Source organism: Acinetobacter sp. yr461, from assembly GCF_900110445.1.
Classification (GTDB): Bacteria; Pseudomonadota; Gammaproteobacteria; order Pseudomonadales; family Moraxellaceae; genus Acinetobacter; species Acinetobacter calcoaceticus.
The window spans coordinates 1-193,475 of sequence record NZ_FODU01000006.1 but is presented as its reverse complement, the minus strand read 5'-3'; the positions used below and the strand labels follow the sequence as shown (position 1 = coordinate 193,475).

Here is a 193,475-nt window from a genome sequence, read left to right as displayed (position 1 = left end):
ATACGCGCGTCGGGAATAGAGCTTTCAGGACGCAGGATATAGACATTCTTAATGGTATTTTTTAAGACATCTAGGCTTAAATTTTGAGAAAGGCCATGATCCCCACTAAACTGGATACTGACATTTCCTTGGGTATCGGCTTTATCAATAATACCGACCTGTCCGTCATAAAATTCGACCATAACAGGTAGCCGCCACGGATTCAGCAGCTCTAAAGAAAACGGTACTTTACGTAAATTTAGTCCAACCTGACGTGTAATGAGCTGTAAAACATCATCAAGGTTTTGATTCTGGTTCCAGTCAAGTTGTAAACGGATTCTTTCTTCTGAAGGCTCAATTCGATAATGTTTAGCAATCGTTAAGACCGCCTGTAACCAGGGCTGGTAGTTTATTTTTGTCATCATGGTTGTACTTCGAACCCCTGAATTGAAATATTATTTAAATCATAAGCTTGGCGGGAACGTCCTGTTGCCGAGATGTATTGCACAATACTATTGTAGATGTCATAACGTGCAGTTTCGAGTTCTGAATTGGCACTATGAATGGCCTGTTCTGCATTTAATAAATCGACCAATGAACGTGTACCAAGTTTGTACTGCTCTTGATAAAGTTCACGTGTACGAACAGTCGTTGCCTGACGATTGGTCAGCACCTGCATTTGACGTTGTTTATTTTCAATTTGCTCACGGCTGGTTCTGATCTGGTCAAGAACATCCATATAAACTGAATTGACTTTTGACTTGGCAGCTTCTTCTGCATAACTGGCCATTTTGACCTGAGAAGAAACGGCCCCACCTTGATAAAACTGACTGCTAGCTTCAAGCATGACGGAGCTATATAAGCCGTCATCTTTATCATTGTTTGGATTTCTGCCGTTAATGGCCTGACTTAAGGAACCTTTGACGGACAAGGTTGGATAACGTGTTAAACGAGTCTGTTCTTTTTGTGCTTTAGCAACTTCAACACTCGCTTGCGCTGCAATCATTTTTGGAATGGTATTGAATTCAGGTTCGCCATATAAATCGGACACTTTCACCAGATCATCTGAAATAATCCAACCTGTTCGCGAGACATCTGCACCCAGTAATGTTCTTAAATGTTGTTGGTACTGGCGTAATAATGATTGCTGTGCAATCAAACCAGACTGAGCAGCTTGTAAATAAGACTGAGCTTGAATCGGGTCAGCTTGGCTACTAATACCGGCATTTGCACGTAAATTGGCAATTTCCTGAATACGCTGGATGCCTGCAATTTGCTGCTCGGCAATCTTATTTAATTGAAGGTAACGCTGAATATTGACAATCGACTGTGCAACATCAAGTGCTATATCATCAATGCTGACCAGCACATTGGCCTGCTCGACTTGTACTTTGGCCTGCTCAACATCTACACCTGATTTAACTTTACCAAAATCATAGAGCATTTGAGTCGCATTTAGGGACAATAACTGTCGACCACGCTCACCACTACTCAAATCGCCTGTGGTAATACCACCTGAAAGCTGGGGATAATAACCAGCCTTGGCATAATCAATACCCGCATTTTGGCCAGCTAAAGTGGAGATGGCTTGGGAAATATCTGGGTTCCGCTGGATCGCGACTTTCACCGCTTCCTGCAGAGTCATTTTCCTTGATGGCAAATTTGAATAAGATGAAGCTGCTCGATCATTGAGTTGAACAGTCGGAAACTCCTGAACTCTAGATTGATCTAACTTAAAATTACTCAGCTCTTGCATCTTGGCAACTTTAAATTCATCACTACTTTTAGGGGCAAAAAGTTGTGATAAGTTGTCTTTTAAGGTGTGATATTGCTCACTAGGTTTAGCAGCATATATCACTACAGGTACATGCAATGAAGTTAAAAGCATCAACCCTTTCAGGAAAGCCGGCTTTTTACATGTCCTTTCTACTTTTCTTTGGTTATATCCAATCATGCTTGTCTTGTTGATCTTGTTTGTTATCGTTTAAAAGCTTTTACATTCTACATAGTTTTTTGCATAAAGAAGCATAATTACTTGAATAATTTACACATTACTTTTTCATCAACTGATTATTTTAAATTATTGTTTTTAATAAACAAATACAAAAAAACTAAAAAGAGGCATTGACCTCTTTTTAGACAAATAGATTAACCATTTTATTTAAACTGTAAAATCGTCACCTAAGTAGACTTTACGGACTTGTTCGTTATCCAGAATTTCTTGTGGTGTACCTTCGGCAATGACAGCTCCTTCACTGACAATATATGCACGTTCACAAATTGCCAGAGTTTCACGTACGTTATGGTCAGTAATGAGTACCCCGATACCACGATCTTTCAAAGTCTGAATGATATCTTTAATATCTCCAACCGAGATTGGGTCAACGCCGGCAAATGGCTCATCAAGTAACATAAATTTAGGATCAGCAGCCAATGCACGTGCAATTTCAGCACGGCGGCGTTCACCACCAGACACACTCATTCCCAATGAATCTTTAATATGACTGATTTTAAAGTCATTTAATAATTCAGTAAGACGTTGCTGGCGCTGTTGCTTATTTAAGTCTTTGCGTGTTTCTAAAATGGACATAATATTTTCAGCAATGGTCAGCTTTCTAAAAATAGAAGCTTCTTGCGGAAGATATCCGATTCCTTTACGTGCCCGTTCATGCATTGCCAAATCGGACATATCAAGATCATCAAGGTGAATTTCACCTTTATCCATACGTACTAGCCCTACAACCATATAGAAGCTTGTTGTTTTTCCTGCACCGTTAGGGCCAAGCAAACCAACAATCTGTCCACTTTGCATACTAAAAGATACGTCTTTGACGACCCAACGCTTACTATAGTTTTTTCCTAAGTGCTTAATACACAAAGTTTGGGGTTGTTGAAGAGCTTGTTGCATTAGTCACGCGCTCCTGGAAAGCTTTTTGAACTTGATGGCGGAATAATAATTTGAACACGATTTGACGATGAGCCTTGAGCTTCAACATCACCTTTGTTCATACTATATTTCAATGAGTTACCACGAATACTAGAACCATCTTGATATAAATATGCACCACCATTCAATGTAATAATGCCCGTATCTGCATTATAAACAATGGTCTGTCCTTCACCACGTGCCACGCCCTTATCAGCACTTATTTGTTGCTGAAATTTAGACGGTCTACCCTTGGCAGTAATCGTTTGAATTTCACGTTTAGAGTTTAGCGTAGCAACAATTGAATCTGCTTGAAGCTTCATCGTGCCTTGCTCAATCACAACATTGCCAGTATAGGTCGTCAAACCAGTTTTTTCGTTATAAGTTGCGCGGTCTGCCACTAATGAAATTTGTTGATTACGGTCAGACGGCAATGCAAAAGTCGAAGCTGATGATAAAGCAACGAATGTAATGAGCGCAGCTTGTTTTAGGAAAGCTGAAGAACGTTTTAAATTAAGACTTTGGTGCATACTTTCCTCGAACATTAAAAAATTCGTACTGACCGTTATTTAAATTTGCTTTTAATCCTTTGCTAACAAAGTTGGCCTGTGGAGACTGAACAATCACTTGATGATCCGTTTCAATTTCTCTGGTCTTTGGATATCCAGTTAACTCATCGGTCTGGAATTCAATTTTCCCCTGTGGAGCAAGTTTAGTTGCGACCACATCACCTGATAATATAACTTTACTATTATCATCATAACCATTTGCCTGTTTCGCAAAGAATGTCGCATCAACTTTGCCATCTTTATACATAGATGCTTTGAGTTGATCCAACTTTGATGTTTTTTGTTGCATATCCTGTTCAAGCTGACGAACTTCAGCACGAATATACAAATTGCCTTGATCATCAGTTTGAGTCAAATGGACGCCCTGCGCCGAATATGTCATATTCTTCGCAGAACCAATGTCTAGTTTTTTTGCTTTGCCACTATAGTAGTAATAACCACCACTTATAGCAGCAATCACTACAGCAACAATAGATAAAACTCTGGTATCCATGAGCAGGAATAGCCTACCTTTTTAAGTAATCTTATTATTAATGCGGTACTGCAAGATATTTTTCAAGAAGTTCTTGGTAAATGCCTTTTGCGATCAGCAACATATCACAGACTTCTCGTACAGCACCACGTCCACCCATCGACTGTGTCACCAAATGAGCACGGCGACGCACTTCTTCATGCCCATTTGGCACAGTGACGCTCATTCCTGCTATTGCAAAAGCAGATAAATCAGGCCAGTCATCACCCATATACAAACAATCAGAAGGCAGAATATTAAACTGTGCACAAGCTTCGCGTAGCGCAGAACCTTTGTCTTCACGCCCTTGAAAAACCAGATCCACGCCTAAATCAGACATACGTTTTTCAACGATATTACTTTTTCGGCCTGTAATAATAATGATTTTCATGCCCGCTTGCTGCGCAAGTTTCATACCTAAACCATCACGAATATCGAATGATTTAATCTCATCGCCACTATTCGTTAAAGTTACAAAGCCATCACTCAAAATACCATCAACATCCAGAACCAATGCCTGTAAATGACGTGCTTGTTCTAACAATGCATAAGATGCCATTGATTAATTTACCCCTGCCTGAATAAGGTCATGCATACTAATTACACCAATCACTTTATTTTGGTCATCAACCACAACAAATTGACTAATTTTTTTCAGGTTAAGCTGTTGTAGAGCTTCTACCGCACGTGCTTCTTGAGAAATAGTTGACGGTTTTTTTGTCATTACTTCAGAAACAGGTAAATTCACATCGAAACCTTGCTGTTTATCAATTAAACGACGTAAGTCACCGTCGGTGAAAATACCAAGCAAATGTTCTTGTTCATCTACAATCGTGGTCAAGCCTAAACGCTTATTAGAAATTTCGTAAAGCACTTGATTCATTGGTGTATTTGGTGAGACTTTTGGCAATTCATCGCCAGTATGCATCAGATGCTTTACATGTAAAAGTAAGCGCTTACCCAAAGCTCCTGCAGGATGCGAGCGAGCAAAATCATCTGCGGTAAAACCACGCGCTTCAAGTAAAGCAACAGCCAGCGCATCACCCAATACTAAAGTTGCTGTGGTGCTCGATGTCGGAGCTAACCCTAATGGGCACGCTTCGTCAGACTCACCTAAAGTTAAAGCGATGTCAGCATTTTGAGGCATTGGCCCTTTATCAGTACGGCTAATAGTAATAAGAGGTACACCAAGATGTTTGATGAGTGGCATCAACATCATGATTTCATCACTTTTTCCAGAGTTGGAAATCGCAATTAAAACATCACCACGAACCAGCATACCCAAATCACCATGCCCAGCTTCGCCTGGATGCATAAAGAAAGATGGTGTACCGGTTGAAGCAAAAGTCGCAGCCATTTTACGACCAATATGCCCTGACTTCCCCATGCCAGTAATCACAACACGGCCTTTACACTGTAACAATATTTCACAAGCCTGACTAAAACTGTCATTAATTTGTGTTGCTAACACGTCTAAGGCTTGCTGTTCAATACGCAATGTTGCTAATGCGCTGCTTTGAAAATCTGTAGGATTGGGCATACGAGTTTGACTCAAAATAATTGATCTGATCTCTTATTTAAGATCGGTGATTTTAATCAAAAGATTTGGGGGGCATTCTAACATAACTCAATCATCTACACGTTTTTAAATGTATAGGATTTAATTAAACATGGAGAAAAAACTGGTTCTTATTTCAACTTATTTAAAGAACACTTACCAAAGAATCTTTTTTCCCCCATATTTATTACCAATCTATCTGAATATGCCGAATTTCTTTATCTGTATACGCAATAACATTTGCCTGACCCGATTTCCCTGACAAAGACATGCTCGAAACGTAATATTGAAAATTGGAACCAAGTTGTTGCCGAGCTAATTCTTTAGCCTTCTGTTCTGACTCTTTGCCTACAATAGTAAGCATTCCCAGCATAAATATCAAAAAAACAGAACCAAAGAAATAAGCTGAACTCTTTGTAGTTGCATACCCTGCTTCAGTAAATAATTTCAGCACTTCTGGAGTCGAAAGTTGACGATAGATCCATACAAGTAAAGAGAAAAATATCACTACAATAAAAAATGTAATTAGCGCAGATAATATATTGAGTTTAATTTGTATTTTTAATAAATCGAAAGGCATGATCAATATCATCCCAATAGCTCCTCCCACCAATATAATAGAGAAGAATAAACTGAACCATCTTGTTAATCGTGCAGTCTTTATACTACCTTTTAGAAGGAGAACTCCCACAATTACAGCAAATATATTAAATGATGATGAGTAACTAATCTTACTTATTATCGAGTAGATCATTAAAATAATATCTAGAACACCTATTGTAAGGAGCGCAATACCCGCTTTTTTAAAAGGGTTACTTGCATGATTCATATAAATTTTCTTATTCATTAAAAACTTTCAGCATCTTCACCTATAACGAATCATTTTTCAAATAACGATACTTATCTCAGCATCTTTTTTACTGATAACTTTATGAAATATGGTGTATACGTTATGATGGATAACGATTTTTTTAGAGTGTTTGAAAACCCTTATGCAACCGTTTGTTTTATATAACTCTGAGCAACGAAAAAAAGTTGAATTTGTACCTCGCAAAGAAGGTCACATCGATATGTACGTCTGCGGTATGACCGTTTACGATTACTGTCATATCGGGCATGCTCGAGTTATGGTTGCATTTGACTACATTATACGTTTCTTGCGTAGTCAAGGCTGGAATGTTCGCTATATTCGCAACATTACCGACATTGACGACAAAATTATTAAACGTGCGAATGAAAATGGTGAGACCATTCAGCAGCTCACCACTCGTTTCATTGATGCAATGAACGAAGATGCAGCAAATTTAGGCTGTGCTGCACCTGATGAAGCACCTAAAGCGACTGAATATATTGATCAGATGCAAAATATGATTGGCAATCTGGTCAATAAAGGCTCTGCTTACCCTGCTTCAAACGGCGATGTTTATTTTGAAGTCACTAAATTCGAGAAATATGGTCGCCTCTCTGGACGCAAGCTTGATGATATGCAAGCAGGCGCAAGTGAGCGTGTCGACGTAGAAGTTGAAAAGAAACATCCGTTTGACTTTGTACTTTGGAAACATGCCAAAGAAAATGAACCATCGTGGGCGTCACCTTGGGGCAATGGTCGTCCGGGCTGGCACATTGAATGTTCTGCAATGTCGACTTGCTGCCTAGGCAACCACTTTGATATTCATGGTGGTGGTTCAGATTTAATGTTCCCACATCATGAAAATGAAATTGCACAAAGTGAAGCATCAACTGGCGAACAATATGTAAATTACTGGATGCATGTTGGCTTCATTAACGTTGATGGTGAAAAAATGTCTAAGTCTTTAGGCAACTTCTTTACTATTCGTGATGTGATGGAGAAATTCCACCCTGAAGTGATTCGCTACTTTATTGTATCTTCACACTATCGCAGTCCAGTGAACTTCTCTGATGTGGCACTCAAAGAAGCAAAAACTTCTTTAACTCGCTTCTATCATTCATTTAAAGCCTATCAACAAGTGTATGGTCAAACGACAACTGAAGCGCTTGATCAAGGCTTTGTTGAACGTTTTAACAATGCAATGTGTGATGACTTCAATACTGCTGAAGCAATGGCTGTATTGTTTGAACTTAATAAAGAATTGAACCGTGCTGTAAAAGAAGAGCAAGCTGAACAAGCTACTATTCTTTATTCGACTTTACGTCACCTCACCAATATTTTAGGTTTGGTACAACACAACGTAGATGATTTCTTAAAGTCAGATATTGGACAAGAAGCTCTTACTTTGTCAGATGCTGAAATTGAAGATTTTATTCAACAACGTGTTGATGCGAAAAAAGCAAAAGATTTTGCGAAAGCAGACGGTATTCGTCAGTCTTTGCTCGACCAAGGTGTTGTATTAGAAGATACGCGCCAAGGTACAGTTTGGCGTCGTGCTGATTAAATGTTCAATTAAATCACAAGAGTGTTGACACTTTAGTGAAACACTCTATAATGTGCTCACATTGCGGGAATAGCTCAGTTGGTAGAGCATAACCTTGCCAAGGTTGGGGTCGCGAGTTCGAGTCTCGTTTCCCGCTCCAAAATTTGTTGTTAAAAATCAATAAGCTGAAAGGTTCTAGTAACCTTTTGGCTTGTTTTTTATTGTCGATAGGTCAGCTATGGATATTCAAAATATCCATATTTCACATTAAAAAACGCTTTATATTTCCGTGCCGCCGCCAGAAAAGTGGGTGTCATTTGTACATCTTCAATTTTTGTCGGCAGTGCGCCACCATGAAATTTGGAGTGTTAAAAATGCAGAAACCGACCCGTCGCGGCAACGCTTGGCGTATTGAAGTTCGTTTTAAAGGTAAACGTTACGCAGCTACTCGTGATACAGCGAGTGAGTGCGAACAGTGGGCCGCAACTAAACTATTAGAATTACAATCTGAACAACCCGTTTCAGAACCTGAAAAAATCCATATCTCTTTTCAAGCCCTTTTTGATATGTACTATCAGGATGAAGGCCGCAAAATGAAAAGTGCCCGCCTAATTGTTCAAATGCTTAAGTGCCTAAAGAAAAATTGGGGCCAACTAGCTGATGAGTCTATTCACGACCTAACCCCCGCTTTAGTCAAGCAATGGCGTGATAAACGCCTCAAGCAAGTTAAAGGTGCAACGGTCATCAGAGAAATGGCTATGTACAGTTCAGTTTTTGACTTTGCACGAAAAGAACTATTTTTAACTAAAGAAAATCCCTTCAAAGAAATTACTAAACCCTCAGCGCCACCGCCAAGGCATCAACGTGTTAATCAGGACCATATTGATACAGTAATAAAAGGTTTGGATTACGAATGGGGTAAAACACCGACACAGCCAAGACATCGAGTTGCATGGTCGTTTTTATTTGCCCTTGAAACTGCGATGCGCAAAGGTGAAATCCTTAGTGTACAAAAATCCTTAATTTTTTCGGATTTCATCCGGTTGTTAGATACCAAGAATGGTTCTTCTCGCGATGTGCCACTAACAGCCAAAGCAAAAGAAATGCTTTCTTGGTTACCAGAAGACCCAAACGATAATCGAATGGTTCCGCTTACATCGAATGCCTTTAGGCTAATTTGGCAGCGCAATTTACGCCGTGTTGGTTTAGATGGGGTTATTACCTTTCATGATTCAAGGCATGAAGCAATCACACGTTTTGTTCATGACTACCGTTTGCCTGTAGAAATTCTCGCAAAAATTACAGGGCACAAAACGATTAGTGTATTGGTGAACACTTATTACAACCCGACCGCATCTGAAATTGCCAAAATGCTAAATGCTGCGTAACAAAAAAGCCCCTTAATTGGGGCTTTATTTTTAGACATGTCGCTTCTTATCAAAATGCCACCATGTCTTTTTAAAATAAACTTCATCGCGCAGAAAGTTAACTTTTAATTCATTACCGTTGTAATCAAACATCTTTGTAACTTCACCGTTTTTGTCAAACTCTGCCAGTAAATCAACCATTTTAGAGTTTGCTAAGTCGTGAACCTTAATTAACTCTTGTTTCATCTTCTAAACTCATAGTGCTTTTACGCACAATGATACTTGAATGTTGTTATTAATTGAATGTGCTGTGCATCCTGAGAATAAGATGCATAGCACACTTAAAAGAAGAGCAAACTTGGTCCGCTTGCAGTGAAAAACTTTCATGTTAGAAACAACTTCTTTTCAGCTGCACGACGATTCACTAAACCTTTAATCACTTTGCCGTTGTCATAGACCCATTTATCAAATTGATTGGCCGCGCCCGCATAATCTTGTTCATTTAATTTTTTTAATAAGGTGCTTTTAGAAAACGCCGTTTCGCCAATGTTATAGACCAGAGAAGCTAAAGCATCGAATTGATTTTGTGTAGGTTGGAATTTCAAATAACGATCAAGACAAGCATCTACCCATCCACAATCATTTTTCAACCACTCTTCAGCTTCAGCCATCGTACACATATCCCCTTTCTTAACACGTGTACCATTTGGATATTTAATTGTTCCGTATCCGATCGTCCAAACGCCCCCTGTGTCTTGATAGGCATTAGGCATAAAGCCTTCAAAGGATTTGATGAGTTTGAATCCATTTTCAGAAATATCACGAAAGCCTGTAACAGACGTATCAAGTTTATAGCCAATGACTTGAGCAAACGTTTCAAGACCATTCATAGCAATGATGGAATCGCCTGCAGTGATTTGATCTTTCTTAAGCTTGCCGCCCGACATAGCGCGTAACCATGAATAAGCTTGTGCCACTTGCTCTTTATAATCTACTGACATGTGCAATCCCCTATTTGAATAAAGCTTTGAACGCTTCTTTTATCTCAAAGATTAGTTCACTCATGGTTTTACCTTTCCACAACCTAATCGCTTGGTACCAGATACCAATTAAGAGCATGCCGAACACAGCAAAAATCAGCATGATAAACCCATGGGTCATAGGATGAAGGTTGCCTAAATCTTGGTATTCAATAAAAGCAGAACCGCCGTATAAGCTGATTGTGATGCTGATTGATAATTTCAAAATGACACTAAGGTTGATTTTTATCTTGCCTTCAATGTCGATATCACCGCTTAACATGAGAGCAAAAATGCCGCCCATGACTGCCGCCCAGATTTTAATTACCCAAGGCAATGATTTAATAGTTAAAGGGTCGTTCATTTTTGCCACCAAGCTAATGTTTTCATTATTTTATTGATTGGTGTTGTTTTAGTATCGAAATCTGTTGACAGTAAAAAGCCCTCCAAAGAGGGCTTAATGTTACAATGCTCTTTCCCATAAATGCCTTATAGGAGTAGCCATCCTCTTTTGACCTTGAGCATTGGGGTGTACTCCATCAGGAGCAGGCTGACCGGGTGCCCAAAAATAAGTATTATTTACTGTTGAATTGTATACAGAAAAATTACTTTCACGATAAAGATCAATATATGGAAATCCAAAATGCTTAGCATAACGAATTATCAAATCACAAATTTGTGGCAATTTAACTCCGATATCGTTTGCAGGCGCATTTTCTCCATAGCTTGGATAATCGTTGCCACTCCCCCTTGGTAAAGGTGTAATAATTACTACTTTTACGAGAGGAAACTTATTAACTAATCCGCTTAATAAAGTATTAATACTGCCTGATAGCGTTGTTAAACTTGTATCTCCAAATTCTCCTAAAGGTTTCATCCGAGCTTTACTAGGACCTCCACCGCTGTAATTATTGGTGCCAAGAAATACCGAAATTAAATCGGGTGTTTGTGCTGTACCCTCTATGATATCGTCATATATGTCTGTAGCAACTCCTGCACGGTCATCCCAACCAGTTGAACTAATCCCGTAATTTTGAATAGTTAAATCGCCTACCTCTTCTTTAATCCAGTCATGGTAGTTCTTCTCTGCACGGAAATTATGTTCAGTAATACTATCCCCAATTACAAGAACATTTTTTCCATATAAAGGTGAGACAGGCAAGTTTGTAAGCAATCCTTCTACAACATCAATGCGCTTATGCGCTTCGGTGTCTTCAATAGGCGAATTGTTTACACCAGTAATAACAGAAGAAACGCCCTCATTTACTACAAGATTGCTACGAACATCATATGATTGACTAGGCAATAAAACTGTAAAAAAGGCAAAGTTGTATCCCGCACCTTCAGGAACTGTAAATTTTCGAACAGTAGAATCGCTAGTTGTAACAAGATCAACTTTAGATGTGTTTTTTAAAGGAGTGGCGGTGTCGCTACTACTTAAACCTACAAACGCAGAAGCTAAAAATTTATCAGATTTAATTGAATAGGTTTTTCCTTCTTTTATGGGTATGCATGTAATTGCTGTTCCATCCAAAGATGTCATTTGACCATTAGTCGAATACAGGTATAAATTGTTTGTATTTCTTGATGAACTATAAAGATTGATAACCTTTTCATTTAGGGAAGCTTTTGAGAGAAGTTCTTTGCTCTCAATTTCATCAAGTCGTGCGTGGGCATCTACGTCACGAGCTTTAACCCCATGAATGGTTTTTACAACATTTTCAATCGTAGTGCCTCTTTGGATAATTAAAGAAGCGCGAATATCAAAGCTAAAATTTGGCCATATAGTATTTATAAAAGCATACTTATCTAGACTATTTGCAGGCACTGTAAAGGTTTTAATGTTTGGGTCCGCGGTATCTACCATTACTGCAAGATTTTGCAGTTTGTTGTTTACCGTTGTATTCGTCTGACTAGTGCTTATGGCAAAATATGACATACGCCAATCAGAACATTTTACCGCGTATGTGTAACCCGCTTTGATAGGAAAAACGCTTAAAGCTACGCCAGTACCTACTAGCTGTCGTAATTGCCCACTTGCGGGATTGACATTAAAGTCATTTACATTGACCGCGGTATATAAATTATCCTTTAAAGAAATAGGGACTAGACCATCCGCATAATTTTTTGATTGTGTAAGGGGGTCAAAGATTGATTTTGTAAATGTTCCCCCACCATCGGTACTAAATTGCCAATCACCATTGTTTGAAGATGTGGCGTCATTTGTAACTGTGACTTTAGAGTTGTTAGGGATATTGGCCTTGTCAGCATCCATTAATGCATAAGTTTTATATGCTCTATTTCCAACACCATTTGCATTCTGTTGTGCTTGAATTGCTGCTTCAGCAGCCAATGCCCTAGCTGACTCGGACGAAATTTCAAATGATAAACTTTGATCTACTTCAGCAATTTGTGAATTTGCATGTTCGATAATTTGCTCTTCACGAATATACGTTTCTTGCTTAAACGCAGCGTAATCATTAGTCCAAAATGGCATAGATTCATTAAACTCTCTTTGAGTTTGTCCATCTTTAAGAATAACCATACGATCTGATATACCGTCAAAGATACCAGGGTTCGTTATTCCAATCATCGCGTTAATATAGCTAATTAATCGACTTTCTAAGTCTTCTTCTCTGCCTAGTGCGAGGGCATCATAGTAAATATCAGCAAGAATGCGTGCTTGTGTTTCCTGCGATATTTCTGTACTTCTCTCTTGTAGAATCGCTGTTAATTTATCTAGAGCTTTTTCTAAAGCATCAGGATAAAAATTATCATAATTAGTAATATCAAGAAGTTGGTCTAGAGGGGTCGCACCTGCAATATAAAAAAAGGTAGAAGTATTGGGAGGTGAGGTAAATAAGATATATCCACCCATACCATCTTCATTGATCGTGACTGTATACAGTGCAGGGTCTACTGTTTCAAAATCATTAATCCCTTTTTTGCGGACGGCAATACCTGTAGCATCTTCTTGGCTATATACTCGAAAGTTAAAATCAAATCGTACATTTAAACCATTCCCAACGTAAAGTTGGCTTAAACGGTCAGAAACTGGAACTGTCATAATCTGCCCACCAATAAAAAAGGCTGTAATCTCTACAGCCAATTTTAGGTAAGCTTACAAATAAATAGTTGATTGCTAATCTTGTACTGTCAACAGGTACTTAAAAGGCCAAATCTACGGCTTCTTCTTCAGTATCCGCAAAACCTACGACAACTTGCCCTAAATTTTCGATACCTTCCCAAAGAAGTGTATTGCTCGCTTCGTCATAGGTGTATGATTCAGCCCCAATTAGAATTTCCTTTTCACTTTTGAAAACTAGAAATTCTTTACCCGCCTGTCTCGGCCCTCTTTTACCCAAATAAAAGTTATGGCCCAAATCTTTAATGACTAAATAACTCATGTAAAAAAAACTCCGTAATTTGATTAGATATTGAACTTTTCAAATTACAGAGTAAATTTAAATAATAAATCAAGCAATTGTTTTATAATGGAAAATGATATTTGACTTTCTTCTACTCTTCAGGTGCATGTTTCCCCGTAATAGTTCCACGGGTGGCATCGTAAATGCTTTCTGGTGCTTCTTTCTTGCCTTGTGCAATTGCAAGCCAATAACCAAAAGGTTTACCTAAAACAGCAAATGGAATGCCTGTTGCAAGCGTAGCTGTGTTCAGCATGTCCTTAGCCGCCTTGCCTTGGTTTACTTCCTTGTCTTCACTCAATGCACGTTTTGCATGCTGAATTAATGAAAGTCCGCTTTCACCCATGCTGAACACTGGTGAAGCTGTATATCGGTCATTAATAACATTATCGTCAGTATTACTAATTGCAGCGTTCAATACGTTACCCGCATACGGTACAAAAGCTGCAAGCATCTTAATCTGTGAAAGCGCAAGTTTTGCAGATAAGTCATCCCATTTATTATCGTCTTTATCGTCATCTTGTAGACCGCCTGCAAAAATAACGCTTAGCAATTCAGATAAAATTGACGGAATAGAAATCATCATTAGGGCCACATAAGCCAAACGTGGCGAAGCTTGAACCCATGAACCATTGCTTGCTTCAAGCGCTAACTTAGCTTCAGAGCTTGTCGTATTCCAAATCATATTGAACCAGTTGTAAAACATTAAAAACATTCGTTTTGCAGGCGTACCGCGTTCTAAATTAGATATGCCTTCTGGTGACATATCAGTCATGTATTGACGAATTACCGCATCGGCTGCGTGTACAGCATCATATTGCCCCATGCCCTGCTCTGTGTAATGGTTAAAGGCTGCTTGCCAAGAAATCATTTCCATTGGGCGTTGAATCGTTGTTTGTAAAACATAGGCATGTTTCATAGTGAAATCTTTCACTGTTTGGATTGTGCCTTTTTGAAAAACAATTTCGTCTACGGCATATCGGTATTCATCGGCTGCACGGTCAAAACGGGTTTTCATGAAGTCTGACATTTCCATGATGTTATTTGCCATGTCTTCACGCGTTGCCACAGAAGTAAAGTAATGCGCCTGCGCTTTTAGTAACTGCTTAGGCGGTACCGCAACAGCAACTTGCGTAAAGCCTGTGAACTGTTCAATAGCGTTTTTCAAGTTACCCGCCATAATTGCAATCCCTGTATTTCGACGCAACACACGGAAAATATTATCTAGTAAACTAACGCCTGAGCTTTCATCTACACGCTGACTTGCAATAGCTTTAAGCCAAGGGTTAAAAATTTGCTTCACACCGAACGGCAATACACGCTCAATTTCATTTCTGAAATCCTTATTCAGCATTAAACGCCCAATTTGGCGAATCTGTAATTCAAGATGAATGTAACGCAGCTCTTTATCTAAATGGCTAGGCAAGCGCGACATGTCCAATTCAAGCTGATCGTGGTATCGATCTGCACGTGACTTTGTGAAGTTCGCGCCAGTCGTTGCAATATCTAATGCCTGCAAATTGTTTTCAGCTAAGTTTTTATCTTGAATACGGTCTTGTTCATTTGAGCGAATACGATCATAAGCAGCAGGAACATAGCCGCCTTCATATTCTCCGAATGGTGTGCTCACTGGTGTACGTGGCAATTCGTCAAAATAACGACCGTTAATTTTCTTATGTGTGATTTGCGCTTGCTCTTTGTAGCGGTCAAATAGATTCCATAACTTCTGTACAGTATCCATATCTTTTTTGGTAATCACGCCTTCGGTAATCATCCGATTAAAGAATTTATCCCACGCGCTGAAATCAACAGAGCCGTCTTCTAAACGTTCGCCCCATCCATAGCCTAAAACTAAGCGCTCTTTGTTGCTCATATTGCCCGTATGCAAAATCGCATGTAGCAACGATTGTTTACCAACAAAGGTAAAGTTATTCAATTCAGGCGCAGCGATTTTTGAATTATCGAGTTTGCCAAATCCTTCAAACGTTTTTACAACGTCTTCAAGCATCTTGGCCTTTTCAATACGATACTTAGCCAAAGCATCTTGCATAGGATTAATTAAATAATCACGAAATTTACCCGTTGGCCCGCCGTCTAACCACGTTACCACCTGGTCAACACGTTTTGCAGATGCGCCCAATTCCATGAATTTAGCTTTGAGTTCAGCAGTTTTATCTTTGCCCAATAAATTTTGCTGAATCTTCTCAATGCTTTTTTTACCACCCGATTGCTGTATGAGTTCTTCACGGACCTGTTCACGTTCAAAGGCTTCATTGGTTGTATGCCAAATTTTGTTTTCCTTAGATCGATGCCACAGAGTTTCGACCGCAGCCATGACCGCATTGAATTGTTCAAGCGTTAATTCACGGTAGCTTTGATTTTCAGGCAATGCGCCAATGTTTTGGATTTCAGCATACGTGGTCGGGTCATACTTACGAATCAATTCTAATTGATGCTCGTAGTTTGTAGATTCACGGCCAAGGTCGTATTTACCTAATATGCCGCGGGCAGCAGTCACAAAATCAAAATCACGGTTTTTAGATAATTTCTCGTTATTGCCAAAAATCTTTTTCACTAAGTCTAAGTGTTTTTGAATCTGGTCTTTAGCGTCATAGCTATATTTGGTCGCGTAGAACTGTACCAATTGATTACGCTTGTGGCGAGCCGCTTCGACTGTCTCACCCCTACGGAAAGCATCATTAGCCATACGCCCTAAACGAGCATCATCTTGTGCACGTACATGTGGTCGAATGTCTTTAATTTTTTGGCGTTGCACAATGTCTTGCGCAACCGTTTTTGCTGCTTCATTCAAAGCAGACTTACGGCCAAGTAAGCCGTTTAATGCTGCCATTTCAGCAGATAGCATACGAGCGCGAACATCATTGTGTAATGCTGCTTCTACTGCTTCAACAATGCTTTGCTGATCGAAGAATTCAGAATATTGCACAGCCATGCGTGCATCGGTAAGCTCATCAATTTTTTGCTTAGGACTCGGTGAATTGAGTAAGTCACGAATTAAAGCGTCACCGCTCTCATAACCGAACATCTCAGCAACGACATCGGGATTCTCACCACCGCGCTGTGCAAAGCCATAAGCACCTTTAGAAATGCTTTGGTAAATATCGCTGTCTCGACCATACTTGGCTTCAATCCAATCAAGAGACAACTTACCTTTAGTCGTGCGCCCTTCTGCATAACGTTGCAGTAAATCCATGTCTTGCGAATAATCTAAAAGCTCAGGATCAACTTGATTTGAGTATTGATTAATGCCGCGCAACTGGTCTGCAAATTTATCTTCAAGTTCGCGTGTATCAAATTTGCCGTGTTCATCTAAAGTTAAATACCCTTCTTCGCTAAGCTTCTCAGCCATCGATTCAATTGACAGGCCTTTTACTTTTGACTTTGAAGAACGAACAACAGGTTTATTGCCCACACCTGATTTTGTTTTGGCTGCTTCGTCAATACCCCAAGTGCTTTCTACTTCATTGGCATCAAGCCCGCCGAACTTGGCAATGGCTTCAAAAAGATTATCTTGACTTGGCTCAACCTTGGTTGAATCACGTTTAGCAACTGGGTCAAGCGGTTGACGTAAAAAGGCCATAGCTTGATAAACAGGTTGTTGCGCAATTTCCTTTGCCATGTCTTCACGAACAGCGGCCCGTTTTCTATCAGCTTCTTTTTGTAATGTTTTCATATACTTAGATTTCTGCTTTTGGTACCAAACCATATTGCGCAGAGACTTTTGCTCTAAAGTATTTATAGATAATTCTGTAGCAATTTCATGATCTTGGCGCATTTCGTCATAATCTTTTGGCGAAATACCAAGACGCATTGCGTCATCTTGATGGATGAGCATTTCGAGATTTGAAGCGGCTTGAGCTTCAGCAATGGCGCTTGATGATGCAAGCATACGGTCCATTACGCCTGTGATATCCGCATTCAATTCTGCACGGTCATTGATACCAATGAACTTTTCTACGTTCCGGTACACGGCAATCATAAATTGTCTGAAACGGTTGAAAACTTGTTTTAATGCCGCGCTTGGTGCTTTACCTGTAAAAACATACTGTTCAAACGTTTCTGCAAATTTTTCATGAACTTCGGTTTTTTCTGCATCAGTGAAAAAATCCCATTCACCAAGGTCTGTTGTGTCTGGTGATGCCCATTTCATCACTGTTTCCATATCAGCACGGACTTGCGCAGGCGCATCAGGGCTAAGAGCAATTTGCATATTCATTTCTAAAAAATGATGCCCAAGCTCATGCACAAATGTAGAAAAGTCAGCATTCTTGCTTAGAACGATTGTTGAACCATCTTGACCAATGCTGAACGTAATTGAACCGCGTGTACCGCCGTTTGCTTGATTATATTTACGACCGTTTGGTGAACGATACATACTTTCAGAAATTTCAAAGTCTTTATTACGGCCCTTGTTTTCCACAAAACCGAGTTTTTTATAAAAGCTCGTAAGTCTATTTTTATTACCCCCAAAGTCAGAACTTGGAGTAAGTGCAATTGTCTTATTTTGGGAGTCAGCATAATTAAGAATATCTTGCATTGCTTTAGTACCAGTGCCTTGATTGCGCACAGATTCAGGTACAACGATTTTATGCAATGAAAGAACGTTGCTCGATGGACTGCCTTTTAGACCTAATTCAATTCCATATTGTTTTTTAATGCCCTTAGCAAAGTCATCTATTGAGATAGTTTGTTCAGGCTGAGCAACTTGATTAAATGACGTGCCTTTATCTGTAGTCGGCTCATCCGCAATACGGATTGGGTAACGGTCAAAAGCATCTTTTGCACTGATGCCGAGCTTATCGCCCAAGGTAGAGTAAAACGCAGAAGTTAATTCACCCGCAGCACGATTATATTTTGCGGTAAACGTACCAATGCTAGCCAACTGCTTTTGCACTTCTGTAGCTACTAATTCTTTAGCATCTTCGGAATTTTCAAAGCGCGCTTGCTCAGACATAAATGCATCGGCTTCTTGCTGCATTTGTTCTGTCGTTTTTGCAAGGTTCTCTTGGGCTTCGCGGTATGTTGGCATGTTCGGATCAGAACGTACGTTTTCAACGAAATCTGAAGGACGCTCAACAACAGACATTGCAGATACAAACTCATTCACTGGTATTTGCACAGTGCCGTTAAAAGTTTCGGCTGTGCCCAATTGGTCCTGTAAACTTGGTGCACGTTCAAATAAATCTGTTGGCTCAATATTACGGTCGCGTAATAACTGGTTGAAAGTCTGACCGTCTATATAGACCTCATCAACTGCCCCGTGCTCCTCAACCGCCTGCTTAATAAACGCTTGGCTTGCAGAATCATCACGCTGTGCTGTTTTACTTTCCTTGTTACGATCAATCAGATTATTTAATACTGATGCAAAGGTACTTGAACGCACTGCATCCTCTTGCTGATCTTGGCGCAACTGGTCTAATGCAAATTGTGCTGTACGTTGGTTTTTAACTTTGGCCGCAGATGTAATTGCAACCTCAGGCGCAGCGGTTGCAACCTCTAACAAACCTTCTAATGCCATTTCAACGGGGTCTGCTTTTTCACCAACTGCATCGGCTGCACCTTGCACAGAATACATGCCCGCAGCGGATTGAATGACAGCTTGACCGCCAACGGTACGCAAAGGACCGCCAAAAGTTACGGGCATTAATGCCCCGCCTAAGGCTGAATATTTTGCAGAACCCCAAGTTTTTGCAGATGCATAATCAATCTGCTCTTCTCGTGTTAAAAACTTTTCGCGGGCTTCAGCCATGTTTTGACCATAGGACACAAGAGCATCGGCAGTGCCGGCACCTAATGCGCCTTGTGCAGCATTTCCCGCGGCTGTAACACCGCGAACTAATCTTGCGGTCTTTTCTAAGTTCATGACCAGAGGTGCATATCGAGCAGTATTGCGGACAAGTGAATTGGTTAAAACACCCCCTACCCCTGAACCCGCTATATACCCGGCTAAAGCAGGTGGCGCTTGTTCAATTAAAAATTCACCTACCAAGCCTGCATCAGCATTACTTATCAATTCTTGGGCCGCACCCAATACGCCCGCATCATTTGTTTGTGCTGCAAGTTGCGCTTGATAAAGTGCTTGTGACATTTCTTGTGATGGCGCAGCTCTATTTTTTACGCGAGTTGCTAAATTAAGTAGGCTATCGTTTCCAGTGGTTGCATTAATTACTGCGCCCTCGGTCTGACCGATAGCAGCGACCGCACGGAATGCAGCATTAACATAGCGATTGCCTTGCTCTTGAGGGCTTACAGGCTCAGCACTTGCCGTATGCTCCATCCAATAAACTTGATTCTCATAATATTTCTTGAATCGTTCAGCACTCATTACACCCGCAGATTTTTTAATGCGGTCATAATGTTCTTTGAAAACTTGGTCCGATGTTTGGGGGACTAAGGTTGAACTGAACGAATCAATTAAATTGGTATTAACATTCGGCTTGATTTGCTTTTGTGGGTCTTCATACAAACCCATTTCTTTTAGTTTTTGTTTTTGCTGTGGCGATGTGCCTTTGGTCAAAACGTTTTGAATGTCTTGATATGAAACACTTTGATATGGCTTTGTGAGACTCGAGCCAAGCAAAGAGACGTTGTCACTAATACCCTTTAAATTTTCAAAGTCATCTAAAGAAACCGCCGCTTGATTTGGATTAAGTGCATATTTACCAAGTACAGGATCGCTTGCGACAACGTCATTCACACGTTTCTGAGTGTTGATCTCGTCCGCAACAGAAACAACTTGCTCAGGTGTTTCTGTCATCTTGTCATAATCTAAACCAAGTGACTTAGCAGCTTTACGAGCATGGGCTTCTGTCTCTGCAATTTGCGTTGGGTTCTTGCCTTGGTTTAATTCGAATAATTGACCAATTGTCAGATTTGTATTTTGATCAGACATAATAAAAGCACTTAAGACTACGGTTATTTGTAATCTTAAATGCTGTTATTGATTAGACTGCCGTTTGCTGTTGACAGCTTGGCTTTATATCATTTTAGTGAAAATAGACGCTAATACTCTTGCCTGTGTATGCCGCGCACTTTCTTTATATCTTTTCACTCGTTCTTCATGTTGTTGCTGCAAATCATTAGCCTGTTCGCGCATCTGTTCCATACGCAAGAATGCATAATCACGGGTATTTAAATACTCGCCTTCAACAGATTCAACTTGTGATTCTACAAGTTCGTTTTTTAAATTTGTCATAGGTATTTAAAATACAAATCTTGAACATTTAGTTCACATTGGTATTGATAATAAAAACCGCTGTTAGGATTTGATACCTTTAAAAGTTTCTTACAATCATCCTTTAATAAATTAAAGGTTCGTTGATCATTAAAAATATTTAATAATTGCTCGGTATCCCCTTTGGCACGTGTAGCTCGAATATCAGTTAGCGCATCAAGTAGAACTTGTTTACGCTTAATAGCATCTACAAGGCAATCGGAAGATTCACCACTGAATTTTGCGGACTTAAAACATGCATTCTTTTCGGCTTCAATTTTCTTCAAACCAATTGCAGTTGATGCTTTAACATCGTCATTAACAGCAGCATTTGCAGAAAATCCAATAATCAAAAAAGAAAATATAATTATATTTTTCAACATTTTAAAACCCTCTACGCATCATTGAATAATAAGCATTGATGTATTCTGAATCCGTCACGTTATTTGGATTTCTACCCTGCTTTTTAAGCATATTATCAATTTTTGTTTTCATTGAGTCAGTTATATCACTCTTGCTTTTCACTTGAGCATATACGCGATTCAATTCAACCTTATCATCAAAGAAAGGCCGCGTAGTTGTAACACGCACTTGGTTATTAATATTTTTAAGCACTACACGGTTCACTTGGTCCCAATTTAAATGACCGCCGTTTTTGGCTTCAGCTTCCCGCAATGTTTGCATTAAATCGGTTTTAACAGCGTTGTAGTGCTCTAACTGTTTTTTATCAGTAGTACTCGTAATACCGATCATGCCTAAATATGGCTTTAACGCACTCGAAATTGTAGAGTCATTTACTAAGAAAGTTTTTTCATCTTTAGCCTTAGTTGTTTTTACTCCGTTTACATCTGCATATAGCTTGGTCACTTCCTTATAATCGGTTGGTGATAATTTATCCGCATACTGGTGTAAAACAGATTGTGGTTTCCCTTTTAAGAGTTCATCTTTATTAAGCATGATCATACTTAATACAACAGGGTCTGTTTTAACATCCTTTATGTATGTAGCTTTGCTTACAGATTTTAAACTATTAATTTGGCTTGGTTCTAAAGCTGTAATACTTCCCGCAGGGATTTGTTCAAACGTATATTTCCCTGACACGATACCTTTGTATAAGGTGTCGTATTCCTTATTTTGACGTTCTTCTTTGGCTTTATCTTGCCCGCCATAATAACGATCTGTAGCAATCAATGCCTTTTGCTTTACTTCAAGAGGTGCATTGCTTTTCCAAATCTCGTCATATGCTTGTTCCCGTGATTTTGCAGGTTGTTTTATATAGTTCCCAAAATCATCTGTAAGCCATTTATCCACACGCTGAATATAATTACGTGTTTCAGATGCGGGCGGTTGTTGACCATTCAACACAGCTTTAGCAGCATTGCCGCCGCCGTTATAATATGCAGCAATAACCATCGGGTCTTTGGTTTTATATTTTTTACTGATATCAGAAATAAAATCTAAAGCGGCATCAATTGTATCCGCAGGATTGTTAATATCTCTTTTTCCATTATTGCTGTACTGTTTCCATGTTTCAGGCATGAATTGCATTACTGACTTCGCGCCCTTTGGGGATACAGCATTGTTATTTGATTTCTCACCAGATAAACGAATAGCAAGTAAAAGTGGTGCGGCCCAATCCATACCTTTTTCTTTAGCGGCATGCACGGTGTAAACATCCAAGCGCTGATCATTGTATTTAATACCTTTCATCTGATCAGGTGATAGTGCTTTCAGTTCTTTGGCAATTGTAGCCGATGCTTGTGGAGGAGCATTTAAAGCAGGGTTACTATATTCTTGCGTTCCGGTTGTGACATTGTTCACTAACATTTCAACTTGCTGTTCTTCTAGCTTCTGATGAATACGCTTGTTAAGTGCATAATCATCGGCAGGTGAAATCTCGGTACCATATTTATTTTTATAAGTTACAGCTGATTTCAAATCATCATTTTCAATAAAAGCATTGATGTTGTTTAGGTGCGCACCTGAAATTGATTTCAGATACATGTTTTCCGCTTCTGTACCAGACTTACCATTAAGTGCAATCAGTTTACCAATTGAAGCTTTTAAATTTTCACGGCTTTCATCAATCTTGGCGAAGTCAGCAGGGTTTTCATTTATCTCACGAATAAAACGTTCGGCAGAAGATGAATAAACACTTTGTTGGTAAACATCGTTTTCACGTACAAAGTAATTTTGCAAAGTGCCTTTAAATTGAAGTGAATCACGTGCGGCAATTTGCTGAAACATAGCGCGTTGACGGCCATTGCTCAATTTACTTCCGATTTCCCCTGCACCATCTTGATAAGCCCGTGAGTAATAATCAACAAAGCTTCCACCTTCACCATCATCAAAGCTAACAACTTCACCGCCTTTTTTCTTAATGTAGCCGTCAGTGTCGTTATTTTCCAAATGCAAGCGCAATTCAGAAAGTTTGTTTTGTGCATCGATTACACGTACACGGTCGTTTTCATCTTGGTATTCTTTATATTTATTGGCAGCCGTGTTTGCAAGATTAGCAAAACCATCGACTTGACTGCTAACCATATCGACGGCTTGACCAGGTGTAACACCACCGCTGAGTTGAACATTTGGCATATCGCCTTCAGCGACTTGTGAAGTAAACTGAGGTATACGCATTTAAGATGCTCCCATCCAATTCCAATTGTAGTTCTGCCACGATGCGCCTTGCTCGTTGCCATAAAGCGACATTGAGAAATTACTATTGCTGTTATACGAGCCAGTTGTAGGCTGCGACATAGTAAGAGAATCTCCGCCCTGCATTGGACTGCCTCCACCACCACCCATTAATGAAGACGCGAATTGGTCCATCGCTGCAAGTTCAGCATTTAAGCGCGGACGTACTGATTTGGCTTGAGCTTCAAGAGAATTTTTCTGATTAATATAATTCGTCTCTTGCACACGATGCCCCCATGACTTCATGGCAGCATTGTATTTGATAGTGTCGATATCACCTTGAGCAAGCATTTCTGTACTTGCTAATAAGTCAATCGCAGAGCCTTGCGTAACATCAATGCCATTATCAGCAAGTGCATTAATTTGGCTCGACTTAAAGCCTGAAAGGTTACGCTGAAAATCAGTAACTGTGTTGCGACCGTCATCAATTGCATCACGCGCTTGAATATCGGCAAGTGTAGCGTTAGCCCCTGCCAATTCAGCTTGTTGTTCTAAAGACTGTTTAAGCGCCTTTAATTTTAAATAGGTTGTTCCACCTTTAACCGCAGCAGTTGCAATGGCTTGATAGAGATTACCCCCACCCATTTGACCGCCGCCACCTCCACCGCCACCGCCCATACCACCCATCATGACATCACCGTAATACTAAACGGATGAAATAATTCACCGTTAGCCCCATGAACTACAGGTTCTTTAATAGAAAAACCTAGGTGTTTTAAAAATCGTATTGCTGCATCATTTTTGATGTAAACATGATTTTTAAGAGCGTCATAATTTGCAAGCATCTCTCGTAAAATACTGCGGCTTTGTTTCACAAACTCAATTGGGTATTTCTTAATGTGCGTGGTACCAAGTAACCAAGGGCAACCAACATTACCAATTAAGCTTGTAAGCCCAACACCACAAATAAAAAGCAACTTGCCATTTACTACAACGGACCATGCATCACGTGAACCTTTCACGCACGTTTTAACGATCCAATCGTAGTTATCACTGAAATATGCTTTTAACTCTTCTTGATCCGCAGGGCGTAAATTTTCAACGAGAATACGAATGTCGCGTTCAGTCGGTTTGCGAATCTCAATATTATTTCGTCTCATTTAATCTCAACCTCTAAGGCCAATAATTTCATAGGTAAAGGTTTATCATGTTTTACCGTAATTTGAACGTCTCGCTCGAATGTACTGGCAACAGGAACTTCAACAATACCGTCAATTAAATCTAATGGTCTGCCGTAAGGTTCACGGCTGCGCGGTTTATATTCAGTTATTGCTGTAGGCTGTAAACTATCTTGATTAAAACCTACTAAAATATTTTGGGTGCCAAGCACACGTAAAAACGCATTATTTACAACCTTCGGTTTAATTGGATTGGTTTGCTGATTAAGTACAGGTAATGTCTGCATTTCAGCTTCATAGGGTAAACCAATCCAAACGTTAGATAATTCACGGGATAATTGGATTATTCCGTTCACAACTTTAACAGGTGGTTTCACACCACCGTCAGCGAAAACAGATACTGTCTGACCTTCAAGCCAATCTAAACCAGACAATGACGTTACTGCCGCCCCTTTATAATGAAAACTTCCATCTAAATGACATTTATCCTGCATATCTAATGGTTGTCTAGTAAGCATTCGTTCAATGGTATAAAAACCGTTACGCTCAATTAATGCATATAGAACTGTTTGATTTTCTTCAGGAATTGCCGCAACAGATAGAAACTTGCCCTCTGTTTCATGTTCTGCCCAAGCCCATACTTGTTGTTGCGGTTCGTATGTAAGAGACAATAAAACTCCATCATCACGAACAAAATATATAATACTCATAGGCTTACGCAACAAAGCACAATCTATTATTTTATGTTCATCAAATAATTGAGGGCACATAATAGATAAATCTAAAGTCTGATAAGAAACGGTGTACGATCTAGCAAGTGAAATTTCATGAACATGACCTGTTTGATCTGAAGCAAATACCGCAGCACCTCCAACTTCAACAGGTGTTACATCATTTGCACCTTCGGAAGACTGTTTATTTACGCTTACACTTGCAGCAGTAACTGCCCCATCTGAAGAAAGCCGCCAAACCGCACTGCTTGTAAGAATCATTAAATCGCTCATTGGAACGAGATGTTTTACACCGTTACCATCGCGAGCCGCAAAACGTATTTGAATTGAGTCAGTATCTTGAAGCGGAATGTGATAACCAAAATTATCATCAGTTGCTGTACGTGACATCCGCAACCATTGAGGAGATTTATAGCCACCGCCGTAAACTTTGCGTTGTCCAAAATATCCAACGGCTGTCGGATAGAACTCGAAAGGATTACGAATTAAAGGCGGTGTGATTGCTCCATTGGTTTCGATATAGTCATCGGTAAAACTTAATTCAGTTGTTTCACCAATGAAACTCGCAAGGCCAGAGCGAAGTTTAAAGACGTTATAGCGTGTTGCGCCTTCTACTGCTTCCCATGTCAAAACATTTGAGTTGCCTGATAAAGTTAAATCATTTTTTAGTACTGGTGATTTAGCCGATGCTTGTGATTCATTTTCATCATTTACAGCTGTAACTTGATACACATAATCACGTTCGATATAACCCGTGTCATTTGGTTTGTTTACGGTACCATTTAAATTTTGAGGTGCATCTAAACCATATCCAACAGTAACAACTTCAGTTGTCCATTCCGTTGCACCTTTACGAATGATTTTACGTGGTGGATAGTCCGGGTGTGTGATTGTGATAACGTCAGCAGATTGTGCATATCGGAGTTGCATTAAGTGCTGTTCAGCATAAGGCACAACAATTTCTAAAGGTGCATCATTATCATCAAGTAAAATCCCACCATCAGCAAAGAAATTAACAGCACCGGCACGGATTGCCAGAACAACTGTTTGTTCTTCACTAAATACAAATGGAATAAGGCGCATCTTGCCTAATGATTTCTCATAATGGTGGACGTAGCGAAAACCTGCCCTATATGTCAGGCCGCCAAACAATTCGACATAGAAGTTTTTGCATTTAGCAACACCTGTTTGATATTTCGCTTGATCAATACGACCAAACATATCAGGGGATATCAAGCCACCATTAAATGAAAATTGCATTATTATCGTGCCTCAAACATTGAGCCTACATGCTCAGGACGTTTTTCAATTCGATGTTGTTGAAGGTCAATAAAAATTGCTTTGCCCTTCTCAACTTCATGAAGCTGCATCATTGCTAGCTGTTTTTGCTCGTTTTGAGTTAATGGCCCTGCAATTCGACCTGCTAATAGATATGACAACGCAAGCTTGAAAGAGTCAGGCATTAACGCCAAATCTTTTACATCATGCACATAACGTAAGACTGGCGCAGGATCATCCGTAAACAAGTGGTTCCCTTCAACATAAAAGCGTGCACCAGACTCAAGCTGAAATAATCGCACCTTGTCACTAGGCAAAACGTAGGCTGTACCAAACTCATAACCCGCATCAATATTCAAGCGAACACGTTTAACTGCAAAGGTCCACTGATGTTCGTTATCAAGCAATTCACGTCGGCAAATTGGGTAATATGTATTACACAGATTTGCGGGTTTTGTCGGTTCGGTTAGTTCATTTACAACATAGCCTTGTGCGAGGTGCGACAAGGCCAAATTGCAAAGATCAACGATTGATCTCATGGGTTTATCCTGCTTTAGAACTGTTTGTCTAAATCTGCTTGATAAAGTTTTTCTTTCAACAAGTACCCTTCAAGCTGCCAAATTTTTTCAAACGCATTTTTGTAGGCAACTTCCTTGCCGATAAACGGGTCGAAGTTTTCTGGACTTACGCAAGCACTCTCACCCGTAACGGTGAATCCATTTTCTAGGACGATGGTGCAGATCGTAAGACAGCGTAACGTTTGATACGTCTTTTCATCCATAGCCTGTTCAGGGTCAATGGCTGCTAAAGGCGAATGGTAATAAACTTGCTTAACTTTTGAATCAATGTGAGAAGGTGTAATGCGTGGAGCTGTTAAACCTTTCTCTTGAATTTGTTGTTCAATTTGTTCTTCAGACATTTGGTGCACCTTTAGCTACGTTTGCTTTGTGAGGTAAAGGCCCGTACTAATACGGGCCTTTTTTAATTACTCAGCTTTTAAAAGCTTAATAATTTGCGCTTTACTTTCTGAACCACTTAATGAGATGCCCTTTTCAGCTGCTACATTTGCCAGTTCTTCAGGTGTCATACTTGAATAAGCTTTAGTAGAATCAGCTTGTTTTGGCTCTACGTCTTCAAACCAAAGTGCAGTTTCATCTTCTGGAACAGAAAAAACTTGCCCCTCTTCAATCAAACGGTCGTTGTAATAACCTTTTTGAGTAGCACGTACTTGTTTAGTAGTCTTTTCAGTCATTATTAAGCCCCTGCGTAAACCGGATACGCAGCGCTAACATCACGACTATCAGAAATGTGAGAAAACACAGTTCCTGCCGTGAATGGTCCACTACCAACCGAATAGTTCAAACGCACATAACGCTTAGGTTTAACGGGCAACATCACTTCAGCAATAACACCCGAATTAAGCTCAGCACCTGTATAAGCGCGGGAAGTTTCGATGGTTTCCCAAGAAACATTGTCGCTAGATTGTTGAAGCTGCACAGTAATGGTTGCCGTAGTAGGAGCTAAGTTTTTACCACGAACCAAAACAGGCAAACGATTTACACTTGTTGATGCCTTCTGCAAATCAAGTGTGTCCGTAGATGTCGCTGTGACAGTAATTGCCTGATCAAGCGACATCACTAATAATTTATCAATAAGCATAACTACTCCTTAAACCACACGTGATTCAGTGTTAAGAATCGAATCCACACGACGAATAGGCATGCCGTCAAACTTAGTAACGCTACGTCCACCCTGTTCTTCTACAGTGATACGTACATTTTTGTTATTAACGCTTTGACGACGTAGGAAAGATGAAATTGTGCGGTTTGCATAAATCGCAACACGACCACTCGTTTTACGTGGCAACAATTCAGCAGCTTGAGCCAATAAGTCAAATAGGTCTGCACCTGCGCTCGCATCTTTGGTTAATGCCACTACATCGATGTTTGCAATACGTACTACTGCACGCCAGTCGCGTACAGTAACACCAGCATTCCAAACGAAATGAGTACGTAAAACTTGATGCATCAAACCGTTTTGATCTTTGTCTGTTACTTCACCAAGATTGCGGATTTGCAAACCTGCTTTAGTTCCTTTTGGATAGATTCCGTGAACAGTATCTTTATGCCATACAACAAACCAAATTGAGGTGTTGTTGTTTCCTGTACCGCCTGCATCTAAAATATTTCGTTTGTTGGCAGGACTAGTCTGGTTAATGTCATTGAATCGTGGCGCAAATCCAGTAAATGCAGCAGGTGTGTCACGTGCATTACCATAAATAAGAGTCTCGCCCATTGTTTGAGACATACCCTCAACAAATGCAGCATCTTCACTAGCACGCCATTCTTGAGGGTTCTGTTCCATATCATAAAGTTGTTTATCAACTTCAGAATATGATTCGAGCAAACCGCACGTATCACGTACAGCTGCAGTTGCAGATTTTTCGGCAGGAACACCATAGTTTAGTAAACGCCAAGCACCTTTAGGTAAACCTGTGCGAATTGTTGTTTTATGACCACTACCGTCATTTGCTTCAACCCAAACCATGTCATCAAGCAATTCATTGCTTGCGCTAAGGATTTCAATAACTGCACTTTCGGGTGTTTGTCCGTAGCGTGCAGCTAAATCCATCAAGGTCGGTTGTAATTGTGCGATTACAGACATATTCAGCCCTCTGTTAGTTATTTATCATCGCCATACCAAAGTTTGCCGAGACTGGTTCCTGTTGTATTGGTTCCCTGACCATGAGTAATGCTGTCAGGTTCTAACAACTTGCCCACTTCTGTCATAAAGCCGATAACATCAGGATGGTTACCTAGTCCGCTCTTATGAAGAATATTAGAGATTTTGTCACCTCGCGGTAAGCTGAAGGCGCGTTGCGCTGTCAACAGGTTCTTTTGAAGATTTTCACCGCCATACTCTTTGTCGGCCTTAGCTGCATCGACCCATGAAGCAACGGTTTTCAATTGCTCTTGCACTTGGCGTTGCTGCATTTGAACACCTAAATCCACAAGTTTTTGCACAGCTTCTTGAGGCATTTTGAATTGTTGACCAAGTTCATGAAGTACAGTTTGATCTTCAGGATTTAACGTAAAACCTTCAGGCATTTGAAAATCAGTGTATTGAACTTGTTGCTCAGCAGGCGGCTGTTCACCACCGAGTAAAACGTCTTGCGTTTCTTCAGTTGTGTCAGTAGCAGTATCGCTAGGCGTAGTTTCAACCGTTGTTGTTTCTGTAGTTACAGGCGTAGTCGCTGTATCTGTTGTTGTGGTTGCTGTTTCAGCAGGTGCCGCAGTTGTGGTAGTAGATGCGGTATCAGTTGCTGTCGTAGTCGTTACTTCGCTCATGGCTCACCTTCTCTTTAAGTTCGTCAAAATGTTGTTTTTGCATGTCTAACCATGCGTCTGTATTTGCTTGTGTGATTTCACCGAGAATGTAGAGACCAAACTCTCTACGACCTTCAAAAAAAGCGAAATCGTTTGTATTTGCACCTGAACCGTAAGTTGGTTGTAGTAGGTTTGCTCTGTTGAGCAGGCGCATTAAAAAACGTTTACCTTGTTCAGTGGCAAGAATGGTTCGCAGGTCATTTAGTTCCTGGTCACGCTTACGTTTGTTTTCGTCTACTTTCTTGTCTAATTCACTCATGCACCACCGCCCATAAATAAATCAGATACAGTTTCAACATTGGTATCGCCTACTGTTTTAAGCGTATTTGCATTGGCGTTTTGTGTTTGTGCTTGTTGTGCTGCTAGTGCTTGCTCTTGTGCCATTTGCTGTTGCTGTGCGCGTTGAGTACGGATTTGCTCAACAATACGTTGTGGTCTAAATACATTTGGCGATACGCCGTTAATATCCATGTATTCATCCATGAACTTATCAGTATCAAATTTGTCCATAACTTCAGGATTAATTTGCGCCACTTGCCCAACCATAGCTAAGGCACGTTCAAGAATTGCGGAGCCTGAAGACTTTTGAGCAAGTGCAAGAATTGATACGAAATTAATTTCTACATTGGCATTTTGAATTGCAGCAGGTGCAATCTGGCGAAGATAAGCATTAGTTGATAGAACGCGCTGAACACAGATTTCTACAAGTGGGCGTAATAGCTCATCGATTTGGCGCTCAACAACGGGGCCAAGCATCAGCATCTTTTCTGATTTGCGCTCATACACTTCTGTTGCAGTCATTTTGCCCTTATCAAAAGCATCGAGCATCATGAATAGATCAGTGTGAAATGCACGTTTAACACGCTCTTGGCATTGGGTGATTAAAGCCATGACACCATTCAAATCGAATTGAACATTCAGCATCTGCTGAACTTGCGCAACTTGTGAAGATGGAGAGGCTTGATAGAAAGCAATACCGTTTGGCAATGTTTCCCGCTCTTGACCTTTTAGATAATCAGGTAAAAGCATAGGTGGGCGAACTTGATAATCAACCCCAACCGCAATTTGTTGATGCCCTTTCTGTAATGCGCGTAAATCACCAATACAATCACTTGCAGGACCTTCACCATAGACATCACTACTTGAAACAGTCCAACGGCCACAAATGACCTGAAAGCTCATCATGCCGCTTTCGCGTAGTAACTTTTCATTTGCATTTGGTTCAAAGTAGATGGATGCAAATGGCATGTTTTTAGGGCCATGACCTTTCGCATTTTCACGCTCATAAATCGCATGCTGAACTTCAAACTCTTGTTCATAGTTCTTATTGTCATAAGCACTTTTCACTGAGTCGGAAACTTTATCAATTCCAAACTGCTTGACCATATTGATCGTGGTTAATTTGAACTTGCGATACACACCGTTAGGTTTATTAAACTCATCAGTGGTAATTGCAAATTCACCAAACGTCATTGGGATTTGGTCCATCAATGCCGCTTTGGAGTTAGCACCGTGATCAGGTACCAAGGCTGCACCGATACCAAACGCACCTTCCTGCATGTAAATATGGTGAATAGTTCGATAGGTATTACTTTTAGAAAAAGCTACATAACAAGCATCCTCTAAAGCTTTAAGCCATTGTTTTACTTCAATATCTTTCTGTAATTGTTCATCGGCTGCTTGCAATGTGAACCATTTACGACTAGGTGAGCACGTACCCGATACCATGCCCGCAGCAAGGGTTTTTAAAGAATCTTTACCTGTGTTATCAACGATCTTTGACCAAGCCGAACGGTCGTGCTTTTCTTGATTCTTAATCGTTTTGATAGCTACGGGTAAAACGTGCAATGCAAGTTCGGCACAATAATCATCTTGATCTGTGACACGATTTTGCCAAACAGCATCGAACCGTTTTTTCAGCGCAATGATATCTTCTTCACGCATATTAACTACCGCCTGTGCCTAATAGTGTCTTTTTACCTAAGCGCAAATTCTCGTCATCAACACCAGTTGGGTCGGTGTACAGCGTGTTTGCAATACCGCCTGACATTGAATTTTGTGCATTCTGAACACGGTCAATTGTTGCCGATGCGTCTGGTGATTTAGCATCCTGACGTACTGGCTGTTTAGGCGGTGCTTGTATTTCTGCCTTTTTAGCATCCATACCAAACAACTTAGCCGTCTTGTCTAGTACGGCATTACCGCCAAATAAAAAATCGCTACTGCACATTGCTAAACTCCAATCAAGGTTGTCTTTTCCAACATTATGCTTTTGTGAAATGCACAAGGCCCTGTTTCCTGTTGACACTACGCGTAAGGGTCGTAATCACGTCTTGCACTTGAACCATGAATGGCCTGCATAACTTGACGTTTAGGTGTGTCGATTTGTGCATTGATAATTGCAGAGCCATAGTCAGGACTGCGGCCAATACGTTTAACAATCTCTTCACGGGATTCGACTTTGATGTTTGCGCCTTGCAAGCCCCAACGCGGAGCAGTTAAATCAGCTAAAAGTTCAGGTTCTGGCGGCAAAGCAACTGTGCTTCCGTATGCAGGGTCTAATGCTTCACGGAATTGCCACCAAAGTTGTGATCGAAGATTGAAGAAGGTTAAGCGACCAGATCGGTCGAAAGAATTTGCAGCGTTGCGAACATCAACGGGAATGACATGCATGCCTGATTGTTTTAAGAAATCGTATGTACTTGCACCCACACCGATAATATCAACGTGAATTGGCGCACCATCACGCACATGTGACACAGCAAACGATGCGCTTGCAGTTCCATCTTTAGACTGGATGCCCTCAAGTACATTTGCACGGTTATACCAAAAACCGTGACGAGCATAACCAAGGGTGTTGTCCTTACCACCACGCGCAACGTCTAAGCCGTATGAATCCATTGGGAAATCGCCCTTATACATAAGGCGCATTTCATCTTCTGGCTTCCAACGTGCTTGTGCTGCTTCTACCCATGCGGTCGGGATAACTTGCCAAGGGTCATCTTCAATACCTGCACCGAAGTCGCCATATAACATTTGAGATCGTAAAGGCTCAGGTAATGCTTGTAATGTGCTCATGTAACCCGTCTCCATGTAGTACTTGTTATCAGTAACACGTGCAGGAATGAACGTGCGTGACTTGGGGGTGATGATGTGTTCAGGCTTGTAATCTTTTGGGTCAAAGTCATAAACGATCTGATCATCGATAAGTACAAACTGCTTATTGCTTTCAACTTCCTGTTCTTTGCCTTTCACCATTGCGAAGTAACGCAATTCACCCGGCTTTGCAGGGTTCGGATGGCCCTTTTTAATCCATGGTGCAAAATAATCAATTACCCATCGCCCTTCCGCTGTGGTTGGTGGGTTGAAGGTCATTAGACATTTGGATTTGATTGTTGGGTCAGATGAACGATTCCACCCCATTACAAAGCGTGCTTGAGATTCACGGATTTCTGTAGCTTCATCGAGGGCCTTAAAATCATGAGCACGACCTTGCCAACGCTTCTCATCACCCAAATTATCAAGACCACCAAATTCGATTAAGCGGCCGTTGCCTAAATTCCAGAATGATTTTTGCGAGTTATAGCCGTTCTTATGGCCTAGAATTTCCTCACAGCGCTGTACGATACCGTCTGTTTGCGCTTTCTCTCGACGTACCACCAAGCTACGTTTATGCACTGTTAAGAATGAACCAACGACTAAATCCGTCTTGCCACCACCTGCCGCACCACCGTAGCCAATAACATCGGCTTGTGATAAATACGCAGCCATTTGCGGACCTTCAAGCGGGAACCATAAAGGCGCATCTGCAAGGAGCTTGATGATTTCTGCACGTTCATCTTCATCGAGTTCCAATAGATACTGCTCGATTTCCGATTCGCTCATTTCAGCAAGCAATGTGAGAATTTCATCATCGGCGGAGTTTTTCATAATCAATCCAATCTCCGTATTCAAAAACAGTCATATACCCAATAGCAAAGAGGAACCAGATATCCGCTAAGTCTCTTGTGTTGTGGTCAAGAAGCCTAAAATATTCACCTGTTACGGAGAATAATAAGAACCATGTAAGGCAGCTAAAAAAGGCGGACTTCTTTAATGCCCAGTACTTAAGCATCAACACAGGGATAAGTACGGTTATTAATATCGAAATGCCGAAGGCGATTAATTCATGCTTCGCGGTCATACCCTCACCCAATCCGATAACTCGAGCCGATAAAGAACAATCGCAAGTTGCAAAGGTCACGTGACATACCTGTTTTAAACAACTTCATGATTGTTCTATGCTCACCTGCAACCAATTGCGCATTTGTCAAATTGCCGCAATCAACCCAATATCCATTAAGTAAACATTGGGCATATCCGTGTTTACCGATTCTTAAAAACTCACGGGAAACCCAATGGTAATGGGTTGCTGTAAAAGGAACTGTTTTGCCGTTAATTTCCATAATCAAACGACCTCCACTTGCCAAGGTTGAACACGGAACGTTTTAACGTTCTTGGTTGTTTTGTTAGGTTCTTCATTCAATGACAAAGTGAAATCTTCAATGCCTGTTAGCCAATAGCCCTTGTCTGTATGTATGCCATTGATGTAGTAATACTTCTTTGTTGCGGGCAGATAGACCTGTTGTCCGATCTTGTAATTGTGCTGTTCACGCATCTTTGTTCCCCTTACAACATGGGCACTCTTCAATCTCTGGTGGGATTACCTGATCGTTAGAATCAAATTGCAATTGGCCTAATGCAGACCAATAAATCTTGCGTAGTTCTGGTGTGTCTTGCAGGTTGTGAAATGCAAGTTCAAATTGATATGTGCACGATGTGTTGTGCCCATGTGGATTGTTCTGGCAGAGTTCCCAAGCCAATTGCACGGCAGCAATTTTGTATTGACCATCTTCATAAATAAAAAGGCGCTCGCCGTGCTGAAATACAAGTTTTTGGTAGCTTTGAGCGTTCTTAATGTTTTGTTCGAATTGTTCACGCATCGTCTTTCACCTTCTTTTTAGCCTTGATCAGCTTTGCAAGCGCAGATAGCTTTTTACTTGATGCTTTCGGGTCAGTTAATGGATTCTCTGGGTCGTTGCTATGCTCTACACGCTCTTTGAACATGCCAATGTGCTGACCTGCTTTAACTGCGGCCGCAAACTGATCATTCATTTTTATTTCAACACCGTATTGATTTTCTTTAATGCCTGCATAAAGCAATTTGGCTTTTGAACTCACTCTTGTAGTGTCAGAAACATGGGTATAGCCCACACCTTCACCACGGCATTCAGGGCAATCAGGATTAGGCTCTTTGGTCTTATCAAATCCAAAGCCACCATCACAATCGGGTTTAGGTTTTTGGTTTACCTTGGCCGTATAACAAGCATTGTGATATTCGCCCTTGGTCCATTGGTAATAGTGATCTTCACCCCAACAGTAACGACAGTTCACACGAACATATTTGATTAGCTCGTTAGGGTCAGCCGTTGCCATATCCCAAAGTAGATTTAAAACCTTGTCTTGAGTGATCTTGTTGCGTTCTGAAAGCTCAGCTTCACCTTTTGCAATTGCTTCTTGAACTGAAGTTTTCTGAAGGAGCTGATAACCCATTTGTTCAGCAGTTCTTGCAGAATAACCTGCACGTATAGCTGCTTGCGTTGCATTACGATCAATCAAGTATTCATCTACAAAGCGTTGTTGTTTTCCACGTAGAGCCATTTAAAACACCTCCTTGTAGCAAAACTTCGTGCAAATACGTCTGCACATTTCATGGGAAATATCGTACTTGTTAGCGAGCTGACGATAAGACAAGCCTTCGTTGTGCAAAGTTCTAATATTTTTAACGTCTGACTCTGTCACCTTTGGCGTTGAGTCGCGTTTCACCTTGTCCTTCACGACAAATTCAGGTAGGAAAGCAAGTACTGGCATAATCAAATCTCCCATACTTCCAACTCAACTAAACCGCCTTTAACCACATTGCCGCGCTTCACAATAATTTCATCAAACTGTTCATCGTCATGGCATAACCCTGCTTTAACCAAGCTATCGAGCAACGCTTTTAAGTGATTATCAATGTCACGACGTGCACAATCAGGAAAGTGAAAAACCACGCTCATTTTTAAACGGGATGTGCTGTATTTAGCTTTCACCAAAAGGGCAACAAAACTTTGAAATGCCTTACCTCTTGCGCTGATATAACGTCGTTTACCATTCGCCATCCAATAGTGATTTACGGATGGTGGAGACATAGCAATTTCACACTTCAAAATTTGATTCATTGGCCCACCCGCGCATCTTTCCAATTGCACTCAACAGTTCGTAAACCGTCATGCTGAAAGCGAGACCATAAGCGGTCGCCTAAATCCATTTTTAGTTTGCTCATTGAAAAATTCGAAATGAGCATCGTTGGTTTTTTACGGTCATAACGAGCCGTTAAAACTTTGTGAATTATCTCTAAGCGCTTATCACGGTCATGCAAACCGTATTCATCAAGAATGAGTAAATCGTATTGAGTGAAGTCATAAATTACTGATGCTTCGGATTGATCTTTCGTATCTTTATCCCATGCGTTCATGATGCGCTGCGCAAGCTCTTCACTTGTGATGTATCGAACGTACAAACCTTTTTTGAGAAGTGTTGATGCAGTAGCACAACCAAGATGCGTTTTACCCGTTCCAGTTGAACCAACCATGATGAAATTGGATTTATTACCTGCAAGCAATGCTTGTGCATACTCGATGCATTGCGTAAGCGTATGAGCTTGAGCCTGTGTGCGAGTCTGATAATTTTCAAAACCAGATTGAGCATGACGTTCAGGAAGCATTGCACCACCAAAATGTTTATCACGAACCATCTGATCAACACGTGATTGGTCGCCTTGCTTTGAATCATGAACATGATTAATCGCACATTGAGGGCAAATTTGATGCGGTCCCGCTTGTACTTTTTGCACCTGGTGGATTTCACAAAAACCTTCAGCAATTTTGAAGCCGTTTAAAAGATTAACCATTGCATTCATCGTAAATCCTCCGGTATGTGCACAGTTCCTGTGAACGGGCGATCATCTGATTTAGGCTCGTTATTCCATGCGTCATTGACGTTTCGAGAATCGTTAGCCGAATTTGTTTTAGCAGCGGGTTTGCTTTTAGCCAGACGGCTAGCTTTCAAAGCATCGTCTTTAGCCCACTGGATATATTTCGCGTAAATCTTGTTTTCAATGAGACGACCTGAACGTATTTCAGGTGCGTAATGCGGTAGGAAGGTAATCAGGAAAGTATCAAACTCATCTTGAGTGGTTTTCGGCAAGCCTGCTCGTTGTCTCCAAGAATTAATTTCATGAAGTGAGGGTTTCCAAAGACTCAAATCGGCTTCAAGGGATTTTTCGCTCGTGCCTTGTGTTTGTGTATTAGTATTATTATCTATTCCCTGTCTATTCTCTTTACTGTCTATTGCGATCCTCTGAGGATTAGGGTTGCCATCGCCCCCCGATACGTTAGGCGATCCCGACTCTACAATTTTGGCAATCTTTTTAGTTAACGCCTTGGATTGAGGTGCGATACTTTTTAGTCGATAAACTGCATCGCGTAGCTGACTTTGTAATTCAGAAGTATCAATTTCAATACTCCATCTTTTAGCATTGCCTTGTGCGCCAGATATAGCATTTGCAAGCTTTTCAATCCAAGCTTCTAGTGCTTTCTCTGCTACAACATGGTGATATAAACGACCATCACCGCCATCAACCCAACCACGCAAAGCGTGCTCTTTTACTTTTTTCCATTTAGTTCCCATGCCTGAAAGATGCGCGAGCATCTTGTCATTGTTAGGAATGCTTGCCGCAGGGATTTGTGACCAACTTTTCAACCAAAGTGTCAAGCTTGCAACTTTTTCTGAATCGTCTCCAAGAATCCATGTTTCAGAATTCAAAAGTCGATCAATATCGAGTGGCATGAATGGAAAATTTGATACATCACATCCCATTGGGGTTAGTGGAATTTGTGTATTGTTCATACCACCTCACTTGCTCGATACATAACTTGTCGGCCAGATATTTCACGTGACCCAAGCAAGCCTGCACCAATTACCCTACCTTCGCAGGTAGCGCACATAGGGCGATTAGAGCTTGGTGAATCAAGTAAAACCCCTGTTCCCTTGCCTGTGCCACCGACACACATGGTCATGCCACACCAACAATGCACGGCAAAATGTGATTTATCTCGGAAGTTCATAAGCGTTACGTGGCGAACTCTATGCGTATATTCGCCGCGTCTTGCCTCAACAAAAGGAACTGATTTTTTAATTGCTTTGCAGTTTTCACTGCCAAAGCCTTTGCGCTTCATGTAGCGGCTAGGCGTAAGATCAATCATTGTTGTCATGCTGCCCCCTGATATTTCTTTTCATGAGAGAAATTAGCTCTCACAAGTGCTTCAGAAAGTTGAGGGCAAACAGAGTTACCTACCATGCGGGTTTGTTCTGTTTTAGTCAGTTTTACGGTGTTACCGTGCTCATCAATTCCATAGCTAAAAATATAATCATCTGGAAAACCTTGAGCCTTAAACAATTCGTGTGGTTGAAGCATACGAAAGCCAATATCAGCAATTTCATATGTCTGACCTTCAACAGTAACTAGACCGAATCTGTCTCTTGTTGGAATGGTGCGCAGCGGATTATCAATGCTATTTCCGTCTCGTTCATTCCCATAGAATGCAGTAAGGAATGCACGAACTTCTGCAAAGTGCGCACCGCTTGAAGTAATGGTATGAATAGGCTCATCAACTCGATGACCGATATTATTCTTGCGTAGCTTGACTAGGTGACTAGCTACAATGCTGTGATGATCTTTAGATGTAATAGTGTGAATAGGTTTATCAGCATCACTACCAATTACCCCTGTGTAATTTTTCGCAAGAAATGCAGAAACAAGCGCATGATGCCCGCCTTTCACACCGGCACAAATTGTTCTTAATGGTTCATTTGCAGGCATACATCTAGGAGTTGAAGCATTCGCACACTCTGTAAGAACTGGGGCAACTAAAGAAAATCTATTTTCAGTTGTCAAAGTTCTAAGTGGTGCATTTAATTCAACGCCACGAACTTCACCTTTTTTCTTTTCACCGTAATAGGTGGAAATAAAAGGACTTGAATTTGTAGCGCTCATTGGAACAATGAACGGCTTTTTGTTATTTATGACATAACGCATAGTGCCCGTGGCAATTCTGCGCAATGTTGCTTCAGCAAGTGATTTTTGTCTTGTAAAAATACTTGGGCAAGGCAAAGACCAATCAATACATTCCGCTGCGGTGCGCCAAGGTTTTAACTTTCCAATTAATACAGCTTTAGATTCAGGGTCGCCATGTGTTTGTTTAGGCCAAAGAATAGGTAAGCCATCACGACGAGCAATTAAAAAGAAACGCTTTCTAGTTGTTGGAGATCCATAATCACATGCTTTAAGTTCACGCCACTCAACATCGTATCCCTGATAACGTAGCGCCTTAACAAAACTACGGAATGTTTCACCTTTATGTTTAGGGCAAGGCTTGCCATCTTCACCAACACGGCCCCAAGTTTTAAACTCTTCAACATTCTCAAGCATAATTACACGCGGGCGTGTTAAATGCGCCCAACGCAAAGCAATCCAAGCCAAACCACGAATTTTCTTTTCTACAGGTTTGCCGCCTTTTGCTTTAGAAAAGTGCTTACAGTCTGGTGAAAGCCAAACTAGACCGACAGGTTGATTATTTGTAGCTTCAATTGGGTCAACATCCCAAACAGACTCACAATAATGCTTAGTATCTGGATGGTTAGCACGATGCATTGCTAAGGCTTTCGGGTCATGGTTAATTGCAATATCTACAGCACGACCAAATGCAGCTTCTAAACCAGTACTGGTACCGCCACCGCCTGCAAAGTTATCAATGATCAATTCATTTGGGAAAAGTGCTAAATTCATACTGCACCACCTTTCACCAGTTTTAATTCGCCATCTAAAATTGCTTGGATAACGTCTCTTAACTGTGGTGAACGCCAAGTTGACTCAACATAAACACGCAATTCACCATGATTATGACTTTGGCGTTTAATGTAACGATCAGCATCGTGACGGGTTAAAAATGCCTGAATATTTACCCACTCTTGGACATGGTGAACTTCATACCAATCACGCTTGAGTTCAGTTGCCATTTCTTCCATGATTTCGCACTGATTGGATTCATCAAGCTCAGGAAAAAGTTCATCATATTCACTAAGGCAAAATTCATTAATTTTGTGTCTTTCTGCCGCATCTAGTGAATCAAAGAGGTCAACTACTGTGTCATACATTGAGCCGTCGAAAGTCCAATTACTCTCATTGGCATAATCTGAATCCATACCATGAATAATCTTTTTCTCTTGAACCATCCAGATAGGGTCTCTGGTAGAACAATAGTGTTTTTCATGGCTTTCGATTAGCTCGGCAACAAACTCTTGCCAATTTGCATATGTAAGATTGCTCATGACACCTCTCCCGTAGCTTTAAACGCACGACTGAGATGCACTGATTCATCGCAAGAAAATACGCGACAGTTTTTAGAAATATGATTTTCAATGCGACGGTCATCGCCCATGTCTTCAATTTTCCGCTGTTCCACAGGTTGAACTAAACAGTGATTACACTGCTCTCCTTTAAACTCAGGACATTTGTTTTTGCACTTATGTTCTGTTAAATTAGTCATGTGATTTAATCCCTTGATTAATGAACAACTAAGCCTGATCCACGAAATCAGGCTTTTTTAATACCCAAGTTTTTCCTTTTTTCCGCTGATCTCGTCATGAAACAGGTCATCAACGGTTTCAATTCGGTTCATCCAGCTTTTAGACATAACTAAAAGTGCTGCTACCCGCTCTTTATCAATACTTTGATAATCCTTTGGTACCACCTTCAAACCTAAGCAACTCAATAGCTCGCAAAAGTTTTCAATTTCTGTTAAGCCATTGCTTTTCTTGTCATTTTTCATTCTTGACAAAGTGCTCGCATCGACATTTAGATGTTCCGCAATTTCTACATTTTTATTTGATGCAAGTGCCTGCAATATTCGGGAGACGCCATTTCTGGCGCTTGCAGATAGATCGACTAATAATTTGTTCATGTGGTTTCTTCCGCTTTCTGAGTAACTTTCTTATGAAGAGCCAAGAGACCAGAAGCAATCTTGTGGGAAATGCGTTGTCCTCTTTTGCCATTCTCTAAGTCACTTACATAACTTTGAGAGCAAGGAACTTCAGCAGCTATTTGTGGTTGAGTCATACCGCTTTGTTTAATATCAGCGATTATTTCTTGCCAATTTTCCATAGGTACTCCAATAACTATATCGCTTTAGAAGTAATTTATCTTAATTGCGATATTAATGCAATCTCCATATCGATAAGGTTTTGTATCACAATTGCGATATGGAGAAGGTAGGATTTTTAAAATGGCAGAATTAACACCAGGTGATCGTTTACGCTTTTTAAGAACTCAAGCCGGTCTTAATCAAAAAGAACTTTCTAAAAAGACAGGCGTAGGCCAATCATCTATTTCTGACTTTGAGAATAATGTGAAAATTATGGCAGCAGATAAACTTGCCATCATTGCTAAAGCATTAAACAGTACGTCTGAGTACATAATATTTGGCGGTTCGAATGCCAAATTAGTAGAAGATAAGCAGTTAGCCGTATGGGAAGACGGTGACGAAATCCCTGCTAATATGGTGGCAATCAAGTACTACGATGATGTTCATGTTAGTGCGGGATATGGATATATGAATGAAACCCCACAAGCACCAAAACAACTTTGGTTTCGTCGTGATTCACTAGACGCTTACAACGTAAGTATCAAGGACTCAGAAGCAGTTGTTGTACAAGGCGAAAGCATGTACCCCGAATTTTCAGATGGTCAAGTTATTGCAGTCGATAGGTCTGCAACAAAGATATTTGACGGTGAAATATATGCCTTTCAAGTTGGAGAAGATACTAAAGTAAAATTTCTCTTTAATTGGAATGAACAAGGCGAAGGCGGTTTTAAAGCTGTGTCACGAAATGAAGATAAAGTTCGTTTTCCAGATGAGTTTTATTCCCCTGCCCGTATTGAATCAGAAGGGATATATGTAATTGGTCAGTACTGGTGGAAATCACAACTCAAAAGAATTAGAAGATAAATTTTAATATCTCAATAGCCCGCTTTATGCGGGCTTTTTATCGTTTTAAAGAAATACAGAATATCTTAATTGCAATATTTATCTCGATTGCTATTGACAATTAATATCTTAATTGCGATATTTATCTCACCAACTACTAAACCAAAAAGTTAGGTGAATGTTATGCCCGCTAAAAACACTTCATTCAGTCAAACCCTAGCAAATCTTCAACGTGGCGACACGATTGAACAACTCGATTCGCTTTTGACTGAAGCGCTCCAAGCATCGAACGACACAGGCAAAGTTTCAAAAGTTACTGTGACTTTGACAATTAAGCCTAATGGTCGTGGTACCTACAAAATTCAGGATGATATTAAGTCAACTCTTCCTAAATTCGACAAAGAACCAACTGTCCTATTTACAGATGGTGATCAACAGCTTGTGCGTGAAGATCCACGCCAACAGAAATTAAATCTTGAGCACATTGATGCGGGTACACCTGCCGAGCTCAAACAACTTCCTACTGATAACAAACCAACAATTAAGTCTTTAAGTTAATTAATTAGCTTACTTAATAACTGTTTTTAATAACTTTTTCTAAACAAGCCATCACAGGTAAATACCAATGAGCGAACTTAATAATATTGCTGAAACTAACTACAAGCTTGGTCAAGAAAGCTTGAAAACAGCTACTAAATCAACAGATGTTTTGCCTTTTGTTGTAGTGCCACACGGTAGTGAAGTACACCCATTTAAAGAGTTATTGGCTCGTCCTATTAATTTAGAGCAAAGCGTTTCTTTGAATACTGCTAAAGACTTTATTGCATATGTTTCACGCTATGCAGATAAAAACTCTTTAGTTTTCGTTGATATTCTCAAAGGCAAATTTAAAGCTGTACTCGATTATCACGAAGTCGAAAAAGAAACTAATACAGGCGCAGTACTTGCACCACGTCACGGCAAACATGCAGCACATTTTGTAGCTGAAAAAACACCTGAATTCCAGAAAATTGAAAAAAATTCTGGTGAAAAATTCACTCAAACGAACTTTGCTTTGTTCCTTGAAGATGTAATGCCTTACATCAATCAACCAGATGCAGCAGTTTTGTATGAAATCGTACAAACACTCAATGCAAAAACTAACGTTGATTTTAAATCTGGTATTCGCACCGATAACGGTCAAGTTCAATTGACTTATAACGAAACAATTGAAGCACGTGCCGGCACTGCGGGTAATTTAACAATCCCTGAACAAATCGTTTTCGGCATCCAAGTACATCGTGGTGGCAATCACTATGCCCTTCCTGCACGTTTCCGCTATCGCATTAAAGAAGGCGTGATTACGTTCTGGTACGACTTAGACCAACTTGAAAAAGCAATCGAGAAATCAATGGAAGACACCGTTGAATATGTTCGTCACGGTAAAACTGTTGAGAGCAAAGAAGAACAAGGCCAATTAAGCGGCATTCCTTCTTATGTGCAGATTTTGGAAGGTTCAGTTTAATTTTTTCAAACTTTTAGACATAAGAAAGCCCCGAAATTTTGGAGAAGGACGGGGCTATCTAAACAAGCATTACTTTTCACTGTTGTTCAACAGCTAAAGCTAACGGGGTCATTATGGAACAAAACATTATGGTTAGTCAAATTTCTAATAATCATCGTAATCTGATTAAAGGATTAGTGCGAAAACAAAAAGTTAAGCGCATTAAGAATGTTTTGCGTATGAAACGCGACCAATTAATTGCTGCATTAAAAGATGCATATAAAAACAGCCCTGCTTTAGGTTTTGGAACTTACTTTATTGGCGGGATTGTTGTTTTAGTCGTAACGATGAGTTTTGCACTTGCATCTGCACGGGTTGCTTACATGAATTTGGAGCCTCAGCAGATAAATATATTTTCACCAATTTATACCGTTGATGATTTGGATTTAGGTCCTTACAACGACTGTCATGTTGATTGTCACGCATCAATCTTAACCAGTGATGTACGTTTTCGCATTGAAGTTAATTTTGATTTCTCAGGCTACGACAACAGCAATGGTTTTAACCGTGCTACAGGCATTCAAATTGAACGCTTAGAGCCAATCAATGTTGTTGATGAAGAAGGTGTTGTAAATGCCTATATCGACCGCTTTGAGATCGTAAAGATCAATGAAGCACTTGAAGAATCAATTGAAACTAAATTAGCAAAGTTAGGTGGCTGATATGAATACACATGTTGATCGTGAAAAATTCCTAGCAAACCGTAAGAAAGGTATTGGCGGTTCAGATGTTGCAGCCATTCTAGGCTTTAGCCCTTACAAGTCACCATACCAATTATGGCTTGATAAAACTGGTCGTAGTGAGAAGTCAGAGCAAAATGAATCTGCTCACTTTGGTAATTTGCTTGAAGATGTAGTTGCTAAAGAGTTTTCACATCGATCAGGTATGAAGGTACAGCGCGTAAAACAGCAATTATTTCTTGAAGCACACCCTTGGGCAATTGGCAACATTGACCGTGCTGTTATCAATCCAGAAATATCGGGAAATGTACGCTTTAAAGATGGTGCTTTAACTACTGACCAGTTACTTGAATGTAAAACTGCCAGTGAATACATGAGCAAATTGTTCGGTGAACAAGACACTGACCAAATACCAGACTATTACTTAACACAATGTCTTTGGTACCTCTTGATTACAGGCTGTCAAACCATCCACTTAGCTGTATTGATTGGCGGCAATAAGTTCCGTATGTATCGCATTGAGCGAGACGAAGACCTTATCAAATCTATCTTCAACCAAGTAAAAGCATTCTGGTTTAACCACGTGCTTGCAGATGTACCACCCGACCCGACTTGCTTTGATGATGTATTGCATCGTTGGTCTAAACATGTGGTGGGCAAACAGGTTGAAGCTAATTTAAATCAAATCAAGCTTGCGGAAGAACTCATTACAGTTCAGCAGACTAAAAAAGATGCTGAAGCACGTGAAGAAGCAATCAAGCTAGAAATTGCCACAGCTATGCAAGATGCGGAAATGATGATTAGCCGTGGCTCAACCATTTGTACCTACAAAGCACAATCTTCAACACGTATTGATACCAAAGTGTTGAAGGAAAAAGAACCTGAATTATTCGAGAAATACAGCAATACAAGTAGTACCCGTGTATTTCGTATTTCAAACAAGTTTAAAGAATCTCTAATTTAAGGAAATTTATCATGAATGCATTAGTTCAAAACACTGGCTTTTTAACTCCGACAACTTTAGCTGAAGCAATGCAGGTTGCGGATATATTGGCAAGCTCTGAAATTGTGCCGAAGGACTACCAGAAAAAACCAGGCAACATTTTAGTTGCAATGCAATGGGGCGCTGAAATTGGTTTGCAGCCACTCCAAGCAATGCAAAACATTGCGGTGATTAATGGTCGCCCTTCTCTTTGGGGTGATGCTGTGCTTGCTCTTGTGCGTAGTTCAGGTTTGCTCGAGCAGTTTGAAGAAACTCAAACAGAAGATATGGCAACTTGTACCGTTAAACGTAAAGGCCAAAAGGCTGTAACCAAAACGTTTAGTAAAGAAGATGCTAAGCGTGCAGGACTATTAAGTAAACAAGGCCCTTGGTCGCAATACCCTAAACGTATGATGCAAATGCGTGCACGTGGATGGGCATTACGTGATGAGTTCACAGATATTCTAAAAGGCTTTGGCGTTGCAGAAGAAGAACGCGATAAGGAAATTGATGTAACACCTGAACCATCAAATCTTCCAAAGCATCAAGGTACCACAGGCTTAAAAGCTCAGTTAGCGGAACGTGAAGAAAAGCAAGCTAAGGTGATTGATTTAGCTGTTTCATTCGATGTTGAAAAATGCATTGAAGATATTGGAAAGGTTGAAAACCTAACTGATTTAAAAACACTTGGCTCAACCATTCCTTCTGATCTTGGCGAACCGGCACAGACTGATATTAAAAACGCGTACGCAAATCAGAAATTCTATCTTCAGCTTGTAGATGATTTGGAAATTGCAAACTCAATTGAAGCAATCAACTCAATTATGGAAAAGCAATTTGAACCAAACACATCATTCTTAACAGATGCACAGATTGATTCTGTCAGCAGCTTATTCGAACGCAAAACGGCTGAATTAACAGCGTAAGCCACTACCACTTTTTAAATAATTTTTATACGAGCGCCCTTATTTTTAAGGGTGCTTAGGGAAATTCACCCATGAACCCGACTTTTGAACAAAAACAAGCCATTGATATGGCAATTAATGGTGATTCTTGCAAGGTAACTGCTTATGCAGGTGCAGGGAAAACATCAACACTTAAATTAATTGGTAATGCTAAGAGCTATCAATCTGGTATGTACTTGGCATTCAACAAGGCAATTGCTACAGAAGCACAAAGCAAGTTTAACCGGAACGTACGTTGTAAAACTTTCCATAGTCTTGCATTCAATTCGGTACCACGTTGGTTTACCAACAAACTTAAAAACCGTCGTTTGATGTCGAATCAAATTGCATCACGCCATGACCTTGAGTCGTATCAAGTACCTGTATCTTTAACCAAACAACGCGGTGAAGATGACCAAAAACGTTTATTCAATAATAAGCGCATGGCAACTTCTTTAATTAATGCCATTGGTTATTTTTGTCGATCAAATTATTCAGAAATCCAGTTGGCACAAGTCTATGCTGCGCTACCAGATTGGATGGAAGAAGCATATCGAGCGGAACTTGCCAAAATTCTTTTACCTAAGGCAAATGATTATTGGCAAGACATTCTTGACCCATTCGGTGTAAACCGTTTAGAGCATGACCACTATTTAAAATATTGGGCACTCAGCAAGCCAGTCATCAACACAGATTTTATTTTGTTTGATGAAGCACAAGATGCTGACCCTATCATGCTGAACGTTCTAAATAATCAATCTGCTCAGGTCATTTATGTCGGTGATAGACACCAACAGATTTATGCATTTCGTGGTGCTGTAAATGCAATGCAGTCATTAGAAATTCCTGAAACACGCCTAAGCCAATCATTCCGTTTCGGTAAAGATATTGCAGATTTAGCAAACACAATTTTATTCAATGTCCTTGATGAAGATGTGCCATTAAAAGGCTTTGAGCAAATTGAATCACAGGTTTGCGAAGTTCATGACAGCATAGCCGATGCAATTATTTTCCGTACTAATGCCGCTGCCCTATCTCACATGGTTGAGCTTATCCAATTAGGCCGCGAACCACGTCTTGAAGTTGATACAGGCTCTTTAATTAAAAATATTGAAGATGCAAAAAAAGTGAAAGCAGGTGTTCGCGTAAATGATGGAAGTGCTTTTGAAGGTTTTAGCACTTGGGAAGAAGTACTTGAATACAGTCATGAAGTTTCAAACAGTGATATTAAACCATTGGTGAGCCTAATTGAGAAAGTAGGCGAAAACGCACTTATTGAAGCTTTATTAAAAAGCAGTTCTAACGACTACGACTGTGTTGTTACTACCGCTCATAAATCAAAGGGTCTTGAATTTAACAAGGTCAAATTAGGTGGTGACTTCTTTTATAAAGAAGCCGTTTCCGATGGTGAAAAGCCATTAACTCCAGATGAAGCACGTTTGCTGTACGTAGCAGCAACCCGTGCAAAAAAACAACTGGACATTACCGCCCTAAACCCTCTCTTCAAAAATATTAAATCAGGAGTAGCAGCATGACAGACTCAGATATTGAAAGAAGTAATTTTGAAATTTATGAACTAAGCAAAAGACCTTGCGCTAAACGCGAAAGCATATTTGAAAGATTCAACTCAAATGGGCTTGGCGAGTCGGAACAACACTATGTTGGGAAATATGTTGATAGTTACATGCAAGAGAAATGGGAGTTATGGGAAAAAGCCAAATCACAAACAGTACCAAATGAAATCATCAATGAAATTCAAGGTTGGGTAGCGGTCCATTCAACACAGGCAATGGAATTAAACGGTGAAGAGTTTGTAGTGGGCGCAAATGAATTGGCTGAGTTTATCGACCAATTAGTTAAAGGTGAATTGGGTGAACAACCATGAACAAAATGACACATGAGCAATTTTTGTTGATGAAACTTGCAGAAGAAGCAACCGAAATTGCTCAAATTGCGTTAAAGACTGCTCAATTCGGGATGACAGAAAAACATCCAGATTTGCCGCTAAATAATTTAGAAAGAATCCATTTAGAACTGAATGACCTCCATGCTGTTGTCGATGAATTGAATACTTGGTGTCAATTTGGATTTAAGCCTAACCATTCCGCAAGAATCAATAAGATTGAGAAATTGAATAAATATCTTAGTTATTCAATACAGCTTGGGAAAGTTGAAAACGTTCCAGAAATTTTCGGTGAAATAGGAGCTGAACAGCCATGAAACCATTTTATTTAGTTTGGAGTGAGGGCCGCGGCAATCCAACTTATAAGCATGAAAGTTATGCAGGTGCGGAACGTGAAGCGCACCGATTGGCAAAACTTAATCCTGGTGAAGAATTTCACGTTTTGGTATCAAGCTGCACTCTTCAAGTCCCTGACCCAGTAATTAAAACCGAGCATTTGGAAGATATGCCTTTCTAAACGCTCTAAAGAACATTCTTAGCAATGTTCTACAGGTGTAATCGCATTGCTGACCCTCTGTGATTACTCCTGAGAACATTGCGCCAAATACAAGGAACATAAAATGGGAAAATATATTGTTGTAGTAGAATCCGATAAGCCGCCACAAATTTATGTACATGATGATGTGCCTAATGTTGGTAAAGTATTGGAGATCAAAGCGGAAGAAATACCGAACCGTGTACCGGCTGCTTGGTTGATGGAGCGGTATAATTTATCAAGAAAAACTATTATTGATGAATTAAGAGCGTTTAATCTTGGCAGTGATGGGAAGCACCTTTATAGTCCTGCTACTGTCATGCCAATTTTGGATAATCTTAGTAAGGCCAAAGCACAACGGCAAGCTAGACGTAAAAATTAAAAAGGGGCATAAAGCCCCTTTATTTATTTTATTCCCTTAAAAATTTGTTTTCTTACATGTTCCTCAGCTGCTTTTTTCTTTAAATCTGAAAAACTTTCAAACTTAGTGTTCTCTTTTACGAAAGTGTCAATTTCTTCGTCTGGCATTGCTGCAAAATCTTCTTGCGATTCTATTTTAAACCCCGCTTTTTCAAAAAGCTCACCTATACTTTGAAATTCAGTATTAGATTGAATGAACCCCTCATTAAAAAGAACTTCTAAAGACACAGTTTGTTGACCATCTAAATTTTTTAAGTTATCTGCTAATTTTTCCAAACTTTTAAAACCATTTTTCATAAAGTTGCCTCTTCTGATAAAATTATCTAGCATTACAATTAAATGTTTTATTCAAAAAGTGATATAAAATAAATATTTTATTACAATAAAACCGCACTGCCCCCACTGCGCCACCACTCATTTTTAAACAATTGATTTAATTAAATTATTATAACCTTGCCAAGGTTGGGGTCGCGAGTTCGAGTCTCGTTTCCCGCTCCAAAATTTAAAAACCACTTAATTCGAAAGAATTAGGTGGTTTTTTATTGGCTACAGGTTAGCTTTGGTTATTCAAATTAGCGACTCTGTCCAACCATCATATTTTCCTTATGACTTCAGATGATACTTGGTCATAGTGATCAGCAACTCTCCGAGCACTATCTTATTTTTAGGTATTTCACATACTGCAGGCCATCCAACTAATGGTAACAATAGAAAAAACCTACAAAACTTTATTCGTAAGCCCTATTACTCAAGTTTTTTAAGAAATACCAATCAGTAGTTTTAAAGTCAGAAAAAATTAACGAATTCTGTAACAAACATCTAACTTGCCTTTAATTTGGCTATAACATGACCATGAATCATCTTTATAATTTTTAATCACTTTTTGTGTTTTACCATCCCGATAATAATAAACTGCATCCATCACATGATCACCATCTTTACCCATGAATATTGGACGTTCATCACTATCTGGATCCATAGTAGATTCTTCAATTAAAAATTTTTGCTTGCCAATTTTTAAAGCTGTATACAATCCTCCAGTACCACCACCAGAAGAAACAACACAAGGTTTAGTAATGTTCTTCCCGTCTACGACAAAGCATTGACCTTTTCTATCTGGGTTTTCATGAGCAAAAGTTTGAACCGAGATAAACGCAGTTAAGATCATTAAAATTTTATTCACTAAATTAATCCCTATTTTTAAATTACCTTAAATATCTAAACTTTTAAGTTCGTTTAATCTTTCTCTAGTTTTATCAGCTTCACAACTTAAAATAATTAAATGTGAGCCTGCCCCCATAGACTGAGCACCATAATATCCCATCAAACCAGAACATTGCTTTGTACGATAATCAAGCCAAGCCTTTTGGGAATTTTCCAAACTAGCTTTCCCTTCACCCTCCAAGTTTGAAGCTAATTTATTGTAAATTTTATTCATTTTAGCTTTATCAGTTTTTAACTGTTTTTCAAAGCATTCGATATCAGAATAAACATTACCAGTCTTACATTCCGCATGAGCAACCCCACAAAATAGCACTAACAAAGCAAACATTAATTTCTTCATTTATATAATACCTTTCACATTTTTAACTATTTGAATCATTAGATTTTAATTATGGCATGAAACAACTTTTATTCTTACCAGAGGTTTTAATTATTTAGTTAAATTAGCCATTTCAATTACTGCAGTATGGTTAATGGATCGCTATAACTTGTCTCGCAAATCGATTATTGATGAGCTTCCTCCATTTAACAAATGGTCCGAATGGTAAACATCTTTACAATCCGAATGAAGTCATGCCTATACTTGAGAATTTAAATATTCAAAGGCAGCTACGGCAGTCGAGACGGAAGAATTAAAAAGGCGCTTTATGCGCCTTTATTTTTCAAATAATTTAGAATGATTTTTTGAATATCAGTAGTAACTTTAATTTTTAATAATTTGAATTCTGTATAGCCATTTTTAGATATTAAAATTGGCTGTAATTTCGCAACCATTTTATGAAAATCAATTATCAGAAACTCAGGGTTTAAAATTTCATATAGAAATAAAGCTTTTTCCTGTACTTCATTAGGTAAAGCACTTAAATTTCCTTTATTTAACCTTAATTCTTCAATGATCCGTTCATAGTGATTAAGATCCAAACAAAAAGATTCAATCGCAAGGTTTAACTTATTACTAATTAAGGAATATTGGCTCAATATAATATCTTTTTGGGTAGTGGGATCACATAAGTAAGTTCGTAACTCATTGTAGGCAATATCCATTTCAGTAAAACAATGATGCAAAGATAGCTTTAATGATTCTAAATTGTGAAGTCGGTGCTGTTCACGCCAATCATTGAATAGTAAGAAAGCAACTAGAGCAGCAACTAAAGTTGCAAAGGCAGATAGATAATCACCCTCTAAGCCAAGAGTTTTTTTAAAAAATAATGATAGGAATAAACATAATGAAAAAATTACAACCAACAAGTACGAATAAATCAAAAAGTTTTTCATATATTAAATTGCTGAGTAATTTTTGATAAAATAGTATCGCAAAGATATAAAAAATTGTAAAAAAGTATTCGACAACACTTCTGCACCATTAAAATCTAAGCTATCGTTATTTAATATTTATTATAACCTCCACAAAATTAGAATGACGGGCTCAAATCTCACTTCCCCTCTCTAAAATTAAAAAACCACCTAGCTTAAAAAATTAGATGGTTTTCTTATCTGCTAGTTAGCTATTTATCGCTAACACCCTCATATATTCTTAGCTAAATCTTTTGCTAAACATTGTTCATGCCAAGCCGTTTGGAAATTTTCGACAGCTTTTGACTTGATGAGAGGGTCTTCAAATAATTTTGAAGAATATGCAGATTTAATAAGCTCTTGATAAATTTGTTTGGCTTGTTCCTCTTCAAGATGATTCGCTATGTCATGTAGCTCTTTAGCTGGCACCTCATGTTGTCTAGCATCCATCACACCACTTGCTGCTTTTTTAACAGTTTCACAGTAATGAAGCTGCATTGCTTCTGACGCGGCATAACATGGAATAGAAATTGCGCTGATAAAGAGGAATATAAATCTCATAATCTCACCTTAATTTGACGCGCAAGGTTATCAACTAATCTGCCCAAATTTAAGTTAAAAAAGGTTATTTTTGTTTTCTCTTATTTTATTTGACCTTTTGCACTTGAGTGTCAGAAGCTTTAAGCACTTCTCCATCTGCTGCGACAGGCGCCATAAATGGAATTTGCTGACCTGTGTTTTTATCAATTAACAGAGAATGGTGCTCACCACTTTCAAATAAGTTATGCTCGCCCCATTGTCGTAGAGCTACAACTACTGGAAACAAACTCTCCCCTTTAGCGGTCAACACATATTCTTGATAAGCCGTACCATCCGAAGCATCTTGCATTTCAAGAACGCCTGCATCAACTAACTTTTTCAGTCGATCAGAAAGTATATTTCGCGCAACTCCCAGACTCCGCTGGAAATCTCCAAAACGGCGCATTCCATCAAAAGCATCACGCACAATAAGAAGTGACCAACGGTCTCCAATCAGATTAACGCAGCGCGTAACGGGACAAGGTTCGTCTTTTAAAGATGTAGCATTCGCCATCAGGTTTCCTTAAAAATAATCAGGAATAAAATATCTAGTTGCATTTTAAAACTAGTCAATCTAACATTCAACTAGTTTCATTTTAAAACTAGATTAAATGGATTTAGGGTTATGAAAGCTTCTCTTGCATCTTCGACTTCACCTACAGCAGACAATAGACCGCTTTCGAGCATGCCTCGTGGCGTCATATTGCTGTTTGCTATTGCAAGTGGTGCAAGCGTAGCAAATGTCTATTATGCACAGCCTTTGCTCGACATATTGGCTAGAGACTTTAGCATTAGTCATGCCGCCATCGGTGGTGTAGTGACAGCCACGCAAATTGGTTGTGCACTGGCCCTCGTGTTTCTGGTGCCGTTGGGCGATCTTGTAAATCGGCGTCGATTAATGACTATACAGTTACTGGCTTTAGTATCTGCATTGCTAATTATTGCATTTGCTCATTCTGTTGTTGTTCTTTTGGTAGGAATGCTTGCGGTCGGTTTACTCGGGACAGCCATGACCCAAGGGCTTATTGCTTATGCAGCGAGTGCTGCGGCTCCACATGAGCAAGGACATGTAGTTGGCACTGCCCAAAGTGGTGTGTTCATTGGCTTACTGCTTGCCCGAGTATTTTCAGGGGGAATCAGTGATGTAGCGGGTTGGCGTGGCGTGTATTTTTGTGCAGCCATCATCATGCTCATGATTGCTTTACCACTCTGGAGAAGACTTCCTCATTTAAAAGTTCAGCCCAATACAATGCGCTACCCTCAGCTTCTAGCCTCTATGGTAAAACTGCTTCGCCAAGAAAAAGTATTACAAGTGCGCGGTGTCTTAGCTTTACTCATGTTCGCGGCATTCAATATTTTTTGGAGCGCACTGGTATTACCCTTGAGTAAACCACCTTATAGTTTTTCACATACGATTATTGGATCTTTTGGTCTTGTTGGAGTCGTTGGTGCTCTAGCCGCTGCACGTGCTGGACACTGGACTGACCGCGGATATGCTCAGCGCACAAGCTTGGCAGCACTGTTAATATTATTAATCGCATGGGTCCCACTTTCACTTATGGCGTACTCACTTTGGGCACTGCTGATTGGCATAGTATTGCTAGACTTGGGTGGACAAGCTTTACATGTAACCAATCAGAGTATGATTTTTCGTACTCGTCCAGAAGCGCATAGCCGGCTTGTTGGCCTATACATGCTATTTTATGCAATTGGTAGTGGACTGGGTGGTATCAGTACAACCGCTACTTACGCCTATGCTGGATGGCTTGGCGTGTGTGCTCTAGGTGCAGGTGTGAGTCTGTTGGCGCTATTATTTTGGTGGATGACACATAAAGTCTCTTAAATAGTAATAACATCTACTCTCAAATTAAAAACCACATCATCCAAAAGAATCATGTAGTCTTTAATGAGCAGTTAATTTAATGAGACGTCTGTGCTGCTTTAGGTTTAAAGACCATTAAAAAGACAACGATAAAAGCTAATAAAACAAAAGATGCACTAAATCTGCTTAAATCTAATCCGCCATGCGCGATAGGTTTATCAAGAAAATCTCCTAATACTGCACCTAGAGGTCTGGTAAGAACAAAGGCCAACCAAAATAATAAGGTTCTTGAAATTTTGGTATAGAAATAGCAGATTGCCAATACCAATAATAAAGTGCCAAAAATTAAAGCAGCGCTCGTATACCCTAACCCTTGAGTATCTGCTGTCCAATCTCCTAAAGCTGTCCCTAATGTTTGAGAAAACATGATTGTTAACCAATAGAAGGCTTCACTTTTTGCAGATTGGATACTTTTTACCGAAATTGTGCCGCAGCTTAAATACCAAACAAACAGAGATAGGCCTAATAAAATAAGTAATATTAAACTGCCTCCCGCATAGCCCACTCCTAAAGTTCGGTCAACAAAATCAGCAATCGTCGTTCCTAGCGTCGTAGTGGCAATGATCGTTGCCCAGTAGAAAAATGAATTATATTTTTTAGCTTTAATTTGCAATCCTACAAAAACTGCAAATATCACTGCAAAAATTGCAGTACTGATTACATATCCCAAATTTAGGGACATGGATAAAGCATCTCCAGCAGTTTCGCCTAGCGTTGTGGCTGCAATTTTAATTATCCAGAATAATAAGGTGACTTCTGGAACTTTACTCAAGGCTTTAGATAAATTCTCATGACTAATCATTGTATGTTCTCCCAACATACACATTCATTAGCACCTATCTAAAGGTCTATGCCTTAAGATTAAATTAAGGTTAAAAAGAAATTACAAATACTTTTTTCAAAGAGGTTTACACGACGCATCTTGCCCCCAAACACAGACGAAAAATATAACAATATATGAATGAGTAAAATATAATAAGATGAAATCTTCTCTAACAATCTAAATGTTGATATGCAACGTTAGTCCATTACTATCAAAAATACATGGAAGTCCCTAAAGGAACAAAATTGGGTATTAATAATAAATTGATTTGCACAGTTGTGTTGGTACTCTTTACGGGATGTCAGCGACAAGAAGCGAACGAAAATACAAGTGCTGTAAAACTCCCTGTTTATCAGTTTAATGGTGTTTCAGCTTCAGCACGCTTAAAAGGAATATTGCAGCTAAAACAAGAGTGTCTTTATGTGAACGATATACTTATTATTTTTCCGGAACACACCGCTCAGTGGGATTCTGAAAAAGAAACTTTGAGTTATAAAGGTCAGAATATCGCCCTAGGCAATGAATTAGATATTGTTGGAGGGGGCGGTGATTTTGAGCAAGACAATTTACGCATTAAACATTTAAGCCCAATGTGTGATCATCAGAATATTTGGTTTGCTGGATAATCTACAGCGAAGGGTTCGAGTTCAATTTTCGCCCTCCTCAACCGCTAAGTCTTAAACTGGATGAGTCAACTGATGATCAGATTTATATATTTTCCTGACAGGCAACCAGAAATAAATATAAATGAATAGCATAATCCAACCCAACAATACGTCTCCAATTAAATGTGGAGACTCATGTGCCATCACCAATCCCATAACAAACATTGCACCGAAATGAGCAATATTTGCAATCATGGTAAATTCAAAAAACATATAGTTTTTTAGAGGCTCATTGGCGGCTTTTAATAGAAACCAGCCCCATACAATATAGATGGCTGAGATCATCAACTCGTAATGCTCACCTCCACCATGCAACTCTCCCCAGCGAATTAATCGAACAAGAAATTTACCCCATTCGAACTGAAGTAAAATTGCAGGAATATTTAAAAGGATAAAAAGCACTGCACCTGCAAAAAATAGAAGAAAGCTAATTCCCATCAATTTTGCGACTAGACTAAATCTCGATATTTTTATCTGATAAGCGGTCGACATAACTTATAACCTCATTGATATAAAACGTTAATTTATAATTTTAAGACGCACGTAATCGACGAGTTTTGAAAATCCCCAATCCTTTATCTTTTTCGTTTTCAATAATGACATTGCTCGGTTCACCGATTACTCTAGAATCAATCATCACGTTACCCATAATCAGAACTCCGACACCAGATTGCGACCAAGTTCGATATAGCTGAATCAGCTCTTTATTTGGTCGCCCATCTGTATGTGCCAGCCCTTCACTTAAAGCCGATTTAATAAGAGTGTAAAACCACCTTTTAAAACAAATGGTGATGCCAGTTTTAATTCGGTTTCCATTTTAGACCTCCAGCTTTATTCTTTTTAAGCAGTAAGCTTTTGAATATAGTTACGAATAGGCATTGCGATTAAATCAGGATGGCTTGCAATTCCCCAGTGGCCCAATGGAATATCTGTACGTGTAAAAGATGAATTCACCCATCGATCTTGTTTGTCTACAATATGCTGAGGCACAAAACGATCTTTAGTCATTGATACAACATGTATCGGCACCGATGTATAACGTTTCTGTGCATTCAATAATGGCTTGAATAAATTTAGGCGATAAAAGCCCAAGCCATGTATTCCATTTTTCAGTTGGTTGGAATGAGCTGTAACTTTCTTACCTTCGAGTTGTGAAACGACTTGGGGCCAAACTTTTGCCAAACCCAAATACCAACTTAATTCAGGGATAAGGGGAACATTAAAAAACAGCATGTAACTCGAGGAAATCATTTGTTTGACAGCAGCGAACATTTTCATCGGATCTTTACTGTTTAGATTTTCTTTAAACCATATGCCCACATGGTCAATACTAGGCGCTAAAGCTGTATAACTTTTGATATAAGGTTTTAACTTGTCATCTAAAATAGCTTCCCACCCTTGTAATGCCCCTAAATCATGGCCAACTAGGTGTACAGGACGATCGGGGCTTGTTTGTTCAATAACAGCTTTTAAATCAGAAATGAGATAGTCCATCTGATATCCCGCTTCAGATAACGGAGCCCCAGATAAACCCGTACCTCGTACATCGTAAGTCACAATATGGAAATCTGATTTAAGCAATGAAGCCAGCTCATCCCAAATCTGTGCTTCGTCAGGATAGCCATGAATAAACACCAGTGTTTCATTATGATCCGCCGCTGTCCCCCATTCATATATTGATAAAGTGACATCAGCAGACTGAATATACCTTTGTTGTTTTTCAATATTTGTATTCATATTAACTCACCAATCCTTTTTGTATTTCTTCATAAAGTTTGACCGCTGGTGATCGATTTATATAATCCAATGCAAGCTCGGTTGAACCTTCATAGTAAGGATGATACGCAGGTTTAAAGAAGTTTTTAGCAATCGTGATAAACCACACAGGACTTGGTACTAACTCTTGAGAGCTTGCTTTAAACCATTCTTGCCAAAAACCTAGACGAGCTAAGCTTTGTTGAGATTTAGGTAAACTACGATCTACCGCTGCCAGCTCTTGTGTGCCTTTAATCATTAAATAAGTAAAAATTGGTGCAGTTAAACTCATGATCGCAGCACGTAATGCATAGTTTCCGCCTAAGTGCTCAAATAAATCGAAAGCAACCGTTCGATGTTCAACTTCTTCTGCACAGTGCCAAGTAAATAGATCACTTACTGCTGGGTCACAACCTTTTTCCTCCCAGTGAGCTTTCGTCAAAGTATATTGGCCTAATGCGCAAGTGTAATGTTCAGCAGCAGCGACAATACCAACACGGAACAATAACCAAGACTTTTGCATACGCTTTGGTAGAGCTTTGCCAAACGGCTTATCTGCAAGCATATAATCAAATAATTCCATTACACGTTCGTACTGTTTTTCAATATCAATCCCATAACGCTGTATATATTTTTCGATAGATTCTTTGTGCGCTTGCGCATGAATTGCCTCTTGGCGAATAAAAGTTTCTACATCTTTCTTTAATTTTTCATCGGTTATGAATGGTAGTGCCTTATTAAAAATGCGGCAGAAAAAGTACTCTCCTCGCACAAGTGTAAAACTGAAATGGTTTATAGCATGACTTCCTATTGGAGATTGTGGCATCCAATGTAGTGGTGACTCATTCCAATCAAAAGCGACGCGACGTGGAAATAAAGGCCATAAAGTTTTAGAAGCCATATCTTTGAATGCGTTTGGGTACATGTTCTTTTTCTCTTCCTCAAGATAACCACACATTAAGTTCCAAAAAGGAACTTGTTAATATCTTTAAAGGACAATTCCTGTGTCAGAACGGTCAAAAGCTTAAATTAATCTTTAAAATAATAGCTAACAGAAAATTTTAGGAGTGAGAAAGATTAAAAAAGCCCCCATATGGGAGCTTTTCAAAGTAGTTTAGAGTCTGTTATTTACAGCTTAAAACTTAACTTGGATGAATTTCTGCCGTTAATCTTTGCAAATCATGACCCGAAGGCGCTTGGTAAACACGTAAACCAAATTCAGGAAGAATCGCAATTAAGTGATCAAAAATATCGGACTGAATTGCTTCATAGGAAACCCATGCAGTTGTATTGCTAAATGCATAAATTTCTAACGGCAACCCTTGGCTAGTCGGCTGTAATTGACGAACCATAATCGTTTGATTTTGAGCAATCCCCTTATGTTGGCGCAAGTAAAATTCAACATAGGCTCTAAATGTACCGATATTGGTTAAACGGCGTTTGTTATAACGAGATTGATTGCTTAAATGTTTATTGAATTCTTCAATTTCAGAATTCTTTGCATCAAGATATTGGTCTAATAATAAAAATTCTTTGAGCTTTTGTTGCTCTTCATCAGTCATAAAATGAACACTACTTTGATCTAGAAAGAGTGAACGCTTCATTCGACGGCAACCTGAATTGCTCATGCCTCGCCAGTTTTTAAATGTATCTGTAACAAGCTTATTGGTTGGAATGGTGGTGTAGGTTTTATCAAAATTTTGAACAGTCACTGTATGTAGTGAAATATCGATCACATCACCATCTGCATTCAGTGATGGCATCTCAATCCAGTCGCCAATACGGACCATGTCATAAGATGCAATTTGTACACTGGCAACTAAAGACAAAATCGTGTTTTGGAAAACCAGCATTAATACTGCTGCCATCGCACCAAAACCTGCAAGTAAAGTGAACACATCTTTTTTAAGGAATGTTCCCAAAATCATAAGGCCACACACAACAAATAAAATGAGTTTAACAAGTTGTAGGTAACCTTTAATCGGCTTATTTCTAGATTTTGGATTACGCTGATAGATGAGATTGAAGATATTTAACACTTCGCTGACTGTGAGTGCGAGTGTAAGAAAAATAAATGCTTGCGCCCCCATCTCCACAAAAGTAATAACCTTCTGCGTTAGATGAGGAACTGTTGCAATACCGTTCATAATCACAACGGCAGGAACAATATTTGCAAATTTCTTTATGACGCTATGCTGAGCAAAAATAGATTGATTGGGTGATTTGAGCTTTGTGATTAAATGACGCACGCCCCGAACAATAATTCGTTTAGCAATAAAGTTTGCAAAAGCTGCAAATAAAATCAAAATAATGAGTGAAACCAACATCTCTAGCCATGGATAATGGCTTAACTCAACCCGAATATCTCGAAAAAAATTTAAAAAATCCAAACATCTACCCCTTAAAAATTTAATTCTAGAATTTTAAGGGCTAAAGCATTTGATAATAAGACTTGTTTACATATGTAGTCATAAATACAACAACTAAGTTATATACCTTCCCTTAATTTAATTATGAATCTTCTAGTTTTGGCTCTTAACGATGAGGTCTTATCTGCATTACTGAAGATCTAAAGGTAATCATTGCTAAAAAAATCAGGATAAATACAAAGTCGGTAGCATAATAAAAATTAAATATAACCCTAAAAATTTAAATAATATTTCGATATTAGGAGAAGTGATGTTGTGAGTCATTAGAGGTTATTTAAAAAATACGATAATCCCTGAGGTGCGCGCCCATTTAGCCGACTACTCGTCGTCACTCTAACCAGATTACTCCAAGTAATATTGCAAGACAGACTTTTAATCTTTTCGATGAGGGAAATATCTTCATGGCAAGAGATTGGCTCAAAACCACCTACCAGCAAGTAAACCTCTGTACTAAAACTTAGATTTGCCCCATGAATATGCGCGTGATCCATCTGATCTTTATAATGTGCCAAGTATTTCTGCCGTTTGGTTATAGATAGATGACTCAAGTCATCTAAGGTCACCGTACCGCAAATTGCATCTGTTGGTTGATGCTGTATTTGATAGCGCAGCCAATCAGGACTAACCACAGTATCTGCATCCGTACATGCAATCCATGTCACGCCGCGCCCAATTAAATGACGAATACCTAAATCTCGTGCTTTTCCAACACATGCATAGTCGCATTCAATCCAATTGATTTGATGGCTTTGGACAATCAATCGCGATTGATCTGTACAGTTATCAAGTACAACAATAACCTCTACGTCATGACCGTTAATATTATCTATGGCAACCTGAATCGATTGCAGGCAGGCTGATAGATATTGCTCTTCGTTATGTGCTGGAATGACGATACCTATTTTCATCTTAGTTTTTCCTGCTGTGCTAAAGAGGAAGTGTTCGCCGTCCAAAGATCAATCATAAAATCTGGATCGTTCAAGCTTAAATAATGATGAAATGGAAAATGTTGCTGAAAACTTTGATGGACTTGCTCGGCATTTAACTCAAAATCTTGAATTTCATGACGCCAATGGCAACATAGAATTTCACCGTCGTCATTTAAACTATGTTTTAACTTTTCAATAAAATGATGCAATTCATCCGACGACAAGTAATAGGCCATCTCACTTATCAAAATCAGATCAAATTTTTGAATTGAATAGTCCTCTGGTATTTTTCTATTCTCAACAACAACATGCTCAAACTCTTGTAAACGCTCGGAAGCTAATTGAACAGCGCACTCAGAGACGTCTATACACAGCAATTGCTCAGCTCTTTGAGCTAAATGAATACTTAAATGCCCATTTGAACAGCCCACCTCTAACACTTTTGGGTAGCGAGGTCTTGTGAGCAGCGCAAGACAAATTTGTCTTTTACGCGCCTCATACCAATGAGAGTCATAGCCCCATGGATCACTGTTATGACGATATAAATCTTCAAAGTACATGCGAGAATGAATCACTCAAATAGACCTCATAAGGCATTAAAAGACGATTAATTGTAGAGGGAGATAAAACTGCCATATTCCCCGTGGTTTCATCTGCTTCAATTTGGCTTTTAAACTGCAAAATTGCTTGATGTTTTTGAGTTAACTGTTCTTCTGTCAAGTGGTACGCTTTAGCTCGCTGCCAATCAATTCGTGGGTCTAAAGGCTCAGCCCAATGCCAAGCCCAAATTAATACGTGTAAACACAATATCTGCTTAGCGTCTGCATAAGCTTGCACGGTTTTACCTACTGCTTCATGGTCTGAGTGACCATCAAGTGCATAACTACAAATCAGAATATCGTCAGCTTGAACACTCTTTTCTAAACTCTGCCATAGTTGATGGGTTTGAAAAGGAATCTGTCCATCCTGTAAATCGAGTGCAATGCGCTCAGCAGACTCTGCCACGCCCAAACAATTTAAGGCAGCCAAGCTTTCTTGCGGACGAAGAATATTGAGCTGATCTGGGGAATATTTTGTAGAGTTAGGATGACTTTGAGTACCGTTACTCACAGCTAAAATTAGGATCTTACAATCCAGTGCGATGAGTTGCTGCATTAATCCGCCACAACCGAGCACTTCATCATCAGGATGTGGAGCGACAATGATGACCCTTTTAGAGCGAAATAATTCAAGATCTAAAGGTGCTAAAGGTTGTTCTTTAAATGCCTTTAACCATTGCTCTTTGGACGTACCCTCACCAAAAATAACGCGGTCTTCTACCAAAGGATGTTTTAAAGTTCCCATAAGCTTTGCTCCGATAAACAGAGTTCTGCAATTTGTTCATAGTCAAAAGCGGCATGACTTTGTCGGATGAACACAGGCAAGTCAGCCATGAGCTGAGCGAAAGTCGCATCTTCACAAAAAGGCCGAGCACCTAAGGCTTTCCCCACTCTCTCAACTACACTCAAACAACATTGTTCTGTTTGGGCACGTAATATTCTTATTTCTCGCTCATGACTCAACAATGGTTTATGGTCAATCAATTCAGCAACGTATTGAAAATACTGCTTCGTGATCGCTAATTGCTGAGCTAACTCTCCTAAGTACAATTTCTTAAAAGGGTTAGGATGTGCCTGACAACTTTCTTGCAAAAAGCTGGCTAAACGCACAGCGGCACCGTACCAACAAGCCGCAACTCCAGCCGCACCATGCCAAAAACCTGAGCGTTCTAAATAACTGTTTGGCTGACCTATCAGCTTAACAGGCGTATTTTCAAAAGTGACTCTAGCTGTTTGTGTGGCGTGCATTCCGACTGCATGCCAGTGACTTAAATCGGTAGTAATTGATGAGTGATTTAAATTAACAATGCAAAGCTGTGCTTGGCCTTGCTGATCTTTATAGCTCATTAAGGCTTTTTGAATAAACTCCGCACCGGAGCACCAAGGTTTGATGCCATTACAAAGATTATCTTTTATTTGCAATGGAGCTGGTCCACCGTCTGCTGCCCAGACTGCCCAAATCTGGTCATCTATTTCTTCTTGATAACCCAATTCATTTAAAATACTTAAGGCATCACAATGAGACTCAAATAGTTTAGCCAAACTTAAATCGACCCCAGCAATCTGAGCAAAAAGTTGCCAACGTTGATAGGTTTGGCCCGAAGCTGGATAAGGTAAATTTTTGGCTAAATTTACCAATTGAGAGAGCAAATCTATACGAAGCTTATTTTTATCTTCAGCTAAGGTAGATTCAAATTCACTCAACATACTCAATATCGTCATATTTATAGATATTTTAATATTCATTGCAAAAAATTATTTATAAGACTTGAGTTAAACATATCTAAAGACTTCTGTTTAAATAAACACATTAATTGTAATAAAAAGATAATTATTATTAGATTTATATCTAATTATTTCATTGTTACTCAAATACATTCATTAAGTGAGTTTATAAACCGATCCTGTAAGGTTTATTAAAAATTCAACATTTAGCTCATTATTTAAAGTAATTTAGTTTCTACCGTTTTTCTATTTTCAAAGAAGAGGTCTAAAATGAGTACTTTAAATATTAATGATATTCAAAAACACGCAGATGTTATTGCTTCTTGCGGTACTAAAGTAGGAACAGTTGACCATCTCGACGGTGAAAACCAATTAAAGCTGACTCGAGACGAAAGTGGTCAACATCATCTCATTCCTACTGCGTGGATTGGGGAAGTCAAAGAAAACCAAGTCATACTCAATAAAAATTCAGAAGAAGTTAAAGATCAATGGCAAGCGATCTAGGCTTTTAAGCACGGCGAGTTACTTACCGTAATCTTTATAATAAAAAGTTTTAGCTTATAAAAATGAATAGGCTTAAAGAATTTAAAGCCTAGATTATAAAAATGAAGGCTCCTTTTAATAAGGGGCCTTTTTTATTGATCAAATCTCTCACCTAGACCTTTTTTATCTCTATAAGCCTTTTGTAAGATGTTTTTGTCCCTTAAGCACATGGTGATCTATTTTACTTAATGCTAAAAATTGTGCATTCGCATTAAATGAATAATTATGAATAGGGTGACGTATATGCTCACAGGGAATCATCAGCTTAAAGCTCGAAAAGTATATTTCGATTTTACGGAGTCATCTGTATGTTGGATGCCGAATGATCCGCTATGCTCACATGTAGCCAATGGGATTAATATGCTTTTGCCCGCTGGTGAATTTTGGTTTTGCCGAGTGTTTAATAAAACCCTTCCCCACATTACCAATGAAAAATTAAAACAAGAAGTGATTGGCTTTGTTCGCCAAGAAGCGGCGCATGCACGTGCCCATGAAAAAGCCCAAGATTTTCTACGTGAAAATGGCTATGACATTCAAGACCCACTCAACCGTGCGCATTTTGTTTTTAATATTTTATTAGGCGATAAACCCTTTGGTCTGCCGCTTGTAAAAGGTAAAAAACTTGAAGAATATTGGTTACTTTTCCGAGTAGGTGTGATTGCTGCAATTGAACACTTTACGGGAACTATTGGTCAGTGGACGCTTGATAGTAAGTCTTGGGATAACGCCGACCCTGCAATGGCAGATTTATTCCGTTGGCACCTTGCCGAAGAAGTTGAACACCGCTGTGTTGCCTATGATTTATTTGAACATCTATTAACAAACAAGTTGGGTTTTTATGTGTCGCGCCAAGTCATTATGGCGGCTATTTTCCCACTGTTTATTTACTTCCTTGCTGACTTTGCCCGTAGTCTGGGCAAGCAAGATTTAGAACACGAAAACATTCAAAAATTGATGCGTCGTGGCTTCTTTAATTTCATTCGTGAATTTGAAAAAACTGCGACTCGCTCAGATAACCTACCGACCATTAAATATTTATGGAAAGCGACTTTAAGATGGGTTTCTCCAAAATTTAACCCAATCCATGAAGGTGACACCGAACAAGCTTTGGCTTATATGGCTCGTTCACCTGCGGTTCAATATTTTGAACAAATGGCCCATTCTGCAAAACCTGCGACATTAAGCTAAGCACTTATTTTATTTCAAATGAAAAGCCTCCTTAATTGGAGGCTTTTTGCTATTTAAGTTCTAGTAAATTAGGCAAAGTTTAAAAAGAAATAATCTAACAGACGTGTGCTTTCATCTACCCCATTTTTGTCTAAAAGCTGAACCATTGCCCCATCAATCATAAATAAAAACATGTAAGCATCTTGGATTGAGGCCGTAGATTTTAAGGTTAAAAGCAATTTATAAATCTCGTTAACAAACCAGTTTCTATAATCGATCACGACTTTATAGGCGACTGGATAGAGCTTTTCAATTTCAAAAATTGCTTTAAAGGGTAAATGATAAAAGCCATTTAAGTCGACATGTAGAAAATAAATCTCCCTAAGCTTATCAAGCACCATTTGCTCACGGTAAGAATTAGAAATTGAAAATACCTTATCTTTTAGCGCGTCTTTTTGAAAAGTCAGACACATCTCGATGAGTCGTGCTTTTGAGTGAAAGTCATTATAAAAAGTAGCTTTGGCAACTTTGGCCTCAATAATAATTTGGTCGACACCCACCTTATGAAAGCCATATTGATTAAATAAGTCTTTTGCTGTGTGAAGCACTCTGAGTGCTCTAAATGAAGATTCTAAATTTGGCATAGATATACCGCTTAAAATAATTTTTTGTTGTATATAAAAGAGATAGAAATGCCGTCACTCTTAAAATGAGTGCTAAAAACAGGCATGGAGAAGCCACACAAAAACGGTGTGCTCGCCTATCTCGGGTTTATTGTTGCTATGATTTTTTAGTCGTAACGATTCTTAAGGCGTAGAAAACCTAAAGTCGGTTAAACCGTTTTAAAGACCAGTTGGGCGGTATGGCTAGAGAGAGTTTGGCAAAGGCCAATAAAGAAGAAATAGTACGCATGTGCGGACTCCTTGTGTGTAAAGGAGTTCTACCAGATCACTGTCAAATGATTATGGTGGTAGAACGAGAGAAGGTTGACAGACTGACACACAAGAATCAGCACGCACAAGGCGTCCCTCCCTCGCCCTACCGCTACGAAGGGGGACGAACGAGTTCGCCACCAAAAAGAGAACTTTTTGATGTCTTGTGTGTTATATCGATCTGTCAAAATCGACTGGCGATGTAGGCCAGCACGCAAAGCATAATCGGAGGGGTTTTAGGTGTCAATGTGATATTGGCTAGAAAATAATTAAATAAATATTATTTTTCATTGAATTAAACTCACTAATCTATTGAATAGAATATATTATATTTGCTTAACTCACATTAACTCATAAACATGAATACTATCTCAGCTACTCTTTTATATGAACACCCGATCGAAGGATGTATAAAAGATACAAATGGTAATTTAAAACCATTCCCTATACTTGCAATTGATAATGTTCCATTAAATATATGGGTGCATCAAAATACCCACATTATTGATAGCTCAGAAAGTTTAGTTCCAGCCCAAGGTTGGTTATATGATTATGATAGTGAATTGGCATTAAGTAATGCATGGAAACTTCTTAAACCAGAAGCTTATGAAAATGAAACTATTTCAACAGTAGTTCCAATTTTAATTTGCCCTGATGATTTAGATTTAGTGTGTAGCGTAATTATGGTTGAACAAGTTGTTTCAGCAGATGAAGTGATATGGGCTCGTTTTGGTTACGCATTTAAAAATATTCACGATGTTGTGACATCCGTAGTCTGGGAAACCTCTCCTTCCGCTCCTCGCTTAAGTTTTCCGTTGAGCGAGTTTGAAAAAGCATATAATGATTTAAAAGAATTAGACAAAAAATGGAATGAAAATTTTATCTAGTTTTCTTATGTACAAAAGAAAAGAGTTACAGATAAATGAAAGATTTAGGTAAAAAAGGATTTTTCTTTTCAATAGAAAAGTTAGATGAGTTTTTATATTAGGCTGTTTCTTAGAGTGTGTTTTCTGGTTCAACTGGTAAATTTTATGCCTTGATACACCGATAAAATGAATAATTAAATCCATCTTATCGGCCTGCTAGAAGAGGTTTTAAAACCTTATTTTATTTTTTAATATAGTTTGGAAACTCTTTTAAAACCGTACTACATAATTGGCCTTTCATATCTCCTCTCTTGCGTGCTTCAAATTGGTCCATACCTAATCTCATAACTTCTTTACCGTATTTATCACCTAGCTCATGTTTAGTACATTTTTCAGATTCATGAATTAATTCTTGTGAAGTATAGTGATAATTACAATCAAGTTGAGCGCGGCTTAAAAAACCATGTAGTTGTACTGTTCTCTCGCAAGTTGTTCGCTGTATATAAGTTTTGGGCTCTTGTTCAGCATAAACTGATGTTCCTACCAATAAAGTAAAAACTGTTACTAAAAAATTGCGCATTATTTCCCCGACAAAGTTATTAAAAGTATTAGTGATAATGTTGCGGGCGTATTAAATAATAATTACTTATAAGTGTCTATTAATAATAAGAAAATTAGATAAATCCTCTTATCTTTTGAATACTTAATCACCTTAAAAAAATTGTGTGATTAAGTTTTATCAAATAAATGATATTAGGTTTTTTTAATATAATCCAAGCTATTCAAGAAAAGAGTTCTAGTAACATTTAATTCATTTCTTATCTACTAAAACCCTTACTCATTACACCACTTTAAAACCCTAATTTCTTAAAGACAAAATAACCTACATGGCTTTCAAAGCTACCGTCATTTTGAATTTTGAAATACTTCTTAACGAGGTCAGATGAACCTTCCTGCAAATAACGTAAAGTTTTGATTTGATCTTCAGGGGTTTTCATACGCTTTACCCAACTATCAAAGTCTAACGAAAGCGTTTGTTTGTCTAAACCCACTAAGTCAAAGCCCGCATCTTCGATAAAATAGACCCATTCTTTCACACTATAGTTTCGTACATGACTTGGGTCTCGAATAGTCTCGATCGTCTGTAAAAACGTATCTAATATAGGCGAGCTAGAACTAATAATGTCTACAAAAATAACAATGCCGTCAGGCTTAAGAACACGGTTTACTTCTTTCATGGCACTCGGAACATGCTGCCAGTGATGAGCTGAATATCGGCTAATGACTACATCAAACTGATGATCACTAAAAGGCATATCTTCAGCAATGCCCTGCTGCACAAAGATATTTTTTAATTTGCGTTGGCTGGCAGCCTTAGACACTGTGTCTAACATTTCATGAGATAAATCGTAAGCAAAAACAAGGTCTGCATGCGGAGCAACATTATAAGAGACATGGCCACCACCACAGCCTAAATCAAGAACTACAGCCTTTTCAATTTTCTGAATTTCATTAATAAATTTATTAAATTCAATTCCTTCAGAATGAGCTTGGCTATTCAAATAGTCGAGAGACTTATTTTGATATTGTTTTTGATTTATATCATGCTGGGTGATCATAACCTTGCTTCCTTCTATGCAATGAAATCACCATAAAGGAAAAGTTAGATAAAAAATAATGATTAGTTTTTCTTCAATTGATAAATAAAAGTTATTATTTAATTTGTTTAATACACTAAGACGATTAATAAAAATAGATTTAAAAATTTATAAGAAATCCGCAAAGAGCACTGTTTAGTCACCCTTACTGAAACAGTGCTCTTTGCTCCATCACAACCCCTATCCAGAAAGGTTCAATGCATAGAAATAGTGTATGTACCTTTAGATCAAAATGTTTCCTGTATTTTTTGCTTTTTTTAAATGATGGCAGCATAAAAATAAAGTATATTTAATTTTATCAGAAGATTCTTCTTTGGTTTATATTTTGAACAGAACAGAATACACACTAGATCGTATAGATCGGAAAATTTTATCTGCCTTACGTGGCAATGGTCGTTTAACCGTTGCTCAATTAGCAGAAGAAGTAGGTCTTTCATCTTCACCATGCTGGACACGGCTAAAACGTCTGGAAACTTTAAAAATTATTGAAGGCTATACGGTAAACGTGAACCCAAAAGCGATTGGCATTCATGAAGTATTTTTTATTGAAATTACTTTAGAGCGCCATGATGATGAAATGTTAGAGAATTTCAGCGAAGCATTAGCAGATATACCCGAAGTTGTAGAAGCTCATCTGGTTACAGGTGACTATGATTATTTGGTCAAAGTAGCCGTAAAAGATGCGGAGCATTACGAACGTTTTTTACGAAAAAAACTCTATTCAATTAAAGGGATTCGGCACACACGCTCAACCTTTGCCCTGCGCCCTCTTAAGTCTGCCAATACAGCTGATTTAATGTTAATTGAATAAAAGATGTAGCGCCTATAGCACATCGACTTAAAATATTGATTCTAAAATCTTTATTAAGTTGAGCGATTTAGACAATAACAGATTTAGACTCTGTTATATTTTTTTTAAAAAATTCTGTATCTATGATTACAGCCTCCTCATCTCCATAATAAAATTAATCTGAATTGGAGGCATCGCCATGAACATTTTGAAGAAAAAAAATAAGGCCAGTTTTGTATTCTTTATTATTACTCTCTACTCTTTTATTGGGTTTGGCTTAGGTTTCATTATTTGGGAATACTTTTTAAAAGCCTAGTTTGCTAAAGATGAGTTAACCAATCTCAGAAATAATTTCTGAAGTAATTTCTTTGCTACGATGATATGCGGCTTTCATTGCCAAACGTATATCATCAGATACATTTCCTAAATCGAACATGCGTAAAGCAGATTCGGTAATTCCATTCGCCAAAGTGACCTTTCCACATAAATCTGCAGGTGGAACATTAGTTTTACGGATCATTTCAACTGCACCAGTAGCGGCTTGAAGTGCTAAATCTAAAGCAAACTGTTTGTCGAGGCCTAATGAAACGCCCGTCTTAATCATGCTATCTAAAATATAAAAAAAGTAAGCCGGCCCTGAACCCGATAATGCAATAATTGCATCAGTTTGTGTTTCCGAAGCTGCCCAGAAAGTCTGCCCCGTTGCAGAGTACAGCATTTCGATGACATCTTTATCGAGCTGGTCCATTTGCTCAGAAGCAATGAGTACGTGAGTACCCGTATGCGTAAGCACAGGAGGATTCGAAATTACGCGAACAACTTTTTTTGAGCCAGTAATCGTTGATAATTTTGCAATATCAATCCCAGCCATCATAGAAATAATAACTTTACGTGATAAATACTTTTTAAATGGTTCAAGCGTTTCTTTTAAGTTTTTTGGTTCCAATAATAAAATAACAATATCCGCTTTCTTTAAACTATTTTCCTTTTCCTTTTGCTTTAACATATTCTCATCGTTATTTTTTCTCTCTTCAATAAGATGGATCTTTTCTTTTTTGAATCCTTTTAAAACCAAGCCTCCTATTAATGCTAACGCCAAATTACTACTACCAACAAAACAAATATGAGGTTGTACTTCATTTAACATTTAAAATATTTTCCTTTCCTAGGGGTATTATAGTAATTAATATTATCTATAATTTAATTATAAGTATTGAGTTAATGAAAGGCTATCTTAATAAAGAACCCACTCCAATAAACTATATTAAAGTGGGTTTCGTTTTATTTGCGCAATAAATAAAACAACTTTAGCTTAAGCCTAATGTATAACTATTTATAGCAAATTCCACACAGGAATTGTTAAAGTCTGTAATTATCATTATAAAATTGTACACCATTTTAATGGCTTATAAAGAGTATGAAATTGTTAGGTTTTCTAAACAAAAAATGAAGGAATGAAAGCCCCTACTTTTCCATGAAACAATTGCTAATGCTTTTATCAGTCAAAAACATTCACACTCATATTTATTAATTAAAAAAGCAGCTAATTAGCTTCTTCTTTCTTCTTTAAAATTCTCTCAGCTTTGCTTATAGCTTGTGTTAAATCAACATCTTCACAAACCCAAAAAGTAAAAATTTTTCCAAATAAGTGGAAGTGCTGTTTAATATATTTAGAACTATGATCTGAATAATGCTCTTCAACCTTAAAGAAATCATTATTGTTTTCTATTTTTTGACCGTCAAAAATACCGCCGATACAAATATCCATTTTAATACCACACACCTAATTAGTTATTTTATAACATAAAATTTTAAAAACCTTTTATAAGAGTATTTTTATACTTCTTTTTTTAAATATAAGTTGAATGAAAACTTATAAAAAACCCACAAAATATAAAGTGGGCTTTTTTAACTCTAATAAAACGCTTTAGACTCAAATATATTTTATTTAAATAATATATTTAAATCAATTAAACGTTCTATTTATTTATGAGTTTTGAACAATCACAATATTTGAAGCTTGTGGGCCTTTTTTACCCTGCACTACAGTAAACTCAACACGTTGACCTTCCAAGAGAACTTTAAAACCAGGTGTTTGAATATCGGTAAAATGAGCAAAAATATCTTTACCTTCATCAGTCACAATAAAACCAAAACCTTTAGTTTCATTGAACCATTTTACTGTACCAGTAGTAGTAGACATATGTTATATCCTAAATCTTAAAATATTATAACTTATTATTGGGGAAACCAATTTAACTAAAAAATAGACGTCGAAATTTAAATATCTGCAAAAACCGAAGGATTATAAATAAAACTGCGCAAATAGAAATTTATGATGACAAGAATATTTTGTTAGTTATGCTCGATAATACACGCTTCAGAAGCATTTGCAATCGATATTCAAAATAATTAAAGCAAGAAAAATTCTATGCCTCTCGCCCTTCGTCTTTCATATTGATTTAATTAAGATTTCTTTCAATTAAAAGTCAAATTTTGTTTCATTTTAATCGAAAGATGTACATATGCTCTTTCCCCATAAGCCCATCAATAAAATTTCTTTTCACCCGCTGGGCGCGTCTTAAAACGTCGATGGAACCACATGTATTGTGTAGGTGCGATGCGAATTTGATTCTCAATAATTTTATTTACTCTTTCAGCATCACTAACTTCACATCCACTTGGAAAGTTCTCTAATTTGGGTTCAACGAGAACATGATATTGAGGATTTCTAATATTGCCAGTTCTGTAAAAGTATAAAGGCACTGCTGCTGCTTTTGAGATATCCATAAGCCTGCGGTGAGCTGTGACAGTAGCTGCTTGTACCCCGAAAAATGATGCCATTACACCTTGCTTTAAGCCAAAATCCTGATCTGGGCTATACCATATGGCATGGCCATGTTTAAGGTTTTGGATAAGTCCACGCATGTTGTCTCGAGCAATCTGGTTTTTATACACTCTTGCACGGCTACGATGAATCAGAAAATCTAAAAAGGGATTGTTTTGAGGTCGGTAAACCACGTCCATGTTAAAAAATAAGGTACAAGCGGCTCCGCCTGCATCTAAAAGAGTGCTATGAGTGCCTAGTAAAAGTACGCCGTGTTCCTGATTATTGGTTAAATTCTCTAGCCCATCTATATGAACACGGCTTTTAAACCAGTTTGGACTATACCAAGCATTTAAAGCCTCAAATACACCCGTTAAAGTATCAACAAAGACTTGCTTGGCTTTCACTTCAATTTGCATAGGTGTTTTTTCAGGAAAGCATGCTTCTAAATTACGTAGTGTTGTTTTTCTTCTTGAACCTAAAGATTTCCATGCTATTTTTGAAAGAAAATCGGCGAGACGCCATTGAATAGCCCAAGGTAACATCGCAAATAACATCAGAATAAAAGCTAAAACCCATAGACCCCAATATTTAAACGATAAAAAGGAAAATCGAAATTCGCCAGATTTAAACTGCCGTTCTTTTTTCGTCATACTGTATATTTCTTGAGGTATAGATTTAGCATACTAACACGCCTACTTGTCGGGGTTGTATGTTTATGTTGCAATAACTGCTATGCTTTTAAATACATTATCTATTTATATAAATGCATATTCTATTTCGAAACTTTTAAATTTTAATATTTAATTTATTTATTTTGAATATACATAACCCTCTGTATACATAAATTATTTTCTCATTTAAAGTAATCGCATAATTTTGCCTCAATTGATAAATAGGATATATCAGCGTGAGCGGTCTTTTAGTTTTTATAACAATTGCATTTCTTACCCTATTAAGCCCCGGCCCCGGTGTTTTATTTACTGTCACAAATTCAATCAACTATGGTGTTAGAACCGCTTTATTCGGTATTAGCGGCTTAATTATTGGTATGTTTGTAATTGCTGTAATTTCCGCCAGTGGTGTAGGTCTTATTATTACGAGTAACCCTACTATTTTTACGGCTTTAAAATTTATTGGTGCATTTTATTTAATGTATCTCGGATATAAAAACTTCAGTAAAAAAACTCCATCGCAAGATTTAATCCCTGATCAGGAAAGTGATAAAAATGTAAGTAAATCAAAACTATTTTATCAGGGCTTACTCGCATCTTTGCTTAACCCAAAAACAATCGTATTTTTTATTGCTCTCTTCCCTCAATTTATCGATATAAAGAAAGAAATTTTAAATCAGTTTTTAGTTCTATCTTTAACCTTTTGTTTGATTGGTTTTTTAATTCATTTGGTCTATGCAAATTTCTCTTCAATTTTTAAAGAAAAGATGCTGGCTGGAAATAATTTTTCGATACTCAATAAAATCAGTGGGGCTATTTTCTTTCTTCTTGCGATCTTACTCATCGCACAATAAATCATTACTTTAAGAATTATGCTTTAAAAGCCTTAACTCATATTTAGACTTTTAAAGCATTTCGATGATTCAGCATATTTTTATCTAATTACAATTTTTAAAACGATACCCTGTTTAAGATCCAACCATAAAAGAAGTCCTCATAATTTGGGTTCTTCTCTGTAATTTCGATATAGTGCTGCCCTTGCATAATATTTAAAACGCGTACCAATACCGTTTCTCCTTCTTTATGACGCCTGTTCAAATAACTTCTAAGAGCTTGAAAAGTGAGAGGCCCATATTGACCATCTAAAGCAAGATTTGGCCAGCCTTCTTTTCCCTGCTTATTCAGCAGATTTAAAGCACGTTGTAACAAGGGTTTTGCAAAATTGACGCCACAATTTACGCCCGTATCAAATAACTCTTCTGCAATAGCCGGGCTAATCTCATTGATCTGGTCAAATTGAGGTCCAAACCAATATTGTTTCTTATAAATAGATTTAGCCACAGTTAATGGTAAATCCTGCATATCACCTTGATAGCCTTGTGATCGAGCAACTGCTTCTGTAATGCCAAATTTAGTGGCATGTCCCGGGTCTGATGGATGGTTAACATATCCACCTTCTCTGTTTATGATTGCTTCTAAGTACTGTTCGATATTCATTTTATTTTACCCATATGATTGAAACTGTTTTTAGCTATTTTGCAGATCATCTTTCGCTTTTTTTAAGTCTTTCATGACTTCCACAATCGTTTTACCTTCTTGTTTATTGATGAAGTTAAATATCCATCTCACAATAGCCCAACCAGGCAAACCGCAAATGAAGAAGAATCCACATAGTGTGATCATTCCCCAAATATCCGATACCCATTCATGTAAATTCCATTTCATGATAATAAATGAGCCACCTGTTAAGCTTGAAACCACTGTACAGATCAGCCCAACAATCCATTCTTGCGGAGAGCGAGGGAAACGCATCATTAACACGACTGCGACAACTAAGCTGACTGCTAAAGCCACCATAATTGCGATGCTATAAAAATTTAAAAATGTGGCTAATCCACTTGTTGGAACTGTTTTCATAATCTTGTCCTGCTTTAAAGGGTAAAACTTGAAAATCCATCACAATGACCAGCTTGTTGTTTTTCAGGTTTTATAAATTCCCTTAGTTTTCTTTATTACAGTCAATAAAAAACACTAACGCTTAAAGCGGCGCTAAATTGCAAGACGAACTTACCCTTGACCCACTTAATTTCAGGGTCCAAGAAAGAATGTTTGTGTGCTAAAGCTGCTTAGTGTGCACTGTTTAAGGCTTGTTCAATCAACTCAATCACGGTGATTGCACCTATCGCTTTTTGCATCGAGACTTGATCGTCGAATTCGAACGCTTCATCTTCAAGCTCACTCGCAATTTGCTTTGCCTCTTCAAGTGCCCTTTTTATTTTTTGTACCTTTAATTTGTTTATATCTTTTGCAATTGTTGGGACATACCCTCCACGTTTTGCATTTTTAAGTTGTTTAGCTCTGTTCTGCATTGCTGTAGTCATTCACTATCTCCAACTCAACTTACTTGTTCAATAAGGCATCTTTATCGTTTGTTATTCTTGAAGTTTTTGACGCATTCTTTGAGCAATATAGCTAAGCTATGGCTACAAATGTATGTTCGAAACGTTTCAACTGGTACAACAAACATATAGAACCAAACAATATGCGTTTAAAGCATTAATTTAAAAATAGATATTTCCTTTTCTGAAATTGTAAAAAAGTATTAAAGCTCTTAAGTTTAAGCCTTTTTCGGACTTTAATTTTTTGACCAAAAAGTTCAAATAAGGCTTTGCCGTATATCGGAAACTTTTGTTACGACTCACAATCTTTGTTAAATTCTTCATGTTCTTGATACCCTTTATCGACGAACATTAAGCCTGATCCACGGAATCGGGCTTTTTTTTATTCCAATTTTTGTTTTGATAGCCTATCTGCACATCATAATTGAGCTATCTCCCTTTTATTTTGCCTCCTATAAAAACAAAATAAATTTAGCTTTCATCTCAATACTTTGATAAACCTATAAATAGATACTCAAACACTACTTAAACTTTATCTATTCATCTTAAGATATAACTGATATTATAACTATAGTTATTATTAGTCAATAACTATAGTTGTTTTACTAGATATAACTTTAGTTATATATTTGTTATAAGTTTGCTGGTGTGACCATTATGGCTCTTAAAGACCGTTTAAAAGACTCTAGGCTTAAAGCGAAAAAAACTCAGGCTGAAGTAGCAGAAGCAGTCAAGATGTCTCAGCCTGCCTATCAAGCCTTAGAGTCAGGTAAAAATTTGAAATCTGCGTTTCTGCCATTAATTGCCCAATTTTTAGGTGTAGATGGTTATTGGCTAACGACTGGAAATACCGAAGATTCTTTTAGAGAAAGTGACGTGTTTAGCCCTACCGTTGTGAGTGCTGAAACCACCGATCAATATGCCTGGATTGAAGTCGTAGAAGCTAGCTTTTCTTGTGGTACAGGTGAATCTATCGAGTTTCACTTCGATGCAATTAATGGAAAAATTCCTTTTCCAGCCTCATTTTTTAAAGAAAAACGGGTTGCTCAAGAGTGCATGCGTATTATTAAAGCTAAAGGCGATAGCATGACAGATTACATTAAAGATGGAGATTTAGTCGGCATTGATATCTCTCAGACTGAAGTCATTGATGGCGAGATTTATGCGGTTTACTTTGCAGGGGAAGGAATGATTAAGCAAATTTTTAAAGAAGCAGATGGTTCTTTAATTTTGCACAGTTTAAATGAAAAGTTTAGAGACCGACGTGTTACCGAAGAAAATGGAAAGAACTTTAAGGTCATGGGCCGTCAATTCTGGCGAGCAGGTTAATTGAGTTATAAATATAATTAAAAGAATAATTCTATCGATTTTATATACTTCTCTTTTTTATAACTTTAATTATTTATAAATCGTATAGATATAAAAAAACCTATCTCCATTAAAGGGATAGGTTTTTTAGCTTTAGCACTAAACATTTTATTAGCAATACGTACTTAAACGATAAAGCTGGTTAAATGCAGCATAAAAGCTTTTACCATCTTGGTTCAACTCGATTTCTTCACCAGTTTGAAGTTGAATTTTCTTACCAACTTCGACCCAACGATAACCATCTTGAGAGTTTTGCTTACGCACGTGAGGAACCACTCTCACATTAATTTCATTGCCATTTACGGCTGTGGCAATTTGCCACTCATTTACTATATTCACAATCATTCACTCATCACTGAGCTCATGTGATTTAACGGTATTTAATTAGAACGCTAGATTTAAGGTATGGACAGTCAGTCTAGAATTTAATATTTAGCTTGATATAGGGTTATTTATAAGCTAATGCTTTTCATAATTTTTGCATTATGAAAAGTGGTACATCACAGAGCATAATATTTTGGTTGCGGGGGTCGGATTTGAACCAACGACCTTCGGGTTATGAGCCCGACGAGCTACCAGACTGCTCCACCCCGCAATTGGAAGTAAGCTTTATACGCTCATATATTTCATAAAGCAAACTTTATTTTTTAATCTGTTGTAATTCATCAGTTTTATCTTTTTTAATTAATTTTATATTTTGAATTAACTAGTGATGAACAACCTAAATTTAAATTTAATCTTTTGAATTGTTGTATTTATTTTAAACAGAACCCTAAATTCACAGACAGCAATTGCCTTGGTTGGATGGCTTTTATACTATCTAAGTTGGTCCTTTAATGTTTAGTTCGTATGTCTGAACCTCAGTTTTCCCTTAGTGAATATCTCGGCACAGTTCAGGAAGTCATACGTTTGGCTTTTGATGAACCAGTTTGGGTAAAAGCAGAGATTCGAAATTTAAATATTAAAGGCGGTCACTACTATTTAGAGCTTGCAGAAAAAGATGCAGAGACTGATAAAGTCATTGCAAGTTGTAAGGCCACAATCTGGAAATTTTCGGCAAGTAAAATTGTTTTAAAGTTTGAACGTGAAACTGGTATTGAGATTTCAAGTGACTTAAATGTTCTCATAAAAATTCGCGCACGTTTCGATCCTCAATATGGATTTTCAGTCAATATTGAAGAGATTGACTCAAGTTTTACCTTAGGCGAAATTGCTAAACGTTATCTGCAAATTATTGAACGACTCACTCAAGAAGGTTTAATTCATAAGAATAAACTCCTCTCAACTCCTTTTGATATTCAAAATGTTTTAGTGATTGCGCCTCAAAATGCTGCGGGATTAGGTGACTTTAAAAAAGATGCCGATGCGCTAGAAAGAAATGGTGTTTGCCATTTTGTGTATCACACCGCTACTTTTCAAGGAAATACAGCCGCAACCAGCTTAATCGAGTCTTTAGGTACAGGTTTAAGGCAATGGGCCAGCACATTTACATTTCCGCCGGACTTGATTGTAATTATTCGTGGCGGTGGATCGGTGAATGATTTAGCGTATTTGAATGATTATGAACTTGCCGCTCTGCTCTGCAAACGCACCGTACCCATTTGGGTAGGCATTGGTCATGAAAAAGACCGTACCATTCTTGATGAAATTGCCCATCGTTCATTTGACACGCCAAGTAAAGTGATTGCTGGTATTCGTAACCATATTGTTGAACGCGTACAAGAAGCTGTAGATAGTCTACAAACCATTAAGCTCCTTTCTCAGCATCAAATCACAACCTATCAAAGCAAGAATGATCAACTGCTTCACCACATTAAATCTTCAGCACAAAGTCAACTTAACTCGGGGCATCATCTGCTTGAGCAGATGAAAGAACGCATTCAGTTTAGTTCACAGCAACAAGTTAAATTTTCATTAGCCCAAATCGAATCTTTAATGAAAGAAGTCCTTTTGCAAAACCCAAAACAGGTTCAAGCCAAAGGTTATGCGATTGTTAGATCAGAAGGAAAAGCAATTCGTTCTATACATCAAATTTCAAGCCCCGCCATTGCCATTGAAATGCAAGATGGTGTGATTGAAGCCAACATTACACAGGTAATTCCAAATGAAGAATAAAGAGTTAACGTTTAAGGATGGCCATGACATTTTGAAGAAAAATGCCGAATTACTTGAATCTCAAGAAAGCCCAGATATTGATAATTTAATGAAAATTGTTGAAGAATCGATTACGGCTTATAAAGCTTGTAAATCACGCATAGAAGCAGTTCAACAAGCTTTAGATGAAACATTTAAAGAATAAAAAAAGCCCATTCCTACTTCTCATTGAAGGAATGGGCTTAGTGAAAACCACTTAGTCCTGAAATGCAAAAGTGTGGATTAGGTCACACTTTTACAAAAAGCATGGTCCCATAACAATTCCTGATATTCAATATTTTAATTGTATTCAATGGTTAATTTTGCTCTTATTTTCACCAGATTCTAGCTAAAAACTTTCTTACTAAAATCGTAATGAAATACAAATGTGTTCTAGGTGTTATTTTCAAAAGTGAATCTAAAAATTATTCCTCGTTGAATGGCCCAATCAATTGATAAATTTTCCCGTCTTTAGGGTTTTCATAGAGTAAATCCATATTGGGTAAAATAATCTCATCATCAATTTCAATATGTTCAACGCTTTTATGAAGTTCAAGGGCGTGGTCGTTCATGGGTCTAACTTTCGCCAAAGCAATCGTTTCTTGGTTAAACTGGTCCTTAATAATTACTTTTAATCTTTTCATAAAAATCTCCTAAAAATTAAAATTTTTAATACTAATAATGGGTTAAATCTAAAATGAGCTAATCGCTGAATAGCCGATTGGCATAGCAAAAAAAGTTAAAATAAATGCAGCCGTACGTTGTAAATTACGTTGGTTTAACCAAGTTATCTTGTTTGAAATTAATACGGTTCCAAAAGCAATCCATAAAAATGCAATGGGTGTAATTAATGATAAAAAAATAGCAATATGAATAAAATATACGTTAAGCACTTCCCATGCTGCATGTGGAAAAATAGCAGAAGCAAAGAGTAAAGCTTTAGGATTCAAAAGTGTTGCGACAAATAAAGCCTTAGGCGTAATAAGTGGGTTGTCTAATTTGATGTCATTTGTTGATGTTACCCAAAGTTTAAATGCAAGGTAGAGAATGAAAGTTGCACTTATTAACTTTAATAAGGCAGGAAGCCAAGGGATTAAATGTGAAACTGACTCAAGCAAAACGCCCCATGAAGTAATTGCAATGAGATAACCCATCACTTCAGCAGGAATAAGTTTAAGAGACTGCTTCACCCCTGCCTGTATTCCAGCCGAGGCTAACAATGTATTTGTGGGGCCTGGAGTCAACAAAATGGTGACCACTAGTCCAATAAACAGAAATGACACCATAGGCAACGAACTCTTTAATTATGCTAGGCGAAATATGTCAAAAATGAGCATCTATTGTCGACAAAATGGTTGTAACAAGAAATATTAAAATTAAATTATCTAATTTTAAAACAAATAATTAACTCAAACCGACTGTAAATTCACTTACGATTTAAATAATTTCAGATATGCAAAATAGATCACAGAAATAGAGAATAATGAGCTATTATTACAAGCCTCTACGACATTAACTTGAGAATTTTTTACTCAAAAAAACCTGCTGTTTTTTTAATATTTTGAACTTATATAACTGAGTAAATAGCATCTTTTTGCCTCACTTGAAATTTTAAAATTGAACAATATATAAACAATTAGAAATCGTGATTTTACTGAATATGATGTCTGGCTCCCCATCAATTCATTGATCGTCGCTTTCATCAAATAAATCAAATGATGGAGGATGCATGATGAATGCTTATGTTCGCCCTCATCCAGATGGTTTTTAAATCTTACTTAGGTAAAAATCAGAAAACTGGCCTCTATGCTCTGCGGCTCGGTTGGACGGTTTATGAAACGAATGGCAATGGTTCTGTGCTGTACATTGTCAAGAATGAAGATAAGATTCCATTGGATGTAGACAAGTTTAAAACTGATCGTCCCAAAATCTATGCTGCGCTTTTAAGTGAGGTGCAGTTTCAACGTAAAAAACAGTTAGCTATTGATCTGCAACAATCCAATATTCCTTCTTATGACCGCCAAGCCTACAAAAAGCGTCGTGGGTTTGTAGGGTCTTCATAAACTCTTTCATTCAACCCGATGTTAGATTTAAATATAGAAAAAGCACCCTCGGGTGCTTTTTCTTTTAACGACCAGTTGTAATTAATACGAACATACTCAGTATTAATGTGCTTAATGATCGTTTGCAATGGATGTGGACTTCATGCTCAGCTCCGTGAGCGTATTGATTAACGTTTTCCATTTCGTGTCCTTCAAAGTTCACATTCCTAATTTGCCTAATATTCACACAATAAGAAATTAGCCAAAAGTATTATATGCAATTAAATTTAACACAATCCTTAAATTTTATTAACACCTCTTATCATCAAGAAATAAGCGCTTTTAAGCTAAAACTGGATGTAACATTCTACTACGAGGTTAATTATGTAGTGTGTATTTGTACCCCTTTCATCTCAAATGCCAATTGTTTAAAAAATGATCTATAAAATAGAAAAACATAACAATATTCCATTTTTTAATAAAAACTTTTGGAATAGGAGAATTCGTATGCAAACCAATCAAGAAGCAAATAATTCATTATTTTGCCAAGCCTCTACCTCAATTCAAGCCTGTGTAGAATGTATGATTGCTTGTAAGACCTGTGCAGCTGCCTGTTTGCAAGAAGAACATATGATGCGTGAGTGTATTAAGCACTGTCTGACTTGTGTAGAAACCTGTCAATTATGTACTTCTTTGGAATTAAGGCATTCTGAGTTAGCTGAACAAGCGATGCCATTATGTGCCCATGCATGTCAACTTTGTGCAGCAGAATGCAGCAAACATGAACATGAGCACTGCCAAATTTGTGCTAAAGCTTGTTTACGTTGTGCTCAAGCGTGTCAAGCCTATCGTGCATAGTCTCGTAACGCATAGGAAGTTTGTATAGCTGATTTATATTCAGGCCATATATGGTAGAAAAATTTATAAAAAACTTAATGTATTAAGATATTAAAAACTAATAATTTATCTTTTTTATTTAACTGAGGTTAAGAATAACTTTTCTTTAGGCATAAAAAAAACCCGCATCTTGGGGAAGAATGCAGGCTCTTAGATCTCCCACAACGACCATGAGTCCATTATTACACTTGAACTTTAAACCGTTGACTAAATGTACCTATAAATAAATTAAATTGCAATACAGAATAGTCTGTATGTTTAAAATATTTTATTATTTCTTCAGAGTTTTATTTGCTTAAGAAGCAACAGACAAAAGTAGCGCGACAAAAAATCATTATTTATGAAGTGACAACCTAATAAGTAGCTTTTTTACAGGCATTAAAAAAGCCCGTTTCACGGGCTTTTCTGCAACGGTGAGCAATCTAAGATTTGTGTCTATCCATCTCTTACATGCTCTTTGCTAGCTATATGTAAGGTCTTATCGTATCTTTTGTCCTGTCCCAAGTTTCCCTGTGGATCGAGGAGATATTACGATTACCTTAAGTACATATATAGCACATTTTTTGTTCATGGCTAGTCTTGTTCACGTTTTTTTACAAACAAGCCCTAGCCGATTAAATGACTATTTTTGGACGCCATCTGTTGCTTGTAAGTATTGTTGAGCATGATCACCAATGGTATGCCAAGAAGCCTTTGAAGCGACATAGGCATGAGAGCTAACTTGGGTAGATATTTCTTCATTAATGAGCCCCACCCTTAAACGCACCACGTCGGGTTTATCTAAACGTTCACTCCAGACAGGTGAACCACAAGTTTTACAGAACACTCTCTTTTTATTGGCAGACGCAAAATAAGCCTGTAACAGGTTTTCTCCCTGCACAATATTCAAATCACTTTTTTGTACTTGCGTAATGGCAGCAAAAGCAGCGCCTTGTGCTTTTTGGCATTGATTACAATGACAAACCATGATGGGTTCTAATTCACCATTAATACTGAGTTGAATACCATTACAAAGACAAGAAGCTGTATAAGCCATGATTTTTCCTTTTTATTTTGATGAGTTTTAGCTTACACCCACACCTTTTTCAATGTGATCTAAAATGGCACAAGAAGCTTGTTGGTTACCACAGCAATCATCGGCTGATGCCTGCAAAATATTAACCATTTCTTGTAAATGTGCAATTTTTTGGTTGAGTTCAGCAATATGTTTTACGGTTAAGGCTTTCACCTCTGCACTATGCCGATCAGTATTTTTCCAAAGCGAAATCAGTTCTTTCATTTGTTCGGATGAAAAACCTAACTCTCTGGCATGTTTTAAGAAGTTTAAAGTCTTTAGGTCAGTTTCTGAGTAAATACGATAGCCCGAAGCTGAGCGCTGAGCGGCTTCAAGTAAACCGATTTCTTCATAGTAACGAATCATTTTCGCTGAGATACCAGACTGTTTAGATGCCTGACCGATATTCATCTCACACCTCAAATATTAAATTTGGTTTAAGACCTGAGTTTCTGATCTTAAACCAAAATATGATTTTCAGCACGCTTACTGTACTGGCGCATGAAAACGTTTTAAGCGTAATGCATTTCCTAAAACAAAGACTGAAGAAAGTGCCATCGCTCCTGCTGCAAACATAGCTGAAAGTAACACACCAAATGCTGGATATAACGCACCTGCCGCAATTGGAATAAGTGCAACGTTATATACAAATGCCCAAAACAAGTTTTGGCGTATGTTTCGCATGGTGGCTTTACTTAACGCAATTGCGTTCGGTACGCCTTTTAAACTACCCGACATCAACACAACATCGGCAGCTTCAATAGCGACATCTGTTCCGGTACCAATCGCTAAGCCGACATCTGCTTGCGCCAAAGCAGGTGCATCATTAATGCCATCACCGACAAAGGCCAAACGACCATATTGTTTTTGCAGTTGGCGAACGGTGTCCACTTTGCCTTCAGGTAAAACCTCTGCCACAACTTCATCAATGTTCAGCTTTTTGGCAATCGCCTGCGCAGTATGTCGGTTGTCCCCTGTGATCATGGCAACTTTTAGACCTAATTGATGTAAAGCCTCAATGGCAGCATAGGTTGTTTCTTTAATTGGGTCCGCAACGGCAATAATTGCAGCTAGTTGCTGGTCGATAGCAACATAAAGTGGTGTTTTCCCCTCTTCACCCAATTGTGAAGAAATCGCTTGGAATGAGCTGGTGTCTAAACCAAGTTGGTGCATATAACGATCTGCACCAATTTGTACTTTTTGGCCCGCTACTTCAGCTTCAATACCTGAACCTGTAATCGAGTTAAATGCTGTTACTGGTAATAAAGTTAGCCCCTCGCTCTCAGCGGCTTGAACAATGGCGAGTGCAATTGGGTGCTCAGATTTGGCTTCAACCGAGGCAACTAAAGTAAGGACTTGCTCACGTTCAAAACCTTGTTGCACATTAAAGTCTGTCAGCGTGGGTTTGCCTTCAGTGAGCGTTCCAGTTTTATCAACAGCAACCACCTGCGCTTCTTGTAAAAGCTGCAAAGCTTCGCCTTTACGGAACAAGACACCGAGCTCAGCACCACGTCCAGTACCGACCATAATAGAAGTTGGTGTTGCAAGTCCCATCGCACAAGGGCAAGCAATAATCAGTACTGCAACGGCATTGACTAAACCAAAAGTCAGCGCAGGCTCTGGCCCAAAAATAAACCAGACCAAGAAAGTCACTGCAGCAATGAGCATCACCGCTGGCACAAACCACATGGTGACTTTATCGACTAAACCCTGAATTGGAAGTTTAGAACCTTGGGCTTGCTCAACCATGCGAATAATTTGTGAAAGCACAGACGAAGCACCAACCGCGGTTGCCCGAATGTTTAGAGTACCATTCTGATTGACTGTACCTCCAACCACTTGCTGCCCTACGATTTTTTCAACTGGAACAGGCTCACCCGTAATCATAGATTCATCAATGTAGCTGTGCCCTTCAACCACTTCACCATCGACAGGGACACGCTCACCCGGACGAATTTCTACAATGCTTCCACTGACCACTTCGGCAACAGCAACTTCAACCACTTGACCATCACGCTGAATACGAGCAGTTTTAGGTTGCATGCCAACCAAATGTTGAATGGCTTGTGAAGTACGTCCTTTGGCTTTGGCTTCGAAATATCGTCCAAGCAAAATTAAAGTGACAATAACGGCAGCCGCTTCAAAGTAAACATTGACCGTGCCTTGTGGTAACACATGCGGCATAAAGGTTGCTACAACAGAAAAACTATAGGCGGCCAAGGTTCCAACAGCCACCAACGAGTTCATATCTGGTGCCAAACGCCATAAGGCTGGAATACCTTTTTGGTAAAAACGGCGACCGGGAAAAACGAGCACTAATGTGGTCAAAACGAACTGTAAAAGCCAGCTATTGTATTGACCAATGGTGTGCATGACCCACATGTGAAAAGCTGGAATCAGATGTGAACCCATTTCCAGAATAAACACTGGTAAGGCCAAAACAATCGAAATGGTCAAATCTTTTTTAAGCTGATCTAACTCTGAAGCTTTTTTATCGAGCTGCTCATTTTGATTTTTATCAGAGGCTTTTGCGTCGTAACCCGCTTTTTTAACAGCGCGAATCAGATCTTCAACATTGACTGATGGATCTGCCTGAACCCAAGCCTGCTCTGTGGCTAAGTTAACTGTCGCATCTTGAACGCCGTCTACTTTCTTCAGCGCTTTTTCAACACGTGCAACACAAGATGCACAGGTCATACCCTCAATAGACAATTCCACTGGTGCCGCTTTTGGAACATCATAACCTGCCCGTTCAACCGCTTTGACGAGTGCTTCGCGCTGAATTGGTTGGTTTGAATAAACAACAGCTTTTTCTGTTGCCAAATTAACGTTGGCAATTTCTATATTTTCAACTTTCTTAAGCGCCTTTTCGACACGTCCGACACAAGAGGCACAAGTCATACCTTCGATTGGTAGTGTTTCACTATATGCTGACAATTTTGTGTTTTTTGAGTCCATCAAACACCTCTGCAAATCTGCAAAATTTTATCAATTACCTTGAGCATACAGATTCCCATCATGGGAAGGTCAAGCATATTTTTTAAAAAAATTGGTCTTGACCTTACAATCATGACAAGGTTTAGACTTAGGGTTATCCAAACAAATATCTCATTCTTGATGGAGTATGAACATGAAACTACTTATTGAAAATATGACGTGTGGTGGCTGTGCTCGTGGTGTGACAGCAACTATTCAAGATGTCGACCCAAATGCAAAAGTAGATGTAGACTTAGCGACAAAAATCGTAACTGTAGAAACCAGTGAAAGTATCGACAAAATTACCGAAGCGCTGGACGAAGATGGTTTCCCAGCTCAAGTCCAGTAAGAAGTTAGATAACGCATAGCTTCAAACTTTGAGGCTATGCGTTCGTCTTATTTAAAAATCGATACCATTTGAATCATCTATTGGATTCTGATCGAGTGTAAAAACAGTCCGTTGATAAGGTATCCCTTCTAAATCGTAGACCTGATAAATACAATCAAATAAAAGTTGTAAGTCCTCACTTCTGTCCATTGCGCGTGCAGTAATAAAAATCGGACTGACTGCGCCGTTATCTAAAATCGGAATGTAATTTAAATGGGGAAAGCGAATGGTATCGGCACTGGCAGGAATAATACATAAGCCTTCTCCCGCTGCGACTAAGCCTAAAGCCAATTGAATTTCCCGTATCTCATGCATATTTTTTGGAACCAAACTATGCTCGGCAAAAATATTCAAAAGCTGGGTCGAAAAATTAGGTTTTGGTGAAGTGGGATACATAAACATTTTTTCATCAATTAGATCGGCCAGATATACCCCTTCCGTACGCTGAGCAATGGGATGACTCGTATGAGCAGCAACCACCAATCGCTCTTTACGCAACAAAATACGTCTCACGGCAGGGTCACTAATTCTTAAGCGCCCAAACCCGACATCAATCCGACCTTCTTTTAATGCCTGTAGTTGCTCAGTCGTACTTAACTCCATCAGTTGAATATTCAAATGAGGCTGCTGTTGACGAAATAAATAGATGATTCGCGGCAGTAAACCATAGAGTAAAGACCCGACAAAACCAATCGTCACACTTCTTTCGATCAGACCAATACGTTTGGTCATACTTTTTATTTCTTCAGCATTCGACAAAAGTTTAAGGGCGTGCTGATAAAAGAAATGTCCTGCTGGGGTTGTCTGTAAAGGACGGCTTCCACGCTCAAACAGTTGAATTCCAAGCTCACTTTCCAGATTTTGGATCTGCCGGCTCAAAGGTGGTTGAGCTATAAATAGTTTTTCGGCTGCCTTTGTGAAGCTCTGCTCTTCAACAACAGCCACAAAATACCGTAAATGTCTTAGTTCCATAAGGCTTCCATACCTTTAAGATATAAAAAAATGCAAATTCAGTCTTAGACACAGTTTAACCATTCTTTTAAGGTATATACAAGCAACAAACCGATGAAGTGATGAATTGCTTTGTGAAAAGCCTTCTTGCCAATATTCAAGTAATTCATCTTCATCAATTCACGGTTAAACACCCAGCGCACTCATGCGCTTCATTGACAATATTAGGATATCAAGACCTTTTAGATCGTAGCTAAGGCCTTGGTGACTTCCACACTTTTGGAAAGTCGGAGAACGGACATGCCACGTATTCCTGTAATCAATACTAGCCATCTTGACCGTATTGATGAATTACTTGTAGATAATATCGATACAGGTGAATTTAAACTTCATCGCTCAGTGTTTACTGACGAAGCCCTATTTGACCTTGAAATGAAATATATCTTCGAAGGCAATTGGGTTTACTTAGCACACGAAAGCCAAATTCCCAATAATAATGACTACTACACCACTCACATTGGTCGTCAGCCAGTCATTATTGCCCGCAACCGTAACGGCGAATTGAATGCCATGATCAATGCGTGTTCACACCGCGGAGCACAACTTTGCCGTCACAAGCGTGGTAACAAAGCAACATATACTTGCCCTTTCCATGGTTGGACTTTTAACAACTCAGGCAAACTTCTAAAAGTTAAAGATCCAAGTGAAGCAGGCTACTCTGACTGTTTTAACCAAGACGGCTCACATGACCTTAAAAAAGTTGATCGTTTTGAGAACTACAAAGGCTTCTTGTTTGGCAGCTTAAATCCAGATGTTCCTTCACTTGAAGAGTTCTTGGGTGAAACCACCAAAATCATCGACATGATTGTTGACCAGTCTGAACATGGTCTGGAAGTTTTACGTGGTTCATCGACCTACACTTACGAAGGTAACTGGAAACTCACCGCTGAAAATGGTGCCGATGGTTACCACGTTTCTGCTGTTCACTGGAACTATGCAGCAACCACTCAACACCGTAAAGAAACTCAAGCTGCCGATAACATCCGCGCGATGAGTGCAGGTTCTTGGGGTAAACAAGGCGGTGGCTCGTATGGCTTTGAAAATGGTCACATGTTGCTTTGGACACAATGGGCAAACCCAGAAGACCGTCCAAACTTCCCGAAAGCAGACGAATACACCGAAAAATACGGTGAAGCGATGTCGAAATGGATGATTGAGCGTTCGCGGAACCTTTGTCTCTATCCAAACGTTTATTTGATGGATCAGTTCGGTTCGCAAATTCGTGTCCTTCGTCCACTTTCTGTCAATAGAACCGAAGTCACCATTTACTGTATCGCGCCTAAAGGCGAAGCACCTGAAGCTCGTGCACGTCGTATCCGTCAATATGAAGATTTCTTTAATGCTTCAGGCATGGCAACACCAGACGATTTAGAAGAATTCCGTGCTTGTCAGGCAGGTTATGCAGGTATTGCACTTGAATGGAACGACATGTGCCGTGGTTCTAAACACTGGATTTATGGACCAGATGATGCAGCAAACGAAATTGGTTTAAAACCAATGTTAAGTGGTATCAAAACTGAAGATGAAGGACTTTATCTTGCCCAACATCAATATTGGTTACAAACCATGAAACATGCGATTGCATCAGAGAAAGAAATTGCTGATCAGGGAGAAACAGCATGAGTGCTCAAGACAAAGCAACTTTAGAAAATATTGCTCAGTTTCTCTATCGTGAAGCTCGTTTTTTAGATAATGAACAATGGGACGATTGGATTGCATGCTACGCACCGGAAGCTTCTTTCTGGATGCCAGCTTGGGATGATGACGATAGATTAACTGAAGATCCGCAATCTGAAATTTCACTTATTTATTATCCAGACCGTCAAGGTTTAGAAGATCGTGTGTTCCGTATTAAAACTGAGCGCTCATCTGCAACCATGCCGGACACGCGCACAAGCCACAATATTGCCAACGTTGAAGTTGTAGAGCGCGACGGAGACAAAGTTACTGTTCGCTTTAACTGGAATACCTTGAGTTTCCGTTACAAGACAAATTACAGCTATTTCGGTATGTCACGTTATGTGATCGATTTTTCAGGTGATCAACCAAAAATCTTGAGCAAGTACGTCGTTTTGAAAAATGACTACATCAATCAAGTTATTGATATCTACCACCTTTAAGACATACCCCCTCAGTTAAACGGACTGTTGGCTGAGGGTAAAAGTTTCAAATATTTTGTAGGATACATGCCATGTCAAACCACAATGTTGCACTTCAATTTGAAGATGGTGTTACACGTTTCATTAACGTAGCTCAAGGCGAAACCCTATCTGACGCAGCCTATCGCCAAAAAATTAATATTCCTTTAGATTGCCGTGATGGTGCATGTGGAACTTGCCGCGCATTTTGCGAGTCAGGTCATTATGACATGCCAGAAGAAACCTATATTGAAGATGCATTAACACCCGAAGAAGCAGAGCAAGGTTATATTCTTGCTTGCCAATGCCGCCCAACTTCAGACGCCGTATTCCAGATTCAAGCCTCGTCAGATGTCTGCAAAACAGAAATTCATAGCTTCAAAGGCACATTAGCCCGCGTTGAAAATCTATCAGACTCAACCATCACATTTGATATTCAACTTGATGAAGGCCAACCGGATATTCATTTCCTTGCAGGTCAGTATGTGAATGTTGCAATTCCAGAAACTGGCGAAACACGTTCATATTCATTTAGCTCAAAACCGGGTAACCGTTTAACTGGCTTTGTGGTACGTAACGTACCAAATGGCAAAATGAGTGAATTCCTGAGTAAGAATGCTCAAGCTGGCGACAAAATGACATTTACTGGTCCATTCGGTAGCTTCTATTTACGTAATGTAGCGCGTCCAGTGCTGATGCTCGCAGGCGGTACTGGCATTGCCCCATTTATGTCAATGCTACAAGTGCTTGAAGAAAAAGGTTCAGAACAGCCTGTTCGTTTAGTCTTTGGTGTAACCAATGACTTTGACTTGGTTGCTCTAGAAAAACTCAATGAGTTGCAGGCGAAATTCCCATGGTTTGAATATCGTACTGTAGTTGCAAGCCCTGAAAGTAACCATGAACGCAAAGGCTATGTCACTGGTCATATTGAAAGTGAATGGTTAAACGGTGGCGATGTCGATGTTTATCTATGTGGTCCAGTGCCAATGGTAGAAGCTGTGCGTGGCTGGTTAGAAACTGAAAATATCAAACCTGCTAATTTCTTGTTTGAAAAATTCTCTGCAAACTAATTCAAGGTGGAGAAGTTATCTATGTCAAACCGTCAAAGATTTACCGATAAAGTTGTGATTGTTACGGGTAGTGCCCAAGGTATTGGTCGTGGCGTGGCCCAGCAAGTCGCAACTGAAGGCGGACAAGTCGTCATGGCTGACCGCTCTGAATATGTTGAAGAAGTTCTCAAAGAAATTCAGAATACAGGTGGTGATGCTGTCACGATTAATGCTGACCTTGAAACCTATGCAGGCGCGCAAGCGGTAGTTGCAAAAGCTATTGAACACTATGGTCGGGTAGATATCCTGATTAATAATGTAGGTGGCGCGATCTGGATGAAACCTTTTGAAGAGTTTTCCGAAGAAGAGATCATTAAGGAAGTGAATCGCTCATTGTTTCCAGCTTTATGGTGCTGCCGCGCTGTGTTGCCCGCCATGATTAAGCAACAATCGGGTGTTATTGTAAATGTATCTTCAATTGCAACCCGTGGTATTAACCGTATTCCCTACTCGGCATCTAAAGGTGGTGTAAATGCTTTAACAGCATCTCTTGCTTTTGAACATGCTAAAGACGGGATCCGAGTCAATGCCGTTGCGACGGGTGGAACCGAAGCACCGCCTCGCAAAGTACCGCGTAACGCCAACCCATTAAGTCAAAATGAAAAAGACTGGATGCAGCAAGTGGTTGATCAAACAATAGATCGAACATTTATGGGCCGTTATGGCACAATTCAAGAACAAGTAAATGCAATTTTATTTCTTGCATCAGACGAAGCATCGTATATGACCGGATCAATTATTTCGGTCGGAGGTGGAGATCAGGGTTAACCCTGATCTTTTTATATGATTGGGTAAATAACATGATTTGCATGGAGGCAATCACACATGGCAACCCTGTTAAAGACATTAAAAAATGACTGGTCCATATCAGCAACAGTTGCTGGCTTTCTTGCGGTTTTAATTTCTTACTCAGGCCCACTGATTATTTTCTTTCAAGCTGCTCAGCGTGCCCATGTATCAACTGAGATGATGGTTTCATGGATTTGGGGAATTTCAATTGGAGCCGCCGTTTCAGGCATTTATCTTTCAATTAAGTATAAAACTCCTGTCATTACCGCATGGTCTGCACCGGGTACTGCCCTGTTAGTGACTCTATTTCCCAATATCTCATTGAATGAAGCGGTAGCTGCTTATATTACTTCTGCCGTTGTTATTTTTTTAATTGGCGTTACAGGTTACTTCGACAAATTACTAAAATGGATTCCGCAAGACGTCGCTGCTGGCATGATGGCTGGTATTCTTTTTCAGTTTGGTATTGGCCTATTTACCGCATCTGATAGCATGCCCTTTATTGTTTTTAGCATGCTCATTGTCTTTTTAATTGCTAAACGTTTAATGCCGCGCTACACCATGATTTGGGTATTAGCTGCCGGAGTTTTATTAAGCCTCATTTTAGGAAAAATGAATCCGGTTGATGTGAGTTTTAGTTTAGCGATTCCGCAGTGGATTAGCCCAGAATGGACATGGAACTCAACACTGAACCTCGCTGTTCCTCTCATTTTAGTCAGTCTAACCGGTCAATTTTTACCGGGTATGGCGATTATGAAACTCAGCGGTTACGACACGCCAGCCAAACCGATTATTAGCGTTACCAGTATTGCCTCTTTAGCTGTTGCTTGCGTAGGTGGTATTACTATTGTGCTTGCATCAATTACCGCGGCCTTATGCATGGGCAAAGACGCTCATGAACTTAAAGAAAAACGCTATATCGCGGGCATCGCCAATGGAATTTTTTATATTTTAGGAGGCTTATTTGCTGGCAGTATTGTCATGCTATTTAGCTTGCTCCCTAAAGAATTGGTTGCAGCGCTCGCAGGTTTAGCTTTGCTTGGTGCAATTGCCACAAATATTTCTGTCGCCATGAGAAATGATAGTCAACGTGATGCTGCACTTATTACCTTTTTAGCAACAGCATCAGGCATGCATTTTCTTGGATTAAGCTCGGTTTTTTGGGGTATCTGTATTGGTGTAATCGCGCATTTCATTCTCACACCACGATCAACTTCAGCCACAAATTAAGTTTTTTATCTAAACACTCCAACCAAAATAAAGCCTTAAGCGCCAAATCAGGATGCAAATAATTTGCTAATCCTGATTTGGCGATTTTTATTTAATATCAATTAAATTTCATTTTCAAAGGTCAATTTCTAAAATAATTAAATAATAGTCTTTAATCTCCTGTCTTAATATTTTCATTCCAATTCATAATATAAATTTAGCTCTATTTTTATCAGTGATTCTTAGCAAGAAAATCAAGAATAAAACACCAATAAAAACATTGAAATTCTCACCATATAATATTTACCACCATTTAATATAGATGATAAAACTCACTTCAACATTCAAAATAAATTAATATTTTTCAAATAATTAAATTAATAAAAACACAATACCTTAAAGACATAAAGATATATCAATTAGGTTTTTGACTCTAACTCAATAACAAAATAGTTTATTAAAAAATAACGCGATGATTCACAAATTGGAGGTGAATAAAATGGATGCGAACAAGGTTAATATTAATGAGCTAATTGATAAGGCCAGTTTTACTTCTTTTCATTGGAAAGTTTTAATCTGGTGCTTACTTATTATTATTTTTGATGGATATGACTTAGTCATTTATGGAGTAGCACTCCCTTTATTAATGCAACAATGGTCATTAACAGCTGTTGAAGCAGGTTTGCTGGCAAGCGCGGCTCTATTTGGCATGATGTTTGGTGCCATGATTTTCGGCACACTTTCGGACAAACTGGGGCGTAAAAAAACCATCCTGATTTGTGTGACTTTATTTAGCGGATTTACCTTTATCGGTGCTTTTGCCAAAGGACCAACTGAGTTTGCAATTTTGCGCTTTATTGCTGGCCTTGGTATTGGTGGCGTGATGCCAAATGTGGTCGCACTCATGACCGAATATGCGCCTAAAAAAATTCGCAGTACATTGGTCGCAATCATGTTTAGCGGCTATGCAATTGGCGGCATGACATCTGCTCTACTCGGTGCGTGGCTCGTTAAGGATATGGGCTGGCAAATCATGTTTTTACTTGCAGGTATTCCACTGCTATTACTCCCACTGATCTGGAAATTTTTACCAGAGTCTCTCGCATTTTTAGTGAAATCTAATCAGAGTGAACAGGCAAAAAGTATTGTCAGCAAAATTGCCCCTCAAACCCAGGTAAATGCCAATACACAGCTGCTGTTAAACGAAAGCACAACAACTGAGGCACCTGTCCGTGCTCTTTTCCAACAAGGCCGTACCTTCAGCACATTTATGTTCTGGATTGCTTTCTTTATGTGTTTACTCATGGTGTATGCCTTAGGAAGTTGGTTACCTAAACTTATGCTACAAGCGGGCTATTCGCTAGGTGCGAGCATGTTGTTCCTGTTTGCACTCAACATCGGTGGCATGGTTGGTGCAATTGGCGGTGGCGCTTTAGCAGATAGATTCCATTTAAAACCCGTCATTACCATCATGTTTATTGTGGGGTCAGCAGCTTTAATTTTACTTGGCATCAATAGTCCACAATTTATTTTATATAGCCTGATTGCTATTGCTGGTGCTGCCACAATTGGCTCGCAAATCTTACTCTACACTTTTGTTGCACAGTTCTACCCGACAGCACTTCGTTCAACTGGCATGGGATGGGCATCGGGAATTGGTCGTATCGGTGCAATTATCGGCCCCGTTTTAACTGGTGCCCTACTCACATTTGAGCTTCCTCACCAAATGAATTTCTTAGCGATTGCGATTCCGGGTGTGATTGCCGCACTTGCAATATTTATGGTCAATCTTAAAGCCTCTGTTGCTGCAGAGACGCCATCAACTTTTAATACTCAAAACACGCTTACTCAGCAGTAAACATAAATGCGCCTAGGACTGGCGCATAGATTTTGGAAATGGATTATGGAATTATTACATCGCTTTAAGCCACATGCTTTAACCTTTGCAACCTTAGTATTGATGTGTGGCAATTCATTCGCTGCAAATCCAAATCAGCAGGCTGAAGATGAATGGAAATTCACTTTAAAGAATGCCTATATCAATCGTAATTTTGACAACGATGCATTAAAAGACACAGGCAGCTGGTCTCAGGCAGCATCGTTATTTTATAAATCGAAAATGCATGACACCCCACTGCAAATTGCAGATAAGCCCATCACCATTGGTGCAGATGCTTCTGTTCAATATGCTGTGCGTTTGAGTTCAGACAAACATGTCGCCGACACGGTTCTACCTTTTAATAAGGAAACTCAGTCACAAGCATCAGACTTTTTAAAATACGGGGCGACATTAAAGTTAGGTTATGACAAAACGCTTTTGAGTGTGGGTGAACTCTGGCTCGATTTACCTGTAACCGCTGTCGATGCCAGCCGACAATTGCTCGCTTCTTATTGGGGAACCAATTTAAAGTCGCAACTTTCAGATCAGCTCTATGCAGAGATTGGTCGGGTTGAAAAAGTATCCCCACGAAATGAAGAAGACTTTAAAAAATTTTCGTTCACTGCAAATGGGGTTACCAAAGAATCGGATGGCTTAAACTATGTGGACCTGCGCTACCAATTTACACCGTCTTTAAAGGGTGAATATTACTTTGGTAATTTAGAAGACCTCTATAACAAACACTATGTAGGACTTGAGCACAATTGGAAACAGCCTAATTTTGCCCTCACCTCTAAGTTTAAATACTTCAATGCAAAAGATGATGGCAATACTTTTGATATCGATGCACAAAACATTGGAGTGCTAGAAACACTTAAAGTGAAAAACAATACCTTTGGTTTGGGCTACCAACAAATTATGGGTGAGTCGGCCTATCCATTACCGGATGGTTTCTTGCCAGAAACTTATTTCATTAACTGGAATACCACTGGATTCTTTAAAGAAGATGAAAAGTCTTACCATGTCATGTACGGCTACGACTTTAAAGACTATGTACCTGGTTTAAACGCAATGGTGAAATATGTTTATGGCCATGATTTTAAAGCAGCCAATGGTGAAAAGAACCATGAAACTGAGTCGAATGTGATTTTGAACTATGCGTTTCAGCAGCCGTTCTTAAAAGGCGTTGCCCTGCAATATATTCGTATTGATTACAACGTTAAGCATGGCAATGACTTTGGTGAAGACCGTCTGTTTGTAAACTACACCAAAAAGTTTTAAAGACTTTTTATTCAATCTAAGCGGGCTATTTTGGCTCGCTTTTTTATATTCTTTCGTTCATAAAAAAACGCCCTTACGAGCGTTTTTAATTAATCTGGCAACTTAAGCAACGTGCTTTTGTACAACAATCGAACCTACTGAATAGCCTGCGCCGAAAGATGAAATCACACCATATTCACCATCATTCACTTCGTGGCCTGTACGGTGTAAAGCAATAATCACACCTGCTGAAGAGGTATTAGCAAATTCATCTAGAATAATTGGTGCGCGGCTTAAATCTGCCTCTTTACCAGCAACATATTTCAAGATTAATTCATTCATGTTGGCATTGGCTTGGTGTAACCAGAAACGCTTAATATCGTTTGCAGTTAACTGCATTTTTTCCAACTGTGCATTAATGATTTTTGCCACCAATGGACAAACATCTTTAAACACTTTGCGGCCATCTTGACGGAATAACTTGTCGTCAACGATCGCATCTTCGCTACGGTTTAAGAAACCGAAGTTATTACGAATGTTGTTTGAAAATTGAGTAAATAGATGAATATCTAAAATTTCAAAACCAGTTTTAGTCGTAGTCTCTTCAATAATAGAAGCCGTTGCAACATCACCAAAAATGAAGTGACAATCACGGTTACGGTAGTCTAGGTGACCAGAGGTAATCTCAACATTCACCAATAAAACACGGCGAGCGCCTGAACGAATTGCATCTGCCGCTTGTTTCAAACCAAAAGTCGCAGCTGAACATGCAACATTCATGTCATATGCATAACCTTGAATGCCAAGTGCCGATTGAATTTCAATCGCTACAGCCGGATAAGCACGCTGCATGTTTGAACATGCCAAAATTACGACATCAATATCTTCAGCAGTCACGCCTGCATTTTCCATTGCTTGTTTCGCAGCAATCACACCCCATTCAGCCTGAAGTGACAACTCATCATTTGAACGCTCAGACAAACGAGGGCGTAAACGAGTCGGATCAAGAATTCCTGATTTTTCGATTACGTAACGGCTTTTAATACCAGAAGCTTTTTCAATAAATTCAGCACTTGAACCACGTAACTCTTCAAGTTCACCAGATGCAATTTTCTCGGCATTGTCTTGGTTATATTGTTCCACATAAGCATTTAAACTGACGGCCAGTTCTTCATTAGAAATGGTTTCTGTTGGATGAAATAGCCCAGTACCTGTAATACGAATGCCCATGTAAAACTCCTAAAAAAATGAAAAGGGTCTGTTAATCTTTCATTTATAAATTGCGCTGTTCGCTAAAAACAACATAAACAGACCCATATCTATTTTAACTGATTCCCAAACGATCCCATAACTTTTGCAGTCGAGTTGGTGAAATAGGCATCTTGGTTTTCATCGGTTGAGAAAATAAAGAAATGCGAAACTCTTCCAACATCAAATACAATTCTTTGATTTTAGGATCGTTTTTTAATTTAAACACCTTGTCCATCCATGGATCGACATCGTCAATTGCTGCATGATCTCGCTGTAGATTATTGGGCAATCGGTCTAAACGCAATAGCAGCGCTTTCAAATAACGCGGGTATTCCTGCCAAAGATCGACAGGCTGGCAATAAACAAAATTGCCAAGTGACATTAAATCTAACTGATCTTCAATATCATCAATACTTCGCCCAAATATCTCTGGATCAAGCACCAAAAGCTGACGGCGAATTTGCTGCCATTGAATATAAATCTCGCTCAATTGCTCAAGAGCTTGCTGACCATAACTCAAAAATTGCTTTTTGACCTGTTCTAGCAGTTTATTAAATTCATCTGTATTAATTGGCAGAGTCGTAATTGCCATTTGCAAGGTTGCATACACCAACATCTGCTCAAGTTTAGCTTTATCACCCAAAGGTGAATATGCCAAAGCAAGCGGTTTTGAAATTTGCTTTTTCAACTGACGAACCAAGTCACCAAGTTGCATGTGTACCAGACGGATAATGCCTTCACGATGCTGTTTAATGGCTTCAGCCTGATCATTAAAAGTCTGGATGACAATACCAGAGTCATCTTTAGCATCAGTTTCAGCAAAAGCTTTGGTTGGTACTAAAGCCTGATATTGTTTCACAACAACACCTGTGACCTTGTGTGAAGCCTCAAAAGTAAAGTTGTCAGGGAAGTTTTTAAACTCACCTTTTTGCTGTTTTACTGGACGATGAGTTTCCACACGACAACGTGCTTTTAGCTCTGGCAGATCACGGCCTTTGGCAATCAATTTACCTTTTTCATCAATGACTTTAATGAACGGCACCAAATATGGATCAATGCGTTCAAACGAGAAATCTTTGTCTGTAATTTGCTCGCCACGTAAGGCAAAAGCTAAATAACTAAAAATATGTTCACGTAAATGTACTGCATCAATACCCTGCATGAGCTTACGAGCTGTATCAGGAATAGGCACTACATTACGACGCTTATCTTTTGGTAACGCTTTGAGTAAAGCCTCAATTAAGTCTTGGCGCCAGCCCGGAATTCCCCATGACCAAATATTTTCATCAACTTGAGGTAGTGCCTGAACAGGAATCTGAACAGTTGCACCATCTTCGTCATGGCTTGGGTCAAAATGATATGTCGTCGCTAAACGTAGTTGACCATTATGCAGATGATCTGGAAATTGCTGCGTAGTCGGTCGATCATTGAGCCAAAGCGCATCATCCTCAACAAATAAATAACGTGGATTATTTGCTTCTACCGTCGCTCGCCAGTCTTCAAAACTACGACGGCTTGCAATTTCTTCGGGAATTTTAGAGGCATAGAACTGATAAATTGTTTCTTCATCAACCACCAAATCACGGCGACGCAATTTATCTTCAACTCGCTCTACTTCTTCAAGCTTAAGTAAGTTGTGTTTTAAAAATGGTGGAACCGTACCCAAATTACCTGTAGTTAATCCATCACGTAAGAAAATCTCATGTGCAGCAGGTTGATCAACTTTTTCAAAATTAATTAACCGTTTTGGCTCAATAATTAAACCAAACAAAGAAATTTGCGCGTAGGCATTTACGATCCCCGCTTTCTTAGACCAATGCGGTTCAAAATAGTGATATTTCAACAAGTCACGTGCAGCGAGCAAAATCCATTCAGGATCAATTTTGGCTAAAGTACGTAAATATACCTGCGACGTTTCGACCATTTCGAAAGCCATAACCCACGAGTTATTGGTTTTGTGCAAAGTACTTGCTGGAAAAACTTTTGCCTTTTGCTGACGCACCGCCATAAAGGTGTTGCGTTCATCTGTTTTATTGGCAATGAAAGAAAGTAACCCTGTCAGCAACGCACGATGCAAGTTTTCATAATTTGCATCTTTTTCATTAAAGCTGAGTTTTAAACCTTCTGCTAATTCAACTAATTGCTGATGCGTTTGTTTCCACTCACGTAAACGCAACCAACTTAAAAAATTCTCCTTAGCAAACTGACGTCGTTTATTTTCAGACATACTTGCTTCACCTTTAGGATTTAAAGTATCCCAAAGTTTCAAATAGAACAGAAAGTCTGAATCTGCTTCTTTGAACAATGCATGCTTTTGGTCAGCCTGCATCTGTTTATCTGCTGGACGCTCACGCGGGTCTTGAACCGCTAAAGCACTCACGACAATCAAGATTTCTTTGAGTACACCAAAATGCGCACCACCAATAATCATACGCGCTAAACGTGGGTCAATCGGCATGCGTGCCATCATTTGCCCGACTTTGGTTAGCTCATTTTTCTTCTCATTCATTGCCCCTAACTCAATCAAGAGCTTTCGACCATCATTCACAAGGCGGAAATCTGGCGGTTCAATAAAATCGAAGTTTTCTAACTCACCTAAGCCCAAACTTTGCATTTGCAAAATAACGGAAGCTAAGTTAGTTCGTTTAATTTCCGGTTCGGTAAATTCTGGACGACTTAAAAAATCTTCTTCGCTGTATAAACGAATACAGACACCAGCAGCAATACGACCGCAACGTCCTTTACGCTGATTGGCAGCAGCTTGGGAAATAGCTTCAATCGGTAAGCGTTGAACCCGTGATCGATAGTTATAACGAGAAATACGAGCAAAACCGCTATCAATCACATACCGAATATTTGGAACAGTAAGCGCAGTTTCGGCTACGTTGGTCGCAATAATAATACGTCGGCCTTTACCACCTGGACTGAAAATCTTTTGTTGTTCAGAAACAGCTAAGCGTGCATACAACGGTAAAATTTCGGTATGTCTTGGCCCATACTTTTGCAAGGTTTCCTGTAATTCACGAATTTCTTGCTCTGTGCTTGAGAAAATTAGAATATCGGCATGTTCAGGATGACCTTTTGCTTCGGCATCGGCAAAACATTCTTCAACCGCCTGTACCACTGCACGCGGTAGATTTTCTTCAAAATCATCAAATTCATCGTCGTCACTTCCGCCAATATTCATCTCTGAAATTGGACGATAAAGCACTTCAACTGGGTAACTACGCCCTTCGACTTCAAAAATTGGCGCATCGTTAAAATAGTTACTAAAACGATTTACATCTAAAGTTGCAGAAGTCACGATAACTTTAAGGTCTGGACGTTTTGGCAGTAACTGCTTTAAATAGCCCATAATAAAGTCGATATTGAGTGAGCGTTCATGCGCCTCATCAATAATGATCGTGTCATATTTAGATAAGAAACGGTCATTGCCTAACTCGGCAAGTAAAATACCGTCGGTCATTAACCGGACAATCGAATCTTGCGAACCTTGTTCATTAAATCGGATTTTAAAACCAATCGACTCGCCAAGCTTTTCGCCGACTTCCTCAGCAATACGCTGCGACACACTACGGGCAGCTAAACGGCGTGGCTGTGTATGACCAATCATACCTGTTAAGCCACGACCGGCTAACATTGCAATTTGGGGAAGCTGAGTGGTTTTACCGGAACCTGTTTCACCTGCCACAATAATGACCTGATGCTTTTGAATTGCATCAATTAGACGGTCAGCATATTGAGAAACCGGTAGTTCCTGATTTAGTTTAATTTCAGGTAAACGTGCAAAGCGCTGTCTTACTTTGGCATTAGATTGTTCAAATAATTTTTCAATCTCTGCTGTATTGGCTTTTTTATCTTTACGTAAACGATTTAAACGGTGACGATCTCTTGCCATCACCCACTGATCTATATTTAAACCATTCTGCACAAACAAACTTTCCTGAAAATACAACAATCCGCTATTTTACGCTTTAATGTGCATAAGGTAAAACAATTGGTTTTTGATATATTTTTAATTTTTTTACATTTTACCCTTGAATTCTCACTAACGAGACTTCATGTTGTTAGGCAAGTTTCTTTTACTATAACTGTCATTTGATTTACATGTTTTTGCAGTCAAATCGAGTACAGTATTTGGGGACTTAAAAATCGCAAATTTATCACTTATTCAATTTTCCGATTTTAGTCATGTAAAAATACTATTTCCCCAATAAAGAATTTTTATTTATTCTACATCTCGTAAACAAGTTTAAATATAAACCTCAATCATGGAGACAATGATGAGCTTGATTAATACTGAAGTTAAACCATTCCAAGCAACTGCTTACCACAACGGCCAATTTGTTGAAGTTAACGAAACTAACCTTAAAGGTAAGTGGTCTGTTGTATTCTTCTATCCAGCTGACTTCACTTTCGTTTGCCCAACTGAACTTGGTGACTTAGCAGACAACTACGCTGAATTCCAAAAACTTGGTGTTGAAATTTATGCTGTATCTACTGATACACACTTCACGCACAAAGCTTGGCACGACACTTCTGAAGAAATCAAAAAAATTCAATATCCATTAGTTGGTGATCCAACTTGGACTCTTTCTAAAAACTTCGACGTTCTTATCGAATCTGAAGGTTTAGCTGACCGTGGTACTTTCGTTATTGATCCAGAAGGTAAAATCCAAATCGTTGAACTTAACGCTGGTGGTATCGGCCGTGATGCGTCTGAACTTCTTCGTAAAGTAAAAGCTGCTCAATACGTTCACGCTCACCCAGGTGAAGTTTGCCCAGCTAAATGGAAAGAAGGCGAAGCAACTCTTGCTCCATCTATCGACTTAGTTGGTAAAATCTAATTTTTTAGATTAGACCACTACGTCTAAAACCACCCTTTTTAGGGTGGTTTTTTTATTGGTTATTTTTATAAATCTAAGCCCTAGTCCGCACCAAAATTTTATAGCTAATTTTTTACAATTCTTATACTTATAAATTTATAGCAACATTCATTTATGAATTGTCAGTCTGCTTAACTTGGAGTACTGTCAAATGATGAAACAAAAGAGTTTTTATATATGTACTAAAAGATCAAATAAAAGTAGGAGTAGTTATATGGAAAAATCTGTTGTTGTAACCTCTTGGAAATACGATGTTTCTTCACGCTATTTAAAAATTTTCTATAGCAATGGCTCAGGTGAGCTCTATCATCCCGTTCCAGAGTTTATCTACAATAATTTGCTACGTACAAATGATAAAACTGCATTTGTTCACAAATATCTTGAGTTTGATCTGCATTTTAAAAGGCTCTGTATTTCTGCTTAATCATAAAAAATCAGCCCCTTGGGCTGATCTGTTTTATATCTTTCAACTATTTAAGCCGCGTGATTTTGCTCTATATATTTCTTTAGCATTTTATCCTTCACATCAACATGCATATTGATTTTACTGAGGTCGCCCTTATAGTGCTCGACAACGCGATCATCCATAATTTTTGACCACCAAGATGGAATAAATGCAGGCAGAATCATTGCCCCATAACCTGCTGGTAATTGCGGCGCATCTTCAAAGTGACGTAAGGTCTGAAAGCTGCGAGTTGGATTGGCATGATGATCTGAATGGCGTTGTAATTGATATAAGAATAAATTGGTCACCACATTATTATTGTTCCAGCTATGCTCTGGCAGAGTACGTTCATATTGGCCATTTTCTTTCTTAGCACGCTTTAAACCATAATGTTCAATATAATTCACCGATTCAAACAAAGTTACTGCATAAGCGGCTTGAGTAACTTGAAATGGGAGAGAACGCGTACCAAATTTCGTCAACATGGCTGCATGGTACACAGCAGACATCGCCCAGCCATGAATCAGCTCATTTTCCTTACAGAAAAAAGGCAATTTCTTACGTTCTAAACGATTCTTTTCAATTTCGATCGCCGATTTAAAGCTGCCAATCACGGTACGTGGTAAAAACTTCCAAAAGGTTTCACCAAATTGTGAAGATGCTGGGTCTTCAGGTGTCGCAACTCGACGGTGGTGTCCATAAGGGTGTTCAATTCGGAAATGGTTATAACCCGATGGTGCTAAAGCTAAATGCGATAAATAATGTTCAAGCTGTCCATTCTTGTGGCTAAGTTCATGGGCAGTATTAATAGCAATCCCATTGACCATTCCCACCAAAGTTCCCAGTAAAACCTGATCAGCAAGAGATGTATTTTTACGACTGGCTAAATATGCCCCATAGATATTGGTCGCATATTGCAAAGGAATAAAAAGTTTAACAATGCGAGCGTAATACGGATCAGCTTCTAAATCTGCGATTGCATCTAATGGTGGATTTTCTGTGTCTTCACCAATCAATTTATCCAATGCAGGAATAACACCATGAATAAATAATGGCCCAAATGAAGCAAAGAACTTTTTAGTTTTTTTAGGACCAAATTGATAGCCCGCTAGGCCACCCATTGCAATGGTCGGTACAGCCAAACCCAATAGCCATAAATGACGTTTTTTGTCCTTAAATGTTGTTGTCGCTTGCTCGACATCCAGTTGAATATGCATATTCATTAGAAACTCCAATCAAACATAAAATGTTTTGCTTGAATTGATTGTGTTCCTTCATAGCGCCTCTATATTATCATTTTAAGACTTGCTATTATCATTTTAAGACTTTACTGAGTTTTTCTTGTGCAGAAGCAACAGATCCCTGTTATTCCCTCACGTTATTATTTACGGCTGATTGAAATTTTAATCAACACGCATCAATACGATAATGATTTATTGATGACATTGCAGCAAGAACTGGCAAAAACAGAATTATTATCGATTCAACAAATTGAACAATTCATTGAGATTGGTTTGAGTCTGCCCAACACTCAAGACTTGGCCTTTGAACTCGGTAAAAATATAAAACTCAGCTCACATAGTCTAGTGGGCTATGCGCTAATGACTAGTCCTAATTTGGAACATGCACTTAGGCTGATTGCACAATATTTTAGACTGATTATGCCGAGTTTTAAGCTCAGTATTCAGTTTCCGACCAATCAGCAAAAGGTTGAACTATTATTTGAACCGATTTTGCAGATGAATAAGCAATGTTTGGCCTTTCATATTGAAGCGATCGCCGTGGCGTTTTACTACAGCCTCTTAGAGTTGGCAGGTCAGCAATTACAACGCTACCAAGTATATTTGAGTATTCCAGAGCCGAGCTATCAAGAACGTTACGTATCTTTAGTGAAAGCCAATTTCCACTTTAACTATACGTGGCTTTCAGGTATACGCGTGGTGATTGATCAGCAACAATTGGCACTGCCCTTACCTTTAGCCGACGCGCATAGTTTAAAAATAGTTGAGCAACGCTGTCAGGAACAAATCCAGAAGATCTATCATCAAGGTGAAATTGTGGAATGGGTCAGCATGATGTTGCGACAAGCTAATCAAGTCCCAACCCTAATGGAATGTGCCAAAGTATTAAACATTTCTACCAAAACCTTGCAACGCTATTTGCAACAACAAGGTGTTGAGTTTCAAGCTTTAAAGCAACAAATCAGCACTGAGCGCGCCATTGATTTATTAGAAAATTCTACCTTTACCATTACCCATATTGCCTATGAGCTGGGGTATTCCAATCCTGCCAATTTCACCCGTGCATTTAATAAAGTACAGGGCTGTAGTCCACAAGCTTATCGGCAAGAATATCTAAAGAAAGTGAACCTACTTCAGAACTACCATACATAAACCAGCGCCTACCGGCAAAATACTGCTCATAAAGTTTTGATCATTTTTAATCAGTTCCAAAAATGATTTTACTTCAGCCGCATGTGAAATGACGTTATCAATAATGAGTACGCCACCTTTTGGCTTGATCAGAGGTTTTAAATCTGGCCAATAATTCTCGTAAGCATGACGCTCAGCATCTAACAAAATAAAGTCAAACGTATCCTGAGCTTCTTTTAAATAATCAGCTGCATCGCCTACCCAAAATTGAACGATTTCACTCAGCTCTAACTCAGCAACATGGCGTTTCGCCTCAGCACTTCGCTTTGCATCAATTTCAACTGTAGTCACCTGCCCACCAGTTGCCTGAGCGGCTTCAGCTAACCATAAAGTTGAGTAACCCGTTGAAGTACCAATTTCTAAAACTGACTTGGCTTGCTGCATGCGAATAAATTGCGACAGTAGTTTTGCAGACTCAGCCTCAATATTTCGATAACGCAGCAAGCGATCTGCCTGCTGGGCATCATGCCGTTTAAAGGTGTCATATAAATCTGCAACTCTTTGTAAGAAAAAAGTATTTGGCATATATTCACCCTTTAAAATCGTTATTTTATATGACAGTCGTTTGAGTTAAGTGCTTTGAATTAACTTAAACCGCGGTACGATACTTCCATCAGCCACTTGAACCGTTTCAGTAAACATATCTAGTGGACGCACCCAAGTCGAATAGTCACCATAAAGACACTGATAAACGACTAGTTCCTCTTCAGTCTCACTGTGTTTTGCCACAGAAAAAACTTGATAGAGATTACCTTTATAATGCTGATAAATGCCGCGTTGCAATGACATGAAAGTACCTTTTAATGTTATGACATAAAATCTTTACAGCCATATAACATATATAAATTTTTAAATACTTTCACTTTAAAAGATAAAAAAGAGTAATAAAGGACACTTAAAGACAAATTACCGCTTTAAATTATTGATATTGTTTATAAGTACCACACCACATTCAAAAAACCGATTAAATCTATAAAAACATACTGTTTTACCTATTTTGTGTTTTAACGTACTATGCATCTATTGAAAGAATTTGGATGCATTGGAGTAAAAACAGATGTTAGATCAAAACATTAAAACTCAATTAAAAGCTTACTTAGAACGTTTAGAAAGTCCAATCGAATTAGTTGCTGCTTTGGATGAATCAGATAAAGCTGCTCAAATTAAAGAGCTGGTTACCGAAATTGCTGAACTTTCTGACAAGGTGACGGCCCGTTTTGATGGCAACAATACACGTCGTCCAAGCTTTGGTGTGGCTAAAGCAGGTGAACAACCTCGTGTGTTCTTTGCTGGTTTACCGATGGGCCATGAGTTTACATCTTTGATCTTGGCACTGTTACAGGTGTCTGGCTATGCTCCTAAAGTTTCTGATGAAGTATTGAACCAGATTAAAGGTTTAAACCTCAAAGCTGACTTTGATGTGTTTGTATCGCTAAGCTGTCATAACTGTCCGGACGTGGTACAGGCGCTTAATCTGATTGCGATTTATAATCCGAACACAACGGCAACCATGATCGATGGTTCATTCTTCCAAGACGAAGTAGAACAACGCAAAATCATGGCTGTTCCAATGGTGTTCCAAGACAATGAGCATATTGGTCAAGGTCGTATGACACTTGAAGAGATTGTGGCGAAACTTGATACCAACTCCGCTGAAAAAGATGCAGCAGTGCTTAATGCCAAAGATGCGTTTGATGTGTTAGTGATTGGTGGTGGACCTGCAGGTGCAACAGCTGCCATCTATGCAGCACGTAAAGGCATTAACACAGGTATCGTGGCTGAACGCTTTGGTGGTCAGGTCATGGATACCATGGACATTGAAAACTTCACATCTGTGCAAAAAACTCAAGGTCCTAAGTTTGCTGCCGAAATGGAAGCACATGTTCGTGAATACGATGTCGATATTATGAACCTGCAACGTGTCAGCAAAATCGTTGGTGCAGATCAAACCAGAAATGGTCTGGTTGAAGTTGAGCTTGAAAACGGTGCAAAACTTGAATCGAAAACAGTGATCCTTTCAACAGGTGCGCGCTGGAGAGAAATGAATGTACCAGGTGAACAAGAATACCGTACCCGTGGTGTCGCATACTGCCCACACTGTGATGGTCCATTGTTCAAAGGCAAACGTGTTGCCGTGATTGGTGGCGGTAACTCGGGTGTAGAAGCTGCGATTGACCTTGCAGGGATTGTTGAGCATGTCACTTTGGTTGAGTTCGATACTAAACTTCGTGCAGACCAAGTCTTGCAAAACAAATTGCATAGCTTGCCAAACACCACTGTGATTATGAATGCTTTAAGTACTGAAGTATTAGGCGATGGTTCACAAGTGACAGGTCTTAAATATAAAGACCGTGCGACTGATCAAGAGCATGTAGTAGAGCTTGCAGGGATCTTTGTCCAGATTGGTTTATTGCCAAACACTGACTTCTTGAAAGACAGTGAGCTTGAATTAACCAATCGTGGCGAGATCATTGTAAATGACCGCAACGAGACTAATGTCAAAGGTGTGTTTGCTGCGGGTGACTGTACCACTGTGCCTTACAAACAAATCATTATTGCTACAGGTGAAGGCGCTAAAGCATCGCTTTCTGCATTTGATTACATTATCCGTTCTGGGCAATAAAATTTAGTCAAACCAGTACGATTTAACCCAAGCCTAGCATTACAAAATGCTAGGCTTTTTTAATATTAGCGTTACAACTCTTTAACAATTTTCGATCTTTATTAATCAGTTAGTTTATGTTTATATTTTAGACATCCATAATTTTGGATGCCATAAATTAGAAGGAAAAACACAATGAATAAATTACTTGTTGCTTTAGGTCTTGCTGCGACCGTTGCTCTTGTTGGATGTAATAAAGATAAAGCTCCAGAAACAGGTGCGACAACGGGTGAACACTTAGAAAATGCAGCTCAACAAGCAACTGCAGATATCAAATCTGCTGGTGACAAAGCTGCAGACGATATTGCTACTGCAACTGATAATGCTACTGCAAAAATCGATGCTGCAACTGACCATGCTGCTGATGCTACCGCTGAGGCTGCTGCAAAAACTGAAGCGACTGCTCGTAAAGCAACTGCTGATACAGCTCAAGCTGTTGAAAATACCGCTGCTGAAGTGAAAAAAGATGCTCAACACTAATTGTCTTTAATAAAAAAGCCCCTATTTATTAGGGGCTTTTTTTGGCTTTTAAAATCTTTTATGAAATTAAGCCTTCATCACGCATCGCAATTTGTACAGATTGACGCTCTGCTACTTTATTACGTAGTGCAATAATGTGTTTATATGGTGTTAAATCATGCTCAATTGAATTTGACCAATTTGTTAAAACAAATAGATAAGCATCTGCTGGGCCAAAATTATCATTTACTAAATAATCATAATCAGATTCAGCCAAATAATTATCGATATATTTTAAAAGACGATCAATTTCTGCATAAGCTTTGGTTTTTTCATCATTTGTTAATGGCGCCCCAAAGAAAACTGCATAAGCATCATGTAATTCAGAGTTCAAATACCCCAACCACTCTAATACTTTCGCACGGCCCATCCCAGATGGCGGAATTAAATCCTGCTTAGGGTCATGCTGAGCAAGAAACGGTAAAATCGCCACATTTTCAGTTAACATTAAACCTGGATTAATTTCTAAAGCAGGTACATATCCCTTCGGGTTAATCTCGTAATAATCTGCGCCTTTTTCAGTTTTATGTGTTTTTAAATTTACCCGTTCTAAGTCAAAATCAACATTAATTTCATTTAAAATAATATGTGCAGCTAAAGAACATGCGCCTGGCGAATAATATAATTTCATATCTGATCCTTGTTATCTCATATTAACGTTTTAAATTGCTTCTAGAAAACCTGCAAGGTTTGCACAATTCTTTAATTGTAAAAAAGCGTAAACTTATAAAATACTTACACCATCTAATATTCTTCAAAAAGTCATTCCTTGCAAGTTGTCTTGCGTGACGATTGTTTAAAATATGATAAAACACATTTGCGTCACGCAATTTTTCCGTTAATTACGCTTAAAAAGCTGGCTAAGCCAATTCATTAATTCAGTTAAGAAATCAAAAATACCATTTTTCTTATCGTCGTCAGGGTGACTTGAGTCTTTTCCATTTAAATCTAGATCGACAATTACAGGGTCGTGGTCCGAAGAACGATAGGCATCTTCACCATAGAACAATGCCTTTTGCTCATCGGTTTTATATTCTTCGTTGTAGTCTAAAAGCGTTGGTTCATCTGCATTAATATGCCATGCAAAGGTTCTCACTACTTTTGGATATAAAGCTGCATCAGCAATTGCATGGTCTAGGTTACCTGCTCCACCATTACCGTTGGCATCACTCGCAACACCAAAAACATAACTATATGCCTGAGTGCCCTGACCTACCTTAGTGTCATTAAGTAAAACTTTATAGTTCGCTTTTTCAAATGACAAAATAGGTTCTTCTTTTGCGTAACTGTTCATATCCCCGACAAGTAAAGCATTTTGCTTAGGCACTTGAGTTGGATTTTTCGCTAACCACTGCACAATTTGATCAACTGCTTTCACACGAGTTGGGTTCCAACAGCCTTGTCCATCTTTTTGGTCTGCGTCAGTAGAGCTAGCATCGACCCCACTACAGCTTTTCGATTTCAAGTGGTTTGGAATAACAGTAAAGGTTTTATTACCACGAACTGCTTGGAAACTTTGCGCCAAAGTTGTTCGGTTCTTGTCGCCTAAATCAAGCACAACAGGTTTATTTAAAGGCTTAACACGTTTGCTGTTATAAATAATAGCCACAGCAATCGCATCACCACCTAAACGGTCTAGATTTTCAGGAACGACGTATTTCCAATCGCTACCTAAAGCTTTGGTCAAATGAGCAATAGCACTGTCTGGGCCATAACCGTTGTTGGCAATTTCCATCAAACCGTATACATCGGCATCAATCGCTTTTAATGCACTCACAATTTTACGGTGCTGTTTATCAAACTCAGCTTGGGTTGTCGCACCGCGTTCTGTTGGAAAACCTGTTGCGCCATTGTCATAGTTCAAAACGTTAAATGAAGCTACACGAATGTGATTGGCATTTTTGGTAAGGACACTTTGACGCGGGTTTGGTTGAGTAAGAACCTCAGGTTGATTGCGCCCAAGCACAGGTTGCACACGCCAACCATTAAAACGGTACTCTAAAATACCTTCAGCATTTTTAAGTTGATACCCCGAACGTAGCGTATTGGCAGCACTAAAATTGCTTGGTAACCAGGGTGTACGGTTTTGATTGTTATAACCATCATCAAAAATAATTTTTGATAATAAATTCTTTTGTGCCAAAGCCTTAGCTTCAGGAGACAGCGCTGGATATAAATTGGTTGGAATATATAAACGACCTAAGCTTAACGACAGCTCACCATAACGGCCATAATTGTAGTTCTCGCTCACCGTTAAAGTCTGAGGTAATTTGACCAACATGCCTTGATAACGTTGCGGTGAATTAATTGAGCCACCCGTTAAACTAGCAAATGGAAGTTCAAGGCTAATTGGCTGAACCTGATTTGCCATATTGCTATTACAGGTTTGAATATCTTGTTGTAATTGATCTATTTGTAGCTGATTTTGATAGCTCGTTAAACGACCACGTAAAATAACCTCATCGCCAACTTGTCCACCTTTTACCGCACTGCTATTTGGAATATAAACAAAAATGGCATTGCTAACATTTGCTCGGGCCTTTGTATCAGGCGTTTGAACATAAAAACCAGAGAAACCATTGGCATAACGATAATCAGCTGTAATCACACCACGTACAGTATAAGTCTGGTCTTGAGTTGCTGCCGCTAAGTCAGCAATAGCTGTATCTGAGCTTGAACAACTTACTGTTTCAACAGGAGGCGGAGTTGTAGAACCCGATAAATTTGAAAAGTCATTTCGGTTTGTCCATGCCGACCATGAATGATCCAAATCAAATGCTGCGGTTGCATCAACACTTAAAGCTGGGTTCTCTGTTTCAATACGCTTAAAACTATTTCCGAGGCTTGAAACTGCTGTCCCCCATCCCGCTGCTGGACGCTCACCAATACGGCCAAAACGATCTACAGGTGTACCTTTATAAACAAGTACAACCGCATCATCTCCATTAAAAGATAGGGCTGCCACCTGATTTACTTTACTACCAAGTTCAGTTTGCAACTCTGAGCGGCCCACTAAAAAGTTCTGCTTACTCGCGAGTGTGCCTTGTAAACGAAAAGCCACTGTCTTTGCCGTTCCACCATTATTAAATTGTTGAATCTCATAATCAGCTAAATTGACTGTAGCGCCATCTGGATTATAAATTTCCAAGCCTTTTTTATTGCTACTGCCGTCAACATATTGACTAAACATCAGCTGTGCTTGAGCAACTGAGCTATATGAAAATGCACCTAATGCACTTAAAAAGACCGAAAGTGTTCTTAATTGAAAAGTTTTCATGAGTAAAAGTGTTCATATGAGTTTTAATTAGTCTCTTAGAGTAAATATTGATCATGACATCTACATGAAGAAAAACACCGAAACATTTGACTTGATCACATGAAGACTTAAAATACCGCATTTGAATTTCAATATTGCCAAGGTTATGTCGATCGATCAGTTAGAAACGCAAATTGCAGACTTAGACAATTTGCCTGAACACCGTGAAATTGTGACGTTTATGCGTCGCTCAGCACCACTTAATACGTCTCAACGCACGGCATTAGAACAACATCGCGATTTAATTTTGGAATATCCTGTTGGCGACTTACGTCAACACTTCGAACACCCAGAGCGTCCATTAACTGTTGAAATCGGTTTTGGTATGGGTCGTTCGTTAGTCCTTATGGCAAAAGCAAACCCTGAACGCAACTATGTGGGTATTGAAGTCCATGTGCCTGGTATTGCTCAATGCTTGTATGAAGCAGGTATAGCAGAAGTTAAAAACTTACGTGTACTTGATGCAGACGCGATTCAGGTTCTGCGTGAAATGCCAGACAACAGCATTAACTGTGTACAACTTTACTTCCCAGATCCTTGGCAAAAGAAACGTCATTTTAAACGCCGTTTTGTTGCTCATGAGCGTATGCCATTGGTTGAACAAAAGCTTGAGCTTGGTGGTACGTTCCATGCTGCAACAGATTGGGAACCTTATGCTGAATGGATGCTAGATGTATTAGACAACCGTCCAGATCTTGAAAACTTGGCAGGTAAAGGCAACAGCTACCCACGTCCAGACTGGCGCCCAGTGACTAAGTTTGAACGCCGTGGTATTGAGTCAGGTCATAAGATTAATGACTTTATCTTTAAAAAGATTAAGTAAAAACTGGCTTTTAAATACCAAATAAACGAGGGCATTAAATATTAGTATTTAATGCCCTTTAAATTAGCATAAATCATATACCTCAATATATTTTTAAACTATACATATTAATAATTTAAGTTAATTATTAACATATTCATTTTCTAGTATTTTTTGACTTAACTTCTAAAGGAGCCACGTTCCAGACATCCAATAAGCGCCAAATTGCATTATCAATCTCTTGCCACTCTTCCCAATTATTTAAATTTGTTTCCCATTTAACCCATAATCCCCCATATTTATTAGGCTCATAACTATTTCCACGAATTTGAACAAACTTATTATCAATTGTATTTTCCAAAGTAAAAACTTCTAAAAGTACGCCAGTAACATCCTTATTTTCTGAATATCCATAACAAAGAAAAGCGTTATCAGATATATTTCTTTTATAACAATCCAAACCATTTTTTTTAAACTTCGATTTAAGATTTACATATTTAGAATTAAAATTATTTAGCATTATTTTATGAGTATCAAATTTTTGCTCTCGCATATCTATAGTTAGGCCTTCAATCTTAACTCGTACTTGATCTTTATGATCTGGTACATACCCATCTGTAGCCTGAAAGTGTGAATTTCTTAAAACTAGATTAAATTGTAATTGCCGATTTGAATCAGGCATTGGTAAACTATCTATCTCTTTTTGCGTAATTGAAGCAAATTTTTCAGGTATATAACTTATTGGAAACTGACCTAAATAATGTTCTCTTTCTGGGCGATAAAACTCTGAATCAAATTGATCAGGAATATGTATTCTACGCTCTCCTAATTTTGCTTTAACAACTAAATTATTATTTTGTTTCCATATAACAATACCCCCCTCTTGAGGTATATTGGTTTTTTCTTTATTCATGCATCCCCCTAAAAATAAAAAGCTCATAGTCAATAAATTTTTCTTTAGATATGACATTAGTTAATCTCTAAAATTATCAAAACTTCTAAATAGTATTAAAATTATAAAATAGCAAAAATCTAATTAATATAATTTATTTCTTTTTCTTAATGAGATATCTTCGCCACTTTGAGTTTCACTAGACTTAAATACTTGCTCTTCTTCTGAGATAGTACCACATGCTGTTACTAATATTTTTTCTAACGTTTGGGTGTATATCACGTCTTAAAGAACCTACACTCATATGTATTCCGTATTTTTGAATTTGTACAGGCTCATTAAGCGCTAAATTCTCATATAATTTCATAATATAGTTATCATCAATATCTTCACCGTTAATTTGATCTAAATTTAGTTGGGGTTCTTTGGTACTATATAATTTTTCACCTTCTTTCCTTCTTTTCATATTCCCTACTATTTTTAAATCTGTTGCTTTAATCACTTTAAGAATTTCTTTATTATCACAACAAAGCTTATTAAATGAATATTCTTCTACACTATAATTTCTATTACTTATTTTCTTCAAACTTAAAAGTGGATAAACCACTTCACCTAAAATTATTATAGAATAATTCATTGGCAAACTTTTCAAATAACCAATATCTACACGATTATCTTTTGTCCATAAACTTTTTAAATTATTCTTATTCTCTTTTAAATCTTTACATCTTCTTTTATCTTCTTTTATCTTCTTTACAATATTTATTATTATAATATTCCTGCATTGTTGCTACTGCTACAACACCCATATTATCTTCAAATTTTTTATCTATTTTTTAAGTACTTATCACTTTAATAATTTCATCCTTATTATTAAAATTAAATTTAGAAACATACATTGCATAATCATCCACATTAAATCCTTCATGACCGCTTCTAATCCAATGCTCCATTTCTATAGCCAAAAAATCTGCTTTTAAATTTATTAATTTTTCTTCATCAGTAAGATATTTATTCTTACTTGTACAAAATCCTTTTTCTTCATTTTTATTAATTATATATTCTTGATATTTATTACTCATAAATTCAAAGATCAAGAAAAATACAGCAAAAAAAATATTTTATAGTTCTTCATTTTAATCTCCATTCAAGCTCAAGTAGGTAGTTTGACTTTTAAATGAGCCAAAAAGCTAATTAATACATTATATAAAGCCACATAATTCAAACCAAAACAACCATCACCTTTCACAATTAATCAAAAATTTAAAACTAATAGAAAGACAATAATTCATAATTTTTAATATAAACTATATCACATATCATTATTTGGCCTAATTTAACTTCAATTAACACTCAATCTTTCTACAGGAAGATAAACATTAAAATAAACCCTTCCACACTCATCAATAGGATGTGCCTGAGATTCAATATAAATTTCTTTAAGAGGCATATATTTCATATCCTTAATAAACGTATTAATTTTATATTTATAATAAGAAACAATTAAATAATAGTTAGTTATTTTTTGCTTAGAAAGATGATTAACCTCCTTATTTTTAATTAAATTATCATAATTAATAATACTACAGCAGTTATATGGATAAAAGTTTTGCAGATTAGCATCACCACCTGATGAAAATGTTAATAAAAAAATATTTTTATTATTGAGTTGCTGATAAAAATTTTTATTATTTACGTCAATATTGTCTCGTATTTTTGAAAACCCTGTTAAAACCACAACACTACCATGAGAAATACCATCTAACACTAAATCTTCATCAAGTATTTTTTTCCTATTTTCCCCACGGAAACTTTTGAATTAAGTGTATTATATGGATTTTCAATTTTATTTTTAAAAGCATTTTGCAAGTCATCAAAATTATAAATATTCTCTTTTAAAACAAAAAGATTGTAAGTTGCATTATCATTTTTTTCATTATCATCTACTTTATCTTTCGATTTTTTAAAAATGATATCATCTTTATAACTCTGAAAATAACTTGCCATCGCTCTTTCATACAATTGATCTGTATTAAAATTTTTATCCTGCAAACAAAAATTTTTCACTATTTTTCTTTGTTCATAATTTTTTATAATAAAATAGCCACCCCAAATTAAAAGTAAAATTAAGGATAATCCTAAAAAAATATACTTTGCATAGATATTCTTAGCAACAAGAAGAAGAAACTTAAAAATTAACCATAAGATTAAAAAAAATCCAAAAACAATTGAAAGCCCCATTAATAATAAATTAAACATATAAAATATTTTTCTCTATCTAATACTATTTTAAATTCTCATACAAAACAGTGTAATTTAAGTTGGAGAAAACGACTTGCTGACTTTGCATGCTTAGTTTCAGACTTTGAGCGCATTCTGTAAGGTGGTTCATAAAGCAAGGCAGATTTATCATCTACCAGAAACCAACCTACTTGAATTACGCCATCCCCAATGATCTTCTCTTGATCAATAACCGTAAAATTAAGATACATTCAGAATTTATATTTTCATTTCCAATACATTATTTTAACACCAACTATAAAAAACTATCTGTACATTTTCCATCTTAACAGAATAGATAATATGAAAAAAATTAAGCTTCTATAGCCATTATATTTCTCTGATCTTTTTTATTATTAAATCTTAAATAACTAAAGAATTTGTATTACATTCAATTTACTTAATCTCACGAAAAGTCAGAAAACAACATGTTAAAAATTTTAGGGCGCGATAACTCAATCAATGTTCGTAAAGTCTTATGGCTCTGTGAAGAATTAAATCTTGAATATGAAAGAGAAGATTGGGGAAGAGGCGTTCGTTCTGCCCAATCTCCTGAATTTTTAGAATTAAACCCAAATGGACAAATCCCTGTTGTTTTAGATGGCGATTTAGTCCTTTGGCAGTCCAATAGTATTATCCGTTATCTAGCAAATGCCTACGATAAAGAGCACCTGATTTACCCTACTCAAGCAAAAGAAAGATTTTTTGTAGACCAGTGGCTTGATTGGCAAGCGATAGAGCTGAATAACAGTTGGACTTATACCATTATGTCTCTGCTGAGAAATTCACCAGATCATCAAGACCCAAACTTATTACAACAAGGTATTGATAACTGGAATCGTCATATGCAGATTCTTGATCAACAACTTGCAAAAACTCAAGCCTATGTTGCAGGTACCCAATTCAGCTTAGCCGATATTCCAATTGGCCTGTCTGTACAACGTTGGAAGGCCACTCCTTTTGACCATCCAACGCTTAAGCACGTCGACCAATATTTTGAACTTTTAAATCAACGTGCGGGCTTTTTAAAATGGGGAAATAACGGCGAACCTTAATTTTTAAATAAGCTTTAAGCCGAGTGATGGCGCTTCACGATGCCATCACTTAAAAGTTGATAGACCTCTTTTAAATCATCTCGTTCTGCTTGAGCTAATAGTTTTTGATGTATGGTCAAGATGTTTTGATCACTGCGCATTGCAGGTCCTGTCTGCATGTGTTTTGGATCATTTTCAGTGGCTTTTTTAGCTGTTTCTATAATTAAAGGATAAAGCAAACTAAAGTCCACCTGCTCTTTATCTACAACCTGCTTTGCCATGTCAAAACAATAATTACTAAAATTGCATGCAAACACTGCCGCCAAATGCAAAGTTAAACGTTGTTTCGAGCTATATTTATATACTCGATTACTTAGGCTATTTGCTAAATCTAAAAGTAGTTCCTGGTCGGCATCTACCACTCCTTCAACAAACAACGGCGTTGCAGACCAGTCAACTTCTCTTTCAAGACTAAATGTTTGCAATGGATAAAACACCCCTGCTTTTTCATGCACATGACTGATGACTTCAATATCTGTACTACCCGAGGTGTGAACTATAAGAGTTTCAGGAAATAATTCATGCACCTGTTTTACAAGCTCTGCAATTGCACTATCCGAAACTGCCAGAATAATTAAATCAACTGGCTGAAATTGCTGTAAAGACTGACATGCTTTAGCTTGAATTTTCTCTGCAAATTTTTGGGTTTTATCAAAATCACGTGCATAGACTTGTAAGATGTTATGACCTTGAGCCAATAAAGCCTGTGCCAAATGAAAGGCAACTCGTCCACTTCCTATCAAACTGATTTTCATATTAACCCAACAATATTTATCTCTATAAAAAAAGCTTCTCAAAATGAGAAGCTTTTTTCAAATCAAAATGAATAGAATCAATAATTTTTCATAAATTATTTCATTATTGAGCTACTGAAAATTCGATACGACGGTTTTTGAAACGTCCTTCATCAGTTGTATTTTCAGCAACTGGCTGATCAGAGCCATGACCCTGTGCAACTAATTTAGAAGCGTCTACACCTTTAGATGTTAAATAATCTACTACTGCTTGCGCACGGCGTTGAGACAACGCTTTATTTGATGCAGCATTACCAGTTGAGTCTGTATGACCGCCAACATTTAATTTCACTCCATTCACTTTATTTAAAAGTGTTGCAGCTTGATCAAGAATAGCTTTGTTATCTGCCGGAATGTCACTAGAACCACTCGCAAAATTAATGATTTGCAAGTTAAGAGCTTTTACTAATGCATTTACATCGACATTATTCGGGTCAATTGCTGTTAAAGCAGTCTGTGTTGCACTCAAGCTATTGCTCACAGATTGTTCAGCCGTTACTGGTGCTGCGGCTACAACCTCAGTATGTGGCACCAATGCTTTTATTTTTGCAGTTAAAGCTTCTAATGCTGCTGCATCAGCTGCTTTCAAAGTAATTTTATCACCCACCCATTCTAAAGATGCATTTGGCACACCTTTTAATGCACCGAGCACACCAGCAAGTGCATCTTTGTCTGTAAATGAAGCCGCATAAGTTTGGCTTGTATCCACATTACAATCTTGAGTTGTCGAAAAAACATTTTTAACGTTTGTTTGTAGCGTTGCCAAGAAACCTTGGTCGCCAATCCCAGCCTGACACTGACTCACTGCCCCTTTATCATCTGTACTTAAAGTTAAACTAGCTGGTGCAGCAGCGGCTTCAACACCACTTGCAGCCGATGGTTCTGGTGCTGGTACAGCTTCTTTATGCTGGCAAGAACGCCATAACCAAGCAATAATAAGACCCAGAATAATTAGAGCGATAATAGGTAGGAATCCACGAGACTTACCCGTTTTTTCGCTGGCTGCAGCTAATGGTGGAGCTGTTGAAGTTGAATGTGGAACCGAAGATAGGCCTGCACCCACACCTAAAGGTGCTAATAGACCCACTGCCCATGCAGGTAAATATGAACGAATTGTTTCTGCGTGTTGACGTAAATAATTCACAATACTTTGCTGATCATTTCCGGCAACATCTGAAATTGCATTAAGGCTGGGTTTAATCGCGCTGTTGAGTGTACTTTCAATTTCATTATTTGGTGCTGTGCCGCTTAAATGAGTAAGCACGGTATTCTTGATTTGATCATTATGCGAAAAAAGATCGGATAACGATGGAGCCAGACTATTTTTCAATTGTCCAATAAGATCAGGTTTAGCAGCTAATAATGAAAGTAAAATTGGATAAAACTTAGATAAAGCATTTGATTTTTCGCCTAGGTATCCATCCTGTTCATCTAATAATATTGAAGATACTTTTTCTTTAAGCAATTCTATAGGGTTTATCGACATTGGTTATTCTCCCGAATTTATACGTCGTAACCAGCAACTTTTGATTATTCAAATAGTTCTTCTTTGCTGATAGTTTTTTATTCTAATCTGCCTAGAATCTTTTGTTGTTTTTTATATAATTTATATACAATTTTCCATCTAGTATTTACAAAACAGGTAGATCTTATTGATCTACCTGTTTATATTTTAAATTTACTTTAACTAAGTACTTTATCAGTTAGCAAAAGTTTGCAGTACTTTACCTGTCAAGGTTTGGCCCAACAATGGGGTATTTTTCCCTTGCGATAAAATTGTGTCTTTGCTTACTGTCCAGCTTAAAGCAGGATCTACCAATACCCATCCAGCTTCATTTTCCCAACGCGCGGTCATATTTGCAACCTGCGCTGGTACGCTGGTTACTTTAGCAACCCATTCTAGAGGTTCGAATAAACCTTCATTAATGAGTTGAATCCCTAACGATACATAGGTATCAAAAGCTGTAATGCCCGGCTGAGTTTCAGCAAATGGCGCCATTTTTGCCGAACTGCTTAAAGGCTCATGGTGCGTACAAATTGCATCAATTACGCCTTCTTTTAAACCTTGACGTAAAATTTCTTTATCTTGCTCAGAACGCAATGGTGGGCGAACGTGTGCAAGTGAATTGAAACCGTCTGTTAAATGTTCAGTTAAATGTAACTGGTGCATTGCAACGTCAGCAGTCACAGGTAAGCCTTTTGCTTTTGCAGCACGAATTAGTTCAACCGATGCACCACAAGACAACAAACCAAAGTGAGCTTTTACGCCAGTTGCTTCAATCATAAGCAAATATTTTGCAATCGCTACAGTTTCAGCAAGTGCCGGAATCATCGGCAGACCTTGGCGAGAAGCAATAAAACCTTCGTGTGTACATCCATCTTTAGCAATCTGTGGTTCTTCGGCATAGAACACAACCGTTAAGCCAAGACCCGCTGCATATTCTAAAGTACGAATAACCACATCATCATTTTCAAAAGCAGCATTGGCGTTTGAAACAGCAGTACAACCGCCCTTTTTCAGGCCAGCCATATTTGCAGGTTGTTTACCATTTAAGCCTTGAGTTTGAGCACCAATAATATGCATGTGGATGCCGCCATCAAGCCATGCCTTTTCAATCAGACCATGAATGAGGGCACCGTTGTCTTGTACAATCGGCTTTGAATCTGGTGGGGTAATGACATGCAAAATGCCATTAGCACGTGCCGCCTTCCCTTCAGATTTAAGTGTCCCGTGTTGCTGTTGACCAGGCTCACGTAAACGCGCGCATAAATCAACCATGGTTGGCATTAGCCATTTACCTTGACCATCAATGGTTTGTTCAACTTGCTCTACTGGGGCAACCAGCTTGCCATTTTGAATATATACAGTTTGTACGTTGTCTGTTTTCTGGATTGGGTCTAACACACGTACATTTTCAATTTTTACAATACTCATGTGATCCATTCCTTACAACGTAATCGCTTCAATTAAGCCTTGTTCTTGGAGTTGGCCTTGCATTGACAACGCCAACACAGCCATACGAACTGCAATACCGTTGGTTACTTGTTTCAGAATAACCGACTGGTCTCCATCCGCCACACTTGAGTCAATTTCTACACCACGATTCATTGGACCCGGATGCATAACGATACAATCAGGTTTAGCCAAACCAAGACGTTCTTTGTTTAGGCCATACATTCTGTAAAATTCAGACTGTGAAGATAATGCTGGAGAGTCAATACGCTCATTTTGAATACGTAGAGCAATAATCACATCACAATCTGCGATCCCAGCATCCATGTTGTTAAACAAACGGACATGTTCGCCATATTCGGAAAAGCCCACTGGTAATAATGTATTCGGTGCAATCACACGAATATCTTTACATCCTAGTGTTTGTAATGCTGCAACATCCGAACGTGCTACACGAGAATGTTTAATGTCACCAATAATGGCAACACTCAACTCTTCAAACGGTTTCTTTGTTTCACGGCGAATTGTAAGCATATCGAGCATCGCTTGCGTTGGATGGGCATGACGTCCATCTCCAGCATTAATAATTGCGACCTTTGGACACACATCTTTAGCAATGAAATGTGCAGCGCCCGAAGATGAATGGCGTACAACAAAAATATCCGCAGCCATTGCTTCAAGGTTCCAGAGCGTATCTCGTAGCGTTTCACCTTTTGATGTACTTGAACGTGCAATATCAATATTCAATACATTTGCAGACAAGCGTTTTGCTGCTGCTTCAAAAGTAGTACGAGTACGGGTGGAGTTTTCAAAGAAAAGATTCATAACCGTCAATCCCTCTAAGAGCGGACGGTTAATTAAATTATTATTATCATCTAAAAAGCTTTGTGCGGTATCTAAAATCTTAGTGAGGTTTTCTTTTGAAAGTCCCTCAATCGTTAAAAAATGTTTTAAATTTCCGTCTTGATTGAGCTGAACCTGGCTCGGTTGATGCAACGCTGCAATATGCATAATGGATTCCTATGGGTCGAATCGCGAAAACGTGCATAGTGTAGCTGAATTCCGCTCTTTTCGCAGAAGAACTTTACAGAATAAGACCCTAAATTGACCAGAAAATTTAGGGCCGTGATCTGGACTATCTCAATGCACCTATATAATGGTGTGGAACTTGTGCCCGATAAATGTCTTCGGCGGTGATTTCTGAATCTTCATCGACTTTAACAACAGCAAGTTTTTCTTTTTGAGAAGGCTCTGGCAGTGTGTCAACCAACGATCTTAATCGCTCAACGCATCGTTTTAATTCGTCATCGTCTGTTTCTAACGCTATCGTAATTACATATTTTGCATAATCTTTATTTTGAATCACGTACATTGCATCTATTACCCGCCCAGTCACCCTACGCATACGTACATATATTTGTGTAGCCACAGAGAAAGCATCTGCATTAGTGGTAAAACCATTCCCGATCATGTCTTTCATTTATAACGCCCCCATCCATTAAAATTATAAAAATGGTTAAAAACCGACTATGTCTGTTAAATAAATAACTATCGATAGTATTGGTCTAGCAAAATACATACCAATTTCAAGGTATTACTCATTAAAAATCAGTTTATTGGTTGCTAAATGATAGGTTGCAATAATTTAAAAACCTTTAGACATCAAAATACGTTAAACTTTGCATCGTTAATATTTATATGTTTTGGTCAATCGAGTTTATGAATACCTCTTTACGTTTAAACCACTATTGGATTACTTGTGCTGATGGTTTAGAACCCCTCCTACAAGAAGAAATAGAACAACTTGGCACCAAAGTGACAGAACGTAAAGCAGGACGTTTAATCATTGAAGGAACGCTTGAACAAGCTTACCGCATTTGTATGTGGTCGCGTCTCGCTTCTCGTGTTTTACTTCCTATTCATACTTATGAACTTGAATTTACGCATGATGCACGTGATGTAGCAGAAGAGCTCTATGAAGGCGCGATGAGCTTTGATTGGTCACTTATTTTTGCACCACAAAGTACTTTCGCAATCCGCTTACATGCCGAACGTGAAATCATGGTCAATTCGCAATTTGCTACACTGCGTGTAAAAGATGGCGTTGTTGATTCCTTTATGGAAGCTGTAGGTCGTCGCCCTAGCATTGACACCAAACAACCAGAAATTACGATCTATGCTTTGGCAGGTAAAACTGAACATACCTATTGTTTAGACTTGTCTGGTGATTCGCTACATAAACGTGGCTACCGTCGTTTTATGACGGATGCACCAATTAAAGAAAACCTTGCTGCGGCAATTTTACAAAAAGCTCAGCTCAAACAGCGTAACCCAGAAATTATACTCGACCCAATGTGTGGTTCAGGCACATTTATCATTGAAGCATTGATGATTTTAACTGACCGTGCACCAGGGCTTGTTCGTCGTTTTGGATTTAATGGCTGGCATGGTCATGACCGCGACCTTTGGCTTTCACTTAAAGCAGAAGCAGCAGAGCGTCACGAAAAGGCACTTGAATTACCTCTACCTAAATTTTATGCCTACGATGCAGACTGGGAAGCAATTAAAGCAACCCGTGAAAATATTATTGCGGCAGGCTTTGAAAATTTATTAGGTCAGATTCAGATCGAAGAGCGTACTTTAGCTGACTGGCCAGATTTTGCTGCTGAAGGTAAAACTGCATTTATTGTGACTAACCCACCTTATGGTGAACGTTTAGGTGAAAAAGCTTCAAACCGTTCTCTATATCTAGGTTTATCAGCGCTTTTACAAAAACATTTCCCAAATCAATATGCGGCAATTATTGCAGCTCAAATTGAACAATCTGATGTTTTAGCATTTGAAGCACCTGAAACTTTACGTTTAATGAATGGTAAGTTACCAATTTATATTCGTTTCGGTGTAATCAAACCAGAAAAAGTGAGTCAACCATTTTTAGCGAATTGGCAAGCCCAACCTATTGAAATGGAAGAAGCACAAGACTTCGCTAACCGTTTGCAAAAAAATATGACAGCCCTGAAAAAATGGGCAACTAAAGAAAATATTTATTGCTTACGTTTGTATGATGCCGACTTACCGGACTTTAATGTCGCTGTTGACTTATATGGTGACCGTTTACACGTTCAGGAATACGCACCACCAAAAACAATCGATCCAGAAAAAGCTAAAAAACGTTTTAATTTAGCGCTTGCTGCAATTCGTGCTGTTACTGGTTTAAACCGCGATGCCATCTTTATTAAGACACGTGCACGCCAAACTGGTACAACTCAATATACGAAACAAAGTACAGCTTCAAAACGTTTTATCGTGCAAGAAGGTAAAGCTAAAATTTTAGTTAACCTAACTGATTATCTCGATACAGGTTTGTTCCTTGACCACCGTCAAATGCGTTTACGTATTGCTCAAGAAGCACGTGGTAAACACTTCTTGAACTTATATAGTTACACGTCTACTGCAAGCTTACATGCTGCACTTGGCGGTGCCGCAAGTACGACAAGTGTAGATTTATCTAACACTTACTTAAACTGGTCAAAAGAAAACTTCGTGCTAAATGGTTTAACTGTAGATCATGCAGATGAACAACACATGTTCTTTGCCAGCGACTGTTTTGAGTGGTTAAAAGAAGGCCATGAACAATACGACCTTATTTTTATTGACCCACCAACATTCTCAAACTCGAAAAAATTCTACGGTACATTCGATGTACAACGTGACCATATCTCACTGATCAAACGTGCAATGAACCGTTTGCACAGTGAAGGCACGCTCTATTTCTCGAATAACTATCGTGGTTTTGAAATGGACGAAGAGATCGAAGCTATTTTTCAGGTTGAAGAAATCACTTCTGAAACAATTGGTCTTGATTTTAAACGTAATCAAAAAATCCACCGTGCGTGGAAAATTCAGCACCCTGCTCTAGATCAATATTAATGAAATTAGAGGTTATTATTACTTCACGGTAATAATAACCTCGCCATGAACATTTTTTGATTCAAAATCATATTTGGTAAATCGGTCTGCTCTTTCCGGTAGCGCAATCATTTCTAACCTCTTCTTTTCTTTATTATCAATAACATGATTTTGTTTTTGTTCTTGATAAGGAGAAAGTACGCTAGTTCTAAGCGCATCCCATCGAACCTGCTGTAAATAGTTATCTCCTAAGGCCTGACGTACTTGTTGTTGTTCTATCGCAGGTTTTTTTGCATCGTCCTGAGCTTTCGCAATAATGACGGGTAAAGACGTGGTTATCGCTCCTGTTTGAGTTGCAAGCGCACTTTCTGACATTGGTTGTGCTGCCCATGTACTTGATAATAATACAGATACACCGCTCAAAATTCCCAGCATATACCCTTGTTTATTGTTCATTTCATTCATCCTAAAATTGTTATTGTTTGTTATATCGAACAAAATTAACAATTTTTTAAGCATGTCGCAATGTTATAAACAAACTTCCCGACAATTAACATTGATCATTTTAAAACCTGATTTTTTTCACGAGCATTTTGTGAATATTCCAGTAGTTTTATAGATTCTTATCTCAGACTTGAACCACATCCTTAAATCACTTACTGTGATTTTATAATTTATCTGTAAATTGATTTTATTTATAAATAAACACCATTCGAGGTGAAATAATGCTTCAGCATTGCTGCCAAATATTAGAAAATCGTCAACTCAAAATTGCCTTTATTGAAAGTGCCAGTTCGGGTTATTTAACTAGTCAATTTTCCATTCATAAAAATAGTGGTGCAGACATTTTACTCGGTGGTTTAGTGAGTTATGACCCCGGCATTAAAGTTAGTATTTTAAATATCGACCCAAAGTTAATAGAAACCTACACAGCAGAGTCACCACAAGTTACTGAGGAAATGTGCAAACTAGGCCACACGTTATTTCAACAAGCGGACCTTATTGTAAGTTGTACTGGTCTATTAAAATCTGGAGGAAGTGAAACCGCAGAAAAACCTGTAGGTACTTTTTTCATTTGCATTTCTTATCAAGAGCGTATTTATCATTACCACTATTTTTTATCTGGCCACCCTGAACAAAAATTAAAAACATTAACTCAGAAAGTTTCAGATGCCTTAGTTGCTTTACTCACATCAACAACACAAACAGCTTCACCATAAAAAAAGAGAATATGTTTCCATATTCTCTTTTCGGTTTTAGCAGAAAAAGCTTAGCTGAGTTTCATTTTATCGAAGACTAAGTGCCCATTTTCACCTTTAACTAAAATGGTATCACCTGCGACAAAATCACCCGACAAGATTTTTTGAGCCAATGTGTTTTCAATCTGTTGTTGAATCGCACGTTTTAATGGGCGCGCGCCATATACAGGGTCGAAACCAGCATCAATCAATAAATCAAAAGCAGTATCATCTACAGTTAAACTCATATCACGATCAACAAGACGTGAACGTAATCGATCCAACTGAATATCGGCAATACCACGAATTTGTGCTTTCTTGAGTGAATGGAAAATCACAAGCTCATCAATCCGATTAATAAATTCCGGACGGAAATGCTGACTTACCGCATTCATTACAATGGTGCGCACTTCATCATCAGTTGCACCCTCACCTAGCTCACGCACATCTTGTGAACCCAAGTTCGATGTCATCACAATAACCGTGTTTTTAAAGTCGACTACTCGCCCTTGTGAATCTGTTAAGCGCCCATCGTCCAACACTTGTAGCAAGATATTGAATACATCTGGATGCGCTTTTTCAACCTCATCAAACAACACCACACTATATGGTTTACGGCGAACAGCTTCAGTTAAAACACCACCTTCTTCATAACCCACATAACCCGGAGGCGCACCCACCAAACGGCTAACCGAATGTTTCTCCATGAATTCACTCATGTCGATACGAATCATGGCGTCATCACTGTCAAACAAGAAGTTCGCCAGTGCTTTTGTTAACTCAGTTTTACCAACACCTGTTGGACCCAAGAATAAGAATGAACCACTTGGTCGATTCGGATCAGATAACCCTGCACGTGAACGACGAACCGCATTCGATACAGCAACAACGGCTTCATCTTGCCCTACAACGCGGTCATGTAAAAAGCCTTCCATATTGAGTAGCTTTTCACGCTCGCCTTGCAGCATTTTCGCAACTGGAATTCCTGTTGCTGCGCTAACGACTTCGGCAATTTCATTTTCAGTTACTTTAGTACGAATAAGTTTTGGCTCTTCGTTCTCTTCTGCAACTTCATCTTGCTCAAGTTGTTTTTGAAGCTCTGGGATCACACCATACTGTAAACGTGCTGCTTCAGCTAAATCACCCTCACGCTGAGCCTTTTCAAAAGCAATACGCGCTTTATCAAGTTCAACCTGAGCTTGTTTGGTGCCTTCTACAAGAGTCTTCTCAGATTTCCAGATTTCTTCAAGATCGTTGTATTCTTTCTCGACTTCAGCAATCTGTTTTTCAAGATGAGTGACTTCGGCTTTACTGCCTACATCTTCATCTTTTTTTACAGCTTCCAATTGCATTTTCAACTGGATTAAACGGCGGTCGAGCTTATCAAGCGCTTCTGGTTTAGAGTCAATTTCCATCTTAATACGAGAAGCTGCTTCATCAATCAAGTCAATTGCTTTGTCTGGTAATTGACGATCTGTAATATAGCGATGAGACATTTTTGCGGCAGCAATAATCGCTGAGTCTAAAATCTGCACACCATGGTGAGTAGCATATTTCTCTTTTAGACCACGTAAAATCGCAATAGTATCTTCCACGCTTGGCTCATCAACCAGTACTTTTTGGAAGCGACGTTCTAAAGCTGCATCTTTTTCAATATATTGGCGATACTCATCTAAGGTTGTTGCACCCACACAGCGCAACTCACCGCGCGCCAATGCAGGTTTTAACATGTTCCCTGCATCCATTGCGCCATCACCTTTACCTGCGCCTACAAGCGTATGTAGCTCGTCAATAAACAGGATGATTTCGCCTTCATGTTTTGCCAAATCTTTTAAAACAGCTTTTAAACGTTCTTCAAACTCACCACGATATTTAGCACCAGCCAGTAATGAACCTAAATCTAATGATAAAACTCGTTTGCTTTTTAAGCCTTCTGGTACTTCACCATTTACAATACGCTGCGCCAAACCTTCAACAATAGCGGTTTTACCAACACCCGGCTCACCAATGAGTACTGGGTTATTTTTTGTACGACGTGATAAGACCTGAATAGTACGACGGATTTCATCATCACGCCCAATCACCGGATCAAGTTTTCCCGCTAAAGCACGTTCAGTTAAATCAATCGTATATTTATTAAGTGAGTCACGTTGATCTTCGTGATTATTACTCATGACTTTGTCACTACCTCGAATATGTTCAATAACTTTACGTAAGCTGTCGGGAGTTACACCTACGGCATTTAAAATACTTTTAGTTTCGCCTGTCTCTGCCAACCCTAATAGAACCCAGTCAGTTGACAAAAATTCATCGCCTGTTTTTTGCGCATATCTATCTGCCAGATTAAGTGCTTTAACGGCTTCAGGGTTTAAATTGACATCTCCAGTCGGATTCGCAATGGTCGGAGCATCTTTTATAGCTTGCTCAAGCTTTTGTTTAAGTTCAGGTAACCGTGCACCTGCTTGTTGCAACAAACTAATATTTGATGGCTCTTCTAATAGGGTAGATAAAATATGAATACCTGCGATCGCGGTATGGTCTTTACCCATCGCTAAAGATTGAGCATCTGAAAGGGCTTGCTGCAAGCGGTTTGTAAATTTTTCAAAACGCATTCTTGTTATTCCTCACAACAAATTTGTACTTGTCTAATAAATGGGAACACTTTTTCGGATTTCAAATAAATTTTTATATATTTTTCATAATGTTATTAAAATAACAATGAGTGAAACTCCATTATAATATGGGTTTGTGAGCGATCTATTTCAAGTACATTTTGTATAATTTTTAAGAGAAAGCAAAAATGTCATGTTTTTATCTGAATTTTTATAACAAATGGCAATTTTAAAGCCGCAATATATTTAATAGTTAAATTTAAAAATATTGAAGGCAGCCTTTATTTAAAAAGACTGCCTTGTAAAACAACTAATCAATTAGTCCATTGATGGAACGGACATTTTGCTTGTTCTGTTTTTTCTTTGGGTAGGTCTGGCGTTGACACTGGACGACGCTGGTGTTGCTCCTGAATAGTAGGGAACACAGATGTAAAGAAGTTTGACCAACCACCGGTACGTACTCTTAACAAATTATATTGCTCAGGTGATGTCACAGCTTGAGCAAATGTTTCTGGGTCAGCTACTGTTATTGTTAAAATATTAGATGAACTACCTTGACTGAATTGCTTCAGGATAGCTACAAGTTCTTGAACTCCAAAGTCTTCACCAATATTAAAATCTGTAGGTGCTCCATCAGCCATTAAGTCTGTGCCAATACCATTAAAACCTTGTAAAGCACGGCTAAACTCAACTTTTTGATGATCAATTGCCAAATCTGCTGGACTTGGTGATGGACTTAGATCAGAAGCTACTGTCGTACCTAAACGGCGACCATCAGCACTCGCACCATTCCATGCCCCCATCTCCACATGATTTTCAAAAGTTCCCACACCTGGTTGAATCTGTATACCAAACGGATGCTCTTTTGAACCATAGCGTTCAGCCAAATTTTTAAGGCTTTGTGCGAATTGTGGCCATGGATGAGTAAATGTCTTGACTGATATCTCAGCAATCATTTTAACAATCTCATCACCTAGTTTATCGACTTCGGGGTTACCACGCCCATAACGTGGTTGTGCCAAAGCAATTTCACGTAAGCGCTTATAACGATCAGCTTGCGCAGCAATACGAGCATGACCAGCTAAATTGCTAATAAATGGCTCAGTCATTTTATATCCCCAGTCACAGCACAGACACTCTAATAGTTCAGGCAATGTAGTAACTGCGGTTAACGGGTCAAAAACCATCGCCTTAATGGCATACAACGAGTTAATCGTATTACTGAGCGAGATATAACATGGTCCATAAATATTATATTTAGCACCACCACTATAAAAATCCTGCCCTTTAGCCAAGCAGTCATCCATCAAGACATTTAGAATTGGAGATGGACAAATATCCGTATTGGCACCATAACCTAGAATTTGTCCATTAAATGCCTTGCGATTGAGCAATTCAAAATGTTGCATGTATAACTCTAATAGATCTTCAAAACTATCAATCTGATCGGCAGGTCTGCTATTTAATGAAACAGTTTGTCCAAACAGATAGCTTTGCCCAGCACTTGAAATTGTTTTACCCTGATTTAGTGCACACTCCAAAGGCTGTAATGTCGAGAATCCACCTAAAGAAAACCAGTTTTCGCCAGGGAACTGAGGTTCATAACAACCATCACAAGCATAATTTTGAGCTGAACGAATATCGACTTTAGAATTCCAATTTGGCAAATTAGTGAGTGCATCCCCCCCTACACCATTTCCACTTTGATGAAGACTAGGAATGAGTTTTTCATCATTTAATAAAATTGGATGGGCACCGCCAGATAAAATTGCATGTGCAGCCACTTCTAAAATTTCTTCAGGAATATCCTTGCGAGTGCGTAGAGACAAACACGGTGCATTTAACGGTAACCGGCCTGATGCACGAATAAATAATTTTGTGACCTCATTGTAAGCTGGTTTGGTTTTAGAAAAGTCTTCTTCACCATCAGCGACTGTACCACCAACTGTAATCTGTTGAATCCATTGTCCCAAAGATGCACCTTGAGGATAAGGTCCCGAACTACCACCCATTGCCAGATTACCAAAAGGTTGATGGTCTTCCATAAAAATACGGTTTTGTTGTACTTTTTCATCTAGCTTAATATAGAACGCATCAATAATTTCTTGCGCCTGTTCAGGCGTAGCCGAATGGTTGTCCAAGAAAGGTTGCAACAGCTGATCCATACGTCCAAATGCTGTTGGCTCACCATTTAAATGCAAACAACTATGCAATGTAAAAATAAATTGAACTGCTTCAATAAATGTCTCTGGTTTATCTTTCGACAGTTTTTTCATTCGTTGACCAATCGCATTTAAGTTCTCTTTTTCGAACTCTTGTCCTTTTTGCATCTGGCCTGCGACTTTAAATGCGAGCTTTGAGTAATTTAAGAAATATTCAGAAATACCGGTTAGCGCCAATCTAGAAGCTTCATAAAAATCTTTTTTCTCTGGAGTCTGCGCATTGCTTGCATGTTTAGCAATTTCTTGTTGTAGACCAGCTAAACCTAAATCTAGTGCTTTTTTATAATTTGGAATAACATGCCCAACACCCGATGCTTCACTTAAATTACGCAAAAAGCCCTGAAGACGTTCTTCTTCAGATAAATACTTCATGACATAACGACCTTCACCCAAGGTCAGATTTGGCATAGCTCCTACAATAATTTCATCAGGCATAATGCGATAAGTATCCGATCCATAAATGACCTTACCTTCACATTCGCGCCCAGTTGAATACGGAATCATTTCACCATTTTTTAATAAAATTTTCCGTCCGCGGAAACCATAATTTTCTGATGAGAATAACTGTAAGCTTAATCGAATAGCCCAACCTTTGCGCAACATAATGGATAAACCCATAATATTTTCAGGCTTATCACTGATTTCAAACTCATCAATATAATAATCTACCCCTTGTTCAATTTCTTCTTGTTTCCTGTTGAAATACCAGTTGTCTTGCCATAAAGAAAATGTATTCTCAAGTAAACTTAAAATACGATTAGAAGGTGGTTTAAAAAAATCACTATGGGGATTTAGCCCAGTTGCCATGTTAAAAAGATAATTACTATGATTGTAGTACATCAAACCATTATCGGAACTATTCATATAATGGCGATCAAATCGATTCCAATCCATACCTGGGAAAAAATTCCAGTTATCTTTATCTAATCGACTAAAATCATTTAAATATTCTGGTGCATCATCTAATGCTAAATCTTTTAAACTTGGAATATAAAATATTCCTCCCAAGTCTGAATGAAGGCTATTGAATAGACGGTCATTCATAAAGCCTTCTATTGCCCCAATCTGACTTGCCATAACCTCTTCTAAAATTGCAGCAGTTTTTGCAAAACCAGCAAAATAAATCCCTGCTTCATCTGCTTTAGTTACCGATTTTGGCACTCTAAAACTTGAATTTGACTCAGCACGGCCAAACGGTAAGCCTAGACGCAGAATAGGTGTAGTATTTCCATTTTCATCTTGTACACGAGAAGCTTTAATGTGCGAACGGCTATCACGGTCTGGAATAATCGTGTCGTCAGTTTTACGTCCAATCAAATCTTCAATTTGATCTTCTGACATCATGTTGATTTGATCCCAATTAATTAAAAACCTTTGAGATAAAACGTATGAGCCACCAAAATGATCAATATCTTCTGCACCAATTAAAGTATGTTTTGCTAGTGAAATTGGATCAGATGGATTATTTAAATTTTCAGAAAAACGACACCCTAAAACCTTACCATTGCGACCAGTTTTAGATTGTGAAGCAGTAACCTGACTAAATATTTCTTTAATATCTGAAGCTAAAAAATGCTCAATATATTTCTGTAATACTGTACACGCATCAGCATCATCACTTTTTACATGCAACCAAATGTCGCCATCAGAATTTTTAAAACTCCCATTAGAATCAGAGAAAACTTCTGAGACATTTGGATTTTTTTCTTCTGGATAATGTAATTGCATTCCTTTGGGTCGTGATAAACCATCTTTTTTACAAATTGCATCCCAGTTATCAAAAGATATACCAATTGCCAAAGTTGTATTTTTACTAGAAAGTGCTGGATTCTTATTGACCTCTTGACGCACAGCGATCATTAACTGACGAATTTTTTCACGTGTAATTTCGGTATTAAGCCAAACCGTAGCAAAAATTGCATGGGGAGCTGGATAAACCAACCCTCGTTGCATGTATTTCCATATTTCAGTAAAACGATCTTCATAAGATATATTTAACATTATATTAAAGTCCTTTAAAATATTTATATAATAATTAAAATTTTGATTATAAATTTAACCAAAAATCATTATTGACAATAAAATCCAGAATAACAAGAGATTTAAAATCAAAGTAAAATACTAAGAATTAATAAATAATCAAAATAAAAAGTTAAGTTTAGAAAATTTAAAATATAAGACAAATAAAATCACAGAAACAAAGATAAACAAACAATCAATTATTAAAATAAAGTAATAAATAAAATTAAAATTCAATTGTTAAAAAAATTAAAATAACTCTTAATTAAAACTTACTGATATAATCTCGAATATTCTCTTATAAAATTATTGTTGCTATGTTAATAAAAAAACTCATTTCTACTTTGCTTTTTACATCAATACCTTTTTACTGCTTTGCCGAGCTCCCCCAAGACTCTCGAAGAGCTGGCGGAATCGCAGTTATTCCCTTAACTAGTGATATTACTCGGGTCACCTTTCAACAAAAGCCAGTTTTAATCAGTCAGGAAGGTCATCAGCGTTATGCTGTACTTGGTATTCCATTATCTACTCCACTCGGCAGTGTTCAGCTCGACACTAATAAAGCCCCTATCCAAATAGAAATTAAATCCTATCCTTATGCTGAGCAACGGATTAAAGTCACTAACCAAGACTATGTGAACCCCAACCAAAGTCAGTTAGACCGTTATGCTCAAGAAGCTAAAGAACAAAATGATGTGTATAGCTCATTTACACAGAGCACATGGCAAGCCTTGCCAAAATTTATACGCCCCACTTCGGGGAAATTCAGTAACTCTTTTGGGCGAAAACGCTTCTTTAATGGCGAAGAGCGCGCGCCCCACTCAGGTTTAGATATCCCTGCACCAGTGGGACAAAAAGTAGTTGCACCAGCAGATGGTGTTGTAATTCAAACCGGATCTTATTTTTTTAATGGTCAAACTGTATTGATTGATCACGGGCAAGGCTTAATCAGTATGTTTTGCCATTTAAGTGCAATTAAAGTAGAGAAAGGCCAATATATTCGCCAAGGAGAAACTTTAGGTTTAGTCGGTAAAACTGGACGTGTTACGGGCCCCCATTTACATTGGGGTATGAGTCTCAATAATGCACGAGTAGATCCGCAATTGTTTTTAGGTACTGCCCGCTAATTTAAAGCTTTCCGAAAATATTTTGGCGCATCGACATACCCTTCTCGTAAGTAAAATTGATGCGCCAATGTCCGTTGTTCGCCTGAATGCAGTTCCATTCGATCACAACCACGTTGTCTTGCCAATTGCTCAGCCTGCTGCAAAAGTAAATGTCCAACACCTTTACTTCTTATATTTTCATCAACACATAAATAGCATACTTTGGCAAAGTCACCTTTTAAGGCGATTTGTGGAATAAAATAAAGGGATAAAAAGCCACACACTTTATCTTCCTCTTCAGCAATCAAAATTTGTGATTTAGGATCGCTATGTAATATTTCAAATTTTTCTTGGATAAGAGCGAGTGGTTGTGGGTACCCCATCTGTTTAAGTAAATTACAAATTGCCTGAGTATCTTCCCATTTAGCAGCACGAATATTCACTTTCATTTCTCCTCTTATTTTTTAGTTATTTTTGACAATAAAAAAGCCAACTCTAATGTCAGCTTCTTTTTTCTACCTATCAAAAAAACCCCTTATTCAGCTTCAATAATTTCGAAGTCATGGGTAATTTCAACACCACCATCAGAAAGCATTTTGCTCGCTGAACAATATTTTTCAGCAGATAATTCAACCGCTTTTGCAACCTGTTTTTCTTTCACAGCTTTACCTGTTACTACGAAGTGTAAGTGGATTTTAGTAAAAACAGCCGGAATTGTGTCAGCGCGCTCAGCTTTTAAATTACATATAACATTCGTCACATCTTGACGAGATTTCTTTAAAATGGTCACAATATCAAACGAAGCACACCCACCAAGTCCCATTAATAGCAACTCCATAGGACGTGGACCACGGTTTTCACCACCATACTCAGGTGAGCCGTCCATGATGACACTATGCCCACTATCTGATTTCGCTTCAAAAGCAACATTCTCTAGCCAATGTACACTTGTTTGCATTGCAACTACCTAAAAAAAATTATAAATTTAAGCAGGGTCTGTTGACATTTCATCTATGGATTGCTTTAGAGCTAAAAATTAATCCAAATAAGACGCAAAACCCAGACAATGGCTATCCTTTGTCCAGTTTTGTTATGATAGTTTGTGAAATTTCAGCCATAATCTGAGCTGCAATTTAAGCAGTGCAGGCATAGCGCAAGACCATGTTATTTTGTACGTTCCGTTGTTAAGATCTATTTATTTAGAATGGCTAAATTTCATAGCTCTTGCTTGGTAACGTCTAAAAGAATTGTCTTATGTCGCAACCATCTGTGAAATGTCAACAGACCCTTGTTTTGTACACTAACATAAAATGAGTTGATAAGGAATTTCATCTCTTCTGTGTAATAGCTCATCTCGGGCTTGTGTGAATTGTTTACCCTATTCGGAACATATTAAGCATGACTTCAAATTTTTCACAACTCAGCACAGATGCTTTATCCCCGGGGCAACTACCTGAATCCGTTAAAGCATTGTTAAAACGTGCTCACATCAACAGATATCCAAAACGAACCACAATTGTTGATGCCGGAACAGAGTCGAAATCTTTATATTTAATTTTAAAAGGCTCAGTTTCAATTATTTTACGTGAAGATGATGAACGTGAAATTGTTGTTGCATATTTGAATCCGGGCGACTTTTTTGGGGAAATGGGGCTTTTCGAACCGAACCCTCAACGTACAGCTGAAGTTCGTACTCGTGATGTCTGTGAAATTGCAGAAATTTCTTATGACAACTTCCACGAACTTAGCAAACAATATCCAGACTTAAGTTATGCTGTTTTTGCACAGCTCGTTCGCCGTCTAAAAAATACAACCCGTAAAATGACAGATCTTGCATTTATCGATGTGTCTGGCCGTATTGCACGTTGTTTAATCGACCTATCTTCACAGCCAGAAGCAATGATTTTGCCAAATGGTCGTCAAATTCGTATTACTCGTCAAGAAATTGGCCGTATTGTGGGGTGTTCACGTGAGATGGTTGGCCGTGTACTCAAAACCTTAGAAGATCAAGGCATGATCCAAACAGATGGTAAAGCTATTCTTATTTTTGATGTTTCATTAGAAGACGCACCTGTTTCTGATGACGACTATGATGATGACGAATAATATTTATTAAATTTTTAATCAAAAGCAAACTTCGGTTTGCTTTTTTTATATGCAACAATGAGTTAATACACAAAACTTACAAACTATTCTAATTTTATGATTTAAGTTGAATACATATTCTCCGTTAGGCTAACTCAAAATTTCCAAGGATTCCGCTGTATGCAATTTAACCCACTTAGTCGCACAGGCCTCAAGCTTCCAGAAATTTGTTTAGGCACCATGACATTTGGTGAGCAAAACTCCCAGCAAGAAGCATTTCAACAACTCAATTATGCTTTGGCACACGGTTTATATTTTTGGGATACGGCAGAGATGTATTCGGTTCCGCCAAAACCTGAAACTTACGGTGCAACAGAAACGATCATTGGCAATTGGTTTGCCCAAAATGGTCAACGTGACAAAGTCTTCCTCGCCTCTAAAATTGCCGGACCTGGCTTTGGAGGAACACACATCCGAGAAGGCCATACGCGCTTCAACAGCGATCATATTGCGAAAGCCCTAGATGGTTCACTCAAACGTCTCCAAACCGACTATATCGACCTCTATCAACTCCATTGGCCCGAACGTCATACCAACTTTTTTGGTACGTTAGCTTATGGCAACCAGCAAGCTCAAAATGATTACGACACAACACCTCTAGAAGAAACATTACTTGCTCTACAAGAAGAGATTAACCGCGGACGCATTCGCTATATTGGTTTATCGAATGAAACGCCGTGGGGCACTATGAAGTTTTTACATTTGGCTGAAAAATTAGGTGTCAGTAAATTCGTAAGTGTTCAAAATCCATATAGTCTACTCAACCGTACTCATGAACTAGGTATGTCAGAAATTGCTAAATATGAAGATGTCGGCTTACTTGCATACTCTCCTCTTGCGTTTGGCTATCTTTCTGGCAAGTTTAGAAATGGCGCTCGCCCCGCTAATGCCCGTGTCACATTATTTCCGCGCTTTAGCCGCTATAGTAACCCTCAAAGCGAATGGGCAACTGAGCAATATGCACAGCTAGCAGAGAAACATGGGTTAAGCTTAACCCAAATGGCATTAGCATTTATCAAACAACAATTCTTTGTGACCAGCACAATTATTGGCGCCACAAATCTAGACCAACTTAAAGAAAATATTCAGGCATTTGAAATCGAATTATCTGCTGAAGTTTTACAAGGTATTGAAGCCATTCACACTCAACAGCCCAACCCTGCGCCTTAAATAAAAAAACGGATGCTTAAGCATCCGTTTTCTTTATCTATAAAAAATTTATATCTTATTTACGGGTATTATAAACTGCCATTGCTGCAGGCAAGTTTTTACGCATTTCGCCAATACGCTGAGAGTTAGATGGGTGAGTAGACAAGAAAGATGAACCACCACCACCTTCAAGCTTGTTCATTTTCTCCCAAAGTGTAATCGCAGCATTTGGGTTATAACCTGCACGTGCCATTAGCATTAAACCACCTTGGTCAGCACGACTCTCCAAACTGCGAGAATATGGTAAGCCCACACCTACTTGTGTACCTAATTGAGCAGCAGCAGTACCAAGCTGACCTACATTGTTACCGGCATAGCTTAAACCAATACCTAATGCTAAATCAGTCAAAGCCTGAGCACCGATTTTACTTTTTGCATGCTCTTCTAAGGCGTGAGTCATTTCATGCCCCATAACTGCTGCAATTTCAGCATCAGTCAGGTTCAATTTATTGACAATACCTGTATAAAACACAACTTTACCGCCAGGCGCTACATAGGCATTAATCGTGTCAGACTTCAACACTGCCAACTGCCAGCTAAATGGCTGACCCGTCTGGTTCATCTGGTTCGCATATGGTTTTAAACGGTTGAATACAGCATTAATGCGGTTATATGTACTAGAACTAGTATCTAGCGCACCTTTACCACGTGCTTCCTGCACCATTTTATTAAAACCCTGAGCAGATTGAGTATTTAAGGTCGCTGTATCTGCACCTGCCATATCCGCTACTGTTGCACAGCCAGAAATGGTCATCACACTTGCAGCACACAAGCTTAAAAAGAGTTTTTTATTCATCACATGGATCACCTAAATCGTTAAAAAAGCTGTTTATTCTTTTACACTTATTATAAGAAATACCGCTCACGCTTTGAATGTCTCATTCCTTCATGATCATAGTATTTATGTAACGATCAAGTAGATAAAGTCATCAAATAGATCCAGAAAATCAAACATATTACATTTAAGCCAAGATAGATATGACTTAAGGTCTTAACTTTCTTTTCAAGATTAGGACTTTCTCTTTTCCAGAGTAAATAACTATTTTGTATGAATACCACAGGAATTAACACACATGCGAACAATACTGACAAGCTCATAAAAGCAGTCATGAAGAAATCTTCATGATATTCTTGTCCATAAATGACCAACATTGCTAATGTAGGTGAACCACCAATAGCAAATAAAAAAGAATAAAAGATTGTTTTTGAAATAGTTGGTTGCAGCTTCATCCTGAGCCCATCATTCCTTATCGATATATAACGTTTTAATCTGAATCTAACAAAACAAAAACTGCACTTTAGTCGGGTATAAAAAAAGCCCCCTTTCTGGAGGCTTTTTAATCTTTGCTAATTAAGCAGAGAATGGATGACGTAAAACAATTGTTTCTGCGCGGTCTGGACCAGTTGAAACGATATCAATCGGACATTCGATTAACTGTTCAATACGCTTCACATAAGCCAAAGCATTTGCTGGCAATTGGTCGATACTAGTTAAACCAACAGTCGACTCGCTCCAACCTGGCATAGTTTCGTAGATTGGTTTCAAGCATTCAAAAGAAACCGCATCAGAAGAACCTACACAGCCTGAATCTGTATTTTCATAGCCCACACAGATTTTCACTTCTTCTAAACCATCTAAAACGTCAAGTTTAGTTAAGCAAATACCAGAAAGTGAGTTTACATCTACAGAACGGCGAAGGATTTCAGCATCGAACCAACCACAACGACGTTGACGACCAGTAGAAGCACCAAACTCATGACCGACTGTACCCAAGTGTTTACCCACTGGATCACCAGCATCAGCTGCTGCATCGTAAACCAATTCAGTTGGGAATGGACCAGCGCCTACACGAGTTGTATAAGCTTTAGTAATACCTAATACATAATCAAGATGTAAAGGTCCCATACCTGAACCAGAGCTTACACCACCAGCAGTTGTATTTGAACTTGTAACATATGGATAAGTACCGTGGTCAATATCTAGAAGTGAGCCTTGAGCTCCTTCAAACATTACAGCCTTACCTTCTTTACGATAGTCATGCAACACTTTAGTCACATCAACCACTAATGGAGCAAGAACTTCACGCCATTGGTTGCAAAGAGCCAATACATCTTCAAATTTAACAGCTTCTACACCGTAGAACTGGGTTAACTGGAAGTTATGTAACTCAAGCATTTCAGACAGTTTTTCTTCTAATGCCGCACCACCACGAACAAGGTCAGCAACACGCACTGCACGGCGAGCCACTTTATCTTCGTAAGCAGGACCAATACCACGACCTGTAGTACCGATTTTAGCATTACCACGTTTCTTTTCACGTGCCTGATCAAGTGCAATGTGGTTAGGCAAAATGAGTGGACAGTTTGGAGAAATACGTAGGCGTTCTTTAACAGGAACTCCTTCTGCTTCCAAAATTCCCATTTCTTCAATTAACGCGGCTGGTGAAAGTACTACACCATTACCAATTAAGCACAATACGTTTTCACGTAAAATACCTGATGGAATGAGGTGCAATACAGTTTTTTTACCACCTACGACAAGAGTATGACCTGCGTTATGTCCGCCTTGATAACGTACTACCGCAGCCGCCTGATCTGTGAGCAGGTCGACGATTTTACCTTTACCTTCGTCGCCCCATTGGGTACCAAGTACCACAACATTTTTGCCCATAATAGCCTCATTACATCATGCTGTTAAAATTGGAAACCACCAGTAAAAAATTACTGTTGGCGTTTAAATCTTTTCAATATTCCATTGACCATTTTGCGCCACGAGTTGATGGGTCGCGTATGGAATAGAACTTAAATCATCATTACCTAACAATTGAACGACACGTAAACCTTGAGCGCGCGCATTCGAAATTGCTGAAAGTAAATCTTGTTCTGAGCCTTTTGGAGCAACAACAGTTTCTATTTCGGCGAACTGATTTGCACCTAAGGCATATAAATCACAACTAAAGCCAGTAGCAGGACGTGCACGACCAAAGTGTTCACCAATACCATCGTAACGGCCACCCTGCGCTAACGGCGCAGCACGGTTCGGCGCATATACTGCGTACATTAAACCAGTGTGATAGTGATAACTACGTAGCTCTACGACATCGATACCGATATTGAGATTTGGCCAACGGCCTTTAATTTGTTCAAGCGTCGTCTTAAGTGCATCTAATGCTGACTTAAATTCCGCATCTTGCAAAATATTGGCACTTAAATTCGTCTGCAATGCTTCTAGATCACTAGAATAACGACCAAGCGCATAGAAATCAGAACCCATATTTAGGCTTTGAGTAAATTCTGCTAACTCTGGCAATGCTTTTCTTTGATAAAGATCAGACAGTTCATGCTCTTCATTTTTTGACAGTCCAGCATACTTGACTAGACTACGGAACAACCCTACATGGCCCAAATCTAAATGCGCGCCTTGCAAAGTATAGATGTTCTCAATCAACCCCAGCATAACATCGACCATTTCGACATCAGCTTCGATACTATCATGGCCATATAATTCAGCACCTAATTGTAAAGGTGCACGAGTGGCATTGAAATTTTGTGGTTTAGTATGTAATACAGTCCCTGAATAACAGTAACGTGCAACGCCTTCAACTGGTCTTACATGTGCATCAATACGTGCAACTTGTGGCGTCATATCAGCACGAACACCGAGTAAACGGCCTGAGAGCTGATCAATAACCTTAAAAGTTACTAAATCTAAGTCTTGATTTGATTCTGATAATGAAGACAACGATTCGATGTATTCGATAAATGGTGTATATACCAATTGATAACCTCGTACCGCGAGGAAATCTAATGCTTCACGGCGAAGTTTTTCAATGACTTGTGCCTGTTCCGGCAATACATCGGCTACCCCGTCAGGCAGCAACCATGTCTCTGAAATGGTCATATTTCAAGCCTAAAATCTGATCAACGTGGAACGACCCCACATAAAAAAATCGGGAACACACCCGATTTCTCTTAGTGTAGCATGATACTTTCTGCCATGCACCTGACAATTTGCATAAATCTTTCTGAATAAACTCTAAAGTCAAAAAGAAAATTTAAACAATTAATAATAATATTCAATATCTTACTTTGCTTTGCTCATATCATAGTCAAAAGTTCTTCGACCAAAGAATGGGCCAATATCTGAACTACCACCTGGTTTCCAGTTAACTAAATTTAGCTTTTGAATAGCTTGAGCTGCTTGAGTATTAAAAGCAAAGCAACCTTTTTCAAGATTTGCAATTTTTAATTTCTGCTTCAAAGCATTTGAGGAGTGCACATTATTAAGCGGGTTATCTTCTATAGAATAAAGGTGAGACTTCTCATACGCCAAACCTCTATCAGCATCCCATAAGCTGCTTGATACAAATTCCATAGAAGCAAACTGATCATTATTATTACCCAGTGCACTTTCAATATCACCAGTTTCTAAGTTTTCTAAAACAGTTAAGTTATAGCCGTACCACTGCGAGTTTAGAAGCCTAAAATACTTTTTATCTTGACCTAAGTTATTATATCTTTCGATGATTGACTGCTTTTTTTCACTAAACGATGGACTTGAATCAAAACTAGATATATATGAAATATAAGACTGATTCCATTGAGTCTCTTTTAAACGATAACAATAACTATTTTTTGGAAACGTAATATTCTTATAGTTTTGGTAAAATTCAATTAAATTTTTATCAAGCTGATTATGAAGACCAGTTTCTAAATTTTTATTTTCTTTATAGCCCGGCAATACACGATCAAAGATATTTTCACCATCTAACTTCACAATTTCAAACTTTAAATTTTGTTTCAAATCAGGAGTTAGCTCATAAGTCCAACTACTAGGCTTTAACCTTTTTACAATATTTGTTTGCAATGTCTCTTTATTTAAAATTTTCCGTTCAGTTAAAAAATCATTTTTTAATGGTTGATTGTGTGACTTTGCAAAAAAGATTTCGTTATTATTAATTGGATATTGAGTAATTTCAAAAGAATCACTATAAATACCTGAAGAAATATCAGAAGATTGATAATAAACTTGGTAAATTGCATCGTCTTTTTCTAAATTATTTTCAGCTTGACCATTGGTATTTTGATCTGAGCTTTCACCACCACAAGCAGTTAAAATAATAAGTAGATGTAAAAATTAAAAAAACACTTATTCTTTTTGAATTAAATTTCATATGAACTCTATAATTAAAATTTTAATGTTTGCGAATCATACAAATAGATATAATTTTACACAACACTAATATTTATAATTTTCATTATTTTTAACTTTTTATACTTCAAATTAACAATTATAAAAAGGATGTTAATTTAACATCCTTTTTATTAAAATTTGCATTTCATTTAGAAAGAATCACACAAATCCAATAATCGATTTGCGTAGCCCCATTCATTATCGTACCAAGCAAATACTTTAGCTTGATGCCCCACCACCATGGTCTGGGTTAAATCAACAATGAGTGAATAAGGAGAATGGTTGAAATCACTTGAAACTAATGGTTCATCCGTAACAGCCATAATTTCTGCATAATCTGTTTGAGAAGCTTTAATCAATACTTCATTAATATGATGAACAGTAATTGGCGATTGAGCGATAAAAGTTAAGTCAATTGCAGCCACATTAATAGTCGGCACCCGAATTGAATAACCGTCTATACGATCTTCCATTTTAGGCATAACCCGTTTTAATGCACCTAATGCACTAGACGTAGTGGGTATAATATTTTGCCCAGAAGCTCTGGCACGACGCAAATCACGATGCGCGTGATCAAGTACAGATTGGTCTGCTGTAACAGCATGAATTTCTGTCATGAGCGCTGTTTCAATTCCAAACGCATCATCAATGATTTTAACTAGGGGTACTAATGCCTGCGTAGTGCATGACACACTTGATATGATTTGATCAGTCGCTTTCACATCTGCATGGTTAACACCATAGACAATTGCTGCATCGACATGGTCAAAAGGTGCTGCACCAATAATTACCCTTTTTGCTCCAGCTTGTAGATGGCGGGTTGCATCAGCGTGGGAACGGAACAGTCCAGTACACTCAAGTACGACATCAATATCTAAACTAGACCATGGCAAAAGCTGAGGTTGTTCCTGTTTTAAAACTTCAACTTTTAGCGTTCTTTGATTTGATTGAATGTTCAAAAAAACTTTTTCATTTTCAATAAATATTTCCACATTTCCATTAAAACGGCCATGTGTGGAATCATATTTAAATAAGTGCACTAATGTTTGTACATCTGCTATATCGTTAATCGCCACGATTTCAAATTGAAATTGTTTTGAGCTCTCGAACCAAGCACGTAAAACATTACGTCCAATCCGCCCAAACCCATTAATGGCGATACGTTGCATGACCTATCCTTATCTACAAAACTAAAGGCTAAAGAAGGCATATAGTAAAGCACGTCACGCCCAATTGAATATAGATTTTTAGCCAAATCACAGTTTTGTAAGATATTCCTTTTAAAATCGTTGGTTCGGTGGGGTTTTTCCGCTACAATTTAGCGTTTTTAAAAAATAAGCCCCGTATCAAATGCTCAGGTTTTGCATAAAACAAACAGGCATTGGTACATTTAGCCAAATTCGAAAATATGGAGTGACTTGGTTGTGAGTACTCGTTTAATGACATCTGCTGAAATTCGTGAAGCATTTTTGCGCTACTTTGAGACGCAAGGGCATACACGTGTCGCGTCGAGTTCTCTTGTTCCTGCCAACGACCCAACTTTATTATTTACAAATGCTGGGATGAACCAGTTTAAAGACTGCTTTTTAGGTCTAGAGAAACGTGACTATGTACGTGCAACCACATCACAAAAATGTGTACGTGCTGGCGGCAAACATAATGATTTAGACAACGTTGGTTACACTGCTCGTCACCATACATTCTTTGAAATGTTAGGTAATTTCTCATTTGGTGATTATTTCAAGCGTGATGCACTTAAATTTGCTTGGGAATTTTTGACTAGCGATGAGTGGCTAGCACTTCCTAAAGACCGTTTATATGCGACCGTTTATCACACCGATGATGAAGCTTATGACATCTGGAATAAAGAAATTGGTTTAGCGCCTGAACGTATTATCCGTATTGGTGATAATAAAGGCGAAAAATACGCATCTGATAACTTCTGGGCAATGGGTGACACAGGTCCATGTGGTCCTTGTTCTGAAATTTTCTTTGACCACGGCGATCATATTTGGGGTGGCTTACCAGGCACACCTGAAGAAGATGGCGACCGTTTCATTGAAATCTGGAACAACGTTTTCATGCAGTTCAACCGAACTGCTGATGGCGTACTTCACCCTCTCCCTGCTCCATCTGTTGATACAGGTATGGGCTTGGAGCGCATCTCTGCTGTATTGCAACATGTTAATTCAAACTATGACATTGACTTGTTCCAACACTTATTAAAAGCTGCTGCAAACATTATTGGTATCGAAGACGAAGGTCAGCCTTCTTTACGTGTAGTTGCAGACCATGCTCGTTCATGCTGTTTCTTAATTGCTGATGGTGTAAACCCAAGCAACGAAGGCCGCGGTTATGTACTACGCCGTATTATCCGCCGCGCTGTGCGTCACGGTAATAAACTTGGTGCAACTGGTACCTTCTTCTACAAAATGTTGCAACCTTTAATCGAAGTTATGGGTGATGCATATCCAGAACTTGTAGCGCGCAAAGATGTAATTGAAGCAACTTTAATTCGCGAAGAAGAACAGTTTGCTAAAACACTTGAGCAAGGCTTAAAACTACTTGAAGGCGAGCTTGCTCAATTAAAAGATAAGACGATTCCTGGTGCGACTGTATTTAAACTTTACGACACGTATGGTTTCCCAACAGACTTAACAGCTGATATTGCACGTGAACGTGACTTTATTATTGACGAAGCTGGCTTTGAAGTAGAAATGGCTGCACAGCGTCAACGTGCTCGTGATGCTGGTAAATTCGCAGTTGATTACAACAGCATTGTACAAGTTGAAGGCGAAACCCAATTTGACGGTTACATCAACACAACTGGTCAAGGCCAAATTGTAGCGATCTACAAAGATGGCGTACAAGTTGATGAAGTTTCTGAAGGCGATGAAGCACTTATCGTTTTAAACCAGACTCCTTTCTATGCAGAAAGTGGTGGTCAGATTGGTGACACAGGTATCTTCAAAAACGAAACTGGTATTTTTGAAGTTCAAGATACTAAGAAGTCAGGTGGTGCCTTTGTTCATCAAGGTATTGTGACTGTTGGTAATCTTAAAGCCGATCAAAACGTTGAAGCGATTGTTAAAGCAGACATTCGTGATGCAACAGCTCGCAACCACTCGGCAACTCACCTATTACATGCTGCCCTACGTCAAATTTTAGGATCACACGTACAACAAAAAGGTTCTTTAGTTGCAAGTGATATCTTACGTTTTGACTTTGCAAATGACCAACCAGTAACTTTTGAACAGTTACAACAGGTTGAGCGTTTGGTGAATGCAGAAATCATTGCAAATACTGCCGTAACAACTGAACTACTTGACATCGAAGCAGCAAAAGCCAAAGGCGCAATGATGTTGTTCGGTGAAAAATATGGTAGCGAAGTTCGTGTTCTCGCTATGGGTTCAGTGATTGATGAGAAAAACTTCTCAATCGAACTTTGTGGTGGTATTCACGTTAAGCGTACAGGCGATATTGGTTTATTTAAAATCACTTCAGAAGGTGGTGTGGCTGCTGGTGTACGCCGTATTGAAGCAGTTACAGGTACTAAAGCTTTAGATGTAGTACAAAAAACCGATTCAGATATCCAGCACATTAATAGTTTATTAAAAGCACAGAAAGACCAAACTGTTGAGCGTGTACAAGCCAATGTAGAACTTGTTTCTACATTACAAAAGCAGATTGAACAGCTCAATCAGAAATTGGCAAACTTGCAAGCGTCAGAATTGATTGATCAGGTACAAACGATTGCTGGTCGTCAAACGCTTATTACCACTGTTCAAGGTGTAGATGCGAAATCACTTCGTAACTTGCACGACAGTGTTAAATCAAAATTAGAGAATGCAGTTATTGTGTTAGCTGGCGTAGAGGGTGACAAAGTTAGCCTGCTTGCTTCAGTTGCATCACAATACACTGCAAATCTAAAAGCAGGTGACATCATCAAGCATCTAGCAACCGAGTTAGGTGGTAAAGGTGGTGGTAAACCTGACTTAGCACAAGGTGGCGCGCCACTTAACGAGAAGTTTGGACAAGTTATTGCTGCATTACCTGCATGGCTTGAACAAAAATAAGACTTCACTTTTTGTGTAACTGACCCTGAAAAGCCTCTCAGGGTCATGGCTTATATGGAAAAACTATGGCATTAATCGTTCAAAAATATGGCGGTACTTCTATGGGTACCCCCGAGCGCATTTTAAATGTTGCTCGTCGTGTTAAGCGTTGGCATGATCACGGTCACAAGGTTGTTGTGGTCGTATCTGCAATGAGTGGTGAAACAAACCGCTTACTTGCTCTCGCTAAAGCCATTACCGAAACACCTGACCCACGCGAGTTAGACCAAATGGTTTCAACCGGTGAACAGGTGACGATTTCCATGTTAGCTATGGCACTTAATTCGATTGGTGTGGAAGCTAAATCCTATACCGGACGTCAAGTCGGTATTAAAACTGACAGTGCATTTACCAAGGCGCGTATTGAGTCTATTGATACAGATGTCATGACCAATGATCTTGATGCAGGCCGTGTTATTGTTGTTGCGGGTTTCCAAGGCTTTGATGCAAATGGAAATATCACAACACTAGGCCGTGGCGGTTCAGATACTTCTGGTGTTGCTCTTGCTGCTGCTCTAAAAGCAGATGAATGCCAAATTTACACTGATGTAGATGGCGTTTACACCACTGACCCTCGTGTTGCTCCTAAAGCCAAAAAAATCGACCGTATTTCTTTTGAAGAAATGCTAGAAATGGCTTCATTAGGTTCAAAAGTTTTACAAATTCGCTCAGTAGAATTTGCCGGAAAATATCAAGTTCCTTTGCGTGTATTATCAAGTTTTGATAATGATAACGACGGCGTGTTTGACGATGAATTTAAAGAAAATGTAGGTACACTCATTACTACTGAGGCGGAAGATAATATGGAACAGCCAATTATTGCAGGTATTGCTTTTAACCGTGACGAAGCAAAATTAACGATTTTAGGTGTACCTGATGAACCAGGTATTGCTTCTAAAATTTTATCACCAGTAAGTGATGCCAATATCGAAGTCGATATGATAGTGCAAAATGTTGAAGAAGATGGCACAACAGATTTCACTTTCACTGTAAACCGTGTTGATTTAGCTAAAGCTGAAAAAATCTTAAACGAAACTGCCAAAAATATTGGTGCACGTGAAGTTTCAACACGTGATGACATCGTTAAAGTGTCTATCGTGGGTGTAGGTATGCGTTCACATGCAGGTGTAGCGAGCAAGATGTTCACTGCCCTTGCTGACGAAGGTATTAATATCCTTATGATTTCAACATCTGAAATTAAAGTTTCTGTCATTATTGATGAGAAATACTTAGAACTCGCTGTTCGTTGTCTACACACCGCTTTTGGTTTAGATCGTGAACATGGTGAAAGCAGCGCCCGCGCTTAATTTTACCAAACGGTCAATTATTCATTAAAAAATGTTTACTTGTCCGACAATAATTAAAGAAAACACAGAGCCGCTATAGTTTTTTTTATAGCGGCTCTGTTATATTAAACGGAAAGTTTTTTGGCAGTGATTATCAAAATATGACTTTGTTCTCATATTTCTGTTAGAATCTGACTGAAAACTGAGGTTGAGCTTTTATTTGGGTACCAATATTGCAGTTTTAAGCGTTTAGCAAGGAGATAAACATGCTGATTCTGACCCGCCGTGTCGGGGAAACATTAATGATTGGGGATCAAGTCAGTGTTACTGTGCTTGGCGTCAAAGGAAATCAGGTTCGTATTGGTGTGAATGCACCAAAAGAGGTTTCTGTTCATCGCGAAGAAATTTATCAACGTATTCAACATGAACGTGCAATGCATGAACACCTTCAACATCTTGATCAAGATTATCAAGTTTCTTTTGAAGATGATAATTTTGCACAGAAAAACTTCAATCGTTAACATGAAGTTATTCTCTCCCTAATTAAAGCGACTTTATAGTCGCTTTAAATTTTTTAGGAAGTTGTATTTATAGGCCTAGAGCACGTTTAACAGGTGCGTAACTACGGCGATGCTGATCAATTACGCCATGCGCTGCAATCGCTTCAAAATGCGCTTTAGTCGGATATCCTTTATGTTTGGCAAAACCAAATAATGGATATTGTTGATCTAATTCCTGCATTTGTCGATCACGCGTAACTTTTGCCAGAATACTCGCTGCACTGATCTCAGCATGACTCGCATCTCCCCCAACAATAGCTTCACAAGGAATAATGATTCCTTTTGGAATTTGATTACCATCTACAATCACTTTTTGTGGCTGAGTTTTCAAACCATCCACTGCACGCTGCATAGCCAAAAAAGTCGCTTGTAAAATATTTAATTCATCAATTTCACCGTGCGTTGCTTCTGCAATTGACCAAGCTAAGGCTTTTTCTTGTATTTCAATAAACAACTTTTCACGTTTCTTTTCAGTTAATTTTTTAGAATCATTTAATCCCACAATTGGATTATTCGGATCTAAAATAACAGCCGCTGCCACCACAGAACCCACCAAAGGTCCTCGTCCCGCCTCATCTACACCAGCAATAAACATCAACTCTCTACCTTTAAACAAAAGAGGCTGATCAATAGTAATCAGCCTTCTTTAATACAAAAATCATTAATTACTTTTGTAAAGCTTCTGCCACACACTCATTTACAGTTTTTGAAACCACTTGGTTTACAATTGTAGCACGTGCATTTACATCAAATGCAGCCGCAGCCAATTCTACTGCTGTCACACTATTTGGTGCTTTTTCGCTCACACAACCACAAACATTGGTTTGAATGCTGTCACGTTGCTCAGCAGTCATAAGCTTTGTTGCTGTTTTCCAAGCCGAAACATTATTAATCTCTGTAATACATTTTGCATTTACAGCAACTTTTAATGCAGCAACACCCAACTGTTGAGTTGTAGTTTGTGCAGAAGTAGCGCCTGTACCCGTACCTGTAGTCGTTGCACACGCTGTTAAAGCTAAAACAACTGGCGCTAGAGCGAGCATCAATTTTTTCATCATTTTTTCCTTTGATTGAACCTTGGCAGCGCGTATTGTGCCTAAACTCAACTTTATAAGAAACAAATAATTTGATGCATTTATGCAAACTATTTTCCCCTGCAAAACTCAGCTCATCAAATGCATTTTTTCTTAACCGTTCTGTTTTTAGCACGCTCTGTTACATTTAAAACATTTCTCAAAATCAGCGCTTTCCCATAAAATTGAAAATCAAAACGACAAAAAAATAGGGTCTTTTATGCCTGCTGTTTCATCTCAGTATTACACCCGTACCGCACAAGTCCTGCATTGGGTGATGGCAATCATTTTCATCGCAGCATGGGCTATCGGCTTCTATAGTGGAAATTTTTTAAGTTATGACGTTGATGGCAGCTTTAAAGGCGATGTCATTACGTTGCACAAGAATATTGCGACAACCATTATCTTTTTGGTGATTATCCGGATTTTATGGCGCTATACACATCCAGCTCCAAAATTACCAGATACGATGTCACCAACCATGAAAACATTGGCACATATTGGTCATCTATTCCTTTATGTGATTTTGGTGGCGTTACCTGTCACTGGTTGTTTATTTAGCTGGAGTGCTGGCCACCCTGCCCCTGTTTTATATTTATTTGAAATTCCGCGTTTAGTACAAGATAACCCAGAGCTTTTAGCTGTTGTTAAACCATTACATATTTATATTTCTTGGTTTGCAGGCTTTCTTATTGTTGGGCATGTACTTGCAGCTTTGAAACATCACTTTGTTGATAAAGACAATATTTTAAATAGTATGACCAAACAACCAAAGTAATTGTATGTATAAAAAAACCGCCTGAGATAGGCGGTTTTTTTATTTAGATTTTTTTGATTTCTGCAATCCACTTTTGTTTTTCTTCATCTGAAATGAAAGAGGCTTCAAAAGAGTTGATTGCGAGTTTTTTCAACTCATCATTTGTTAGGTCTAAAGCTTGCTGAATTGCAAAGAAGTTATCATTCATATATCCACCGAAATATGATGGATCATCTGAGTTTACAGTCACGTGTACGTCTTTTTGTAGCAAACGACGGATATTATGATCTTTCATATCATTTACGACACAGAGCTTTAAATTACTTAAAGGACAAACCGTCAAAGGCATTTTTTCGTTAATTAAACGTGCCATTAACTGTTCATCTTCTTCAGAACGTACACCATGGTCAATACGGTTCACTTTGAGCAAGTCTAAAGCTTCCCACACATATTCAGGTGGACCTTCTTCACCTGCGTGAGCAACGATTAAGAAGCCCTCTTCACGTGCCTTAGCAAAAACACGTTCAAACTTAGCTGGTGGGTGCCCCACTTCACTTGAATCAAGCCCTACAGCAATAATATCTTGCTTAAATGGTAAAGCCTGCTCTAAGGTCTCGAAGGCTGCCTCTTCGCTTAAATGGCGTAAGAAACACATAATAAGCTGAGAGCTGATACCAAACTTAGCTTTGGCATCAGTACAAGCACGTTTTAAACCGTTAATCACTGTTGAGAAAGCAACGCCACGATCAGTGTGGGTTTGCGGGTCGAAGAACATTTCTGTGTGAACCACCCGATCTTCGGCACATTTCTCAAAATAAGCCCATGCTAAATCATAAAAGTCTTGTTCATGTACAAGAACATTCGCACCAGCATAGTAAATATCTAAAAATGATTGAAGATTATGGAAGTTATAAGCTTGCTTTACTTCTTCAACAGATTTGTAAGGAATCTGAATCTGATTGCGCTGGGCAATTGCAAACATTAATTCAGGTTCAAATGTCCCTTCAATATGTACATGCAATTCGGCTTTTGGTAAGGCGCGAATCAGCTCGACTTGATTCATATTAACTCCACGTCTAAAGAAAAAAGGGTGTGGTAAAAATCACACCCTTCTATAATTTTCTTCTTATTAAAAACTATGACTAAGACAGCTCAAGAAGAAAATTATAAAAAATCATATTAACCGCCAAACGCGATAAATTTAAATACCCAAAGTGCAGCAATAATCCATACCATGTACGGTACAGTTTTTGCCTTACCTGTGAATAATTTAACTAATGCATAGCTGATAAAGCCCATTGCAATACCATCAGCAATTGAATAGGTAAATGGCATAAATACAATGGTTAAAAATGCTGGAACAGCTTCTGTAATATCATCCCAATCAATGTGAGTGATCCCTTGAATCATCAACACACCAATGAACAATAAAGCTGGCGCAGTTGCAAAACCTGGTACAGATTGAGCAAGAGGTGCTAAAAATAAACAGCAAATAAATAAGACTGCAACCACAACAGCAGTTAAACCAGTACGTCCACCTGCTGCTACGCCTGAAGCTGATTCAATATATGGTGTAGTTGAAGATGTACCTAACGCTGCACCAGCAACAATTGCAGTAGAGTCAGCAAATAATGCTTTTTTCAAACGAGGTAATTTACCGTCTTGCAAAAGACCAGCACGGTGTGAAACACCAACCAAAGTACCCGTACTATCAAACAAGTCGACAATAAAGAATACGAAGATTACGCCAACCATACTTGCAGTAAATAGACCTTTAAAGTCCATTTGCATAAAGGTTGGTGCAATTGAAGGAATTTGACCAACTACACCCTTAAATTCATTTAGACCTAAGGCAGTAGCAATGGCTGTAACAACCAAAATACTAATAATGATTGCACCACGGATTTTTAATTGGTGTAGAACCACAATCATTAAAAATCCAAATAACGCTAATAATACTGTAGGTTGTTTGATATCACCCAAGCCAACTAATGTCGCTTGATTATCAACAATGATGCCAGCATTTTTTAGAGCAATAAGTGCGAGGAATAAGCCAATACCACCACCAATCGCAAACTTCAGCGACATTGGAATAGCATTTACAATCGCTTCACGAATTTTAAAGAAGCTAATTGCAAGGAAGACAAGACCTGAAACAAAAACAGCAGCTAAAGCTGTTTGCCATGGCACGCCCATACCCATACAAACTGAATAGGTAAAATAAGCATTTAGACCCATACCAGGGGCCAGTGCGATTGGATAATTAGCAATGATCCCCATCACTAAACAGCCGATTGCTGCTGCCAAACAGGTCGCAACAAATACGGCGCCATGATCCATGCCGGTTTCAGATAAAATGAGTGGATTGACAATAATGATGTAACACATCGTTAGAAATGTAGTTACACCAGCAAGAACTTCAGTTCGGAAAGTGGTTTTGTTGTCGCTTAACTTAAATAAACGCTCTAACCAGCCTGCCGAAGAATTGGGCGCCGCCATAAGTAGCCTCTATGCAAAATCTGAACTGTGGAATATTTACTTCTATGTAGATAACTGAACAATATTGTTTTTCTGTTCAGGCCTATAAACAAGAATCTCAAATAAAAGAAGCAACAAATATGCCACTCATTTGTTTTCTAGTTCATACACAGGAAATAACCACAGCCCCTCTTGAAACACAAAAAAGCTGCATAACCCCTATGCAGCTTTTTTACTATACGTTCAATAAGTTTAACAGATTCAACAGAAACATGATCAAAATTTATGAAAAGATATGACCAATGACGATGCAAAAATCAGAAATTTAAAGCGCGATATTATTAGAAAATAATTTTTTTCTCGCTTATATATCCTTGCAAATGATAAGAAGCCAAATTGCTGTGATGAGCATGATTAGGATTGCGTTCGATACTTTGTAAATTTTGTTCTGCTTCTTGAATGATTCGCATCAATTCCTGATGTCTTTTATTTTGGGTATCTAAATAAGCCCAATACCCTAATACAAAGACAATACTTACACACAACACGATTAATACTTTATTGATCATTATTATTATCTCTATGTTTTTAATGTTAATGATCTTAACAAAAAAATATAGCTTTGTGAATATTTTCACATTTATTTACAATAATACACATTCATCCAAATAATTGATAAAAAAGGTGATTTTAAATTTATCATTACAATGATTGATAAATACAAAACATTTCCATTGAAAAGTAACTTTATTTTAAAACAGTCTGTGTTTAATTATTTTTAATATTAGCTTTTTAGTCATTTCCATTATTAAGTTCATTTAAATATGCAGTGTAGACAAATGTGTATATCGCATGAAAAATCTCTAAATTTTCTATGTACTGAATAAGGTAAAAAGATCGATTTTTCTTTCAATTGTTATATTTAAAATTGTTTGGTTAGCTAGCCATTTCCCTTTTTCATCTTTAGCTTTAAAAGTAAAATTCCAATTTTAACTAAAAGAGTACTTTTTCTTATTTAAGAAATAGCTTTCTATTTCATCGTTCTATAAATCGTACCAAGCTTTCCATTTTTAGAGATTTATTACAATAATCGCTACGATAAACTGCAGTCAGAGAAAAAATTAAATTAGGAGAGTAGATCATGTTTGATATGCGTTTATCTCATGAACGTGGCGCAGCACATCACGGCTGGTTACAATCAAAACATAGCTTTTCATTTGCCAATTATTGGGACCCGAAACAAGTCGGTTTTTCAGATCTACTTGTAATTAATGATGATAATGTTGCTCCGTCTAAAGGCTTTGGTACTCACCCTCACAATAATATGGAAATTATTTCCTATGTACTTGAAGGTGCATTAGAGCATAAAGACTCGATGGGTACAGGTTCTGTGATTGTACCAGGTGACATTCAGTTAATGAGTGCAGGTCGTGGAGTGGCTCATAGTGAATTTAACCATTCTACGCAAGAAGGCGTACATTTTTTACAAATTTGGGTCGTTCCAAGTGAAGTAAATACAGATCCAGGTTATCAACAAATTCATATTGATGAAGAAGACAAACGCGGTAAATTGCATTTGATTATTTCACCAAAAAGCGGTGAAAAAACTTTATCCATCAAACAAGACATTAATATTTACTCAGGTCTTTTTGATGGTGAAGAAACTGCCGAATTTATGATTCCTGACGGTCGATATGTATACCTACATGTTGCCAAAGGTCGCGTTGATGTAAATGGTAAAACCTTTAACACAGGCGATGCAGCACGTATCCGTGATGGTGGAAACTTATCGTTTACCAATGGTGATCATGCTGAAATTCTGATTTTTGATATGCGTCCGGAAGAAGTTCCAACAATGCCATAATGAAGCTAAGCCCTTACATAAAACTTTATGTGAGGGCTTTTTTAACGTTTATAAAGATTGAAAAAGTCTAACTGTGATCAGTGCTCTTCTGAGCGAGACATCTCTGCATTGATATAACTCATGATCATAGTGGTTAACCCCTGCACCATTTCATCAAAACTAATGTAAGGATTTGGCAAAATAAGATGCCGCGCCACATTAAAAATCCCACTGTTAATACAGATGTAGGTAATCACAGCGACGTTGTTAATTTTTAAATATTTAGGATTATGCATCATATATTTCATGATGACTTCCACTAAAGCCTGCTCAATTTTTGGAATGTATTTATCGTACTGTAACTCGCCTGCATAACGTAAAACAGTTAAATAACGGTCATTATTTTTCTTTAATAAATCACTAAAAGTATAAAAAATCATTTCAATGACTGGTTCTAACTCCAGCTGTAAAATAGTTGGCGCAAGTTCCGTAATCATGTCCAGAATTTCTCGAACAAAATAGTGATTCATCGCATCGTAAATTTCTTCTTTATTTTTAAAATATTCATATAAAGATCCGACACTCACCCCTGCAATTTCTGCAATATGACGTGTGGTGGTGCCACTTGGTCCATGAAGCGCCACTGCAATAAAACCCGCTTCAATAATAGTATCGACAGTAACTTTGGCTCGAGTTTGACGAGGTTTACGCGTGGTCATACGATCTAATCAATAATCCGAACATAAAGTCAGATTAGCATGTAATCAGACTCGGTAGAAATAAAAAAACAAAATCCGAATAGTTGTCAAACTTGATCAAAAAAAGCTTCCCAAATAGATGCAATTAAGGATATCGAAACATTCTTATATTTGCTCTAACGACCCTAATTAAAATAAATTATTCATTATTTTTCAAAAATATAAATAAATTTCTATTAAAGTTTTTCTTATAAAAGAAATTCATAAATTACTTTTATATATTTAAAAATTTACCCGAATTGAATCCGAACATAAAGTCAGATTAATATGAAAAAATTAAAGAAGAGTCACTGAGAAATTCTGTATGTCTCAACTCTTCTTTCCGTTATTCAGCCAAATAATCAAACAAATAACGGAGCAACAACACCGTAGTCAATCCAGAGAACACTCTGCTTTGAAAATGGAATTTACAGTGCCTTGTTGAACATTAAGTTTATTGATTTTCTTCAAAATGCACTACTACTGATTTGTCTCAAGGTGTCGCTATGATCTCGACCACAGTAAAAAAATCATTTAACAAACTTAAATTTCAACGTGAAATTGAGTTGCCGGATTTTGCCAGTAAAAGCACTATTCCAATCCGTCATTTAAATATTGGTTTTGATGGTAAGGAAATTGATGTCAAGTTCTATATGAACAATCAATTTGCCACCTTGTTTTTTGCCACACTTTCAGTTTTTTTAACTTATGGTGAAGATCTGGTGATCGAAACTGCTCGTCATCACCGTGACTTTATTAAAGATCCAATATTAAAACAGCGAGTGACTTCGCTCATTGGTCAAGAAGCAATTCACTCAAAATTGCACAATGAATATAACGATGCACTTCAAGATGCTGAATATCCTGTTGCACTCTATCGTTTCCTTGGCTCGAACTTCTTTAAATATGTTTTTTTAAAATTTCCACAACCACTGAAATTATCGATGATGGCTGGTATTGAGCATTTTACTGCTGTACTTGCTGAATACATGATGAAGCATGAAAAGAATTTCTATTATTCAGATGATGCGAAGAGCCGTGCATTGTGGATGTGGCATATGCTTGAAGAATCTGAGCATAAAGATATTGCCTATGATGTCTACCAAATCTTAAATGGCAGCTATCCATTAAGAGCATCTGGTTTCGTCCTTGCTCTCATTACCATTTTAGGGCTTATTCCTGCGACGACCTTATTTGTACCAGTTTTAAGAAAACCGCAAGAGATGTTCACCTTAAAATTCTGGAAAGATGCCCGTCGTGGCGTTGGTTTAATCTTTGGCCCGAAAGATGGTGTTTTCGGAAGTACGATTGGTCAGATTCTTGACTATTTACGTCCAGACTTTCATCCAAATGACCATGATACGACTGAATATCTTGAGTACTACAAAAAGAAATTGCTGAACGAAGGTGGTGCAATTGCTCCTTACTTTGTTAAAGAATTTACCCCACCTGTACGCGTGTCTTAATCGTCCTTTATGACTAGCTATCTCGTAGATAGCTAGTTTCTCTTCAAGTTATTTATGGATGAATCATGATTTTATTTGGCAAAAAGAAAGTTAAACCAAGCCAAAAAGCTTATGCCGTGGTGACAGGTGCAGGCAGTGGGATTGGTCGAAGTTTTGCAATTGAACTCGCAAAACGTGGTGGCAGTGTGGTTTGTGCAGACATTAATCTAGAAGCTGCTGAAGAAACCGTAAAAATTCTTGAACAACAAGGCGCGAAAGCTTTCGCTGTGCGTTGCGATGTCGGTAACTCTGAACAGGTTACAGATCTAGCAGAAACTGCTGAGATCTTACTTGGGCACCCTGTAACCCTTGTCATTAATAATGCAGGTGTAGGTTTGGGCGGAAAATTCGATGAAATGACGCTCGAAGACTGGAATTGGGTCATGAATATCAACCTTTGGGGTGTTATTCACGGTTGTCATGCATTCGTACCAAAATTTAAAAAGTTGGGTTACGGCGCGATTATTAATGTTGCTTCCGCTGCATCGTATACGGCTGCACCAGAAATGACCGCCTATAACGTGACTAAAGCAGGTGTACGCGCGCTTTCAGAAACGCTTTCTGCCGAACTACACAAGTTCAATATTAAAGTTAATGTGCTCTGCCCTACTTTGGTTCCAACCAATATTATAAAAAATGGTCGGATTCCAGGACGGTATTCAAAGCTTGCAGACCATGCACTGATGAACTATGCCCTCACCACGAGTGATAGTGTAGCCAAATTAACACTTAACCGCCTTGATCAGAATGAGCTTTACACCATTCCTCAAATCGATGCGAAGTTATTCTGGCTCATGAAACGTGCATCACCAAGCTTGTATAACAAGTTCCTTGGCACGTCTTACAAATTATTGAAATAAGAAATTTATAGGTAGTACGCATATGACTGCTCAAATGAAAACAAATGCATCAGCAAAAAAAGCTGTCAATTCACCCAACCACATTTTCGATACCTTTATTGTAGGTGCCGGTATTTCAGGTATAGCTACTGCCATTCGCCTAGATCAAGTTGGCTATACCAATTATAAAATTATTGAAAAAGCTGGCCGTGTGGGTGGCACATGGCGTGAAAATACCTATCCAGGCTGTGGTTGTGATGTACCATCTGCGCTTTATTCTTACTCGTTTGCACCAAGTGCAAAATGGAGCCATTTATTTGCTCGCCAACCAGAAATTTTAAGTTATCTGGAAGATGTGAGTAATGAGTTTAATGTCGCATCTAAAATCGAATTTAACAACGAATTGCTGAACGCCGCATGGGATGACTCACGCCATGTGTGGGTACTTGATACCACTACTGGTCAGTATTTATCTAAAACAGTTATTTTCGCTACAGGTCCAATTACCGAAGCACAAATTCCATGTCTTGAAGGTTTAGATACATTTAAAGGTGAGATGTTCCATTCAGCTAAATGGAATCATGATTATGATTTGACAGGTAAACGTATTGCCGTGATTGGTACTGGTGCATCTGCCATTCAATTTGTGCCCCAAATTCAACCAAAAGCGAAAGAGCTTTTTGTGTTCCAACGTACAGCACCTTGGGTACTACCAAAGCCAGACACAGACTTGGGCGAATTTAGTAAATCAGTCATTGCTAAATATCCATCTATTCAAGCAAGCTGGCGTAAAAGTGTAGCGCTAACCCTGAATGCAATTAACTTTGGTTTACGTAACCCGCTTGCACTTAAACCAGTAAATGTACTAGGTAAGCAATTACTTAAATTGCAGATTAATGACCCTGTGCTACGTAAAAATGTAACGCCAAACTTTGATATCGGCTGTAAGCGTATTTTGTTTGCTAATAATTACTACCCTGCACTACAAGCACCAAACACGTCTCTTATTCCACATGGCTTGGTTAAAGTTGAAGGTAATACGGTTGTTGCTGCCAACGGTGAACGCCATGAAGTTGACGTAATTATTTGGGGTACAGGTTTTGAGGTATCTCACCCGCCAATTGGTAAACGTGTTCATAATGAAAAAGGCCAATGTTTACAAGATTTATGGAAAGATAGTTCACCTGAGGCTTATTTAGGTACCAACATTGAAAATGTGCCGAATGCATTTTTAATTTTAGGACCGAATGTCTTGGTTTATGACTCTTTTATTGGCTTAGCTGAGGCTCAGCTAGACTATATTGTAGATGGCTTATTGAAAATTAAGAACAAGGGTATTAGCAAGTTCAACGTTAAGCCCGAAGTTATTAAAAAGCATAATGATCTGGTGCAAAAACACTTAAAAACAACTGTATTTAATAGTGGTGGTTGTAAGAGTTACTACCTTGATGCCAACGGCCGTAACTTCGCTGCATGGCCATGGTCATTGAAAAAACTTAAACAACGTTTGAAAAACGTCGATTTGAAAGATTATGAAGTGACTTATCAAACCACAAAAACTCATTAATTTGTAATTTCGATCAAATCAGTTGTAAGAAATGGGCAGTGTCTTTTATGTTTTCATGAAATACACTGCCTTCTTCGTTGAATATCTTCAAGAAATAAAAAAACAGGATAAAGATGAAAGAAGGTCAATCAAGTCGTACCGCCGAAGCTGCCGCTGCATTACGTGCAAATCATTTTCAAAATGCCACGAACCCTGTATTTTCAGACCCTTATGCTTTTGAGCTGACCAGTAAAGGCTGGAAAAAACTTCTATCTAGCCCACTTCTTGTTAAATTAATGAATTCTGCGGTTTTAAACCGTACTTTAGGTTTACTCAGCGGACAGGTAGTCGGACGTTCCCGTTATGCCGAAGATTTACTTGATCAGGCTGTTCAACACAATATTCAACAATATGTTTTGGTCGGAGCTGGCCTAGACTCATTTGTACTACGCGAGTCGCATCATTATCCAACTTTAAAAATCTTTGAAGTTGATCATCCTGATACTCAAGCTGCCAAACAAGCCAAACTAAAAAAGCTAGGAGATATTCCTTCAACAGTTGAGTTTGTCGCAATTAACTTTGAAAAAGAGTCTATTTCGGAAGCCTTAGCCAGAAGTTTCTATAAGCCGTCCGCTCCTGCATTTTTTTCGTGGTTAGGCACAACCCACTATTTAAACCCGCAAACGACTTTGCAGACTTTAAAAAGTATTGCTGAATTTGCAGCAAACGCTAGCGAAGTTGTATTCGACTATTCGACCGATTTTCAGGAGTTAACTGGTGTTGAACGACTTGGAAGCATGGGTGTTGCCCAGTTTACGCATTTGCTCAAAGAACCATTATTAGGTCAATTCAAACCGACTGATTTACATCGCGCAGTTGAACAGATGGGGTTTGAAGTCGTTGAAGATTTGTCAGGTGAAGCCATTACTGAACGTTATTTTAGTGCACGAGTAGATGAGATTCGTCACACCTCGGCGACACGTTTGTTGCATTTGCGCTTGAATAAATAAAGTTAGCTTGATGATTTACCACTTAACCTTACTGCATGCGGTGTCTTACCATGCCATCTTTTATAAGCATGAATAAAACTGGCAGGTTCGGCATATCCCAACCATTCGGCAATTTGCTCAATAGAGGCTTTCGGTAAAGTCAGATATTGTTCTGCTAAAACCTGTCTGACTTCTTCACGTATTTGAATAAAGGTCATACCTTCTTGAGCGAGATGACGGCGTAAGGTACGCGCGTTTAAGTGTAAACGATCGGCAACCATGTCCATAGAGGGCATTTCCCCTCGTACCCTCATTAACTGCTGCTGCACTAAATTAATAAATTTCTTTTGTGTTTGGCGCCTATCTAGAATTTGCCTACATTGTTCTTCAGCCGTATGCAAAATCAGGTCATTGGCCATTTGCAGTTTTTGGTCTACTTTGTGCGGATCGAGTAAAACAAAGTTCTTAGCTGCACCAAACTCCGGCAAAATTCCAAACAAATCGATATAGGGTTGTACCTCAGTTTTAGGCTGGAAAGTGAAAGCCATATACTGACAAAAATTATCTTGTACCAAGTCCCGTTGCACCGTAATGAGCGCCGCGGCATCGCGTTCAAGAATAAACTGGCGAACTGAAGGTGGTACGCCCTCATCTTCAATTTCAATCCGAATACCTTCATCTGTATCTGAAACTAGAAATCGGGTAAAAGCAAAAGTAAGTGAAAAATAAGTTAAAGCTAAATCAAGTGCTTCACGAATGCTGGCACTGCTCATGAGGGCCATGCCTAAAGGCCCAAATGTTGTAAAGTGATAGCGTGTACCTACATCTAAGCCTAATGTCGGCCTGTCTCCAAGCTGCTCAACCAAGTTATGAATAACCTGCAATTCTTGCTGACCTGTCACCACCATATTAGGGTCAAGCAATTGCTGTTGACTGATTCCAGTCTCTTCTAAAATGGTCTGATAAGAAATGCCTGATTCCACCGCAAAATCAGCCATTAATCGAACACTATGTACACTGCGTTCAAAAGCCCATGCATACTTCACTGTATTGCTCAGAATGTCCTCGAATCACAATATTTTGTCCTCATCCATCCTCTAAATCAAGCAAATAAACGACTATTCTGCATACAGGAAATTGCGATTCTTTCGCCCACTGTTTTTAAGGATTTTAGAGCAGCCTATGTTTAATTCGTCAGCTAATTCAAATAAAAATGTACGCATCGCCATTATAGGCACTGGTTTTGGTGGTTTGGGTCTTGCGATTCGTCTCAAACAAGCCGGCTTTGAACAATTTACACTCTATGAAAAAGCTGCCGATGTTGGCGGTGTCTGGCGCGACAATACTTATCCAGGTGCTGCGTGTGATGTTCCGTCACATCTTTATTCTTTTTCTTTTGAGCAAGAGCTGGGTTGGAAAAACCGTTACGGCACATCTCAAGAGATTTATCAATATTTAAGCCATTGCGCTGATAAATATGACATTCGCCCACACGTTCAATTTAATACAGAAATTGCCAGTGCCGAATTTGATGCATTACAAGGTGTATGGCACATTCAAAGTACCACTGGTGAGCATTTTGAAGCTGAGTTTTTAGTGGGTGCTGTGGGCCAGCTCAATCGCCCAGCCTATCCAAAACTTAAAGGCATTGAAAACTTTAAAGGTAAGGCTTTTCACTCAGCTCGTTGGGATCATGATTATGATTTAAATGGTAAACGTGTTGCTGTAATTGGTACAGGTGCGAGCGCCATTCAGTTCGTACCAGAAATTGCTAAAGAGGTTGCCCATCTTGATGTTTATCAACGTTCGGCACCTTATGTCATTCCAAAGCCAGATCGGGTTTATCAACCTTTAGAGAAAAAAGCGTTCCGTAAATTACCAATTTTGCAGAGTCTAGATCGTGCCTTGCAATATGGCCATCACGAAATTCGTCTGCTTGCTTTCACTACTTCGCTGAATGAAATGCCTTTAGTGGAATATTTATTCCAACGCCATATTCGTAAGGTCGTTAAAGACTCCAAATTACGTCATCGTTTAATGCCAGACTACCCAATTGGTTGTAAGCGTATTTTAATTTCCAACCAGTGGTATGAAACGCTCACTCAACCTCATGTAGATGTTATTCATACGGGCATTCAAGAAATCACTGAAAATGGCATTTTAGATACGGACGGAAATCTGCGTGAAGTTGATACCATTATTTATGGTACTGGTTTTGCTGCAACTGAATTTATGGCGCCAATGCAAATTACTGGATTGGACGGACGTACCTTAAAAGACACATGGAAAGATGGTGCAGAAGCTTATCTCGGTTTAACTGTTAGCGGTTTCCCTAATTTCTTTATGCTTTATGGTCCAAATACCAATCTTGGGCACAACTCAATTGTCTATATGATTGAAAGTCAGGTGAACTACATTTTAGATGCCATTCAAACATTGATAAAAAATAAGTTGTTATTCACCAATATTCGTGCAGAAGTTCAACACGAGTTCAACCAAAATATTCAAGAAAAAATGAAGAAAACCGTATGGGCACAAGGTTGTACAAGTTGGTATCAAACTGCTGATGGCAAGAATACCAATAACTGGCCAGGTTTTACCCTTGAGTATCGTCAACGTACTCGCCGCTTTGATGTGGAAAACTACACTCAAGTCTCGGCTCTTTCTTAATCAGCTTCACGATAGGAAATCAGAAAAATAAACGGGGTATTTTATGAAAACATTTAAGAACAAAGTCGCTGCTGTTACAGGTGCGGGTTCTGGTATTGGACAAGCAATTGCAATTGAACTGGCAAAACAAGGCTGCCATCTGGCACTTTCCGATATCAGTGAAGCGGGCTTAGCCAAAACAGTCGAGCTGTTAACGCCTTACTCAGTCAAAGTAACCACTCAGAAAGTCGATGTGGCTAAGCGTGATGAGGTTGCAAATTGGGCGAAAGCTGTTGTAAATGAGCATGGCCAAGTTAACCTGATCTTTAATAATGCTGGTGTAGCAATAGGTAGCACAGCCGAAGGTGTAAGCTATGAAGATCTTGAATGGCTCATTGGTATTAACTTTTGGGGCGTAGTTTATGGCACTAAAGAATTCTTGCCATTTTTAAAGCAAAGTGGTGATGGGCATATTATTAATATTTCTAGTATGTTTGGCTTAACAGCTCAACCGACCCAAAGTGCTTATAACGCAAGTAAATTTGCCGTTCGTGGTTTTACCGAGTCCCTACGCCAAGAACTGGATATGCAAAATGCTGGGGTTAGCGCAACGTGTGTGCATCCGGGTGGTATTCGTACCAATATTGCTAAAGCTGCACGTATGAATAATAGCGTCCAGTCTTTAGGCATGGACCCTGTTAAAAGTCAGGATGCTTTCGATAAATTACTTCGCACTCCTGCTGACGAGGCTGCTCAACAAATTTTAGAGGCTGTTCGTAAAAACCGCCGCCGCTTACTGATTGGAGCCGATGCGAAAGTCGTTGATGTGATTCAACGTATTCTTCCACAAGGCTACCAAAAGATTTTTGGAGCCGCGACTGCTTTTCAAACTCGCCTACTCAACAAACCAGCAAAATAAAAAAATCACTGATCAGCATCATCCTAAATTTAGGAGATGCTGATTAATAAATAACAAGCTCTAGTATGAGTTCTTATTATGAAGCAGCTTCTTGCATGGACCATCCGGAGTACACTACGTCCGGCTTTATCACCCAAGACTCCAGTGAAGTTACAACGTTTTTGTAGCGATGCAGCCAGTGCTATTGTGCTTGGGCCACGTGGCTATAAAACAAAAAAGCAAAAAATTGCTCAAGTGCCAACAGTTCATATTCAGTCCAAAACGACTAAGTCAGGGCTGGGTATCTTGTATTTACATGGCGGTGGCTATGTTGTTGGTAGCTCAAAAAGTCACAATAAACTTGCTGCTCAAATCGGACATGCAGCTCAAGCACAAGTCTGGTTACCTGAATATCGTCTAGCCCCAGAACACCCAAGCCCCGCTGCTATTGAAGATGTAGTTGCAGTCTATCAAGCTCTACTTGCCCAAGGACAAGACCCGAAAAAACTCGTGTTTGTCGGAGATTCTGCGGGTGGCGGGCTGAGTTTAAGCAATGCAATTGCTATTCGGGATGCAGGATTGCCACTACCAGCTGCATTGGTTTTACTTTCACCATGGGTTGATTTAAGTCTCTCTGGAAGCACTATGAAAACTCATGCTGCTCAAGATGCAATGCTGTCTGAAAATTGGTTAGCGTGGTGCGCAAAAAATTATTGCGCGCAAAAATCAGCAACCGATCCAGCCTGTTCCCCACTCTATGCTGACTTAACTGGATTACCGCCTATTCTGATTCATGTGGGCACTGAAGAAGTTTTATTAGATGATGCAAAACGTCTCGCTGAACAAGCTGGAAAATACGGCATTCCGACGAACTTTAGGATTTATGACCAAGTCGGACATGTTTTTCAATTCCACACGGGTATACTAAAAGAATCTAATGACTCGATTGAGCGCATTGGGCAATTCATTGATAAACATACACAGTCAATATAAAAAATAATCGCCAGAGAGGAGCCTCGGCATGACAACAAACAATTATGACTATGATTATCTCATTATTGGTTCAGGCTTTGGTGGTAGTGTTTCTGCTTGCCGTCTAACCGAAAAAGGTTACTCTGTGGCCGTAATGGAAATGGGGCGTCGCTGGAAAGCCGAAGATTTTGCGAAAAATAACTGGAATTCCCGCCGCTGGATTTGGCGTCCGGGCATGAAACTTTTCGGCTATTTCAATATGCGCTTTTTCCGCCATGTCACCATTATTTGCGGAAATGCCGTAGGTGGCGGCTCAATTACCTATGCCAATACCCTACTCGTTCCACCTGAACATATTTGGGACGAAGGCACATGGGCAGATGCTGCGGACTGGAAAAATGAAATGCCCCAGTACTATGCAGAAGCAGAACGTATGCTTGGGGTGACGGATAATAAAATTTTTGGTCCTGCCGACCATATGCTTAAACAAATGGGTGAAGCTATCGGCGTGGGTCACACATTTAAACCGACTCGTGTTGCAACCTTCTTTCCCCCCGAAGGTGAAGAAGGCGGAAAAACCTATCCTGACCCATATTTTAACGGTGAAGGTCCAGACCGTGCGACGTGTACAGCATGTGGTGGGTGCATGACAGGTTGCAAACACAACGCAAAAAATACTTTAGATAAAAACTATTTGTACTTTGCCGAAAAAAATGGCGCTAAGGTTTATGAAGAAACCAAAGTTGTTGATGTTAAACCACTCAATGGCAAAGCAGATGGCAGTGATGGCTATGAAGTAACCACTGAATGCTCAACCTCATGGTTTAATAAACAGCGTCGTACATGGAGAGTACGCAACGTCATTTTCTCGGCATCTTCTTTGGGTACGCAAGAGATGTTGTTCCGCTTAAAGCAGTCTGGTTCTCTGCCAAATATTTCCGATGACTTGGGTAATCGGGTTCGTACCAATGCCGAATCTATTTTAGGGGTTCGTTTCTTTGGTAAAGATGTCGACATGAGTAAAGGTGTTGCCATTGGTTCAAGTATTTACATAGACCATGACACTCATATTGAGGCAACTCGCTACCAAAATGGTTCCGATGCAATGGGTCTCATGTGTACTTACATGGCAAAAGGAAAACCGGGTTGGACACGTATCTTCTTTTGGTTATGGGCGTTAATCTGCCATCCATTTATTTTTCTACGCATGAGCAATCCGGTTGGTTTTGCGCGTCAAACCTTGATTTTCTTGGTGATGCAAACTGCCGATGCTTCAATTAACATGCGCTTGAAACGCAACTGGTTTTGGCCTTTTGGCAAGGTTTTATCTAGCGAAGGTAAAAAGCTACCAGTTTATATTCCACAGGCCAATACATTTACCGAAAAAGTCGCCAAAATGTTTAATGGCCACCCCATGACGACCATTACCGAAATTTTATTTAACGTGCCTTTTACCGCACACTGTATGGGCGGCTGTGCAATTTCCTCAAGCCCAGAACGTGGCGTGGTGGATGGACAAAATCACGTTTTTAACTATAAAAACTTATATGTTGTAGATGGTTCAATGTTAGGTGCCAATTTAGGTGTTAACCCAAGTCTCACCATTACAGCTTTAGCAGAACGTGCCATGTCTTATATTCCGGCTAAACACACTTTGGGCGAACATCAGGATGATACAGCAGATGCAGAAACCGTAGAAATCATCAAAGCTTCTGCTTAAAATAGAAATTTGTTTTATAAAAAAAGCCTATTTTAAAATAGGCTTTTTTTATTTAGCTTTTTAAATTACGAAGCTACGGCTTTAGCACGAGCTGCATGTAATTTTTTATAACTCTCGATCAGACGTAAATGTCGATCAAGCCCTTCTAGTTTCATGCTTGTTGGTGTTAAACCATAGAAACGAACGTTACCCTCGACAGAACCTAATACTGCATCCATTCGTGCGTCACCAAACATACGGCGGAAATTAGTAAGGTAATCTTCAAGCTCTAGTTCTTCATCTAACATCACTTCAAGAACCACGTTCATGCACTGATAGAACAAACCACGCTCAACGGTGTTAGTGTTATATTGCAGGTAAGTTTCGACTAACTCTTTTGCCTCTTCAAATTGCTGCAAAGCAACGTAAATCAACAATTTCAACTCTAAAATCGTAAGCTGTCCCCAAACTGTATTGTCATCAAATTCAATGCCAATGAGTGTGGTGATTTCAGTGTAATCGTCTAACTCACATTCTTCTAAGCGTTCAACCAACGCCTCAAGCTGTTCATCATCTAAACGATGTAGATTTAGAATATCTTCACGGAATGAAAGTGCTTTATTGGTATTGTCCCAAATCAAATCTTCAACGAGATAAATTTCTGAATAATCTGGCACTAAAATACGGCAAGCTGTTGCACCTAAGTGCTCATAGACTGCCATATAAACTTCTTTGCCCATTTCTTCGAGAATACCGAACAATGTTGCAGCTTCGTCTGCATTCGACTCTTCGCCTTCTCCAGAAAAATCCCATTCAACAAAGTCATAGTCAGATTTAGAACTAAAGAAACGCCAAGATACCAAACCGCTTGAGTCAATAAAGTGCTCAACAAAGTTGTTCGGCTCAGTCACCGCATTACTTTGGAAAGTCGGTTGTGGTAAATCATTTAAGCCTTCAAAACTACGACCTTGAAGCAGCTCAGTCAAACTACGTTCTAATGCAACTTCAAAACTTGGATGCGCACCAAACGATGCAAAAACACCACCCGTACGTGGGTTCATTAAAGTCACACACATTACAGGGAACTGACCACCTAACGATGCATCTTTAACTAGAACAGGAAAACCTTGTTCTTCTAAACCCTTAATACCAGCAACGATACCTGGATATTTTGCTAATACTTCTTCAGGTACATCTGGAAGTGCAATTTCACCTTCCAAAATTTCACGTTTTACGGCACGTTCAAAAATTTCTGACAAGCATTGAACTTGGGCCTCAGCCAAAGTGTTACCTGCACTCATACCATTACTTAGGTACAAATTTTCAATTAAATTTGATGGGAAATATACAACTTCATCGTCAGACTGGCGCACAAAAGGCAGCGAACAAATGCCACGCTCTACGTTGCCTGAATTGGTGTCATATAAATGCGTACCGAGTAATTCATCATCTGGGTTATAAATCTCAAGACAGTATTCATCTAAGATTTCTTTAGGCAATTCACCATTTGGACCCGGTTTAAACCATTTTTCATCTGGATAATGCACAAATTCAGCATTGGCAATCTCTTCACCCCAGAACTGGTCGTTATAGAAGAAGTTACAGTTAAGGCGCTCGATAAACTCGCCTAATGCAGATGCCAAAGCACTTTCTTTAGTTGCACCTTTACCATTGGTAAAACACATCGGAGACTGTGCATCGCGGATATGTAAAGACCACACATTCGGCACGATATTACGCCAAGATGCGATTTCAATTTTCATGCCCAAATTTGCCAAAATGGCAGACATATTGGCAATGGTTTCTTCTAATGGCAGGTCTTTACCCTGAATATAGGTATGGCTTTCAGAAGTTAAACTTGGCAATAGCAATGCTTGCGCATCTGCATCGATGCTTTCAACTTCTTCAATAATAAATTCAGGGCCAGTTTGAATAACTTTTTTAACAGTACAACGGTCGATTGAACGTAAAATCCCTTGGCGATCTTTCTCTGAAATATCGGCTGGTAATTCAATTTGAATTTTAAACGTTTGCTTGTAGCGGTTTTCAGGATCAACAATATTATTTTGTGATAAACGAATATTATCGGTTGGGATATCTCGAGCTGCACAATACACTTTCACAAAGTAAGCTGCACACAATGCGGAAGATGCTAAAAAATAGTCAAATGGGCCCGGTGCCGAACCGTCACCCTTGTAGCGAATTGGCTGATCGGCAATTACCGTAAAGTCATCGAACTTAGCTTCCTGTCGAAGATTGTCGAGATAATTAACCTTGATTTCCATGCTGGCACCTAAATATTTTTATGTGTCAGCACAGACACATAAAATTCTAAATATTGAAATATAAGCCGAATCACAGCGAAGAAATTGACTTAAAAAAATGAGAGATTAAAGCCATGTGTTTAATGAACGACTCAATTGGCTTTAATAAGATTGGCGGTATTATAGAGTGATTTTGTGAAGTTGATAACTAAAGTTAAAACATTGATGCTCACAATGTTTTAACTTGTCTTTAATTTAATAAATATTGAGCATTAAAATTTAAAGGTGTAATCAACATTCAACCGTGTTTCATTTGCCGAGTGAAATGTCATATTACTTGGCATATCGTTACGGTAGTGAGAAAAACGAGCTCGCATACCTAGGCCTTTTAATTTCCCTTCAGGAATTTTATAGCCTAAATCAAACTCCATCGACTCTTCTTTGAAACGCCGATCGCCATATTGCAGTAAATCAATATCTTCACCTTTTGCATAGCGGGTCATAAAGCGCAGTCCGTTTAATGAAACATCCCCTAATCGTGCATTTTTAAAGTCATATTCATAACGAATCGAATAGACTTTTTCGTCTTTATTTGAGTAGTCCGAACTCATAAAATCAAGCACGACCGGACTTTCCGTTCCCGACAAAAAAGGCAGACCAGTCGAGCCAAACGACTGCATGTAGCCCAAAGAAACCGTATGATTTTGATAGTTCAAACCAAATAAGCCACTCATATGGCGGTTATCGACCTCTCCTATTTTTTTGCTTCCAGTTTCTTCACTATTAAAAAAGCGTACATCACTTAAAAAATTAAGCTGGTCATTTAAAGGCTGTTTTCCGTTAAAACCCAAAAATTGTTGCTGGTAAATGTCTTTGAGTTCAGCATGGTAAGCGCGTAAACGGTAGTCCTTTAACTGATAACTTCCTCCCAGCGTGTAAAAAGAATCAGTGGTTGCCGCCTTATCAAAACGATGGTTGATATTGTCCGTGCCAACATCTGTAAAGCGGATTGAATCGCGTTGTCGCACTTCGTCGACATAAAATCCTTCTAATTGAAGATTTGGAATTTCTTTTGAAACAAAGCGAATACCGCGATAAGTCTGCGGAAATAAACGCGCTGGCGATGAAAATATGGTCGGTAATTGCGGAACCAGATCACCCACAAAAAGCTCATTTTTCCTAAATTTAGCCTTCCCTGTAATTCCGACTTTTCCATAATAATCGTCACGCGAGTTATCAGTATTTACGGGTAATAAGCCACTACGTGCATAGTCATCAGCCCGACTTCCCATTAGGTTAAAGCCTGCCATTGCCAGCACATCAACACCGAATCCAACTGTCCCTTCGGTATAACCAGACTGTCCTTTAAAAATTAAACCCTGCGCCCAATCTCTGGCTGCTGTATAGGGATATGGGTCTTTTTTATAGTCTCGGTCAAAGTAAAAATTACGTAGTGTCAGCTCAGCTTTACTGTCTTCAATAAACTCGGCATGCACAACTTGACTAAATAATGGGCACAAGCATACCCCCACCCATAATGGTGTCTTTTTCATTTTTATCTCAACTATTTAATTTTTAATGGATTAAGGTGCTGTTTTAAGCGAGTAGTTTTGCTCTTTCTTACTTCGGTAAAAAGCATTGCCTAAACTTAAAATCAGGAAAATAGCCAAAATAAACACCACACCGTAATAGGCATAAAGTGTTGCAGGTGCAATACCTTTATCCAGAAAAATACCTGCAATCGTTGGCGATAAAATTGCCCCAATACGGCCAAAACCAATGGCATAACCCACACCGCGACTACGGATTTCAGCGTTATAAATTGTTGGAGAAATAGAATATAAACCTGCCACACAGCCATTAATAAGTGTGCCGAGTAATAACCCCACCATGAGTGCAACACTCACTTGAGCAGACACTGCAACAAATAGGAAAACACAAGCAGACGTTAGCCCTAAAAATAGGCTTAAGGCATAGAAAATTTTTATGCGTGATGCGAGTAAACCAATAATAGCCGCACCGAAAATACCGCCAATACTAATTAAAATACCGGTACTTACACCTTGCTCTGGTGACATTCCCATTGAAATAAGAATTTTTGGCGTCCAGCTCATGACAAAGTAAAAGCCAAACATCACTAAAAAGAACGCAAACCAAAGGCAAAGTGTTTGAAACCCTAATTGCCCTGCAAATAACTTACTCAGTTCACTACCATTTTGCGTGCTCATTTTTTCATAGCGCGGCATAACTGGTAGTTCGTTAAGTCCCATACGATTTACAGTTGCATTAATTCGTTCCAATGCCTGTTTTGGTCGTTTCGCGAGTAAATAATCTAAAGATTCAGGCAATAACCATGCACTGATCAGCAACATTGCAATGGTGGTGATTCCACCTGCTAAAAAGATTGAACGCCAGCCTAAATGTTCAATCAATGCCAGTGATAGTACTCCGCCCAGTGTCGCGCCAATTCCATAACCGGTAGACATTAAACTAACCGCAAGACTGCGCCAGCGAGCATTGGCATATTCACTTGCTAGCACATTACTGCTGGCAAGAATACCACCCACCCCAATTCCAGTAATAAACCGAAGTGCTGCCAACATGCCGTGGCTTTGCACAAAAGCACAGCCCAACATGCTAAGACCAGCAATAACAAGACAAACTAAGATGAGTAAACGGCGACCGATTTTATCGGCTAGAGGTGCGAGAAAGATTGAACCAGCAGCCATTCCAAAAAGGCCTGAACTAAGCAACAAGCCAATTTGTGCCCCTGAAAGTGACCATTCTGCTGACACGGACGGTGCGGTAAAAGCCATCACCATCACATCAAAGCCATCAATAATATTGAGACAGATACAAATCAAAATTACGAACCATTGGTATCGGCTCATATTGTTTTGATTGATCTCACTTAGAACGTCTCTTTCCATTTGTGTATCTCCCTTGGATCAGACATACACACGACATTGCTATATAAGCAATTGGGTGGTTATGCACATCCGTATCCATAATGACCTAGAGGAATATTTGTTTTTTGAGCATCCTGCTCTTTTTCTATACTGAATATTTGGATCCAAAAAATCAACAATATTTTTAAAATTTAATTTAACAACCGACAATACATTGAAAAATATATCTATAATTTATTAATAAATTTTTAAAACAAAAATATGGATCCATAAATTATTTACCCATTTTCAAATCGGCTATTCGAAAAACGATCCAACTTCAGCTTAGGATTGGAAAATTTTGGATCCAAAATAAACCAATTAAAATTTCATCCCTGAAATTCAAAATAAATATAAAAGTCTTTAATAGCAATTAAAAACATACACAACTACCAATTCTAAAGAACAATATTTTTTAATAAATATACTGCTTATCAATTGACCAATATTTTTATTTACTATAAATTGGATCCAATAAGTGATAAGGAGTCGTCACAATGTTTATTAAAAATGCATGGTATGTAGCCTGCCGCCCAGAAGAAATCCAAGACAAACCGCTAGGTCGCACCATCTGTGGTGAAAAAATTGTTTTTTACCGTGGTAAAGAAAATCAAGTTGCAGCCGTTGAAGATTTTTGTCCGCATCGTGGTGCCCCACTTTCACTGGGTTATGTCGAAGATGGAAACCTCGTGTGTGGCTATCATGGTTTAGTGATGGGCTGTGACGGAAAAACTGTTTCAATGCCAGCTCAACGTGTAAATGGTTTCCCTTGCAACAAAACATATGCAGTTGTTGAAAAATTCGGTTTTATTTGGATATGGCCAGGCGAAAAGGCATTAGCAGATGAAGCAAAACTCCCAATTTTAGAATGGGCAGATCATCCTGAATGGAGCTATGGCGGAGGTCTGTTTCACATTCAGTGTGACTATCGCCTCATGGTCGACAACCTCATGGATTTAACCCACGAGACTTATGTTCACTCAAGCAGTATTGGTCAAAAAGAAATTGATGAATCATTGCCAGTGACAAAAGTAGATGGTGACCATGTCATTACCGAACGCTATATGGAAAATGTGATTGCGCCTCCATTTTGGCAAATGGCCCTACGGGGTAATCACTTGGCAGATGATGTACTTGTTGACCGCTGGCAACGTTGTCATTTTTTTGCTCCAAGCAATGTACATATTGAAGTCGGTGTGGCACATGCTGGACATGGCGGTTATGACGCACCAAAAGACAAAAAAGTTTCGTCAATTGTCGTGGACTTTATTACACCGGAAACTGAAACCTCACATTGGTATTTCTGGGGAATGGCACGCAACTTCCAGCCAGACAATGCTGAACTCACCGATCAAATTCGTGAAGGCCAAGGCAAAATCTTTACTGAAGATTTAGAAATGCTGGAGCAACAGCAGCAAAATATTTTAAACAATCCACATCGCAAGTTACTGATGCTTAACATCGATGCGGGCGGTGTACAGTCCCGTAAGGTGATTGAGCGACTACTTGCCGAAGAAAATAAAACACCTCCTGAAACATCCGTTCAGAAGTTTCCAAACATACGGATTATTTAAAAGGAGCATGAACATGGACGTTATTATTCAAAAAATTCACCAGCTCACCCCGACCATTCGTGCCTTTGAATTGGTTGCAACAAATGGTATGGAGCTACCGAGTTTTGAAGCAGGTGCCCATATTGATGTGCATCTTAAAAACGGTTTAACCCGTCAATATTCAATTTCAAACTGTTGCAGTGAAAAGCATCGTTATGTGATTGGTGTTTTACATGATGCCAATTCACGCGGTGGTTCACGTTGCATCCACACTGAATATCGTGAGGGTGACCATTTAAAGATTGGTGAACCACGTAATTTATTTGAGATTCATACTCAAACCAAACAAGCAGTTTTATTTGCGGGCGGTATTGGTATTACCCCCATTTTATCGATGGCGTATCGGCTTAAATCGGCCAATATTCCTTTTGAATTACACTACTTTGTTCGTAGTCATGAAATGATTGCCTTCTATGGCAATTTAACTGAGCACTTCGGTGATCAAATCCATTTCCACATTCAAGATCAGCCAGACACCGAATGTAATATGGCAAAGGTTTTAGGTGAGAGTTCACCTGACAAACACTTATATGTATGTGGTCCAACAGGATTTATGCAGTTTGTAATGAGCTCAGCCGAGCAAGCTGGTTGGCATAGCGAACAGTTACATCAAGAGCATTTTGTCGCTCAAAAAGCAGATATTTCCAACAATGAAGCTTTTACCATTGAAGTTAAAGGTACGGGTCGTCGAATTGAAGTATTGCCAGAGCAGACTGCAACACAAGCTTTAATTGCAAATGGTTTTGATATTCCAGTTTCATGTGAACAGGGCATTTGCGGCACGTGTATTACCCGCGTTGTAGAAGGCACACCAGATCATCGTGATATGTTTATGAATGAAGATGAACATGCACTAAATGACCAGTTTACGCCCTGCTGTTCTCGTGCAAAAACTAAAAATCTTGTGATTGAACTTTAACACCCAAGTTCCTTTATTGAAAAATAAAGGAACTTATTTTCATCCTAAGCACTTAAAACATTTCGTAGCGTTTCACCTAAAATCACCACACTACTGTGCTCACGCATTAAAGTTTCAGCACGTCCTGCCTGACGATGTGTCAACGCATCGAAAATCGAACAATGCTGTAAATGTGCATAGTGCAAACGGCGATATTCCGACAAAGCTTGTTTCTCATCATAGGTAATGGCTTGGGCAGAAGCCATCGGCAATTGGTTGTTTTTCGCTAAAGCTTGTATGAGCGCTACATTTTGCGCGCCCTCAATAATCGTGTCATGAAAAATGACATTAAAATGATGGTAACGTTCCAGTTCGGTATCGCCAAACTCGTCTTTTTCATTAAAGAGTTTTTCAGTTTCTTGAATGCAATGTTGGAGGGTCTTTTTCTGCTCTTCGCTTAAACCTTGTTCTGCCAAAGTTTTCGCAGCCAATCCTTCAAGCACACCCCGCACTTCAAGCGCATCATGAACCAGTTGTTCTGAAATTTCACGGACGGTGTAGCCACGGGTTGGGTTCTTAATGAGGAGGCCTTCTTGTTCGAGCAACCGAAATGCAATACGAACAGGCTGCCTTGAAACACCAAGTAACTCGGCAGTGGGAATCTCAGCAATTCTGGCACCACCCTCAAGTTCCCCTGAAATAATCATTTTTCTTAATTTAAGTAAAACTTGTTGCCCTGAAGACATTTGCTGCCACACATTGTCAAAAACGTCACTTCGATGCTAACAACTTCATTTGCAAAATGAAATAAATTTTCTGTGTGAATCGGTGCTTAGGTATTTAGCTCAACCTAAACAAGCTCATTCATTTAAAGGTTTTTAAGATTATTCACCATGATATCGAGGTTATTACGAATTAAATAAGCCAGATTGATATCAATGCCTTCAAGCATTTTTTCCTCAACCTTTAATACAACTTCATTGCATTTATTAAGTTTTTCAACACCACTTTCGGTCAGTGTAATTAAAATACGGCGACCATGCGTAGGGTCTGGTTTCTTCTCAATCCAACCATTCACCAGTAAATCTTGCAAAATTTTGTTGGCAGATTGCGGCTTTATGAAAGAACGCTCAGCAAGCTTGGCATTGGATACATTACTTTTTGAAGCTAAAACAGAAAGTGCCGTAAATTGTGGCAAGGTAATTTCAAGCTCTTTTAAATGCTCTGTTAAATGTTTACTAATAATTCGGTCAACACGAGCAATCATGTAACTTAACTTAGGCTCATCTTCTACTTTTTTTGGAACTAAATTTGAACGTACCATAACCTTTCATTCATCATAAGAAAATCTGTAGTGAAAGTATGAGGTAGTCACCCCATACTTTCCTTAAAACTTAGCGAGCACCTGAGCTTTGTACTAAATGTACAGGCTGTTTAGGTTTTTTGACAAGAAGTAATGCAGAGATCGCTGCAATTAAAATCACTGGAATGCTTGAACCAATCACAATGGTCGAGCTTTGTCCAAGTGAAAGCAAAAAACCAGCCATTAAAGGTCCGGCAAAAGAACCAATACGCCCAATTGCAACCGCAGCACCAACTCCAGTTCCACGCATTTCGGTTGGATAATACATTGCTGCCAGACCGTACAATGCCGATTGTCCACCCACAATAAATAAACCACAGCCCACTGCCGAAAGCGCCAGTAATGCCACCGTTGGAGAAATTGCCAAGCAACAAAGTGAAAATAAAATGCCTAGATAAATCAGCTTAATCACAAAGCTCATGCGTAATTTATCAAGCAATACACCCATTAAGATTGAACCTAAAATTCCACCAACGTTGTAGCCCATCTGTACATAGTTTGCTTGTAGCTTCGATAAGCCTTGCGCACCCATCAGTAACGGCAACCAGTTTAATAAGAAGTACAGCACCACTAAGGTACAGAAGAAACTCACCCAAAGCTGAATGGTCGACATGCGGCGTTCTTTAGCAAATAAAACTTCAAAGAATGGGGTCGTTTTTTGCGCTTGAACTTTACGTTGCAGGTAATCATTTGATTCAGGTAAAAAGCGCATGATGAGTGGAATTAACAAAATAGGCGCAATCCCACCAATATAGAAAATATGACGCCACTCTGCATCACCCGCCAACGACATGGCAACCACAGAAGTCAGTAATCCACCAAAAGGAATGCCGCTATACATGACACTTACCGCTTTGCCCTTGTGCTGGTCAGGCACAGCTTCAGAGGCAAGTGTAATCATCATCGGAAGTGCCCCACCCATTCCTAAACCGGTACAAAAACGAATGAGCAATAACAAACTAAAGTTGGCAGCATAGGCCGTCAGCAAAGACATAATTCCAAAAAGCAAAATACTAAAAATCAGAATTTTCTTACGCCCGACAATATCGGCAAATCTGCCGCCTAATATTGCACCCGGTAGTGTTCCTAAAATTGCAGCACTAAATGCCCATGCCATCTGGCCATTGTCCAACATGAACTCAGCCCGCATTCGTGGAGCGGCTACCCCCATTGATTGAAGATCAAAACCTTCAAAAATTGCGATTGCAAAGCAAAGTAGTAACGTAATCCTTGCTCTTGCAGACTGTCCTAATATCTTTTCCATTGTGTTGTCCTTTATTGACTAGTCGTTCCATTTAGCCCTTTGTGTATTGTTGTTTAAACACACCAAAAATATCAGTTAAACTTACTAAAAAATCAACATATTTTTATGTAAAATTATTTATTAAATTAATTTTTATTTAAAATACATGCAATTATAAAATAATTATTAAATTTTAGAAAAAAGACTTGAATGTAAGTTTAACTGATATTAAATTAAATCTCAGAACATCACAAAATCATTCAAGGAGTATGAAGATGACTTATGAAAATCGCTGGGAAACCGTAGATGTTAAAGTTGAAGATGGAATTGCTTGGGTCACACTAAATCGCCCAGAAAAGAAAAATGCCATGAGTCCTACACTCAATCGTGAAATGATTGATGTGCTTGAAGCCATAGAACTTGATCAAGATGCACGGGTTTTAGTGTTAACTGGTGCAGGTGACTCATGGACAGCAGGCATGGACTTGAAAGAATATTTCCGCGAAGTCGACACTCAACCAGAAATTTATCAAGAACGTATTCGCCGTGACTCATGTCGTTGGCAGTGGCAACTTCTTCGTATGTATTCAAAACCAACCATTGCAATGGTTAACGGCTGGTGTTTCGGAGGCGGTTTCTCACCATTAGTGGCGTGTGATCTTGCGATTGCAGCAGATGAAGCAACCTTTGGTTTATCTGAAATTAACTGGGGTATCCCACCGGGCAACCTTGTAAGCAAAGCAATGGCAGACACTGTAGGTCACCGTGCAGCTTTGTACTACATCATGACGGGTAAAACCTTTAGTGGTAAAGAAGCTGAAAACATGGGACTTGTGAATAAAAGCGTGCCGCTTGAACAGTTAAAAGCTGAAGTCACTGAGCTTGCAAATTGCTTACTTGAGAAAAACCCTGTGGTTCTTCGTACAGCTAAAAATGGCTTTAAACGTTGTCGTGAACTCACTTGGGACCAAAACGAAGACTACTTATATGCCAAGTTAGATCAATGTATCCATCGTGATACGGAAAATGGTCGCCAAGAAGGTTTGAAACAATTTTTAGATGAAAAATCAATTAAACCGGGTTTACAGAGCTATAAACGTACTGGTTAACTTTTGATTCTCTAATGGCAATGTAAGGACGCATCCCATGCAAAATGTACAGTTACTAATTCACGGTCAATCTGTTGATGCATCAAATCAGGCAACTTTTGAGCGTATTAGCCCCATTGATGGATCAGTGGCAAGCAAAGCTGCTGCTGCAACTTTGGAAGATGTTGATCGTGCAATCGACTCGGCACAACAAGCTTTTAAAGTATGGTCGAAGCTCTCGCCTACTGAACGCCGTTTACGCTTGTTAAAAGCAGCCGATTTAATGGACCAAAAGACCGAGCAATTCATTGAAACTGGAATGCAAGAAACAGGTTCAACTGCAACATGGTATGGGTTTAACGTTCACCTTGCTGCAAACATGTTACGTGAAGCAGCAGCAATGACCACGCAAATTGACGGAAGCTTAATTCCGTCAGATGTGCCGGGTAATCTTGCGATGGGTGTACGCGTTCCTTGTGGTGTTATTGTTGGAATTGCACCTTGGAATGCACCTGTCATTTTGGCAACACGTGCGCTTGCCATGCCATTGGCTTGTGGCAACACGGTGGTATTAAAAGCATCTGAAGCTTGCCCAGCAACGCATCGTCTGATTGGTGAGGTGTTACATGAAGCAGGTCTAGGTGAAGGTGTGGTGAATGTGATTACCCATGCCGCCGAAGATGCACCACAAATTGTTGAACGTTTAGTGTCTCATCCAGCCGTGAAACGCATTAATTTTACAGGCTCAACCAAAGTCGGAAAAATCATTGCCGAGACTGCTGCAAAATATTTAAAACCAGTTTTACTTGAATTGGGTGGTAAAGCGCCTGTTGTAGTTTTAAATGAAGCTGACATTAATGAAGCCGTAAATGCTGTGGCCTTTGGGGCGTTCTTTAATCAGGGACAAATTTGTATGTCGACCGAACGTGTTTTGGTTCAAGACAAAATTGCCGACCAGTTTATTGAAAAGCTCATTGAGAAAACACGCTCTATTCAGGCGGGCAACCCAACCTCCAAAGAAAATGCACTCGGCGTTTTAGAAAGTCGCCGTGCCGCAAACCGTATTCAGCATTTACTTGAAGATGCCCAAAACAAAGGTGCCGACTTACCTTTAGGCATTCATATTGAAGATACCACCATGCAACCGACGTTGGTTCTCAACATTAAGCCTGACATGCTGATTTACCGCGAAGAATCGTTTGGGCCTGTCTGCACAGTTCAACGTTTTGCAACCGTTGAAGAAGGTGTAGCACTGGCAAATGACAGCGAGTTCGGTCTTTCTTCGGCAGTGTTTAGCCAGAATATTTCGCAAGCATTGGAAGTCGCTAAACAGATTGATTCGGGTATTTGCCATATTAACGGCGCGACCGTACATGACGAAGCTCAAATGCCATTTGGTGGTACAAAATCGAGTGGTTACGGACGATTTGGTAGTAAAGCCTCTATTGGTGAATTTACCGATTTACGCTGGATTACCATTCAAACCCAATCACGCCATTACCCGATTTAGTCGGGTTAATGCGAACAACGACATATTAAATAAAAATTGCATGATGCAAAAAAATAAAGCGCAGTGATGCGCTTTCCATGGAGTGAAAGAAATGCAAATGAATGCCACTCAATCACAAGACCGCGAACGGTTCGTAAAATTAGGGCAACATGATATTCATTATCAATATAAAGATGACACGCTCTATATCAGCCCAAAAGAGCAATTAAAACCGTATCCACAAAAACTGACAGATCGGTTAATTCATTTTGCACAAACCAAACCAGACCATATTTTTGCAGCAAAACGCAATGCTCAAGGTGAATGGGTCAAACTGAGTTATGCAGAAGTTTTACAACGCGCATGGCATATTGCTCAGGCTTTACATGAACGTAATTTAAGCCAAGAAAGACCTCTGGTCATTTTAAGTGGTAATGATCTCGAACATTTAACACTTTCTATGGGTGCTATGCTGGCGGGTGTGCCTTTCTCAGCAATTTCACCAGCCTACTCTCTGATCTCTCAAGACTTTGGCAAACTTAAACATGTGTTTGAAGTGCTTACACCTGGTATGGTCTATGCCAGTGACGGTCAGGCCTTTGCCAAAGCCATTCAGGCATGTATTACATCCGACATTGAAGTGGTGACCAACAAGGGTCTTGTGGGGAATCAGCTCTGCACGTCTTTTCAGTCGCTGTTAGATACACCAGTTTCAAATGTTCAAGAGTTTTATCAAACCCTTGATGAAAACCAAATTGTCAAATTCTTGTTTACATCAGGTTCAACCAAACTACCTAAAGCTGTGCCGACCACACATTTAATGTTGTGTGTTAATCAGCAAATGCTATTGCAGACTTTCCCTGAATTTGAAGAAACGCCACCTGTCCTACTCGACTGGCTGTCTTGGCACCATACGTTTGGCGGAAGTCACAATGTGGGCATCGCGCTCTATAACGGCGGTACAATTTACATTGATGATGGCAAACCCGTTGCAGGAAAATTTGACGAAACCATTCGTAACCTCAAAGAAATTTCTCCAACAGTTTATTTAAATGTCCCAAAAGGTTGGGAAGAACTGACCGAAGCCTTAGAAAAAGATGAGGAATTAAGAGACCGCTTTTTTGCCAAAGTTAAAATTTTATTCTTTGCAGGTGCAGCGCTTTCAGAAGCGGGCTGGAACAGGCTCGATAAAATTGCTCAGCAACATTGTGGAGAAAAAATTCGCATTATGAGCGGATTGGGCATGACTGAAACTGCGCCATCTTGTGCTTTTACAACAGGCCCACGTGTGATGGCTGGCTTTATTGGTTACCCTGCACCGGGGTGTGAAATTAAGCTGGTTCCATGTGGTGACAAACTTGAGTTTTGTGTTCGTGGAAAACATGTGATGAAAGGCTATTGGCGCTTAAAAGCAGACCAACAAAGCACTGTGTTTGATGATGAAGGCTTTTTCCATACAGGTGATGCTGTTCGTTTGGTCGATATCAATGATCCGACTAAAGGCCTGATGTACGACGGACGCATTGCCGAAGACTTTAAACTCAATACAGGCACTTTCGTCAATGTCGGCACGATTCGCAACAAAGTACTCATTCAGGGTAATTTACTGGTTCAAGATGTCTGTATTACAGGATCAAACCTCAATGCCGTAGGCTTTCTGATTTTTCCAAAACTAGAAGCTTGTGCCCAATATGCAGGTCTTAAGCTTGGTGAGCATTCTGCGACAGAGATATTACAGCACCCTAAAGTTCAGCAATGGTTCCGCCAATTTTTAACGACATTTAATAAAGATGCGACTGGCAGTTCAAATACAGTCTCAATGCTTTATTTAATGACCGAACCACCTCAGCTCGATGCTGGCGAAGTCACCGATAAAGGCAACCTCAATCAAAGCAATATTACTAAACGTCGTGCTGCCTTAATTGATGAACTTTATCAAAAGCAGGGCGACAACCCACTCATTATTCGGGTTCCCACCTTAAAGCAATAAGCAATTGAAATAAAAAAGGAAGCTCAAACTTTGGTTTGGGCAATAGCCTCACTTTTGCCTAAAAAAAGGTTCAACATGCCACACGATACAGATTTTGAACTATTTCGGGACAGTTACCGCAGGTTCTTAAAAGAACAGGTCGCTCCATATTACGAACAGTGGGAACACGATGGCCTGATCCCACGTGATCTATGGCTTCGTCTTGGGGAAAATGGCTTTTTGTGCGTAGATGTGCCCGAAGAATATGGTGGCTATGGCGCTCCTGTTCATTACTCTCTCATGCTGGTTCAAGAAACTGCTCAAGCTGGCTTTGCATCTTTAGCTGTTGCAATTGGTGGGCAAAATGAGTTGGTCTCTCCTTACTTGCAAAATATTGGAACCGAAGAGCAAAAACGCTATTGGTTACCCAAAATGGTGACAGGTGAAGTCGTGACTGCAATTGCGATGACAGAGGCCAATGCTGGCTCTGACTTACAGGCCATACGGACTCAAGCCATTTTAGAAAATGATCACTACCGTATTAATGGTTCAAAAACCTTTATTTCAAATGGTTTGCATGCCGACCTGATTGTTCTGGTAGCTAAAACCAATCCACAAGCTAAAGCAAAAGGTATTTCGATTTTACTAGTCGATGCCGCTTTAGATGGCGTTAAAAAAGGCCGTTCCTTACAAAAAATCGGACTACATGCCCAAGATACAGCCGAACTTTTTTTTGATGATGTTTGTGTGCCTACAACTCAGCGTTTGGGTGAAGAAGGACAAGGCTTTGCTTATTTAATGCAAGAGCTACCGCGTGAACGTTTGAGTATTTCTATGATAGCTTTGGGGTCAATTTTAGGCGCCATCGAAATTACTAAAGACTATGTGCTCGAACGTAAAGCTTTCGGGCAACCTTTAAGCCAAATGCAGAACACGCGGTTTGTTCTCGCAAACGCGCAAATCAAAGCCAAAGCCGCCCAAGCTTTTGTAGACCAATGTGCCGCGCTGTATCAACAACACCAATTAAGCGTCACTCAAGTTGCCGCACTGAAATGCTTTATCACAGATGCCCAATGTGAAGTGATTGATCAATTACTTCAGCTTTTTGGTGGCTACGGTTACATGCAGGAATACCCGATTTCACGCTTTTTTGTGGATGCACGGGTACAAAAAATTTATGGGGGAACCAATGAAATTATGAAAGAAATCGTTGTCCGAGAACTGCTCGGAAAATAATTCGATTTAAAAACCAGACAAGGCAGACACAACAACCATGCCTTGTTGAAAACAAGAAATGATATTTCAGGAAGAAATGCTATGTCGAAATTATGGATGTACTCTACACTTATGCTCTCAGGATCGGTCTGGGCGGGTAGTTTTATTGACAACAGTTCAGTAGAACTCACCACACGAAATTTCTATTTTGACCGCGACTACCAAGAGCAATCTGCTTACCCTGCTGCCAAGGACTGGACACAAGGTTTTATTCTTAAAGCCAATTCAGGTTATACCGAAGGGACTGTCGGTTTTGGGTTGGATGTACTTGCAACGGCAGGCTTTAAACTAGATGCCGATGCCGAGCATGGAGGTACAGGAAACTTACCTCGAGACACGCGTACCAATGAGCCTGCCGACTCTTATGGGGAAATTGGCGTCACAGCAAAAGCGAAAATGAGCCAGACAGAGCTGCGCATAGGCACGCTAATGCCGATGAACCCTGTTTTAGTAGCTTCGCCTGCTCGCTTGTTACCTCAAACTTATCGAGGAATTTCACTGACCAGCAAAGATATTAAAGACTTCGACTTACAGGCAGCCTATCTCGATAAAGTGAATCATCGTGATTCAACTAACTATGAAAAAATTAAAATTTCAGGGGTGAATGGACGGTTTAAAAGTGCCGAAACTGACGGACTCTATTATTTAGGTGGGAACTATCAGCTTGATCCAGCAATCAAGCTCACAGCTTTTTACATGGATGTTGATGATCTTTATAACCAGACCATGGTCGGTGCCTTACATCAACATAAAATTAATGACACTACTAATCTTAGCTCGCAGTTACGCTACTACCGCAGCCGAGATGACGGACAAGCAAAAGCCGGTTTAGTCGATAATGACCTTTATCATGCTCACTTTGAGTTAAAACATCAAAACCATAAGTTTATTTTTGGAACCTTCCAACATCACGGCGACACCGCATTTCCGTATTTGACTGGAGGTGAAACAGGCCTACTCATTGATACATGGCCGGGCGAGTTTTTAAACCCAAACGAAAAAGCCTATAGCTTCCGCTATGAATATGACTTTAAAGATTACATTCCAGGTTTACGTTTCATGACCCGCTACACCACAGGTCACAATATTTATGCGCCCAATTTAGGTGGCACCAATCTAAAAGAACGCGAAACCGACTTTGATTTAGGCTACACCGTTCAAAGTGGCTGGTTAAAAAATTTAGGGCTACGCGCGCGCTATGCAATGTATGACAACAACATGCTTTCCACTGCCAACATCAAGCCTGTAAACGAAACTCGCATCAACATTGATTACACATGGAAATTTAAATAAATCAGAAAGAGGTTCTGTTGCACATAGAACCTCTTTTTATTTTGGGAAATCAATCATGAAGAAAGTTGTAACACTACTCTGCGGATTTAGTCTTATTGCTCTGACCCATGCCGAAACACAATATAGTCCACCGCCCATTCAGCTTGAGCCTTTAGCAAAATTTAGTGTTGATTTGAATGCGCCTGTTTGGGAGTTAGGTGCCACGAGTGACTCAGGTAAACGCCGAATTATTCCTATTACAGGTGGAACATTTGAAGGGAAATCACTTAAGGGCCGCATTTTAAATAATGGCGCAGATTGGCAAATTGTCGACAGCAAAGGACTGGCAATTATTGATACACGATATTTGTTAGAAACCGATGATGGTGCACTCATTTATCTTCAAACCAAAGGTTACCGACATGGCTCGGCAGAAACGCTAAAACAGCTTGCACAAGGCAAAGATGTCGACCCGAAAAATTACTATTTCAAAATTACCATGCAGTTTGAAACCAGCTCACCTAAATACTCATGGCTTAACCAAATCGTTGCGGTAGGTAGTGCAATGCGCTTGGGCAAAGCGGTTATTTATGATGCCTATACCCTGAAATAATAATTTTTATAACACCTACAAAAAGGATGGAGCCTTCATTATGGATCAAAAAACTTTAGAACACTTACCACCCATCCATCACCATTTGGGTGGACACAATATTCATTGGAATGACAAAAATACTGAACTCACTATCCACTACACAGCGCTAGAAAGCTTTATCAATCCACGTGGCACGGTTGAAGGTGGCATGATCTGCGCCATGCTCGACGACGTAATGGGGCTTTTTGCATATCTTGCCAATGACCATAAACCTGCCACCACCATTAACTTAACTATGGATTTTTTAAGACCCTGTGCTGTAGGCGAAGTTATTACTAAATGCCGTTTCATTAAACAAGGCAAAACTGTACTGAATCTCGAAAGTGAAGCTTGGCAAAACAACAAAATGATTGCACGAAGTACAGCTAATTTTCTGGTTTTAGATTAATTGCGACCATTCATTCAATAAGGATATGAATAAATGAACTACACCAACAATAAACGAATTTTGACGCACTCCGCTATAGTGCTTGCCATGCTTGGTTCTTTGGCAGGCTGTGGAAGTGATAGTGATGACACATCAACTCCCTCAACAATGAAACCGCCTCAGTTATCTCCTGCTGTGGGCGTAAAAATGACAGGAAGCTGTTCAGACTTACTTGGGTTTCAATACAACAATACGGTCATTAGCTCCGCTACCCTTCAAGAGGCAGGCACTTTGACTGTAGCCAACAAACCGATTGGCGCTCATTGTTTAATCAAAGGCTATATGGACCAACGTGTAACCCCTGTCGATGGAAAAACCTATCAAATTGGTTTTGAAATGCGCTTACCCATTGACTGGAATGGCCGTTTTCTCTATCAAGGCAATGGCGGAACCGATGGTAATTTAATTCCTGCAACGGGTCAGGTCGGCAGCGGTGGTCCACTTACCAATGCCCTACATGATGGTTTCGCTGTTATTTCTTCCGATGCAGGACATAACGCCTCACAAAATCCAATGTTTGGTTTAGACCCTCAAGCCAGAATTAACTACGGCTATGGTGCGATTACCAAACTCACGCCTATGGCAAAAAATCTAATTAAAACAGCGTATGGTAAATTGCCAGACCGCTCCTATGCAGGCGGCACTTCAAATGGCGGACGCCACGCGATGATTGCGGCAACCCGTTTGGGCGAGCAATATGATGGAATTTTGGCAAGCACACCGGGTTTTCATTTGCCTCGCGCAGCCGCAGCTCAACTCTATACAGCACAACAGCTTCGTCGAGTTGCAACAGACGAAAATGACTTAAGTACCGCCCTCACTCTTTCAGAGCGTAAAGTATTAGCAAAAGCGATTTTAGATCGATGCGATGCGTTAGACGGCGTTGCAGATGGACTGGTTCAAGATGTTGAGGCTTGCCGTACTGCATTTGATATTCATCAGCACGTACCCGTTTGCTCAAGCACAAGAGATGGTACTTGTTTAAGTACCGAACAAATTGATGTATTAACCAACATTTACCGCGGTCCTATAAACTCTGCTGGACAAGCTCTCTATGCAACCCAGCCTTTCGACCCCGGTTTAGTCGGCAGTAACTGGGCAAGCTGGAAATTCGAATCTTCGGTGGGAACAGCACGTGACCCTGTTGCAGTCGGTATTCTTTTTCAGGTTCCGCCAGATCCAACTGTGACTCAAAACTCTAGACAGTTTGCCTTTAACTATAATTTTGATACTGATTATTCAAAATTATCGGCGACCAATGATGTGTACACAGAAAGTTCGATGTCATTCATGATGCCACCCGATGAATTGAATCTGGATAAACTCCGTAATCACGGTGGAAAAATGATTGTGGTACAAGGTACAGCAGACGGCGTTTTCTCTGTAGATGACACCCAGAATTGGTATGATCAACTGCTACAACACTATAAAAATGATGCAAAAGGTACAGCTCCTGAATTTGCACGTTTCTTTAGAGTTCCGGGCATGAACCATACCCGTGATGGTATTGCGACCGACCAATTTGACGCACTGACTGCTTTAGTCAACTGGGTCGAATATGGACAAACACCTGACAAAATCATTGCAACCGCACGCGGCACTGGTAACCCAAGTGGTCAAGTGAATACTGAACTTCCGCAAGACTGGGCACCAGACCGTACTCGTCCACTTTGCCCTTACCCACTGATTGCTCGTTACAATGGTCAGGGTGATAGTGAAAAAGCTGAAAACTTTAGCTGTAAATAACTGGTATTCAAAATTAAAAAGAGAGCTTACATAGGCTCTCTTTTTAATTTTGCTAAGTATCACTATTGAATCATTATCAAATGATATTTCATCCAATGCTTGCATCGCTGCTAAGATAATACCGAAAACCAAAAACTCATTTCGATATGCAAAATCAGACTGCTCCAAATCTCCCCTCAACTCAACTTGGAAAAGCTCTGCTTTGTCTCATGACATCGGCATTATTATTTTCCATTATGGGAGTATGCATTCGTTTTGCTTCACAAACAGTGGACAATGCCACCGTCGTGTTTTTTAGAAATGCAGTGGGTTTATTTATTTTTATTCCTATGCTCTTTAAGCAAGGGCTGGACTTTGTTAAGACCGATAAACTCTGGATGCACACTTGGCGAAGTGTCGTGGGGCTCGCTGCAATGTATGGTTTTTTCTATGCCATTGCGAAGTTAAAACTATCGAATGCGATGGTTTTTAGCTACTCATCTCCTATTTTTATTCCACTCATTGCATGGCTTTTCTTAAAAGAAAAAATCACAAAATCGATGATTTTTGCCGCCGTTATTGGGTTAATTGGGGTTTTATTTGTTGCTAAACCCGACCAAGGCCTACTCAATGCATTGTCCTTTATTGGTTTAGGCGCATGCTTTTTATCAGCCATGGCTTTTGTAACTGTCAGAGCTTTAACCAGTACAGAACCGCCTGAGCGTATTGTTTTTTATTTCTGTATTTTTGGTAGCTTAATTTCATCAATTCCAATGTTCTGGCATTGGCGTATTTTCACTTGGCATGAACTTGCATTGCTGATTGCCGCAGGTCTTTTAGCAAACATTAGTCAGCTTTTTATGTCTTATGCGTACAGCTTAGCACCAGCAGGACAAATTGGCCCAATGAATTACATTGCTATTATTTTTGCAGGAATTTGGGGATTTATTTTTTGGCATGAATTACCTGATCTTTTCAGTATGATCGGCATATTTATTATTTTATTTGCTATTTTGCTCTGTAATCCATTTTTGCAGAAAAAATTGTTATCTCAATTTAAATAGCAGAGTTACCTCATTCTACTTCAGATACTGTATCCGATATTCATTCGGTGAAATGCCTGTCCAGTGTCGATAGGCTTTTCTAAAATTAGAAGTATCTGAAAAGCCAATTCTCTCAGCAATTTCATCTATAGATAAAGTCGTCTCTCGCAAATATTCATCCGCAAGACGACGCCGAGTTTCATCTAATAATTCTTGATAAGTTAAATTAAAACCCGCTAACCGCCGATGTAAAGTACGTTTTGACATATGCAACCGCTCAGCCATTTCTTGAGCCGATGGAAAAAGCCCTGTTCCATCTAACAAGATCAAACGAATTGTTTTCACCAACTCAGGCTCTTCAGCTACCGCAGCACCTAACATCCGCTCACAAAACGACTTACACATATCCGCGGTAATCGGGTTGGCATTTGGGCAAGGTACATCGAGCCATTTTAAATCAAAGTGCCATTGCATCACCCCAGCATTAAACTGAACAGGACAATGAAAAACTTTTTCATATTCTTCTGCATAGTCAGGTGCTGGGTACGGCAATAAAAGCTTCTTTGCTTGAAATGGTCCTTCAAGCACACGTTCAATTAAGGTTTGCATTGAGCTAAACCAAAATTCGCACACCAAAGGCAAAAGCTTACCTAGTGCAATAATATCTTGCCCTTCAAAAACAGCAGCATCCTCTCGAATATGAAAAGACTTCTTTAAAATAGGCCCTGCAAGCTTAATGTGTCGAATGCCAAGCTCTACCGCTTGCCTAAAATTACGCGAAGAATATAGTGCATAACCATATACCCCAAAATCTGACAGCCGCTGCTTTTGTCCTGCACGTAATCCAATTAAGGGATCATGAGATAGCTGTTGAATATTTTGAAATAACTGAATTTTTTGAAATTGAGAAATATATAAAGAGGGTTGATTCATCGCATCTGGTGAAATATTTGTACCAGATAGAACATCTGACATTGAATGGCCTTGCGAACCCATTTCATCAAATAAACTGGTCAAACCTAGCAAATATGTATTCGAACCTAAGGATGTATTATCATAATTTCCTTCGATAACAACATTTGTACTTTTATAAATATTATTAGGCATTTAACTCACACCATCCCTAGAGTGACGTGCATAATGGCACTAAATTACCTCTTGTTGTCTCAATTTAACATCGACCATACGACGCTTCAAGCATAAAGTATGATAAGCAAAAGTATGGAAAGGAATAAAAATGGAAAGCTCCACTTTAAAAGAATATAGCGGCTCTGCCACCGAACATATGGAACTTATTTTTTCCAAACAATGTGCTAATTTTGAGGCGGATCCATATCCAAGTCTTGAGGCACGTCGAACAAAACTGCATCAACTTAAAAAACAAATTATTCGTTATCAAGATGCTTTAGCTACTGCGATTAATGCTGACTTTAGTTCAAGATCACTGGATGAATCTAAACTATTAGATTTACTTGGCTCTGTGTTAGAGGCTGATCATGCAATTCATCACTTACGCCGCTGGATGCGCCCAAGTAAACGCCGTACCGAGCTTTTATTTTTATCAAATCGTTTAAGTGTGCAATACCAACCTAAAGGTGTGGTTGGTGTAATTGTTCCTTGGAACTTTCCAGTTTATTTAGCACTTGGTCCGCTCATTGCCGCATTAGCTGCTGGCAACCGAGTGATGATTAAATTGTCTGAAATTACACCAAACACTAATGCAATGCTACGACGTATGCTCGCCGAAGTCTTCAATGAAGATGAAGTCGCGGTTTTTGGAGAAGAAATTACAGATCCTGCTAGATTTACCTCTTTGCCATTTAACCATATTGTATTTACAGGTTCTCCAGCTATCGGCAAAGTCGTAATGAGAGCAGCGGCTGAAAATCTGACCCCTGTTACACTTGAGCTAGGTGGTAAATCACCAGCAATTGTGGGGCGCAACTACCCGCTTGCCGATGCGGCAAAACGTATTACACATGGTAAAGCAACAAACAGTGGTCAGATCTGTGTAGCGCCTGACTATGCTTTGGTTCCCAAAGAAAGTATTGATGAATTTGTTGAAGCTGCAAAATCAAGCTTTATAAAAATGTTTGGTCAAAACATCACAAACAATGAGAATTACACGTCCATTGTCAATGACCGTCATTTAAAACGTATTCAAGATATTTTGACCGATGCACAAGAAAAAGGTGCGCGGATTATTCCTTGTGGCACTTATAGCTTCGACCAACAAGGTCGCAGAATGCCTGTACAGATTGTGCTGAACTGCACTCCCGACATGCGCATTATGAAAGAAGAGCTCTTTGGCCCTATTTTACCTGTCGTTGCATATGATTCTTTAGATGATGCTATTACCTATGTGAAATCGGATGAACGACCTTTAGCGCTTTATTGCTTTACACATAGTTCGGTAGAACGTGATCGAATTTTACGTGAAACTCATTCGGGTGGTGTAACCATTAATGATTGGGGTTGGCATGTAGTTAACCATGATGCTCCTTTCGGTGGTATCGGAAACTCAGGCATGGGGTCATATCATGGTGAAGAAGGTTTCCGTGAACTTTCTCATGCCAAAACGGTATTTACACGCCATCGGTTTTTCCCGACTCAACTTTTCCACCCTCCTTATGGAACGTTCCTGCAAAAATTAGCGATTCGCTTTTTCTTGAAAAAAGGCGATCCTAATATTAAATAAGGATTATAAAAAAGCCTCGTCATGAGGCTTTTTATTTGATTCTAATTAATCAATCGGACGTAATAGAGAAATTATGAAATTTACAGATCTTTATATAAGTATCTTCAAATAATTTTTCCATTTTAGGGTTCCCATCATGATAGTCATCCCAAAATGCTCCACTAAATTCTTTAGGCTCAATAGTAGTAGTTGCAGTATCTTCTTGTTTATAAAATGAAATTTCAAAACCTTCAGGTATACTAGGATTAATTACTTCAAATTTAGAAATTTCCACAATAACAGGAGTACCATCAGAATCGCGACGAACAGATACTTTTGTTTCATTTCGATATTCATTAAATTGCACCCCAAAACATATGTATCTTTTTCCAATAGTAAAATCATTTAAATCACTATCTTTACACTTAAGTATCATGGGATTACTATTCCTTTTAATTTGTAATCTTTAGTTTTAAAATTAATTTAATTCATTTTGATATCTATAACCATATTTAAAATCCTATAAGTATTTCGGACCTTATAAAAATTTTCTGACTAAGTTTATTATTAGACCTTGTAACCATAATCAAATTGTCTTAAAAAAAGTATAAGTTATTATTTTCAAAATAAAAAAGCTAGGCTCCTGCCTAGCTTTAAAAAATTCATTATGCAGTTTAAATATAATCAACCTTTTGAGCTTTTAAAATATCAAGCTGCAACATCTTTTTCTTTTTATATCTATAGGCAATAAACAAACCAATAAACCAGATTGGTGAACACTCAAGCGCAATTAAGGTATCATGATCTAAAGCTAAAATTACAATAGTGAAAACTAAAAACAGCATCGTAAACCATGCCATAAATAAGCCGCCCGGCATTTTATATTGAGATTGAATATGTAATTCAGGGAATTTTTTACGATAGGAAATATAAGAAAGCACAATCAGCATGAATGTAAAAATACATAAAATTGAAGTGAGCGCTGAAATAATTGTAAACGCAGTCATGACATTTGGAACAATAAATAAAATAGAGGTTCCCACCGTCACACAAGCCATCGAAAATACGAGTCCTCTAATTGGAACCTTACTTTTAGATAACTTACTAAAGCTTTTAGGAGCATCGTTGTCTAACGCGAGCCCATATAACATACGACTGGTCGCAAAAATTCCGCTATTGGCAGAAGATAGCGCCGAAGTTGCTACAACAAAATTGATTAAACCTGCTGCAATAGGTAATCCCACCAATGTAAACATTTCTACAAATGGACTTTTTTCTGGTGAAACTTTTGCCCAAGATGTGACCGCAATAATACAAACCAATGCACCCACGTAGAACAATAAAATACGTAAAGGAATAGAGTTAATGGCTTTTGGAAGTGATTTATGCGGATCTTTGGTTTCAGCAGCAGTTGTACCGACAAGCTCAATACCCACAAACGCAAATATGGCAATTTGAAAACCTGCCAAGAAACCTGTTACACCATAAGGAAACATAGATTGTGTTTCAAACAAATGGCTAACCGATGCCTTAACACCATTTGGAGAAGTAAATCCGGTACTGATTAAGTAAATACCCGCAAGAATAAACAGAATAATTGCTGTAATTTTGATGAGAGAAAACCAAAATTCGAGTTCACCAAATAGCCGAACGGCTACAAAATTGAGTATGGTTAAAATTGCTAATGAAGTAAATGCAGGAATCCAGACGGGTAAATCGGGATACCAAAACTGCATGTACCCTCCGATCACGATCACGTCTGCAATAGCAGTAATAATCCAGTTACACCAGTAGGACCAGCCCAGAAAAAAACCTGCCCACGGACCAAGATATGCCGTTGCAAAATCTGCGAATGTTTTAAAATTAGTATTCGCCAGAAGCAACTCGCCCATTGCTCGCATTACGAAGAAAAAGAAGAAACCAATAATTAAATAGGTTAAAACAATTGAAGTTCCTGAAATACTTAATGTTTTACCGGAACCCATAAATAGTCCAGTCCCGATTGCACCGCCAATCGCAATCATCTGAATATGACGATTGGTTAATGAGCGTTGCAATTTCTCTTCTTCTTGCTCAGTCATATGTTGACTACCAAGAAGATCTCCTTCCAGGAATTGCTTTCCGTTATTCTTACTCATGTAATATTTACTCCAATTTATAGCAATCGTTGTAAATGTTTTAATAATAAATAAATTATATGATTATCAATTTAGTCCATTAAATCATGTTAAAAATATTATTAAATCATTTAAAACCTTATAAATTCCTTTTTAAAAGCTATTACCTATAACAATAAAAATTAATCATAAATCCTTTCCTTCATTATTATATTAGCCTGACCTCTATCAATATAATTTCGGTAGAGAATTAAAATATATGAATTAATTAAATATTTTAATTGTCAGTCGTTTATAGAATAGCGGCAGGCTAATGAATTCCAGCTCAGCGGGCAAGATTGTGTTTATCCATGTAACAATCTTGCGTTAGCGATAATATAGTATTCCTTCTTAAATTTGGTGAAATGTATAGTATTTCCGCTTAATTAACAGCCATTCGAAAATGATCAGTCTCTTTGAGTTTGTTTACCGCTTTTGAATTGGAAACGTGTTTAGCTTGAACACTTAGCACACGAACTAAACAACCATTTTCAGCATTCAATTGTTCTGCCTGCTCTTTAGTTAATTGCAGCTCTTCTCGATGAGGTTTGCTATACACAAGAATGGCGCGATAATTTTCATAGTCATCATTGGCCACAATATAAGGTTCATCCCCTACCACAATATTTTCAGGTTGTTCAATTTGGACCACTACGGACTGACTTTCTTTAATCGCTCGTAAATTTTCGATATCAGCCTGCAATGTCGCCCCACCATCAAAAATATCGACATATCCTTTATAGCGCAGCCCTTCTTCTAGCAAGAGATTGTAGGCTGGTCGAGTATTTGGATGAACAATACCAATCGCTGCTTTAGCATCATCTGGCAACATATCGACATAGAGTGGATGTCTTGGCATCAGCTCTGCAATAAATGCTTTTTGCCCGACTCCACTTAAATAATCTGCTTTGGTAAATTCAATATCAAAAAACTTATGGCCTACCGCATTCCAAAAAGGTGACTGCCCATTTGCATCGGAATAGCCACGCATTTCTGCCACAATGGTTTCTTCAAAATATTGCCGAAATGCAGATAGAAACAAGAAACGTACTTTAGATAAAAATTTGCCATTTTTATTTAAGCGATAGTCCGGATCTAAGAACAAAGTACAAAGCTCACTACAGTTGGTGTGGTCATTACTCAAATATAGTGTTGGTAAAGCTTTATAAACACTTAACGGCTCCGATGCATGAACTTGAGTGCCCACATGAAAGTTGTACCAAGGCTCTTTTAAACCGAGTGCGACTTCAATGCCACAGACACCTACTACTTTGTTGAGTTCAGTATCTTCGAGAACAAATAAATAAACCTGATCCGCCTTTGGGAGTTCGCCTGCGACTGTTTTACATGCCCGCTCAATACGAGCAGCAAGTTTTTCCATATTTGGCTGTAAAGATGTCAAACCAAAACCTGCTTTTTGCGCCAACAGGTAAAGGTCGTTAACATCTTTAGGTCCGATGTAGCGAATAATCATCATGCTGCTTGTTCATCCTTTTGAATTGCTACAAAGCGAGCAAGTGCACGGTCAAATCTTTTTAAGCCTTCATCAATATCAGCCAAAGGAATAATAAGTGATGGCGTAAAGCGCACCACATTTGGACCAGCAATAAGACTAAGTAATCCTTCTTCACCTGCAAGGTTATTAATATCTTTTGCTTTACCGGCAAATTTGTCTTTTAAGACACAACCAATGAGCAAACCTTGACCACGAATTTTTTCAAAGATTCCATATTTTTCATTTAGTTTATTTAAAGCTTTTTTATAATAATCATGGCGGGCTTTAACCCCGTTAAGCACTTCAGGTGTATTAATAAATTCAAATACTGCACCTGCAACCGCACTTGCTAATGGGTTACCACCGTAAGTCGTACCGTGGGTACCGACTGAAAAATGCGGTGCAAACTTATCAGTTGTTAGCATCGCACCTACAGGGAAACCACCACCTAGTGCTTTTGCAGTTGTAAGAACATCTGGAATAACACCAGTGTTCATGTAGGCATACAGTGCGCCTGTACGACCTACACCAGTTTGTACTTCATCAAAAATAAGTAAGGCACCAAACTCATCACACAGTGCGCGTAAGCCTTTTAAAAATTCGATGTCAGCAGGAAT

At 38.8% G+C, this 193,475-nt stretch carries 191 protein-coding genes, 2 tRNA genes and 6 pseudogenes; 73 read left to right on the top strand and 126 right to left on the bottom strand.

The features are described 5' to 3' along the window. The 8 genes and pseudogenes from BMW38_RS11625 to BMW38_RS11590 form a co-directional block, all read right to left on the bottom strand. Window positions 1–404, bottom strand: a pseudogene (locus BMW38_RS11625) (type I secretion system permease/ATPase); the annotation flags it as partial. Next, window positions 401–1,933, bottom strand: coding sequence for a TolC family outer membrane protein (locus BMW38_RS11620; RefSeq protein ID WP_348271189.1), 1,533 nt, complete (start codon window positions 1,931–1,933; stop codon window positions 401–403). The gene BMW38_RS11620 and the pseudogene BMW38_RS11625, both read right to left, overlap by 4 nt. Window positions 1,934–2,140: 207 nt before the next feature. Beyond that, complete coding sequence (gene lptB / locus BMW38_RS11615; RefSeq protein ID WP_003650837.1) at window positions 2,141–2,887, bottom strand: LPS export ABC transporter ATP-binding protein; 747 nt, start codon at window positions 2,885–2,887, stop codon at window positions 2,141–2,143. Then, the gene (gene lptA / locus BMW38_RS11610; protein ID WP_092708152.1) at window positions 2,887–3,435 is read right to left on the bottom strand and encodes a lipopolysaccharide transport periplasmic protein LptA; all 549 of its coding nucleotides are present in this window, start codon (window positions 3,433–3,435) and stop codon (window positions 2,887–2,889) included. The genes lptB and lptA overlap by 1 nt, the downstream gene beginning before the upstream one ends. Next, window positions 3,419–3,967 (bottom strand): LPS export ABC transporter periplasmic protein LptC, encoded by a 549-nt coding sequence (gene lptC / locus BMW38_RS11605; protein WP_092708149.1) that lies wholly within the window; start codon window positions 3,965–3,967, stop codon window positions 3,419–3,421. The genes lptA and lptC overlap by 17 nt, the downstream gene beginning before the upstream one ends. Before the next feature lie 37 nt (window positions 3,968–4,004). Next, window positions 4,005–4,544 carry a KdsC family phosphatase gene (locus BMW38_RS11600; RefSeq protein ID WP_003650830.1) on the bottom strand — a complete coding sequence of 180 codons (540 nt, stop codon included), beginning with the start codon at window positions 4,542–4,544 and terminating at the stop codon, window positions 4,005–4,007. 3 nt (window positions 4,545–4,547) lie between these two features. After that, window positions 4,548–5,525 (bottom strand): KpsF/GutQ family sugar-phosphate isomerase, encoded by a 978-nt coding sequence (locus tag BMW38_RS11595; protein WP_092708146.1) that lies wholly within the window; start codon window positions 5,523–5,525, stop codon window positions 4,548–4,550. A gap of 205 nt (window positions 5,526–5,730) precedes the next feature. Next, window positions 5,731–6,372 (bottom strand): hypothetical protein, encoded by a 642-nt coding sequence (locus BMW38_RS11590; protein WP_244524347.1) that lies wholly within the window; start codon window positions 6,370–6,372, stop codon window positions 5,731–5,733. 163 nt (window positions 6,373–6,535) lie between these two features. Between BMW38_RS11590 and cysS the strand changes: the two genes are divergently transcribed. The 3 genes from cysS (at window position 6,536) to BMW38_RS11575 (ending at window position 9,324) form a co-directional block, all read left to right on the top strand. Then, window positions 6,536–7,957, top strand: coding sequence for a cysteine--tRNA ligase (cysS, locus tag BMW38_RS11585; RefSeq protein WP_092708140.1), 1,422 nt, complete (start codon window positions 6,536–6,538; stop codon window positions 7,955–7,957). Window positions 7,958–8,020: 63 nt separating this feature from the next. After that, window positions 8,021–8,096, top strand: a tRNA-Gly gene (locus BMW38_RS11580). Between the two features lie 214 nt (window positions 8,097–8,310). Then, window positions 8,311–9,324 (top strand): tyrosine-type recombinase/integrase, encoded by a 1,014-nt coding sequence (locus BMW38_RS11575; protein ID WP_092708137.1) that lies wholly within the window; start codon window positions 8,311–8,313, stop codon window positions 9,322–9,324. Between the two features lie 30 nt (window positions 9,325–9,354). On the opposite strand, the gene BMW38_RS11570 is transcribed toward BMW38_RS11575, so the two are convergent. The 37 genes from BMW38_RS11570 to BMW38_RS11390 all read right to left on the bottom strand — a co-directional run bounded on the left by BMW38_RS11570 (window position 9,355) and on the right by BMW38_RS11390 (window position 41,490). After that, window positions 9,355–9,549: a hypothetical protein gene (locus BMW38_RS11570; protein ID WP_057090795.1), complete on the bottom strand. Its 195-nt coding sequence runs from the start codon at window positions 9,547–9,549 to the stop codon at window positions 9,355–9,357. Between the two features lie 137 nt (window positions 9,550–9,686). Continuing rightward, window positions 9,687–10,304 (bottom strand): lysozyme, encoded by a 618-nt coding sequence (locus tag BMW38_RS11565; protein WP_092708134.1) that lies wholly within the window; start codon window positions 10,302–10,304, stop codon window positions 9,687–9,689. Between the two features lie 10 nt (window positions 10,305–10,314). Continuing rightward, on the bottom strand, window positions 10,315–10,686 hold the full coding sequence (locus tag BMW38_RS11560) for a hypothetical protein (RefSeq protein WP_092708131.1): 372 nt from the start codon (window positions 10,684–10,686) through the stop codon (window positions 10,315–10,317). Between the two features lie 99 nt (window positions 10,687–10,785). Next, window positions 10,786–13,389, bottom strand: a complete 2,604-nt coding sequence (locus BMW38_RS11555; RefSeq protein WP_092708128.1) for a GDSL-type esterase/lipase family protein — start codon at window positions 13,387–13,389, stop codon at window positions 10,786–10,788. A 100-nt stretch (window positions 13,390–13,489) separates the two neighbouring features. Beyond that, complete coding sequence (locus BMW38_RS11550) at window positions 13,490–13,729, bottom strand: hypothetical protein (protein ID WP_092708125.1); 240 nt, start codon at window positions 13,727–13,729, stop codon at window positions 13,490–13,492. Window positions 13,730–13,841: 112 nt separating this feature from the next. Then, on the bottom strand, window positions 13,842–20,660 hold the full coding sequence (locus BMW38_RS11545) for a GNAT family N-acetyltransferase (protein WP_092708122.1): 6,819 nt from the start codon (window positions 20,658–20,660) through the stop codon (window positions 13,842–13,844). A gap of 84 nt (window positions 20,661–20,744) precedes the next feature. Next, window positions 20,745–20,963 carry a hypothetical protein gene (locus tag BMW38_RS11540; protein WP_092708118.1) on the bottom strand — a complete coding sequence of 73 codons (219 nt, stop codon included), beginning with the start codon at window positions 20,961–20,963 and terminating at the stop codon, window positions 20,745–20,747. Beyond that, window positions 20,960–21,364: a hypothetical protein gene (locus BMW38_RS11535; protein ID WP_092708115.1), complete on the bottom strand. Its 405-nt coding sequence runs from the start codon at window positions 21,362–21,364 to the stop codon at window positions 20,960–20,962. The genes BMW38_RS11540 and BMW38_RS11535 overlap by 4 nt, the downstream gene beginning before the upstream one ends. Before the next feature lies 1 nt (window position 21,365). Beyond that, complete coding sequence (locus tag BMW38_RS11530) at window positions 21,366–23,618, bottom strand: lytic transglycosylase domain-containing protein (RefSeq protein WP_092708112.1); 2,253 nt, start codon at window positions 23,616–23,618, stop codon at window positions 21,366–21,368. Next, window positions 23,619–24,305 (bottom strand): hypothetical protein, encoded by a 687-nt coding sequence (locus BMW38_RS11525; protein ID WP_092708109.1) that lies wholly within the window; start codon window positions 24,303–24,305, stop codon window positions 23,619–23,621. Further along, window positions 24,302–24,775 (bottom strand): phage protein Gp13 family protein, encoded by a 474-nt coding sequence (locus tag BMW38_RS11520; protein WP_057073495.1) that lies wholly within the window; start codon window positions 24,773–24,775, stop codon window positions 24,302–24,304. Before BMW38_RS11520 ends, BMW38_RS11525 begins: the two co-directional genes overlap by 4 nt. Further along, entirely contained in the window at window positions 24,772–26,784 is a 2,013-nt protein-coding gene (locus BMW38_RS11515) for a hypothetical protein (RefSeq protein WP_092708106.1), read from the bottom strand. Before BMW38_RS11515 ends, BMW38_RS11520 begins: the two co-directional genes overlap by 4 nt. 2 nt (window positions 26,785–26,786) lie before the next feature. Beyond that, window positions 26,787–27,341, bottom strand: a complete 555-nt coding sequence (locus tag BMW38_RS11510) for a hypothetical protein (protein ID WP_092708102.1) — start codon at window positions 27,339–27,341, stop codon at window positions 26,787–26,789. Window positions 27,342–27,355: 14 nt separating this feature from the next. Then, window positions 27,356–27,721: a Gp49 family protein gene (locus BMW38_RS11505; protein WP_092708100.1), complete on the bottom strand. Its 366-nt coding sequence runs from the start codon at window positions 27,719–27,721 to the stop codon at window positions 27,356–27,358. A 66-nt stretch (window positions 27,722–27,787) separates the two neighbouring features. Then, window positions 27,788–28,054 (bottom strand): hypothetical protein, encoded by a 267-nt coding sequence (locus tag BMW38_RS11500; RefSeq protein ID WP_086223064.1) that lies wholly within the window; start codon window positions 28,052–28,054, stop codon window positions 27,788–27,790. 2 nt (window positions 28,055–28,056) lie between these two features. Further along, complete coding sequence (locus BMW38_RS11495; protein WP_086223063.1) at window positions 28,057–28,461, bottom strand: Bbp16 family capsid cement protein; 405 nt, start codon at window positions 28,459–28,461, stop codon at window positions 28,057–28,059. A gap of 9 nt (window positions 28,462–28,470) precedes the next feature. Further along, complete coding sequence (locus tag BMW38_RS11490) at window positions 28,471–29,466, bottom strand: major capsid protein (protein WP_086223062.1); 996 nt, start codon at window positions 29,464–29,466, stop codon at window positions 28,471–28,473. Between the two features lie 17 nt (window positions 29,467–29,483). After that, window positions 29,484–30,149, bottom strand: coding sequence for a hypothetical protein (locus tag BMW38_RS11485; RefSeq protein ID WP_092708097.1), 666 nt, complete (start codon window positions 30,147–30,149; stop codon window positions 29,484–29,486). After that, entirely contained in the window at window positions 30,118–30,447 is a 330-nt protein-coding gene (locus BMW38_RS11480; protein WP_032055975.1) for a Bbp19 family protein, read from the bottom strand. Before BMW38_RS11480 ends, BMW38_RS11485 begins: the two co-directional genes overlap by 32 nt. After that, the gene (locus BMW38_RS11475) at window positions 30,444–32,132 is read right to left on the bottom strand and encodes a portal protein (RefSeq protein WP_092708093.1); all 1,689 of its coding nucleotides are present in this window, start codon (window positions 32,130–32,132) and stop codon (window positions 30,444–30,446) included. Before BMW38_RS11475 ends, BMW38_RS11480 begins: the two co-directional genes overlap by 4 nt. A gap of 1 nt (window position 32,133) precedes the next feature. Next, a complete protein-coding gene (locus BMW38_RS11470) occupies window positions 32,134–32,418 on the bottom strand; it encodes a hypothetical protein (RefSeq protein ID WP_086223058.1) in 285 nt (94 codons plus the stop codon). A gap of 77 nt (window positions 32,419–32,495) precedes the next feature. Then, window positions 32,496–34,118, bottom strand: coding sequence for a terminase (locus BMW38_RS11465; RefSeq protein ID WP_092708090.1), 1,623 nt, complete (start codon window positions 34,116–34,118; stop codon window positions 32,496–32,498). Continuing rightward, the gene (locus tag BMW38_RS11460) at window positions 34,099–34,371 is read right to left on the bottom strand and encodes a hypothetical protein (protein WP_092708087.1); all 273 of its coding nucleotides are present in this window, start codon (window positions 34,369–34,371) and stop codon (window positions 34,099–34,101) included. Before BMW38_RS11460 ends, BMW38_RS11465 begins: the two co-directional genes overlap by 20 nt. Window positions 34,372–34,375: 4 nt before the next feature. Continuing rightward, a complete protein-coding gene (locus BMW38_RS11455; RefSeq protein ID WP_092708084.1) occupies window positions 34,376–34,633 on the bottom strand; it encodes a hypothetical protein in 258 nt (85 codons plus the stop codon). 2 nt (window positions 34,634–34,635) lie between these two features. Next, the gene (locus BMW38_RS11450) at window positions 34,636–34,845 is read right to left on the bottom strand and encodes a hypothetical protein (RefSeq protein WP_092708081.1); all 210 of its coding nucleotides are present in this window, start codon (window positions 34,843–34,845) and stop codon (window positions 34,636–34,638) included. Next, window positions 34,838–35,170 carry a hypothetical protein gene (locus tag BMW38_RS11445; RefSeq protein ID WP_092708078.1) on the bottom strand — a complete coding sequence of 111 codons (333 nt, stop codon included), beginning with the start codon at window positions 35,168–35,170 and terminating at the stop codon, window positions 34,838–34,840. Before BMW38_RS11445 ends, BMW38_RS11450 begins: the two co-directional genes overlap by 8 nt. Continuing rightward, window positions 35,163–35,888 carry a terminase small subunit gene (locus BMW38_RS11440; protein WP_092708075.1) on the bottom strand — a complete coding sequence of 242 codons (726 nt, stop codon included), beginning with the start codon at window positions 35,886–35,888 and terminating at the stop codon, window positions 35,163–35,165. The genes BMW38_RS11445 and BMW38_RS11440 overlap by 8 nt, the downstream gene beginning before the upstream one ends. Continuing rightward, window positions 35,889–36,098: a hypothetical protein gene (locus BMW38_RS19760; RefSeq protein WP_092708176.1), complete on the bottom strand. Its 210-nt coding sequence runs from the start codon at window positions 36,096–36,098 to the stop codon at window positions 35,889–35,891. It abuts the gene before it with no gap. A gap of 2 nt (window positions 36,099–36,100) precedes the next feature. Next, entirely contained in the window at window positions 36,101–36,448 is a 348-nt protein-coding gene (locus BMW38_RS11430; protein WP_092708072.1) for a RusA family crossover junction endodeoxyribonuclease, read from the bottom strand. Next, the gene (locus tag BMW38_RS11425; RefSeq protein WP_092708069.1) at window positions 36,445–37,188 is read right to left on the bottom strand and encodes an ATP-binding protein; all 744 of its coding nucleotides are present in this window, start codon (window positions 37,186–37,188) and stop codon (window positions 36,445–36,447) included. Before BMW38_RS11425 ends, BMW38_RS11430 begins: the two co-directional genes overlap by 4 nt. Next, complete coding sequence (locus tag BMW38_RS11420; RefSeq protein ID WP_092708066.1) at window positions 37,185–38,177, bottom strand: DUF1376 domain-containing protein; 993 nt, start codon at window positions 38,175–38,177, stop codon at window positions 37,185–37,187. The genes BMW38_RS11425 and BMW38_RS11420 overlap by 4 nt, the downstream gene beginning before the upstream one ends. After that, window positions 38,174–38,395, bottom strand: coding sequence for a hypothetical protein (locus tag BMW38_RS19625; RefSeq protein ID WP_244524346.1), 222 nt, complete (start codon window positions 38,393–38,395; stop codon window positions 38,174–38,176). The genes BMW38_RS11420 and BMW38_RS19625 overlap by 4 nt, the downstream gene beginning before the upstream one ends. Window positions 38,396–38,538: 143 nt before the next feature. Next, on the bottom strand, window positions 38,539–40,116 hold the full coding sequence (locus BMW38_RS11410; RefSeq protein ID WP_092708060.1) for a DNA cytosine methyltransferase: 1,578 nt from the start codon (window positions 40,114–40,116) through the stop codon (window positions 38,539–38,541). Next, the gene (locus BMW38_RS11405; protein WP_092708057.1) at window positions 40,113–40,658 is read right to left on the bottom strand and encodes a hypothetical protein; all 546 of its coding nucleotides are present in this window, start codon (window positions 40,656–40,658) and stop codon (window positions 40,113–40,115) included. Before BMW38_RS11405 ends, BMW38_RS11410 begins: the two co-directional genes overlap by 4 nt. Then, window positions 40,655–40,876: a hypothetical protein gene (locus BMW38_RS11400; protein ID WP_092708054.1), complete on the bottom strand. Its 222-nt coding sequence runs from the start codon at window positions 40,874–40,876 to the stop codon at window positions 40,655–40,657. Before BMW38_RS11400 ends, BMW38_RS11405 begins: the two co-directional genes overlap by 4 nt. A gap of 57 nt (window positions 40,877–40,933) precedes the next feature. Next, on the bottom strand, window positions 40,934–41,290 hold the full coding sequence (locus BMW38_RS11395) for a transcriptional regulator (RefSeq protein ID WP_092708051.1): 357 nt from the start codon (window positions 41,288–41,290) through the stop codon (window positions 40,934–40,936). Beyond that, window positions 41,287–41,490: a helix-turn-helix domain-containing protein gene (locus tag BMW38_RS11390; RefSeq protein ID WP_000432867.1), complete on the bottom strand. Its 204-nt coding sequence runs from the start codon at window positions 41,488–41,490 to the stop codon at window positions 41,287–41,289. The genes BMW38_RS11395 and BMW38_RS11390 overlap by 4 nt, the downstream gene beginning before the upstream one ends. A 121-nt stretch (window positions 41,491–41,611) precedes the next feature. On the opposite strand from BMW38_RS11390, the gene BMW38_RS11385 reads away from it, so the two are divergent. The 11 genes from BMW38_RS11385 (at window position 41,612) to BMW38_RS11335 (ending at window position 49,282) form a co-directional block, all read left to right on the top strand. Then, window positions 41,612–42,334, top strand: a complete 723-nt coding sequence (locus BMW38_RS11385) for a LexA family transcriptional regulator (protein WP_092708049.1) — start codon at window positions 41,612–41,614, stop codon at window positions 42,332–42,334. Between the two features lie 162 nt (window positions 42,335–42,496). Continuing rightward, window positions 42,497–42,871 carry a hypothetical protein gene (locus tag BMW38_RS11380; protein WP_092708046.1) on the top strand — a complete coding sequence of 125 codons (375 nt, stop codon included), beginning with the start codon at window positions 42,497–42,499 and terminating at the stop codon, window positions 42,869–42,871. Window positions 42,872–42,938: 67 nt separating this feature from the next. Next, on the top strand, window positions 42,939–43,817 hold the full coding sequence (locus tag BMW38_RS11375) for a DUF2303 family protein (RefSeq protein WP_092708043.1): 879 nt from the start codon (window positions 42,939–42,941) through the stop codon (window positions 43,815–43,817). A gap of 113 nt (window positions 43,818–43,930) precedes the next feature. Then, window positions 43,931–44,518: a hypothetical protein gene (locus tag BMW38_RS11370; protein WP_244524345.1), complete on the top strand. Its 588-nt coding sequence runs from the start codon at window positions 43,931–43,933 to the stop codon at window positions 44,516–44,518. A 1-nt stretch (window position 44,519) separates the two neighbouring features. Then, entirely contained in the window at window positions 44,520–45,500 is a 981-nt protein-coding gene (locus tag BMW38_RS11365; protein WP_092708040.1) for a YqaJ viral recombinase family nuclease, read from the top strand. Window positions 45,501–45,511: 11 nt separating this feature from the next. Continuing rightward, complete coding sequence (locus BMW38_RS11360; protein ID WP_092708036.1) at window positions 45,512–46,444, top strand: transcriptional regulator; 933 nt, start codon at window positions 45,512–45,514, stop codon at window positions 46,442–46,444. 71 nt (window positions 46,445–46,515) lie between these two features. Next, a complete protein-coding gene (locus BMW38_RS11355; RefSeq protein ID WP_092708033.1) occupies window positions 46,516–47,997 on the top strand; it encodes a UvrD-helicase domain-containing protein in 1,482 nt (493 codons plus the stop codon). Then, window positions 47,994–48,347 (top strand): hypothetical protein, encoded by a 354-nt coding sequence (locus BMW38_RS11350; protein WP_092708030.1) that lies wholly within the window; start codon window positions 47,994–47,996, stop codon window positions 48,345–48,347. Before BMW38_RS11355 ends, BMW38_RS11350 begins: the two co-directional genes overlap by 4 nt. Beyond that, window positions 48,344–48,682 (top strand): hypothetical protein, encoded by a 339-nt coding sequence (locus BMW38_RS11345; protein WP_092708027.1) that lies wholly within the window; start codon window positions 48,344–48,346, stop codon window positions 48,680–48,682. Before BMW38_RS11350 ends, BMW38_RS11345 begins: the two co-directional genes overlap by 4 nt. Then, entirely contained in the window at window positions 48,679–48,882 is a 204-nt protein-coding gene (locus BMW38_RS11340; protein ID WP_092708024.1) for a hypothetical protein, read from the top strand. The genes BMW38_RS11345 and BMW38_RS11340 overlap by 4 nt, the downstream gene beginning before the upstream one ends. A 103-nt stretch (window positions 48,883–48,985) precedes the next feature. Further along, window positions 48,986–49,282: a hypothetical protein gene (locus tag BMW38_RS11335; RefSeq protein WP_092708021.1), complete on the top strand. Its 297-nt coding sequence runs from the start codon at window positions 48,986–48,988 to the stop codon at window positions 49,280–49,282. 23 nt (window positions 49,283–49,305) lie between these two features. Here the strand turns inward: BMW38_RS11335 and BMW38_RS11330 are convergent, their stop codons facing one another. The 6 genes from BMW38_RS11330 to BMW38_RS11300 form a co-directional block, all read right to left on the bottom strand. Continuing rightward, window positions 49,306–49,617, bottom strand: coding sequence for a hypothetical protein (locus BMW38_RS11330; protein ID WP_092708018.1), 312 nt, complete (start codon window positions 49,615–49,617; stop codon window positions 49,306–49,308). Between the two features lie 499 nt (window positions 49,618–50,116). Beyond that, window positions 50,117–50,503 carry a hypothetical protein gene (locus tag BMW38_RS11325; protein ID WP_092708015.1) on the bottom strand — a complete coding sequence of 129 codons (387 nt, stop codon included), beginning with the start codon at window positions 50,501–50,503 and terminating at the stop codon, window positions 50,117–50,119. Window positions 50,504–50,530: 27 nt separating this feature from the next. Further along, window positions 50,531–50,884, bottom strand: a complete 354-nt coding sequence (locus BMW38_RS11320) for a lysozyme inhibitor LprI family protein (protein WP_092708012.1) — start codon at window positions 50,882–50,884, stop codon at window positions 50,531–50,533. Window positions 50,885–51,189: 305 nt separating this feature from the next. Continuing rightward, window positions 51,190–51,819, bottom strand: a complete 630-nt coding sequence (locus BMW38_RS11310; protein WP_092708009.1) for a hypothetical protein — start codon at window positions 51,817–51,819, stop codon at window positions 51,190–51,192. 249 nt (window positions 51,820–52,068) lie between these two features. After that, a complete protein-coding gene (locus BMW38_RS11305) occupies window positions 52,069–52,398 on the bottom strand; it encodes a hypothetical protein (protein WP_170834063.1) in 330 nt (109 codons plus the stop codon). An 85-nt stretch (window positions 52,399–52,483) separates the two neighbouring features. Then, window positions 52,484–52,930: a winged helix-turn-helix transcriptional regulator gene (locus BMW38_RS11300; RefSeq protein ID WP_092708006.1), complete on the bottom strand. Its 447-nt coding sequence runs from the start codon at window positions 52,928–52,930 to the stop codon at window positions 52,484–52,486. 111 nt (window positions 52,931–53,041) lie between these two features. On the opposite strand from BMW38_RS11300, the gene BMW38_RS11295 reads away from it, so the two are divergent. Next, entirely contained in the window at window positions 53,042–54,259 is a 1,218-nt protein-coding gene (locus BMW38_RS11295; RefSeq protein ID WP_092708003.1) for an MFS transporter, read from the top strand. Between the two features lie 76 nt (window positions 54,260–54,335). On the opposite strand, the gene BMW38_RS11290 is transcribed toward BMW38_RS11295, so the two are convergent. Further along, window positions 54,336–55,100: a COG4705 family protein gene (locus tag BMW38_RS11290; RefSeq protein ID WP_092708167.1), complete on the bottom strand. Its 765-nt coding sequence runs from the start codon at window positions 55,098–55,100 to the stop codon at window positions 54,336–54,338. Window positions 55,101–55,342: 242 nt separating this feature from the next. On the opposite strand from BMW38_RS11290, the gene BMW38_RS11285 reads away from it, so the two are divergent. Further along, window positions 55,343–55,747: a hypothetical protein gene (locus BMW38_RS11285; protein WP_092708000.1), complete on the top strand. Its 405-nt coding sequence runs from the start codon at window positions 55,343–55,345 to the stop codon at window positions 55,745–55,747. A gap of 51 nt (window positions 55,748–55,798) precedes the next feature. Here BMW38_RS11285 and BMW38_RS11280 read toward each other — a convergent pair whose 3' ends face one another. The 4 genes from BMW38_RS11280 to BMW38_RS11260 form a co-directional block, all read right to left on the bottom strand. Beyond that, window positions 55,799–56,278, bottom strand: a complete 480-nt coding sequence (locus tag BMW38_RS11280; RefSeq protein ID WP_092707997.1) for a DUF6632 domain-containing protein — start codon at window positions 56,276–56,278, stop codon at window positions 55,799–55,801. A 348-nt stretch (window positions 56,279–56,626) separates the two neighbouring features. Next, window positions 56,627–57,523 (bottom strand): alpha/beta fold hydrolase, encoded by an 897-nt coding sequence (locus tag BMW38_RS11270; RefSeq protein WP_092707994.1) that lies wholly within the window; start codon window positions 57,521–57,523, stop codon window positions 56,627–56,629. Window position 57,524: 1 nt separating this feature from the next. Further along, window positions 57,525–58,466: a metal-dependent hydrolase gene (locus BMW38_RS11265; RefSeq protein ID WP_092707991.1), complete on the bottom strand. Its 942-nt coding sequence runs from the start codon at window positions 58,464–58,466 to the stop codon at window positions 57,525–57,527. 217 nt (window positions 58,467–58,683) lie between these two features. Then, window positions 58,684–59,931 (bottom strand): mechanosensitive ion channel family protein, encoded by a 1,248-nt coding sequence (locus BMW38_RS11260; RefSeq protein WP_092707988.1) that lies wholly within the window; start codon window positions 59,929–59,931, stop codon window positions 58,684–58,686. A gap of 167 nt (window positions 59,932–60,098) precedes the next feature. Between BMW38_RS11260 and BMW38_RS19755 the strand changes: the two are divergent. Continuing rightward, window positions 60,099–60,229: pseudogene (locus BMW38_RS19755) on the top strand (hypothetical protein); the annotation flags it as partial. 4 nt (window positions 60,230–60,233) lie between these two features. Here BMW38_RS19755 and BMW38_RS11250 read toward each other — a convergent pair. Genes BMW38_RS11250 through BMW38_RS11235 form a run of 4 tightly spaced genes read right to left on the bottom strand, consistent with a single transcriptional unit; the run spans window position 60,234 to window position 63,244 of the window. Further along, the gene (locus BMW38_RS11250) at window positions 60,234–60,878 is read right to left on the bottom strand and encodes a glycosyltransferase (RefSeq protein ID WP_213031147.1); all 645 of its coding nucleotides are present in this window, start codon (window positions 60,876–60,878) and stop codon (window positions 60,234–60,236) included. Continuing rightward, on the bottom strand, window positions 60,875–61,474 hold the full coding sequence (locus tag BMW38_RS11245) for a class I SAM-dependent methyltransferase (RefSeq protein WP_092707982.1): 600 nt from the start codon (window positions 61,472–61,474) through the stop codon (window positions 60,875–60,877). The genes BMW38_RS11250 and BMW38_RS11245 overlap by 4 nt, the downstream gene beginning before the upstream one ends. Beyond that, window positions 61,449–62,243: a PIG-L deacetylase family protein gene (locus tag BMW38_RS11240; RefSeq protein ID WP_092707979.1), complete on the bottom strand. Its 795-nt coding sequence runs from the start codon at window positions 62,241–62,243 to the stop codon at window positions 61,449–61,451. The genes BMW38_RS11245 and BMW38_RS11240 overlap by 26 nt, the downstream gene beginning before the upstream one ends. Then, window positions 62,231–63,244, bottom strand: coding sequence for an acyl-CoA dehydrogenase (locus BMW38_RS11235; protein WP_092707976.1), 1,014 nt, complete (start codon window positions 63,242–63,244; stop codon window positions 62,231–62,233). The genes BMW38_RS11240 and BMW38_RS11235 overlap by 13 nt, the downstream gene beginning before the upstream one ends. A 249-nt stretch (window positions 63,245–63,493) precedes the next feature. Between BMW38_RS11235 and BMW38_RS11230 the strand changes: the two genes are divergently transcribed. Together BMW38_RS11230 and BMW38_RS11220 are read left to right on the top strand one after the other, a co-directional pair. Further along, window positions 63,494–63,727: a DUF2171 domain-containing protein gene (locus tag BMW38_RS11230; protein ID WP_092707973.1), complete on the top strand. Its 234-nt coding sequence runs from the start codon at window positions 63,494–63,496 to the stop codon at window positions 63,725–63,727. Window positions 63,728–64,009: 282 nt separating this feature from the next. Further along, entirely contained in the window at window positions 64,010–64,954 is a 945-nt protein-coding gene (locus BMW38_RS11220; protein WP_092707967.1) for a metal-dependent hydrolase, read from the top strand. Window positions 64,955–65,022: 68 nt separating this feature from the next. On the opposite strand, the gene BMW38_RS11215 is transcribed toward BMW38_RS11220, so the two are convergent. Continuing rightward, window positions 65,023–65,577, bottom strand: coding sequence for a TetR/AcrR family transcriptional regulator (locus BMW38_RS11215; RefSeq protein WP_092707963.1), 555 nt, complete (start codon window positions 65,575–65,577; stop codon window positions 65,023–65,025). A gap of 647 nt (window positions 65,578–66,224) precedes the next feature. On the opposite strand from BMW38_RS11215, the gene BMW38_RS11205 reads away from it, so the two are divergent. Then, complete coding sequence (locus tag BMW38_RS11205; RefSeq protein ID WP_092707960.1) at window positions 66,225–66,752, top strand: hypothetical protein; 528 nt, start codon at window positions 66,225–66,227, stop codon at window positions 66,750–66,752. 220 nt (window positions 66,753–66,972) lie between these two features. On the opposite strand, the gene BMW38_RS11200 is transcribed toward BMW38_RS11205, so the two are convergent. Next, window positions 66,973–67,311: a hypothetical protein gene (locus BMW38_RS11200; RefSeq protein WP_092707957.1), complete on the bottom strand. Its 339-nt coding sequence runs from the start codon at window positions 67,309–67,311 to the stop codon at window positions 66,973–66,975. Between the two features lie 271 nt (window positions 67,312–67,582). Then, window positions 67,583–68,350, bottom strand: a complete 768-nt coding sequence (locus tag BMW38_RS11195) for a class I SAM-dependent methyltransferase (protein ID WP_004642069.1) — start codon at window positions 68,348–68,350, stop codon at window positions 67,583–67,585. 364 nt (window positions 68,351–68,714) lie between these two features. Between BMW38_RS11195 and BMW38_RS11190 the strand changes: the two genes are divergently transcribed. Further along, on the top strand, window positions 68,715–69,200 hold the full coding sequence (locus BMW38_RS11190; protein WP_034677787.1) for an Lrp/AsnC family transcriptional regulator: 486 nt from the start codon (window positions 68,715–68,717) through the stop codon (window positions 69,198–69,200). Window positions 69,201–69,378: 178 nt separating this feature from the next. After that, window positions 69,379–69,495, top strand: a complete 117-nt coding sequence (locus tag BMW38_RS11185) for a hypothetical protein (protein ID WP_004793556.1) — start codon at window positions 69,379–69,381, stop codon at window positions 69,493–69,495. A 15-nt stretch (window positions 69,496–69,510) separates the two neighbouring features. Here the strand turns inward: BMW38_RS11185 and BMW38_RS11180 are convergent, their stop codons facing one another. From BMW38_RS11180 to BMW38_RS11165, 4 genes are all read right to left on the bottom strand, one after another. Then, window positions 69,511–70,326, bottom strand: coding sequence for a pyrroline-5-carboxylate reductase family protein (locus BMW38_RS11180; RefSeq protein WP_092707954.1), 816 nt, complete (start codon window positions 70,324–70,326; stop codon window positions 69,511–69,513). Between the two features lie 396 nt (window positions 70,327–70,722). Further along, the gene (locus BMW38_RS11175) at window positions 70,723–70,947 is read right to left on the bottom strand and encodes a hypothetical protein (RefSeq protein ID WP_092707951.1); all 225 of its coding nucleotides are present in this window, start codon (window positions 70,945–70,947) and stop codon (window positions 70,723–70,725) included. Between the two features lie 219 nt (window positions 70,948–71,166). Then, the gene (locus BMW38_RS11170; protein WP_003652601.1) at window positions 71,167–71,382 is read right to left on the bottom strand and encodes a cold-shock protein; all 216 of its coding nucleotides are present in this window, start codon (window positions 71,380–71,382) and stop codon (window positions 71,167–71,169) included. Window positions 71,383–71,726: 344 nt separating this feature from the next. Beyond that, complete coding sequence (locus BMW38_RS11165; RefSeq protein WP_092707948.1) at window positions 71,727–72,659, bottom strand: LpxL/LpxP family acyltransferase; 933 nt, start codon at window positions 72,657–72,659, stop codon at window positions 71,727–71,729. Between the two features lie 257 nt (window positions 72,660–72,916). Between BMW38_RS11165 and BMW38_RS11160 the strand changes: the two genes are divergently transcribed. Next, on the top strand, window positions 72,917–73,534 hold the full coding sequence (locus BMW38_RS11160) for a LysE family translocator (RefSeq protein WP_092707945.1): 618 nt from the start codon (window positions 72,917–72,919) through the stop codon (window positions 73,532–73,534). A 97-nt stretch (window positions 73,535–73,631) separates the two neighbouring features. On the opposite strand, the gene BMW38_RS11155 is transcribed toward BMW38_RS11160, so the two are convergent. The 3 genes from BMW38_RS11155 to BMW38_RS11145 form a co-directional block, all read right to left on the bottom strand. Continuing rightward, a complete protein-coding gene (locus BMW38_RS11155) occupies window positions 73,632–74,177 on the bottom strand; it encodes a glycoside hydrolase family 108 protein (RefSeq protein WP_092707942.1) in 546 nt (181 codons plus the stop codon). Window positions 74,178–74,207: 30 nt separating this feature from the next. Next, entirely contained in the window at window positions 74,208–74,597 is a 390-nt protein-coding gene (locus tag BMW38_RS11150; protein WP_092707939.1) for a hypothetical protein, read from the bottom strand. Window positions 74,598–74,806: 209 nt separating this feature from the next. Then, complete coding sequence (locus BMW38_RS11145; protein ID WP_017390244.1) at window positions 74,807–75,061, bottom strand: hypothetical protein; 255 nt, start codon at window positions 75,059–75,061, stop codon at window positions 74,807–74,809. A gap of 675 nt (window positions 75,062–75,736) precedes the next feature. On the opposite strand from BMW38_RS11145, the gene BMW38_RS11140 reads away from it, so the two are divergent. Beyond that, on the top strand, window positions 75,737–76,408 hold the full coding sequence (locus tag BMW38_RS11140; protein ID WP_092707936.1) for an XRE family transcriptional regulator: 672 nt from the start codon (window positions 75,737–75,739) through the stop codon (window positions 76,406–76,408). Between the two features lie 150 nt (window positions 76,409–76,558). Here BMW38_RS11140 and BMW38_RS11135 read toward each other — a convergent pair whose 3' ends face one another. Further along, window positions 76,559–76,792 (bottom strand): hypothetical protein, encoded by a 234-nt coding sequence (locus BMW38_RS11135; RefSeq protein ID WP_017389051.1) that lies wholly within the window; start codon window positions 76,790–76,792, stop codon window positions 76,559–76,561. Window positions 76,793–76,965: 173 nt separating this feature from the next. Further along, window positions 76,966–77,042: transfer RNA gene (locus BMW38_RS11130), tRNA-Met, on the bottom strand. 254 nt (window positions 77,043–77,296) lie between these two features. On the opposite strand from BMW38_RS11130, the gene xseA reads away from it, so the two are divergent. Together xseA and xseB are read left to right on the top strand one after the other, a co-directional pair. After that, window positions 77,297–78,562, top strand: coding sequence for an exodeoxyribonuclease VII large subunit (xseA, locus tag BMW38_RS11125; protein WP_092707933.1), 1,266 nt, complete (start codon window positions 77,297–77,299; stop codon window positions 78,560–78,562). Continuing rightward, window positions 78,552–78,746: an exodeoxyribonuclease VII small subunit gene (gene xseB / locus BMW38_RS11120; RefSeq protein WP_003652614.1), complete on the top strand. Its 195-nt coding sequence runs from the start codon at window positions 78,552–78,554 to the stop codon at window positions 78,744–78,746. Before xseA ends, xseB begins: the two co-directional genes overlap by 11 nt. Window positions 78,747–79,005: 259 nt before the next feature. On the opposite strand, the gene BMW38_RS11115 is transcribed toward xseB, so the two are convergent. Together BMW38_RS11115 and BMW38_RS11110 are read right to left on the bottom strand one after the other, a co-directional pair. Then, window positions 79,006–79,224 carry a hypothetical protein gene (locus BMW38_RS11115; RefSeq protein WP_092707930.1) on the bottom strand — a complete coding sequence of 73 codons (219 nt, stop codon included), beginning with the start codon at window positions 79,222–79,224 and terminating at the stop codon, window positions 79,006–79,008. A 48-nt stretch (window positions 79,225–79,272) separates the two neighbouring features. After that, window positions 79,273–79,866, bottom strand: coding sequence for a LysE family translocator (locus BMW38_RS11110; protein ID WP_213031146.1), 594 nt, complete (start codon window positions 79,864–79,866; stop codon window positions 79,273–79,275). Between the two features lie 443 nt (window positions 79,867–80,309). Here BMW38_RS11110 and BMW38_RS11105 point away from each other — a divergent pair. Both BMW38_RS11105 and BMW38_RS11100 read left to right on the top strand, forming a co-directional pair. Next, a pseudogene (locus BMW38_RS11105) lies at window positions 80,310–80,643 on the top strand (hypothetical protein). A gap of 486 nt (window positions 80,644–81,129) precedes the next feature. After that, on the top strand, window positions 81,130–81,480 hold the full coding sequence (locus BMW38_RS11100) for a four-helix bundle copper-binding protein (RefSeq protein ID WP_092707927.1): 351 nt from the start codon (window positions 81,130–81,132) through the stop codon (window positions 81,478–81,480). Window positions 81,481–82,141: 661 nt separating this feature from the next. On the opposite strand, the gene BMW38_RS11095 is transcribed toward BMW38_RS11100, so the two are convergent. The 3 genes from BMW38_RS11095 to BMW38_RS11085 all read right to left on the bottom strand — a co-directional run bounded on the left by BMW38_RS11095 (window position 82,142) and on the right by BMW38_RS11085 (window position 85,531). Then, window positions 82,142–82,555: a GFA family protein gene (locus BMW38_RS11095; RefSeq protein WP_092707924.1), complete on the bottom strand. Its 414-nt coding sequence runs from the start codon at window positions 82,553–82,555 to the stop codon at window positions 82,142–82,144. A gap of 27 nt (window positions 82,556–82,582) precedes the next feature. Beyond that, complete coding sequence (cueR, locus tag BMW38_RS11090) at window positions 82,583–82,984, bottom strand: Cu(I)-responsive transcriptional regulator (RefSeq protein ID WP_092707921.1); 402 nt, start codon at window positions 82,982–82,984, stop codon at window positions 82,583–82,585. Between the two features lie 75 nt (window positions 82,985–83,059). Then, window positions 83,060–85,531: a heavy metal translocating P-type ATPase gene (locus tag BMW38_RS11085; RefSeq protein ID WP_092707918.1), complete on the bottom strand. Its 2,472-nt coding sequence runs from the start codon at window positions 85,529–85,531 to the stop codon at window positions 83,060–83,062. A gap of 166 nt (window positions 85,532–85,697) precedes the next feature. Here BMW38_RS11085 and BMW38_RS11080 point away from each other — a divergent pair, with 166 nt between their 5' ends. Further along, window positions 85,698–85,898, top strand: a complete 201-nt coding sequence (locus BMW38_RS11080) for a heavy-metal-associated domain-containing protein (protein ID WP_092707914.1) — start codon at window positions 85,698–85,700, stop codon at window positions 85,896–85,898. Window positions 85,899–85,949: 51 nt separating this feature from the next. Here the strand turns inward: BMW38_RS11080 and BMW38_RS11075 are convergent, their stop codons facing one another. Together BMW38_RS11075 and BMW38_RS11070 are read right to left on the bottom strand one after the other, a co-directional pair. After that, a complete protein-coding gene (locus tag BMW38_RS11075; protein WP_003652630.1) occupies window positions 85,950–86,909 on the bottom strand; it encodes a LysR family transcriptional regulator in 960 nt (319 codons plus the stop codon). 44 nt (window positions 86,910–86,953) lie between these two features. Then, complete coding sequence (locus tag BMW38_RS11070; RefSeq protein ID WP_092708158.1) at window positions 86,954–87,082, bottom strand: hypothetical protein; 129 nt, start codon at window positions 87,080–87,082, stop codon at window positions 86,954–86,956. A gap of 106 nt (window positions 87,083–87,188) precedes the next feature. On the opposite strand from BMW38_RS11070, the gene benA reads away from it, so the two are divergent. The 7 genes and pseudogenes from benA (at window position 87,189) to BMW38_RS11035 (ending at window position 95,353) form a co-directional block, all read left to right on the top strand. Further along, on the top strand, window positions 87,189–88,571 hold the full coding sequence (benA, locus tag BMW38_RS11065; protein ID WP_092707911.1) for a benzoate 1,2-dioxygenase large subunit: 1,383 nt from the start codon (window positions 87,189–87,191) through the stop codon (window positions 88,569–88,571). Then, window positions 88,568–89,087: pseudogene (gene benB / locus BMW38_RS11060) on the top strand (benzoate 1,2-dioxygenase small subunit). The gene benA and the pseudogene benB overlap by 4 nt, the downstream one beginning before the upstream one ends. 52 nt (window positions 89,088–89,139) lie before the next feature. After that, window positions 89,140–90,156: a benzoate 1,2-dioxygenase electron transfer component BenC gene (benC, locus tag BMW38_RS11055; RefSeq protein WP_092707909.1), complete on the top strand. Its 1,017-nt coding sequence runs from the start codon at window positions 89,140–89,142 to the stop codon at window positions 90,154–90,156. Window positions 90,157–90,177: 21 nt separating this feature from the next. Further along, window positions 90,178–90,963, top strand: a complete 786-nt coding sequence (locus BMW38_RS11050; protein WP_092707907.1) for a 1,6-dihydroxycyclohexa-2,4-diene-1-carboxylate dehydrogenase — start codon at window positions 90,178–90,180, stop codon at window positions 90,961–90,963. A gap of 57 nt (window positions 90,964–91,020) precedes the next feature. Beyond that, window positions 91,021–92,214 carry a benzoate/H(+) symporter BenE gene (gene benE, locus BMW38_RS11045; protein WP_092707905.1) on the top strand — a complete coding sequence of 398 codons (1,194 nt, stop codon included), beginning with the start codon at window positions 91,021–91,023 and terminating at the stop codon, window positions 92,212–92,214. A 478-nt stretch (window positions 92,215–92,692) separates the two neighbouring features. After that, a complete protein-coding gene (locus tag BMW38_RS11040) occupies window positions 92,693–94,051 on the top strand; it encodes an aromatic acid/H+ symport family MFS transporter (protein ID WP_092707903.1) in 1,359 nt (452 codons plus the stop codon). A 45-nt stretch (window positions 94,052–94,096) separates the two neighbouring features. Further along, window positions 94,097–95,353: an OprD family outer membrane porin gene (locus BMW38_RS11035; RefSeq protein ID WP_092707901.1), complete on the top strand. Its 1,257-nt coding sequence runs from the start codon at window positions 94,097–94,099 to the stop codon at window positions 95,351–95,353. Window positions 95,354–95,455: 102 nt separating this feature from the next. Here BMW38_RS11035 and BMW38_RS11030 read toward each other — a convergent pair whose 3' ends face one another. Next, complete coding sequence (locus BMW38_RS11030) at window positions 95,456–96,562, bottom strand: beta-ketoacyl-ACP synthase III (RefSeq protein WP_004642034.1); 1,107 nt, start codon at window positions 96,560–96,562, stop codon at window positions 95,456–95,458. Window positions 96,563–96,656: 94 nt separating this feature from the next. Next, complete coding sequence (gene hrpA, locus BMW38_RS11025) at window positions 96,657–100,514, bottom strand: ATP-dependent RNA helicase HrpA (protein WP_092707899.1); 3,858 nt, start codon at window positions 100,512–100,514, stop codon at window positions 96,657–96,659. Between the two features lie 352 nt (window positions 100,515–100,866). Between hrpA and ahpC the strand changes: the two genes are divergently transcribed. Together ahpC and BMW38_RS11015 are read left to right on the top strand one after the other, a co-directional pair. After that, window positions 100,867–101,430 carry an alkyl hydroperoxide reductase subunit C gene (gene ahpC, locus BMW38_RS11020; protein ID WP_003652649.1) on the top strand — a complete coding sequence of 188 codons (564 nt, stop codon included), beginning with the start codon at window positions 100,867–100,869 and terminating at the stop codon, window positions 101,428–101,430. Between the two features lie 253 nt (window positions 101,431–101,683). Further along, window positions 101,684–101,893: a KTSC domain-containing protein gene (locus tag BMW38_RS11015; protein ID WP_003652651.1), complete on the top strand. Its 210-nt coding sequence runs from the start codon at window positions 101,684–101,686 to the stop codon at window positions 101,891–101,893. 50 nt (window positions 101,894–101,943) lie between these two features. On the opposite strand, the gene BMW38_RS11010 is transcribed toward BMW38_RS11015, so the two are convergent. Next, a complete protein-coding gene (locus tag BMW38_RS11010; RefSeq protein ID WP_092707897.1) occupies window positions 101,944–103,137 on the bottom strand; it encodes an alkane 1-monooxygenase in 1,194 nt (397 codons plus the stop codon). Between the two features lie 120 nt (window positions 103,138–103,257). Here BMW38_RS11010 and BMW38_RS11005 point away from each other — a divergent pair, with 120 nt between their 5' ends. Continuing rightward, complete coding sequence (locus BMW38_RS11005) at window positions 103,258–104,307, top strand: helix-turn-helix domain-containing protein (protein WP_092707895.1); 1,050 nt, start codon at window positions 103,258–103,260, stop codon at window positions 104,305–104,307. Here BMW38_RS11005 and BMW38_RS11000 read toward each other — a convergent pair. Then, window positions 104,284–104,871 carry an O-methyltransferase gene (locus BMW38_RS11000; RefSeq protein ID WP_092707893.1) on the bottom strand — a complete coding sequence of 196 codons (588 nt, stop codon included), beginning with the start codon at window positions 104,869–104,871 and terminating at the stop codon, window positions 104,284–104,286. The genes BMW38_RS11005 and BMW38_RS11000 overlap by 24 nt on opposite strands. Before the next feature lie 45 nt (window positions 104,872–104,916). Continuing rightward, window positions 104,917–105,135 (bottom strand): DUF1653 domain-containing protein, encoded by a 219-nt coding sequence (locus BMW38_RS10995; protein WP_003652655.1) that lies wholly within the window; start codon window positions 105,133–105,135, stop codon window positions 104,917–104,919. 268 nt (window positions 105,136–105,403) lie between these two features. On the opposite strand from BMW38_RS10995, the gene ahpF reads away from it, so the two are divergent. Together ahpF and BMW38_RS10985 are read left to right on the top strand one after the other, a co-directional pair. Continuing rightward, window positions 105,404–106,969, top strand: coding sequence for an alkyl hydroperoxide reductase subunit F (gene ahpF, locus BMW38_RS10990; protein ID WP_092707891.1), 1,566 nt, complete (start codon window positions 105,404–105,406; stop codon window positions 106,967–106,969). Window positions 106,970–107,143: 174 nt separating this feature from the next. Next, on the top strand, window positions 107,144–107,488 hold the full coding sequence (locus BMW38_RS10985; protein ID WP_092707889.1) for a hypothetical protein: 345 nt from the start codon (window positions 107,144–107,146) through the stop codon (window positions 107,486–107,488). A 58-nt stretch (window positions 107,489–107,546) separates the two neighbouring features. Here the strand turns inward: BMW38_RS10985 and BMW38_RS10980 are convergent, their stop codons facing one another. Together BMW38_RS10980 and BMW38_RS10975 are read right to left on the bottom strand one after the other, a co-directional pair. Continuing rightward, window positions 107,547–108,158: a glutathione binding-like protein gene (locus tag BMW38_RS10980; RefSeq protein ID WP_004642025.1), complete on the bottom strand. Its 612-nt coding sequence runs from the start codon at window positions 108,156–108,158 to the stop codon at window positions 107,547–107,549. Between the two features lie 207 nt (window positions 108,159–108,365). Beyond that, window positions 108,366–110,804 (bottom strand): ExeM/NucH family extracellular endonuclease, encoded by a 2,439-nt coding sequence (locus tag BMW38_RS10975; protein ID WP_092707887.1) that lies wholly within the window; start codon window positions 110,802–110,804, stop codon window positions 108,366–108,368. A 145-nt stretch (window positions 110,805–110,949) separates the two neighbouring features. Between BMW38_RS10975 and trmB the strand changes: the two genes are divergently transcribed. Next, window positions 110,950–111,666, top strand: coding sequence for a tRNA (guanosine(46)-N7)-methyltransferase TrmB (gene trmB / locus BMW38_RS10970; protein ID WP_004642023.1), 717 nt, complete (start codon window positions 110,950–110,952; stop codon window positions 111,664–111,666). Between the two features lie 136 nt (window positions 111,667–111,802). Here trmB and BMW38_RS10965 read toward each other — a convergent pair whose 3' ends face one another. The 5 genes from BMW38_RS10965 to BMW38_RS10950 form a co-directional block, all read right to left on the bottom strand. After that, complete coding sequence (locus tag BMW38_RS10965) at window positions 111,803–112,558, bottom strand: hypothetical protein (RefSeq protein WP_092707885.1); 756 nt, start codon at window positions 112,556–112,558, stop codon at window positions 111,803–111,805. 184 nt (window positions 112,559–112,742) lie between these two features. Continuing rightward, entirely contained in the window at window positions 112,743–113,174 is a 432-nt protein-coding gene (locus BMW38_RS19620; protein WP_244524344.1) for a hypothetical protein, read from the bottom strand. 199 nt (window positions 113,175–113,373) lie between these two features. Then, complete coding sequence (locus BMW38_RS19615) at window positions 113,374–113,619, bottom strand: hypothetical protein (protein WP_244524343.1); 246 nt, start codon at window positions 113,617–113,619, stop codon at window positions 113,374–113,376. A 260-nt stretch (window positions 113,620–113,879) separates the two neighbouring features. Then, on the bottom strand, window positions 113,880–114,305 hold the full coding sequence (locus tag BMW38_RS10955; protein WP_092707883.1) for a hypothetical protein: 426 nt from the start codon (window positions 114,303–114,305) through the stop codon (window positions 113,880–113,882). Then, the gene (locus tag BMW38_RS10950; protein ID WP_092707881.1) at window positions 114,305–114,796 is read right to left on the bottom strand and encodes an OadG family protein; all 492 of its coding nucleotides are present in this window, start codon (window positions 114,794–114,796) and stop codon (window positions 114,305–114,307) included. Before BMW38_RS10950 ends, BMW38_RS10955 begins: the two co-directional genes overlap by 1 nt. A gap of 449 nt (window positions 114,797–115,245) precedes the next feature. On the opposite strand from BMW38_RS10950, the gene BMW38_RS10940 reads away from it, so the two are divergent. Continuing rightward, the gene (locus BMW38_RS10940; protein ID WP_092707877.1) at window positions 115,246–115,872 is read left to right on the top strand and encodes a glutathione S-transferase family protein; all 627 of its coding nucleotides are present in this window, start codon (window positions 115,246–115,248) and stop codon (window positions 115,870–115,872) included. Window positions 115,873–115,886: 14 nt separating this feature from the next. Here BMW38_RS10940 and BMW38_RS10935 read toward each other — a convergent pair whose 3' ends face one another. The 5 genes from BMW38_RS10935 to BMW38_RS10915 form a co-directional block, all read right to left on the bottom strand. Next, a complete protein-coding gene (locus BMW38_RS10935; RefSeq protein WP_092707875.1) occupies window positions 115,887–116,666 on the bottom strand; it encodes a Rossmann-like and DUF2520 domain-containing protein in 780 nt (259 codons plus the stop codon). Window positions 116,667–116,769: 103 nt separating this feature from the next. Further along, the gene (locus BMW38_RS10930; RefSeq protein ID WP_092707873.1) at window positions 116,770–118,191 is read right to left on the bottom strand and encodes an OmpA family protein; all 1,422 of its coding nucleotides are present in this window, start codon (window positions 118,189–118,191) and stop codon (window positions 116,770–116,772) included. A 213-nt stretch (window positions 118,192–118,404) separates the two neighbouring features. Continuing rightward, on the bottom strand, window positions 118,405–119,640 hold the full coding sequence (locus BMW38_RS10925; protein WP_213031145.1) for a dihydroorotase: 1,236 nt from the start codon (window positions 119,638–119,640) through the stop codon (window positions 118,405–118,407). Between the two features lie 12 nt (window positions 119,641–119,652). Then, on the bottom strand, window positions 119,653–120,669 hold the full coding sequence (locus tag BMW38_RS10920) for an aspartate carbamoyltransferase catalytic subunit (RefSeq protein WP_003652674.1): 1,017 nt from the start codon (window positions 120,667–120,669) through the stop codon (window positions 119,653–119,655). Between the two features lie 124 nt (window positions 120,670–120,793). After that, on the bottom strand, window positions 120,794–121,138 hold the full coding sequence (locus BMW38_RS10915; protein WP_092707869.1) for a hypothetical protein: 345 nt from the start codon (window positions 121,136–121,138) through the stop codon (window positions 120,794–120,796). Between the two features lie 239 nt (window positions 121,139–121,377). Between BMW38_RS10915 and rlmKL the strand changes: the two genes are divergently transcribed. Next, complete coding sequence (gene rlmKL / locus BMW38_RS10910; protein ID WP_045125169.1) at window positions 121,378–123,588, top strand: bifunctional 23S rRNA (guanine(2069)-N(7))-methyltransferase RlmK/23S rRNA (guanine(2445)-N(2))-methyltransferase RlmL; 2,211 nt, start codon at window positions 121,378–121,380, stop codon at window positions 123,586–123,588. An 18-nt stretch (window positions 123,589–123,606) separates the two neighbouring features. On the opposite strand, the gene BMW38_RS10905 is transcribed toward rlmKL, so the two are convergent. Then, a complete protein-coding gene (locus tag BMW38_RS10905) occupies window positions 123,607–124,023 on the bottom strand; it encodes a hypothetical protein (protein ID WP_092707867.1) in 417 nt (138 codons plus the stop codon). A 269-nt stretch (window positions 124,024–124,292) separates the two neighbouring features. Between BMW38_RS10905 and BMW38_RS10900 the strand changes: the two genes are divergently transcribed. Next, window positions 124,293–124,787, top strand: a complete 495-nt coding sequence (locus BMW38_RS10900; protein WP_092707865.1) for a CinA family protein — start codon at window positions 124,293–124,295, stop codon at window positions 124,785–124,787. A 50-nt stretch (window positions 124,788–124,837) separates the two neighbouring features. Here BMW38_RS10900 and clpB read toward each other — a convergent pair whose 3' ends face one another. Together clpB and BMW38_RS10890 are read right to left on the bottom strand one after the other, a co-directional pair. Continuing rightward, the gene (gene clpB, locus BMW38_RS10895) at window positions 124,838–127,417 is read right to left on the bottom strand and encodes an ATP-dependent chaperone ClpB (RefSeq protein ID WP_092707863.1); all 2,580 of its coding nucleotides are present in this window, start codon (window positions 127,415–127,417) and stop codon (window positions 124,838–124,840) included. 314 nt (window positions 127,418–127,731) lie between these two features. Next, window positions 127,732–131,640: a Dyp-type peroxidase gene (locus BMW38_RS10890; protein ID WP_092707861.1), complete on the bottom strand. Its 3,909-nt coding sequence runs from the start codon at window positions 131,638–131,640 to the stop codon at window positions 127,732–127,734. Between the two features lie 335 nt (window positions 131,641–131,975). On the opposite strand from BMW38_RS10890, the gene BMW38_RS10885 reads away from it, so the two are divergent. After that, the gene (locus BMW38_RS10885) at window positions 131,976–132,785 is read left to right on the top strand and encodes a peptidoglycan DD-metalloendopeptidase family protein (RefSeq protein ID WP_092707859.1); all 810 of its coding nucleotides are present in this window, start codon (window positions 131,976–131,978) and stop codon (window positions 132,783–132,785) included. Here BMW38_RS10885 and BMW38_RS10880 read toward each other — a convergent pair. The 3 genes and pseudogenes from BMW38_RS10880 to BMW38_RS10870 all read right to left on the bottom strand — a co-directional run bounded on the left by BMW38_RS10880 (window position 132,782) and on the right by BMW38_RS10870 (window position 133,897). After that, a complete protein-coding gene (locus BMW38_RS10880; RefSeq protein WP_026057170.1) occupies window positions 132,782–133,207 on the bottom strand; it encodes a GNAT family N-acetyltransferase in 426 nt (141 codons plus the stop codon). The two genes, BMW38_RS10885 and BMW38_RS10880, sit on opposite strands and share 4 nt — an antisense overlap. A gap of 92 nt (window positions 133,208–133,299) precedes the next feature. Then, window positions 133,300–133,722, bottom strand: a complete 423-nt coding sequence (locus BMW38_RS10875) for an OsmC family protein (RefSeq protein ID WP_092707857.1) — start codon at window positions 133,720–133,722, stop codon at window positions 133,300–133,302. 78 nt (window positions 133,723–133,800) lie between these two features. Continuing rightward, window positions 133,801–133,897, bottom strand: a pseudogene (locus BMW38_RS10870) (hypothetical protein). A 265-nt stretch (window positions 133,898–134,162) separates the two neighbouring features. On the opposite strand from BMW38_RS10870, the gene crp reads away from it, so the two are divergent. Together crp and BMW38_RS10860 are read left to right on the top strand one after the other, a co-directional pair. Next, complete coding sequence (gene crp, locus BMW38_RS10865) at window positions 134,163–134,870, top strand: cAMP-activated global transcriptional regulator CRP (protein ID WP_005041938.1); 708 nt, start codon at window positions 134,163–134,165, stop codon at window positions 134,868–134,870. Window positions 134,871–135,029: 159 nt separating this feature from the next. Next, window positions 135,030–136,079, top strand: coding sequence for an NADP(H)-dependent aldo-keto reductase (locus BMW38_RS10860; RefSeq protein WP_092707855.1), 1,050 nt, complete (start codon window positions 135,030–135,032; stop codon window positions 136,077–136,079). Window positions 136,080–136,134: 55 nt separating this feature from the next. On the opposite strand, the gene BMW38_RS10855 is transcribed toward BMW38_RS10860, so the two are convergent. From BMW38_RS10855 to BMW38_RS10830, 6 genes and pseudogenes are all read right to left on the bottom strand, one after another. Next, window positions 136,135–136,914, bottom strand: a complete 780-nt coding sequence (locus BMW38_RS10855) for a M48 family metallopeptidase (RefSeq protein ID WP_092707853.1) — start codon at window positions 136,912–136,914, stop codon at window positions 136,135–136,137. Between the two features lie 116 nt (window positions 136,915–137,030). Then, complete coding sequence (locus BMW38_RS10850) at window positions 137,031–137,348, bottom strand: hypothetical protein (RefSeq protein ID WP_092707851.1); 318 nt, start codon at window positions 137,346–137,348, stop codon at window positions 137,031–137,033. Window positions 137,349–137,469: 121 nt separating this feature from the next. Next, complete coding sequence (locus BMW38_RS10845) at window positions 137,470–138,789, bottom strand: adenylosuccinate synthase (protein WP_003652692.1); 1,320 nt, start codon at window positions 138,787–138,789, stop codon at window positions 137,470–137,472. Between the two features lie 63 nt (window positions 138,790–138,852). Next, the gene (locus tag BMW38_RS10840) at window positions 138,853–140,019 is read right to left on the bottom strand and encodes an ATP phosphoribosyltransferase regulatory subunit (RefSeq protein WP_003652693.1); all 1,167 of its coding nucleotides are present in this window, start codon (window positions 140,017–140,019) and stop codon (window positions 138,853–138,855) included. Between the two features lie 183 nt (window positions 140,020–140,202). Beyond that, window positions 140,203–141,292 (bottom strand): annotated as a pseudogene (locus BMW38_RS10835) (hypothetical protein). 169 nt (window positions 141,293–141,461) lie between these two features. Further along, window positions 141,462–142,481 carry a type I glyceraldehyde-3-phosphate dehydrogenase gene (locus BMW38_RS10830; RefSeq protein ID WP_092707849.1) on the bottom strand — a complete coding sequence of 340 codons (1,020 nt, stop codon included), beginning with the start codon at window positions 142,479–142,481 and terminating at the stop codon, window positions 141,462–141,464. 270 nt (window positions 142,482–142,751) lie between these two features. On the opposite strand from BMW38_RS10830, the gene alaS reads away from it, so the two are divergent. The 3 genes from alaS (at window position 142,752) to csrA (ending at window position 147,234) form a co-directional block, all read left to right on the top strand. Next, window positions 142,752–145,388 (top strand): alanine--tRNA ligase, encoded by a 2,637-nt coding sequence (gene alaS, locus BMW38_RS10825; RefSeq protein ID WP_092707847.1) that lies wholly within the window; start codon window positions 142,752–142,754, stop codon window positions 145,386–145,388. Between the two features lie 65 nt (window positions 145,389–145,453). After that, window positions 145,454–146,734, top strand: coding sequence for an aspartate kinase (locus BMW38_RS10820; protein ID WP_003652700.1), 1,281 nt, complete (start codon window positions 145,454–145,456; stop codon window positions 146,732–146,734). Between the two features lie 245 nt (window positions 146,735–146,979). Beyond that, window positions 146,980–147,234, top strand: a complete 255-nt coding sequence (gene csrA, locus BMW38_RS10815; RefSeq protein ID WP_003652701.1) for a carbon storage regulator CsrA — start codon at window positions 146,980–146,982, stop codon at window positions 147,232–147,234. A gap of 67 nt (window positions 147,235–147,301) precedes the next feature. Here the strand turns inward: csrA and rnhB are convergent, their stop codons facing one another. Together rnhB and BMW38_RS10805 are read right to left on the bottom strand one after the other, a co-directional pair. Continuing rightward, a complete protein-coding gene (gene rnhB, locus BMW38_RS10810; RefSeq protein WP_004641996.1) occupies window positions 147,302–147,868 on the bottom strand; it encodes a ribonuclease HII in 567 nt (188 codons plus the stop codon). Between the two features lie 70 nt (window positions 147,869–147,938). Further along, window positions 147,939–148,328 carry a hypothetical protein gene (locus BMW38_RS10805; RefSeq protein WP_004641995.1) on the bottom strand — a complete coding sequence of 130 codons (390 nt, stop codon included), beginning with the start codon at window positions 148,326–148,328 and terminating at the stop codon, window positions 147,939–147,941. 238 nt (window positions 148,329–148,566) lie between these two features. Between BMW38_RS10805 and BMW38_RS10800 the strand changes: the two genes are divergently transcribed. Beyond that, window positions 148,567–149,124, top strand: coding sequence for a cytochrome b (locus BMW38_RS10800; RefSeq protein ID WP_045434304.1), 558 nt, complete (start codon window positions 148,567–148,569; stop codon window positions 149,122–149,124). A gap of 43 nt (window positions 149,125–149,167) precedes the next feature. Here BMW38_RS10800 and BMW38_RS10795 read toward each other — a convergent pair whose 3' ends face one another. The 3 genes from BMW38_RS10795 to BMW38_RS10785 all read right to left on the bottom strand — a co-directional run bounded on the left by BMW38_RS10795 (window position 149,168) and on the right by BMW38_RS10785 (window position 152,150). Then, window positions 149,168–150,166 (bottom strand): adenosine deaminase, encoded by a 999-nt coding sequence (locus BMW38_RS10795; protein WP_092707843.1) that lies wholly within the window; start codon window positions 150,164–150,166, stop codon window positions 149,168–149,170. Between the two features lie 116 nt (window positions 150,167–150,282). Beyond that, a complete protein-coding gene (locus BMW38_RS10790; protein WP_003652707.1) occupies window positions 150,283–151,602 on the bottom strand; it encodes an NCS2 family permease in 1,320 nt (439 codons plus the stop codon). Between the two features lie 320 nt (window positions 151,603–151,922). Beyond that, window positions 151,923–152,150: a hypothetical protein gene (locus BMW38_RS10785; protein ID WP_092707841.1), complete on the bottom strand. Its 228-nt coding sequence runs from the start codon at window positions 152,148–152,150 to the stop codon at window positions 151,923–151,925. 572 nt (window positions 152,151–152,722) lie between these two features. On the opposite strand from BMW38_RS10785, the gene BMW38_RS10780 reads away from it, so the two are divergent. Continuing rightward, entirely contained in the window at window positions 152,723–153,445 is a 723-nt protein-coding gene (locus tag BMW38_RS10780; protein WP_092707839.1) for a pirin family protein, read from the top strand. Between the two features lie 77 nt (window positions 153,446–153,522). Here the strand turns inward: BMW38_RS10780 and BMW38_RS10775 are convergent, their stop codons facing one another. Continuing rightward, window positions 153,523–154,143: a TetR/AcrR family transcriptional regulator gene (locus BMW38_RS10775; RefSeq protein ID WP_092707837.1), complete on the bottom strand. Its 621-nt coding sequence runs from the start codon at window positions 154,141–154,143 to the stop codon at window positions 153,523–153,525. Window positions 154,144–154,667: 524 nt separating this feature from the next. Here BMW38_RS10775 and BMW38_RS10770 point away from each other — a divergent pair. The 4 genes from BMW38_RS10770 to BMW38_RS10755 all read left to right on the top strand — a co-directional run bounded on the left by BMW38_RS10770 (window position 154,668) and on the right by BMW38_RS10755 (window position 159,061). Next, window positions 154,668–155,627: a metal-dependent hydrolase gene (locus BMW38_RS10770; protein WP_092707835.1), complete on the top strand. Its 960-nt coding sequence runs from the start codon at window positions 154,668–154,670 to the stop codon at window positions 155,625–155,627. Between the two features lie 65 nt (window positions 155,628–155,692). Next, entirely contained in the window at window positions 155,693–156,526 is an 834-nt protein-coding gene (locus BMW38_RS10765) for an SDR family NAD(P)-dependent oxidoreductase (RefSeq protein ID WP_092707833.1), read from the top strand. Between the two features lie 22 nt (window positions 156,527–156,548). After that, a complete protein-coding gene (locus BMW38_RS10760) occupies window positions 156,549–158,072 on the top strand; it encodes a flavin-containing monooxygenase (protein WP_092707831.1) in 1,524 nt (507 codons plus the stop codon). A gap of 113 nt (window positions 158,073–158,185) precedes the next feature. Continuing rightward, entirely contained in the window at window positions 158,186–159,061 is an 876-nt protein-coding gene (locus tag BMW38_RS10755; RefSeq protein WP_092707829.1) for a class I SAM-dependent methyltransferase, read from the top strand. Window positions 159,062–159,063: 2 nt separating this feature from the next. Here the strand turns inward: BMW38_RS10755 and BMW38_RS10750 are convergent, their stop codons facing one another. After that, a complete protein-coding gene (locus BMW38_RS10750) occupies window positions 159,064–160,086 on the bottom strand; it encodes an AraC family transcriptional regulator (RefSeq protein ID WP_092707827.1) in 1,023 nt (340 codons plus the stop codon). Window positions 160,087–160,222: 136 nt separating this feature from the next. Here BMW38_RS10750 and BMW38_RS10745 point away from each other — a divergent pair, with 136 nt between their 5' ends. The 4 genes from BMW38_RS10745 (at window position 160,223) to BMW38_RS10730 (ending at window position 165,279) form a co-directional block, all read left to right on the top strand. Beyond that, a complete protein-coding gene (locus tag BMW38_RS10745; RefSeq protein ID WP_092707825.1) occupies window positions 160,223–161,710 on the top strand; it encodes a flavin-containing monooxygenase in 1,488 nt (495 codons plus the stop codon). A 43-nt stretch (window positions 161,711–161,753) separates the two neighbouring features. Beyond that, complete coding sequence (locus BMW38_RS10740; RefSeq protein WP_092707823.1) at window positions 161,754–162,608, top strand: SDR family NAD(P)-dependent oxidoreductase; 855 nt, start codon at window positions 161,754–161,756, stop codon at window positions 162,606–162,608. Between the two features lie 78 nt (window positions 162,609–162,686). After that, window positions 162,687–163,580: an alpha/beta hydrolase gene (locus tag BMW38_RS10735; protein ID WP_092707821.1), complete on the top strand. Its 894-nt coding sequence runs from the start codon at window positions 162,687–162,689 to the stop codon at window positions 163,578–163,580. A 28-nt stretch (window positions 163,581–163,608) separates the two neighbouring features. Continuing rightward, on the top strand, window positions 163,609–165,279 hold the full coding sequence (locus BMW38_RS10730) for a GMC family oxidoreductase (protein ID WP_092707819.1): 1,671 nt from the start codon (window positions 163,609–163,611) through the stop codon (window positions 165,277–165,279). A gap of 65 nt (window positions 165,280–165,344) precedes the next feature. Here BMW38_RS10730 and BMW38_RS10725 read toward each other — a convergent pair whose 3' ends face one another. The 3 genes from BMW38_RS10725 to BMW38_RS10715 form a co-directional block, all read right to left on the bottom strand. Beyond that, window positions 165,345–167,543 (bottom strand): OsmC domain/YcaO domain-containing protein, encoded by a 2,199-nt coding sequence (locus tag BMW38_RS10725; protein WP_092707817.1) that lies wholly within the window; start codon window positions 167,541–167,543, stop codon window positions 165,345–165,347. A gap of 251 nt (window positions 167,544–167,794) precedes the next feature. After that, complete coding sequence (locus BMW38_RS10720) at window positions 167,795–169,075, bottom strand: OprD family outer membrane porin (RefSeq protein WP_092707815.1); 1,281 nt, start codon at window positions 169,073–169,075, stop codon at window positions 167,795–167,797. A gap of 30 nt (window positions 169,076–169,105) precedes the next feature. Further along, a complete protein-coding gene (locus BMW38_RS10715; RefSeq protein ID WP_092707813.1) occupies window positions 169,106–170,452 on the bottom strand; it encodes an MFS transporter in 1,347 nt (448 codons plus the stop codon). Between the two features lie 515 nt (window positions 170,453–170,967). Here BMW38_RS10715 and BMW38_RS10710 point away from each other — a divergent pair. Both BMW38_RS10710 and BMW38_RS10705 read left to right on the top strand, forming a co-directional pair. Beyond that, a complete protein-coding gene (locus BMW38_RS10710; protein WP_092707811.1) occupies window positions 170,968–172,044 on the top strand; it encodes an aromatic ring-hydroxylating dioxygenase subunit alpha in 1,077 nt (358 codons plus the stop codon). 13 nt (window positions 172,045–172,057) lie between these two features. Next, the gene (locus BMW38_RS10705) at window positions 172,058–173,002 is read left to right on the top strand and encodes a PDR/VanB family oxidoreductase (RefSeq protein ID WP_092707809.1); all 945 of its coding nucleotides are present in this window, start codon (window positions 172,058–172,060) and stop codon (window positions 173,000–173,002) included. A 44-nt stretch (window positions 173,003–173,046) separates the two neighbouring features. Here BMW38_RS10705 and BMW38_RS10700 read toward each other — a convergent pair whose 3' ends face one another. The 3 genes from BMW38_RS10700 to mhpT all read right to left on the bottom strand — a co-directional run bounded on the left by BMW38_RS10700 (window position 173,047) and on the right by mhpT (window position 175,608). After that, window positions 173,047–173,739: a GntR family transcriptional regulator gene (locus BMW38_RS10700; protein ID WP_080632039.1), complete on the bottom strand. Its 693-nt coding sequence runs from the start codon at window positions 173,737–173,739 to the stop codon at window positions 173,047–173,049. A 110-nt stretch (window positions 173,740–173,849) separates the two neighbouring features. Continuing rightward, complete coding sequence (locus BMW38_RS10695) at window positions 173,850–174,305, bottom strand: MarR family winged helix-turn-helix transcriptional regulator (RefSeq protein ID WP_092707807.1); 456 nt, start codon at window positions 174,303–174,305, stop codon at window positions 173,850–173,852. A 70-nt stretch (window positions 174,306–174,375) separates the two neighbouring features. Further along, window positions 174,376–175,608: a 3-(3-hydroxy-phenyl)propionate transporter MhpT gene (gene mhpT, locus BMW38_RS10690; RefSeq protein WP_092707805.1), complete on the bottom strand. Its 1,233-nt coding sequence runs from the start codon at window positions 175,606–175,608 to the stop codon at window positions 174,376–174,378. Window positions 175,609–175,856: 248 nt separating this feature from the next. Between mhpT and BMW38_RS10685 the strand changes: the two genes are divergently transcribed. The 9 genes from BMW38_RS10685 (at window position 175,857) to BMW38_RS10645 (ending at window position 186,551) form a co-directional block, all read left to right on the top strand. Next, complete coding sequence (locus BMW38_RS10685) at window positions 175,857–176,696, top strand: p-hydroxycinnamoyl CoA hydratase/lyase (protein WP_170834062.1); 840 nt, start codon at window positions 175,857–175,859, stop codon at window positions 176,694–176,696. Between the two features lie 37 nt (window positions 176,697–176,733). Further along, entirely contained in the window at window positions 176,734–178,185 is a 1,452-nt protein-coding gene (locus tag BMW38_RS10680; protein ID WP_092707803.1) for an aldehyde dehydrogenase, read from the top strand. Between the two features lie 82 nt (window positions 178,186–178,267). Further along, the gene (locus BMW38_RS10675) at window positions 178,268–180,154 is read left to right on the top strand and encodes a feruloyl-CoA synthase (RefSeq protein ID WP_170834061.1); all 1,887 of its coding nucleotides are present in this window, start codon (window positions 178,268–178,270) and stop codon (window positions 180,152–180,154) included. 75 nt (window positions 180,155–180,229) lie between these two features. After that, window positions 180,230–181,369, top strand: a complete 1,140-nt coding sequence (locus BMW38_RS10670) for an acyl-CoA dehydrogenase family protein (RefSeq protein ID WP_092707799.1) — start codon at window positions 180,230–180,232, stop codon at window positions 181,367–181,369. Between the two features lie 81 nt (window positions 181,370–181,450). Next, window positions 181,451–182,701, top strand: coding sequence for an OprD family porin (locus BMW38_RS10665; RefSeq protein WP_213031144.1), 1,251 nt, complete (start codon window positions 181,451–181,453; stop codon window positions 182,699–182,701). Between the two features lie 55 nt (window positions 182,702–182,756). After that, complete coding sequence (locus tag BMW38_RS10660) at window positions 182,757–183,293, top strand: DUF3237 domain-containing protein (protein WP_092707797.1); 537 nt, start codon at window positions 182,757–182,759, stop codon at window positions 183,291–183,293. Between the two features lie 40 nt (window positions 183,294–183,333). Further along, window positions 183,334–183,723, top strand: a complete 390-nt coding sequence (locus BMW38_RS10655; RefSeq protein ID WP_092707795.1) for a PaaI family thioesterase — start codon at window positions 183,334–183,336, stop codon at window positions 183,721–183,723. 33 nt (window positions 183,724–183,756) lie between these two features. After that, the gene (locus BMW38_RS10650) at window positions 183,757–185,508 is read left to right on the top strand and encodes a tannase/feruloyl esterase family alpha/beta hydrolase (protein ID WP_092707793.1); all 1,752 of its coding nucleotides are present in this window, start codon (window positions 183,757–183,759) and stop codon (window positions 185,506–185,508) included. Between the two features lie 146 nt (window positions 185,509–185,654). After that, entirely contained in the window at window positions 185,655–186,551 is an 897-nt protein-coding gene (locus tag BMW38_RS10645) for a DMT family transporter (RefSeq protein ID WP_092707791.1), read from the top strand. A gap of 15 nt (window positions 186,552–186,566) precedes the next feature. Here BMW38_RS10645 and BMW38_RS10640 read toward each other — a convergent pair whose 3' ends face one another. Next, on the bottom strand, window positions 186,567–187,637 hold the full coding sequence (locus BMW38_RS10640; RefSeq protein WP_092707789.1) for an AraC family transcriptional regulator: 1,071 nt from the start codon (window positions 187,635–187,637) through the stop codon (window positions 186,567–186,569). 130 nt (window positions 187,638–187,767) lie between these two features. Between BMW38_RS10640 and BMW38_RS10635 the strand changes: the two genes are divergently transcribed. Further along, window positions 187,768–189,228 carry a coniferyl aldehyde dehydrogenase gene (locus BMW38_RS10635; protein ID WP_092707787.1) on the top strand — a complete coding sequence of 487 codons (1,461 nt, stop codon included), beginning with the start codon at window positions 187,768–187,770 and terminating at the stop codon, window positions 189,226–189,228. Between the two features lie 49 nt (window positions 189,229–189,277). On the opposite strand, the gene BMW38_RS10630 is transcribed toward BMW38_RS10635, so the two are convergent. The 4 genes from BMW38_RS10630 to BMW38_RS10615 form a co-directional block, all read right to left on the bottom strand. Further along, window positions 189,278–189,643 carry a hypothetical protein gene (locus BMW38_RS10630; RefSeq protein ID WP_092707785.1) on the bottom strand — a complete coding sequence of 122 codons (366 nt, stop codon included), beginning with the start codon at window positions 189,641–189,643 and terminating at the stop codon, window positions 189,278–189,280. Window positions 189,644–189,881: 238 nt separating this feature from the next. Then, window positions 189,882–191,345 carry an amino acid permease gene (locus BMW38_RS10625; protein ID WP_045434426.1) on the bottom strand — a complete coding sequence of 488 codons (1,464 nt, stop codon included), beginning with the start codon at window positions 191,343–191,345 and terminating at the stop codon, window positions 189,882–189,884. Between the two features lie 400 nt (window positions 191,346–191,745). After that, window positions 191,746–192,840 carry an arginine N-succinyltransferase gene (gene astA / locus BMW38_RS10620; RefSeq protein ID WP_092707783.1) on the bottom strand — a complete coding sequence of 365 codons (1,095 nt, stop codon included), beginning with the start codon at window positions 192,838–192,840 and terminating at the stop codon, window positions 191,746–191,748. Further along, a partial coding sequence (locus tag BMW38_RS10615; protein WP_139193537.1) for an aminotransferase class III-fold pyridoxal phosphate-dependent enzyme occupies window positions 192,837–193,475 on the bottom strand: 639 nt, incomplete at its 5' end. The genes astA and BMW38_RS10615, both read right to left, overlap by 4 nt.

Coding starts and splice junctions, on each gene's coding strand:
- benE (WP_092707905.1), top strand. CDS start 91,021: ATGGCAACCCTGTTAAAGACATTAAAAAATGACTGGTCCATATCAGCA.
- BMW38_RS11050 (WP_092707907.1), top strand. CDS start 90,178: ATGTCAAACCGTCAAAGATTTACCGATAAAGTTGTGATTGTTACGGGT.
- BMW38_RS11575 (WP_092708137.1), top strand. CDS start 8,311: ATGCAGAAACCGACCCGTCGCGGCAACGCTTGGCGTATTGAAGTTCGT.
- BMW38_RS10705 (WP_092707809.1), top strand. CDS start 172,058: ATGGACGTTATTATTCAAAAAATTCACCAGCTCACCCCGACCATTCGT.
- mhpT (WP_092707805.1), bottom strand. CDS start 175,608: ATGGAAAAGATATTAGGACAGTCTGCAAGAGCAAGGATTACGTTACTA.
- BMW38_RS11465 (WP_092708090.1), bottom strand. CDS start 34,118: ATGAAAAACTCCGCCGATGATGAAATTCTCACATTGCTTGCTGAAATG.
- BMW38_RS10650 (WP_092707793.1), top strand. CDS start 183,757: ATGAACTACACCAACAATAAACGAATTTTGACGCACTCCGCTATAGTG.
- BMW38_RS11040 (WP_092707903.1), top strand. CDS start 92,693: ATGGATGCGAACAAGGTTAATATTAATGAGCTAATTGATAAGGCCAGT.
- BMW38_RS11375 (WP_092708043.1), top strand. CDS start 42,939: ATGAGCGAACTTAATAATATTGCTGAAACTAACTACAAGCTTGGTCAA.
- BMW38_RS10720 (WP_092707815.1), bottom strand. CDS start 169,075: ATGAAAAAGACACCATTATGGGTGGGGGTATGCTTGTGCCCATTATTT.
- BMW38_RS10670 (WP_092707799.1), top strand. CDS start 180,230: ATGCCACACGATACAGATTTTGAACTATTTCGGGACAGTTACCGCAGG.
- BMW38_RS10775 (WP_092707837.1), bottom strand. CDS start 154,143: ATGACCACGCGTAAACCTCGTCAAACTCGAGCCAAAGTTACTGTCGAT.
- BMW38_RS11500 (WP_086223064.1), bottom strand. CDS start 28,054: ATGACTGAAAAGACTACTAAACAAGTACGTGCTACTCAAAAAGGTTAT.
- BMW38_RS11185 (WP_004793556.1), top strand. CDS start 69,379: ATGAACATTTTGAAGAAAAAAAATAAGGCCAGTTTTGTATTCTTTATT.
- BMW38_RS11560 (WP_092708131.1), bottom strand. CDS start 10,686: ATGAACGACCCTTTAACTATTAAATCATTGCCTTGGGTAATTAAAATC.
- BMW38_RS11400 (WP_092708054.1), bottom strand. CDS start 40,876: ATGACTAATTTAACAGAACATAAGTGCAAAAACAAATGTCCTGAGTTT.
- BMW38_RS10760 (WP_092707831.1), top strand. CDS start 156,549: ATGACTGCTCAAATGAAAACAAATGCATCAGCAAAAAAAGCTGTCAAT.
- BMW38_RS10710 (WP_092707811.1), top strand. CDS start 170,968: ATGTTTATTAAAAATGCATGGTATGTAGCCTGCCGCCCAGAAGAAATC.
- BMW38_RS10915 (WP_092707869.1), bottom strand. CDS start 121,138: ATGAAAGACATGATCGGGAATGGTTTTACCACTAATGCAGATGCTTTC.
- BMW38_RS10975 (WP_092707887.1), bottom strand. CDS start 110,804: ATGAAAACTTTTCAATTAAGAACACTTTCGGTCTTTTTAAGTGCATTA.
- BMW38_RS11175 (WP_092707951.1), bottom strand. CDS start 70,947: ATGGATATTTGTATCGGCGGTATTTTTGACGGTCAAAAAATAGAAAAC.
- BMW38_RS11595 (WP_092708146.1), bottom strand. CDS start 5,525: ATGCCCAATCCTACAGATTTTCAAAGCAGCGCATTAGCAACATTGCGT.
- astA (WP_092707783.1), bottom strand. CDS start 192,840: ATGATGATTATTCGCTACATCGGACCTAAAGATGTTAACGACCTTTAC.
- cueR (WP_092707921.1), bottom strand. CDS start 82,984: ATGAATATCGGTCAGGCATCTAAACAGTCTGGTATCTCAGCGAAAATG.
- BMW38_RS11570 (WP_057090795.1), bottom strand. CDS start 9,549: ATGAAACAAGAGTTAATTAAGGTTCACGACTTAGCAAACTCTAAAATG.
- BMW38_RS11345 (WP_092708027.1), top strand. CDS start 48,344: ATGAACAAAATGACACATGAGCAATTTTTGTTGATGAAACTTGCAGAA.
- BMW38_RS10640 (WP_092707789.1), bottom strand. CDS start 187,637: ATGCCTAATAATATTTATAAAAGTACAAATGTTGTTATCGAAGGAAAT.
- BMW38_RS10745 (WP_092707825.1), top strand. CDS start 160,223: ATGTTTAATTCGTCAGCTAATTCAAATAAAAATGTACGCATCGCCATT.
- BMW38_RS11135 (WP_017389051.1), bottom strand. CDS start 76,792: ATGATTGTGAATATAGTAAATGAGTGGCAAATTGCCACAGCCGTAAAT.
- BMW38_RS11215 (WP_092707963.1), bottom strand. CDS start 65,577: ATGCCAAATTTAGAATCTTCATTTAGAGCACTCAGAGTGCTTCACACA.
- BMW38_RS10755 (WP_092707829.1), top strand. CDS start 158,186: ATGAAAGAAGGTCAATCAAGTCGTACCGCCGAAGCTGCCGCTGCATTA.
- BMW38_RS10645 (WP_092707791.1), top strand. CDS start 185,655: ATGCAAAATCAGACTGCTCCAAATCTCCCCTCAACTCAACTTGGAAAA.
- BMW38_RS11240 (WP_092707979.1), bottom strand. CDS start 62,243: ATGGGAACTTTAAAACATCCTTTGGTAGAAGACCGCGTTATTTTTGGT.
- BMW38_RS10920 (WP_003652674.1), bottom strand. CDS start 120,669: ATGCATATTGCAGCGTTGCATCAACCGAGCCAGGTTCAGCTCAATCAA.
- BMW38_RS19615 (WP_244524343.1), bottom strand. CDS start 113,619: ATGAGTAATAAATATCAAGAATATATAATTAATAAAAATGAAGAAAAA.
- BMW38_RS11555 (WP_092708128.1), bottom strand. CDS start 13,389: ATGACAGTTCCAGTTTCTGACCGTTTAAGCCAACTTTACGTTGGGAAT.
- BMW38_RS11015 (WP_003652651.1), top strand. CDS start 101,684: ATGGAAAAATCTGTTGTTGTAACCTCTTGGAAATACGATGTTTCTTCA.
- BMW38_RS11320 (WP_092708012.1), bottom strand. CDS start 50,884: ATGAAGAAATTAATGTTTGCTTTGTTAGTGCTATTTTGTGGGGTTGCT.
- BMW38_RS11140 (WP_092707936.1), top strand. CDS start 75,737: ATGGCTCTTAAAGACCGTTTAAAAGACTCTAGGCTTAAAGCGAAAAAA.
- BMW38_RS11540 (WP_092708118.1), bottom strand. CDS start 20,963: ATGACAAATTTAAAAAACGAACTTGTAGAATCACAAGTTGAATCTGTT.
- BMW38_RS19625 (WP_244524346.1), bottom strand. CDS start 38,395: ATGAACTTCCGAGATAAATCACATTTTGCCGTGCATTGTTGGTGTGGC.
- BMW38_RS10830 (WP_092707849.1), bottom strand. CDS start 142,481: ATGCAACGTATCGCCATTAATGGGTTTGGGCGGATTGGACGTAATGTT.
- BMW38_RS11300 (WP_092708006.1), bottom strand. CDS start 52,930: ATGGCGAATGCTACATCTTTAAAAGACGAACCTTGTCCCGTTACGCGC.
- BMW38_RS10630 (WP_092707785.1), bottom strand. CDS start 189,643: ATGATACTTAAGTGTAAAGATAGTGATTTAAATGATTTTACTATTGGA.
- BMW38_RS11515 (WP_092708106.1), bottom strand. CDS start 26,784: ATGCAATTTTCATTTAATGGTGGCTTGATATCCCCTGATATGTTTGGT.
- BMW38_RS11000 (WP_092707893.1), bottom strand. CDS start 104,871: ATGCCAAATACTTTTTTCTTACAAAGAGTTGCAGATTTATATGACACC.
- BMW38_RS11340 (WP_092708024.1), top strand. CDS start 48,679: ATGAAACCATTTTATTTAGTTTGGAGTGAGGGCCGCGGCAATCCAACT.
- BMW38_RS11085 (WP_092707918.1), bottom strand. CDS start 85,531: ATGGACTCAAAAAACACAAAATTGTCAGCATATAGTGAAACACTACCA.
- BMW38_RS11220 (WP_092707967.1), top strand. CDS start 64,010: ATGCTCACAGGGAATCATCAGCTTAAAGCTCGAAAAGTATATTTCGAT.
- BMW38_RS10685 (WP_170834062.1), top strand. CDS start 175,857: ATGAAGATGACTTATGAAAATCGCTGGGAAACCGTAGATGTTAAAGTT.
- BMW38_RS11295 (WP_092708003.1), top strand. CDS start 53,042: ATGAAAGCTTCTCTTGCATCTTCGACTTCACCTACAGCAGACAATAGA.
- BMW38_RS10985 (WP_092707889.1), top strand. CDS start 107,144: ATGAATAAATTACTTGTTGCTTTAGGTCTTGCTGCGACCGTTGCTCTT.
- BMW38_RS11495 (WP_086223063.1), bottom strand. CDS start 28,461: ATGCTTATTGATAAATTATTAGTGATGTCGCTTGATCAGGCAATTACT.
- BMW38_RS10780 (WP_092707839.1), top strand. CDS start 152,723: ATGTTTGATATGCGTTTATCTCATGAACGTGGCGCAGCACATCACGGC.
- BMW38_RS11170 (WP_003652601.1), bottom strand. CDS start 71,382: ATGTCTACTACTACTGGTACAGTAAAATGGTTCAATGAAACTAAAGGT.
- BMW38_RS11430 (WP_092708072.1), bottom strand. CDS start 36,448: ATGAATCAAATTTTGAAGTGTGAAATTGCTATGTCTCCACCATCCGTA.
- BMW38_RS11440 (WP_092708075.1), bottom strand. CDS start 35,888: ATGGCTCTACGTGGAAAACAACAACGCTTTGTAGATGAATACTTGATT.
- BMW38_RS11425 (WP_092708069.1), bottom strand. CDS start 37,188: ATGAATGCAATGGTTAATCTTTTAAACGGCTTCAAAATTGCTGAAGGT.
- BMW38_RS11235 (WP_092707976.1), bottom strand. CDS start 63,244: ATGAATATTAAAATATCTATAAATATGACGATATTGAGTATGTTGAGT.
- BMW38_RS11520 (WP_057073495.1), bottom strand. CDS start 24,775: ATGAGACGAAATAATATTGAGATTCGCAAACCGACTGAACGCGACATT.
- BMW38_RS11365 (WP_092708040.1), top strand. CDS start 44,520: ATGAATACACATGTTGATCGTGAAAAATTCCTAGCAAACCGTAAGAAA.
- BMW38_RS11250 (WP_213031147.1), bottom strand. CDS start 60,878: ATGAAAATAGGTATCGTCATTCCAGCACATAACGAAGAGCAATATCTA.
- BMW38_RS10860 (WP_092707855.1), top strand. CDS start 135,030: ATGCAATTTAACCCACTTAGTCGCACAGGCCTCAAGCTTCCAGAAATT.
- xseB (WP_003652614.1), top strand. CDS start 78,552: ATGAAGAATAAAGAGTTAACGTTTAAGGATGGCCATGACATTTTGAAG.
- crp (WP_005041938.1), top strand. CDS start 134,163: ATGACTTCAAATTTTTCACAACTCAGCACAGATGCTTTATCCCCGGGG.
- BMW38_RS10925 (WP_213031145.1), bottom strand. CDS start 119,640: ATGAGTATTGTAAAAATTGAAAATGTACGTGTGTTAGACCCAATCCAG.
- BMW38_RS11265 (WP_092707991.1), bottom strand. CDS start 58,466: ATGTACCCAAACGCATTCAAAGATATGGCTTCTAAAACTTTATGGCCT.
- alaS (WP_092707847.1), top strand. CDS start 142,752: ATGACATCTGCTGAAATTCGTGAAGCATTTTTGCGCTACTTTGAGACG.
- BMW38_RS10795 (WP_092707843.1), bottom strand. CDS start 150,166: ATGAATCAAGTCGAGCTGATTCGCGCCTTACCAAAAGCCGAATTGCAT.
- rlmKL (WP_045125169.1), top strand. CDS start 121,378: ATGAATACCTCTTTACGTTTAAACCACTATTGGATTACTTGTGCTGAT.
- BMW38_RS11200 (WP_092707957.1), bottom strand. CDS start 67,311: ATGCGCAATTTTTTAGTAACAGTTTTTACTTTATTGGTAGGAACATCA.
- BMW38_RS11230 (WP_092707973.1), top strand. CDS start 63,494: ATGAGTACTTTAAATATTAATGATATTCAAAAACACGCAGATGTTATT.
- clpB (WP_092707863.1), bottom strand. CDS start 127,417: ATGCGTTTTGAAAAATTTACAAACCGCTTGCAGCAAGCCCTTTCAGAT.
- BMW38_RS11545 (WP_092708122.1), bottom strand. CDS start 20,660: ATGTCTGATCAAAATACAAATCTGACAATTGGTCAATTATTCGAATTA.
- BMW38_RS11285 (WP_092708000.1), top strand. CDS start 55,343: ATGGAAGTCCCTAAAGGAACAAAATTGGGTATTAATAATAAATTGATT.
- BMW38_RS11330 (WP_092708018.1), bottom strand. CDS start 49,617: ATGAAAAATGGTTTTAAAAGTTTGGAAAAATTAGCAGATAACTTAAAA.
- BMW38_RS10930 (WP_092707873.1), bottom strand. CDS start 118,191: ATGTCGATAAACCCTATAGAATTGCTTAAAGAAAAAGTATCTTCAATA.
- BMW38_RS10715 (WP_092707813.1), bottom strand. CDS start 170,452: ATGGAAAGAGACGTTCTAAGTGAGATCAATCAAAACAATATGAGCCGA.
- BMW38_RS11410 (WP_092708060.1), bottom strand. CDS start 40,116: ATGAATTTAGCACTTTTCCCAAATGAATTGATCATTGATAACTTTGCA.
- BMW38_RS11480 (WP_032055975.1), bottom strand. CDS start 30,447: ATGAGTGAATTAGACAAGAAAGTAGACGAAAACAAACGTAAGCGTGAC.
- BMW38_RS10735 (WP_092707821.1), top strand. CDS start 162,687: ATGAAGCAGCTTCTTGCATGGACCATCCGGAGTACACTACGTCCGGCT.
- csrA (WP_003652701.1), top strand. CDS start 146,980: ATGCTGATTCTGACCCGCCGTGTCGGGGAAACATTAATGATTGGGGAT.
- BMW38_RS11385 (WP_092708049.1), top strand. CDS start 41,612: ATGGCAGAATTAACACCAGGTGATCGTTTACGCTTTTTAAGAACTCAA.
- BMW38_RS10765 (WP_092707833.1), top strand. CDS start 155,693: ATGATTTTATTTGGCAAAAAGAAAGTTAAACCAAGCCAAAAAGCTTAT.
- BMW38_RS11095 (WP_092707924.1), bottom strand. CDS start 82,555: ATGGCTTATACAGCTTCTTGTCTTTGTAATGGTATTCAACTCAGTATT.
- benA (WP_092707911.1), top strand. CDS start 87,189: ATGCCACGTATTCCTGTAATCAATACTAGCCATCTTGACCGTATTGAT.
- BMW38_RS10875 (WP_092707857.1), bottom strand. CDS start 133,722: ATGCAAACAAGTGTACATTGGCTAGAGAATGTTGCTTTTGAAGCGAAA.
- BMW38_RS11080 (WP_092707914.1), top strand. CDS start 85,698: ATGAACATGAAACTACTTATTGAAAATATGACGTGTGGTGGCTGTGCT.
- BMW38_RS10850 (WP_092707851.1), bottom strand. CDS start 137,348: ATGAAGCTGCAACCAACTATTTCAAAAACAATCTTTTATTCTTTTTTA.
- lptC (WP_092708149.1), bottom strand. CDS start 3,967: ATGGATACCAGAGTTTTATCTATTGTTGCTGTAGTGATTGCTGCTATA.
- BMW38_RS10855 (WP_092707853.1), bottom strand. CDS start 136,914: ATGAATAAAAAACTCTTTTTAAGCTTGTGTGCTGCAAGTGTGATGACC.
- BMW38_RS11525 (WP_092708109.1), bottom strand. CDS start 24,305: ATGATGGGTGGTATGGGCGGTGGCGGTGGAGGTGGCGGCGGTCAAATG.
- BMW38_RS11510 (WP_092708102.1), bottom strand. CDS start 27,341: ATGAGATCAATCGTTGATCTTTGCAATTTGGCCTTGTCGCACCTCGCA.
- BMW38_RS11470 (WP_086223058.1), bottom strand. CDS start 32,418: ATGTGCAGTAGCGATTTTTTATTTGGCGGTAATGCCGTACTAGACAAG.
- BMW38_RS11360 (WP_092708036.1), top strand. CDS start 45,512: ATGAATGCATTAGTTCAAAACACTGGCTTTTTAACTCCGACAACTTTA.
- BMW38_RS10635 (WP_092707787.1), top strand. CDS start 187,768: ATGGAAAGCTCCACTTTAAAAGAATATAGCGGCTCTGCCACCGAACAT.
- BMW38_RS11505 (WP_092708100.1), bottom strand. CDS start 27,721: ATGTCTGAAGAACAAATTGAACAACAAATTCAAGAGAAAGGTTTAACA.
- BMW38_RS10935 (WP_092707875.1), bottom strand. CDS start 116,666: ATGAAAATCAGTTTGATAGGAAGTGGACGAGTTGCCTTTCATTTGGCA.
- BMW38_RS11115 (WP_092707930.1), bottom strand. CDS start 79,224: ATGAAAAGATTAAAAGTAATTATTAAGGACCAGTTTAACCAAGAAACG.
- BMW38_RS10785 (WP_092707841.1), bottom strand. CDS start 152,150: ATGATCAATAAAGTATTAATCGTGTTGTGTGTAAGTATTGTCTTTGTA.
- BMW38_RS10890 (WP_092707861.1), bottom strand. CDS start 131,640: ATGTTAAATATATCTTATGAAGATCGTTTTACTGAAATATGGAAATAC.
- BMW38_RS11205 (WP_092707960.1), top strand. CDS start 66,225: ATGAATACTATCTCAGCTACTCTTTTATATGAACACCCGATCGAAGGA.
- BMW38_RS11030 (WP_004642034.1), bottom strand. CDS start 96,562: ATGGGCATTCGTATTACAGGTACTGGGCTATTTCATCCAACAGAAACC.
- BMW38_RS10665 (WP_213031144.1), top strand. CDS start 181,451: ATGTCGAAATTATGGATGTACTCTACACTTATGCTCTCAGGATCGGTC.
- BMW38_RS11180 (WP_092707954.1), bottom strand. CDS start 70,326: ATGTTAAATGAAGTACAACCTCATATTTGTTTTGTTGGTAGTAGTAAT.
- BMW38_RS10800 (WP_045434304.1), top strand. CDS start 148,567: ATGCCTGCTGTTTCATCTCAGTATTACACCCGTACCGCACAAGTCCTG.
- BMW38_RS11305 (WP_170834063.1), bottom strand. CDS start 52,398: ATGAGATTTATATTCCTCTTTATCAGCGCAATTTCTATTCCATGTTAT.
- BMW38_RS11370 (WP_244524345.1), top strand. CDS start 43,931: ATGGAACAAAACATTATGGTTAGTCAAATTTCTAATAATCATCGTAAT.
- ahpC (WP_003652649.1), top strand. CDS start 100,867: ATGAGCTTGATTAATACTGAAGTTAAACCATTCCAAGCAACTGCTTAC.
- BMW38_RS19760 (WP_092708176.1), bottom strand. CDS start 36,098: ATGCCAGTACTTGCTTTCCTACCTGAATTTGTCGTGAAGGACAAGGTG.
- BMW38_RS11550 (WP_092708125.1), bottom strand. CDS start 13,729: ATGAGTTATTTAGTCATTAAAGATTTGGGCCATAACTTTTATTTGGGT.
- BMW38_RS11475 (WP_092708093.1), bottom strand. CDS start 32,132: ATGCGTGAAGAAGATATCATTGCGCTGAAAAAACGGTTCGATGCTGTT.
- BMW38_RS10625 (WP_045434426.1), bottom strand. CDS start 191,345: ATGAGTAAGAATAACGGAAAGCAATTCCTGGAAGGAGATCTTCTTGGT.
- benC (WP_092707909.1), top strand. CDS start 89,140: ATGTCAAACCACAATGTTGCACTTCAATTTGAAGATGGTGTTACACGT.
- BMW38_RS11420 (WP_092708066.1), bottom strand. CDS start 38,177: ATGAACAATACACAAATTCCACTAACCCCAATGGGATGTGATGTATCA.
- BMW38_RS11355 (WP_092708033.1), top strand. CDS start 46,516: ATGAACCCGACTTTTGAACAAAAACAAGCCATTGATATGGCAATTAAT.
- BMW38_RS11155 (WP_092707942.1), bottom strand. CDS start 74,177: ATGAATATCGAACAGTACTTAGAAGCAATCATAAACAGAGAAGGTGGA.
- BMW38_RS10965 (WP_092707885.1), bottom strand. CDS start 112,558: ATGAATAAAGAAAAAACCAATATACCTCAAGAGGGGGGTATTGTTATA.
- BMW38_RS11165 (WP_092707948.1), bottom strand. CDS start 72,659: ATGACGAAAAAAGAACGGCAGTTTAAATCTGGCGAATTTCGATTTTCC.
- BMW38_RS10660 (WP_092707797.1), top strand. CDS start 182,757: ATGAAGAAAGTTGTAACACTACTCTGCGGATTTAGTCTTATTGCTCTG.
- BMW38_RS11335 (WP_092708021.1), top strand. CDS start 48,986: ATGGGAAAATATATTGTTGTAGTAGAATCCGATAAGCCGCCACAAATT.
- BMW38_RS10845 (WP_003652692.1), bottom strand. CDS start 138,789: ATGGGCAAAAATGTTGTGGTACTTGGTACCCAATGGGGCGACGAAGGT.
- BMW38_RS11290 (WP_092708167.1), bottom strand. CDS start 55,100: ATGATTAGTCATGAGAATTTATCTAAAGCCTTGAGTAAAGTTCCAGAA.
- BMW38_RS10805 (WP_004641995.1), bottom strand. CDS start 148,328: ATGAAAAAATTGATGCTCGCTCTAGCGCCAGTTGTTTTAGCTTTAACA.
- BMW38_RS11565 (WP_092708134.1), bottom strand. CDS start 10,304: ATGTCAGTAGATTATAAAGAGCAAGTGGCACAAGCTTATTCATGGTTA.
- BMW38_RS11035 (WP_092707901.1), top strand. CDS start 94,097: ATGGAATTATTACATCGCTTTAAGCCACATGCTTTAACCTTTGCAACC.
- BMW38_RS10940 (WP_092707877.1), top strand. CDS start 115,246: ATGTTAAAAATTTTAGGGCGCGATAACTCAATCAATGTTCGTAAAGTC.
- BMW38_RS11530 (WP_092708112.1), bottom strand. CDS start 23,618: ATGCGTATACCTCAGTTTACTTCACAAGTCGCTGAAGGCGATATGCCA.
- ahpF (WP_092707891.1), top strand. CDS start 105,404: ATGTTAGATCAAAACATTAAAACTCAATTAAAAGCTTACTTAGAACGT.
- BMW38_RS11395 (WP_092708051.1), bottom strand. CDS start 41,290: ATGAACAAATTATTAGTCGATCTATCTGCAAGCGCCAGAAATGGCGTC.
- BMW38_RS11620 (WP_348271189.1), bottom strand. CDS start 1,933: ATGATTGGATATAACCAAAGAAAAGTAGAAAGGACATGTAAAAAGCCG.
- BMW38_RS11405 (WP_092708057.1), bottom strand. CDS start 40,658: ATGAGCAATCTTACATATGCAAATTGGCAAGAGTTTGTTGCCGAGCTA.
- BMW38_RS19620 (WP_244524344.1), bottom strand. CDS start 113,174: ATGAATTATTCTATAATAATTTTAGGTGAAGTGGTTTATCCACTTTTA.
- BMW38_RS10695 (WP_092707807.1), bottom strand. CDS start 174,305: ATGGTACGTTCAAATTTAGTTCCAAAAAAAGTAGAAGATGAGCCTAAG.
- BMW38_RS11110 (WP_213031146.1), bottom strand. CDS start 79,866: ATGGTGTCATTTCTGTTTATTGGACTAGTGGTCACCATTTTGTTGACT.
- BMW38_RS11150 (WP_092707939.1), bottom strand. CDS start 74,597: ATGAAAACAGTTCCAACAAGTGGATTAGCCACATTTTTAAATTTTTAT.
- BMW38_RS10980 (WP_004642025.1), bottom strand. CDS start 108,158: ATGAAATTATATTATTCGCCAGGCGCATGTTCTTTAGCTGCACATATT.
- BMW38_RS11490 (WP_086223062.1), bottom strand. CDS start 29,466: ATGTCTGTAATCGCACAATTACAACCGACCTTGATGGATTTAGCTGCA.
- BMW38_RS10680 (WP_092707803.1), top strand. CDS start 176,734: ATGCAAAATGTACAGTTACTAATTCACGGTCAATCTGTTGATGCATCA.
- BMW38_RS11270 (WP_092707994.1), bottom strand. CDS start 57,523: ATGAATACAAATATTGAAAAACAACAAAGGTATATTCAGTCTGCTGAT.
- BMW38_RS11350 (WP_092708030.1), top strand. CDS start 47,994: ATGACAGACTCAGATATTGAAAGAAGTAATTTTGAAATTTATGAACTA.
- rnhB (WP_004641996.1), bottom strand. CDS start 147,868: ATGTTTATTGCTGGTGTAGATGAGGCGGGACGAGGACCTTTGGTGGGT.
- BMW38_RS10840 (WP_003652693.1), bottom strand. CDS start 140,019: ATGACCATTTCAGAGACATGGTTGCTGCCTGACGGGGTAGCCGATGTA.
- lptB (WP_003650837.1), bottom strand. CDS start 2,887: ATGCAACAAGCTCTTCAACAACCCCAAACTTTGTGTATTAAGCACTTA.
- BMW38_RS10730 (WP_092707819.1), top strand. CDS start 163,609: ATGACAACAAACAATTATGACTATGATTATCTCATTATTGGTTCAGGC.
- BMW38_RS10950 (WP_092707881.1), bottom strand. CDS start 114,796: ATGTTTAATTTATTATTAATGGGGCTTTCAATTGTTTTTGGATTTTTT.
- BMW38_RS11590 (WP_244524347.1), bottom strand. CDS start 6,372: ATGAATCATGCAAGTAACCCTTTTAAAAAAGCGGGTATTGCGCTCCTT.
- BMW38_RS10885 (WP_092707859.1), top strand. CDS start 131,976: ATGTTAATAAAAAAACTCATTTCTACTTTGCTTTTTACATCAATACCT.
- BMW38_RS10740 (WP_092707823.1), top strand. CDS start 161,754: ATGAAAACATTTAAGAACAAAGTCGCTGCTGTTACAGGTGCGGGTTCT.
- BMW38_RS10725 (WP_092707817.1), bottom strand. CDS start 167,543: ATGGAAATCAAGGTTAATTATCTCGACAATCTTCGACAGGAAGCTAAG.
- BMW38_RS11075 (WP_003652630.1), bottom strand. CDS start 86,909: ATGGAACTAAGACATTTACGGTATTTTGTGGCTGTTGTTGAAGAGCAG.
- BMW38_RS10905 (WP_092707867.1), bottom strand. CDS start 124,023: ATGAACAATAAACAAGGGTATATGCTGGGAATTTTGAGCGGTGTATCT.
- trmB (WP_004642023.1), top strand. CDS start 110,950: ATGTCGATCGATCAGTTAGAAACGCAAATTGCAGACTTAGACAATTTG.
- lptA (WP_092708152.1), bottom strand. CDS start 3,435: ATGCACCAAAGTCTTAATTTAAAACGTTCTTCAGCTTTCCTAAAACAA.
- BMW38_RS11380 (WP_092708046.1), top strand. CDS start 42,497: ATGCCCGCTAAAAACACTTCATTCAGTCAAACCCTAGCAAATCTTCAA.
- cysS (WP_092708140.1), top strand. CDS start 6,536: ATGCAACCGTTTGTTTTATATAACTCTGAGCAACGAAAAAAAGTTGAA.
- BMW38_RS11390 (WP_000432867.1), bottom strand. CDS start 41,490: ATGGAAAATTGGCAAGAAATAATCGCTGATATTAAACAAAGCGGTATG.
- BMW38_RS11310 (WP_092708009.1), bottom strand. CDS start 51,819: ATGAAAAACTTTTTGATTTATTCGTACTTGTTGGTTGTAATTTTTTCA.
- BMW38_RS11455 (WP_092708084.1), bottom strand. CDS start 34,633: ATGGAAATTAACGGCAAAACAGTTCCTTTTACAGCAACCCATTACCAT.
- BMW38_RS11485 (WP_092708097.1), bottom strand. CDS start 30,149: ATGAGCGAAGTAACGACTACGACAGCAACTGATACCGCATCTACTACC.
- xseA (WP_092707933.1), top strand. CDS start 77,297: ATGTCTGAACCTCAGTTTTCCCTTAGTGAATATCTCGGCACAGTTCAG.
- BMW38_RS11535 (WP_092708115.1), bottom strand. CDS start 21,364: ATGTTGAAAAATATAATTATATTTTCTTTTTTGATTATTGGATTTTCT.
- BMW38_RS11100 (WP_092707927.1), top strand. CDS start 81,130: ATGCAAACCAATCAAGAAGCAAATAATTCATTATTTTGCCAAGCCTCT.
- BMW38_RS10790 (WP_003652707.1), bottom strand. CDS start 151,602: ATGGCGGCGCCCAATTCTTCGGCAGGCTGGTTAGAGCGTTTATTTAAG.
- BMW38_RS11600 (WP_003650830.1), bottom strand. CDS start 4,544: ATGGCATCTTATGCATTGTTAGAACAAGCACGTCATTTACAGGCATTG.
- BMW38_RS10995 (WP_003652655.1), bottom strand. CDS start 105,135: ATGTCATTGCAACGCGGCATTTATCAGCATTATAAAGGTAATCTCTAT.
- BMW38_RS10770 (WP_092707835.1), top strand. CDS start 154,668: ATGATCTCGACCACAGTAAAAAAATCATTTAACAAACTTAAATTTCAA.
- BMW38_RS10820 (WP_003652700.1), top strand. CDS start 145,454: ATGGCATTAATCGTTCAAAAATATGGCGGTACTTCTATGGGTACCCCC.
- BMW38_RS10655 (WP_092707795.1), top strand. CDS start 183,334: ATGGATCAAAAAACTTTAGAACACTTACCACCCATCCATCACCATTTG.
- BMW38_RS10900 (WP_092707865.1), top strand. CDS start 124,293: ATGCTTCAGCATTGCTGCCAAATATTAGAAAATCGTCAACTCAAAATT.
- BMW38_RS11450 (WP_092708081.1), bottom strand. CDS start 34,845: ATGCGTGAACAGCACAATTACAAGATCGGACAACAGGTCTATCTGCCC.
- BMW38_RS11445 (WP_092708078.1), bottom strand. CDS start 35,170: ATGCGTGAACAATTCGAACAAAACATTAAGAACGCTCAAAGCTACCAA.
- BMW38_RS11145 (WP_017390244.1), bottom strand. CDS start 75,061: ATGACTACAGCAATGCAGAACAGAGCTAAACAACTTAAAAATGCAAAA.
- BMW38_RS11010 (WP_092707897.1), bottom strand. CDS start 103,137: ATGAATATGCATATTCAACTGGATGTCGAGCAAGCGACAACAACATTT.
- BMW38_RS11460 (WP_092708087.1), bottom strand. CDS start 34,371: ATGACCGCGAAGCATGAATTAATCGCCTTCGGCATTTCGATATTAATA.
- BMW38_RS11195 (WP_004642069.1), bottom strand. CDS start 68,350: ATGATCACCCAGCATGATATAAATCAAAAACAATATCAAAATAAGTCT.
- BMW38_RS11280 (WP_092707997.1), bottom strand. CDS start 56,278: ATGTCGACCGCTTATCAGATAAAAATATCGAGATTTAGTCTAGTCGCA.